At 62.2% G+C, this 219189-nt stretch carries 203 protein-coding genes, 1 tRNA gene and 5 pseudogenes (1 of these 209 cut by a window edge); 100 read left to right on the top strand and 109 right to left on the bottom strand.

The window, feature by feature from the left end:
- Both EGJ22_RS00250 and EGJ22_RS00255 read right to left on the bottom strand, forming a co-directional pair.
- Positions 1 to 299 carry the 5' portion of a PaaI family thioesterase gene (locus EGJ22_RS00250; protein ID WP_029885287.1) on the bottom strand. Its footprint begins 199 nt before the window's first position, so the window shows 299 of its 498 coding nt (coding positions 1-299); it begins with the start codon at positions 297 to 299; the stop codon falls past the left edge of the window.
- A 57-nt stretch (positions 300 to 356) separates the two neighbouring features.
- Positions 357 to 1739 (bottom strand): amino acid permease, encoded by a 1383-nt coding sequence (locus EGJ22_RS00255; protein ID WP_029885288.1) that lies wholly within the window; start codon positions 1737 to 1739, stop codon positions 357 to 359.
- Between the two features lie 256 nt (positions 1740 to 1995).
- Here EGJ22_RS00255 and gcvA point away from each other — a divergent pair, with 256 nt between their 5' ends.
- Together gcvA and EGJ22_RS00265 are read left to right on the top strand one after the other, a co-directional pair.
- Positions 1996 to 2892: a transcriptional regulator GcvA gene (gene gcvA, locus EGJ22_RS00260; protein ID WP_029885289.1), complete on the top strand. Its 897-nt coding sequence runs from the start codon at positions 1996 to 1998 to the stop codon at positions 2890 to 2892.
- Between the two features lie 125 nt (positions 2893 to 3017).
- Positions 3018 to 4268, top strand: a complete 1251-nt coding sequence (locus EGJ22_RS00265) for an aspartate aminotransferase family protein (RefSeq protein WP_029885290.1) — start codon at positions 3018 to 3020, stop codon at positions 4266 to 4268.
- A 3-nt stretch (positions 4269 to 4271) separates the two neighbouring features.
- Here the strand turns inward: EGJ22_RS00265 and EGJ22_RS00270 are convergent, their stop codons facing one another.
- Positions 4272 to 4574: a hypothetical protein gene (locus tag EGJ22_RS00270; protein WP_029885291.1), complete on the bottom strand. Its 303-nt coding sequence runs from the start codon at positions 4572 to 4574 to the stop codon at positions 4272 to 4274.
- 243 nt (positions 4575 to 4817) lie between these two features.
- Here EGJ22_RS00270 and EGJ22_RS00275 point away from each other — a divergent pair, with 243 nt between their 5' ends.
- Positions 4818 to 5243 carry a hypothetical protein gene (locus EGJ22_RS00275; protein WP_009684215.1) on the top strand — a complete coding sequence of 142 codons (426 nt, stop codon included), beginning with the start codon at positions 4818 to 4820 and terminating at the stop codon, positions 5241 to 5243.
- 73 nt (positions 5244 to 5316) lie between these two features.
- Entirely contained in the window at positions 5317 to 7428 is a 2112-nt protein-coding gene (fusA, locus tag EGJ22_RS00280; protein WP_029885292.1) for an elongation factor G, read from the top strand.
- A 68-nt stretch (positions 7429 to 7496) separates the two neighbouring features.
- On the opposite strand, the gene EGJ22_RS00285 is transcribed toward fusA, so the two are convergent.
- Positions 7497 to 8939: a SulP family inorganic anion transporter gene (locus EGJ22_RS00285; RefSeq protein ID WP_029885293.1), complete on the bottom strand. Its 1443-nt coding sequence runs from the start codon at positions 8937 to 8939 to the stop codon at positions 7497 to 7499.
- Between the two features lie 268 nt (positions 8940 to 9207).
- Here EGJ22_RS00285 and EGJ22_RS00290 point away from each other — a divergent pair, with 268 nt between their 5' ends.
- The 15 genes from EGJ22_RS00290 (at position 9208) to nuoN (ending at position 28568) form a co-directional block, all read left to right on the top strand.
- Entirely contained in the window at positions 9208 to 9972 is a 765-nt protein-coding gene (locus EGJ22_RS00290; protein WP_172828396.1) for a secretin N-terminal domain-containing protein, read from the top strand.
- 490 nt (positions 9973 to 10462) lie between these two features.
- The gene (aceA, locus tag EGJ22_RS00300; RefSeq protein ID WP_009684219.1) at positions 10463 to 11788 is read left to right on the top strand and encodes an isocitrate lyase; all 1326 of its coding nucleotides are present in this window, start codon (positions 10463 to 10465) and stop codon (positions 11786 to 11788) included.
- 1817 nt (positions 11789 to 13605) lie between these two features.
- Positions 13606 to 14019: an NADH-quinone oxidoreductase subunit A gene (locus EGJ22_RS00320; RefSeq protein ID WP_003251427.1), complete on the top strand. Its 414-nt coding sequence runs from the start codon at positions 13606 to 13608 to the stop codon at positions 14017 to 14019.
- A gap of 9 nt (positions 14020 to 14028) precedes the next feature.
- Complete coding sequence (locus EGJ22_RS00325) at positions 14029 to 14706, top strand: NADH-quinone oxidoreductase subunit B family protein (protein WP_003251429.1); 678 nt, start codon at positions 14029 to 14031, stop codon at positions 14704 to 14706.
- Positions 14707 to 14785: 79 nt separating this feature from the next.
- Positions 14786 to 16567 carry an NADH-quinone oxidoreductase subunit C/D gene (nuoC, locus tag EGJ22_RS00330; RefSeq protein WP_029886628.1) on the top strand — a complete coding sequence of 594 codons (1782 nt, stop codon included), beginning with the start codon at positions 14786 to 14788 and terminating at the stop codon, positions 16565 to 16567.
- 2 nt (positions 16568 to 16569) lie between these two features.
- Complete coding sequence (nuoE, locus tag EGJ22_RS00335) at positions 16570 to 17067, top strand: NADH-quinone oxidoreductase subunit NuoE (RefSeq protein WP_029886629.1); 498 nt, start codon at positions 16570 to 16572, stop codon at positions 17065 to 17067.
- Positions 17064 to 18425 (top strand): NADH-quinone oxidoreductase subunit NuoF, encoded by a 1362-nt coding sequence (nuoF, locus tag EGJ22_RS00340; protein ID WP_009686424.1) that lies wholly within the window; start codon positions 17064 to 17066, stop codon positions 18423 to 18425. The genes nuoE and nuoF overlap by 4 nt, the downstream gene beginning before the upstream one ends.
- Positions 18426 to 18557: 132 nt before the next feature.
- Positions 18558 to 21272, top strand: a complete 2715-nt coding sequence (gene nuoG / locus EGJ22_RS00345; protein ID WP_029886630.1) for an NADH-quinone oxidoreductase subunit NuoG — start codon at positions 18558 to 18560, stop codon at positions 21270 to 21272.
- Positions 21269 to 22276, top strand: a complete 1008-nt coding sequence (nuoH, locus tag EGJ22_RS00350; protein WP_029886631.1) for an NADH-quinone oxidoreductase subunit NuoH — start codon at positions 21269 to 21271, stop codon at positions 22274 to 22276. Before nuoG ends, nuoH begins: the two co-directional genes overlap by 4 nt.
- A gap of 11 nt (positions 22277 to 22287) precedes the next feature.
- Positions 22288 to 22836 carry an NADH-quinone oxidoreductase subunit NuoI gene (gene nuoI / locus EGJ22_RS00355; RefSeq protein ID WP_016488223.1) on the top strand — a complete coding sequence of 183 codons (549 nt, stop codon included), beginning with the start codon at positions 22288 to 22290 and terminating at the stop codon, positions 22834 to 22836.
- A 10-nt stretch (positions 22837 to 22846) separates the two neighbouring features.
- Positions 22847 to 23347, top strand: coding sequence for an NADH-quinone oxidoreductase subunit J (gene nuoJ, locus EGJ22_RS00360; RefSeq protein ID WP_029886632.1), 501 nt, complete (start codon positions 22847 to 22849; stop codon positions 23345 to 23347).
- Between the two features lie 3 nt (positions 23348 to 23350).
- Positions 23351 to 23659: an NADH-quinone oxidoreductase subunit NuoK gene (gene nuoK, locus EGJ22_RS00365; protein WP_003251446.1), complete on the top strand. Its 309-nt coding sequence runs from the start codon at positions 23351 to 23353 to the stop codon at positions 23657 to 23659.
- Positions 23656 to 25509 (top strand): NADH-quinone oxidoreductase subunit L, encoded by a 1854-nt coding sequence (nuoL, locus tag EGJ22_RS00370; protein ID WP_009686419.1) that lies wholly within the window; start codon positions 23656 to 23658, stop codon positions 25507 to 25509. The genes nuoK and nuoL overlap by 4 nt, the downstream gene beginning before the upstream one ends.
- Before the next feature lie 49 nt (positions 25510 to 25558).
- Positions 25559 to 27091 (top strand): NADH-quinone oxidoreductase subunit M, encoded by a 1533-nt coding sequence (nuoM, locus tag EGJ22_RS00375; protein ID WP_029886633.1) that lies wholly within the window; start codon positions 25559 to 25561, stop codon positions 27089 to 27091.
- A gap of 7 nt (positions 27092 to 27098) precedes the next feature.
- Positions 27099 to 28568, top strand: coding sequence for an NADH-quinone oxidoreductase subunit NuoN (gene nuoN, locus EGJ22_RS00380; protein WP_029886634.1), 1470 nt, complete (start codon positions 27099 to 27101; stop codon positions 28566 to 28568).
- Positions 28569 to 28646: 78 nt separating this feature from the next.
- Here nuoN and EGJ22_RS00385 read toward each other — a convergent pair whose 3' ends face one another.
- Complete coding sequence (locus EGJ22_RS00385; protein ID WP_029886635.1) at positions 28647 to 28910, bottom strand: ogr/Delta-like zinc finger family protein; 264 nt, start codon at positions 28908 to 28910, stop codon at positions 28647 to 28649.
- 200 nt (positions 28911 to 29110) lie between these two features.
- On the opposite strand from EGJ22_RS00385, the gene EGJ22_RS00390 reads away from it, so the two are divergent.
- The gene (locus EGJ22_RS00390; RefSeq protein WP_029886636.1) at positions 29111 to 29479 is read left to right on the top strand and encodes a helix-turn-helix domain-containing protein; all 369 of its coding nucleotides are present in this window, start codon (positions 29111 to 29113) and stop codon (positions 29477 to 29479) included.
- Here the strand turns inward: EGJ22_RS00390 and EGJ22_RS00395 are convergent.
- Genes EGJ22_RS00395 through EGJ22_RS00405 form a run of 3 tightly spaced genes read right to left on the bottom strand, consistent with a single transcriptional unit; the run spans position 29476 to position 30435 of the window.
- Positions 29476 to 29838, bottom strand: a complete 363-nt coding sequence (locus EGJ22_RS00395) for a hypothetical protein (protein WP_009686414.1) — start codon at positions 29836 to 29838, stop codon at positions 29476 to 29478. The two genes, EGJ22_RS00390 and EGJ22_RS00395, sit on opposite strands and share 4 nt — an antisense overlap.
- On the bottom strand, positions 29831 to 30175 hold the full coding sequence (locus EGJ22_RS00400; protein ID WP_029886637.1) for a head completion/stabilization protein: 345 nt from the start codon (positions 30173 to 30175) through the stop codon (positions 29831 to 29833). The genes EGJ22_RS00395 and EGJ22_RS00400 overlap by 8 nt, the downstream gene beginning before the upstream one ends.
- Before the next feature lie 11 nt (positions 30176 to 30186).
- Positions 30187 to 30435, bottom strand: a complete 249-nt coding sequence (locus EGJ22_RS00405) for a response regulator transcription factor (RefSeq protein ID WP_029886638.1) — start codon at positions 30433 to 30435, stop codon at positions 30187 to 30189.
- Between the two features lie 219 nt (positions 30436 to 30654).
- Here EGJ22_RS00405 and EGJ22_RS00410 point away from each other — a divergent pair, with 219 nt between their 5' ends.
- Positions 30655 to 32727, top strand: a complete 2073-nt coding sequence (locus tag EGJ22_RS00410; protein ID WP_029886639.1) for a TonB-dependent receptor domain-containing protein — start codon at positions 30655 to 30657, stop codon at positions 32725 to 32727.
- Between the two features lie 70 nt (positions 32728 to 32797).
- On the opposite strand, the gene EGJ22_RS00415 is transcribed toward EGJ22_RS00410, so the two are convergent.
- Positions 32798 to 33358 (bottom strand): NADPH-dependent FMN reductase, encoded by a 561-nt coding sequence (locus EGJ22_RS00415; RefSeq protein ID WP_029886640.1) that lies wholly within the window; start codon positions 33356 to 33358, stop codon positions 32798 to 32800.
- Positions 33359 to 33514: 156 nt separating this feature from the next.
- Here EGJ22_RS00415 and EGJ22_RS00420 point away from each other — a divergent pair, with 156 nt between their 5' ends.
- The gene (locus EGJ22_RS00420) at positions 33515 to 33733 is read left to right on the top strand and encodes a hypothetical protein (protein ID WP_009686408.1); all 219 of its coding nucleotides are present in this window, start codon (positions 33515 to 33517) and stop codon (positions 33731 to 33733) included.
- Positions 33734 to 33794: 61 nt separating this feature from the next.
- On the opposite strand, the gene dnaQ is transcribed toward EGJ22_RS00420, so the two are convergent.
- From dnaQ to EGJ22_RS00435, 3 genes are read right to left on the bottom strand one after another with little or no spacing between them, the layout of a single operon-like run.
- Positions 33795 to 34553, bottom strand: coding sequence for a DNA polymerase III subunit epsilon (dnaQ, locus tag EGJ22_RS00425; RefSeq protein ID WP_029886641.1), 759 nt, complete (start codon positions 34551 to 34553; stop codon positions 33795 to 33797).
- 50 nt (positions 34554 to 34603) lie between these two features.
- Entirely contained in the window at positions 34604 to 35050 is a 447-nt protein-coding gene (gene rnhA / locus EGJ22_RS00430; RefSeq protein ID WP_029886642.1) for a ribonuclease HI, read from the bottom strand.
- A gap of 15 nt (positions 35051 to 35065) precedes the next feature.
- Complete coding sequence (locus EGJ22_RS00435) at positions 35066 to 35839, bottom strand: class I SAM-dependent methyltransferase (RefSeq protein ID WP_029886643.1); 774 nt, start codon at positions 35837 to 35839, stop codon at positions 35066 to 35068.
- 85 nt (positions 35840 to 35924) lie between these two features.
- Between EGJ22_RS00435 and gloB the strand changes: the two genes are divergently transcribed.
- The 7 genes from gloB to EGJ22_RS00470 all read left to right on the top strand — a co-directional run bounded on the left by gloB (position 35925) and on the right by EGJ22_RS00470 (position 45760).
- Positions 35925 to 36704, top strand: a complete 780-nt coding sequence (gene gloB, locus EGJ22_RS00440; protein ID WP_029886644.1) for a hydroxyacylglutathione hydrolase — start codon at positions 35925 to 35927, stop codon at positions 36702 to 36704.
- A 100-nt stretch (positions 36705 to 36804) separates the two neighbouring features.
- The gene (locus EGJ22_RS00445; RefSeq protein WP_029886645.1) at positions 36805 to 38235 is read left to right on the top strand and encodes a lytic transglycosylase domain-containing protein; all 1431 of its coding nucleotides are present in this window, start codon (positions 36805 to 36807) and stop codon (positions 38233 to 38235) included.
- 158 nt (positions 38236 to 38393) lie between these two features.
- Entirely contained in the window at positions 38394 to 40223 is a 1830-nt protein-coding gene (locus EGJ22_RS00450) for an extracellular solute-binding protein (RefSeq protein ID WP_202981961.1), read from the top strand.
- Positions 40220 to 42055 carry an extracellular solute-binding protein gene (locus tag EGJ22_RS00455; protein WP_029886647.1) on the top strand — a complete coding sequence of 612 codons (1836 nt, stop codon included), beginning with the start codon at positions 40220 to 40222 and terminating at the stop codon, positions 42053 to 42055. The genes EGJ22_RS00450 and EGJ22_RS00455 overlap by 4 nt, the downstream gene beginning before the upstream one ends.
- Before the next feature lies 1 nt (position 42056).
- Positions 42057 to 43130: a microcin C ABC transporter permease YejB gene (locus tag EGJ22_RS00460; RefSeq protein WP_009686399.1), complete on the top strand. Its 1074-nt coding sequence runs from the start codon at positions 42057 to 42059 to the stop codon at positions 43128 to 43130.
- A gap of 1 nt (position 43131) precedes the next feature.
- Entirely contained in the window at positions 43132 to 44151 is a 1020-nt protein-coding gene (locus EGJ22_RS00465) for an ABC transporter permease (protein ID WP_029886648.1), read from the top strand.
- Position 44152: 1 nt separating this feature from the next.
- On the top strand, positions 44153 to 45760 hold the full coding sequence (locus tag EGJ22_RS00470) for an ABC transporter ATP-binding protein (protein WP_029886649.1): 1608 nt from the start codon (positions 44153 to 44155) through the stop codon (positions 45758 to 45760).
- A gap of 63 nt (positions 45761 to 45823) precedes the next feature.
- Here EGJ22_RS00470 and EGJ22_RS26820 read toward each other — a convergent pair whose 3' ends face one another.
- The 3 genes and pseudogenes from EGJ22_RS26820 to EGJ22_RS00480 all read right to left on the bottom strand — a co-directional run bounded on the left by EGJ22_RS26820 (position 45824) and on the right by EGJ22_RS00480 (position 48752).
- Positions 45824 to 46327, bottom strand: a complete 504-nt coding sequence (locus EGJ22_RS26820) for a methyl-accepting chemotaxis protein (protein ID WP_223809676.1) — start codon at positions 46325 to 46327, stop codon at positions 45824 to 45826.
- 30 nt (positions 46328 to 46357) lie between these two features.
- A pseudogene (locus tag EGJ22_RS26825) lies at positions 46358 to 46933 on the bottom strand (PAS domain S-box protein); the annotation flags it as partial.
- 37 nt (positions 46934 to 46970) lie between these two features.
- Positions 46971 to 48752: an EAL domain-containing protein gene (locus tag EGJ22_RS00480; RefSeq protein ID WP_029886651.1), complete on the bottom strand. Its 1782-nt coding sequence runs from the start codon at positions 48750 to 48752 to the stop codon at positions 46971 to 46973.
- A gap of 315 nt (positions 48753 to 49067) precedes the next feature.
- On the opposite strand from EGJ22_RS00480, the gene EGJ22_RS00485 reads away from it, so the two are divergent.
- The 8 genes from EGJ22_RS00485 to EGJ22_RS00520 all read left to right on the top strand — a co-directional run bounded on the left by EGJ22_RS00485 (position 49068) and on the right by EGJ22_RS00520 (position 64640).
- Positions 49068 to 51995: an aminotransferase gene (locus EGJ22_RS00485; RefSeq protein ID WP_029886652.1), complete on the top strand. Its 2928-nt coding sequence runs from the start codon at positions 49068 to 49070 to the stop codon at positions 51993 to 51995.
- A gap of 558 nt (positions 51996 to 52553) precedes the next feature.
- Positions 52554 to 54113, top strand: coding sequence for a glycogen synthase GlgA (gene glgA, locus EGJ22_RS00490; protein WP_029886653.1), 1560 nt, complete (start codon positions 52554 to 52556; stop codon positions 54111 to 54113).
- A 14-nt stretch (positions 54114 to 54127) separates the two neighbouring features.
- Positions 54128 to 55870, top strand: coding sequence for a malto-oligosyltrehalose trehalohydrolase (gene treZ / locus EGJ22_RS00495; RefSeq protein ID WP_029886654.1), 1743 nt, complete (start codon positions 54128 to 54130; stop codon positions 55868 to 55870).
- Positions 55867 to 57948: a 4-alpha-glucanotransferase gene (gene malQ, locus EGJ22_RS00500; RefSeq protein ID WP_029886655.1), complete on the top strand. Its 2082-nt coding sequence runs from the start codon at positions 55867 to 55869 to the stop codon at positions 57946 to 57948. Before treZ ends, malQ begins: the two co-directional genes overlap by 4 nt.
- Positions 57945 to 60719 carry a malto-oligosyltrehalose synthase gene (locus EGJ22_RS00505; protein ID WP_029886656.1) on the top strand — a complete coding sequence of 925 codons (2775 nt, stop codon included), beginning with the start codon at positions 57945 to 57947 and terminating at the stop codon, positions 60717 to 60719. Before malQ ends, EGJ22_RS00505 begins: the two co-directional genes overlap by 4 nt.
- Before the next feature lie 17 nt (positions 60720 to 60736).
- On the top strand, positions 60737 to 61018 hold the full coding sequence (locus EGJ22_RS00510; RefSeq protein WP_029886657.1) for a DUF2934 domain-containing protein: 282 nt from the start codon (positions 60737 to 60739) through the stop codon (positions 61016 to 61018).
- A gap of 155 nt (positions 61019 to 61173) precedes the next feature.
- A complete protein-coding gene (gene glgX / locus EGJ22_RS00515; RefSeq protein WP_029886658.1) occupies positions 61174 to 63327 on the top strand; it encodes a glycogen debranching protein GlgX in 2154 nt (717 codons plus the stop codon).
- A 404-nt stretch (positions 63328 to 63731) separates the two neighbouring features.
- Complete coding sequence (locus EGJ22_RS00520) at positions 63732 to 64640, top strand: autotransporter outer membrane beta-barrel domain-containing protein (protein ID WP_029886659.1); 909 nt, start codon at positions 63732 to 63734, stop codon at positions 64638 to 64640.
- A gap of 55 nt (positions 64641 to 64695) precedes the next feature.
- Here the strand turns inward: EGJ22_RS00520 and glgB are convergent, their stop codons facing one another.
- From glgB to EGJ22_RS00535, 3 genes are all read right to left on the bottom strand, one after another.
- A complete protein-coding gene (glgB, locus tag EGJ22_RS00525; RefSeq protein WP_029886660.1) occupies positions 64696 to 66906 on the bottom strand; it encodes a 1,4-alpha-glucan branching protein GlgB in 2211 nt (736 codons plus the stop codon).
- Complete coding sequence (treS, locus tag EGJ22_RS00530) at positions 66903 to 70223, bottom strand: maltose alpha-D-glucosyltransferase (protein WP_029886661.1); 3321 nt, start codon at positions 70221 to 70223, stop codon at positions 66903 to 66905. The genes glgB and treS overlap by 4 nt, the downstream gene beginning before the upstream one ends.
- A gap of 101 nt (positions 70224 to 70324) precedes the next feature.
- Positions 70325 to 72343: an alpha-1,4-glucan--maltose-1-phosphate maltosyltransferase gene (locus tag EGJ22_RS00535; RefSeq protein ID WP_029886662.1), complete on the bottom strand. Its 2019-nt coding sequence runs from the start codon at positions 72341 to 72343 to the stop codon at positions 70325 to 70327.
- A gap of 142 nt (positions 72344 to 72485) precedes the next feature.
- On the opposite strand from EGJ22_RS00535, the gene EGJ22_RS26035 reads away from it, so the two are divergent.
- Complete coding sequence (locus EGJ22_RS26035; protein ID WP_009686375.1) at positions 72486 to 72647, top strand: hypothetical protein; 162 nt, start codon at positions 72486 to 72488, stop codon at positions 72645 to 72647.
- A gap of 87 nt (positions 72648 to 72734) precedes the next feature.
- Here the strand turns inward: EGJ22_RS26035 and EGJ22_RS00540 are convergent, their stop codons facing one another.
- A complete protein-coding gene (locus EGJ22_RS00540; RefSeq protein WP_029886663.1) occupies positions 72735 to 74417 on the bottom strand; it encodes an AMP-binding protein in 1683 nt (560 codons plus the stop codon).
- A 322-nt stretch (positions 74418 to 74739) separates the two neighbouring features.
- On the opposite strand from EGJ22_RS00540, the gene EGJ22_RS00545 reads away from it, so the two are divergent.
- The 4 genes from EGJ22_RS00545 to EGJ22_RS00560 are packed head-to-tail and all read left to right on the top strand — an operon-like array spanning position 74740 to position 80294.
- Positions 74740 to 75903, top strand: a complete 1164-nt coding sequence (locus EGJ22_RS00545) for an isovaleryl-CoA dehydrogenase (RefSeq protein ID WP_029886664.1) — start codon at positions 74740 to 74742, stop codon at positions 75901 to 75903.
- Between the two features lie 15 nt (positions 75904 to 75918).
- Entirely contained in the window at positions 75919 to 77526 is a 1608-nt protein-coding gene (locus tag EGJ22_RS00550; protein WP_125920053.1) for a carboxyl transferase domain-containing protein, read from the top strand.
- A 3-nt stretch (positions 77527 to 77529) separates the two neighbouring features.
- Positions 77530 to 78345, top strand: coding sequence for a gamma-carboxygeranoyl-CoA hydratase (locus EGJ22_RS00555; RefSeq protein WP_064314357.1), 816 nt, complete (start codon positions 77530 to 77532; stop codon positions 78343 to 78345).
- On the top strand, positions 78342 to 80294 hold the full coding sequence (locus EGJ22_RS00560) for an acetyl/propionyl/methylcrotonyl-CoA carboxylase subunit alpha (protein ID WP_029886667.1): 1953 nt from the start codon (positions 78342 to 78344) through the stop codon (positions 80292 to 80294). The genes EGJ22_RS00555 and EGJ22_RS00560 overlap by 4 nt, the downstream gene beginning before the upstream one ends.
- A 711-nt stretch (positions 80295 to 81005) precedes the next feature.
- Here EGJ22_RS00560 and EGJ22_RS00565 read toward each other — a convergent pair.
- The gene (locus EGJ22_RS00565) at positions 81006 to 81713 is read right to left on the bottom strand and encodes a LexA family transcriptional regulator (protein WP_009686369.1); all 708 of its coding nucleotides are present in this window, start codon (positions 81711 to 81713) and stop codon (positions 81006 to 81008) included.
- Positions 81714 to 81801: 88 nt separating this feature from the next.
- Here EGJ22_RS00565 and EGJ22_RS00570 point away from each other — a divergent pair, with 88 nt between their 5' ends.
- Positions 81802 to 82113, top strand: coding sequence for a DUF6124 family protein (locus EGJ22_RS00570; RefSeq protein ID WP_009686368.1), 312 nt, complete (start codon positions 81802 to 81804; stop codon positions 82111 to 82113).
- Positions 82114 to 82550: 437 nt separating this feature from the next.
- Entirely contained in the window at positions 82551 to 83066 is a 516-nt protein-coding gene (locus EGJ22_RS00575) for a DUF4880 domain-containing protein (RefSeq protein WP_064314358.1), read from the top strand.
- A gap of 57 nt (positions 83067 to 83123) precedes the next feature.
- On the opposite strand, the gene EGJ22_RS00580 is transcribed toward EGJ22_RS00575, so the two are convergent.
- The 4 genes from EGJ22_RS00580 to EGJ22_RS00595 are packed head-to-tail and all read right to left on the bottom strand — an operon-like array spanning position 83124 to position 85964.
- Positions 83124 to 83855: an amino acid ABC transporter ATP-binding protein gene (locus EGJ22_RS00580; protein WP_009686366.1), complete on the bottom strand. Its 732-nt coding sequence runs from the start codon at positions 83853 to 83855 to the stop codon at positions 83124 to 83126.
- Positions 83842 to 84489, bottom strand: coding sequence for an amino acid ABC transporter permease (locus EGJ22_RS00585; protein WP_009686365.1), 648 nt, complete (start codon positions 84487 to 84489; stop codon positions 83842 to 83844). The genes EGJ22_RS00580 and EGJ22_RS00585 overlap by 14 nt, the downstream gene beginning before the upstream one ends.
- The gene (locus tag EGJ22_RS00590) at positions 84490 to 85155 is read right to left on the bottom strand and encodes an amino acid ABC transporter permease (protein WP_009686364.1); all 666 of its coding nucleotides are present in this window, start codon (positions 85153 to 85155) and stop codon (positions 84490 to 84492) included.
- A gap of 23 nt (positions 85156 to 85178) precedes the next feature.
- Positions 85179 to 85964 carry a transporter substrate-binding domain-containing protein gene (locus EGJ22_RS00595; RefSeq protein WP_009686363.1) on the bottom strand — a complete coding sequence of 262 codons (786 nt, stop codon included), beginning with the start codon at positions 85962 to 85964 and terminating at the stop codon, positions 85179 to 85181.
- Between the two features lie 259 nt (positions 85965 to 86223).
- Between EGJ22_RS00595 and EGJ22_RS00600 the strand changes: the two genes are divergently transcribed.
- The gene (locus tag EGJ22_RS00600; protein ID WP_029887434.1) at positions 86224 to 86916 is read left to right on the top strand and encodes a FadR/GntR family transcriptional regulator; all 693 of its coding nucleotides are present in this window, start codon (positions 86224 to 86226) and stop codon (positions 86914 to 86916) included.
- A gap of 15 nt (positions 86917 to 86931) precedes the next feature.
- Here EGJ22_RS00600 and EGJ22_RS00605 read toward each other — a convergent pair whose 3' ends face one another.
- The 4 genes and pseudogenes from EGJ22_RS00605 to EGJ22_RS26835 form a co-directional block, all read right to left on the bottom strand.
- Positions 86932 to 87660 carry a PA1136 family autoinducer-binding transcriptional regulator gene (locus tag EGJ22_RS00605; protein ID WP_029887435.1) on the bottom strand — a complete coding sequence of 243 codons (729 nt, stop codon included), beginning with the start codon at positions 87658 to 87660 and terminating at the stop codon, positions 86932 to 86934.
- The gene (hchA, locus tag EGJ22_RS00610) at positions 87657 to 88529 is read right to left on the bottom strand and encodes a glyoxalase III HchA (protein ID WP_029887436.1); all 873 of its coding nucleotides are present in this window, start codon (positions 88527 to 88529) and stop codon (positions 87657 to 87659) included. Before hchA ends, EGJ22_RS00605 begins: the two co-directional genes overlap by 4 nt.
- 103 nt (positions 88530 to 88632) lie before the next feature.
- Positions 88633 to 89496, bottom strand: coding sequence for a methyl-accepting chemotaxis protein (locus EGJ22_RS26830; RefSeq protein WP_371921031.1), 864 nt, complete (start codon positions 89494 to 89496; stop codon positions 88633 to 88635).
- Positions 89488 to 90549, bottom strand: a pseudogene (locus EGJ22_RS26835) (methyl-accepting chemotaxis protein); the annotation flags it as partial. The pseudogene EGJ22_RS26835 and the gene EGJ22_RS26830, both read right to left, overlap by 9 nt.
- A 327-nt stretch (positions 90550 to 90876) precedes the next feature.
- Between EGJ22_RS26835 and EGJ22_RS00620 the strand changes: the two are divergent.
- Positions 90877 to 91848 (top strand): GlxA family transcriptional regulator, encoded by a 972-nt coding sequence (locus tag EGJ22_RS00620; protein ID WP_029887438.1) that lies wholly within the window; start codon positions 90877 to 90879, stop codon positions 91846 to 91848.
- 2 nt (positions 91849 to 91850) lie between these two features.
- Here the strand turns inward: EGJ22_RS00620 and EGJ22_RS00625 are convergent, their stop codons facing one another.
- The 9 genes from EGJ22_RS00625 to vasI all read right to left on the bottom strand — a co-directional run bounded on the left by EGJ22_RS00625 (position 91851) and on the right by vasI (position 102830).
- The gene (locus EGJ22_RS00625; protein ID WP_029887439.1) at positions 91851 to 92777 is read right to left on the bottom strand and encodes a dienelactone hydrolase family protein; all 927 of its coding nucleotides are present in this window, start codon (positions 92775 to 92777) and stop codon (positions 91851 to 91853) included.
- Positions 92778 to 92843: 66 nt separating this feature from the next.
- A complete protein-coding gene (locus EGJ22_RS00630) occupies positions 92844 to 93071 on the bottom strand; it encodes a hypothetical protein (protein WP_029887440.1) in 228 nt (75 codons plus the stop codon).
- Complete coding sequence (locus tag EGJ22_RS00635) at positions 93064 to 94314, bottom strand: aminotransferase class I/II-fold pyridoxal phosphate-dependent enzyme (protein ID WP_029887441.1); 1251 nt, start codon at positions 94312 to 94314, stop codon at positions 93064 to 93066. Before EGJ22_RS00635 ends, EGJ22_RS00630 begins: the two co-directional genes overlap by 8 nt.
- Before the next feature lie 46 nt (positions 94315 to 94360).
- Positions 94361 to 95590 (bottom strand): MFS transporter, encoded by a 1230-nt coding sequence (locus EGJ22_RS00640; protein ID WP_029887442.1) that lies wholly within the window; start codon positions 95588 to 95590, stop codon positions 94361 to 94363.
- A gap of 22 nt (positions 95591 to 95612) precedes the next feature.
- Positions 95613 to 96335 carry a TenA family transcriptional regulator gene (locus EGJ22_RS00645; protein ID WP_009686353.1) on the bottom strand — a complete coding sequence of 241 codons (723 nt, stop codon included), beginning with the start codon at positions 96333 to 96335 and terminating at the stop codon, positions 95613 to 95615.
- Between the two features lie 72 nt (positions 96336 to 96407).
- Positions 96408 to 96986: an N-acetyltransferase gene (locus tag EGJ22_RS00650; protein WP_029887443.1), complete on the bottom strand. Its 579-nt coding sequence runs from the start codon at positions 96984 to 96986 to the stop codon at positions 96408 to 96410.
- Positions 96987 to 97213: 227 nt separating this feature from the next.
- A complete protein-coding gene (gene tssM, locus EGJ22_RS00655) occupies positions 97214 to 100801 on the bottom strand; it encodes a type VI secretion system membrane subunit TssM (RefSeq protein ID WP_029887444.1) in 3588 nt (1195 codons plus the stop codon).
- Between the two features lie 8 nt (positions 100802 to 100809).
- On the bottom strand, positions 100810 to 102261 hold the full coding sequence (gene tssA, locus EGJ22_RS00660) for a type VI secretion system protein TssA (RefSeq protein WP_029887445.1): 1452 nt from the start codon (positions 102259 to 102261) through the stop codon (positions 100810 to 100812).
- Positions 102249 to 102830, bottom strand: a complete 582-nt coding sequence (gene vasI, locus EGJ22_RS00665; RefSeq protein WP_080709267.1) for a type VI secretion system-associated protein VasI — start codon at positions 102828 to 102830, stop codon at positions 102249 to 102251. The genes tssA and vasI overlap by 13 nt, the downstream gene beginning before the upstream one ends.
- A 368-nt stretch (positions 102831 to 103198) precedes the next feature.
- Here vasI and tssB point away from each other — a divergent pair, with 368 nt between their 5' ends.
- The 18 genes and pseudogenes from tssB to EGJ22_RS00755 all read left to right on the top strand — a co-directional run bounded on the left by tssB (position 103199) and on the right by EGJ22_RS00755 (position 120344).
- A complete protein-coding gene (gene tssB, locus EGJ22_RS00670; RefSeq protein WP_029887447.1) occupies positions 103199 to 103702 on the top strand; it encodes a type VI secretion system contractile sheath small subunit in 504 nt (167 codons plus the stop codon).
- 16 nt (positions 103703 to 103718) lie between these two features.
- Complete coding sequence (tssC, locus tag EGJ22_RS00675; protein ID WP_029887448.1) at positions 103719 to 105209, top strand: type VI secretion system contractile sheath large subunit; 1491 nt, start codon at positions 103719 to 103721, stop codon at positions 105207 to 105209.
- Positions 105206 to 105616 carry a type VI secretion system baseplate subunit TssE gene (tssE, locus tag EGJ22_RS00680; protein ID WP_029887449.1) on the top strand — a complete coding sequence of 137 codons (411 nt, stop codon included), beginning with the start codon at positions 105206 to 105208 and terminating at the stop codon, positions 105614 to 105616. The genes tssC and tssE overlap by 4 nt, the downstream gene beginning before the upstream one ends.
- Positions 105617 to 105619: 3 nt before the next feature.
- The gene (gene tssF / locus EGJ22_RS00685; RefSeq protein ID WP_064314360.1) at positions 105620 to 107386 is read left to right on the top strand and encodes a type VI secretion system baseplate subunit TssF; all 1767 of its coding nucleotides are present in this window, start codon (positions 105620 to 105622) and stop codon (positions 107384 to 107386) included.
- Entirely contained in the window at positions 107350 to 108366 is a 1017-nt protein-coding gene (gene tssG, locus EGJ22_RS00690) for a type VI secretion system baseplate subunit TssG (protein ID WP_029887180.1), read from the top strand. The genes tssF and tssG overlap by 37 nt, the downstream gene beginning before the upstream one ends.
- The gene (locus EGJ22_RS00695) at positions 108363 to 108917 is read left to right on the top strand and encodes an FHA domain-containing protein (RefSeq protein WP_029887181.1); all 555 of its coding nucleotides are present in this window, start codon (positions 108363 to 108365) and stop codon (positions 108915 to 108917) included. Before tssG ends, EGJ22_RS00695 begins: the two co-directional genes overlap by 4 nt.
- Positions 108914 to 109708, top strand: a complete 795-nt coding sequence (tssJ, locus tag EGJ22_RS00700; protein ID WP_029887182.1) for a type VI secretion system lipoprotein TssJ — start codon at positions 108914 to 108916, stop codon at positions 109706 to 109708. Before EGJ22_RS00695 ends, tssJ begins: the two co-directional genes overlap by 4 nt.
- A gap of 52 nt (positions 109709 to 109760) precedes the next feature.
- Positions 109761 to 111098 carry a type VI secretion system baseplate subunit TssK gene (gene tssK / locus EGJ22_RS00705; RefSeq protein WP_029887183.1) on the top strand — a complete coding sequence of 446 codons (1338 nt, stop codon included), beginning with the start codon at positions 109761 to 109763 and terminating at the stop codon, positions 111096 to 111098.
- 64 nt (positions 111099 to 111162) lie between these two features.
- Positions 111163 to 111954 (top strand): type IVB secretion system protein IcmH/DotU, encoded by a 792-nt coding sequence (icmH, locus tag EGJ22_RS00710; RefSeq protein ID WP_223809678.1) that lies wholly within the window; start codon positions 111163 to 111165, stop codon positions 111952 to 111954.
- Between the two features lie 132 nt (positions 111955 to 112086).
- Positions 112087 to 112602 carry an Hcp family type VI secretion system effector gene (locus EGJ22_RS00715; protein WP_029887185.1) on the top strand — a complete coding sequence of 172 codons (516 nt, stop codon included), beginning with the start codon at positions 112087 to 112089 and terminating at the stop codon, positions 112600 to 112602.
- 73 nt (positions 112603 to 112675) lie between these two features.
- A complete protein-coding gene (locus tag EGJ22_RS00720; protein WP_029887186.1) occupies positions 112676 to 114646 on the top strand; it encodes a type VI secretion system Vgr family protein in 1971 nt (656 codons plus the stop codon).
- Positions 114647 to 114660: 14 nt separating this feature from the next.
- Positions 114661 to 116022 (top strand): DUF2169 domain-containing protein, encoded by a 1362-nt coding sequence (locus tag EGJ22_RS00725; protein ID WP_080709260.1) that lies wholly within the window; start codon positions 114661 to 114663, stop codon positions 116020 to 116022.
- Positions 116022 to 116378, top strand: coding sequence for a DUF4150 domain-containing protein (locus EGJ22_RS00730; protein ID WP_080709261.1), 357 nt, complete (start codon positions 116022 to 116024; stop codon positions 116376 to 116378). Before EGJ22_RS00725 ends, EGJ22_RS00730 begins: the two co-directional genes overlap by 1 nt.
- Positions 116379 to 116380: 2 nt before the next feature.
- Positions 116381 to 117472, top strand: coding sequence for a hypothetical protein (locus EGJ22_RS00735; protein WP_125920054.1), 1092 nt, complete (start codon positions 116381 to 116383; stop codon positions 117470 to 117472).
- Positions 117473 to 118435: a hypothetical protein gene (locus EGJ22_RS00740; RefSeq protein ID WP_029887188.1), complete on the top strand. Its 963-nt coding sequence runs from the start codon at positions 117473 to 117475 to the stop codon at positions 118433 to 118435.
- A gap of 178 nt (positions 118436 to 118613) precedes the next feature.
- A pseudogene (locus EGJ22_RS00745) lies at positions 118614 to 119000 on the top strand (Hcp family type VI secretion system effector); the annotation flags it as partial.
- A gap of 17 nt (positions 119001 to 119017) precedes the next feature.
- Positions 119018 to 119632 (top strand): annotated as a pseudogene (locus EGJ22_RS00750) (contractile injection system protein, VgrG/Pvc8 family); the annotation flags it as partial.
- A gap of 196 nt (positions 119633 to 119828) precedes the next feature.
- Complete coding sequence (locus EGJ22_RS00755) at positions 119829 to 120344, top strand: autoinducer binding domain-containing protein (protein ID WP_050492238.1); 516 nt, start codon at positions 119829 to 119831, stop codon at positions 120342 to 120344.
- Positions 120345 to 120446: 102 nt separating this feature from the next.
- Here EGJ22_RS00755 and EGJ22_RS00760 read toward each other — a convergent pair.
- From EGJ22_RS00760 to EGJ22_RS00805, 10 genes are all read right to left on the bottom strand, one after another.
- Positions 120447 to 120522 (bottom strand) — tRNA-Gly (locus EGJ22_RS00760).
- A 64-nt stretch (positions 120523 to 120586) separates the two neighbouring features.
- On the bottom strand, positions 120587 to 121147 hold the full coding sequence (pgsA, locus tag EGJ22_RS00765) for a CDP-diacylglycerol--glycerol-3-phosphate 3-phosphatidyltransferase (RefSeq protein ID WP_029885978.1): 561 nt from the start codon (positions 121145 to 121147) through the stop codon (positions 120587 to 120589).
- A gap of 32 nt (positions 121148 to 121179) precedes the next feature.
- The gene (gene uvrC, locus EGJ22_RS00770; RefSeq protein ID WP_029885979.1) at positions 121180 to 123003 is read right to left on the bottom strand and encodes an excinuclease ABC subunit UvrC; all 1824 of its coding nucleotides are present in this window, start codon (positions 123001 to 123003) and stop codon (positions 121180 to 121182) included.
- A gap of 5 nt (positions 123004 to 123008) precedes the next feature.
- Positions 123009 to 123647: a UvrY/SirA/GacA family response regulator transcription factor gene (gene uvrY / locus EGJ22_RS00775; protein WP_003251380.1), complete on the bottom strand. Its 639-nt coding sequence runs from the start codon at positions 123645 to 123647 to the stop codon at positions 123009 to 123011.
- 239 nt (positions 123648 to 123886) lie between these two features.
- Positions 123887 to 124318, bottom strand: coding sequence for a GNAT family N-acetyltransferase (locus tag EGJ22_RS00780; RefSeq protein WP_029885980.1), 432 nt, complete (start codon positions 124316 to 124318; stop codon positions 123887 to 123889).
- 117 nt (positions 124319 to 124435) lie between these two features.
- Positions 124436 to 124945 (bottom strand): ProQ/FinO family protein, encoded by a 510-nt coding sequence (locus tag EGJ22_RS00785; RefSeq protein ID WP_009686322.1) that lies wholly within the window; start codon positions 124943 to 124945, stop codon positions 124436 to 124438.
- Between the two features lie 83 nt (positions 124946 to 125028).
- The gene (locus tag EGJ22_RS00790) at positions 125029 to 125583 is read right to left on the bottom strand and encodes a helix-turn-helix domain-containing protein (RefSeq protein ID WP_009686321.1); all 555 of its coding nucleotides are present in this window, start codon (positions 125581 to 125583) and stop codon (positions 125029 to 125031) included.
- A gap of 143 nt (positions 125584 to 125726) precedes the next feature.
- Positions 125727 to 127085, bottom strand: coding sequence for an aspartate aminotransferase family protein (locus EGJ22_RS00795; protein ID WP_029885981.1), 1359 nt, complete (start codon positions 127083 to 127085; stop codon positions 125727 to 125729).
- A gap of 13 nt (positions 127086 to 127098) precedes the next feature.
- The gene (locus tag EGJ22_RS00800; RefSeq protein ID WP_029885982.1) at positions 127099 to 127893 is read right to left on the bottom strand and encodes a gamma-glutamyl-gamma-aminobutyrate hydrolase family protein; all 795 of its coding nucleotides are present in this window, start codon (positions 127891 to 127893) and stop codon (positions 127099 to 127101) included.
- 67 nt (positions 127894 to 127960) lie between these two features.
- Positions 127961 to 129307, bottom strand: coding sequence for a glutamine synthetase family protein (locus EGJ22_RS00805; RefSeq protein WP_029885983.1), 1347 nt, complete (start codon positions 129305 to 129307; stop codon positions 127961 to 127963).
- 339 nt (positions 129308 to 129646) lie between these two features.
- Here EGJ22_RS00805 and EGJ22_RS00810 point away from each other — a divergent pair, with 339 nt between their 5' ends.
- On the top strand, positions 129647 to 130351 hold the full coding sequence (locus EGJ22_RS00810) for an SDR family oxidoreductase (protein ID WP_009686317.1): 705 nt from the start codon (positions 129647 to 129649) through the stop codon (positions 130349 to 130351).
- 27 nt (positions 130352 to 130378) lie between these two features.
- Here EGJ22_RS00810 and EGJ22_RS00815 read toward each other — a convergent pair whose 3' ends face one another.
- Positions 130379 to 131086, bottom strand: coding sequence for a murein L,D-transpeptidase catalytic domain family protein (locus tag EGJ22_RS00815; protein WP_029885984.1), 708 nt, complete (start codon positions 131084 to 131086; stop codon positions 130379 to 130381).
- A gap of 335 nt (positions 131087 to 131421) precedes the next feature.
- Between EGJ22_RS00815 and EGJ22_RS00820 the strand changes: the two genes are divergently transcribed.
- From EGJ22_RS00820 to EGJ22_RS00840, 5 genes are all read left to right on the top strand, one after another.
- On the top strand, positions 131422 to 132942 hold the full coding sequence (locus EGJ22_RS00820; protein ID WP_029885985.1) for an NCS1 family nucleobase:cation symporter-1: 1521 nt from the start codon (positions 131422 to 131424) through the stop codon (positions 132940 to 132942).
- Between the two features lie 328 nt (positions 132943 to 133270).
- Positions 133271 to 133798 (top strand): DUF3455 domain-containing protein, encoded by a 528-nt coding sequence (locus EGJ22_RS00825; RefSeq protein ID WP_009686314.1) that lies wholly within the window; start codon positions 133271 to 133273, stop codon positions 133796 to 133798.
- Positions 133799 to 133901: 103 nt separating this feature from the next.
- On the top strand, positions 133902 to 134450 hold the full coding sequence (locus EGJ22_RS00830) for a sigma-70 family RNA polymerase sigma factor (protein ID WP_009686313.1): 549 nt from the start codon (positions 133902 to 133904) through the stop codon (positions 134448 to 134450).
- The gene (locus EGJ22_RS00835; RefSeq protein WP_029885986.1) at positions 134447 to 135145 is read left to right on the top strand and encodes an anti-sigma factor domain-containing protein; all 699 of its coding nucleotides are present in this window, start codon (positions 134447 to 134449) and stop codon (positions 135143 to 135145) included. Before EGJ22_RS00830 ends, EGJ22_RS00835 begins: the two co-directional genes overlap by 4 nt.
- Positions 135146 to 135330: 185 nt before the next feature.
- Positions 135331 to 135570, top strand: a complete 240-nt coding sequence (locus EGJ22_RS00840; RefSeq protein ID WP_029885987.1) for a chorismate mutase — start codon at positions 135331 to 135333, stop codon at positions 135568 to 135570.
- A gap of 24 nt (positions 135571 to 135594) precedes the next feature.
- Here the strand turns inward: EGJ22_RS00840 and EGJ22_RS00845 are convergent, their stop codons facing one another.
- The 3 genes from EGJ22_RS00845 to EGJ22_RS00855 all read right to left on the bottom strand — a co-directional run bounded on the left by EGJ22_RS00845 (position 135595) and on the right by EGJ22_RS00855 (position 137257).
- Positions 135595 to 135783 (bottom strand): DUF1737 domain-containing protein, encoded by a 189-nt coding sequence (locus tag EGJ22_RS00845; protein WP_029885988.1) that lies wholly within the window; start codon positions 135781 to 135783, stop codon positions 135595 to 135597.
- Between the two features lie 695 nt (positions 135784 to 136478).
- Entirely contained in the window at positions 136479 to 136892 is a 414-nt protein-coding gene (locus EGJ22_RS00850) for a hypothetical protein (protein WP_125920055.1), read from the bottom strand.
- A complete protein-coding gene (locus tag EGJ22_RS00855) occupies positions 136889 to 137257 on the bottom strand; it encodes a hypothetical protein (RefSeq protein WP_125920056.1) in 369 nt (122 codons plus the stop codon). The genes EGJ22_RS00850 and EGJ22_RS00855 overlap by 4 nt, the downstream gene beginning before the upstream one ends.
- A gap of 437 nt (positions 137258 to 137694) precedes the next feature.
- Here EGJ22_RS00855 and EGJ22_RS26240 point away from each other — a divergent pair, with 437 nt between their 5' ends.
- The 3 genes from EGJ22_RS26240 (at position 137695) to EGJ22_RS25925 (ending at position 139876) form a co-directional block, all read left to right on the top strand.
- Positions 137695 to 137901, top strand: a complete 207-nt coding sequence (locus EGJ22_RS26240) for a hypothetical protein (RefSeq protein ID WP_125920057.1) — start codon at positions 137695 to 137697, stop codon at positions 137899 to 137901.
- 305 nt (positions 137902 to 138206) lie between these two features.
- Positions 138207 to 139271, top strand: coding sequence for a DUF262 domain-containing protein (locus EGJ22_RS00865; RefSeq protein ID WP_125920058.1), 1065 nt, complete (start codon positions 138207 to 138209; stop codon positions 139269 to 139271).
- Complete coding sequence (locus EGJ22_RS25925; RefSeq protein WP_158619522.1) at positions 139268 to 139876, top strand: hypothetical protein; 609 nt, start codon at positions 139268 to 139270, stop codon at positions 139874 to 139876. Before EGJ22_RS00865 ends, EGJ22_RS25925 begins: the two co-directional genes overlap by 4 nt.
- A gap of 420 nt (positions 139877 to 140296) precedes the next feature.
- Here the strand turns inward: EGJ22_RS25925 and EGJ22_RS00870 are convergent, their stop codons facing one another.
- The 30 genes from EGJ22_RS00870 to EGJ22_RS01020 all read right to left on the bottom strand — a co-directional run bounded on the left by EGJ22_RS00870 (position 140297) and on the right by EGJ22_RS01020 (position 165472).
- Positions 140297 to 141010 carry a hypothetical protein gene (locus tag EGJ22_RS00870; protein ID WP_125920059.1) on the bottom strand — a complete coding sequence of 238 codons (714 nt, stop codon included), beginning with the start codon at positions 141008 to 141010 and terminating at the stop codon, positions 140297 to 140299.
- Positions 141011 to 141050: 40 nt separating this feature from the next.
- The gene (locus EGJ22_RS00875; protein WP_125920060.1) at positions 141051 to 141530 is read right to left on the bottom strand and encodes a hypothetical protein; all 480 of its coding nucleotides are present in this window, start codon (positions 141528 to 141530) and stop codon (positions 141051 to 141053) included.
- A gap of 443 nt (positions 141531 to 141973) precedes the next feature.
- Entirely contained in the window at positions 141974 to 142768 is a 795-nt protein-coding gene (locus EGJ22_RS00880) for a DNA adenine methylase (RefSeq protein ID WP_125920061.1), read from the bottom strand.
- Positions 142769 to 142921: 153 nt separating this feature from the next.
- A complete protein-coding gene (locus EGJ22_RS00885; protein ID WP_125920062.1) occupies positions 142922 to 143476 on the bottom strand; it encodes a lysis system i-spanin subunit Rz in 555 nt (184 codons plus the stop codon).
- On the bottom strand, positions 143476 to 144045 hold the full coding sequence (locus EGJ22_RS00890; protein ID WP_125920063.1) for a glycoside hydrolase family 19 protein: 570 nt from the start codon (positions 144043 to 144045) through the stop codon (positions 143476 to 143478). Before EGJ22_RS00890 ends, EGJ22_RS00885 begins: the two co-directional genes overlap by 1 nt.
- Positions 144046 to 144081: 36 nt before the next feature.
- A complete protein-coding gene (locus EGJ22_RS00895; RefSeq protein ID WP_125920064.1) occupies positions 144082 to 145125 on the bottom strand; it encodes a phage late control D family protein in 1044 nt (347 codons plus the stop codon).
- A 58-nt stretch (positions 145126 to 145183) separates the two neighbouring features.
- Complete coding sequence (locus tag EGJ22_RS00900; RefSeq protein WP_060494983.1) at positions 145184 to 145390, bottom strand: tail protein X; 207 nt, start codon at positions 145388 to 145390, stop codon at positions 145184 to 145186.
- Entirely contained in the window at positions 145365 to 146210 is an 846-nt protein-coding gene (locus EGJ22_RS00905; RefSeq protein ID WP_125920065.1) for a phage tail protein, read from the bottom strand. Before EGJ22_RS00905 ends, EGJ22_RS00900 begins: the two co-directional genes overlap by 26 nt.
- Positions 146211 to 146219: 9 nt before the next feature.
- On the bottom strand, positions 146220 to 149714 hold the full coding sequence (locus EGJ22_RS00910; RefSeq protein ID WP_125920066.1) for a phage tail tape measure protein: 3495 nt from the start codon (positions 149712 to 149714) through the stop codon (positions 146220 to 146222).
- 132 nt (positions 149715 to 149846) lie between these two features.
- Positions 149847 to 150143: a phage tail assembly protein gene (locus EGJ22_RS00920; protein WP_125920068.1), complete on the bottom strand. Its 297-nt coding sequence runs from the start codon at positions 150141 to 150143 to the stop codon at positions 149847 to 149849.
- A gap of 43 nt (positions 150144 to 150186) precedes the next feature.
- Entirely contained in the window at positions 150187 to 150696 is a 510-nt protein-coding gene (locus tag EGJ22_RS00925; protein ID WP_125920069.1) for a phage major tail tube protein, read from the bottom strand.
- A 12-nt stretch (positions 150697 to 150708) separates the two neighbouring features.
- The gene (locus EGJ22_RS00930) at positions 150709 to 151875 is read right to left on the bottom strand and encodes a phage tail sheath family protein (protein ID WP_125920070.1); all 1167 of its coding nucleotides are present in this window, start codon (positions 151873 to 151875) and stop codon (positions 150709 to 150711) included.
- Positions 151876 to 151969: 94 nt separating this feature from the next.
- Positions 151970 to 152431, bottom strand: coding sequence for a hypothetical protein (locus EGJ22_RS00935; protein WP_125920071.1), 462 nt, complete (start codon positions 152429 to 152431; stop codon positions 151970 to 151972).
- Between the two features lie 22 nt (positions 152432 to 152453).
- Entirely contained in the window at positions 152454 to 153194 is a 741-nt protein-coding gene (locus tag EGJ22_RS00940; RefSeq protein WP_125920072.1) for a hypothetical protein, read from the bottom strand.
- A 6-nt stretch (positions 153195 to 153200) separates the two neighbouring features.
- Positions 153201 to 154079 carry a phage tail protein gene (locus EGJ22_RS00945; RefSeq protein ID WP_256671525.1) on the bottom strand — a complete coding sequence of 293 codons (879 nt, stop codon included), beginning with the start codon at positions 154077 to 154079 and terminating at the stop codon, positions 153201 to 153203.
- Positions 154076 to 154888 carry a phage tail protein I gene (locus tag EGJ22_RS00950; RefSeq protein WP_125920073.1) on the bottom strand — a complete coding sequence of 271 codons (813 nt, stop codon included), beginning with the start codon at positions 154886 to 154888 and terminating at the stop codon, positions 154076 to 154078. Before EGJ22_RS00950 ends, EGJ22_RS00945 begins: the two co-directional genes overlap by 4 nt.
- Positions 154885 to 155865 (bottom strand): baseplate J/gp47 family protein, encoded by a 981-nt coding sequence (locus EGJ22_RS00955; RefSeq protein ID WP_125920074.1) that lies wholly within the window; start codon positions 155863 to 155865, stop codon positions 154885 to 154887. Before EGJ22_RS00955 ends, EGJ22_RS00950 begins: the two co-directional genes overlap by 4 nt.
- Entirely contained in the window at positions 155862 to 156188 is a 327-nt protein-coding gene (locus EGJ22_RS00960; protein WP_125920075.1) for a GPW/gp25 family protein, read from the bottom strand. Before EGJ22_RS00960 ends, EGJ22_RS00955 begins: the two co-directional genes overlap by 4 nt.
- 2 nt (positions 156189 to 156190) lie before the next feature.
- Positions 156191 to 156448 (bottom strand): hypothetical protein, encoded by a 258-nt coding sequence (locus tag EGJ22_RS00965; RefSeq protein WP_125920076.1) that lies wholly within the window; start codon positions 156446 to 156448, stop codon positions 156191 to 156193.
- Positions 156449 to 156487: 39 nt separating this feature from the next.
- Positions 156488 to 157090 carry a phage baseplate assembly protein V gene (locus EGJ22_RS00970; protein ID WP_125920077.1) on the bottom strand — a complete coding sequence of 201 codons (603 nt, stop codon included), beginning with the start codon at positions 157088 to 157090 and terminating at the stop codon, positions 156488 to 156490.
- The gene (locus EGJ22_RS00975) at positions 157087 to 157617 is read right to left on the bottom strand and encodes a hypothetical protein (protein ID WP_125920078.1); all 531 of its coding nucleotides are present in this window, start codon (positions 157615 to 157617) and stop codon (positions 157087 to 157089) included. The genes EGJ22_RS00970 and EGJ22_RS00975 overlap by 4 nt, the downstream gene beginning before the upstream one ends.
- Positions 157610 to 158272 carry a hypothetical protein gene (locus tag EGJ22_RS00980; RefSeq protein WP_125920079.1) on the bottom strand — a complete coding sequence of 221 codons (663 nt, stop codon included), beginning with the start codon at positions 158270 to 158272 and terminating at the stop codon, positions 157610 to 157612. Before EGJ22_RS00980 ends, EGJ22_RS00975 begins: the two co-directional genes overlap by 8 nt.
- On the bottom strand, positions 158269 to 158583 hold the full coding sequence (locus EGJ22_RS00985; protein WP_125920080.1) for a hypothetical protein: 315 nt from the start codon (positions 158581 to 158583) through the stop codon (positions 158269 to 158271). The genes EGJ22_RS00980 and EGJ22_RS00985 overlap by 4 nt, the downstream gene beginning before the upstream one ends.
- Before the next feature lie 2 nt (positions 158584 to 158585).
- Complete coding sequence (locus EGJ22_RS00990) at positions 158586 to 159581, bottom strand: major capsid protein (protein WP_125920081.1); 996 nt, start codon at positions 159579 to 159581, stop codon at positions 158586 to 158588.
- A gap of 60 nt (positions 159582 to 159641) precedes the next feature.
- Positions 159642 to 159989: a head decoration protein gene (locus EGJ22_RS00995; protein WP_125920082.1), complete on the bottom strand. Its 348-nt coding sequence runs from the start codon at positions 159987 to 159989 to the stop codon at positions 159642 to 159644.
- Positions 159990 to 159991: 2 nt separating this feature from the next.
- A complete protein-coding gene (locus EGJ22_RS01000) occupies positions 159992 to 161155 on the bottom strand; it encodes a head maturation protease, ClpP-related (protein ID WP_125920083.1) in 1164 nt (387 codons plus the stop codon).
- Positions 161152 to 162645, bottom strand: a complete 1494-nt coding sequence (locus tag EGJ22_RS01005; RefSeq protein WP_125920084.1) for a phage portal protein — start codon at positions 162643 to 162645, stop codon at positions 161152 to 161154. The genes EGJ22_RS01000 and EGJ22_RS01005 overlap by 4 nt, the downstream gene beginning before the upstream one ends.
- On the bottom strand, positions 162642 to 162848 hold the full coding sequence (locus tag EGJ22_RS01010; RefSeq protein WP_010953942.1) for a phage head-tail joining protein: 207 nt from the start codon (positions 162846 to 162848) through the stop codon (positions 162642 to 162644). Before EGJ22_RS01010 ends, EGJ22_RS01005 begins: the two co-directional genes overlap by 4 nt.
- 1 nt (position 162849) lies before the next feature.
- Positions 162850 to 164886: a phage terminase large subunit family protein gene (locus EGJ22_RS01015; RefSeq protein ID WP_125920085.1), complete on the bottom strand. Its 2037-nt coding sequence runs from the start codon at positions 164884 to 164886 to the stop codon at positions 162850 to 162852.
- A 4-nt stretch (positions 164887 to 164890) separates the two neighbouring features.
- Positions 164891 to 165472 (bottom strand): terminase small subunit, encoded by a 582-nt coding sequence (locus EGJ22_RS01020; RefSeq protein WP_125920086.1) that lies wholly within the window; start codon positions 165470 to 165472, stop codon positions 164891 to 164893.
- 407 nt (positions 165473 to 165879) lie between these two features.
- Here EGJ22_RS01020 and EGJ22_RS01025 point away from each other — a divergent pair, with 407 nt between their 5' ends.
- Positions 165880 to 166323 carry a hypothetical protein gene (locus EGJ22_RS01025; protein ID WP_125920087.1) on the top strand — a complete coding sequence of 148 codons (444 nt, stop codon included), beginning with the start codon at positions 165880 to 165882 and terminating at the stop codon, positions 166321 to 166323.
- A 24-nt stretch (positions 166324 to 166347) separates the two neighbouring features.
- Here EGJ22_RS01025 and EGJ22_RS01030 read toward each other — a convergent pair whose 3' ends face one another.
- Positions 166348 to 166695, bottom strand: a complete 348-nt coding sequence (locus tag EGJ22_RS01030; RefSeq protein WP_125920088.1) for a phage holin family protein — start codon at positions 166693 to 166695, stop codon at positions 166348 to 166350.
- Between the two features lie 60 nt (positions 166696 to 166755).
- Here EGJ22_RS01030 and EGJ22_RS01035 point away from each other — a divergent pair, with 60 nt between their 5' ends.
- The gene (locus tag EGJ22_RS01035; RefSeq protein ID WP_125920089.1) at positions 166756 to 167106 is read left to right on the top strand and encodes a hypothetical protein; all 351 of its coding nucleotides are present in this window, start codon (positions 166756 to 166758) and stop codon (positions 167104 to 167106) included.
- A gap of 137 nt (positions 167107 to 167243) precedes the next feature.
- Here EGJ22_RS01035 and EGJ22_RS01040 read toward each other — a convergent pair whose 3' ends face one another.
- The 6 genes from EGJ22_RS01040 to EGJ22_RS01065 form a co-directional block, all read right to left on the bottom strand.
- Complete coding sequence (locus tag EGJ22_RS01040) at positions 167244 to 167792, bottom strand: hypothetical protein (protein WP_125920090.1); 549 nt, start codon at positions 167790 to 167792, stop codon at positions 167244 to 167246.
- A complete protein-coding gene (locus tag EGJ22_RS01045; RefSeq protein WP_125920091.1) occupies positions 167792 to 168121 on the bottom strand; it encodes a hypothetical protein in 330 nt (109 codons plus the stop codon). Before EGJ22_RS01045 ends, EGJ22_RS01040 begins: the two co-directional genes overlap by 1 nt.
- Positions 168118 to 170889, bottom strand: coding sequence for a bifunctional DNA primase/polymerase (locus EGJ22_RS01050; RefSeq protein ID WP_125920092.1), 2772 nt, complete (start codon positions 170887 to 170889; stop codon positions 168118 to 168120). The genes EGJ22_RS01045 and EGJ22_RS01050 overlap by 4 nt, the downstream gene beginning before the upstream one ends.
- A complete protein-coding gene (locus EGJ22_RS01055) occupies positions 170886 to 171089 on the bottom strand; it encodes a TraR/DksA C4-type zinc finger protein (RefSeq protein ID WP_125920093.1) in 204 nt (67 codons plus the stop codon). The genes EGJ22_RS01050 and EGJ22_RS01055 overlap by 4 nt, the downstream gene beginning before the upstream one ends.
- Positions 171082 to 171570, bottom strand: a complete 489-nt coding sequence (locus EGJ22_RS01060) for a phage regulatory CII family protein (protein ID WP_125920094.1) — start codon at positions 171568 to 171570, stop codon at positions 171082 to 171084. The genes EGJ22_RS01055 and EGJ22_RS01060 overlap by 8 nt, the downstream gene beginning before the upstream one ends.
- A 125-nt stretch (positions 171571 to 171695) precedes the next feature.
- A complete protein-coding gene (locus EGJ22_RS01065) occupies positions 171696 to 171920 on the bottom strand; it encodes a YdaS family helix-turn-helix protein (protein ID WP_125920095.1) in 225 nt (74 codons plus the stop codon).
- 97 nt (positions 171921 to 172017) lie between these two features.
- Between EGJ22_RS01065 and EGJ22_RS01070 the strand changes: the two genes are divergently transcribed.
- The 9 genes from EGJ22_RS01070 (at position 172018) to EGJ22_RS01115 (ending at position 177864) form a co-directional block, all read left to right on the top strand.
- Complete coding sequence (locus EGJ22_RS01070) at positions 172018 to 172722, top strand: LexA family transcriptional regulator (protein WP_125920096.1); 705 nt, start codon at positions 172018 to 172020, stop codon at positions 172720 to 172722.
- 300 nt (positions 172723 to 173022) lie between these two features.
- Positions 173023 to 173532 carry a hypothetical protein gene (locus EGJ22_RS01075; protein ID WP_125920097.1) on the top strand — a complete coding sequence of 170 codons (510 nt, stop codon included), beginning with the start codon at positions 173023 to 173025 and terminating at the stop codon, positions 173530 to 173532.
- Positions 173529 to 173774, top strand: coding sequence for a pyocin activator PrtN family protein (locus tag EGJ22_RS01080; RefSeq protein ID WP_125920098.1), 246 nt, complete (start codon positions 173529 to 173531; stop codon positions 173772 to 173774). The genes EGJ22_RS01075 and EGJ22_RS01080 overlap by 4 nt, the downstream gene beginning before the upstream one ends.
- An 82-nt stretch (positions 173775 to 173856) precedes the next feature.
- Positions 173857 to 174354 carry a hypothetical protein gene (locus EGJ22_RS01085; RefSeq protein WP_125920099.1) on the top strand — a complete coding sequence of 166 codons (498 nt, stop codon included), beginning with the start codon at positions 173857 to 173859 and terminating at the stop codon, positions 174352 to 174354.
- A complete protein-coding gene (locus EGJ22_RS01090; RefSeq protein ID WP_125920100.1) occupies positions 174351 to 176180 on the top strand; it encodes a DNA cytosine methyltransferase in 1830 nt (609 codons plus the stop codon). Before EGJ22_RS01085 ends, EGJ22_RS01090 begins: the two co-directional genes overlap by 4 nt.
- Positions 176177 to 176377: a hypothetical protein gene (locus EGJ22_RS01095; RefSeq protein WP_125920101.1), complete on the top strand. Its 201-nt coding sequence runs from the start codon at positions 176177 to 176179 to the stop codon at positions 176375 to 176377. Before EGJ22_RS01090 ends, EGJ22_RS01095 begins: the two co-directional genes overlap by 4 nt.
- Positions 176378 to 176569: 192 nt before the next feature.
- Positions 176570 to 176755: a hypothetical protein gene (locus EGJ22_RS01100; RefSeq protein ID WP_125920102.1), complete on the top strand. Its 186-nt coding sequence runs from the start codon at positions 176570 to 176572 to the stop codon at positions 176753 to 176755.
- Entirely contained in the window at positions 176752 to 177393 is a 642-nt protein-coding gene (locus EGJ22_RS01105) for a hypothetical protein (RefSeq protein WP_125920103.1), read from the top strand. Before EGJ22_RS01100 ends, EGJ22_RS01105 begins: the two co-directional genes overlap by 4 nt.
- A gap of 195 nt (positions 177394 to 177588) precedes the next feature.
- Positions 177589 to 177864 carry a pyocin activator PrtN family protein gene (locus EGJ22_RS01115; RefSeq protein WP_021785401.1) on the top strand — a complete coding sequence of 92 codons (276 nt, stop codon included), beginning with the start codon at positions 177589 to 177591 and terminating at the stop codon, positions 177862 to 177864.
- Here EGJ22_RS01115 and EGJ22_RS01120 read toward each other — a convergent pair whose 3' ends face one another.
- A complete protein-coding gene (locus EGJ22_RS01120; RefSeq protein WP_125920105.1) occupies positions 177865 to 178986 on the bottom strand; it encodes a tyrosine-type recombinase/integrase in 1122 nt (373 codons plus the stop codon).
- A 104-nt stretch (positions 178987 to 179090) separates the two neighbouring features.
- Here EGJ22_RS01120 and dusA point away from each other — a divergent pair, with 104 nt between their 5' ends.
- From dusA to EGJ22_RS01135, 3 genes are all read left to right on the top strand, one after another.
- Positions 179091 to 180101, top strand: coding sequence for a tRNA dihydrouridine(20/20a) synthase DusA (gene dusA / locus EGJ22_RS01125; RefSeq protein ID WP_125920106.1), 1011 nt, complete (start codon positions 179091 to 179093; stop codon positions 180099 to 180101).
- A gap of 187 nt (positions 180102 to 180288) precedes the next feature.
- Positions 180289 to 181215, top strand: coding sequence for a transaldolase (tal, locus tag EGJ22_RS01130; protein WP_029885861.1), 927 nt, complete (start codon positions 180289 to 180291; stop codon positions 181213 to 181215).
- A gap of 71 nt (positions 181216 to 181286) precedes the next feature.
- Complete coding sequence (locus EGJ22_RS01135) at positions 181287 to 183137, top strand: alkaline phosphatase D family protein (protein ID WP_029885860.1); 1851 nt, start codon at positions 181287 to 181289, stop codon at positions 183135 to 183137.
- Between the two features lie 82 nt (positions 183138 to 183219).
- Here the strand turns inward: EGJ22_RS01135 and rssC are convergent, their stop codons facing one another.
- Positions 183220 to 183702, bottom strand: coding sequence for an anti-sigma factor antagonist RssC (gene rssC / locus EGJ22_RS01140; protein WP_009686305.1), 483 nt, complete (start codon positions 183700 to 183702; stop codon positions 183220 to 183222).
- Positions 183699 to 184880 (bottom strand): two-component system response regulator RssB, encoded by a 1182-nt coding sequence (gene rssB, locus EGJ22_RS01145; protein WP_029885859.1) that lies wholly within the window; start codon positions 184878 to 184880, stop codon positions 183699 to 183701. The genes rssC and rssB overlap by 4 nt, the downstream gene beginning before the upstream one ends.
- Before the next feature lie 280 nt (positions 184881 to 185160).
- On the opposite strand from rssB, the gene EGJ22_RS01150 reads away from it, so the two are divergent.
- The gene (locus tag EGJ22_RS01150; RefSeq protein WP_009686303.1) at positions 185161 to 185460 is read left to right on the top strand and encodes a PilZ domain-containing protein; all 300 of its coding nucleotides are present in this window, start codon (positions 185161 to 185163) and stop codon (positions 185458 to 185460) included.
- 60 nt (positions 185461 to 185520) lie between these two features.
- On the opposite strand, the gene EGJ22_RS01155 is transcribed toward EGJ22_RS01150, so the two are convergent.
- Positions 185521 to 186228: a VacJ family lipoprotein gene (locus tag EGJ22_RS01155; RefSeq protein ID WP_009686302.1), complete on the bottom strand. Its 708-nt coding sequence runs from the start codon at positions 186226 to 186228 to the stop codon at positions 185521 to 185523.
- A 198-nt stretch (positions 186229 to 186426) separates the two neighbouring features.
- Here EGJ22_RS01155 and EGJ22_RS01160 point away from each other — a divergent pair, with 198 nt between their 5' ends.
- Together EGJ22_RS01160 and EGJ22_RS01165 are read left to right on the top strand one after the other, a co-directional pair.
- The gene (locus EGJ22_RS01160) at positions 186427 to 186990 is read left to right on the top strand and encodes a hypothetical protein (protein WP_029885858.1); all 564 of its coding nucleotides are present in this window, start codon (positions 186427 to 186429) and stop codon (positions 186988 to 186990) included.
- Positions 186991 to 187112: 122 nt separating this feature from the next.
- The gene (locus tag EGJ22_RS01165; RefSeq protein ID WP_009686300.1) at positions 187113 to 187376 is read left to right on the top strand and encodes a DUF4404 family protein; all 264 of its coding nucleotides are present in this window, start codon (positions 187113 to 187115) and stop codon (positions 187374 to 187376) included.
- A gap of 43 nt (positions 187377 to 187419) precedes the next feature.
- Here the strand turns inward: EGJ22_RS01165 and queF are convergent, their stop codons facing one another.
- Together queF and EGJ22_RS01175 are read right to left on the bottom strand one after the other, a co-directional pair.
- Complete coding sequence (queF, locus tag EGJ22_RS01170; RefSeq protein ID WP_029885857.1) at positions 187420 to 188250, bottom strand: NADPH-dependent 7-cyano-7-deazaguanine reductase QueF; 831 nt, start codon at positions 188248 to 188250, stop codon at positions 187420 to 187422.
- 68 nt (positions 188251 to 188318) lie between these two features.
- Complete coding sequence (locus EGJ22_RS01175; RefSeq protein WP_064314344.1) at positions 188319 to 188864, bottom strand: plastocyanin/azurin family copper-binding protein; 546 nt, start codon at positions 188862 to 188864, stop codon at positions 188319 to 188321.
- Positions 188865 to 189063: 199 nt separating this feature from the next.
- Between EGJ22_RS01175 and cinR the strand changes: the two genes are divergently transcribed.
- Positions 189064 to 189744, top strand: coding sequence for a two-component system response regulator CinR (gene cinR / locus EGJ22_RS01180; RefSeq protein WP_009686297.1), 681 nt, complete (start codon positions 189064 to 189066; stop codon positions 189742 to 189744).
- Positions 189741 to 191093, top strand: a complete 1353-nt coding sequence (locus tag EGJ22_RS01185; RefSeq protein WP_033691081.1) for a heavy metal sensor histidine kinase — start codon at positions 189741 to 189743, stop codon at positions 191091 to 191093. The genes cinR and EGJ22_RS01185 overlap by 4 nt, the downstream gene beginning before the upstream one ends.
- A gap of 44 nt (positions 191094 to 191137) precedes the next feature.
- On the opposite strand, the gene EGJ22_RS01190 is transcribed toward EGJ22_RS01185, so the two are convergent.
- The 3 genes from EGJ22_RS01190 to EGJ22_RS01200 form a co-directional block, all read right to left on the bottom strand.
- A complete protein-coding gene (locus EGJ22_RS01190; RefSeq protein ID WP_009686295.1) occupies positions 191138 to 192379 on the bottom strand; it encodes a lipoprotein-releasing ABC transporter permease subunit in 1242 nt (413 codons plus the stop codon).
- Between the two features lie 61 nt (positions 192380 to 192440).
- The gene (lolD, locus tag EGJ22_RS01195) at positions 192441 to 193124 is read right to left on the bottom strand and encodes a lipoprotein-releasing ABC transporter ATP-binding protein LolD (protein WP_172828393.1); all 684 of its coding nucleotides are present in this window, start codon (positions 193122 to 193124) and stop codon (positions 192441 to 192443) included.
- A gap of 7 nt (positions 193125 to 193131) precedes the next feature.
- Positions 193132 to 194382 carry a lipoprotein-releasing ABC transporter permease subunit gene (locus EGJ22_RS01200; protein ID WP_029887020.1) on the bottom strand — a complete coding sequence of 417 codons (1251 nt, stop codon included), beginning with the start codon at positions 194380 to 194382 and terminating at the stop codon, positions 193132 to 193134.
- Positions 194383 to 194475: 93 nt separating this feature from the next.
- On the opposite strand from EGJ22_RS01200, the gene EGJ22_RS01205 reads away from it, so the two are divergent.
- A complete protein-coding gene (locus EGJ22_RS01205) occupies positions 194476 to 195060 on the top strand; it encodes a PilZ domain-containing protein (RefSeq protein ID WP_029887019.1) in 585 nt (194 codons plus the stop codon).
- 30 nt (positions 195061 to 195090) lie between these two features.
- Positions 195091 to 195813, top strand: a complete 723-nt coding sequence (locus EGJ22_RS01210) for a glycerophosphodiester phosphodiesterase (RefSeq protein WP_009686291.1) — start codon at positions 195091 to 195093, stop codon at positions 195811 to 195813.
- A 42-nt stretch (positions 195814 to 195855) separates the two neighbouring features.
- Here EGJ22_RS01210 and sthA read toward each other — a convergent pair whose 3' ends face one another.
- From sthA to EGJ22_RS01225, 3 genes and pseudogenes are all read right to left on the bottom strand, one after another.
- The gene (sthA, locus tag EGJ22_RS01215) at positions 195856 to 197250 is read right to left on the bottom strand and encodes a Si-specific NAD(P)(+) transhydrogenase (RefSeq protein ID WP_009686290.1); all 1395 of its coding nucleotides are present in this window, start codon (positions 197248 to 197250) and stop codon (positions 195856 to 195858) included.
- 203 nt (positions 197251 to 197453) lie between these two features.
- Positions 197454 to 197667: pseudogene (locus EGJ22_RS26360) on the bottom strand (FAD:protein FMN transferase); the annotation flags it as partial.
- A gap of 76 nt (positions 197668 to 197743) precedes the next feature.
- A complete protein-coding gene (locus EGJ22_RS01225; protein WP_009686289.1) occupies positions 197744 to 199207 on the bottom strand; it encodes a glyceraldehyde-3-phosphate dehydrogenase in 1464 nt (487 codons plus the stop codon).
- Positions 199208 to 199374: 167 nt separating this feature from the next.
- Here EGJ22_RS01225 and mfd point away from each other — a divergent pair, with 167 nt between their 5' ends.
- From mfd to EGJ22_RS01240, 3 genes are read left to right on the top strand one after another with little or no spacing between them, the layout of a single operon-like run.
- On the top strand, positions 199375 to 202824 hold the full coding sequence (gene mfd, locus EGJ22_RS01230; RefSeq protein WP_009686288.1) for a transcription-repair coupling factor: 3450 nt from the start codon (positions 199375 to 199377) through the stop codon (positions 202822 to 202824).
- Between the two features lie 9 nt (positions 202825 to 202833).
- Positions 202834 to 203406: a CsiV family protein gene (locus EGJ22_RS01235; protein ID WP_029887018.1), complete on the top strand. Its 573-nt coding sequence runs from the start codon at positions 202834 to 202836 to the stop codon at positions 203404 to 203406.
- A 4-nt stretch (positions 203407 to 203410) separates the two neighbouring features.
- Positions 203411 to 206728 carry a DEAD/DEAH box helicase gene (locus EGJ22_RS01240; RefSeq protein WP_080709249.1) on the top strand — a complete coding sequence of 1106 codons (3318 nt, stop codon included), beginning with the start codon at positions 203411 to 203413 and terminating at the stop codon, positions 206726 to 206728.
- Between the two features lie 100 nt (positions 206729 to 206828).
- On the opposite strand, the gene nagZ is transcribed toward EGJ22_RS01240, so the two are convergent.
- Both nagZ and EGJ22_RS01250 read right to left on the bottom strand, forming a co-directional pair.
- A complete protein-coding gene (nagZ, locus tag EGJ22_RS01245) occupies positions 206829 to 207827 on the bottom strand; it encodes a beta-N-acetylhexosaminidase (protein WP_172828394.1) in 999 nt (332 codons plus the stop codon).
- 83 nt (positions 207828 to 207910) lie between these two features.
- The gene (locus tag EGJ22_RS01250; RefSeq protein ID WP_009686283.1) at positions 207911 to 208618 is read right to left on the bottom strand and encodes a TetR/AcrR family transcriptional regulator; all 708 of its coding nucleotides are present in this window, start codon (positions 208616 to 208618) and stop codon (positions 207911 to 207913) included.
- Positions 208619 to 208835: 217 nt separating this feature from the next.
- On the opposite strand from EGJ22_RS01250, the gene lexA reads away from it, so the two are divergent.
- Positions 208836 to 209444: a transcriptional repressor LexA gene (gene lexA / locus EGJ22_RS01255; protein ID WP_029887015.1), complete on the top strand. Its 609-nt coding sequence runs from the start codon at positions 208836 to 208838 to the stop codon at positions 209442 to 209444.
- A 13-nt stretch (positions 209445 to 209457) separates the two neighbouring features.
- The gene (gene sulA, locus EGJ22_RS01260; RefSeq protein ID WP_009686281.1) at positions 209458 to 209934 is read left to right on the top strand and encodes an SOS-induced cell division inhibitor SulA; all 477 of its coding nucleotides are present in this window, start codon (positions 209458 to 209460) and stop codon (positions 209932 to 209934) included.
- 56 nt (positions 209935 to 209990) lie between these two features.
- On the opposite strand, the gene EGJ22_RS01265 is transcribed toward sulA, so the two are convergent.
- The 7 genes from EGJ22_RS01265 to EGJ22_RS01295 form a co-directional block, all read right to left on the bottom strand.
- Positions 209991 to 210224: a hypothetical protein gene (locus EGJ22_RS01265; protein ID WP_029887014.1), complete on the bottom strand. Its 234-nt coding sequence runs from the start codon at positions 210222 to 210224 to the stop codon at positions 209991 to 209993.
- Positions 210225 to 210274: 50 nt separating this feature from the next.
- On the bottom strand, positions 210275 to 210790 hold the full coding sequence (locus EGJ22_RS01270) for a DUF6586 family protein (protein WP_029887013.1): 516 nt from the start codon (positions 210788 to 210790) through the stop codon (positions 210275 to 210277).
- An 89-nt stretch (positions 210791 to 210879) separates the two neighbouring features.
- Positions 210880 to 213489: a type I DNA topoisomerase gene (topA, locus tag EGJ22_RS01275; protein ID WP_009686278.1), complete on the bottom strand. Its 2610-nt coding sequence runs from the start codon at positions 213487 to 213489 to the stop codon at positions 210880 to 210882.
- A 101-nt stretch (positions 213490 to 213590) separates the two neighbouring features.
- Positions 213591 to 213842 (bottom strand): DUF1653 domain-containing protein, encoded by a 252-nt coding sequence (locus tag EGJ22_RS01280; RefSeq protein ID WP_025754461.1) that lies wholly within the window; start codon positions 213840 to 213842, stop codon positions 213591 to 213593.
- A 76-nt stretch (positions 213843 to 213918) separates the two neighbouring features.
- The gene (gene fadA / locus EGJ22_RS01285; protein WP_125920107.1) at positions 213919 to 215094 is read right to left on the bottom strand and encodes an acetyl-CoA C-acyltransferase FadA; all 1176 of its coding nucleotides are present in this window, start codon (positions 215092 to 215094) and stop codon (positions 213919 to 213921) included.
- Between the two features lie 31 nt (positions 215095 to 215125).
- Positions 215126 to 217273, bottom strand: a complete 2148-nt coding sequence (gene fadB / locus EGJ22_RS01290) for a fatty acid oxidation complex subunit alpha FadB (RefSeq protein WP_029887012.1) — start codon at positions 217271 to 217273, stop codon at positions 215126 to 215128.
- Between the two features lie 844 nt (positions 217274 to 218117).
- The gene (locus tag EGJ22_RS01295) at positions 218118 to 218555 is read right to left on the bottom strand and encodes a hypothetical protein (protein ID WP_029887011.1); all 438 of its coding nucleotides are present in this window, start codon (positions 218553 to 218555) and stop codon (positions 218118 to 218120) included.
- A gap of 110 nt (positions 218556 to 218665) precedes the next feature.
- Here EGJ22_RS01295 and EGJ22_RS01300 point away from each other — a divergent pair, with 110 nt between their 5' ends.
- Complete coding sequence (locus tag EGJ22_RS01300) at positions 218666 to 219106, top strand: universal stress protein (protein WP_009686273.1); 441 nt, start codon at positions 218666 to 218668, stop codon at positions 219104 to 219106.
- Positions 219107 to 219189: the final 83 nt, after the last annotated feature.

Raw genomic sequence — 219189 nt, forward strand, 5'->3', positions numbered from 1 at the left:
GTGCCGGTTACGCAGTCGATGCGCGGCAAGCTGCCCGGCGCGCGGCCTTCGTGCCGGTAGTGGTAGGCCATGGCGGTCCAGTTGGAATGGCAATCCACCAGCATCGCCAGCAGGCCGCCGTACACCAGGCCTGGCCAACCGCTGAAGGTGCTGTCCGGGGCATGCCTGCAGACCAGGTGGATACCATCGGCATGCCAATGGCTTTGCAGGTGCAACCCGCTGGGGTGGGAACAACCGCAGCCGTAGCAGGTACCGTCTGGTGCCGCCATGGCCTGGAGGGAAAGGGGCTGGTCGTTCATACGCTTCCTGTGCTGATGAAAAAGGGGGCGCGCAACGCCCCCATTAAAGCAGAAACATCAGGCGGCCTGCGCAACCACGCGGCCACGCCGCTGGGTCAGCGACACCAGCAGGATGAACAGGGTCACCCCGGCGGTCATCAGTGTTTCATAACGGTAGGCATCGCTGAACAGCATGTAGCCCAGCACCATGACAATGGTGCCAATCACCAGCCACGTGAGGTAAGGGAACAGCCACATTTTCAGCTCCAGCGGGCGCCCTTCGCGTTCGGCGCGGGCCCGCATGCGCAGCTGCGACACGGCGATCACCAGGTACACCAGCAACGCGATGGCACCGGTGGTAGACAACAGGAAGCCAAACACCTTGCCAGGGAAAACATAGTTGACCAGGCAACCGGCGAAGCCTGCCAAGGTGGAGAACAGCACGGCCACGGTCGGCACCCCGGAGCCGGAAATGCGCTTGGTCATGCTCAGCGCCTGGCCGCGCGCGCCCAGCGAATAGAGCATGCGCGAGGCTGTGTACAGGCCCGAGTTCATGCAGCTGGTCACTGCCACCAGCACCACCAGGTCGACCAGCAGCTTGGCCCCCGGCACGTTCAACACCTCCAGCACCCGCTGGAATGAACCGACCGCCTTCAACGCCGGGTCGTTCCAGGCCACCAGCGACACCACCAGGAAGATCGAGGCCAGGTAGAAGATGGCGATGCGGTAGACCACCAGGTTGGTGGCACGGCGGATCTTGTCTTTCGGGTTGGCGGTTTCGTCAGCGGCGATGGTGACGATTTCGGCACCGAAGAACGAGAAGATGGTAATCAGCACGCCACCCAGTACGGTGCCGAAGCCGTTGGGCATGAAGCCGCCGTGGTCCCACAGGCGGCTGACCCCGGACACCTCGGCCAGCGGCCAGAACCCGAACACCGCCAACCCGCTGACCACGATGAACGCAATGATCGCCACCACCTTGACCAAGGCGAACCAGTACTCGAACGCACCGAAGTTCTTCACGCTGACCAAGTTGGTGCCCGCCAGCACCAGCATGATCAGGAAGGCGAACAGCCACGAGGGCACGCCCGGGAAGTAGGCATGCAGGATGTCGGCGCCGGCGATGGCTTCGACCGGAATGATCAGTACCCAGAACCACCAGTACAGCCAGCCGATGGTGAACCCGGCCCACGGGCCGATGGCCTCGCTGGCATAGGTCGAGAACGAGCCGCTGTTGGGGTTGGCGATGGCCATTTCACCCAGCATGCGCATGACCAGCAGCACCAGCAGGCCGGTCATGGCGTAGGAAATGAGGATCGCCGGGCCGGCGGTGGCAATGGCATTGGACGAGCCGATGAACAGGCCGGCGCCGATGATGCCGGCGATGGAAATCATGGACACCTGGCGCGAGGTCAGGCCGTGCTGCAAGGAGCGCTGTTTCTTGTTGTCGTGAGAAGCCATGAAGAACCCTCGAATGGGTCGGCCGCGGCATGGCGGCTGAAGGTCGGAGCAGAATTCTTTTAAATTTCTGATGCGCGTTGTTGTTGTTTTGCAAAGACCAAAAGCGGGTTAACGACCTCCTCTTTACATGACCGGTTGTCATTGTTGATCCAGGTCAGTATTAATCTATAGGCCGGGGTCAACAAACGACCTTTTCGAAACACATAATTCCGTTTTGGAATGAACTCCTTACTTTTTTGCTCGGTATTCGCCCGTCATGTCCAAACGCCTGATGCCCTCGACCACCGCCCTTCAGTGTTTCGAAGCGGCCGCCCGCCACCTCAGCTTCACCCGTGCGGCGCAAGAGCTGCACCTGACCCAAAGCGCCGTCAGCAAGCAGGTGGCGCAGCTTGAAGACATGCTCTCGCACTCGCTGTTCCAGCGTATTCGCCGGCGCCTGCACCTGACCCCGGCCGGCGCCCTGTACCTCACCGAAGTGAACAAGATCCTCACCCAGATCGATATTTCCAGCCGCTACATCCTCAGCTATGGCGACGAAACCGAAGTGCTGCGCATTGCTACCCAGCCCACCTTCGGCGCGCGCTGGCTGGTGCCCAGGCTCAAGGGCTTCGGCGACCGCTACCCGCGTATTCACCTGGACATACGCAACGAGCTGGAGCCGTTCGACCTGGTCCAGGCCAAGGCCGACATCGCCTTTTTCTTCGGCCAGGGCACCTGGCCCGGGGCAACCTGCATCGAATTGTTCAGTGAAGAGGTCGTGCCGGTGTGCAGCCCGCAGCTAGTGGCCAGCCACCCTTTCGACAGTGCCCAGGCGCTGACCGAGCACCGCCTGTTGCAGTGCGTGTCGCGGCCCGAAGCCTGGCATGAGTGGTTCCTGGGGCTGGGCTTGCACAGCCAGAACAGCTACCACGGGCCGCGTTTCGACACCTTCTACCTGTGCATCCGCGCGGCCATCGCCGGTTGTGGCATCGCCCTGATCCCGCGCTACCTGGTGGCCGAGGAATTGAGCGAAGGCAAGCTGGTGGTGGCCTGGGACCACCCGGTGCCGAGCAATGGCCGGCACTTCATCGCGCATGCCGAACATGCCGCCGAAGTGCCCAAGATAAGGGCTTTTGTGCAGTGGATACGGGAGCGGGTAGCTGAGGGGGATTGATTTAAATGGCGAAGTATCGGCCAGATCACGAATCCATGGAATGACCGCAATCGAATAATTCGTTTGCGGAATAACCTGCGAACACGTTTGGATAATAAGAAACTCGAACAAGGTCCGCGTGCACCATGAACCAGGAAAGTATCAGCCAGTCGATTGCCATCGTTCACCCAATCACACTTTCCCATGGCCGCAATGCCGAAGTCTGGGACACTGACGGCAAACGTTACATCGACTTTGTCGGTGGTATCGGCGTGCTCAACCTGGGCCACTGCAACCCGGCCGTGGTCGAGGCCATCCAGGCCCAGGCCACCCGCCTCACTCACTATGCCTTCAACGCCGCCCCCCATGGCCCGTACCTGGCGCTGATGGAGCAACTGAGCCAGTTCGTACCGGTCAGCTACCCGCTGGCCGGCATGCTCACCAACAGCGGCGCGGAAGCCGCGGAAAACGCCCTGAAAGTGGCCCGTGGCGCCACCGGTAAACGGGCCATCATCGCCTTCGACGGGGGCTTCCACGGCCGCACCCTGGCTACCCTGAACCTCAACGGCAAGGTCGCCCCGTACAAGCAACGGGTGGGCGAGCTGCCCGGGCCGGTCTACCACCTGCCCTACCCCAGCGCCGACACCGGGGTCACCTGCGAACAGGCACTCAAGGCCATGGACCGCCTGTTCAGCGTCGAGTTGGCCGTGGAAGACGTGGCGGCGTTCATTTTTGAACCAGTGCAGGGAGAAGGTGGTTTCCTGGCCCTCGACCCGGCCTTCGCCCAGGCCCTGCGCCGCTTCTGCGACCAGCACGGCATCCTGATCATCATCGACGAGATCCAGTCAGGCTTTGGCCGCACCGGCCAGCGCTTCGCCTTCCCGCGCCTGGGGCTCGAGCCCGACCTGCTGTTGCTGGCCAAGAGCATTGCCGGCGGCATGCCCTTGGGTGCAGTGGTCGGGCGCAAGGACCTGATGGGGTCATTACCCAAGGGCGGCCTCGGCGGCACCTACTCGGGCAACCCCATTGCCTGTGCGGCAGCACTGGCCAGCCTGGCGCAGATGACCGACGAGAACGTGGCTACCTGGGGTGAGCGCCAGGAGCAGGCCATCGTCAGCCGCCACCAGCGTTGGACGGCCTCGGGCCTGTACCCGTTCATCGGGCGCCTGACCGGCGTGGGCGCCATGCGCGGGATTGAATTCGTCAATGCAGACGGCAGCCCGGCCCCGGCGCAACTGGCCAAGGTGCTGGACGCGGCGCGCGCCAAAGGCCTGCTGCTGATGCCCAGCGGCAAGGCGCGGCACATCATCCGCCTGCTGGCACCGCTGACCATCGAGGCCGAGGTGCTCGAAGAAGGGCTGGATATCCTCGAGCAGTGCCTGGCGGAGTTGAACTGAGCGTTACAAGCCCAGTTCTGCCGGGGTGAGCATGTCGGACTCGAACGCGATCCAGCCGCCTTCGAGTTCGGCATGGCCATTGACGATCGGGCCGTAGTAGGTCAGGCCGTTCTCCAGGGTGACGCAAATGTGCGTGGCATTCTTTTCAGGCGCCGCGAGCGTACCGACGAAATGCACCTTTTTCAGGGTTTCGGTCACCGCCTCCAGGCCAACGCGCATACCGGGGTTTTCCGATGCCTCGGTATCGCCCCCACGGTCCTCGGCGCTGATGGTGACGGTGGCGATGTACGGGTACTGGGTGCTCAAGCGGGGTTACCTCAATGGGTGGGTAGGCGTATGGGCGCGTAGAGTACGGCAGGCGTTGCCTGTTGTCTCTACTGGCCTCATCGCTGGCAAGCCAGCGCCCACAGGCATACCACCCTTGAATACGCTGCAGCCCTTGTGGGAGCGGGTTCACCCGCGAAGCGGCCAGCCCTGCAACAGGTGATCTGGCCGCCCCGATCTGTTAGGGTGCCCGCCGATGCACGCCACACCACACGAGGATCCCGAGTGAGCGCCGAAGAACCCCTGATCGCCGACCTGTTCGATGTCGACAAACGTCTGTCCCTCAAGCCGGTGGTGGACTTCAACAGCTACCTGCGCAACGCTTTCGGCGAGGGCCCGTGCCGCTGCCACCGCTGCGTCGAAGGTGCCGACCCCAGCACCTATAGCCACGCGCACACCTTCACGTTCGACGGCCGCCCGTGGCACCGCCGTTTCGCCAGCACCGCCGGCAGCGATGTGGCCCAGGTGCTGAAGAAAGCCTGGCTGTCCTATACCAAGGCCGACCTGAACCTGATCGGCGCGCTGGACCTGGCCACGCTCAAGACCTTCACCGAAGCCGGCCTGCACCCACGCTTGCTGGCCCTGCTACCGGCGTGTGGCCTGGCTCGCGAAGTGGATGGCCAGTGGCTGCTGCAGGCCCAGGCCGACTGACAGCCCGGCGGCACGGCAGGATTCCACGGGTCTGCTAACGTGGTGGAATCCGCCCAGCCGCAGGTAGTCCGCCATGGCCCGCACAACGCCCATCGAGCTGTACCGCAACATCGGCATCGTCGCCCACGTCGACGCCGGCAAGACCACGACTACCGAGCGGATCCTGTTCTACACCGGGGTCAACCACAAGATGGGCGAGGTGCACGATGGCGCCGCGACCATGGACTGGATGGCCCAGGAGCAAGAGCGCGGCATCACCATCACCTCGGCGGCGACCACGGCCTTCTGGCAAGGCTCGACCAAGCAGTTCGCCGACAAGTACCGGTTCAACATCATCGACACCCCCGGCCACGTCGACTTCACCATCGAAGTGGAACGCTCGCTGCGCGTACTCGATGGTGCCGTGGTGGTCTTCAGCGGCGCCGACGGGGTCGAGCCCCAGTCCGAAACGGTCTGGCGCCAGGCCAACAAGTACCATGTGCCGCGCCTGGCCTACATCAACAAGATGGATCGCCAGGGCGCCGACTTCCTGCGGGTGGTCAAACAGATCGACCAGCGCCTGGGCCACCACCCGGTACCGATCCAGCTGGCCATTGGCAGTGAAGAGCATTTCATCGGCCAGATCGACCTGGTGAAGATGAAAGCTATCTACTGGAACGATGCCGATAACGGCACCAGCTATCGCGAAGAAGAGATACCTGCCGAGCTCAAGGCGCTGGCCGATGAATGGCGCGCGAAGATGGTGGAGGCCGCGGCTGAGGCCGATGACGAACTGACCGAGAAGTTTCTTGAGGGCGAAGAACTGAGCATCGAAGAAATCAAGGCCGGCCTGCGCAAACGCACCCTGAACAACGAAATCGTACCCACCATCCTCGGTTCCTCGTTCAAGAACAAGGGCGTGCCGCTGATGCTCGATGCGGTGATCGATTACCTGCCTGCCCCGTCGGAAATCCCGGCAATCAAGGGCACCGACCCCGACGACGAAAACAAGCACCTGGAACGCCACGCCGACGACAAGGAGCCGTTCTCGGCCCTGGCCTTCAAGATCGCCACCGACCCGTTCGTCGGCACCCTGACCTTCGCCCGGGTGTACTCCGGGGTGCTCAGCTCCGGCAATGCCGTGCTCAACTCGGTCAAGGGCAAGAAAGAGCGCATCGGCCGCATGGTGCAGATGCACGCCAACCAGCGCGCGGAGATCAAGGACGTATGCGCCGGTGACATCGCTGCCCTCATCGGCATGAAGGACGTGACCACCGGCGACACCCTGTGCGACATGGACAAGCCAATCATCCTGGAACGCATGGACTTCCCCGACCCGGTGATTTCCGTGGCCGTGGAACCGAAAACCAAGGCCGACCAGGAAAAAATGGGCATCGCCCTGGGCAAACTGGCCCAGGAAGACCCGTCATTCCGCGTGCGCACCGACGAAGAAACCGGCCAGACCATCATCTCCGGCATGGGCGAGTTGCACCTGGACATCATCGTCGACCGCATGCGCCGTGAATTCAACGTCGAGGCCAATATCGGCAAGCCGCAGGTGGCCTACCGCGAGAAAATCCGCAACACCTGCGAGATCGAGGGCCGCTTCGTCCGCCAGTCCGGCGGCCGCGGCCAGTACGGTCATTGCTGGATCCGCTTCGCCCCCGGTGACGAAGGCAAGGAAGGCCTGGAGTTCGTCAACGAGATCGTCGGCGGCGTGGTGCCCCGCGAATACATCCCGGCGATCCAGAAGGGTATCGAAGAACAGATGAAGAACGGCGTGCTGGCCGGCTACCCGCTGATCAACCTGAAGGCAGCGGTGTATGACGGCTCGTACCACGATGTGGACTCCAACGAGATGGCCTACAAGATCGCAGCGTCGATGGCCACCAAGCAACTGTCGCAAAAAGGCGGCGCGGTACTGCTGGAGCCGGTGATGAAGGTGGAGGTGGTCACCCCTGAGGAATACCAGGGCGACATCCTGGGCGACCTGAGCCGGCGCCGGGGCATGATCCAGGACGGCGACGAAACCCCGGCAGGCAAGGTGATCCGCGCCGAGGTGCCGTTGGGCGAAATGTTCGGCTACGCCACCTCGATGCGCTCGATGACCCAGGGCCGGGCCAGCTTCTCGATGGAGTTCACCCGCTATGCCGAGGCCCCAGCCAGCATTGCCGATGGCATCGTCAAGAAGAACCGCGGGGAGTGATTCCTTCGCCTGTACCGGCCTCTTCGCGGGCATGCCCGCGAAGAGGCCAGCACAGACAATAACCTTTCTTAGTGCTGCTCCCCTGCCCGCTTCAACAGCTTCTTGCACCGCTCCGACAGATGCACCACGCGCAGGTGCTTGCCCGCCTTGGCATAACGCTCGCGCAAGGTCTGCAGTGCGGCAACCGCCGAGTAATCGACAAAGCTCAGGTGCTGGCAGTCCAGCGTGACCTGGGCCGGGTCGCTGGCGGCATCGAACTGGTCGAGAAATGAAGTGGTCGAGGCGAAGAACAGCGTGCCATGGACCTGATAGTGTTTGCCGCCATCGGCGTCTTCATGGCTGTCGGCGTACAACTCCCGGGCATGCTGCCAGGCAAAGTTCAGCGCCGCGATCACGATGCCGAACAGCACTGCCATGGCCAGGTCGGTAAACACCGTGACCACGGTCACCGCGATGATCGCCAGCACATCGTTGACCGGCACCTTGTGCAACACCCGCAAGGACGCCCAGGCAAAGGTCTGCTGGGCCACCACGAACATCACGCCAACCAGCGCCGCCAGGGGAATACGCTCGATCAAAGGCGACAGGAACAACACGAACAGCAGAATCATCACCCCGGCTACCACACCCGACAGCCGGCCACGGCCATTGGAGCTCAGGTTGATCACCGTTTGCCCGATCATTGCGCAACCCCCCATGCCACCGCACAGGCCCGACACCATGTTCGCGGCGCCCAATGCCACGCACTCGCGGTCCGGGTAGCCGCGGCTTTCGGTGATTTCGTCGGTCAGGTTCAGCGTGAGCAGGGTTTCCAGCAGGCCGACCATGGCCATCAGCACCGCGTAGGGGGCGATGATCTTGAGGGTTTCCAGGTTCCACGGCACATCCGGCAGCGCCAGCCCCGGCAAGCCGCCAGCGATGTGCGCCATATCACCCAAGGTGCGGGTGGGCAAGCCGAGCAGATACACCAGCAAGCCAACGCCAAGAATCGCCACCAGTGCCGGCGGTACGGCGCGGGTGAGCGTCGGCAGCAGGTAGACCACCGCCATGGTCAGCGCCACCAGGCCGATCATCAGGTACAAAGGCGTGCCACTGAGCCAGTGCTCACCGTTCTTGAAATGCTCCAGCTGGGCCATGGCAATGACAATGGCCAGGCCGTTGACGAAGCCCAGCATGACCGGGTACGGCACCAGGCGCACCAGCTTGCCCAGGCGCAGCAGGCCGAACAGAATCATCACCACCCCGCCCAGCAGCACCGTTGCCAGCAGGTATTGCGCGCCGTGCTGCACCACCAGCGCCACGATCACCACCGCCATCGAGCCGGCAGCCCCGGAAATCATGCCCGGCCGACCGCCGAACAGTGCGGTCAAGGTGCAAATGATGAACGCACCGTACAGGCCCATCAGCGGGTTAAGGTGGGCCACCAAGGCAAAGGCGATGCACTCGGGCACCAAGGCAAACGAGGTGGTCAGGCCGGCGAGCAGGTCGGCGCGTAGTCGGGTGTGTTTCATGGGCATCCTGTAATTAGCCGGACAACAGCCTGGGGCACCTGTACGGCCTTTAGAGCGGGCAAAAATCGAAGGCGGCATGTTACGGAATTTGTCTGACAGCAGCCACCGCGCAATGTAGCCGAAGGGCTCTCAGGCTCCCTGGCACGGCCTGTGGAGGGCGATTATCTGCAATTATCTGGCTGACTATAATTTATAGTTTCCTGGATAAAGCCAGGATAAAAGGCAGTTTTTGATGTGCATCCAGCACAGGCAGGACGCCTTTGCCATCATGGCAACCCCACCTGCGGAGATCATGGACATGCCGCTACGCCCCCTATGCGCCGCCCTGCTGCTGGCCGCCAGCCTCACCGCCCAGGCCGCCACCGAGGTATTGCCGCTGCAGCACCGCAGCAGTGCCGAACTGCTGCCTGCCGCACAGGCATTCATCGCCAAAGACGGCACGGTCAGCGCCTTCGAGAACAAGCTGATCGTCAACGCCAGCCCCGAGCGCATCGACGACCTGCGTGCCTTGCTGCAGCAGCTGGATACCGCGCCCAAGCGCCTGCTGATCAGCGTTGACAACAACGACAGCAACTTCCAGGACAACCGGGGCAACGGCCAAGTCATTCGCTACGGCACCAGCAACCGCGACGGTGGCATGCAGCAAGTTCAGGCCAGCGAAGGCCAGCCAGCACTCATCCAGGTTGGCCAGAGCATCCCGGTTACCAGCACCAGCACCGACGGCTACGGGCGCCTCCAGAGCAACACCGAATACCGCAACGTGACCCAAGGTTTCTATGTCACCCCGACTCTGAGCGGAGAAACGGTTCGTCTGCAAATAAGCACAAATAATGACCGCATCAGCCAGGAACGTGCAGATGTAGTAAAAGTGCAAAGTACCGACACAACCATCACTGGCAAGCTCGGCGAGTGGATCACCCTGGCGGGCTACAACCAGCAGAGCCAAGCGGACCGCAGTACGTCAAGCCGCAGTTACAGCACCCAGCGCGGTGAAAACATGACTTTGCGTGTAAAAGTCGACCTTCTCGACTGATCCCAGGCAATTCAAGGCCTCGACCAAAGGCCTTGAAACTGACTGACAAGTCGTATTAGACCAAAGATGTAGTAAGCACAAAAAACCACTACAAAACATTTGACAGGGTGTTTTTCCCAAGGGCATGATGGCCTCGCTCCCGCTAATCAGGGGCCCTGGCAAGGGCCTTCGAGGCGCGCTCCTCCCACCCCCGGAGGCGCCTTGTGTCTGTACGGCCCACAAGGCGGTTCGACGGGATTGCGACTGCAACGAAGAAGTTGTCCCGAGGGACGGAAGCGCATCACCGCAGTACTGGCAATCGCGTAGCACCGCAGTTAGGCATCCACGAGCCGACCTGCCGGGGCGCCCTCTGCCTGGCCTGCACTCTCCTTCCCCTTCGAGCCTTCGCGTTCGCCGCCGCACACCTGCGAACAGGACAGCCGCCAGGCACCTGATCTGCTCCGAGCATCAGCACAATTAACTCAAGATCGATGCGACGAGGTTTATTTCCATGGCACTGACACGCGAACAGCAAATTGCAGCCCTCGAGAAAGACTGGGCCGAGAACCCGCGCTGGAAAGGCGTGACCCGTACCTACACCGCCGCTGATGTCGTTCGCCTGCGTGGCTCCGTGCAACCCGAGCACACCTTTGCCCGCCAGGGTGCAGAGAAACTGTGGAAGCTGGTCACCGAAGGTGCCCACCCGTCCTTCCGCCCTGAGAAAGACTTCGTCAACTGCATGGGCGCCCTGACCGGCGGCCAGGCAGTCCAGCAGGTAAAAGCCGGCATCCAGGCCATCTACCTGTCCGGCTGGCAGGTTGCCGCCGACAACAACTCGGCCGAGTCCATGTACCCGGACCAGTCGCTGTACCCGGTCGACTCGGTACCGACCGTGGTCAAGCGCATCAACAATGCGTTCCGCCGCGCTGACCAGATCCAGTGGAAAGCGGGCAAGAACCCGGGCGACGAAGGCTACATCGACTACTTCGCGCCGATCGTGGCTGACGCCGAAGCCGGTTTCGGCGGCGTACTGAACGCCTACGAGCTGATGAAGAACATGATCGAAGCAGGCGCCGCCGGCGTGCACTTCGAAGACCAGCTGGCCTCGGTGAAAAAGTGCGGCCACATGGGTGGCAAGGTACTGGTACCGACCCAGGAAGCCGTGCAGAAGCTGGTGGCCGCGCGCCTGGCTGCTGACGTGTCGGGTGTGCCGACCATTATCCTGGCCCGTACCGACGCCAACGCCGCCGACTTGCTGACCAGCGACTGCGACCCGTACGACCAGCCGTTCGTGATTGGCGAGCGCACCCGCGAAGGCTTCTACAAGGTACGCGCCGGCCTCGACCAGGCCATCGCCCGCGGCCTGGCCTACGCGCCGTATGCCGACCTGATCTGGTGCGAGACTGCCAAACCGGACCTGGACGAAGCCCGCCGCTTCGCCGAAGCGATCAAGAAGGAGTACCCGGACCAGATCCTGTCGTACAACTGCTCGCCTTCCTTCAACTGGAAGAAGAACCTGGACGACGCCACCATTGCCAAGTTCCAGCGCGAACTGTCGGCCATGGGCTACAAACACCAGTTCATCACCCTGGCCGGCATCCACAACATGTGGCACGGCATGTTCAACCTGGCGCACGACTACGCCCGCAACGACATGACCGCCTATGTGAAGCTGCAGGAGCAGGAATTCGCTGACGCCAGCAAGGGCTACACCTTCGTGGCGCACCAGCAGGAAGTGGGCACTGGCTACTTCGACGACATGACCACTGTTATTCAGGGTGGGGCTTCGTCGGTGACTGCCCTGACGGGTTCGACTGAGGAAGAGCAATTCCACTGATAGTGGCTTGCGGTTGAAACAAGGCCCGACGCTTGTAAAAGCGCCGGGCCTTTGTTTTTGCCGGTACCGGCCCTTTCGCGGATGAACCCGCTCCCCGAGGGTTGCGCGGAACCCTGTAGGAGCGGCCTTGTGTCGCGAAAGGGGTGCGTAGCGCCCCGGGATCTGTGCGCCACCGCAAAATTGCCGGGGCCGCTTTGCGGCCCTTTCGCGACACAAGGCCGCTCCTACAGACGAATCGTGCCTATCAGGGGTGCTCTGTGCTGCATGCCAGTTCAGCTTGCCGGCTCCCACATCTGTTTCGGGCCAGTCCATCCTAGGCCAGCGCAGGCGACCGGCTAGTACATACGGCGCGGTATCGAGCCATGCGCCAGAGGGGGCACGCGCGAATCACACAGGCATCATTGGCCCGAAGCATATGTGGGAGCCGGCTTGCCGGCGATGCGCCCCGCGGGCGGCGCTCGATCTCACAGGCGCTGCATTCCTTTCGCCATACAAATGGCAGCCCTCCCGCGACCCAACGGCAGCCCCAACAAACCACATAATCAGGTCTATCTTGTGGCAGCAAGCCAGCAAGGACCGCATCAGGGCGGCGAGGTGCCTGCCTTGGTTTTTGCGGTGTTGCGCAGATCGAGCGCCGCCCGCGCGGCGCATCGCGAGCTGCGCTCGCTCCTACGTTTGTTTCGGGCCAATTATGCCTGGGGGATTTGCGCGCGAACGCTTTGGCGCACGCCTCGATATGGCGACGTACAAACAAGGCGGTCGCGCGCGCCTGGCACAGGATGGACTGGCCGGAAACAAACGTAGGAGCGGCTTTAGCCGCGATGCGCCGCGCGGGCGGCGCTCGATCTCACAGGCGCTGCATTCCTTTCGCCATACAAATGGCAGCCCTCACGCGACCCAACGGCAGCCCCAACAAACCCCATAATCAGGTCTATGTTGAGGCAGCAAACCAGCAAGGACCGCCGCATGAGGGCGGCGAGGTGCCTGCCTTGGTTTTTGCGGTGTTGCGCAGATCGAGCGCCGCCCGCGCGGCGCATCGCGAGCTGCGCTCGCTCCTACGTTTGTTTCGGGCCAGTTATGCCTGTGGGATTTGCGCGCGAACGCTTTGGCGCACGCCTCGATATCGCGACGTACAAACAAGGCGGTCGCGCGCGCCTGGCACAGGTTGGACTGGCCGGAAACAAACGTAGGAGCGGCTTTAGCCGCGATGCGCCGCGCGGGCGGCGCTCGGTTTCACAGGCGCTGCATTCCTTTCGTCATACAAATGGCAGCCCTCACGCGACCCACGCCAGCCCAACAAACCCCACAATCACGTCTATGCTTGTGGCAGCACCGCACCCAGGGCAGCACTGGCCGGCCGCTTCATCAGCCAGTCATGACCCAACCACTAAAGTATTGACCCAGAGCGGTGCAACCGCCGCGCAAAGCTGCTAGAACACGGCCCTTTCGCATTTACAAGTAGGGGGACTCGCCAGATGAACTTTACAAGGCTCAGAACAGCCCAATTAAATGGCATCAGGTCAAATGATATTAATTATCATTACGAAACTTGTAATTCGTTACCACTCGCAAGAAACATAATTAACAAAAGCGCACGCAATGCCCGAATTTCAAGGCTTTCAGCCATTTACGCGCTGCTGTTGCACTAAATCCTACGGATAAATTTGCTACAGAAATTTTACTTGCACCAGGTTTACCCATAAAATCAGCGCGATTGATTCAGCTGCGACATTTGGTCACTGCATGTGCGACACCAGGTCGCCGCTCTACACTTATTTCAGACTGCAGAGCTGGGTCTCTGTATAAGGATTTCTAGCATGTCCGATTCGGCAGGACTCATCGCCCACAACTGGGGCTTTGCCATCTTCCTCCTGGGTGTCGTCGGCCTGTGCGCCTTCATGCTCGGCCTGTCCAGCCTGCTCGGTAGCAAGGCATGGGGCCGCGCCAAGAACGAACCCTTCGAATCCGGCATGCTGCCCGTCGGCAGCGCCCGCCTGCGCCTGTCCGCCAAATTCTATCTGGTCGCGATGCTGTTCGTGATCTTCGATATCGAAGCCCTCTTTCTCTTTGCATGGTCTGTGTCCGTCCGCGAAAGCGGCTGGACCGGGTTCGTCGAAGCACTCGTTTTCATAGCAATTCTGTTGGCAGGTCTTGTCTACCTATGGCGCGTCGGGGCACTTGATTGGGCTCCCGAAGGTCGCCGCAAGCGGCAAGCGAAGCTGAAACAATGAGGCTTTGGCATGCAATACAATCTCACCAGAATCGATCCGGATGCGCCCAACGAGCAGTACCCGGTCGGTGAACGGGAAACCGTCACCGATCAGCTGCTGGAGGACCAGGTCCACAAGAACATCTTCATGGGCAAGCTCGAAGATGTGCTGCGTGGCGCGGTCAACTGGGGTCGCAAGAACTCACTGTGGCCGTACAACTTCGGCCTGTCCTGCTGCTACGTGGAAATGACCACGGCCTTCACGGCACCCCACGACATCGCCCGCTTCGGCGCCGAAGTCATCAGGGCTTCGCCGCGTCAGGCCGACTTCATGGTCATTGCCGGTACCTGCTTCGTGAAAATGGCGCCGATCATCCAGCGCCTGTACGAGCAGATGCTCGAGCCCAAGTGGGTGATCTCCATGGGGTCGTGCGCCAACTCCGGTGGCATGTACGACATCTACTCGGTCGTTCAGGGGGTCGACAAGTTCCTCCCCGTGGACGTCTATGTGCCTGGCTGCCCGCCACGCCCTGAGGCTTTCCTGCAAGGCTTGATGCTGCTGCAGGAGTCGATCGGCCAAGAACGACGCCCGCTTTCCTGGGTTGTTGGTGATCAAGGTATTTACCGTGCCGAGATGCCAGCCCAGAAAGACTTGCGTCGTGAGCAGCGCATTGCCGTAACCAACCTGCGCAGCCCCGACGAAGTCTGATCCAGCGACCTGCCGCCCGCTCCCCATGGAGCCGGCGGCCTGGCTTCATTCTTAACGTTGACCCAAAGCGACCGAGACCATGACAGCGGACAACGCTATTTTCATTCCGCCCTACAAGGCTGACGACCAGGATGTGGTCGTCGAACTGCACAACCGTTTTGGCGCCGAAGCATTCGTCGCCCAGGAAACCCGCACCGGCATGCCCGTGCTGTGGGTCAAGCGCGCCCAACTCAAGGAAGTGCTGAGCTTCCTGCGTGGCGTGGCCAAGCCGTACAGCATGCTGTACGACCTGCACGGCGTCGACGAACGCCTGCGTACCCAGCGCCGCGGCCTGCCAGCCGCCGACTTCAGCGTGTTCTACCACCTGCTGTCGGTCGAGCGTAACAGCGACGTGATGATCAAGGTGTCGCTCAGCGAAGGCGACCTCAACCTGCCGTCGGTGACCAGCATCTGGCCGAACGCCAACTGGTACGAGCGCGAAGTCTGGGACATGTTCGGCATCGACTTTGCCGGCCACCCGCACCTCAGCCGCATCATGATGCCCCCCACCTGGGAAGGCCACCCGCTGCGCAAGGACTACCCGGCGCGTGCCACCGAGTTCGACCCGTACAGCCTGACCCTGGCCAAGCAGCAGCTCGAAGAGGAATCGGCGCGCTTCAACCCCGAAGCCTGGGGCATGAAGCGTCAGGGCGCCAACGAGGACTACATGTTCCTCAACCTCGGCCCCAACCACCCTTCGGCGCACGGTGCATTCCGCATCGTGCTGCAGCTGGACGGTGAAGAGATCGTCGACTGCGTCCCGGACATCGGCTACCACCACCGTGGCGCCGAGAAAATGGCCGAGCGCCAGTCCTGGCACAGCTTCATCCCCTACACCGACCGTATCGACTACCTCGGCGGGGTGATGAACAACCTGCCGTACGTGCTCGCGGTGGAGAAGCTGGCCGGCATCCAGGTGCCGCAGAAGGTCGACGTGATCCGCATCATGCTCGCCGAGTTCTTCCGCATCACCAGCCACCTGCTGTTCCTGGGCACCTATATTCAGGACGTGGGTGCCATGACCCCGGTGTTCTTCACCTTCACCGACCGCCAGCGCGCCTACACCGTGATCGAGGCGATCACCGGTTTCCGCCTGCACCCGGCCTGGTACCGCATCGGTGGCGTCGCCCACGACCTGCCGCGCGGCTGGGACAAGCTGGTCAAGGACTTCGTCGAATGGCTGCCCAAGCGCCTCGACGAGTACACCAAGGCGGCCTTGCAGAACAGCATCCTCAAGGGCCGTACCATCGGCGTCGCTGCCTACAACACCAAGGAAGCACTGGCCTGGGGCACCACCGGTGCCGGGCTGCGCTCCACCGGTTGCGACTTCGACCTGCGCAAAGCCCGCCCTTACTCCGGCTACGAGAACTTCGAGTTCGAAGTACCGCTGGCCCACAACGGCGATGCCTACGATCGCTGCATGGTCCGCGTCGAGGAGATGCGCCAGAGTATCCGCATCATCGACCAGTGCCTGCGCAACATGCCGGAAGGCCCGTACAAGGCGGATCACCCGCTGACCACGCCGCCGCCGAAAGAGCGCACCCTGCAGCACATCGAAACCCTGATCACGCACTTCCTGCAAGTCTCGTGGGGCCCGGTGATGCCGGCCAACGAGTCGTTCCAGATGATCGAGGCGACCAAGGGCATCAACAGTTACTACCTGACGAGCGATGGCGGCACCATGAGCTACCGCACCCGGATCCGTACCCCGAGCTACCCGCACCTGCAGCAGATCCCTTCGGTGATCAAAGGCAGCATGGTCGCCGACCTCATTGCGTACCTGGGCAGTATCGACTTCGTTATGGCTGACGTGGACCGCTAAGCATGAACAGCACGCTTATCCAGACAGACCGTTTCGCCCTGAGCGAAACCGAGCGCTCGGCCATCGAGCACGAAATGCATCACTACGAGGACCCGCGCGCGGCGTCCATCGAAGCCCTGAAGATCGTTCAGAGGGAACGCGGCTGGGTGCCGGACGGCGCCATTCACGCCATCGGCGAAGTGCTGGGCATTCCGGCCAGCGACGTCGAAGGTGTAGCCACCTTCTACAGCCAGATTTTCCGCCAGCCAGTCGGCCGCCACATCATCCGCGTGTGCGACAGCATGGTCTGCTACATCGGCGGCCACGAATCGGTGGTCAGCCAGATCCAGAGCGAATTGGGCATCGGCCTTGGCCAGACTACCGCAGACGGCCGCTTCACCCTGCTGCCGGTATGCTGCCTGGGCAACTGCGACAAAGCCCCGGCGCTGATGATCGACGACGACACCTTCGGTGACGTGCAGCCGGCTGGCGTTTCCAAACTGCTGGAGGGTTACGTATGACCATTACTTCCTTCGGCCCGGCCAACCGCATCGCGCGCACGGCCGAAACCCACCCGCTGACCTGGCGCCTGCGTGACGACGGCGAACCGGTATGGCTGGCCGAGTATGAATCGAAGAACGGCTACGCCGCCGCGCGCAAGGCGCTGGCAGACATGTCCGCCGACGATATCGTGCAAAGCGTCAAGGACTCCGGCCTCAAGGGCCGTGGTGGCGCCGGCTTCCCCACCGGGGTGAAGTGGGGCCTGATGCCCAAAGACGAATCCATGAACATCCGCTACCTGCTGTGCAACGCGGACGAAATGGAGCCCAACACCTGGAAGGACCGCATGCTGATGGAGCAACAGCCCCATCTGCTGGTGGAGGGCATGCTGATCAGCGCCCGCGCCCTGAAGGCCTACCGCGGCTACATCTTCCTGCGCGGCGAATACACCACCGCCGCGAAGAACCTCAACCGCGCCATCGATGAAGCCAAGGCCGCAGGCCTTTTGGGCAAGAACATCCTGGGCAGCGGTTTCGATTTCGAGCTGTTCGTGCACACCGGTGCCGGGCGCTACATCTGCGGTGAAGAAACCGCGCTGATCAACTCGCTGGAAGGCCGCCGCGCCAACCCGCGCTCCAAGCCGCCCTTCCCTGCTGCGGTGGGTGTATGGGGCAAACCGACCTGCGTGAACAACGTCGAAACCCTGTGCAACGTGCCAGCCATCGTCGCCAACGGCAACGACTGGTACAAGTCGCTGGCCCGTGAAGGCAGCGAAGACCACGGCACCAAGCTGATGGGCTTCTCCGGCAAGGTCAAGAACCCGGGCCTGTGGGAACTGCCGTTCGGCGTTACCGCCCGCGAGCTGTTCGAGGACTACGCCGGTGGCATGCGTGACGGCTTCAAGCTCAAGTGCTGGCAGCCAGGCGGCGCCGGTACCGGCTTCCTGCTGCCCGAGCACCTCGACGCGCAGATGTACGCCGGTGGCATCGCCAAAGTCGGCACCCGCATGGGTACGGGCCTGGCCATGGCGGTCGACGACAGCGTGAACATGGTGTCGCTGCTGCGCAACATGGAAGAGTTCTTCGCCCGCGAGTCGTGTGGCTGGTGCACCCCTTGCCGTGACGGCCTGCCGTGGAGCGTGAAAATGCTGCGCGCACTGGAAAACGGCCAGGGCCGCGCCGAAGACATCGAGACGCTGCTGGGGCTGGTCAACTTCCTTGGCCCAGGCCGTACCTTCTGTGCTCACGCACCGGGTGCCGTCGAGCCATTGGGCAGTGCCATCAAGTACTTCCGCTCGGAGTTCGAGGCCGGTGTGGCGCCTGAAAGCGCTGGCACCCTGCGCCCGAACCTGGCGAAGCCGATTGTGGTCGGCGCATAAGAAGATAGAACGCGGGTGGTCCGTGCCACCCGCCAGCCCGCCGGCAGGCCCGAATGACTCGTGGCGTGCCGCAGGCTCACCGATTTCCATTAGCCACGCCCGCTCACGCGGGCCAACGAAGAACTTTGAACAATGGCCACTATCCACGTAGACGGCAAAGCGCTCGAAGTCAACGGTGCTGACAACCTGTTACAGGCGTGTCTGTCACTCGGCCTCGACATCCCTTATTTCTGCTGGCACCCCGCGCTTGGTAGCGTGGGTGCCTGCCGGCAGTGCGCGGTCAAGCAGTACACCGACGAGAACGACACCCGTGGTCGTATCGTCATGTCCTGCATGACCCCTGCTTCCGACGGCACCTGGATCTCCATCGACGATGAAGAGTCCAAGGCGTTCCGCGCCAGCGTCGTCGAATGGCTGATGACCAACCACCCGCACGACTGCCCGGTGTGCGAGGAAGGCGGTCACTGCCACCTGCAGGACATGACGGTAATGACCGGCCACAACGAGCGCCGCTACCGTTTCACCAAGCGTACCCACCAGAACCAGGACCTCGGCCCGTTCATCGCCCATGAGATGAACCGCTGCATCGCCTGCTACCGCTGCGTGCGCTACTACAAGGACTACGCCGGCGGGACCGACCTGGGTGTCTACGGCGCCCACGACAACGTGTACTTCGGTCGCGTCGAAGACGGCGTGCTGGAAAGCGAGTTCTCCGGCAACCTGACCGAAGTCTGCCCAACGGGCGTGTTCACCGACAAGACCCACTCCGAGCGCTACAACCGCAAGTGGGACATGCAGTTTGCCCCGAGCATCTGCCATGGCTGCTCCAGCGGCTGCAACATCAGCCCAGGCGAGCGCTACGGCGAGCTGCGCCGTATCGAAAACCGCTTCAACGGTTCGGTGAACCAGTACTTCCTGTGCGACCGCGGCCGCTTTGGCTACGGTTACGTCAACCGCACGGACCGCCCGCGCCAGCCACAACTGGCCGACGGCACCAAGCTGGGCCTGGACGCCGCCCTGGACAAGGCCGCCGACCTGCTGCGCGGCCGCACCATCGTCGGCATCGGTTCGCCACGCGCCAGCCTCGAAAGCAACTACGGCCTGCGTGAGCTGGTCGGTGCCGAGTACTTCTACTCGGGCATGGAAGCTGGCGAGCTGGCCCGGGTGCGCCTGGCCCTGGACGTGCTGAACAACAGCCCGCTGCCGGTGCCGACCCTGCGCGACATCGAAGACCACGACGCCGTGTTCGTGCTGGGTGAAGACCTGACCCAGACCGCTGCCCGCGTCGCCCTGGCTGTGCGCCAGGCGACCAAGGGCAAGGCCGAGGCCATGGCCGAAGCGATGAAGGTGCAGCCTTGGCTCGACGCTGCCGTGAAGAACATCGGCCAGCACGCGCTGTACCCGCTCTTCATCGCTTCGCTGGCGCAAACCAAGCTGGACGACGTGGCTGAAGAGTGCGTGCACGCAGCCCCCGCCGACCTGGCCCGCCTCGGCTTCGCCGTGGCCCACGCCATCGACCCGAGCGCCCCGGCTGTCGAAGGCCTGGACGCCGAAGCCAAAGCCCTGGCCCAGCGCATCGCCGACGCCCTGGTGGCCGCCAAGCGCCCATTGGTGGTAGCGGGCACTTCGCTGGCCGACCCGGCCCTGATCGAAGCCGCCGCCAACATCGCCAAAGCCCTGAAGCTGCGCGAGAAAAACGGCTCCCTGAGCCTGGTGGTGCCAGAGGCCAACAGCATCGGCCTGGCCATGCTCGGTGGCGAGTCGGTAGATGCCGCGCTGGACGCCGTCATCAGCGGCAAAGCCGATGCGATCGTGGTGCTGGAAAACGACCTGTACGCCCGCGTAGCGGCTGCCAAGGTCGACGCAGCCCTGGCGGCCGCCAAAGTGGTGATCGTCGCCGACCACTCGAAAACCCCGACGGTCGACCGCGCCCACCTGGTGTTGCCGGCCGCCTCGTTCGCCGAAGGCGACGGTACCCTGGTCAGCCAGGAAGGCCGTGCCCAGCGCTTCTTCCAGGTGTTCGACCCGCAGTACCTGGACAGCAGCATCCAGATCCACGAAGGCTGGCGCTGGATGCACGCCCTGCGTGCCACCCTGCTGAACAAGCCGGTCGACTGGACGCAACTGGACCACGTCACCAGCGCCTGTGCGGCTGCCGCGCCGCAACTGGCCGGCATCGTCAATGCCGCGCCAAGCGCCGCGTTCCGCATCAAGGGCATGAAGCTGGCCCGCGAGCCGCTGCGCTACTCCGGCCGTACCGCCATGCGCGCCAACATCAGCGTGCACGAGCCACGTACCCCGCAAGACAAGGACACCGCGTTCGCCTTCTCCATGGAAGGCTACTCGGGCTCGGCCGAACCGCGCCAGCAGGTGCCGTTCGCCTGGTCGCCGGGCTGGAACTCGCCGCAAGCCTGGAACAAGTTCCAGGACGAGGTCGGTGGCCACCTGCGTGCCGGTGATCCGGGCGTGCGCCTGATCGAGTCGCAAGGCGACCGCCTGAACTGGTTCAGCGCCATTCCGGGCGCCTTCAACCCGGCCCGTGGCACCTGGACGGCGGTGCCGTTCTTCCACCTGTTCGGCAGCGAAGAAAGCTCCTCGCGCGCAGCCCCGGTGCAACAGCGTATTCCGGCGGCCTACGTGGCCCTGGCCAAGTCCGAGGCCGACCGCCTGGGCGTCAACGAAGGTGCGCTGCTGAGCCTGACCGTTGCCGGTGTGGCCCTGCGCCTGCCGCTGCGTATCAATGAAGAGCTGGGCGCTGGCCTGGTCGCGCTGCCGAAAGGCCTGGCCGGCATTCCGCCTGCCATCTTCGGTGCACCCGTCGAAGGTCTGCAGGAGGCAGCACAATGAGCTGGTTCACCCCCGAAGTGATCGATGTGATCATCCAGGTCGTCAAGGCTATCGTGGTGCTGTTGGCCGTGGTGGTCTGCGGCGCGCTGCTCAGCTTCGTCGAACGCCGCTTGCTGGGCTGGTGGCAGGACCGCTACGGTCCGAACCGCGTCGGCCCGTTCGGCATGTTCCAGATCGCAGCCGACATGCTGAAGATGTTCTTCAAGGAAGACTGGAACCCGCCCTTCGTCGACAAGATGATCTTCACCCTGGCGCCAGTCGTGGCCATGAGCGCCCTGCTGATCGGCTTCTCGATCATCCCGATCACCCCGGGCTGGGGCGTCGCCGACCTGAACATCGGCCTGCTGTTCTTCTTCGCCATGGCCGGCCTGTCGGTCTACGCGGTGCTGTTTGCCGGCTGGTCGTCGAACAACAAGTACGCCCTGTTGGGCAGCTTGCGGGCTTCGGCACAGACCGTGTCGTACGAAGTGTTCCTGGGCCTGGCGCTGATGGGCGTGGTGGTGCAGGTGGGTTCGTTCAACATGCGCGACATCGTCGAGTACCAGGCGCAGAACCTGTGGTTCATCATTCCGCAGTTCTTCGGCTTCTGCACCTTCTTCATCGCTGGCGTGGCCGTGACTCACCGTCACCCGTTCGACCAGCCGGAAGCGGAACAGGAACTGGCCGACGGCTACCACATCGAGTATGCCGGCATGAAGTGGGGCATGTTCTTCGTTGGTGAGTACATCGGCATCATCCTCATCTCGGCGCTGCTGGTAACCCTGTTCTTCGGCGGCTGGCACGGCCCGTTCGGCATCCTGCCGCAACTGCCGTTCCTGTGGTTCGCATTGAAGACCGCGTTCTTCATCATGCTGTTCATCCTGCTGCGCGCCTCGATCCCGCGCCCACGCTATGACCAGGTGATGGACTTCAGCTGGAAGTTCTGCCTGCCGCTGACCCTGATCAATTTGCTGGTGACCGCTGCGCTCGTGCTCTACAACACGCCAGCCGTCGCGGCCCAGTGAGGATTTGACCCATGTTCAAGTATATCGGCGACATCGTTAAAGGCACCGGCACCCAGCTGCGCAGCCTGGCCATGGTGTTCTCCCACGGGTTTCGCAAACGCGACACCCTGCAGTACCCCGAAGAGCCCGTGTACCTGCCGCCGCGCTACCGCGGCCGCATCGTGCTCACCCGCGACCCCGACGGCGAGGAGCGCTGCGTAGCGTGCAACCTCTGCGCGGTGGCCTGCCCGGTCGGCTGCATCTCGCTGCAGAAAGCCGAAACCGAGGACGGCCGCTGGTACCCGGAGTTCTTCCGCATCAACTTCTCACGCTGCATCTTCTGCGGCCTGTGTGAAGAAGCGTGCCCGACCACCGCGATCCAGCTGACTCCGGATTTCGAAATGGCCGAGTTCAAGCGTCAGGACCTGGTGTACGAGAAAGAAGATCTGCTGATCTCCGGCCCCGGCAAGAACCCTGACTACAACTTCTACCGTGTTGCGGGTATGGCCATCGCTGGCAAGCCGAAAGGCGCTGCACAGAACGAAGCCGAGCCGATCAACGTGAAGAGCTTGCTCCCATAAGGACAGAAAGATGGAATTCGCTTTCTACTTCGCATCCGGGATCGCCGTGGTGTCCACCCTTCGGGTGGTGACCGGCACCAACCCCGTGCACGCCTTGCTTTACCTGATCATTTCGCTGATTTCCGTGGCCATGATCTTCTTCTCCCTGGGTGCGCCGTTCGCCGGTGCCCTGGAAGTGATCGCTTACGCGGGCGCCATCATGGTGCTGTTCGTGTTCGTGGTGATGATGCTCAACCTCGGGCCGGCTTCGGTGGCCCAAGAGCGCGGCTGGCTCAAGCCCGGCATCTGGGCCGGGCCGGTCATCCTTGGCGCCCTGCTGCTGGCAGAGCTGCTGTACGTGCTGTTCGTCACCCCGAGCGGCGCCGGCATCAGCGGTACCATCGTGGGCCCGAAAGCCGTGGGGGTCAGCCTGTTCGGCCCTTACCTGCTGGTGGTCGAACTGGCGTCGATGCTGCTGCTGGCGGCAGCTGTGACCGCCTTCCACCTGGGCCGCAACGAGGCGAAGGAGTAAATCATGGGTGCTATCCCTCTCGAACATGGCCTGGCAGTCGCCGGCATCCTGTTCTGCTTAGGTCTGGTTGGCCTGATGGTCCGCCGCAACATCCTCTTCGTGCTCATGAGCCTGGAAGTCATGATGAACGCCTCTGCCCTGGCGTTCGTCGTCGCCGGGGCCCGTTGGGTACAGCCCGACGGCCAGGTGATGTTCATTCTGGTGATCAGCCTGGCAGCTGCCGAGGCCAGCATTGGCCTGGCCATCCTGCTGCAGCTGTACCGCCGGTTCCACACTCTCGACATCGATGCTGCCAGTGAGATGCGCGGATGAACCTTCTCTTCCTGACTTTCGTCTTTCCCCTCATCGGCTTCCTGCTGCTGTCGTTCTCGCGCGGACGGTTCTCGGAGAACCTGTCCGCGCTGATCGGCGTCGGCTCGGTAGGCCTGTCGGCGGCCACGGCCGCCTACGTCATCTGGCAATTCAACGTCGCCCCACCTGAAGGCGGCGCTTACAGCCAGTTGCTGTGGCAATGGATGTCGGTGGACGGCTTCGCGCCGAACTTCACCCTGTACCTGGACGGCCTGTCGGTCACCATGCTCGGCGTGGTCACCGGTGTCGGGTTCCTGATCCACCTGTTCGCCTCCTGGTACATGCGTGGCGAAGCCGGCTACTCGCGCTTCTTCTCGTACACCAACCTGTTCATCGCCAGCATGCTGTTCCTGATCCTTGGCGATAACCTGCTGTTCATCTACTTCGGCTGGGAAGGCGTGGGCCTGTGCTCGTACCTGTTGATCGGTTTCTACTACAGCAACCGCAACAACGGTAATGCCGCGCTCAAGGCATTCATCGTCACCCGCATCGGCGACGTGTTCATGGCCATCGGCCTGTTCATCCTGTTCGCCCAGCTGGGTACCTTGAACGTGCAGGAACTGCTGGTGCTGGCACCACAGAAATTCCAGGCGGGCGACACCTGGATGGTGCTGGCAACGCTGATGCTGCTGGGCGGTGCGGTGGGTAAATCGGCCCAGCTGCCACTGCAGACCTGGCTGGCGGACGCGATGGCCGGCCCGACCCCGGTTTCGGCACTGATCCACGCCGCGACCATGGTGACTGCGGGCGTGTACCTGATCGCCCGTACCAACGGCCTGTTCCTGCTGGCACCCGACATCCTGCACCTGGTAGGCGTAGTCGGTGGCGTGACCCTGGTACTGGCCGGCTTCGCCGCGCTGGTGCAAACCGACATCAAGCGTATCCTCGCCTACTCGACCATGAGCCAGATCGGCTACATGTTCCTGGCCCTGGGCGTCGGTGCCTGGGACGCGGCGATCTTCCACCTGATGACCCACGCGTTCTTCAAGGCACTGCTGTTCCTGGCCTCCGGTGCGGTGATCGTGGCCTGCCACCACGAGCAGAACATCTTCAAGATGGGCGGCCTGTGGAAGAAACTGCCCCTGGCCTATGCCAGCTTCGTGGTCGGTGGCGCGGCCCTGGCCGCCCTGCCGATCGTGACGGTAGGCTTCTACTCCAAGGACGAGATCCTCTGGGAAGCCTTCGCCAGTGGCAACACCGGCCTGCTGTACGCCGGCCTGGTGGGCGCGTTCATGACCTCGCTGTACACCTTCCGCCTGATTTTCATCGCCTTCCACGGCGAAGCCAAGACCGAAGCGCATGCCGGCCACGGCATCAGCCACTGGCTGCCGCTGGGCGTACTGATCGTGCTGTCGACCTTCATCGGTGCCTGGATCACCCCACCGCTGGCCGGCGTGCTGCCTGAAAGCGCCGGCCATGCCGGTGGCGCCGCCAAGCACGCGCTGGAAATCACCTCGGGGTCGATCGCCATTGCCGGTATCCTGCTGGCAGCCCTGCTGTTCCTGGGCAAGCGCAGCTTCGTCAGTGCGGTGGCCAACAGCAGCATCGGCCGTGTGCTTTCGGCCTGGTGGTTCGCTGCCTGGGGCTTCGACTGGATCTACGACAAGCTGTTCGTCAAACCTTACCTGCTGATCAGCCACATGCTGCGCAAGGATCCGGTTGACCGCGGCATTGGCCTCATTCCTCGCCTGGCTCGCGGCGGCCACGTCGCCATGAGCAAGACCGAGACTGGCCAACTGCGCTGGTACACCGCCTCGATCGCCGTTGGCGCAGTGCTGGTACTCGGCGCTGTGGTAGTGGCTGCGGTATGACCATGAACTTTGCGAACCTTGCGACCCTGCAAAAGGAAACGAACCCGTCATGATTTTGCCTTGGCTGATCCTGATCCCCTTCATCGGCGGCTTCCTGTGCTGGCTGGGTGAGCGCTTCGGCGCCACCCTGCCGCGCTGGATCGCGCTGCTGACCATGTCCCTGCTGCTAGGCATCGGCCTGTGGCTGTGGGCTCACGGCGATTACACCCTCGCCCCCGCACCTGGCGCCGAACCGGCCTGGGCCCTGGAATACAAAGTCCAGTGGATCCAGCGCTTCGGCATCAGCATCCACCTGGCCCTCGATGGCCTGTCGCTGCTGATGATCCTGCTTACCGGCCTGCTCGGTGTGCTGTCGGTCCTGTGCTCGTGGAAAGAAATCCAGCGTCACGTCGGCTTCTTCCACCTCAACCTGATGTGGATCCTGGGCGGCGTGGTCGGTGTGTTCCTGGCACTGGACCTGTTCCTGTTCTTCTTCTTCTGGGAAATGATGCTGGTGCCGATGTACTTCCTCATCGCGCTCTGGGGTCACAGCTCGGCAGATGGCAAGAAGACCCGGATCTACGCGGCGACCAAGTTCTTCATCTTCACCCAGGCCAGCGGCCTGATCATGCTGGTGGCGATCCTTGGCCTGGTCCTGGTCAACTACAACACCACCGGCGTGCTCACCTTCAACTACAGCGACCTGCTCAAGGCCCAGTTGCCTGCGGGCGTGGAATACCTGCTGATGCTGGGCTTCTTCATCGCCTTTGCGGTGAAGCTGCCGGTGGTGCCGTTCCACTCCTGGTTGCCTGACGCTCACGCCCAGGCGCCCACTGCAGGTTCCGTGGACCTGGCCGGTATCCTGCTGAAGACTGCGGCCTATGGCCTGCTGCGCTTCGCCCTGCCGCTGTTCCCGAACGCCTCGGCCGAGTTCGCGCCGATTGCCATGACCCTGGGCCTGATCGGCATCTTCTACGGTGCCTTCCTGGCTTTCGCGCAAACCGACATCAAGCGCCTGATCGCCTTCTCCAGCGTCTCGCACATGGGCTTCGTGCTGATCGGTATCTACTCCGGCAGCCAGCAGGCCCTGCAAGGCGCGGTGATCCAGATGCTGGCCCACGGCCTGTCGGCTGCCGCGCTGTTCATCCTGTCGGGCCAGCTGTACGAGCGCCTGCACACCCGTGACATGCGCCAGATGGGCGGCCTGTGGCACCGTATCGCCTACCTGCCCGCCATCAGCCTGTTCTTCGCCGCTGCCTCGCTGGGCCTGCCCGGCACCGGCAACTTCGTCGGCGAGTTCCTGATCCTGCTCGGCAGCTTCGTGCATGTACCGTGGATCACCGTGATCGCCACCACCGGCCTGGTATTTGGCTCGGTGTACTCGCTGATCATGATCCACCGCGCCTACTTCGGCCCGGCCAAGAGCGACACCGTACTGGCCGGCATGGACGGTCGCGAGCTGATCATGGTGCTGGGCCTGGCGGTCCTGCTGATCCTGCTGGGCGTGTATCCGCAGCCATTCCTCGACACCTCTGCCGCCACCATGAGTGGTGTGCAGCAGTGGCTCGGCTCCGCTTTCACTCAACTCGCTTCGGCCCGGTAAGAGCGCTATGGAATTCACCACTCAACACTTCATCGCATTGGCGCCGATGCTGATCACCACCATCACCACGGTGGTGGTGATGCTGGCGATCGCCTGGAAGCGCAACCACTCGCAAACCTTCCTGCTGTCCACCGTGGGCCTGAACCTGGCGCTGCTGTCGATCCTGCCGGTGCTGAAGGTGGCACCGTTGGCGGTCACCCCGCTGCTGACCATCGACAAGTTCGCCTGCCTGTACATGGCGATCATCCTGGTGGCCACGCTGGCTTGCGTCACCCTGGCCCATGCCTACCTGGGCGAAGGCTCCAAAGGCTTCCCGGGCAACCGTGAAGAGCTCTACCTGCTGCTGCTGATGTCGGCACTCGGTGGCCTGGTGCTGGTCAGCGCCAACCACCTGGCGGGGCTGTTCATCGGCCTGGAGCTGCTTTCGGTGCCGGTCTACGGCCTGGTGGCCTATGCGTTCTTCAGCAAGCGCTCGCTGGAAGCCGGTATCAAGTACATGGTGCTGTCGGCCGCCGGTTCAGCGTTCCTGCTGTTCGGCATGGCCTTGCTGTACGCCGACGCCGGCAGCCTGAGCTTCGACCAGATCGGCAAGGCCCTGGCGGCTACCAGCATGCCAAGTCTGGTGGCCCAACTGGGCCTGGGCATGATGCTGGTCGGCCTGGCCTTCAAGCTGTCGCTGGTACCTTTCCACCTGTGGACCCCGGACGTGTACGAAGGCGCCCCGGCGCCGGTTGCCGCATTCCTCGCAACCGCCAGCAAGGTCGCGGTGTTCGCCGTGGTCGTGCGCCTGTTCATGCTCTCCCCTGCTGCCAGCAGCGGCGTGCTGAGCACCGTACTGGCGGTCATCGCCGTTGCCTCCATCCTGGTCGGTAACCTGCTGGCGCTGACCCAGAGCAACCTCAAGCGCCTGCTCGGTTACTCGTCCATCGCCCACTTCGGTTACCTGCTCATCGCCCTGATCGCCAGCAAGGGCCTGGCCCTGGAAGCCATGGGCGTGTACCTGGTCACCTACGTGATCACCAGCCTGGGCGCCTTCGGGGTCATCACCCTGATGTCCTCGCCCTATGGCGGCCGTGACGCCGATGCCCTGTACGAATACCGCGGCCTGTTCTGGCGCCGCCCATACCTGACTGCAGTGCTGACCGTGATGATGCTGTCGCTGGCGGGCATCCCGCTGACCGCCGGTTTCATCGGCAAGTTCTACATCATCGCCACCGGTGTCGAGTCGCACCTGTGGTGGCTGGTTGGGGCCCTGGTGATCGGCAGCGCCATCGGCGTGTACTACTACCTGCGTGTCATGGTCACCCTGTACCTGGTCGAGCCGAACCTGCGTCGCCACGACGCACCGCTGAAGTGGGAGCAGCGCACCGGTGGCGTCATGCTGCTGGCCATCGCCATTCTTGCTTTCGTACTGGGTGTGTACCCGCAACCCCTGCTGGAAATGGTCCAGCAAGCCGGCCTGCAACTGATCGGCTGATTGCCCTGGCAATGAAAACACCCCGCTGATGCGGGGTGTTTTTTTATGTGCGTGTTTTATGTCGCTGAGCATGCCAGCTCATTCACCAGGGCTACCCAGCCCTGCGCCCGACAGGGCCGCCTTGCGCAAATCACCATTGGCTGAAGGCAGGTAGACTTCCGGGTTGGGCATGCCGCTGGGCGACAGTTCATGGGTCATTTCGAATTCGGCACGTACCGACCAGCCACAGGCCTCGGTTGTGCATTGCAAATAAGCAATGCGCAGGAAAATATGGCGACCTTCACTGGTGCGGATGCGCATCCTGCTGTGGCAGTGCGGGCAGACAAGCTTGTAAGTACTCACGGCAAGTACCTGCAAGCACTGTTCAGGTTCAACTTCAGTGAGAATGCTCGCCGGAGTGTGTCAGTATTGGCCACAAAATCGGGACTATTCTTCAGTTTGGTCTTTCTCATTGCAGAAATGCTCCTTAAAACGCAGGGCTGTATTCATAACGAGTAGTTTAAGCCCATGGAATATCATTAAACCAGTCATGGATATTTGTTATGAGTACTCACGTACTGGCTGCGGTGCTCACGCGGCTCAAGCTTCTAACCGGCGCGCAGTCCGACGCCGATCTTTCGCGCGCACTGTCGGTGAGCCCGCAGACGCTCAGCAGCTGGAAGGTGCGCGATAGCATTCCCTATTCCCTTTGCATCGAGATCGCCAGGCAACATGCCTGCTCGCTGGACTGGCTTCTGCTCGGCCATGGCGAGCAGGCCCCGGCAAGCCGGGGCCTGACGGGTTGGGAAGCCGATGTGCTCGAGCGCCTGCGCACCTTGTCGCCCAGCGACCGCCAAGCCATCTTGCTGTTCATCGAAGACAAGCAGCGAATCCGGCAACTGGAACAGCGGTTGAGCGAGCTGGCAGGTTAACCCCGCTTACGCCAGCGCTGGATCAGTTCACGCGGGTCGAGGGTGTCGACCAGCACCATGACCTTCAGGCTGACCGGAATGACGATTACCGCTGCCACAAAACCGGCCATGCCACGTGACAGCAAGGGCACCGACTCCGAAATCAGCGGCTCGAACAAATGGCCCACGCCTACGGTGACGAAGACCAGCAAGAGTTTCTTGGCCAGTGTCAGGCGCTTGGCGGTGTTGGTGATCAACCGGTCGCGTGCGGCACTGACCAGCAACGCCCCCAGCAGCGCGGCGAACAACACATTGCCATCCACCCCCAGCATCTGCGCCAGGGTTGAACCCAAGTGGTCGCAGAACCATTGTTCAGGCATGTTTCAGCCCTCGTCGCGGTCCAGCCAGGCAAGGCGCGGAACCCAAGGTATGCAGGATGGCGGCTTCGACAAAACGGGTGTAACACACATGCAAGGCGCGCCCATGGTCATGCCCGGCCACTTCCTCGAGGCGTTGGTAGCCCCGCTCACGCAGCGCCGCTCGCCAGCGGGCGAACTCGCTTGCCGCAGCAATTACGGCACAGCGCGCGGCCACCTCCAGCGCCGCATCACTGACTGGCTGCTGCAGCTTCAGCCGTTCATGCAACCTGCCCAAGTCCACCCGGGGCCAGAACGGGTCGTGGCTATCGGCAATGCGCGGTAGACGATCGGTACTCATGCGTCACCTCCTCATTGCTCGGCCAGCATGCCGTAACGAATAGCCTTGATCACTGCAGCTACCCGGGTGGGCACATCGAATTTGCGCAGGATGTTGGACACGTGGAAATTCACGGTCGACTCCTTGCACGCCAGGATCTGCCCGATTTCCCAGGAACTCTTGCCATAGGCGCACCACAGCAGCACCTGCTGTTCACGTGGTGTCAGGCGCACCGGGGCGTCCGCCGGAGGGTGCTGCGAATGTCGAGCGTTGTCGGTCATGTTTGAACTCCACGGGTGAGTGAGCACGGCACGCTTGCCGATCTGCGTTCACCTTACGAAGCCCGGGCGGCAGCCTCCATCGCCGCCGCTTGTAATGAACTTTCGTACAAAAGCGTCTGACGAAAGCAGCGGGAAAATGAGTGCTTTTCTTCGTGCTCCCGGCGGCATTTCGCTCGTCTCAACGCCGTTGTCCATTCGCTTTTCGCCTGGAGTCGTACAATGCGTCGCGTTATGCCCCTGTCATCCTGCCTGGGCCTGCTGGCTGCCATGGGCGCCACCCAGCCCGCCGTGGCGGCACCCTCGTTCGAGCTCGACCAGGTTCTGATCACCGACGAGGAGCAGACCGAACTGACGGCCGCCACCCAGCGCCTGCGCGAAATACCGGGCGCCAGCAACCTGGTGGACATGCAACGCGTCGGCCAAGGCCGGGTGGCCAGCAACCAGGACGTGCTGGCCTACCAGCCCGGTGTGTTCGCACAATCGGCAGGCAACGACGGGATCAAGTTGTCGATCCGCGGCTCAGGCCTCAATCGTGCCCCGGGGGCACATGGCTCTGGCATCTACACGATGTTCGACGGGCTGCCATTGACCGGCCCGGGGGGTACCCCCTACGAGCTGTTCGAACCCTTGTGGCTAAGCCGCGCCGAGGTGTTGCGCGGCGCCAACGGCTTCGATCAGGGCGCGCTGGCACTGGGTGGCGCGATCAACTACGTCACCCACACCGGCTATGACGCTGCACCGCTGCAGGTACGCTACGAGGTGGGCAGCCGCGGCTACCAGCATCGGCATATCAGCTCGGGCCAGGTGCTGGGCAACCTCGACTACTACGTCGCGTTGACCGATGCCGAATACGACGGTTACCAGGCTCACAGCAGCGGCAGTGCCAAGGGCGTGGCTGCCAATGTCGGCTACCGCTTCAACCCCAACCTCGAAACGCGCTTCTACCTGCGCTACCGGGAAACCGAGAACGAACTGGCCGGGCGCCTGACCAAGGACCAGATCAAACACCACCCTCGGGCGGCTAACCCTGCCTACCTGGCCCGTGACGATAGCCGCCCGCAACCGGGCAGCACCTGGGTAGGCAACAAGACTACCTTCTACCTCGACGATGACGCGCGGGTGGAAGCCGGCCTGGTCTACCACGACTACCCCATGGACCTGCGCGAAGGGCCGATGCGCTTGAAGGTGGCCTATACCGACGTCAGCGGCACGCTCAACTATTCGCGCCGCGACAGCCTGTACGGCCACGAGAGCAAGACCACTCTCGGCTGGCGCACCACCAAACACCTGCCCAACAGCGGCGCCTCGCAGTTCGCCCGCTCTGGTGATGTGTTCGGTGCAAGAACGCGGGACTTCACCTACCAGGGCTCCGATACCGTGCTGCATGCCGGCAATGACCTGGAACTGGTGCCCAACCTGTGGCTGACCACCGGCCTGGCCATGATCTACACCCGGCGTGAAAGCGACGTCACCTACCCTGCCGAGGGCGGCAAAGTGAGCATGCATGACTGGGATTACGCCCCCCGTGTGGGCTTGCGCTACGACCTTCGGCCGGACCTGCAGGTGTATGGCAACCTCAGCCGTTCGGTAGAGCCGCCACACCCCTGGTCGCTGATCTGGAGCGCACCGAGTACTGGCGGCAAACAGATCCAGCCGATCGAAATGCAGAACCAGACTGCAACCACCCTGGAAGTGGGCGCACGTGGCGATTCGGCCATCGGCCGCTGGGACCTGGCCTGGTACTACGCACAGGTGCGCCACGAACTGCTCGCCGTGGAAGTGGTGCCGAACTTCACCTCCGAGTTCAATGCCAGCGCCACGGTGCACCAAGGTGTGGAAGCCGGCCTCGTCAGCACCTTGTGGGAACGCGCAGGCACGGGCAAGTTGAGCCTGCGCCAGGCCTATACATTCAGTGACTTCCACTACCGCGATGACGAGGCGTTCGGTGACAATCGCCTGCCTGGCATCCCCATGCACTATTACCAGGCCGAGCTGCGCTACGACTGGCCGAACGGTTTCCATGCCGGGGTGAATACCCAGCTGGCATCCAAGGTTCAGGTGGACTACGCCAACAGCTACCACGCTGATGAATATGCCCTGCTCGGCGCGCGTATCGGTTGGGATTCACCCCGCCAGGACTGGCAAACCTGGCTGGACCTGCGCAACCTCACCAACCAGCGTTATGCAGCGACGGTGACGCCCGCCTACAACGATGCCGGTAATGACAATGCGCGCTCCACCCCGGGCGAAGGCTTCAGCGTATACGCCGGGCTTTCCTACAGCTTCCGCTGACGCATGGCGCCCCTTGCAGCAGCGGGCCAGGCCACTGCGGCAAGGGGCATCTCACGAGTGGGTTGGCGGTTCAGACCGACCGGTTCAGCTTCACCCATGAAGCAAACTTGTCGATGAAGGCCTGCAGGAATGGCCGGGTCTTGTCGTTGAGCTTGCCCGACTCGTCGAACAGGTTGGCGGCACCGCCAATGTAGGCTTCGGGCATCTGCATGCACGGCATGTCCAGAAATACCAGCGCCTGGCGCACGGCATGGTTGGCACCAAAGCCGCCGATAGCCCCTGGCGAAACGCTCACCACCGCAGTGGGCTTGCCGCTCCAGGCACTGTGCCCGTAAGGCCGGGAGCCAACGTCAATGGCGTTCTTCAGGCAGCCGGGGACCGAGCGGTTGTATTCAGGGGTGACGAACAGCACGGCATCGCTGCGGCGAATTTCATCGCGAAACCGTTTCCAGGGTTCGGGCGCACCCTCGGCCTCGACATCCTCGTTGTACAGCGGCAGATCGCCAATTTCGACGATTTTCAGGGCAAGGCTGGACGATGCCAGCTCCGCAAGTGCGCGGGCGACCTTACGGTTGTAGGACTCCTTGCGCAAGCTACCGACAACAACCGCAACCGAATACACCTGGCTCATGGCAATTTCCTACCTATACGGGTTAAAGGACGTTGTAGTTATAGATGACCGTTTCTCGCCGCTTTGGTTTTTTTTCATCGACGCGAAAACTTCCAGCCCTCCTGCACGGTCTATGACTACAGACATTTCCTACGTATTTCAGAGGTTTCCACCCAAATGGCAGCAGTAATGGTCGGCCAATTCCACGCCCGTGACGCCGAAGGCCGCATCTACCCCGTGCACGAGTTTCAGGAGTCGACCCTGCAACTTGACGGCAGCACACTGGGCGCCCCCATCACCACCTACCGCCTGGCCATCGGCGACAAGGTCAACTACCTGGGTGAAAACCGCTTCGAGCTGGCGCGCAGCGGTGTCGAGCTCATTCGCATTCCGTGAAGCAAGCCGTGGCGCATGGCCGGTGATGGATGACCGGCAGCAGCAAGACAGATAGCCACAATCAGCCGGCAGCTGACTCGGTCAGCACCTGCCACATCGAAGGCCCGCCTGCCGATTTGGCTATGGCTGCCAACCGCTCGGCATGCGCTTCCAGCTCTTGGGCATTGGCCATGATCACGCGCCCCGGCACTCGCCCGGTGATCCGGCGGATTTCGCTGCCGCCGGCAGCCTGCCCGTCACCTTCGGCATCCGCCCCATGGCCGGCCAGCGACAGGCTGGTCTGGCCACCGGTCATCGCCAGGTAGACGTCGGCCAGCAGTTCCGAGTCGAGCAGTGCGCCGTGCAGCTCGCGGCCCGAGTTGTCGATATCGTAGCGTTTGCACAGCGCATCGAGGCTGTTGCGCTGCCCCGGGTGTCGCGAACGCGCCAGCAGCAAGGTGTCGAGAACGGTGCAGTACTGCGACACGTCCGCGCGATGCTGCTGGCCCAGCAAGGCGAATTCGTTGTTGATGAAGCCTACGTCGAACGCCGCGTTGTGGATGACCAGCGTGGCGCCCTGGATGAACTCGAAGAATTCATCGGCCACATCGGCGAAGCGCGGCTTGCCGACCAGAAACGCGTCGGTGATGCCGTGGACGTTGATCGCCCCCTCGTCACTTTCGCGGTCCGGCTGCAGGTAGACATGGAAATGCCGCCCGGTCAGCCGCCGGCCGATCACCTCGACACAGCCGATTTCGATGATCCGGTGACCTTCGCCAACCGGCATACCCGTGGTCTCGGTATCGAGAATCACGTACCGTTTATCTTGCTGCTGCTCCACGCCGGGCGCTCCAACTTGCATCAGTTACGAAGCGGCGATTGTACCCCAGCTCAACGCTGGGCGCGCACCTCATCGACCCCACGGTTGGCCAACTGGTCGGCCCGTTCGTTGCCGGGGTGGCCGATGTGCCCGCGTACCCACTTCCAGGTGACCTTGTGGCGGTTGACCTGCTCATCCAGCAGTTGCCACAGGTCGGCGTTTTTTACCGGCTCCTTGGCCGCGGTTTTCCAGCCGCGCTTCTTCCAGTTGACCATCCACTCGTTGATGCCCTTCATCACATATTGCGAGTCGGTGGTCAGCACGACTTCGCATTCACGCTTGAGCGACATCAGCCCCTGGATCGCCGCCATCAGTTCCATGCGGTTGTTGGTGGTTTCACGTTCGCCGCCCCACAGTTCCTTCTCGACGCCCTTGTAGATCATCAGCACCCCCCAGCCACCCGGGCCAGGGTTGCCCTTGCAGGCACCATCGGTAAACATTTCGACGCTATCGCTCATGTACCACTCTTGAATTCAGTGCTTGTCAGTTTCAGGGTTGGCTGCCGTGCGGTTGACCTTGGCCAGCGGCAGCGGCAGCAGCTTGCCCATGGGCTCGCGACGCTGCTGACGCAGGGGCCGCAGCCCGACCACCATCTTGCGCGCCACCAGCAGGTAGACCCCACCACCGGCACCTTGCCAGCCGCCGGCCAGCCGCTCCCAGCCTTGCAGGCGCTGCTGCCAGGCCGGTGAGGCAAGCGGCGGACGATAGCACCCGAAGCGGCGTTTCTCCAGCGCGAAGCCCAGCAGGTTGAGCCAGTCGCCAACCCGCGACGGCGAGATGCAGCGCGCCTTGCGCAAGGCGCCATGGCTGAAGAAATGGCGCATGCCCCAACTGCTCCACGGGTTGATGCCCACGATCAGCAAGTGCCCCCCCGGGCGCACGGCACTGGCTGCCTCGCGCAGCAGGCCATGTGGCGACAGGCAGAAGTCCAGGCCATGCTGCAGCACCACCACGTCGGCAGCATGCTCGCTCAGCGGCCAGGCCTGTTCCTCGCAGACAATTTCAACCCCAGGCAACGGCGCACCAAGGCGCACATTGCGCTGCACCTGGGGTGCCTGGGGCGGTGCTTCGGCGCAGGGCCCGTAATGCACCAGGTAACCACCAAAAAAGCGCCCCAGCTCTTCTTCCAGCAGTTGGTCTTCTTCCTTGAGCATCAGTTGGCCGAGTGGGCCATTGAACCACTCACGGGCCAGGCTGATCAGCTCGACCCAGTCCGGATCGGCCTGGGCAAAGGCTTGGTCGGTCATTGCGCTCTCCCTCGAAGGTTCTCCCGCCGCGCCATCGCGGCTAAGATGCCTTCATGTGCCACGCTAGGTGAATCGGATCCGCACCATGATACAGATCGATGCTCTTCCCGCTTTCTCCGACAACTACATCTGGTTGTTACAGGATACTGCCAAACGCCGTTGTGCGGTGGTCGACCCCGGCGACGCCGGCCCGGTGGAGCGTTGGCTGGCCGCCAACCCCGGCTGGGCGCTGAGCGACATCCTCATTACCCACCACCACGACGACCACGTCGGCGGCGTGGCACGGCTCAAGCAACTGACCGGCGCGCGGGTCTGTGGCCCGGCCAACGAGCAGATTCCCTGCCGTGACCTGGCGCTGGACGAGGGCGCCGAGGTCGAAGTGCTGGGCGTGGTATTCCAAGTGCTGGCGGTGCCCGGCCACACCCTGGGCCATATCGCTTTCTTCAGTGACCAGCCGGCAACCCCGCTCCTGTTCAGCGGCGATACCCTGTTCGCGGCCGGTTGCGGGCGCATGTTCGAGGGCACGCCCGAGCAGATGCAACCCGCCCTGGCCCGCCTGGCGGCCCTGCCCGCGCACACCCAGGTGTACTGCGCCCACGAATACACGCTTGCCAACCTGCGCTTCGCCAAGGCCGTCGAGCCCGACAACCCGCATGTGCAGCAGCGCTTCGACGAGGTGACCCGGTTGCGCGCCGACCAGCGCATCACATTGCCGTCGACGATTGGCCTGGAGCGCCTGACCAACCCCTTTTTGCGCACCTCTGAAACATTAGTTAAACAAAAAGCAGACGAATGGAAGGGACATTCAAACGCTACGCATGTCTCTGTTTTTGCTGCCTTGAGGTCTTGGAAAGACACCTTCTGATAACCGCAAGATATATCGCAATCTGTGTTCAACGGTTGACCCGGCCCGGAGCGGTTTCTAGAATCGCCGAAATTTTTTGCCCGGATACCTGTCTCAGCCGATGTCTTCCCGTAGCCGCAGAACCTCTCATTCAGTCGCCCTGACGCGCCTGGCCCAAATCAGTGCGCTGGCTCTGGCCGCCACTCTGGTGGGTTGCCAGAGCACCCGTCAGCTCGACGAATCCGATAGCGTTCGCGCGCACAACTACCAGGCGCGGATCAAGCACAAGCCCGCGCCGCTGCTGGTCAAGCCGGCCGAGCAGGCGCCACAGGACGTATGGGAGCGCATGCGCCAGGGCTTTGCCCTGCAGGACAGCATCGACGTCAACCCGCGCATCGAGCAGCAGCGCCTGTGGTTCGCCAGCAACCCCACCTTCATCGAGAGCGCCGGCGAGCGCGGCAGCCTGTACCTGCACTACATCGTCGAGCGCCTCGAGGAGCGTGACATGCCGCTGGAGCTGGCGCTGCTGCCAGCCATTGAAAGCGCCTACAACCCGATGGCGTATTCGCGGGCCAGCGCCGCGGGCATGTGGCAGTTCATGCCGGCAACCGGTCGCCACTTCAACCTGCGCCAGACCAATTTCTATGACGGCCGCCGCGACATTACGGCCTCGACCAATGCCGCGCTGGACTACCTGACCCGCCTGCATGACATGTTCAACGGCGACTGGCTGCTGGCCCTGGCCGCCTACAACGCCGGCGAAGGCACGGTCAGCCGCGCCATCGAACGTAACGAGCGCCTGGGCCTGCCAACCGACTACTGGAACCTGCCGCTGCCCCAGGAAACCCGCGACTATGTGCCCAAGCTGCTGGCCCTGTCGCAAGTAGTGCTTACCCCTGAAGCCTACGGCGTGAACCTGAACCCGATCGCCAACGAACCCTACTTCGAAGCCGTGGCCATCAATGATCGGCTCGACCTGTCGCGGGTGGCGGCCTTTGCCAACATCGACGAAGACGAGCTGATCCAGCTCAACCCCGCCTTCAAGAAACGCATGACCGTGGACGGGCCCAAGCAATTGCTGGTGCCGACCGCCAAGGCACAATTGCTGAGCAACAGCCTGTCCAACCTCAACCCCGAGCAGCTGGTCGCCCTGCAACCGAACAAGGCCGTGTTCGCCCGTGCCGTGGCCGAAACCAGGGCACCGGCGGCTGCGCGCAGCTACCGGGTCAAGCGTGGCGACAATCTGGGCGCGATTGCCAAGGCCAACCGCGTATCGATCAAGGACATCAAGCGCTGGAACCGCCTGTCCGGCAACAACCTGCGCGCTGGCCAGGTCCTGGCCCTGCGCGGCGGCAACGCCCCGAGCGCCGCCGGCAATCGCGTAGCGGCGTCGGCGCAGCGCTCTACCCAGTACAAGGTGCGCAAGGGTGACTCGCTGTACCTGGTGGCCAAGCGCTTCAACGTGGAAATGAAGCACCTCAAGCGCTGGAACCCGCGCAGCGGTCATGCCCTCAAGCCCGGGCAGACCCTGACCGTCTACGTCGGGCATTGAAAGTCTCAAGCTGCAAGCAGCAAGAAAAAAGCAATTCGCGTACACCGCCGCTTTTTCTTGCAGCTTGAAGCTTGAAGCTTGAAGCTCTCTTTTTCCCACCCCCCCAAGCTGTTACTGTACGCCGACAAAAGCCCAACGCCTCTGGATCGGATGCCGACTTGATACGTCCCCTCCTGCTGTCAATCAGCCTGGCCTTGAGCTTTCCCGCAGTCGCGATGGTGAGCGAAAGCCACGGATACGCGCAGTTCGGCACGCTCAAGTACCCAGCCACGTTCACCCACTTCGACTGGGTCAACCCGCAAGCGCCCAAAGGCGGCACGTTGCGGGCGATGGCCTTTGGCACCTTCGACACCCTCAACCCCTATACCTTCAAGGGGTCTAGCCCGGTTACCACGCCCAACTTCCAGCAGTACGGCATCAGCGAGCTCAACGAGCCGCTGATGGTCGGTACCGGCCAATACGACCCGTCCGGCGACGAGCCCACCTCCAGCTACGGCCTGATTGCCCGCTCGGTGGAATACAGCGAGGACCGTAGCTGGGTGGTGTTCAACCTGCGCCCGGAAGCCCGCTGGCATGACGGCAAGCCGATCACCTCGGCAGACGTGGCCTTCTCCTACCGCACGTTGCTCAAGGACGGCCACCCGATCTACCGCACCAACCTGCAGGAGGTGCAGCGGGTCGACATCCTCGGCCCGCTGCGCATCCGCTTCGTGTTCAAGCGCGCTGGCAACCCACTGCTCATCCTGCGCCTGGGCGAGATGCCAGTGCTGCCCAAGCACTACTGGCAGCACCGTGACTTCAAGGCCACTACCTTCGAGCCGCCATTGGGCAGTGGCCCGTACCGCATCACCGAGGTGCAGCCGGGGCGCCGGCTGGTGTTCGAGCGCGTCAAGCGTTACTGGGGCAAGGACCTGGCCGTCAACCGAGGCAAGTACAACTTCGATCGCGTGGAGTACGAATTCTACCGTGATGCCACCGTGGCCTTCGAAGCGTTCAAGGCCGGTGAATTCGACATCTATATCGAACACCAGGCGAAGAACTGGGCCAACGGCTACAACTTCCCGGCCGTGCGCCGTGGCGAGGTGATCAAGGCGCAGATCCCGCACCGCATCCCCACGCAAACCCAGGGCCTGTTCATGAACAGCCGCCGGGCGACCTTCAGCGACCCGCGGGTACGCCAGGCACTGGGGCTGATGCTCGACTTCGAGTGGACCAACCGCGCCCTGTTCAGCAACGCCTACCGGCGCTCGACCAGCTACTACCCCAACAGTGAGTTCGCCGCCAGTGGTGTGCCCACCGGCAAGGAATGGCTGCTGCTGGCCCCATTCCGTGACCAGTTACCCGCCAAACTGTTCAGCGAACCGTACCAGGTCAGCCACACCGCCGGCCGTGGCGTCAGCCGCGAAACCTTGCGCCAGGCACTGGCCCTGCTCGCCGAGGCGGGGTGGAAGCTGAACGGCCAGCGCCTGGTCGACAGCAAAGGCCAGCAGTTGCGCATGGAGCTGTTGCTGGTAAACCCCAACCTTGAACGCATCCTGCAACCTTATGTCGAAAATCTGTCCAGCATCGGTATCGATGCGCGCTTGCGCACCGTGGACCGTGCCCAGTACAAACAACGCCTGGACCAGTTCGATTTCGACATGATTCTGATGACCCTCAATCAGACCCTGAGCCCCGGCCTGGAGCAGTGGTTGTACTTCCATTCGAGCCAGGCCGGCACCAAGGGCAGCAAGAACTATGCAGGGGTCAAGGACCCGGTGGTCGACCACCTGCTCGACACCCTGTTGGCCGCACGCACCCGCGACGACCAGGTGGCTGCCGCCCGCGCCCTGGACCGCGTCCTCTCATGGCAGTACTACATGATCCCCAACTGGTACCTGGACAACCATCGCCTGGCCTACCGCAACCGGTTCGCCTTCGTCACCACACCGCCCTATACCCTTGGGCTGAACAGCTGGTGGATAAAGACTTCGGAGAAAGCCCAATGATGCCAACGCACCGCTTGCGCCGGCTGGCTGGCAGCCTGTTGCTCGCCTGCCTGAGCCTTCCCGCCCTGGCCGCACCGCAACATGCCCTCACCCTGTACGACGAGCCGCCCAAATACCCTGCCGACTTCAAGCACTTCGACTACGTGAACCCCGAGGCGCCCAAGGGTGGCACCTTCCGCCAGTCCAGTTTCGGCGGGTTCGACAGCCTCAACCCGTTCATCAACAAGGGCGTGCCGGCCGAAAACATCAGCATCATCTACGACACCCTGATGCGCCAGAGCCAGGACGAACCCTTCACCGAATATGGCCTGGTCGCCGGCAAGATCGAGAAAGCCCCGGACAACAGCTGGGTGCGCTTCTACCTGCGCCCCGAAGCACGTTTCCACGATGGCCACCCCATGCGTGCCGATGACGTGGTGTTTACCTTCAACGCCCTGATCAAGGATGGTGCGCCGCTGTATCGTCAGTACTATGCCGACGTCGCCGAGGTGGTCGCCGAAGACCCGTTGAAAGTGCTGTTCAAGTTCAAGCACCGGAACAACCGTGAGCTGCCGCTGATCCTCGGCCAGTTGCCGGTGCTGCCCAAGCACTGGTACGAAAACCGCGACTTCAACCGCGGCAACCTGGAAGTTCCACTGGGCAGCGGCCCGTACAAGGTGGCCGAGGTCAAGGCCGGGCGCTCAGTACGCTACGAGCGGGTCAAGGACTACTGGGCCAAGGACCTGCCGATCAACCGTGGGTTCTACCACTTCGATGTCATGACCTTCGACGCCTACCGTGACACCACCGTAGCCCTGCAAGCACTCAAGGCCGGCGCGTTCGACTATGGCCTGGAAGTCAGCGCGAAAAACTGGGCCACCGCCTACGACGTGCCCGCGGTGCGCGAAGGCCGGCTGATCAAGGAAGAGCTGCCCAACGGCAACCCCACTGGCATGCAGGGCTTCATTTTCAACATCCGCCGCCCGGTGTTCCAGGATGTGCGCGTACGCCACGCCTTGAGCCTGCTGCTGGACTATGAGTGGACCAACAAGCAACTGTTCAACGGTGCCTACACCCGTACCGGCAGTTACTTCGAAAACTCGGAAATGGCCGCCCGGGGTCTGCCCAGCGCCAGCGAGCTGAAGATCCTCGAGCCGCTGCGGGGCAAAGTACCCGACCAGGTGTTCACCGAGGCCTTCCACAACCCGGTCAGCGACGGCAGCGGCATGATCCGCGAGCAGCAGCGCCAGGCCTACAAGCTGCTGCAGGAGGCCGGCTGGAAAATCGTCGACGACAAGATGGTCGATGCCCAGGGCAAACCGGTAAGCATCGAATTCCTGCTGGCGCAGACCGAGTTCGAACGCATCCTGCTGCCGTTCAAGCGCAACCTGGCTGACCTGGGTATCGAGCTGAACATCCGCCGGGTCGATGTTTCGCAGTACATCACCCGCCTGCGCTCACGCGATTTCGACATGATCGTCGGCGGCTATCCGCAGTCCAACTCGCCCGGCAACGAGCAGCGCGAATTCTGGTCCAGTGCCGCCGCCGACAACCCCGGCAGCCGCAACTTCATCGGCCTGCGCGACCCGGCCATCGACCAGCTGGTCGACCAGCTGATCAATGCCGACTCGCGCCAAAGCCTGATCGACCATTGCCGCGCCCTCGACCGGGTATTGCTGTGGGGCTATTACGTGATCCCCAACTGGCACATCAAGACCTGGCGGGTCGCCTACTGGAACCACATCGGGCACCCGAAAGTGTCGCCCAAGTACGACATCGGCATCGACACCTGGTGGATCAAGCCCGGGGTAAGCCCGGCCGTCAGCGCAGCCCCCGCGGACGAGGCCAACTGAGATGCTGGCCTACATCCTGCGCCGCCTGCTGCTGATCATCCCGACCCTGTTCGGCATCCTCATCATCAACTTCATCATCGTCCAGGCTGCCCCCGGTGGCCCGGTCGAACAGATGATCGCCAAGCTCGAAGGCTTCGAGGGCGCCACCAGCCGCATCGCCGGTGGCGGTGCCGAGGTGTCCGTGGCGGGCTCCAACTACCGTGGCGCCCAAGGCCTGGACCCGGCGCTGATCGCCGAAATCGAGCGCATGTACGGGTTCGACAAATCGCCGCCCGAACGCCTGTGGATCATGATCAAGAACTACGCCCGACTGGATTTCGGCGACAGCTTCTTCCGCGATGCCAAGGTCATCGACCTGATCATCGAAAAGATGCCGGTGTCGATCTCGCTGGGGCTGTGGAGCACCCTGATCATGTACTTGGTGTCGATCCCGCTGGGCATCGCCAAGGCGGTACGCCATGGCAGCCACTTCGACGTGTGGACCAGTTCGGCGATCATCGTCGGCTATGCGATCCCCGCCTTCCTGTTCGCCATCCTGCTGATCGTGCTGTTCGCCGGCGGCAGCTACTTCGACTGGTTCCCGCTACGCGGCCTCACCTCCAACAACTTCGACGAGCTGAGCACCACCGGCAAGGTGCTGGACTACTTCTGGCACCTGGTGCTGCCAATCACCGCGCTGGTCATCGGCAACTTCGCGACCATGACCCTGCTGACCAAGAACAGCTTCCTCGACGAAATCAACAAACAATACGTGGTGACCGCCAAGGCCAAAGGCCTGAGCCGGCCACGGGTGCTGTATGGCCATGTGTTCCGCAACGCCATGCTGCTGGTGATTGCCGGCTTCCCTTCGGCGTTCATCGGTATCTTCTTCACCGGCTCCCTGCTGATCGAGGTGATCTTCAGCCTCGACGGCCTGGGCCTGATGAGCTTCGAGGCGGCCATCAACCGCGACTACCCGGTGGTCTTCGGCACCCTGTTCATCTTCACCCTGCTGGGGCTGGTGGTGAAACTGATCGGCGACCTGACCTACACCCTGGTCGATCCACGCATCGACTTTGCCAGCCGGGAGCACTGACATGGCCTTGTCCCCCCTCAACCGACGGCGCTTCGAGCGCTTCAAGGCCAACCGCCGTGGCTGGTGGTCGCTGTGGTTGTTCCTGATCCTGTTCGGCCTCAGCCTGGGTGCCGAACTGATCGCCAACGACAAACCGATTGCCGTGCGCTACGACGGCCAGTGGTACTTCCCCGCCTTCAAGCGCTACCCGGAAACCACGTTCGGCGGCGAGTTCCCGCTGGAAGCCAACTACAAGAGCCCCTACATCCGCGAGCTGCTGGCCAAGAAAGACAGCTTCGTGCTGTGGGCGCCGATCCCGTTCAGCTACCAGAGCATCAACTACGACCTGCGTGTTCCGGCCCCGGCACCGCCCTCGGCGGACAACTGGCTAGGCACCGACGACCAAGGCCGCGACGTGCTGGCGCGGGTGATCTACGGCTTCCGCATATCGGTGCTGTTCGCCCTGACCCTGACCGTGGCCAGCTCCATCATCGGCGTCCTCGCGGGGGCCTTGCAGGGGTTTTATGGCGGTTGGGTCGACCTGGCCGGGCAACGCTTTCTGGAAATCTGGTCGGGGCTGCCGGTGCTGTACCTGCTGATCATTCTTGCCAGTTTCGTGCAGCCGAACTTCTGGTGGCTGCTGGGCATCATGCTGCTGTTTTCCTGGATGAGCCTGGTCGACGTGGTGCGCGCCGAGTTCCTGCGCGGCCGCAACCTGGAGTACGTGCGTGCCGCCCGAGCCCTGGGCATGCGCAACGGCGCAATCATGTACCGGCACATCCTGCCCAACGCCATGATCTCGACCATGACCTTCATGCCGTTCATTCTCACCGGCGCCATCGGTACCCTCACGGCCCTGGACTTCCTCGGCTTCGGCCTGCCCGCCGGTTCGCCCTCGCTGGGCGAGCTGGTGGCCCAGGGCAAGTCCAACCTGCAGGCACCCTGGCTGGGCATCAGCGCCTTCGCGGTACTGGCGCTGATGCTGAGCCTGCTGGTATTCATCGGCGAATCCGCCCGCGACGCCTTCGACCCGAGGAAGTGACATGAGTGAACAGAACCTGATCGAAGTGCGCGACCTGGTCGTCGAGTTTGTAACCGGCGACCAGGTCAACCGGGTGGTGGATGGCATCAGTTTCGACATCCGCAAAGGCGAGACGCTGGCGCTGGTCGGTGAAAGCGGCTCGGGCAAGTCGGTGACTGCGCACTCAATCCTGCGCCTGCTGCCCTACCCCTTGGCCCAGCACCCGCGCGGCAGCATCCGCCATGAAGGCAAGGACTTGCTGCAGCAGAACGAAAAAACCCTGCAGCGCATTCGCGGCAACCGCATTGCGATGATCTTCCAGGAGCCGATGACGTCGCTGAACCCGCTGCACTGCATCGAAAAGCAGATCAATGAAATCCTTCTGCTGCACAAGGGCCTGACCGGCAAGCAAGCCACTGCGCGCACCCTGGAGCTGCTGGAAATGGTCGGCATCCCGGAGCCACGCAAGCGCCTCAAGGCCTTGCCCCACGAGCTGTCCGGCGGGCAACGCCAGCGGGTGATGATCGCCATGGCCCTGGCCAACGAGCCGGAACTGCTGATTGCCGACGAACCGACCACGGCGCTGGATGTGACCGTGCAGCTGAAAATTCTCGACCTGCTCAAGGAACTGCAGGCACGCCTGGGCATGGCGCTGCTGCTGATCAGCCATGACCTGAACCTGGTGCGGCGCATTGCCCACCGCGTGTGCGTGATGCAGCGCGGGCAGATTGTCGAGCAGGCGGACTGCGCGGCCCTGTTCAGCGCGCCGCAACACCCCTACACGCAGATGCTGATCAATGCCGAGCCCAGCGGGCTGCCGGCGCACAACCCGGTAGGTGCGCCGCTGCTGCAAGTCGATGAGCTCAAGGTCTGGTTCCCGATCAAGAAGGGCCTGCTGCGGCGTACTGTCGACCATGTCAAGGCGGTGAACGGGGTCAACTTCAGTTTGCCGCAGGGGCAAACGCTGGGCATCGTCGGGGAGTCCGGGTCGGGCAAGTCGACATTGGGCCTGGCGATCCTGCGGCTGATTGCCAGCCAGGGGGGTATCCGCTTCCACGGGCAAGACCTGCAGGGGATGAACCAGAAAGCCGTGCGCCCGTTACGGCGCGAGATGCAGGTGGTGTTCCAGGACCCCTTCGGCAGCCTCAGCCCGCGCATGTGCGTGGCAGACATCGTTGGGGAGGGCTTGCGCATTCACGGTATCGGCAATGCTCAGGAGCAGGAGGCGGCCATCATTGCGGCGCTGGAGGAGGTAGGGCTCGACCCGGGCACCCGGCACCGCTACCCGCATGAGTTTTCGGGTGGGCAGCGCCAGCGCATTGCCATCGCCCGGGCGCTGGTGCTCAAGCCGGCGCTGATTCTGCTGGATGAGCCGACCTCGGCGCTGGACCGCACGGTGCAGCGCCAGGTGGTCGAGTTGCTGCGTAATCTGCAGCAAAAATACAACCTCACTTACCTGTTCATCAGCCATGACCTGGCGGTGGTCAGGGCACTGAGCCATCAGTTGATGGTGATCAAGCATGGGCAGGTGGTTGAACAGGGGGATGCGCAGGCAATCTTCCATGCACCGCAACATCCGTATACCCGCCAGCTACTGGAGGCGGCGTTTCTGGAGGTGGAGCCTTCGTGAAGCCGCGCCCGGGCAGTTTGCTGGGGTGATGCGAGCCTGGGCGGCGCGTTGCCCGCTGCCTGGCTACAAGTCTTCGCTCACCCGGCCAACGGCCGCCACCACCTGCCTGGCACCGGCCTGAATACCGCCTATGGCCGTACTCGCCTGGGTAACGAAATCCACCGCATTGGCCGCTTCCTGGCGGCTACGCTCCACCTCGCTGACCGCCTGGTTAGCCAGCAGATGATTGTGCGCGACCACCGCATCGATCTCGGCCGTGGCGGTGCTGGTGCGCCCCGCCAGCTTGCGCACTTCATCGGCCACCACGGCGAAGCCCCGCCCCTGGTCGCCGGCGCGCGCAGCTTCGATCGCGGCATTCAGGGCCAGCAGGTTGGTCTGCGACGCAATGGCCCCAATGGTCTGCACGATCGTACTGATGACCGTCGACTGCTGGCCCAGGGCAGCAATGGTATCGCCGGCGCAGTGTAATTGGCTCGCCACGTTCTGCATGGCCTGCTGCATGCCCTGCATCACCGTGACACCATCGCTGGCACTGGCGTCCGTGCGCCGGGAAATGTCCAGCGCCATGTTGGCCGCCTGCCTTACCGCCTGTTCACGCTCGACCTGGGCGGTCACCACCGTGGCGAATTTGACCACTTTCACCAGCTTGCCACTGGCATCATGGACCGGGTTGTAGCTGGCCTCCAGCCAGATCTCGCGCCCTTGGCTGTCAATACGCCGGAATCGCCCGGTCACGTACCGGCCAGCATTGAGCGTGCGCCAGAACGCCGTGTATTCAGCACTGGCGGTTTCCTTGGCATCACAGAAGATTCGATGGTGCTGGCCGACCAACTGCTCCAGGCGGTAGCCCATGGCGGCGAGAAACATCGGGTTGGCAGCCTGCACCCTGCCGTCCAGCCCGAACTGGATCATCGCCGTGGAACGCAGCAAGGCCTCGAGTAACGCCTGGCTTTCTAGCCCGGGCGCGGCCAGCCACTGTTGCAGGGGCATGCCCACGACATCGCCCGGCGCGGCGCCGAGTGCCTGGGCAAAACCCGCGGTGCACTCCGCGATACGGTTCTGCGCGTCCAGGCGCAACATGGGACTCTGCTCGAGTTCTGCCAGGCGCTGACGCAGTTGCACGAGCTCGGCCTGTTGCGCTGCCAGTGCAGTTTTGAGGTGGCGATTAAACATCAATAAGACCTGCGATGTTATGCATCATGGTGGGAAGTCAGACGACAGACACTTTCTGTTGAGTGTCGTGAAACCACTCCTTGAAAACGGCTACAGGCATAGGTCTGGCGATGAAATAGCCCTGCGCTTCAACGCAGCCCCAGGCGCAGGCCTGGACCAGCTGTTCGGCGGTTTCGATCCCTTCGGCGGCCACCTGATAACCGAGTTCGTTGGCCAGCCCTACCACCGACTGCACCAACAATGCTTCACGCGTGCCTGAAGCGGCACGGTGCACCAGCGACCTGTCGAGCTTGACGATGCTGGCGGGGATTTGCGTCAGGTAAACCCAGTTGCTGTAGCCCGTACCGAAGTCATCGATGGCAATGGCGATCCCTGCCTGGTGGGCGCGCAGCAGTTGCTGCAGCACTTCTTCGGGCTGTTCGATCAAGACACTCTCGGTGAATTCGAGCTGTACCCGCTGCGGCTCGATGGCCTGGGCCTGCAAGCTGTGCAGCAGTGCATCCATGAACCCTGCGCTTTCCAGGTCGCGCGCGGTGACGTTGAAGCTGAGACTGAAATCCAGGTCCCGGGTACAGGCCAGCACCCGCAAGGCTGCGCGCATCACCCAAAGGCTGAGGCTGGCCATGAGCGCCGTTTTTTCAGCCAAAGGGATGAACTCCGCCGGGGCGACATCGCCCAGTAGCGGGTGGCGCCAGCGCAGCAAGGCTTCGGCAGAACCGCATCGGCCCGAAGGCAGCTCAATCCGCGGTTGCAGGTGCAGGCTCAGTTCATCGTCGCTCTGCAGGGCCTGGGACAACGAGGCCAGCAACAGGAACGCCCGGCGTTGCGCAGCGTCCACTTCCGGCTCGTACCACGCATGCCGGCCAGGCGTGCGCCGCGCGGTATCCGCTGCCGCGACTGCCCGGCGCATCCATTCCAGGCCATCGCGGTCTTCGCTTTGCTGGGTGATGGGGGCAATGCCGATACCGGCGTCCAGCAACACCGGAATCTGGTGGCACTGCGCAGGCGCTTGCAGGGCGTCGACAATCCGCTCGCACAAAGGCTGTACGTCGGCGGCGTCTTCCAGCAGCACACCGAAGCGGGTCGGGCTGATCTTGTACAACGACAAGCCGTTATCCAGCTGGCTGGCGATGCGCGCCTTGGCCTGCAGCGTCAGGTCGTGGGCAAAGTTGTAACCCAGGCCGCGGATGATATCGCTGAGGGCCTCGGCGGCCATGATGTCCACCGCCAACAGGGTCAGCGACTTACCCCGGTCCAGGCCCGCCACCACATCACATTCGAGCTTCAGGCGGTTGAACAGGCCGGTGGCCTGGTCGTGAAAATTGTTGCGGCGCATGCCGGCGATGATGTGCATGGCCATTTCGCTGAAGGACGTCAGCATCGACCGTTGCGCCTCATCCAGGGCGGGCCGTGGTGCAGTATCGATGATGCAGAAGCTGCCGATGGCCACCTGGCTGTCTACCAGCAGCGGGGCCCCGCAGTAATAGCGAATGCCAGGCTCACCCGTGACCAGAGGGTTGTCGGCAAAGCGCGGGTCCAGGGCAGCGTCCAGCACTTCCAGTGGCTGTGCCTGGAGAATGGTGTGGGCACAGAATGAAACATCCCGGGGGGTGGCATCAGCGGCCAGCCCGCCCTTGGCCATGAACCATTGCTCACACTCCCCTACGATCGAAACCAGGCAGATCGGCATGGAAAAGTAGCGGCGGGCCATCTCGACCAGCGCAGTCAGTTCGCTGCTCTGCGGCTGATGCAGTACGCACCATTCAGCGATCTTCGCCAAACGGTCGGGTTCATTGGGCGGAACGGGGGCAACATTCATGGCAACTTACCTGTCCCACGCGGACCCAAGCATAGAGTAATAGCACTACGCTACATCAATACTTGTACAGAGAGAAATTTTTGTACAACTTTTCGCATTAAATTTCGACAGACGGTGATGCAACATCACCTGCCTAGTAAGAGATCGGCCCACGAAGGAAGTTCACCAACCCCCGGTTTCACGGGCACGAACGTACCGTTTCAGTGTGTAACAGCCACTGCACCAGTCATCAGAAAATCTGATGACGATCGTCTTTAGTCATCAGCCAGGTAGGGCATAAAGTCGTTCCGTCCACCCGCCTCAACGGTAGAGCCCATGTCCAGTCACCCCCAAACTGCCTCCCCTGCCCTCCACGCGCTGGTCCAGCGTTCCAGCTTGCCAGGCCCTGTGCTCAGCGCCCCCCAGGCGCAAGGCCTGCTGCAGGCCCACTATGGCCTCACCGGTGAGTTGTCGGCCTTGGGCAGCCAGCAGGACCTGAACCTGCGTGTGGTCGCGCCGCAAGGCAGCTTCGTGCTCAAGGCATGCCATGGCAGCTACGCCCAGGTCGAACTGGAGGCCCAGCATGCGGCCCTCGCCTACCTGCGCGAGCGTGGCCTGCCCGTGCCAGGCGTGCGCCCAGCACTCAGTGGCGAAGCCTTGCTGGCCCTGGACGTCGCAGACCAGCCATTACGGGTACGCCTGCTGGAATACATCGAGGGGCAACCGCTGACGCGCCTTGCCCACCTCCCGGCGCAACTGATGGCCGAACTGGGCGGGCTTTGCGCAAAGCTTGATCGGGCCTTGGCCGGTTTCGACCACCCTGGCCTCGAGCGCACCCTGCAATGGGACCCCAAGCATGCGCAAACGCTGATAGAGCACCTGCTCCCTGTGCTGCACGATGCCGACCAGCGCCGCCGCATCACACAGGCCACCGCGGTCGCTGCCCACCACCTGGCACCCCTGATCGGCAGCCTGCCAAGCCAAGCCGTGCACCTGGACATCACCGACGACAACACCGTGTGGGCGCGCGACGACCAGCGCCAATGGCAATTGCGAGGGCTGATCGACTTCGGCGACCTGCTACGTACCTGGCGCATCGCTGACCTGTCGGTAACCTGTGCGGCGCTGCTGCACCACGCCGAAGGCGACCCGCTGCGGATCCTCCCGGCGATCCGCGCCTACCAGGCCCACAACCCACTCACGGAGGAAGAGCTACGGGCCTTGTGGCCACTGGTGCTGAACCGCGCCGCAGTACTGGTGCTGAGCAGCGCACAGCAGTTGGCGGTGGACCCAGGCAACCAGTACACCCGCGACAATGTCGCCCATGAGTGGGAAATTTTCGACACCGCCACCGCCGTGCCCTTCGCCCTGATGCAGGCAGCGATCCTGCGGGCTGCGGGGTTGCCGGTCGCCACGCCAGACATGAGCGGCTGCGCGCCGCTGCTTCCCGAACTGCAAGGGCAGGCAGTGCACCGGCTCGACCTCGGCGTGCTCAGTGCGCACTATGAGGCGGGCAACTGGGAGCAACCTGGCTTCGACCAGCACCTGCTCACCCGGCAACCTGCCCCGGCCTGCACCCTGTACGGGCAGTATCGCCTGTCGCAAACCCATATCGACCGCGCCGCAGAACCGGCCACTTGCGCCCTCGGCGTTGAACTGCATGTGCCGCACGCAAGCTTGCTCCAGGCACCGGCGGCCGGCACCTGGCAGCGCCATGGCGATGCTGGCGGTTGCCTGCGCACTGCGCACTGGGCCCTGTGGCTGCAGGGGCTGCAGGATGCACCAGCCGATGGCCAGGCCGTGGCCCAGGGCCAGGCGCTGGGCCGTAGTTGCGGCGTGCTTCGCGTGCAAGTGTGCCTGGGCACCGAAACCCAGCCACCGTTCTTCGCCCCCCCGTCCCATGCCGATGCCTGGCTCGCCCTGTGCCCTTCCCCCGCGCCGCTGCTGGGCCTGGACTGCGATGCCGAGCCACTGCCTGACCCACAGGCCCTGTTGGCGCGTCGCGACGCCAGCTTCGCGCGCTCGCAGAAACACTACTACGCGCAGCCACCCCACATCGAACGTGGCTGGCGCAACTACCTGTTCGACATGCAAGGCCGCGCTTACCTCGACATGCTCAACAACGTTGCGGTATTGGGCCACGGCCACCCGCGCATGGTCGCCGAGTCGGCGCGGCAGTGGTCGTTGCTCAATACCAACTCGCGCTTTCACTACGCAGCCGTCACCGAGTTCTCCGAGCGTTTGCTGAAGCTGGTACCCGAAGGCTTCGACCGGGTATTCATGGTCAACAGCGGTACCGAAGCCAACGACCTGGCGATACGGCTGGCCTGGGCCTACAGCGGCGGGCGCGACCTGCTCAGCGTGCTGGAGGCCTACCACGGCTGGTCGGTGGCCACCGATGCCATCTCCACGTCGATCGCCGACAACCCGCAGGCGTTGCACACCCGCCCGGACTGGGTGCACCCGGTCGAGGCGCCGAACACCTTCCGCGGCCGCTACCGTGGCGCCGACAGCGCAGCAGACTACCTGCGCGATGTCGACACCAAGCTGGCCGACCTAGATGCCCGCGGCCGACAGCTGGCCGGCATCATCTGCGAACCGGTGTACGGCAATGCCGGTGGCATCGCGCTGCCAGCGGGGTACCTGCGCGAGGCCTATGCCAAGGTCCGGGCCAGGGGCGGTGTGTGCATCGCCGACGAGGTCCAGGTCGGTTACGGCCGCCTGGGTGAATACTTCTGGGGCTTCGAGCAGCAAGGCGTGGTGCCCGACATCATCACCATGGCCAAGGGCATGGGTAACGGCCAGCCGCTGGGGGTGGTCATTACCCGCCGCGACATTGCCGAAGCACTGGAGGCCGAGGGTTATTTCTTCTCGTCTGCCGGTGGCAGCCCGGTCAGTTGCCGCATTGGCATGGCAGTACTGGACGTGATGCAGGAAGAAGGCCTGTGGGACAACGCCCGCGACACCGGGCGCTATTTCAAGGCGCGCCTGCAGGCGCTGGTCGACAAGCACCCGCTGGCCGGCGCCGCGCATGGCTCGGGCTTCTACCTGGGCCTGGAACTGGTGCGTGACCGCGAAACACTGGAGCCCGCCACGCAGGAAACCCAGCTGCTCTGCGACAGGTTGCGGGAATTGGGCATCTTCATGCAACCCACAGGGGATCACCTGAACATTCTCAAGATCAAGCCGCCAATGTGCACCAGCCGGGCCAGCGTGGATTACTTCGTCGACAGCATCGACCGGGTGCTGGGTGAAGGGCTGTAGCGGCTCACCTTCTGCCAGATCGAGCGCCGCGCGAGCGGCGCTTCGCGGATAAACCCCGCGCCCACCCACGGCCCTTTTTCGGGCGAGCACAAGCGCACCAACATGGCGCATGCCCTCCATCGCGCCACAAAAAGGCGCGGCATCAGCACGCAATTACCCACCCCGCTTCATGCTTGTTCACATCCACTCACAAACGCCAACGTTTGCGTCTAGCCCGCATGCTCTCAAATGTGACCAGCGGGTCACCATTTCTGCCTTTTCTCTCCTACACTCGGTTTTCGGCCCGCGATTTGCTCAATGGAAGAGTGACGAAAATAAGTCGAACTTTACGGAACGCGGGCAGGTCAGGAACTAAGTAGGCCAAACGCAACGGGATCTCCCAGCTTCGGCCACCACCCCTACCCGCTCAAACGCCTTCGGCCGGAACGCCGAGAGCGCGGTGCCTGCGCGCACGACCTTGGGGCATGGAAAGCAGTACGTATTCAGCAAGCAGAGAGAACCAGTACGAAACAACGCCACGGGTGCCAGCACCCGGCAAGCATAGGGACGGAGAGAAGTATGATCAGTGCCGCTGTCGAGCCACACGTAAACACGTTCACCACCGAGAAGCGCGAACCGCTCACCCCGGATTTCGCCACGACAGCCAAGGCACCCGGCGCCCAGCGCCAGCACAACCCCAACAAGCGCAAGATTCTGTTCGTGACCTCGGAAATCGCCGACCTGGTCAAGACAGGCGGCCTGGGTGACGTGTCTGCAGCCCTGCCGCGCGCCCTGGCGCACTTGCACGATGTTCGGGTATTGATCCCGGGCTACCCGCAGGTGGTCGAAAGCGACAACCCGATCCATATCGTCGGCGAACTGGGCGGCCACGCAGCCCTGCCGCCATGCAAGATCGGCCGCATGGACATGCCCGACGGCCTGGTCATCTATGTGCTCATCTGCCCCGAACTGTACCAGCGCGACGGCACCCCCTATGGCGCCAACAACGGTCGCGACTGGCCAGACAACCACATCCGTTTCGCTCGCCTGGGCCTGGCCGCGGCGGAAATCGCAGCCGGCGAAGGCATGATCCACTGGAAGCCCGAAGTGGTGCATGCGCATGACTGGCCGGCCGGCCTGGCGCCAGCCTACATGCACTGGCGCGGCCTCAATACGCCAACCCTGTTCACCATCCACAACCTGGCCTACCAAGGTGTGTACAGCCGTGGGTGCAGCCCCGAACTGGCCATCCCGGAACACGCCATGCAGCAGGAAGGCATGGAGTTCTACGGCAAGCTGTCGTTCCTCAAGGCCGGCCTTGCCTACTCCAGCCACATCACCACGGTCAGCGCCACCTATGCCCGGGAAATCACCACCCCGGAATTCGGCTGCGGCCTGGATGGCTTCCTCGCCAGCAAAGCCCAGCAAGGCCTGCTTGGCGGCATACCCAACGGTATCGACGAAAGCTGGGACTCGGCCACCGACAAGCACCTGCAGCACAACTTCAGCATCAATGACTGGGAAGGCAAGGCACGCAATACCCACGAAGTACGCCAACTGTTCGGCCTGGACGACTCCGAAGGCCCACTGTTCGCAGTGGTTTCGCGCCTGGTTTACCAGAAAGGCCTGGATTTGACCTTGGCCGTGGCCGACTACATCGTCGAACAAGGCGGGCAGATCGCGATCATCGGCCGTGGCGAGCCTGAGGAAGAACAGGCCATGCGCGAACTGGCGCTGCGCCACCCAGGCCGTATCGGGGTACGCATCGGCTTCAACGAAACCGACGCCCGGCGCATGTTCGCCGGCAGTGATTTCCTGCTGATGCCCTCGCGCTACGAGCCCTGCGGGCTCAGCCAGATGTATGCCCAGCGCTTTGGCTCGCTGCCAGTGGCGCGCAATACCGGCGGCCTGGCCGACACCATCGAGTGCGGGGTCACGGGCTTCCTGTTCAACGAGTCGACCGTCGACAGCTACCGCGAAGCGCTTGGCCGCGCCTTCTACGTTTATGGCAAGAAGGACCTGCTCAACGCCATGCGCTGCCTGTCGATGACCCAGCCGTTCAACTGGTGCCAGGCGGTGGAACCCTACGCCCGGCTGTACGAAGACCTGGTCAAGCAAGCACAACTGAGCCACTACTGAGCGAGGGCTGTAAGATGCACAGGCATGGCGCACACTTGCTGGACGCCACGTCGGCGCGCTTCGCCCTATGGGCACCCGATGCGCGCAGCGTGAGCGTGGAACTGGAGCAGCAGCCGGCTATCGCCCTGCAGCCCGATGAAGACGGTTGGTTCAGCGGGGTGGCGCCCTGCCGGGCCGGCGACCGTTACCACTTTCGGATTGATGATGAACTGCAGGTGGCCGACCCGGCGTCGCGCTACCAGCCTACTGGCGTGCACGGCCCCAGCCAGGTGGTGGATGTGGCCAGCTACCCTTGGCAGCACCCGTGGCTAGGCCGCCCCTGGCACGAGGCGGTCATTCAAGAGCTGCACGTAGGCCTGCTCGATGGTTACCAGAGCGTAGCCCGGCAACTGCCGAAGCTTGCCGCGCTAGGTATCAGCGCAATAGAGCTGATGCCCCTGGGGCAGTTCCCCGGCGAGCGCAACTGGGGCTACGACGGTGTATTGCCCTACGCCCCGCAGCACACCTACGGCAGCCCCGAGCAACTGTGCGCGTTGGTCGACCAGGCCCATGGTGAAAAGCTGATGGTGCTGGTGGACGTGGTGTACAACCACTTCGGCCCCGACGGCAATTACCTGCACCAGTATGCCAGCCCGTTCTTCCGGGAAGACCGGCAGACGCCTTGGGGCGCGGCTATCGACTTCCGCCGCCCGCAGGTGCGCGAATACTTTATCCAGAACGCACTGATGTGGCTGTGCGACTACCGCTGCGACGGCCTGCGCCTGGATGCCGTACATGCCATCGACCAACCCGATTTTCTGGTGGAACTGGCCGAGCGCGTGCGTGCCGCAGTGGAGCCCGGGCGCCACGTGTGGCTGGTGCTGGAGAACGAACACAACCAGGCCACCCTGTTGCAACAGGGCTTCGACGCGCAGTGGAACGATGACGGCCACAACGCCCTGCATGTGCTGCTCACCGGCGAAACCGAAGGCTATTATGCCGACTACAAGGACCGCCCCATCGACCAGCTGGCACGCTGCCTGGCCGAAGGCTTCGTGTTCCAGGGCCAGGCCAACCGCCACGGAACGCCGCGCGGCGAACCCAGTGCGCATCTGCCACCCAGTGCCTTCGTACTGTTCTTGCAGAACCACGATCAGGTTGGTAACCGCGCACTGGGCGAGCGCCTGACCCGCCTGTGCCCACCGCCGGCGCTGCGCGCTGCCACCACCTTGCTCCTGATGGCACCGATGATCCCCCTGCTGTTCATGGGTGACGAAGAAGGCAGTTGCCAGCCCTTCCTGTTCTTTACCGACTTCCACGACGAACTGGCCGATGCAGTGCGCGAAGGCCGCCGTGGCGAGTTCGCCCATTTCAAGGCTTTCGCTGACCCCGAGCAGCGCGAGCACATCCCCGACCCCAACGCCAAACAGACCTATGCCGCATCGCGCCCTTATAGCAAGCAGGTGCTGGCCGGCTGGCACGGCCTGTATCAGCAGTTGCTCGACCTGCGCCGCCACCATGTGATCCCGCACCTGCCTGGCAGCTGTGCGCTGGGCGCCGAGGTGCACGGTGACAAGGCAGTCACTGCACGCTGGCAGCTGGGCAATGGCAACACCTTGCGCATCGACCTGAACCTGGCCGACAGCCCGCAGCCGGTCGAGCTGCCGCCACCGCCCTTGCGGTTGTTCGACAGCGGCGATGCTCGCCACCCCGACAGCCAACTGGCGGCGTACAGCTGCGTGGTCAGCCTGCTTCCCCCTGCCCAGGAGCGCCCATGAGCGAAACCGCCCTGCACCGCTTGGCGAACCGCGTCGGGCTTAGCCGCGACTGGATCGACGCCAATGACCGCCCTCAGCGCGTGAGCGACCACGTGCTGCGCAACCTGCTCGAAAGCCTGGGCCACCCGGCCGGCGACGATGCGGCAATCGCCGCAAGCCTGCAGGCCCTGGAAACCGCTGACGACAGTGAGCACCTACCGCCCTTGTTGACGGCCGACCAGGGCCAGCCGCTGGACCTGTCACGCTATTTCAGCGCGGCCAGCGTCGCCCGTTGCACCCTCGAGGACAGCACCACGCGTGTGCTGGAACTTGACCGGCAGGCCCGCTTGCCCGGTGAACTGCCTGTCGGCTACCACCAGGTCGAAATCGACAGCCGCCGTTTCACGGTGGCCGTAGCGCCGCCCCGTTGCCATAGCCTTGAAGACAGCCTTGAGCACAGCGCGCAGCAACCACCCGCGCGCTGCTGGGGGCTGGCGGTTCAGCTGTACAGCCTGCGCCGCCCTGGCGACGGCGGTTATGGCGACTGCCTGGCCCTTGAACAACTGGCCCGCTCGGCCGCAGAGCGCGGCGCCGATGCCTTGGCCATCAGCCCGATTCATGCCCTGTCGGCCATCGACCAGGAACATTACAGCCCCTACTCGCCCTCCAGCCGCCTGCTGCTCAATACCTTGTACGCCAGCCCCGCCGCCCTGCTGGGTGAACGGGAAGTGCGCATGGCCATCGAAGCCTGCGGCCTGGAGCAACAGCTGGAAGAACTGCAGCAGCGCCCGCTGGTTGACTGGCCACGTGCCGCCAGCGCTCAGCTGCGTGTGCTGGAGGCGCTGTACCAGGGGTTCAGCCAAGGCAGCCACCCGCTGCGCGAAGACTTCTACAGCTTCCGCGAAGCCGCCGGTGAAGCGCTGGAGCATCATTGCCGCTTCGAAGTGCTGCAGGCTCATGCCGTGGAGCACGGCCTGGGCGCCGACTGGCGGCACTGGCCCACGCCCTGGCAAGACCCCTGTCACCCGCAAGTCCAGGCCATCGCCGAGGCCTACCCGGCCAAGGTGGAGTTCCACGCGTTCTGCCAATGGCTCACCGAGCGTGGCCTGCAACGCGCCCACGAGGCCGCCCGCGGCAACGGCATGAGGGTGGGCCTGATCGCCGACTTGGCAGTTGGCGCCGACGGTGCCGGCAGCCAGGCCTGGAGCCGCCAGGACGAATTGCTGTCGGGCCTGAATGTGGGCGCACCGCCCGACATTCTCAACCGGGCCGGACAGAACTGGGGGATTTGCGCCTTTTCGCCCGAAGGCCTCAAGCGCAACGGCTACCGTGCGTTCATCGAAATGTTGCGGGCCAACCTGGCGCATGCCGGCGGCCTGCGCATCGACCACGTCATGGGCCTGCGCCGGCTGTGGCTGATACCGCAAGGCGCCGAGCCCAGCGAAGGTGCCTACCTCAACTACCCGCTGGAGGACCTGCTGCGGCTGCTGGCGCTGGAATCGAACCGCCACCAGGCCATCATCCTTGGCGAAGACCTGGGCACGGTGCCCGCCGGCCTGCGCGAAGCCCTGGCCGAGAAAGCCGTGCTGGGCATGCGCGTGCTGCCTTTCGAGCAGCGCCAGCCTGGGCAGTTCACGCCGATACTCGACTGGCCCGATAACGCCCTGGCCACTACCGGTACACACGACCTGGCGCCCTTGGCCGGCTGGCTGAAAAACCGCGATATCGACTGGAGCCACCGCTTGCAACTCATTGACGCTGCCACCGAACTGCACTGGCGCCACGACCGCCAGAAACAACACGACGGCCTGCGCCGCACCTTGCAAGCCAACTATGGCGTGCTCAACGACGATGACGCCGTGATCGATGCCGCCATCCGCTACGTGGGCCATACCCGGGCGCCACTGGTGCTGGTACCGCTTGAAGACCTGTTGGGCTGCGACGAGCAACCCAACCTGCCAGGCACCACCACCGGCCACCCCAACTGGCGCCGGCGCTTCGCCCGCCCGGTGCATGAACTGCTCAATGACGACGATGCCGCGCGGCGCCTGGAGCTGCTTGCCCAAGCCCGCGAACAAGCCTGGGAGCGTGACCGATGAAGCCCTTGAGCGCCACCTTGCGCCTGCAGTTCCACAGTGACTTCACCCTCGACCACGCCGTGTCGCTGGTGCCCTACTTCGCCCAACTGGGCATCAGCCACCTGTATGCCTCACCCATCCTCAAGGCCCGTGCCGGTTCACGCCACGGCTACGACGTGGTCGACCCGACCCAGGTCAACCCCGAGCTGGGCGGCGAGGCGGCGTTGCAGCGCCTGGTCGCGGCCTTGCGCCAGCATGGCATGGGGCTGATCCTCGACACCGTGTCCAACCACATGGCCGTAGGCGGCGCGGACAACCCGTGGTGGCAATGCCTGCTGGCCTGGGGCCGGCGTAGCCCGTACGCAGAATTCTTCGACATCCAGTGGCATTCCAGCGATCCGCTGTTGGCCGGGCAATTGCTGTTGCCGTTCCTGGGCAATGACTATGGCGTGTGCTTGAAAAACGGCGAACTCCCGCTGGAGTTCGACAAGGAACGGGGCGTGCTGCAAGTCGCCCACTACCAACACCGTTTCCCGATTTGCCCGATCGACTACGGCTGGATCCTGGCCCTGAGCCCGGACCCCGCCTTGCAGGCCCTGGCAGAGCATTTCACGGCGCTGGGCGAAGCGGCCACGCCATTGGCTGACGCCCTGCCCCTGCAGGCCGAACTGGCGCGCCTGGTGCAGCAGGGTGCCGACCTCGAATCGGCCCTGGTGGCGTTCGACAGCCGTGCCGAAAGCGGCTTCAAGCGCCTGCACCTGCTGCTGGAGCGCCAGACTTACCGGCTGGCCAGCTGGCGCACCGCCGCCGACGACATCAACTGGCGGCGCTTCTTCGACATCAACGAACTGGGTGGCCTGCGGGTCGAGCGCGCGGTGGTGTTCGAGGCGACCCACGCCAAGCTCTTCGAGCTGATCGAACGCGGCCTGGTGGACGGCCTGCGCATTGACCATATCGACGGCCTGGCCGACCCGCGCGGCTATTGCCGCAAGCTGCGCCGGCGCGTCGACGGCCTGCTGGCCAGTCGGCCGCTGAACGCCGCGGTCGAACACTTCCCGATCTACGTGGAAAAGATTCTCGGCAGCGGCGAACACCTGCACCTCGACTGGCACACCGACGGCACCACTGGCTACGAGTTCATGAACCAGGTATCGCTGCTGCAGCACGACCCGGCCGGCGAAGCACCGCTGACCGAGTTGTGGGCCAACGTCAGCGAGCGCCCGGCCTTTGCTGAAGAAGTGCGCCAGGCGCGCCACTTGGTGCTCAACGCCAGCCTGGCAGGCGACTGCGAGTCGGTAGCCCAGGCGCTGTTGCAGGTCGCCCGCAACGACCTGATGACCCGCGACCTGACCTTGGGCGCCATCCGCCGTGCCTTGCAGGCGCTGGTGGCACACTATCCGGTCTACCGCACCTACTTCAATGCTCGCGGGCGCCCGGCTGAAGACGAAGTGTTTTTCCAGCAAGCCCTGACCAATGCCCGCCAGGACCTGGCCGAAGCCGACTGGCCGTTGCTCGACCAGCTGGAACAGTGGCTGGGTGGCCAAGGCTGGCGGCAATTGCCGCCGGGGCGCGCGCGCAAGCAGTTGCGCCATGCCTGCGTACGCTTCCAGCAACTGACCGCGCCCAGTGCCGCCAAGGCGGTGGAGGACACGGCCTTCTACCGCAGCGCGCGGCTGCTGTCGCGCAACGATGTGGGCTTCGAGGCCGAGCGCTTCAGTGCCCCGCTGGCGCACTTCCACAACGAAGCGCAACGGCGCCTGCGCGACTTCCCCGACAACCTGCTGGCCACCGCCACCCATGACCACAAGCGTGGCGAAGACACGCGCGCCCGCCTGGCCGTGCCCAGCGAGCGGGGGCCGTGGCTGGCCAGCCGCGTGGAGCACTGGCGCGAGCTGGCGGCGCCGCTGCGTGCGCAGCTGGAGGACGGCCTGGCGCCCAGCCCCGGCGACGAGCTGATGCTGTTGCAGACGCTGCTCGGCAGTTGGCCGCTGGACCTTGACCTGCACGACGCCAACGCCTTGCGCCAATACGCCGAACGCGTGCGCCAGTGGCAGCAGAAGGCCCTGCGCGAGGCCAAGCTGCGCAGCAGCTGGAACGCACCGAACGAAGCCTACGAGGCGGCCTGTGCCCGCTACCTGGACGGTTTGCTGCTGGGCAGTGAAAACCAGCAATTGCGCCAATCGGTGGCCGATGCCGCACAACTGCTCGCCTGCCCCGGCGCCCTCAATGGCCTGGTGCAGGCCCTGCTGCGCATGACCACCCCGGGCGTGCCCGACCTGTACCAGGGCAACGAGTACTGGGACCTGAGCCTGGTGGACCCGGACAACCGCCGCGCCGTGGACTACGCTTTGCGGCGTGCCACCCTGGAAAGCGCCACCCCCGTGGCCGAGCTGCTGTCGCACTGGCGCGACGGCCGCCTCAAGCAGGCCTTGGTCGGCCGTGTACTGGACTGCCGCCAGGCACATGCCGAGCTGTTCCGCCGCGGTGCCTACCTGCCGCTGACGGTACAGGGCCGGCATGCCGACAAGGTCATCGCCTTTGCCCGGCTGGGTGAAGGCGAACGCGCCATCGTCGTGGCCCCGCGCCTGGCCAGCAGCCTGCTCGGCAGCGCGCCAACACCGTTGATCCCGGCACAGAACTGGGACGACACCCGGCTGGTTTTACCGTTTGCCGTATCACCTGCCAATTCGACGGGACTTTTCCCATGCGCGGCGGTCAGCTCATCAAGGGAGCTGATGTTGAGCGCCGTGCTGGCGGAGTTTCCGGTCAACCTGTTGATCCAACAATCTTGAGCATCAGGAGCGTTTCGATGAGTGTCGATGAAAAGCGTATTCGCGAATTTGCCTACCAGATCTGGGAGTCAGAAGGTAAACCCGCCGGCCAGGAAGACCGCCACTGGGAAATGGCTCGCAAGCTGGCCGAGGCCGAGGCCCTGGCACCCAAAGCCGCGCCGCGCAAGCGGGCCCCTGCCAAACCCAAGCCGGCAGCCGAGCCCAAGCCGCCGGCCGAACCCAAGGTAGCGGCACTGCCGGGGGTTAAACCCGCGGCGGCGAAGAAACCAAGGGCGGTCAAAAAGCCAACTGCCGGTTAAACCGGTTTCGGCCACTTCGCGGCCTGCCCGCTCCCCCATGATCGCCACACGGCTGGCGGTCGTGGTTGCTTCACGGGACCGGGCGCCACCGATAGGGCACCTGGGCAGCACTGCATCACTTCCATACCTTCCACCACGGCCATTTGAGGATTGCCATGAGCCCCCGTACCCCAAAGAAAACCCGCTCGGTTGCCCCAACCCGCATCCGCGAAGGCCAACCCTTTCCCCTCGGCGCCACCTGGGATGGGCTGGGCGTCAACTTCGCCCTGTTTTCGGCCAATGCCACCAAGGTCGAGCTGTGCCTGTTCGACGCCACCGGCGAGCATGAGCTCGAACGCATCGAGCTGCCCGAATACACGGACGAGATCTACCATGGCTACCTGCCCGATGCGCACCCTGGCCTGGTGTATGGCTACCGCGTCTATGGCCCGTACGAGCCGCAAAACGGTCACCGCTTCAACCCCAACAAACTGCTGATAGACCCTTATGCCAAGCAGCTCGTCGGCGAACTCAAGTGGTCAGAGGCACTGTTTGGCTACACCATCGGCCACCCCGACGACGACCTGTCGTTCGATGAACGTGACAGCGCCCCCTTCGTGCCCAAGTGCAAGGTGATCGACCCGGCCTTCACCTGGGGCCGTGACGAGCGCGTTCAAGTACCTTGGGAGCGCACCATCCTCTACGAGGCGCACACCCGCGGCATCAGCATGCGCCACCCCGCCGTGCCGGAGGAGCTGCGCGGTACCTTCGCCGGCTTGGCCAACGACGAATTGCTCAAGCACATCAAGGACCTGGGTGTTTCCAGTATCGAGTTGCTGCCGATTCACGCGTTCGTCAACGACCAGCACCTGCTGGACAAGGGCCTGAACAACTACTGGGGCTACAACAGCATCGCCTTTTTCGCGCCCCACCCGCGCTACCTGGCCAGCGGCAAGATCGCCGAGTTCAAGGAGATGGTCGCGCACCTGCACGACGCCGGGCTGGAGGTGATTCTCGATGTGGTCTACAACCACACCGCCGAGGGCAATGAACGCGGCCCGACCCTGTCGATGCGCGGTATCGACAACGCCTCGTACTACCGCCTGATGCCCGATGACAAGCGCTACTACATCAACGACTCCGGCACCGGCAACACCCTCGACCTGAGCCACCCCTGCGTGCTGCAACTGGTCACCGATTCGCTGCGCTACTGGGCTGGCGAAATGCACGTGGACGGCTTCCGCTTCGACCTGGCGACCATCCTTGGCCGGTACCATGACGGCTATAGCGAGCGCCACGGCTTCCTCGTGGCCTGCCGCCAGGACCCGATGCTGAGCCAGGTCAAACTGATTGCCGAGCCGTGGGACTGCGGGCCGGGCGGCTACCAGGTGGGCAACTTCGCCCCCGGCTGGGCCGAATGGAACGACCGCTTCCGTGACACCGTGCGCGCCTTCTGGAAAGGCGATGAAGGCAAGCTGGCCGACTTTGCCGCGCGCATGACGGCCTCGGGCGACATGTTCAACAACCGCGGCCGCCGGCCGTACTCCTCGGTCAACTTCATCACCGCGCACGACGGTTTTACCTTGCGCGACCTGGTGTCGTACAACCACAAGCACAACGAAGACAACGACGAAAACAACCAGGACGGTACCGACAACAACCTGTCGTGGAACTGCGGCGCCGAAGGGCCGACCGAAGACCCGGCCGTGAACGCCCTGCGCATGCGCCAGATGCGCAACTTCTTCGCCACTTTGCTGCTGGCCCAGGGCACGCCGATGATCGTGGCGGGCGACGAGTTCAGCCGCACCCAGCACGGCAACAACAACGCCTACTGCCAGGACAGTGAGATCGGCTGGATCAACTGGGACCTCGACGAGGAAGGCAAAGAGCTGCTGGCCTTCGTCAAGCGCCTGACTCGGCTGCGCCTCACCTACCCGGTACTGCGCCGTTCGCGGTTCCTGGTCGGCGATTACAATGAAGCGATCGGGGTCAAGGACGTGACCTGGCTGGCGCCGGATGGCGGCGAGATGACCGTGGAGCAGTGGGAAGACCCGCACGGCCGCTGCCTGGGCATGCTGATCGATGGCCGCGCGCAGGTCAGCGGTATTGCCCGGCCCGGCGCCGAGGCAACCGTGCTGCTGATCGTCAACTCGCACCATGATGTGGTGCCGTTCAAGCTGCCGACAGTACCGGATGGCGACCACTGGAACTGCCTGATCGACACTGACCGGCCAGAACTGCGCAAGGGCCAGCACCTGCAGTTCGACAGCACCTTCGAGGTGAAGGGGCGCTCGATGGTGTTGATGGTGTTGCAACGCGAAGACGAGTGAACCGGGCAGGCGCGGTGGGCAGTGCCCGCCGCGGTCTCTTCTGTGCCTGTGAGATCGAACGCCGCCACTGTCGAAGCGTGGCGCTAGCAATCATTCTTCATAGCGCCCGTGCGGGAAATAGCAAACGCCGCTATAGCCGCACAGTTTTTCTTTTGAATCAGCGCTTTGGTCACCCCCACAAAAGGTGAACGGGCCTTTCACGTTTTCTTGACGCAAGCCCTCCCCTCTCCTTAGCTGAAGATTACCGAGCAGTAAAAATCTCGCGCCGAGCCTCTAGCGCGCGCCTTTGGGCGCGTGTGCCGAAGCGGGCGTGCTGGTTTGGGTCGCCCTCTGTTTTGCCGTACAGCCTGTGACAACAGACCAGGTCCTGAAGCTGTACTTCACAAGAGCAAAGGAGACCCGCCATGAAAACCACTTCGAGCCCCGTGCGCATCGACCGTCTTTTCTACGCGGTTTCCACGTCGCTGCTTCTGGCAACCCCGGTGGAAACCTTCGCGTATGAGTGGTCACAGCATTATCCGCCCCTACCCCGCAACGGCACGCAAGCGCCCGAACCGCTCGCAGCGCCCGACCAGCAGCTGATGACCGGCCCCGAGCTGTTCGTGCGTGCAACGCCAGCAGGCGATGTGCAACGCGCCGGGAGGGTGGTCGGCCACAACAACCTGCAAAGCAGCTTCAATGGCATGCGCCCGCTGTTGGGCAACAAGCCGCGCAAAGCCGCGCAACTGAGCGGGGAAAGCCAGGGCATGTACTGGAGCATGGCCCACGCGCAGGGCTGGCACCTGGATGCCGTGGCCGTGGGTTCGCGCATCGAGGTGGATGGCGGGGGTGACACCGGCCAACGGCCGGGCGACAGCGGCCACGCGATGACTTTCTCCGTGGAGGGCGGCTATCCGATCCCCCTGGCTGGCAGTTGGGTGATCGAACCCCAGGCGCAATTGATGAACCAGCAGTTCTTCCCCGGCAGCCAAGGGCAGCACGCAACCCGGCAGGCCTTCGACAGCCAGCCCAGCTGGAGCGGCCGCGTCGGCGCCACATTGTCCGGGCGCTATGAAATGCGCGGCATGCCCTTGGAGCCTTATGTGCGGACCAACGTGTGGTATGACTTCAGCAACCCTGATGAGGTGAAGCTGGAGCAGGTCGACAAGATCTCCAGTTCGCGCTTTTCGACAACGGTGAAACTGGGCCTGGGGCTGGTGGCGCGGGTAACGCCCTCGGTGGCCATGTTCGTCAGTGCCGACTACAGCAGCGATGTGGATGGCAATGACCTCAATGGGCTGATTGGCAGCCTTGGGGTGCGCATGCGGTGGTAGCCTGCGCTGGCCCTGGCGCCGGCAAACCAGCTGCAGGGCCAGCACAGCAGGTGCATCAGGCGGGCTTCATCACCAGCACACCCAGCGGGGGCAGGTTCAGGGCCAGCGACTGCGGCTGGCCGTGGCTGGCGATGTCTTCGCTGTGCACCAGCCCAAGGTTGCCGACATTGGAGCCGGCGTACATCTCGGCATCGCTGTTCAACAGCTCCTGCCAGCGCTCGCCGAAGGGCACGCCAATGCGGTAACCCTCACGCGGAACCGGGGTGAAGTTGGCGACCACCAGCACGGGTTCGCCACTGCTGCTCCAGCGCAGCCAGGCAAACACGCTGTTCTGTGCATCGTCACCGATCAGCCACTGGAAGCCCTCTGGCTGGCAGTCCTGCTCATGCAACGCCGGGACTTCGCGGTACAGCCGGTTGAGGTCACTGACCAGGCGCTGCACGCCTTGGTGCTCAGGGTACTGCAGCAGGTACCAGTCCAGCTGGCTATCGTGGTTCCACTCCCGCCACTGGCCAAATTCGCAGCCCATGAACAGCAGCTTCTTGCCGGGGTGGGCCCACATGAAGGCCAGGTAAGCGCGCAGGTTGGCGAACTTCTGCCAGCGGTCGCCGGGCATCTTGTCGATCAGCGAGTGCTTGCCGTGTACCACTTCGTCGTGGGAAATGGGCAGGATGAAATGCTCGGAGTAGGCATACACCAGGCCAAAGCTCATCTCGTTGTGGTGGTGGGCACGGTGGACCGGGTCGTTCTGAATATAGTGCAGGGTGTCGTGCATCCAGCCCATGTTCCACTTGTAGGCAAAGCCCAGCCCGCCCTGCTCGATCGGCTGGCTGACCCCGGGCCAGGCGGTGGACTCCTCGGCGATGATCAACGCCCCCGGCGCCTCATGGGCCGCCACACCGTTGAGGTGGCGAATGAAGTCGATGGCCTCGAGGTTTTCGCGCCCGCCGTGGCGGTTGGGCACCCACTCGCCGGCCTTGCGCGAATAGTCCCGGTACAGCATCGAGGCCACCGCATCGACGCGCAGCCCGTCGATGTGGAAATGCTTCAACCAATGCAGCGCAGAGGCCATCATGAACCCGCGCACCTCATTGCGGCCCAGGTTGTAGATCAGCGTGTTCCAGTCCTGGTGGTAGCCTTCCAGCGGGTTGTCGTACTCGTACAGGGCCGTACCGTCGAAGCGCGCCAGGCCATGTTCGTCTGTGGGGAAGTGCGCCGGTACCCAGTCGAGCAATACCCCGATGCCGCCCTGGTGGCAGGCATCAATGAAGGCGGCGAAGTCCTCGGCACTGCCGTAGCGCGAGGTGGGGGCGAACATCGACAGTGGCTGGTAGCCCCAGGAACCGCCGAACGGGTGTTCCATGATCGGCAGCAGTTCAATATGGGTGAAGCCCAGCGCCTGCACATACGGCACCAGGCGCTCGGCCAGTTCCCGCCAGTTGTAGTAGCGCCCGACCTCGCCGGCCTCGTCCATTTCGCAGCGCCAGGAGCCGGGGTGCAGCTCATAGATCGACAATGGCGCGTTGTACGCATGGCGCTGCGCCCGTTGCGCCATCCAGTCGTGGTCTTGCCAGGCATGGCCCAGCTCACCCGCTACCTTGGACGCCGTGCTCGGCGGCAATTCGGTAGCGCGGGCCAGGGGGTCGGCCTTCAACGGCAGGATGCCATCCTTGCCGAGCACTTCGAACTTGTAGGTTTCACCCACGCCCAGCCGTGGGATGAACAGCTCCCACACCCCGGCACCATGGCGCAGGCGCATCAGGTGGCGACGCCCATCCCAGTTGTTGAAGTCGCCCACCACCGATACCCGCCGGGCGTTGGGGGCCCACACCGAAAAGCACACCCCGTCGACGCCCTCGACCTGCACCGCCTGCGCGCCGAAACGCCCGGACAGGTCGCGGTGGTTGCCCTCGGCAAACAGGTGCAGGTCCATGTCGCCTAATTGCGGACCAAAGCTATACGGGTCCTCGGTCACCTGCTCGCCACCGGCCCAGCCGATCTGCAGCAGGTAAGGCTGTGCTGTATCGAGGTGCGCGGTGAACAAGCCTGGCAGGCTGCCCTGCGCCATTTCGGTGAGGATGCGCCCGTCTTTGCGGGCAAGAATGCGCACATTCAGGGCGCCGGGGAGGAAGGCGTTGACCACCTGCCCGCCTGCGCCGTCGTCATGGGGGCCGAGTACCGCAAATGGATCGGCGTGTTCGGCGCGGGCCAGGGCGTCGAGGTCCCGTTGCCGAAGGCCGCCGTTTTCACGCGTTGTTACGTTCATTCTGACTCTCCCCAGGTACTGATCAGTCCATGCAGGCCATGCAAAGGCACGGCCAGCCAACTCGGCCGATTCTCGGCTTCATAAGTAATTTCGTAGGCGGCCTTTTCCAGGCAGAAAAGCTCCAGGGCAGCGCGCTCGCCTTCCGCCTGCTGCCAGGCGTGGGGCATGGCAGCGGTGGCCAGGCCGTACGCCTCGACAAAGGCATGCCGCGACTGGTGCAGGTACTGCCGGGCCACCCGTTGCCGGGCTTGCCGTGCCGCGTCGGAAAGGTCCACCGTAGACGCGCTGCGCAAGATCATCGCAGCAGCATAGTCGAACGACCGCAGTACGCCGCTGACATCTTTGTAAGGGCTGTGTTTGGCCCTGCGTTCTTCCAGGGGCCGGGCCGGCTCACCCTCGAAATCGATCAGGTAGGCATCACCCTGCACCACCAGCACCTGGCCCAGGTGCAAGTCACCGTGCACGCGCATCAGCAAGCCGCCCTCGGCCTGCCCGGCCAGCTGGCGAACGTGCTCGACCAGGCCGTCACGCTGTTGCTGCAGGTCGTCGACCAGCGCCTGGCTGTCGTGGTCCAGGTGGTCGCGGTGCTGCGCCAGCAGGTCGAGGGCATGGGTCAACTCGGCACTGATCTGGGTCACCCAGCGTTCGCGGTCGTGGGCATCGCTGGGCCGCGGCTGGAAGGCCGGGTCATCGGTGGGTGCTGCCAGCAACACGTGCATCTCGCCCAGGCGCTGGCCGAACAAGGCGGCGAAGGCTGTGAGTTCGGCGAGGGCGTCGGTATGTGCCTCGGTATCCGAACGGGTGGGCTCCATCTGGTCACGGATGGCGCGCTCAAGCGTGTTCTGGGTCCAGGCCCAGGCATCGCCCTGGTTGCTCAGGTAGCCTTGGGCGATCATCAGCAGGTGCGGGGCTGCCTGCGCATCTACGCGGCTGACCCAGGCCAGCAGTGGTGAAATATTGGCAAAGCCGGCAGCGGTCAGGTAGGCGCTCATTTCAAGCTCCGGGTGAATGCCCGGGTTGACCCGGCGGATCAACTTGAGCACCACGCGGTCGCCGATGACCACCGAGCTGTTGGACTGTTCGGCGCTGAGGTAGCGCACCTCGCTTTCTTCATTCAGCCCCAGGCCGGCCAGTTGCTCGGTGCTGTCGAAACGCAGCTCGCCGTCAGCGTCGCCACACGCCAGCCGCGTGCTTTCCTGGCACGCACGCAGTACGGCGCGGATGAACGGCTCAAGCACGAACGCATCGGTAATCAGACCCACCTGATGGGCCCGGCGCACCCGGGACAACGCCAGTTGCTGTGGCAGCGCACTGTTGATCTGCTCCTCGGGCAGCAGCCCGAACGGCAATTGATAACGGGTGGCCACGCCGTCACTGAGCACTTCGAGCTCGCTGAGTAATACCGGCGTAGTGGCGGTGCCGAAACGCACGCCATAACACAGCCGTACCTGGTCTATGGGCCCTTCCTTGCCCGCGAACCAGCGCCGTTTCGGCAGGTACTGGGGCAGGATGTTGGTTTGCAGGGTGTCGCTGGCAGGCGCCGCCAGCAGTTCTTCCATGCGTTTGCGCAATACCAGCGTAATCAATTCGGGTAACCCCTCGGTGGGCTGGGCGTGCCAGCTGGGCATACGATCGTGCGAAGCCAGCAGGAACCAGTAAAAGCCATAAGGTGGCAAAGTCAGCAGGAACGGCAGCTGACCGATCGGCGGGAACGCACTGCCGCCGAGCATCTCCACCGGTACTTTGTCGGCGTACTGTGACAATTCCAGTTCTGCCGCCTGGGCGGCGCGGGAAACGTTGGCCACGCACAGGATGACCTCGGTGTTGCCATCGGCATCGGTGTATTCGCGAATGTAGGCCAGGATGCGCCGGTTGCTGGGGCTCAGCGTGCGCAGCGTGCCACGGCCGAAAGCCTTCTGCTGCTTGCGCACCGCCAGCATGCGCCGGGTCCAGTTGAGCAGCGAGTGCGGGTCGTGGCTTTGTGCCTCGACGTTGACCGTCTGGTAGCCGTACAACGGGTCCATCACCGGGGGCAGCACCAGGCGCTGTGGGTCGGCGCGGGAAAAACCGCCATTGCGGTCCGGCGACCATTGCATGGGCGTGCGCACGCCATCGCGGTCGCCCAGGTAGATGTTGTCGCCCATGCCCAGCTCGTCACCGTAGTACAGCGTGGGCGTGCCGGGCATCGACAGCAGCAGGCTGGTGAGCAGTTCGATGCGCCGGCGGTCACGCTGCAGCAAGGGCGCCAGGCGCCGACGGATGCCCAGGTTGATGCGCGCGCGGCGGTCTTCTGCGTAGTAGTTCCACAGGTAGTCGCGCTCGCGGTCGGTGACCATTTCCAGGGTCAGCTCATCGTGGTTGCGCAGAAAGATCGCCCATTGGCAGTTGGCCGGGATCTCCGGGGTCTGGCGCAGGATGTCGGTGATCGGGAAACGGTCCTCCATGGCCAAGGCCATGTACATGCGCGGCATCAGCGGGAAATGAAAGGCCATGTGGCATTCGTCGCCGTCGCCTTCGCCGAAGTACGGGCGGGTGTCCTCCGGCCACTGGTTGGCTTCGGCAAGCAGCATGCGGTCTGGGTAGTTGGCATCGATCTCGGCGCGAATGGCCCTGAGCACCCCGTGGGTTTCAGCGAGGTTTTCGTTGTTGGTGCCATCGCGTTCGATCAGGTAAGGGATGGCGTCCAGGCGCAGCCCGTCCACGCCCAGGTCGAGCCAGAAGCGCATTACCCCGATTACCGCCTTGAGCACCTGCGGGTTGTCGAAGTTGAGGTCTGGCTGGTGCGAGTAGAAGCGGTGCCAGAAATACTGGCCTGCCACCGGGTCCCAGGTCCAGTTGGACTTTTCGGTGTCGAGGAAAATGATGCGGGTGCCATCGTACTTCTGGTCGTCATCGGACCATACGTAAAAGTCGCGCGCCTTGCTGCCGCGTTTGGCGTGGCGGGCGCGCTGGAACCAAGGGTGCTGGTCGCTGGTGTGGTTGATGACCAGTTCGGTGATAACCCGCAGGCCACGCTTGTGCGCCTCGGCGATGAAGCGCCGGGCATCGGCCATGCTGCCGTAGTCCGGGTGCACGGCCTTGTACTCGGCGATGTCATAGCCGTCGTCGCGCCGCGGCGAAGGATAGAACGGCAGCAACCACAGGGTGTTGACGCCCAGCTCGGCAATGTAGTCCAGCTTGCTGATCAGGCCGGCGAAATCACCGATGCCATCGTTGTTCGAGTCAAAGAACGACTTGATGTGCAACTGGTAGATGACAGCGTCCTTGTACCACAGCGGGTCGTCGATGAAGGCTGCCGGGCGGGAACGCTTGGCCATGGGTGACTCCTTGCATGTCTGTGGACCGTGTTGGCTGGCGGTGTGGCTGCCGTGAAGCCTATTTGCCGGCGATGGGCCGCGAGGCGGCCCGGTACCTATGCCTAACCGGCCTTTTCGATACGCCAGATGCCGAATGGTTGGTGCCAAGGTTCGATGCGCATGAACTGGGTCTTGCCGTACCACGACCAGCGGTGGCCATTCATCAGGTCTTCACCCTGGGTTTGGGCGTTGTCATCGAGCCCCAGCTCCCACAGCGGCAGCTCGAAGTGCGCCTCCTGGGCGTTGTGCGGGTCTAGGCTGATTGCCACGAGGATGTAGTTGTCGCGCTCGGGCGTACGCTTGGCGAAGTACAGGATGTTGTCGTTCCAGCAATTGAAGAACGCCACGCCGAGGTGGGTTTGCAAGGCGGGGTTCTGCCGGCGGATGCGATTGAGCTGGGCGATCTCGGCAATGATGTTGCCGGGCTGGCTGAAGTCGCGCGGGCGTAGCTGGTATTTCTCCGAGTCCAGGTATTCCTCCTTGCCTGGCAACGCGGCGCTTTCGCACAGTTCGAACCCCGAATACATGCCCCACAACCCTGACCCCATGGTCGCCAACGCCGCACGAATGAGGAAGCCGGCCCGGCCGGAGGTGTGCAGGAAGAACGGGTTGATGTCGGGGGTGTTGACGAAGAAATTGGGGCGGTAGCACTGGCTCCATGGCGGCTGGTTGAGTTGCTCGAAAAATTCGCGCAGCTCTTGCTTGGTGTTGCGCCAGGTGAAGTAGGTGTAGCTTTGCGCATAGCCGACCTTGCCCAAGCGCGCCATCATGGCGGGCTTGGTGAACGCCTCAGCGAGGAAGATCACCTCCGGGTACTGGCTGCGCACATTGGCGATCAGCCATTGCCAGAACGGCAGCGGCTTGGTGTGCGGGTTGTCGACGCGGAACGTCTTCACGCCCTCCTCGACCCAGCCCACCACCACATCGCGCAGCGCCAACCAAAGGCTGGGTACTGCTTCGGGGGCATAGAAGTCGACGTTGACAATGTCCTGGTATTTTTTTGGCGGGTTCTCGGCATAGCGGATGGTGCCGTCCGGGCGCCAGCTGAACCAGCCCGGATGCTGTTTCAGCCAGGGGTGGTCCTGGGAGCACTGGATGGCGAAGTCGAGGGCAATTTCCAGGCCGTGCTCGGCAGCAGCAGCCACCAGGCGGCGGAAGTCTTCACGGCTGCCCAACTGCGGGTGAATCGCTTCGTGGCCACCCTCTGCACTGCCGATGGCATACGGGCTGCCCGGGTCACCCGGCTCGGCCGTGAGCGCATTGTTGCGCCCCTTGCGGTGCTGCAGGCCAATAGGGTGAATGGGCGGGAAGTACAGCACGTCGAAGCCCATGTCACGGATCATCGGCAGCCGCTGGTGCACATCGTTGAAGGTGCCATGGCGCTGCGGGTCGTCGGTGATCGAGCGTGGGAACAGTTCGTACCAACTGGCGAACTGCGCAGCCGGGCGGTCCACATCGAGCGGGAAATCGCGGCTGCGGGCCAAGTAGCTGCGGTGCTCGGCCTCGGCCATCAGCCGGGCGGTGCGCGGGTCCAGCAGCAGCGCCACCTGGTCGTCACTGCTCACCTCCGCCAGGCGCTGCAGCACTGCCTCAAGCTCGTTGCGCACGGCGCCATCGCATAGGGCAATGCCCTGGCCGAGCATCAGCCGCCCCTCTTCCAGCTCCAGCCTAACCTCGACGCCGGCGTGGTACTTTTTTTCCAGGTCGTGGCAGTACGTGGCGAACGGGTCGATCCAGGCCTGGATGCCGAACAGGTGCGGCCCCAGCTCGGTGGGGGTGAACTCGGCCAGCCACAGGTCGTTGCCCGCCGACTGCATCGGCACGCATTGCCAATGCTGGTTGTGCGCCGGGCGCCAGTTTAGCACCACGGCCAGGCGGTCGTGGCCATCGCTGTAGACCTTGGTGCTGACGGCAACCGGTTGACCGCTGATGGCCTTGGCGGCGAAGGTGCCGGCGTCGAGCACCGGCTGGGTGTCCTCGATCACGATGCGTGGGGCCAGCAGCGCCTGGGCCAGGCTGATGGCCTGGTCAGGATGATCGTTGGCCATTGGCACGCTTTCAAAAAGCTCGTTTCGTGACATCGACCTTGCTCCCTCAGGCTGGTGGCGGTAAGGGTTCAGAGCCGGGCGCGGGCGTGAGGGTTCAAAAAAAACTGAGCGAATCGCAGCTGGCCGAAGTCCAAGCCTGCAGTACCTCTTCAAACCACCCACGCGAGGTCAGGCCATGAACATTCCAACACCACCGGAAACCCCCGATCCGAACATCGACGACCCGAGCTTGCCGCCGCCCGTGCCGGAGCAAGACCCGGACGAGTTGCCGGTCAAGCCAACCGAACCGCCGACGGTGGGCGACCCGCCGAACCAGGAACCACCGGTGAAAGCCTAAGGGTAGACCAGGTTACCGACCTTGCCGCCCGCAAGGTCGGTGCAGGCGGGCAACTGCCGCTGCGGGTAAACCGGGCAGCCTGGTCCGTCAACCCGCGCCATCGGCACCGAGTTCGGCGATGCTGATCTCGCGCATGCGAAACTTCTGCACCTTACCGGTTACCGTCATCGGGTATTCGTCTACGAAACGGATATGCCGCGGCACCTTGTAGTGGGCTATGCGTGCCTTGCACCAGCATTGCAGTTCTTCGGCGGTGGCCGTGTGGCCAGGGTGCAACTTGACCCATGCGACGATCTGCTCGCCATAACGGCTGCACGGAATACCGATCACCTGGGCGTCCGCCACTGCCGGGTGGGTGTAGAAGAATTCTTCCAGTTCACGCGGGTAAATGTTCTCGCCACCGCGAATGATCATGTCCTTGTTGCGCCCCACGATCCGCACGTAGCCGTGTTCGTCCATCACCGCCAGGTCACCCGAGTGCATCCAGCCGGCCGGGTCGATGGCTGCCGCTGTACCCTCGGGGTTGTCCCAGTAGCCGAGCATCACGCTGTAGCCGCGGGTACATAGTTCGCCGATCTCGCCGCGCGAAACGATACAGCCGTCAGCGTCCACCAGCTTGTTTTCCAGCTGTGGCTGCGTGCGGCCAACGGTGGCAACCCGTAGCTCCAGCTCATCCTCTGGCCCGGTTTGCAGCGAAACCGGGCTGGTTTCGGTCATGCCATAGGCGATTTGCACCTCGGCCATGTGCAACTGGTCGATCACCCGGCGCATTACTTCGATCGGGCAGGTGGCCCCTGCCATGATGCCGCTGCGCAGGCTGGAAAGGTCCACCTGGGCGCGTAGCGGGTGGTCGAGCATGGCGATGAACATGGTAGGCACGCCATAGAGAATGCTGGCACGCTCCTCGGCCACGGCACGCAGGGTGAGTTCGGCATCGAAGGCATCGTTGGGGTAGATCATGGTGCTGCCGTGGGTGATGCAACCCAGGTTGGCCATGACCATGCCAAAGCAGTGGTACAGGGGCACCGGGATCACCATGCGGTCGCGCTCGCCCAGGCCCAAGCTTTCGCCGACCATGAAGCCGTTGTTGAGGATGTTGTAGTGGCTCAGCGTGGCGCCCTTGGGTGCACCGGTAGTGCCGGAGGTGTACTGGATATTCACCGGTTGGTCGAACTGCAGCCCGCTTTGGCGGGCCAGGTAGGCTTCGCTCGAGGTTTGCCCGGCCAGCCCGGCCAGGGCTTGCCATGCCAGGAAACCGGCCGGCGGGTTGGCTGCCAGGCTGATGACCCCGCGCAGCTCGGGTAGGCGCTGGCTGGCCAGTGCGCCCGCGGGGGCGCTCGCCAGCTCTGGCACCAGCGCCTGAACCATGGCGTGATAATCGGAGCTTTTGAAAGCATCGGCGCAAACCAGCCAGCGGCACCCGGCCTGGCGCAACACGTATTCCAACTCACCCACCCGGTAGGCCGGGTTGATGTTGACCAGAATCGCCCCGACCTTGGCGCTGGCCAGCTGCAACACGCACCATTCGGCGCAGTTGGGTGACCAAATGCCCAGCCGGTCGCCGCGGTTCAGGCCCAGCGCCATCAAGGCGCGGGCACACGCGTCGACCTGTTCGGCCAGTTGCCGCCAGCTGTAGCGCAGGCCCTGGTGGCGCGAAACCAGGGCTTCGCCATCGGCGCAACGCGCCACGGTGGCGTCAAAGGCCTGGCCGATGGTCTGGGTCAGCAACGGCTGGTCCTGGCGGCCGCGGGTATAGCTTGGTTGACTCATGGGTGTCCCTTCTTGTGGTTGTTCTGGGCACGGCTGAAGCAAGCGGAGATACTCTGGCGCAGATTTACGTTTACGTAAAGGTGACGATCAGATTGACACCCGGCCCAAGCCAGGTTTACGTTAACGTAAAGGTGATGAACAACACCGATCCTCAGGCGTGAAGCCGAACCCTGTGAAAGCGGGCGTGCCCGCGAATGCGATCATTCAGGAAATGACGGCGGCCCTGCTGATGCGTTCGCGGGCACGCCCGCTCCCACAGGGTCCGGCGACAGCTCCATGAGCTACGGTATAACCCATTTCAAGAACAACAAGGTGCCCCTGCATGCATTACCCCACCCTGAACTTCGCCCTGGGCGAAACCATCGACATGCTCCGTGACCAGGTGCGCACCTTCGTCGCCGCCGAGCTGGCCCCGCGTGCCGCGCAAATCGACCATGACAACCTGTTCCCTGCCGATATGTGGCGCAAGTTCGGCGACATGGGCCTGCTGGGCATCACCGTTTCGGAAGAATATGGCGGCGCCGGCCTCGGCTATTTGGCCCACGTGGTGTCCATGGAGGAAATCAGCCGGGCCTCGGCGTCGGTGGCACTGTCGTACGGTGCCCACTCCAACCTGTGCGTCAACCAGATCAACCGCAACGGCAGCCACGCACAGAAACTCAAGTACCTGCCCAAGCTGATCAGCGGCGAGCACATCGGCGCGCTGGCCATGAGCGAGCCCAATGCCGGCTCCGACGTGGTGTCAATGAAGCTGCGCGCAGAAAAGCGCGGCGACCGCTACGTACTCAATGGCAGCAAGACCTGGATCACCAACGGCCCCGACGCCAATACCTACGTGATCTATGCCAAGACCGACCTGGACAAGGGTGCCCACGGCATCACCGCGTTCATCGTCGAGCGCGACTGGCCAGGCTTCAGCCGCAGCAACAAGTTCGACAAGCTGGGCATGCGCGGCTCCAACACCTGCGAGCTGTTCTTCGACAACGTCGAAGTACCGGAAGAAAATATTCTCGGCCAGCTGAACGGCGGCGTACGCGTGTTGATGAGCGGCCTGGACTACGAGCGCGTGGTGTTGTCGGGCGGGCCGACCGGCATCATGCAAAGCTGCATGGACCTGGTGGTGCCGTACATTCACGACCGCAAGCAGTTCGGCCAGAGCATCGGCGAGTTCCAGCTGATCCAGGGCAAGATCGCCGACATGTACACCCAGCTCAATGCCAGCCGCGCCTACCTGTATGCCGTGGCCCAGGCCTGTGACCGTGGCGAGACCACCCGCAAGGACGCTGCCGGGGTCATCCTGTACACCGCCGAGCGGGCTACGCAAATGGCCCTGGAAGCCATCCAGATCCTTGGCGGCAACGGCTATATCAATGAATTCCCGGCTGGCCGCCTGCTGCGCGATGCCAAGCTCTACGAGATCGGTGCCGGCACCAGCGAAATCCGTCGGATGCTGATCGGCCGCGAACTGTTCAACGAGACGCGCTGATCTGCGCCAGGGGTCATGATGATTCTCAAGTCACAGCTCAACACCAAGGCGGCGGATTATGCCCACAGCCATGCCGCCATGGCCGCCCAGGTCCAGGCCCTGCGCGGCCTGCTGGCCCAGGTCGCCCAGGGCGGCGGGCCCAAGGCTCAGGAACGGCACACCTCCCGCGGCAAACTGCTGCCACGCGAGCGCATCGACCGCCTGCTGGACCCGGGCTCGCCGTTCCTCGAGATCGGCCAGCTGGCGGCCCACGAGGTCTACGGCGAGGACGTGCCGGCTGCCGGGGTGATCGCCGGCATCGGCCGCGTAGAAGGCGTGGAATGCATGGTCGTGGCCAACGACGCTACGGTCAAAGGTGGCTCGTACTACCCGCTGACGGTGAAAAAGCACCTGCGTGCGCAGGCCATCGCCCAGCAAAACCGCTTGCCGTGCATCTACCTGGTGGACTCGGGGGGTGCCAACCTGCCCCGCCAGGACGAGGTCTTCCCTGACCGCGAGCACTTCGGTCGGATCTTCTTCAACCAGGCCAACATGAGCGCCCAGGGCATCCCGCAGATCGCCGTGGTGATGGGCTCGTGCACTGCCGGTGGGGCCTACGTGCCGGCGATGGCCGACGAAGCGATCATGGTGCGCCAGCAGGCGACTATCTTCCTCGCCGGCCCGCCACTGGTAAAAGCCGCCACGGGCGAAGTGGTCAGTGCCGAGGACCTGGGCGGGGCCGATGTGCACTGCCGTACCAGTGGCGTGGCCGACCATTACGCCGACAACGACGAACACGCCCTGGCCATTGCCCGGCGCTGCGTGGCCAACCTCAACTGGCACAGGCTGGGCAAGCTGCAACGCCTGGCCCCGGTGGCACCGCTGTACGCCGCCGACGAGCTGTATGGCGTGGTGCCCGCCGATGCCAAGCAGCCGTTCGATGTGCGCGAAGTGATCGCCCGGCTGGTCGACGGCTCGCTGTTCGACGAATTCAAGGCGTTGTTCGGTACCACCCTGGTCTGCGGCTTTGCCCACCTGCATGGCTACCCGGTGGCGATCCTGGCCAACAACGGCATCCTGTTCGCCGAAGCGGCGCAAAAAGGCGCGCACTTCATCGAGCTGGCCTGCCAGCGGGGCATCCCACTGCTGTTCCTGCAGAACATCACCGGGTTCATGGTGGGCAAGAAGTATGAGGAAGGCGGTATCGCCAAGCATGGCGCCAAGCTGGTGACCGCCGTGGCCTGCGCCCAGGTGCCGAAATTCACGGTGATCATCGGCGGCAGCTTCGGTGCAGGCAACTATGGCATGTGCGGCCGTGCCTACGACCCACGCTTTTTGTGGATGTGGCCGAACGCGCGGATCGGTGTGATGGGCGCCGAGCAGGCCGCCGGTGTGCTGGCCCAGGTCAAGCGCGAGCAAAGCGAGCGCAGTGGCCAGCCGTTCAGTGCTGAAGACGAAGCCAGGCTCAAGCAGCCGATTCTCGACCAGTACGAACAGCAGGGCCACCCCTACTACTCCAGTGCCCGGCTATGGGACGACGGCGTCATCGACCCGGCGCAAACCCGCGACATACTGGGCCTGGCACTGTCCGCTGCGCTGAACGCGCCGATCGAAGCGAGCCGCTTCGGCATTTTCCGGATGTGACCCATGAGCGATTTCAGCACCCTCGAAGTGATTCGCGACCCCCGCGGCTTCGCCACCCTGTGGCTTAGCCGCGAGGACAAGAACAACGCGTTCAACGCGCAGATGATCCGCGAGCTGATCGTCGCCATCGATCGGCTGGCCGACGATACCGGCTTGCGCTTCGTATTGTTGCGCGGGCGTGGCCGGCACTTCAGCGCCGGTGCCGACCTGGCCTGGATGCAGCAGTCGGCGCAGCTGGATTTCAACACCAACCTGGATGACGCCCATGAACTGGGCGAACTGATGTACGCCCTGCACCGGCTCAAGGTACCGACCCTGGCCGTGGTCCAAGGTGCGGCGTTTGGCGGGGCACTGGGCCTGATCAGTTGCTGTGACATGGCCATTGGCGCCGAAGACGCCCAGTTGTGCCTGTCGGAAGTGCGCATCGGCCTGGCCCCGGCGGTGATCAGCCCGTTCGTGGTCAAGGCCATCGGCGAGCGTGCCGCGCGCCGCTATGCCCTGACTGCCGAGCGCTTCAGCGGTATACAGGCCCGCGAACTGGGCCTGCTGGCCGAGGTATACCCCGCCACTGAGCTGGACGCACAGGTGGCGCTATGGGTGAACAACTTGCTGCAGAACGCCCCGCTGGCCCTGCGTGCCACCAAAGAGCTGCTGCGTGAAGTGGACGACGGCGAACTCAGCCCGGCGCTGCGCCGCTACTGCGAGAACACCATCGCCCGTATCCGCGTCAGCGCCGAAGGCCAGGAGGGCCTGCGCGCCTTCCTGGAGAAACGCCCACCCGCCTGGCAAACCGCTGAGACCAAGGAGCCGCGCCCATGAGCCGCCCCGCTTTGACCACCCTGCTGGTCGCCAACCGCGGCGAAATCGCCTGCCGGGTGATGCGCACCGCCAAGGCCATGGGCCTGACCACCGTCGCCGTGCATAGCGCCATCGACCGTGACGCGCGGCATAGCCGCGAGGCAGATATCCGCGTGGACCTGGGCGGCACCAAGGCCGCCGACAGCTACCTGCTGGTCGACAAGCTGCTGGCTGCAGCCAAGGCCAGCGGTGCCCAGGCCATTCACCCAGGCTACGGTTTCCTGTCCGAGAACGCAGGCTTCGCCCGCGCCATCGAGCAGGCGGGGCTGATTTTCCTCGGTCCACCGGCCAGCGCCATCGACGCCATGGGCAGCAAGTCGGCGGCCAAGGCGTTGATGGAGGCCGCCGGGGTGCCCCTGGTGCCCGGTTACCACGGCGAAGCCCAGGACCTCGACACCTTCCGCGACGCGGCCAGGCGCATCGGCTACCCGGTGCTGCTCAAAGCCAGCGCCGGCGGTGGGGGCAAGGGCATGAAGGTGGTCGAGGAGGAAAGCCAGCTGGCCGATGCCCTGGCGTCGGCCCAGCGTGAGGCGCAGGCGTCGTTCGGCGATGCACGCATGCTGGTGGAGAAGTACGTGCTCAAGCCGCGCCATGTGGAAATCCAGGTGTTCGCCGACCAGCACGGCCATTGCCTGTACCTCAACGAGCGCGATTGCTCGATCCAGCGTCGCCACCAGAAGGTGGTCGAAGAAGCCCCCGCCCCCGGCCTGTCGGCCGAACTGCGCCGGGCCATGGGCGAGGCGGCGGTACGGGCGGCGCAAGCGATTGGCTATGTCGGTGCCGGTACGGTGGAATTCCTGCTCGACGCCCGTGGCGCGTTCTTCTTCATGGAAATGAATACCCGCCTACAGGTGGAGCACCCGGTCACCGAGGCCATCACCGGCCTGGATCTGGTGGCCTGGCAAATTCGTGTGGCGTGCGGCGAGGCCCTGCCGATCACCCAGGACCAGGTGCCGCTGATCGGCCATGCCATTGAAGTTCGCCTGTACGCCGAGGACCCGGCCAACGAGTTTCTGCCGGCGACCGGCACGCTGGCGCTGTACCGTGAATCGACAGCTGGCGAAGGCCGGCGGGTGGACAGTGGCGTGAGCGAAGGCGATGCGGTGTCGCCGTTCTACGACCCGATGCTGGGCAAGCTGATTGCCTGGGGCGAAAACCGCGAGCAGGCACGCTTGCGCTTGCTGGCGATGCTCGACGAATTCGCCATTGGTGGGGTGAAGACCAACCTCGTGTTCCTGCGGCGCATTCTGGCGCACCCGGCGTTCGCCGCGGCGCAACTGGATACCGGCTTCATTGCGCGGCACCAGGCCGCGTTGCTGCCGGCACCACAGCCGCTGCCGGTCAGTTTCTGGGAGGCCGCAGCCGAAGCCTGGCGGCAGGGCCTGGCAGGGCAGCAGCGCGAAGATGACCCCGGTTCGCCATGGGCCGAGCGCAGCGGCCTGCGCCTGGGCCTGCCCGCGCGCAGTAGCCTGCACTTGGTCAGTGCTGGCCAGGACCACGCTGTGGGTTTGGAGCACAGTGCGGCGCCCACCTGGCAGTTACTGGGCGAGCAGTTGGTGCATGACCACGACGGCGTGCGTCGCCAGCACCTGGCGATGCGCCGGGGGGCTACGTTGTACTTGCAGTGGGGCGGCGAGATGCATGCCATCGAAGCCTTCGACCCGATCGCCGAGGCCGAGGCCAGCCACGGTCACCAGGGCGGCTTGGGCGCCCCCATGAACGGCAGTATCGTGCGGGTGCTGGTGGCGCCGGGGCAGCGGGTGGAAGCCGGTACCGCGCTGGTGGTGCTGGAGGCCATGAAAATGGAGCACAGCATCCGCGCGCCTCATGATGGCACGGTGAATGCGTTGTTCTGCCAGGAAGGGGATATGGTCAGCGAAGGGGCGGTGCTGGTCGAATTGGCGGAGTGAGTTGGCTGGGGGGGTTGGCTGGTTTATGTTCGCCACACCCTTTGCAGCGCCTGTGAGACCGAGCGCCGCCCGCGCGGCGCATCGCGAGCTGCGCTCGCTCCTACGTTTGTTTCGGGCCAGTTATGCCTGGGGGATTTGCGCGCGCCCCCTTGGGGCATGGCACGATACCGCGCCGTACGAACAAGGCGGTCGCGCGCGCCTGTCACAGGCCATACTGGCCTGAAACAAACGTAGGAGCGAGCGCAGCTCGCGATGCGCCGCGCGGGCGGCGCTCGATTTCACAGGCGCCACACTGATCAAGCCCTACACCCACCAGCCGCACAACCACCCCCAGAAATTCACAACCGGTCGCATGCGCTGGCCCAGGGCAGCCTGGCCCGAAACAGATGTGGGAGCCGGCTTGCCGGCGATGCTTTGCAGCGCCTGTGAGACCGAGCGCCGCCCGCGCGGCGCATCGCGAGCTGCGCTCGCTCCTACGTTTGTTTCGGGCCAGTTATGCCTGGGGGATTTGCGCGCGCCCCCTTGGGGCATGGCACGATACCGCGCCGTACGAACAAGGCGGTCGCGCGCGCCTGTCACAGGCCATACTGGCCTGAAACAAACGTAGGAGCGAGCGCAGCTCGCGATGCGCCGCGCGGGCGGCGCTCGATTTCACAGGCGCCATACTGATCAAGCCCTACGCTCACCAGCCTCACAACAACCTCAAAACACCTAGAAGGAGCCATGCACCCGCACAACCACCCCCAAGAACTCGCAGCCTTCCTCGCACAACAAGGCCGGGTAATTACTGTTCAATGCCTTGAGATACCGCTGCCCACCCTCCTCGGCCAATTCACGAAAAATCGCCGGTTTACCTGGCTGACGCGCAATCACCAGACGCCCAGGTACAGCTTGCGCCCCAGGGTCCACCAGCATACGCATGCCCTGCGGCACACTGCGGCCACTGATAGCACTCATCGCATCATTTTCCACCGTCAGCCAGAACGCCTTCCCCTGAGCCAGGTAATCGGTCTGCTCGAACTCAGCAGGCTCCGCGATCTGGGCACCACCTAGCTGATCCCAACTCAACACCGGATAGCGGAAACATACTATGTATTGCATCAGGTCCAGGTCATCATCATCGTCATCCACCTCGTAGGTACCGCGCTCCTCGCCGACCTGGCCCTGAACGCGCAACTGCAAGCTGACGTGGTAATGAGGCATGCCAATCTCGACGAACGTGCGGTTCATCGACTCGATCTTCGGCTGACGCCTTTTGTTCACCCAATGCCCCACGCTGCCTTGAGACACGCCAACGCGCTCGGCAAGCTGCTCTTGGGTAAGCCCTAGCTCCTCCATCCGGTCACGGACGAGGGCAATCCATTTATCCATATTCATCGCTGGCACGATACGGACTGCCTTCTGGCGCTCAATAAACATTCAGTATTATTTCTTGGTGGCAATTCAAATACTCCAGGTATTAGTATCGGCCTGATCCCTTTCCTTACTGGCATTAGCAGGTATCAGGATGAAACTACCGAAAAACGACGAAACAGATCTCGACAGCGAAGCCGCCCGCCGCGCCCTCGACTACTACCTCAACCCCAACCCGCCACGCCCGACGCTGGACAACAAGATCTGGACCCTGCACGAAGGCGTGACCAGCGAGCAGGCCCAGGAACACGCCATCGCCCTGCTGCGCTGCGCTGCCGCCACCGCACAGGAAACCGCCACGCACCAGCACGGCAGCCAGCGCGAGCTGACCTTCGCGCTGATGCACATGATGGACATGGCACGCGCGCTGCTGGAGCACAAGCAACGTGAAGACCGGGGTTTATAGATGAACGGAAGGGAGAGCACGTGATGGCCGCGTAACGGCAAAGGCCCCGATTGCCGGGACAAGGAAGCGCACCGGTAAAACTTTTTTACCGGAATGATGAAAATTCATTTGACTGGCAAATGATAACGATTATTATTGCACTCAGCTGATCGCGAGATCTGCTGGATAACCTGAAAGCTTAGGTCGCTTTCAGATTATCTCCTCATCAGGCTAATCACGGTTTTTGACCCGGCTTTTTGCCGGGTCTTTTTTTTGGCTCTTCAGGCTAATGAAGATCGTGATGGCGCGCATGGTAGCAAATGTGTTTCAGGGCGTGAACGCTCATTACAAAACTTTGCGCAATCAGCACTTGAGAATCAATCTCGTTTCGCCTACGCTGACCACGCATCACGGAAGATGCCCCCACCCCTTCCCCTTTGTAGCGCAAGGAGCCGGTCATGACCCGTCTGCTGCTGCCCGTCGAACACCCTACCGCGGTCAATGAGCCTGATGTCGACAATGCCCTGCTGCACGCGCTGAAGCGGCTGCCACGCCGGGTGCAGCAAGTGATGCTGCTGAGCCGCCTCGACCAGCTGGACTTCGCCAGCATTGCCACCCGCCTTGACCTGCCACTGGCCACTGTCGAACGCAACATGGACCAGGCCCTGATGGCCGGGCGCCCGCGCCGGGATGTGCTGGCAAGCGTGGCCAGCCAATGGTACGTGCGCTTGCAGAGCCCCCAGGTGACCGCATGCGAGCGCATCGACTTCCGCCGCTGGCTGGACGCAGATGCCGCGAACTTGCAGGCGTTTCACCAAACGGAATTACGCTGGCGCAGCCTGCTGGCGCCGGCGCGCCAGCTTGGCCAGGATGGTTGGTACCGGCAAGGCCGGGCGGCGCTGTCGCTAGGCGGCTGCTCGGTAGCGGTCGGGGCTGGGCTGGCGGCGTTACTGGTGTGGGCATGGTGCAGCTGATGCCCGCTGCCGGTTCACTTCAGGCCCGCCGCCGCAGCCCCTCTGAAGCCTGCCCCCTCAGCCCATTACGCTGCCAATGAAATTCGCCAGCTCCGCCGTACGCGGCGCGGCGAATACATCACGTGGGTGACCGGTTTCGTGAACCTTGCCGTGGTGCATGAACACCAGCTTGTCACCCACTTCCCGGGCAAAGCGCATTTCATGGGTCACCATGATCAAGGTCATGCCTTCCTTGGCCAATTGCCGCACAACGCCGAGCACTTCGTTGACCAGTTCCGGGTCGAGCGCCGAGGTGATCTCGTCGCACAGCAAAACCTTGGGCGACATCGCCAGGGCGCGGGCGATAGCCACTCGTTGCTGCTGCCCGCCAGAAAGGCGGTCCGGGTAGGCGTCGAACTTGTCGCCCAGGCCAACCCTGGCCAGCATTTGCTCAGCCAGTTGGCGGGCCTGGGCCTTGCTCGTCTTCTTCACCACCTGCGGGGCGAGCATGACGTTCTCGCCGACCGTCAGGTGCGGGAACAGGTTGAACTGCTGGAACACCATGCCGACTTTCTGCCGCAGCGTGCGCAGGTCGGCGCGCGCGGCATCCAGGTACTCGCCATCCACTTCGATCACGCCGTCACTGATCGACTCCAGGCCGTTGAGCGTACGCAGAAAGGTACTTTTGCCGGAACCGCTACGGCCGATGATGGCGACCACTTCACCCTCTTCGATGCTCAGGTCTACGCCCTTGAGCACGTGGTTGTCGCCATAGTACTTGTGCAACGCGGACACTCTAAGCAGGGGCATGCAGCCTCCTTTCCAGGTAACGGGCGCTCAGCGAGAGCGGGTAGCAGAGCATGAAATAACCCACGGCCACCAAGCCGTAGATCAGGAAGGGTTCAAAGGTGGCGTTGGCGAGCATGCCGCCGGTCTTGGTCAGCTCGGTAAAGCCGATGATCGAAGTGACCGCCGTGCCTTTGACCACCTGCACCGAGAAGCCAACGGTAGGTGCCACGGCAATCCGCAGCGCCTGGGGCAGGATCACGTAACGCATCTGCTCCAGCCGGGTCATGGCCAGGCTGCCGGAGGCTTCCCACTGGCCACGTGGAATAGCCTCGACGCAGCCGCGCCAGGTTTCGGCGAGAAAGGCACTGGTGAACAACGTCAAGGCGATGGCCGCCGCCATCCAGGCCGAAATATCGACGCCGAACAGGGCAATGCCGAAAAACACCATGAACAACTGCATCAGCAGTGGCGTGCCCTGAAACAGCTCGATATAGCCCTTGGCGGCCCCGCGCAGCACGAAGTTGTCAGAGAGGCGCGCCAGCAGCACCAGCAGGCCGGCGACGCCACCGCAGATGAACGCCACCAGCGACAGCAGCAGGGTCCACTGCATGCCAACCAGCAAGTTGCGGACGATGTCCCATAAGGTGAACTCCATTCATCGTCTCCCCATCAGAAAGCGCTGCCCGAACCACAGCAGCAGCTGGCGCACCGCGATGGCCATGATCAGGTACAGGCCCGTGGTCAGCAGGTAAGTCTCGAACGCCCGGAAATTGCGCGACTGAATGAAATTGGCTGCAAACGACAACTCTTCGGTGGCAATCTGCGAACAAACCGCCGAGCCCAGCATGACGATCACGATCTGGCTCGACAGGGCCGGCCAAACTTTGGCCAGCGCCGGTTGCAGGACCACATGGCGAAACGCCTCGGCGCGGCTCATGGCCAGTGCCGCCGCAGCCTCCAGTTGCCCTTTGGGAATGGCCTGGATACCGGCGCGGATGATTTCGGTGGAATAGGCCCCCAGGTTGATCACCATGGCCAGCACCGCGGCTTGCCATTCCGTCAGGCGCACCCCCAACGCGGGCAAGCCAAAGAAGATGAAGAACAGCTGCACTATAAAGGGCGTGTTACGGATCAGTTCCACGTACACGCCGAACAGCACATCGAACGGTTTGAGCCGCCAGGCACGCGCCACAGCGCCAAGTACGCCCAGGGCTACCCCGAACAGGGTGCCCACTGCGGTCAGCTGGAGCGTGAACAACGCCCCCTTGAGCAGCAGGTCGCCTTGGGCCAACACGGGCGCGAAATCGAATTGATAGGCCATCAGTCAGCGAATCCAGGGGCAGTTCAGAGGTCGGCCGGCAATGGTTGCTTCAACCATTTTTCAGCATTGCGGTTGAGGCTGCCGTCTGCCTTGGCGGCATCGAGGGTGGCATTGACCTTGGCCAGCAAGGCAGGCTCCTGCTTGGCCAGCCCGACGTACACGGGCGAGTCCTTGAGCTTGACCTTCATCACCGGCACCTTGGCCGGGTTCTTCTCGGCGATGACAGCCATCACCACGCTGCCGCTGGCAATCAGTTCAACCTGGCCAGACAGGTACGCTGCGATGGTGGAGTTATTGTCCTCGAACCGCTTGATGACCGCGCCTTTGGGGGCAACCGCTGTCAGTTCCATGTCCTCGATCGAGCCGCGGGTTACGCTGATGGTCTTGCCGGCAATGGCACCGATGTCGCTGATCGACGTCTGCTCCGGGCCGAACACGGCCAGGTAGAACGGCGCATAAGGGCGGGAGAAATCGATCACGGCTTCGCGCTCGGCATTCTTGCCCAGGCTGGAGATCACCAGGTCGACCTTGCCCGTGGTGAGGAACGGGATGCGGTTGGTGCTGTTGACGGGCGTGAGGGCCAGCTTGACGCCCAGCTTGTCCGCCAACAACTGCGCAGTGTCGATGTCCAGGCCGCGGGGCTTGAGGTCGGGGCCGACCGAGCCGAACGGTGGAAAGTCCTGGGGCACGGCCACTTTGAGCACACCTCGGGCAGTGATGTCGGCCAGGGCGTCGGCCTGGGCCTGGGCAGCGCCCAGTGCGCCACCACACAGCAGCGTCGCCAGCAACAGGGAGCGGATGTTTTTCATGGGAAAGCCTCGGGGTATGCAGAAGGTCGTTAGCGCTGAAACTGCACAGCCCGTGCCAGCATTGGCGCCTGGCCCCGGAAAAGCCCTGGGCATGCGGCTGTTCGCGGTCTTACTGGTCTGAACAGTCAGCCCGCCAGCGATGGCCGTGCCCCGCTTTCGTGCAGCCTGCCCTGCACTTGCGCCAGCACGGAGCGAGGCTTGCCAGACACCCGGTAAAGCCTTTACAAAGCGCAGACCGCTTCCCAACTGGTCTGAACAGATGCTCGACACGCTCCCCCGCGCCGTTCCGGAAATAGCCTTGCAGGCCATTCGCAAGCTGATCGAGGCAGGCGACTATCAACCCGGCGATGCCCTGCCGTCGCAGCGCGACCTGGCCGAGCAGTTGGGCATCAGCCGTGCGTCGCTGCGTGAAGCGCTGTCGTCGTTGAGTGCGCTAGGGCTGGTGAGCGTGCAACCGGGCAAGGGCGTTTTTGTCCAGGCGCCCTCCGCCCCCCCGGCGGCCACGTTCTCATGGCCATACGCCGAACAGGTATCGGCGGTGGACACCTTCCAGTTGCGCTATGCCTTGGAGGGGTTCGCGGCAGGCCTGGCGGCCCTGTACCTGACCGGTGCGGATATCGATGCGCTGGAGGCGAATGTCGAGGCGATGCGCCAGGAGCTGCGTGCCGGCCGTTTCGACGCCGCCGCCCGCCTCGACTACGCCTTCCACCGGCGCCTGCTGGAGGCCAGCGGCAACCTGGCGATGCTGCAGGTGATCACCGCCAGCCAGGACATTTTCCTGGAAAGCCAGAAACTGCCCTTCATTCGCCCCGAGCGGGCCATGGAAACCTGGCAAGAACACCGCAAGATCCTGCGCCAGCTGGCCCGTGGCAACCAGGCCGGTGCACAGCGTGCCATGCAGGAGCATATCCGCAATGCGGCTGCCCGTACCGGTGTGGTATTTGCGGCCTGAAACCCGGCCACCGCCCTATTCCGGGCGGCTGCCCAACTCGCCATTGTGCAGGGCGATCTTGATCGCCTGAGCCGTGGTTGCCACACCCAGGCGCCGCCGCGCCGCACGCAGGTGGTTCTCGACGGTGCGTTCCGACAAGCCAAGGGTTGCAGCTATATCGGCTTGCCGGCTTCCGGCAGCAGTCCAGCGCAGTACTTCCCGCTCCCGCGCCGAAAGTTGCGTGGCACTCGCCGCCAGGGGCGGTTGGAGCAAACGGCGGGCGGTATGAAAGGCGGCGGTAGCGACCATGGCCAGCATCACGCGCGCCTCAGGGCTGCTATCGATGCGCGCCCCGCCCATGCTCATCGCACCTTCCAGCCCCTGCGGCCCGAATACCGGCAACTGTAAACCGTGGACACCCGCGCCTGCCGGCCGCCGCACCACCCGGTAACGCTCGCCCTTTTCGTCACAGGTCTTGGTCCAGAAAAACGGCGCCCGCGCTTCGAGGATATGCCGGGTGACCGGGCAACGCGTGAGGTAGGTCCTGGCGTCGATCGCTTGCCCATCTCCCCACCAGTCGCCCTCCACCCAGTACACCCGGTCGACCAGCGCATCTGCGACTGCGCGCACCGAGAAGAGCACGAAGCGGTCGTAGCCCAAGCGCATGGCAAAGGGGCGCAGCGCATCCTGGACACCCGCCAGCGTCGTGGCACGTTCCACCGCCAGGGCCACCTGCATCGCCACTTCGGCTACGCCGCAGGTCATCGCCCGGACGTTTCTTTCAACAAGGCGGCCGCGGCCAGCTTGCCAAGGTTGTTGCCCGCAAGCGGGCTGTCGCCGGTGAGCAACTTGCGGTCCTGGTACACCTTGCCAGTAATATCCTGGTTGATGATCTCTACCCCCAAGGCCCGCAGCTTTTCACCAAACTTCCAGGTCAGGTGCCCCGGCATGTAGCCGATATCCGGGGTTTGCGCATCCAGCGCGTCAGGGAACGCACAGATCTTGTAGCCGCTGAACCTGTAGTTTTCCGCCGTTTTATCCACGCCCGCGGCCAACAGTGCCGCGGGGCCATGGCACAGCGAAATGATGAATTTATCGTGGTCGGCCGCCCACTCCAGCACCTGTTTGACCTCGCTGCTTTCCGGCAAGCCGATCAGTGCACCGTGCCCCCCGGGAATGAACACGCCAATGTAGTCGGAGTCATCACCCAAGCCCTTGACGACCTCTGCCAGCTTCAGCGGCTGCATGAATGACGCCTGGTACTTGCGGTAAAACGCTTGTACCTCCTGGTCTTCCGAGGGCATGGCCCAGAATTCGAACTTGACCGGGTTGCCCGACACCGTGGCGATATCGAAAGCGAAGCCCGCCTCGTCCATGTGGTACATGGGCAACAAGGTTTCTACCGGGTGGTTGCCTGTCGAGAAGAGGGTGCCATTGGCAGTTTGCAGGTAGCGCTCATCGGCACCGATGACCAGAACCTTCCAGCGGCCACCTTTGTACGCACCAGGGTACTCGGCATCGCTCAGGTCAGAGGTGGGCGAAGTGTATTGGCTCAACGAATACGGTGAGGGGAAAAACGCGCCCACCTCAGCAGGGTCTGGGGTCGGGCGTTTGTCTTCAGTTGCAGTGGTCATCGCGTACTCCTCGATAAAGGTTGACGTCGATGACCATCCTAGGCCCCGCCCCACGTTCCAGCAATGCGGGTTTTCCCTTAATGGCGCGGTACCTCAGGCCGGGTCAGAGCTGAAACCGGCGTACCTGCCCCTGCAGTGAATTGCCCAAACCGGCCAACTCCAGGCTGGCCGTGCTGGTCTGTTCGCTGGCGGTTTGCGCCTGCTCGGTAATGTCGCGTACGTTCAGCACATTACGATTGATTTCTTCGGCGACGGCACCCTGCTGTTCGGCAGCCGCCGCGATTTGCTGGGTCATGCCCTGAATGCCACTGATGCTGTGGGTGATGTTCTCCAGCGCAATGCCTGCATCGCGGGCCAGTTGCACGCTCTCGCCGGTCAGGCCGCGGCTGGTTTCCATGCGCTGCACGGCTTGCAGCGTGCCCGCGCGCAGGGCTGCGATCAGTTGTTCGATGTCTTCGGTTGAGCGCTGGGTGCGCTGCGCCAGGGCACGCACTTCGTCCGCTACCACGGCAAAGCCACGGCCGGCCTCGCCTGCACGCGCGGCCTCGATCGCCGCGTTCAATGCCAGCAGGTTGGTTTGTTCGGCCACCGCCTTGATCACGTCGAGCATACTGCCAATGCGCCCGCTTTCTTCAGCCAGCGTGCTCACCGCTGCGCTGGTCAGCTCCACCTCGGCAGACAGGTTTTCGATGCGCGCAATTGCGCTTTTGACGATGTCGCCGCCACTGACAGCATCCTGCGCCGCCTGGTTGACCGAGCGCGCGGTTTCGACCGCGTTGCGGGCCACATCCTGCACCGAGGTGGTCATTTCGTGCATGGCCGCAGCCACCTGCTCGGTTTCCTGCATCTGCTCGGTAGCGCCTGCCTGCGTCTGCCGGGTAATCGCCGACAGCTCTTCGGTGGCGCTGGCGATCTGCGTCGCCCCATCACCGATATGCCCAACCAGTTGTCGCAAGCTGCCGGTCATGTGCTGCAAGCCATCTTGCAGCTTGCCGATTTCGTCTTTGCGCGAGCCCGTGGGGAAGACGCTGAGGTCACCCTCGGCAATGCGCCGCACCCGGGCCAACGCTTCGCGCAGGGGTGGCACGATCTGCCGCGTGATCAACACGGCCGCCAGCCCGCCCAGCAGCAGCGCCAGCACCAGGCAACTGATCAGCGTCCACGCCGCATCACGGGTATCGTCCTGGCGCATCTGCATCTGCTGGTCGTACAGGTCCTGGCTGGTCTGCAGCAATGCATCACCCTGCTTCTGGATGTCCTTGAGCAGGGTGTCGATGCGGGTCAACGCCGCGCGGTGAGTGTCCAGCGAGGCCCGGTAGGCGGTAACGGATTGCGTCAGCTCATTGAGCAGGCTTGCACGCGAGCCCTGCAGAACATCCCCCAGGGTTTGCAACGCGGTCAGTGTCGCGTCAACGGCCTTGGCCGCAGCAGCGTACTGCTTGCCATTGCCACCGTAGGTGTAGCCACGGGTTTCAAAGCGCGCATACAGAAATTGCATCTGCAGGTCGTTGACCGCCTTGTACAGTGCCTGGTCACGCAAGCCGTTCTGTTCACCCGCCAGGCTGTCGAGCTCATCCAGGCGCTTGAGTGCGCTGTCGCCGCTGCTGCGGCGTACCGCCCGCGACTGCTCGATCTGCTCATAGGCCTGGCCCAAGGATTCAATACCCCGCTGGTAGGTGGCCAGGTATTCCGCCAGCGAGGCAATCCGCCGTGCATTCTCGGCATTGGCAAAAAACCCTTGCAGCTCGACCAGGTGCTGCCCAACTTCGACGATCTTGTCCTGCAAAACCTTGGCAGCCTGAGCATCGCCTTCACTTTGCAGGTAAGCCGAACGGTCCAGGCGCATCTTGGATATGTCGTCCATCAGCCGGTTGACCGCACTCATGCGGTCCATCCGGTAGGACAAGCTGCTGATGGCGCTCCAGCCTGCGCCAATGCTCAAAATCACCAACAGCAATAGCAGGCCGAAGCCGATCATCAGCTTCTTGGCGACAGTGAGGTGGGTTAGCCAGTTATTCATATCATTGCATCCTTGAACGATGTCGCTGCCAGGTCGCGATGTAATGAATGCGAATGGGCAGCTGGGCGCGCCGCCCAGGCGATAAAGCGGACCGGGCCGGGCTCAGGCGATATTTGAGGCAGCTCGAGAGCGTGACAGGGCCACATAAATCAATCAAATGCAAATATCGAAGCAATTGTTGCGAATGGGGAATTAATAGCGGCTATTTACAGCGTTTCCCTAGTGCCTGCATCCGATCAGGGCAGGCTTTCACTGCATGGCCTTTTGACGCTATTTTGCTGAGGTGCCGCTTTACGTCAGGCGCTTGAACATCATAGGAATACCGTCATGCGCACCATTTGGTTCTTGTTACTCCCGGGCACACACATTCTGGACCTCGGCGGGCCGCTGCAGATCATGGCCAGCCTGGAAGAGCTGCGGTTGGCGCCGGTCAGCGTCCGTTGCATCGCAGCCAGACAACAGATGAGCAGCTATCAAGGTGTGACCTTGAGCGGCTTGCATCCCCTGCCCGAACAGCTTTCGCCCGAAGATTTGCTGTTCGTGGTCGGCAACAAGCTGTCTACCAGCCCCAGCGACGCTGCGACCTTGGCCGCAACCGCGCAGTGGCTGGCGAACGTGATGGGGCAAACCCCAGACGTGCAACTGTGTTCCATCTGCACCGGCGCGTTCCTGCTGGGCGAAGCCGGGCTGCTGAACGGCCGTGAATGCACCACCCACCACCGCTATGTCGGCTTGCTGCAGGCACGCTACCCAAAAGCCAAGGTGCTGGAAAATCGCCTTTTCGTGGAGGACGACGGTGTGTTCACCTCGGCGGGCGTGTCCAGCGGCACCGACCTGGCCTTGCATATCGTGTCGCTGCACTTCGGCAAAGCCGTGGCCAACCAGGTGGCGCAGGAACTGGTGATCTACCGTCGCCGTGCTGGCGAAGATGTGCAACTGCGCGCGGCCGACCTGGCACGCAACCACATCCACCCGCTGGTACACGCGGCCCAGGACTATATCGACACGCACCTGGGCAGCAGTTTCAGCTTCGAACAACTGGCCAGCCAGTTCAATGTCAGCTACCGGCACCTGGCACGCCTGTTTCGCGAGAACACGGGGCAAACCCTGCAGGACTACCTGCGCGCCCAACGCATCGACCTGGCCCGTGACCTGTTACGCGGCAGCCGCCTGAATGTGGAACAGATCGCCGAACGTTGCGGTTACGGCAGCAGCCATGCCTTTCGCCTGGCCTGGCGGCGGGAAATGCCGCAACCGCCGCTGCAGTTTCGCAGCGTGATCACCCAGGACAACACCTAGTATCAGCGACCACTGACGGTGGGGGTGACGAAACTGTCTGTGAAAAACGCTACCACAGCCTTGCGCGACGCCTCCCGGGCTGCTGGGTCCGGTGCCGAACGCCCCAAGCCGCCCTGGCCACGGTGCAGGAACGGGTCCTTGTATTCCTGCGCCGCTTCCAGGCCATTGAAGCCATGCTCGGCACCGGGGTAGACCAGCACCTTTGCCCGTGCCTGGTCTTCGGCTGGCAGGCTTGCAACCAGTTTGGTACAAGCCTTGGGGTCATCATCGTACTGGTCCTTTTCACCGACCAGCACCAGCAGGCGGGCCGGCGCCAGGTGCTTCAAGTCATAGCCTGGCACATGGTTGTATCCCCAGCACACGGGATAGAACGCTGCCAAGGCTACGGGGCGCACCCCAGAGGCCTGTTGCAACTCATCGTCGATGGACGCAGACGCGGCGAGCATGGCCTGGGCGCCACCCCATGAAAACCCGAGCACCCCTACCCGCTCGCTATCGACCCCTGGCTGATTGGCCAGGTAAGACAAGGCGCCCGCCAGGTCCGGCAAAGTATCGTGAACCCGGGGCGGCCGCCCCTGTGCGCCGCCAGCCAGCCGGCGCGCGCCCCACATGTCCAGTTCCAGCGTGGCGATGCCGCGGGCATTGAGGTCGGCCGCGTGCAACGGCCCGCGTGAGTCCATCCCCGCCGAGCCGTGCAATATCACCACAGCCGGTGCTGGCCCGGCCTGGTTGGCCGGCATAGAGAGCACCGCTGGCACCCTGATCGGTTTCAGTTTGCCGGCAGAAGGCAGGGGCTGGCTGTAGAACGAAACCAGCCGCTTGCTGACGCTGGCCACAGTCTCGCCAGCGTCGGATGCAACCTCAGCCTGGGCCGCTGCGAACGGCAGCGCACACCCCAATAACAGGCTGATGGCCAATTTTTTATACATTTAACGGCTCCTGAACGCCCCAACGGGCTTTTATTGCTGCTGTTTCACAAAGAACGGACGCCCGTCTCAGCCGCACATCGCCATCGCTGCCACACCCTCGATGGGCCAGCGGCCAAGCGCCAACGGGTCCAGCACCACCATTGCGATCAGCACACAGCACCCCAAGCCGAACGCCACGGCATAACCGCGCACTTGCCGGGCGGTGCACGCGCCATACACCGCGACCAGGGCGAGCAATTGCATGCCCACGGCAAACACCCCAATGGAGAACCCGGAAGCGAGCAGTTCAGCCATTGGCGACCACACTGCGGGGGCGGCCCGACGCTGCCTGTACCGCGGGTTGGAAGGCCACGGCATCGAAGGCCTGTTGCAGGTCGGCCTTGATATCGCTCACCCGCTCCAGGCCGACGCACAGCCTGATCAACCCGTCGGAAATGCCGGCGTGGCGCCGCGCTTGCGCATCCAGGCGGCCATGGGTGGTGCTGGCCGGGTGCGTGACCATGCTGCGGGTATCACCAATATTGGTGCAGCGCGCCACGCACTGCAGTTGATCAATCCATTGCCAGGCCGCTGCCTGGCCGCCGAAGATCTCGAAACTCAGCAAGCCGCCATGGCCATCCTGTTGCCTGCACGCCAAGGCATGCTGAGGGTGTTGCGCCAGGCCGGTGTAATGCACAGCGCTCACCAGGGGTTGTTCGCCAAGCCACTGGGCCAGCTCCAGGGCGCCCTGTTGCACCCGCAGCATGCGGATTTCGAGGGTTTCCAGGCTTTTGAGCAACAACCAGGCATTGAACGGGCTGCAGGAAATACCCAACGTGCGCAACACGCCCCTCAACACCTGCATCAGGCTCTTGGAACCGGTCACTACACCGGCCAGCGCACGCCCCTGGCCGTCCATGTACTTGCCCGCCGAATGGATGACCAAGTCCGCACCCAGGCTGTGCGGGCGCTGGAGCACCGGCGTCAACAGGGTGTTGTCCACCACGACCAGCGCATCCTTGGCGTGCGCCAGAAGGCTGATGGCACGGATGTCACCAATTTTCAGCAGCGGATTGGAGGGGGATTCCAGCACCACCAGGCGGGTCTTGTCGTCGATCGCCTGCTGCCACTGGCCCAGGTCGGTAAGGTCGACGAACCGCGCCTCGATGCCGAACCGCGCCATGTAAACGCTTAAGGCACTGGCGGTGGTACCGAACACATCGCGGCTGCAGACAATGTTGTCACCCTGCTGCAGGAACCCATGGCACAGCGCGGTGAACGCGCCCATTCCCGAAGCGAACGCCACCGCGTCTTCGGCTTGTTCGAGCGCCGCCACGCGGCCTTCGAAGGCTTGCACCGTGGGGTTGGTGAAGCGGCTGTACACATTACCCTGCTGTTGCCCGCTGAAACGTTCTGCAGCCTCTTGCGCCGACGCAAAGGTATAAGCAGACGTCATGGCCAATGGCTCGCAGAAAACATCGGACAAATCGCTGACCCGATTGCTGTGCAGCGCCGAAGTTGCGTCAAAGCCGTCCAGGCCAATCGCAGACGATTGCATGGTGCATCTCCTTGTTTGCATTGAACAATGCGCAGTTGATCGGGGGCTATTCCGCTTCAGCCACTGGCGGGGCCGAGGCTTCTGCGGCCACGCGTGCCGAAACCAGCCACAGGGAAGCCAGTGCAGCCATCACGGTGGCCGTCGCCAGGCCAACCAGGGTCAACTGGTAGCTTTGATGCCGGTCGAAATCCAGGGCGCCGAGCTGTGTGGCCAGCAACGCACCCAGTTGGTGTACGAGGAACAGCAGGCCAAACACCTTGCCTTTGATTTCGGCGCCATACAGGGCAAAGCAGAATGCTGACGTGAGCACCACCGTACCCAGGTAACTGGCACCGAACAGCACCGCAAACAGGTAGGTACCCAGCGGCCCGGGCGTGGTCAGCAGGACGATCACCGCCGCCGTACGCAGCAGGTAGAACATCATCAGCAGCAGCCCTTTGTTGTAGCGGGTAGCCAGCCACCCAGCCATCAGGCCACTGACCAGTTCCAGCACACCCAGCAAGCTCAGGCCGCTGGCTTGTACCGAGCTAGGCAGCCCCTCGCCCTGCCAGAACGACACCAGGTGCACGTCGATGAACGCCATGGTGGCCCCACAGCTGGCGAAGCTGAGGGCCAATACGAAGAACCGCGAATCACGCAACAGAAACGCGACCGAGTGCTTGACCAGCGCCGCCTGCGGGTCGGGCTTGAGCGGAACGGTGCGCGCCACCCAGTACAGCGCCAGGCTCAACGGCACCAGGAAGATCAGGCCGACCCAGGAGAACACCGGCTGCCAGCCCACGCGCTGCTGCAGCATGATCCACAGCGGCGAAAGCACGATGAAGCCGATCGACGTGCCATTGGTCACGAAAGCGAAGGCGAAGGCCTTGAAGCGCTCTGCGACCAGGCGATCGACCAGAATGCCCATGGGTACGTAGGTCATCGCGGCAAGGGCGAAGGCACCCAGCAGGCCATACAACAGGGTGAACAGCATCAGCTGGCTGCCGACCAAGGTCACCCCCAGCAGCACCACCCCTGCACTTACGCTGCCCAGGGCAACCGTGCTCAGCGGCCCAACCCGGTCGCTCAGCCAACCCACCACCGGCGACACCAGGCCAATGGTCAGCACGAACAAAGAACCTGCCGTGGCCAAGGCTGCACGCCCGCCACCAAAGTGCGTGGCCAGGTCGACGAAGTACACTTGGTACAGCCCTTTCAGGGCGCTGGACAGGAACATCACCACGAAGCCGACTACCAGCACCGAGACGATCAGGGTTGAGCTGAATTTCTGTTTCATGGCCAATCCTCTGCGCGGGGTATTACACCGCTTCGGCCTGGGGAGCCCGGCAATACACCTGGTACATGTTTTCGTACATCGCGTAGAACAGCTGGCAGGTGTGATCTACCGCTTGCAACGCCTCTTGTTGCATCTGGGCCGTGGTGCACAGCTGCGAAACCAGATCCAGGCCTTCGTTGACGTGGCCAACGTCTTCCTTCTGGTGCACGGAGAAGAACAGCAAGTCGTGCTCGGTCAGGCCGTACGCCCGGCCGAGCAGCACGTGACGTGCATCACCGGCAACGGTCTCGAGGTTTTGCCCCTCGCTGGCGATCATCACCGCGGCAGCCCCCACGTGGTAACGCGCCGGGTCACGTACCGCCTGCAGGCGGTAGTCGATTAGCTCCCAGGTGGCCGGCAGCGGTTGCTCGGCATCACGCTCGGCATCGCTGATGCCCAGTGCACGCAAGAAATTCTGCATGAGCACCACATGGTTATCGGTACGCGAGAGCCGCCCGGTCTCCTCCTCGAAGCAGTTGGTGATCAGCGCGCGCTTGTGGGCAGGCAGCGGGCAATGGAAGAACAGGTGCTCGACATAAGTCAGGAAGTACTTGGTGAGTTGGTAACCTTGCAGCGCGACCTTGCGCAGGAGCGGCTTGTTGCCTTCAGGTGAAAGCAGGGCTTCGAAGATCGGGTGAGACAGCGTCAGGTGGTGGTGCAGTTTCTGTTCCAGCTGATCGCGAAAGGCTGCAGTCGACAAGGCCATGGTGGCGTTCCTTGAATGATGGAAAAGGGGGCCCTTGGCGGCGATGGCCGCAGGCTAAGGATTGAGGGCGCTTCAGCTCAGGTTGAGTCGCTGGGCCAGGCTTTGTACTGACTGGGCCATGTAGTGGCCGCGGTGCTTCACACCGTTGACCCGCGCGTAGTCGTCGAGCACGCCGTAGGTCTGAAACCCGAAGCGTTGCCATAGGCGGTGGGCACGGGTGCCTTCGCGTACGTCCAGGGTCAGCAGTTCGATACCCTTCGCCTGGCACAGCCGCACGATTTCCGCGAAGGCCCGGGCCACCAGCCCGGAGCCGCGGTAGTCTGGGTGTACCACGCCTTTGCTCAGGTCAGCGATGTGGCGGCAGTTGGGCATGCTGCTACGGGACAGGATGACCAGGCACGCCGCGCCGGCAGGTGCACGGCCGAGCAAAGCGTAGGTATGCCCGCCCTCGATACGCGCCTGCAACGCCGCGGCGAAATCGACACCCTGGTCGACCGACATCGCCTGCTCGTAGCCCAGCACCCCGCCATCCTCAACCGTGCTGTTGATGAGCTTCATGATGTCCAGTGCAACAGTACGGTCAGCCCGTTGTAGCCATTGCAACTGCGCCTCGCTGGAAACTTGTGGCGCCAAGGAGAGGGAGGTGTTCATGGTGAAATCCCGTGTACGTTCAGGCAGGGATTTAACCGTTTAGGTGTAACGTGGAGTAAGCAGGCAATCGGACAGAAAACGGAAAGATAGTGACAACCCTCAACCTGGCCGGGAACCGCGGCGCAGACGCTGTGCTGCACCGCGCCGCCTGCTCGGCGGGCAGGGTCGCGCACCCGCTTGGTGCCGTGGCATTTTTCAAACGATCCCTGCGCCCCTGCGAACCCGCCTTACAGCCGGGCCTCAAGCGGCTGCTGCAGCAACCCACGGGGTAACTGGAAGCCCTCGAACGGTTCCTGGGTAATGGGGTTGAACGCTTTTTCAGCGCTGAGCCGGTAGCGCATCACGCCATCACCGGTGCTGAAGCTCAGGTCCACGCTGGTTGCGGTTCGCCCATTGAGCGAACCGCGGCTGAGCAAGCGGAACATCGACCAGGGGCCGCGGTACTCCAGGCGGCTGCTAGTGCCGTTCTGCCTGAGCAGGGTCAGGTTACTGCGCACGTGCCGGCCAAGCGTGTTCGGCCAGATGATGCCGGTGAGCTGCCGCGGGCCATGGGTGTAGGCAATCAACTGGCCGTCAAGGTCCAGCAGGCTGGTGCGCTGGTTAGCGCTGAGCCCCAGCGGCTCGATGCTGAACTGCACGCTCAGGTTGCCACGCTGGTCGAAGAAGGTTTCGCGAATGCGGTTGGCCAGCGCCAACTGCTCGATCACATCGCTGCGGATCAGCGACTGCCCTTGCGGGCCGGCGCGCAGCGCCTCGAGGTTGTCGTGCAGGAATGCCTTCAGGTATTGATCACTGAAGCGCTGCAACCGCCCCTGGGGCCCGAAGAACGACTCGAAGTCATCCAGCGACGCATCCGGCGCCTTGGCCACGAAAGGGTAACGCCCGGCAAGGCGCTGCTGGAAGAAGCTGTAGACCTCGGTGTCCCAGCGCCGCTCCAGCTCGCGCAGGGCTTCGATGTGCAGCACCCGGGCGGTTTCATCGGCCACCTTCTTGGCGTGGTGATTGAGCGGTTCAGGCAAACCGGTGGCCACCCGTTGCAGGGTGCTGATCGGGTCTGGGCCGGTCATCGCAAAACGCTGCTGCACCGCTTGCAGGGCGGCCTTGCCCCGGTCTGGGCTGCCCTGCACGGCCTTGGCGTAGTCGTGCACGGCCACCATGGCCGCCAGCACTTCATCGTAGTAGCTTGGCTTGTCTTGCGTTGCATGCAGCATCCCGCTCAGCCCCGCAAAAGCCCGCTGGATGGCCCAGGCCTGCTGGCGCTCGGGCTCGCTGCCCTTGGGCATGAGCGTGTCGCTGGCGCTGCCCGTGTCGAGTACCTCAGCCGATGACAGCGAAGTGTTGTCTTTCACCGTAGCCAGCAGCCGGTGCCACGGCGCCGCGGGCCCGGTCAGCTGCTGCAGGACCATTACGCCGTGTTCGAGGTCGTGAAAATCCGCCACCGAAACGGCATTCAATGCACGTCGCCAGCTGTTTATGTAGTCGGCGCTGTACAGGTTGCGCAGACGCTCGCTCAACACTGCCCGGTCAGCGTCCGAGTACTCCAGCTGGCTGCGCTCACCCAGCGCCCACTGGTCGATCATCGCCATGTCGGCGAAGCTTTGGCTGCGGGGCTCGAAGTACTCTTTGAAACCCTTGGCGGTGTGTATCGGCGCCAGTCGCACATCCTCGCCGCTGGCCCCAGCCGAGCGCTGGAAGACCACGTCGAACGCGGGGCCGACCTGCTGACGCAAATCCAGGCCCGTGAGCAGGTGTTCCTGAGCCTGCTGCTTGAGCCCGGCATATACCCGCTCCGGTAACGGCACCTTGCGCAACGCCGCCTGCACCACGGCGATACGCTGGCGGTACTGCGGCAACTCGGTGTCGGCATAGGCCAAGGCGTACTTCAGGTGGCGCATGAGGTCGCGCTGCAGCTGCCCTTGGCCAGGAAACTGTTGCTGCCACTGGCGGGCCATCCATGTCTCGACCCACTCAGGCCGCCGGTTCTGGCGGTCTTCCAGCATACGGTAAACCCGCAGGGCAGCCATTTGCCGTTCACTGCCTGGCGCAGCGGCATCCATGGCGTCGAGCACGCCACTGGCCAAGGCCGGCAGGAATCGCCTGGAGAGCAAGCTGAGGTAAGCCTCATCGACACGCGGGCCAATGATACGCCCCTGGTAGAGGCCTAGATCGGAAACACCTGGCCAGGCGGCGCGGTAGTCGCCAAACACCGAAACCGCATCGCGGATCTGGTCCAGCGGCTCCAGCAAGTTGCGCCCGGTCGGGTCCAGGCGCTGATCCACCTGGTGGTGGCTGTACTCCCGGCTTTTGGCGAGCACGTTGGCGGCCTTGGCGCCATTGATGTCGAAAAAGCGCTGCCAGCTGGCTACGGCAACACAGAAAGCCAGCATGCCTACACCCGAGCCGACCCATAACAACCGGCGCTTGCTGCGCGCCACCTTGATGTTGTCTCCGGCAAGCCCCGCCTCCTTGTAGATGACACGCCGAAACGCATGCTGGATGAAGTAGGCAAACGCTTTGCCTTGCGCCTTGCCCTCCAGCAACGGAAGCGCTGTGTTGTAGGGCTGGGCTGACTCGCGCACGAAGGCGTTGAGCACGTCCCCTTGCTGAATGACCGAAGACCAGTACACCCCCCGCACCAGGGCGGGTGTGGTGTAACGGTCACTCGCCAGCGTTTCTTTCAGGAAACCCAGCAGTATCGGGCGCAAGCCGATCAACTGGGCATGCAACGAGAACAGCCGCGCGCGCTGCGGCGCACTGGCCAAGGTATCGAGTCGATCCACCACCTGCTCGAACAGCCGACTGAGCAACTGCTGGTAATGATCGCCATACTCCTGCAGCCAGGCATCGAAGGTGCCGACCGTATCCAGCTTGAAGGTGAAGCCCAGCATGTTTTCCCGCAAGTCGACGGGGAGGCCCCCATAGAGCTGGTCGAAGCCGTCCAGCAGGTCGAATTTGCTCAGTACCACATACAACGGCAGGCGCGAGCCCAACTGGGTGCTGACTTCGTACAGCCGCGTGCGCAGCCTGTGGGCCAAGGCAACAAGCTGCTCGGGCGTACCCTGCAATAACGCAGGCAGGTCCACGACCAGCACCATGCCATTGAGTGCCCGCTGGCTGCGATTGTGCACCAGCCAACCCAGCAGGTGCTGCCAGAGCCTGGCGGGGGCAGCCGGTGGCACCTGCGGGGCACCTGGCGCCCCGGCGAGCGAGCCTGCCGGCGAATCCTGCCTGATATAGGCCCCGGGCGGGTCGATGATCACCGCCTCGTTGCTGACCCACCAGCCTATCGGGAAGGCCAGCGCCTGCGCCTGTTTACCCCGCGCCTGCACCTTGTCGATCCGGGTCAGGGAAAAGCTTTGCTCCGTACGGTCGATGAAACTGGACTTGCCCGCATGCTGGTCGCCTATCACCAGGTACCAGGGCAATCGGTACAGGGCACGCCGCCCTCCCGCACTGCCGAGCAATCGCGCCAGCCCTTGGTCCAAGGCGTTTTCCTGGGCCCGAAGCAACGGCAATACGCTGTCCAGCTCTGCGGCCGCCGCCTCGTTGCGCTCTGCCTGAAGGCGCACGTAGCGCCTGCGCAGCACCAACAGCCAGCACAGCAGCGGCACCAGCACGAGCACCAGGCTGGCCAGACTGCGGTGCGCAATGCTGGCCAGCGGATGCTGTTCGCGCCATGCCCACTGTGGGCCTAGCCACCAGATGGCGGCCAGCATCAGCACGCTGCCCAGCACAAGCAGCACAGGCATGGCCAGGCCGACTCGAGTCGCCAGGGGCAAAAGCCAACGTTTCAATAGCGTCCATCGTTGATTCATGGCGGGTCCTAGTCCTTGTTCTGATCGGCCAACGCATCAGGGGCGGCATGCTGTTGCAGGCGTTTGAACACCTCCGGCTCCCAGGCACTGGCCATGGTTTGCTGCATGGTTCGGGCAACACTGGCGCACAGGTCCTGGGCCAGCCACGAGACGCCGCGCGCGGCCAGCAGGTCGGCCGCGATCACGGTGGTGTGGCAGCGCTCACGCGGCGCGCGAATATCTGCCTGCATGGCCTGGAGCCTGAGCAAAACCGGCTCTACCCCACCGCTTTCCAACTGGCTGACAAGTTCTTCGCGCAGGCCCACGAACTCTTGCGCCGTTTCAGCTTGCGGTTGCTGGCCTGCGCCTTTGAGCCAGGCCATGCACTGGTCGTCCAGAAACGCCGTGCCGTCGCTGAAGCACAACTGCTGCAGGGCGGGGATACGCTGGACGAACCGGGCAGTCGCTGCGCGGATGGCTTCGGCCACCTCAGGCATTGCCAACCGTGTGGCGGTGGTGGCCGCAAGCAAGCTGCCGCGCATCCAGAAGGGGCAAGCCGACACGCTTTTTTCGATCCGCTGCAGCAGCGCCGCGTCGAACACGCTGCCGGCAATGGCCTCTTCATAATCGCCGGCGATCTCCAGCGGCACCGCCATCAGCTCGGTGCGGTGACCTTGCCCCGCCTGAGGCGCGGCCTGGATGTGAGCCCACAAGCCGAAGCGACGCAACTGATACCCCGCTGGGTCGTAGGGGTCCTGCTGGTTGATCAGCTCAGCCATGCTCAGCACCGCCCTTCGTGATTCACGCTCGTTGCCTAGCAACACGCGGGGCATGGGTGTGGCGATGACTTCGGCCAGTGGCGCGGGTTTGATGACGGGCGCCGAAGCCCTGGCCGCAGCAGGCTCGCCTGCGCCACTCGCCCGTTCCGAGTGCTTGCGTAGCAGCCGCGCCATATCATCGAGCATGGCGTCGTCCAGCAGGGCCACGGCTTGCAGCTGTTGCAGCCGCAGCAGCGCCTGTTGCGCCCCGGCCGCATGCGCAGGGCTATAGGTGAAACGGTCCAGGCGCGGCAGGGCTTCGTTCAAGCGGTTGAGCACCAAGCCAACCAGCTTGCGCTTACCCAGGTAACCCTTGGGCCCTGGCTTGGGATAAGCCGTCTCCCAGTAGCGCTCGACCATGCCGGCCAGCAAGGTCAACGTGAGCGCCCAGCGTTCCCAACAAGCACTGCGAAGCCATGCGGCACTCAGGTGCGCCACGATGCGCAGATGCTTGCACTGTTGCCCCAGGTACTGGCGCGACGCCTCCTCGATGTACACCCAATCGATAGTGGCCTCCTGCAGGCCACCCAGCTTGACCATTTCCTGGTCGATGGCCTGGTAGGTCTCATCCTCCACATTGAACAGGCCGGCCGGTGCTTGCGCGTCAATGGCTGTGAGCAACCGGGTGATTTCCTGTGCATTGACCTCGGCTACCAGCGACATGCCTTGCGCACCTCGCCGATAAGCGGGTCAAGCCCCTGAGCGTCGAAGACCAACCCGCCAACGGCAGGGTTTTCGCTGTGCACTTGGATGCGCCGGGCCCCGATCAGCTGCCTGATCTGTTCGATTCCGGGCAGGCCGCGGCCGGCATCGAGCACCTGACCGTTCTCCGTTACCTGCCAGGGCGTCGCGGCGGTGGCGCCACGCTCCCCCTGCAAGCGCACCGTCAGCCGGCTGGCATCCACGGGGTGTGCGGCGATCAGTTGCAACCGGGAGATGTTCTGCAAACAGCTGATTACCAGGTAGGGGTGCGGTGCAGCCGAAGCGATTGCGGGTGCAGAAATCGTCAGCCCCTCGTTTTCACGCGTGAGCCGGAACGTCAAGTCGTCGGGATTTCGACCTGTTTCATAGGCCAGCAACCGACGCACCGTGGGTGAGTCCTGCTCCGGTGCCGACCACTGCGCGGCCACGCGGTGCGCAGGTGTTCCGGCGGATTGATCGAAACAGGCCAGGCGCTCAACGTTGGATACGATGCGCGAGCAATTCTGATCGGCATGCACTGGCAGTGGCATGCAATTGATTATCAGAAAAAGACCTGCGCCAGAGGTATGTTTCGCCAGGCATCGCAATTAAATTCCCTCTCGATAGTACATATGCCCTATATCAGCTCCGCTGATATTTAAACGCAATCACGGGCACTCTGACCCGCGAGCGGCAAGAGACTAGCTCATAAAAAATCGCAAATACAAACAAATATTTTTTTACACTTTGACCCTCGACTGAATAACAATTTCAGGCGCAAGGTTTTTACGCAAGAGGCAATGACTACCCGCTATTGTTTATATCGCAATCAAGTCTGAAGGAAATTTCCTACAAACTAAATCAGAACTCACGAACAACTATCAGGGACTTCCCACACAAACCAAGGAGAGATTCTGCGATGGCAAAGCTCACAGGATCGGTTGCACCCAAAGAAAGAATCAATATCCGATACGTGCCCGCCACAGGTGATGAACAGGCCGAAGTAGAGCTGCCGCACAAGATGCTGGTGATGGGCGATTTCGGCCTGGATGACGCCCGCGCGCTGGAAGACCGAACGGTCATGCGCATCGATAAACACACCTTCAACAATGTGTTGAAGGACGCCGACGTCCGTCTGGCCATGTCGGTGCCCTCCATGCTCACCACGGCTGCCGACGCGGAGCTGGCGGTTCATCTGCAGTTCAGATCGCTCAATGACTTCGCACCAGACGGTATCGCCCGCCAGGTACCGGAGCTGAGCAAGCTGCTGGAGCTTCGCGAAGCGCTGGTGGCGCTGAAAGGCCCACTGGGCAACGTGCCCGCGTTCCGCAAGCAACTGCGGCACCTGCTGAGCAACGAGCAGGCCCGCAAGCAACTCGCCGAAGAGTTGAACCTGGTGCTTGAGGCGCCAAAAGAAGACTGAGACAACGGAGCGTCCCATGGCAAAGTCAACCAGCACTCCCCTCGCCGCTGAACGGTCGGGCGAAACATTGAGCAGCGCCACGTTGCTCGACCAGATCATGGCCGAAACCAAACTGGTGCCCGCACAAGAGGGCTATCAAGTTGCTCGCCAAGGTGTATCGGCCTTTATTGCCGAAATACTCAAAAGTAATGATCCAGATCAACCCATCAACAAACACCGCGTCGACCAGATGATTGCAGAGCTGGACCGGTTGCTCAGCCAGCAGATGGATACCATCCTCCATCAACCGGCATTCCAGGAACTTGAATCTTCATGGCGCAGCCTCAAACTTCTTGTCGACCGCACAGACTTCCGCGAGAACATCAAGCTTGAAGTACTGCATGTGAGCAAAGACGACCTGCTCGATGACTTTGAAAATGCGGCCGACATTACGTGCAGCGGTATGTACAAACACGTTTACACCGCAGGTTATGGGCAATTCGGTGGTGAGCCGGTGGCGGCCATGTTGGGCAACTACCACTTCGGCCCCGCTGCCACAGACATCAAACTGTTGAGTTACATGGCGTCTGTCGGTGCCATGGCGCACGCCCCCTTCCTTGCCGCCCCCGCACCCGATTTCTTCAATTTGAGCAGCTTTGAAGAGCTGCCCAACCTGAAGGAGATCAAAGACATCTTCGCAGGGCCACGGCATGCCAAGTGGCGCGCCTTCCGCGAAAGCGAAGACGCTCGGCACGTTGCGCTGACCGGGCCACGTTTCATGCTCCGCTCGGCCTACCACCCTCAGGAACAGCCGATCAAAACCTTCAACTACGAAGAAAACATCGACGGGCGACACGACAACTACCTGTGGGGCAACTCCGCTTTCCTGCTGGCCAGCTGCATCAACGACAGCTTTGCCCGCTACCGGTGGTGCCCGAACATCATTGGCCCGCAGTCCGGTGGCGCCGTCGAGGACCTGCCCGTGCATCTGTATGAGGCGCTGGGGCAACTGCAAGCGAAAATTCCAACCGAGGTGCTGATATCCGACCGCAAGGAATTCGAGCTGGCCGAAGAAGGCTTCATCGCCTTGACCATGCGCAAGGACAGCGACAACGCCGCGTTCTTCTCGGCCAATTCGGTCCAGAAACCGAAGCAGTTCCCCAAGACGCCGGAAGGCCTGCAGGCCCAAACCAACTACAAGCTGGGCACGCAACTGCCCTACTTGTTCATCGTCAATCGCCTGGCCCATTACATCAAGGTGCTGCAGCGCGAGCAGATCGGCAGCTGGAAGGAACGCCGCGATCTTGAGTCCGAGCTGAACAAATGGATCAGGCAGTACGTCGCCGACCAGGAAAACCCTTCGGCCGATGTGCGCAGCCGTCGCCCATTGCGGGCCGCGAAGGTCGTGGTTTCGGACGTTGCCGGGGATCCGGGCTGGTACCAGGTCTCGCTCGCCGTGCGCCCGCACTTCAAATACATGGGCGCAAATTTCGAGATCTCGCTGGTTGGCCGGCTTGATACCGAATGAGTGGTTTTTTCAATCGCTTGGTGACGGACACGTCTGTTACCCGCACGCCTTCCCGGCAAGAAAACGCTGCCGAAAAGATTGCCGCCATCAAGCGCCACCTGGAAACGCTACTCAATGCACGTCAGGGCTGCTCACAAAGCAGCCCTGAACTGGGCCTGCATGAGTTCAACGGGCATGCCACAAGCAGTGGCGACCTGTTGAAGCAAGTGAGTGCCGACATACGCCGCACCATTCAGCGCTTCGAGCCGCGCGTGCACGTGCGCGCGCTCAAGGCCATGCCCGCGTGTCACGCCCCGCTGGAGCTGCATTTCAGGCTGGACTGCCAGGTGCAGGTCAACAACCACCACGAGCAGCTGCAACTGGAGCTGCTGGTCAACGGCCATAGCCGCCATACCCGAGTGAGGTGACCGATGTCACTCAAGGATCGATTCAGCGAAGAGTTGCGTTACCTGCATGAACTGGGCAACGACTTCGCTACCGACAACCCACAACTTGCCCGGCTGCTGGGCAAAGGTGGCAGCGACCCGGACGTCGAACGGCTGATGGAGGCTTTTGCCTTCCTCACCGCCAAGTTGCGCCTCAAGCTGGAGGATGACCTGCCAGAGCTGACGCACCCCATGCTGCAGTTGCTGTGGCCCAATTACCTGCGGCCCCTGCCGAGCGCCACGATCATCCAGTTCACGCCACTCAAGCAAGCGCTCAGCCAATCACACTGCATTCCCAAGGGATCACCGTTGTTCTCCAGGCCTGTGGATGGCGTGCCTTGTGAATTTCGTACGTGCACGGCCGTGTACATCCACCCGTTCGAGATCGAATCGGTCAGCGCTACCCAGACGCTCGACAGTTCGGTAGCACGCATCGAACTGCGCACCCTGGTCGAGCGCCCCTTGAACACCCTCGGCTGCGACAGCCTGGATTTCCACTTGAGCGGTGATGACAAAACAGCCCGCACGCTCTACCTGTGGCTTGCTCAATACCTCAAACATGTCGCGGTAACGATCGATGGCCAGGTGCACCGGTTGCCGGCCAGCAGCATCATCTTTCCGGGCTTCAGCGCGAACGAAGGGCTGCTGCCTTATCCGCAGAACGTCTTCGATGGCTATCGGATCCTGCAGGAATACTTCGTTTTCGCGAAGCGCTTCCACTTCTTCAGCGTTAGCGCACTGCAGAAAGTCTGGCCCGATCAAGCGACTCGGCAGGTGGGCATCGAACTTCACTTCACCCGCCAGCTCCCTGCCTCGTTGCGTATCGGCATGGCGGATTTGCGCCTGTTCTGCACGCCGGCGGTCAACCTGTTCAGCTACAGCGCCGAACCTATCGACCTCTCCAATCGGCAGGCCCCTGCCGAGCTGACCCCCAGAGGGAAAGAACGGCATGCGTATGAGATTTTCAGTGTCGACAAGGTGGTCAGCACCCGCACCACAACAGACGGCAGCACCGGCGAACACCTACGCACGTTCCGCCCGTTCGAATCGTTCGCCCATGAGATCGAGCATGCTCAAGGGCGCACGGCGTTGTACTACCGCTCCACCCTCGAGGAGTCCTTGCGCGGCGAGGGCGTCACACATCGCATCGCCTTCGTGCGTGCCGATGCCAACGCTTACACCGGTGAGCTGGAAACGGCGTCCATCGACCTGACCTGCACCAACCGCGATCTGCCCCTGGCGTTGGGCGTCGACGACATCGATGTGATTTCCGAAGTCACGCCAGCACTGACCACCTACACCAACATCTGCAAACCCACCCGCCCCTACCGACCAGTGCTGGATGGCCAGTTGCAGTGGGCGCTGGTTTCCAACATGTCGCTCAACTACCTGTCGCTGCTGTCTGCCGAGCCGCTGAAGGCGGTGATTCGTGCCTATGACTTCGTGGCCTTGCACGACCTGCAGCAGACACGCACGACCCAAAAGCGCCTGGAAGGCATTCGCGATGTTCAGACCGAGCCTCTGGATTGGCTGATCAAGGGCCAGCCCATTCGCGGGCTACGCACACGGCTGAAGCTGGACCAGGCCGCCTTCCTGTGCGAAGGCGACCTGTACCTGTTCGGCTGCGTGCTGGCGCACTTCTTCGCCCTGTACGCCAGCATCAATTCCTTCCATCAACTGGAAGTGATCAACATCACCAACAACGAGCACTACACATGGCCCATCCAGACCGGCAAACAACCGCTGATCTAGCCGACAGGCTGCTCGCCGAGGCACACCAGTACAACTTCTACCAGTTGCTGGAGCGCCTGCACGGCTTGCATGGGGATGACCTGGAACCGCGCTGGCCGGACCAGGCCACCCGGCTGCGCGTGCGGCTGGCCTGTGACCCACGGCTGACCTTTCCGGTTTCCGACGTGTACAAAGCCGAACGCATGCCCGGGGCAGAAGACCGCTACCGCGTGTGCGCCACCTTTATGGGCCTGCATGGCACTGACTCACCCTTGCCTGCCTACTACCTGGAGCAGGTGGCCTACGAGCATGCGCAGGGTATCGGTGTGCGGCCGGCCTTTTTCGACTTCTTCAACCACTACCTGCTCAGCCTGCTGCACCGCGTGTGGCGCAAGTACCGCTACTACATTCGCTTCCAGCCAGGTGCCAGCGATGGCTTCTCCCAGTACATCTTTGCCCTGCTGGGGTTGAATGACAAACAACTGCGCGGCGACACGCCGTTGCCCTGGAGCCGACTGCTCAGCTTCGCCGGTGTCATCGCCAGCCGCAGCCGCGCACCGGGCACCGTCGCGGGCATCATCGCCCACTGCTTCGACCTGAAACAGGTGCACATCAGGGAGTTCGAGACCCGCTCGGTGCCTACGACAACCCGGCAACTGGTAAGCCTTGGCTGCAGCAACGGCGAGCTGGGCACTTCGTTCCTGGTCGGCAGCCGCACGCGAACGCGCAGCAGCAAGTTCACCATCGTGATCAGCGAGCTGGACCAAACCCAGCTGCGTGGCTTGCTGCCCAGCGGCATCAACTTCAATCGCTTGCGCGCCTTGATCGACTTCCTGCTGCGCGATGGGTTGGCCTACGACCTGGAATTGCGGCTGCAGCAGAACGCGCTGTCGCCCTTCTGCCTGCACCCGAGCCAGGGCGCCCACCTGGGCTGGACCAGCTTCACCGATGACCGCCATGGCCAGATCAGCCCCGTGGTGCGCTTTCGGGGGCGCTCATGAGCACATTGACCTTGAACATTACCAACCTCGACCAGTTGCAGCACAACGTTACGGCCCGGCACACATTCGATCGCGCAGGCGGCACCATCGGCAGCGTGGGGGCCGCGTGGCTGATCAATGACGGTGCACAGGGCGTGGCACCGATCCACTGCGAGATCCGTTGGCTCGAAGGTAGCTTCTGCGTCATCGACCGCTGCGGGCACACCTACCTGAACGACAACCTGGGCAGCCTGGGCACGCGGTCAGCCAGGCGGCTGCTTGAGGGCGACCGGCTTCGGGTCGGCGCTTATCGGCTGTTGGTCCAGCTCTCGCCAGCGGATGCCCGTTCGCTGGAGGCGTTATTCAACCCCGACTCACGGGTGCTCGACCAATTCATCCTGGATGCACCTGCAGAGCGTTGGCCTCCCCAGCCCGCAACGGCCCCGGTCGCCGAGATTTGCTCGGTATTCGCCCAAGGTATGGGCAACGATCCCTTGGCAGCACTGGGCGCGGTGACGCAAGCCACGGCGCAGAACCCGCTGGACCGCCTGGTTGCAGGAGAACGCCCATGACGCGTCATTCACTGGTGGCCGGGCTTCTGGCAACCCTGATCGGGCTCTCGGGCTGCACCGCCCTGGGCAAAATGGGCCAAGTGGCGCTGAACCCTTCGATACCCGTCGGGCCGCCCAAGGATCACCCTACCGAAATTGCTTTCAGCATCAACGCCAGCCCCACACTCAACAGCAACCCCAGCAGTGTGGAGGTGCTGGCCGAGCAAGAAAGCAGCCTGGCCCCCAGCCCCTACGCAGTCACTTTGAGCGCGGGCGACCCCTACGCCCTGGCCGAGAAGGTCGGCACCCTGTTCGAGTTTCTGCAGGAGCAGTACCCGGCCGCCTCGCCTGTCGAGTTACCAGAGGAAGAGGCCGATCTCCCGCTTCGCTCGCCTTTCGAGCACAGCACACCCGGCCGCTACGAAGACGCGAACATGGTGCTGACCTTACCGCGCAGCACCACGCCGGCCACCGAAGCGGTGGCTACGCCCATGGCTATCAAGATCCTGCAACTGCGCGACGACTCATTGCTGCGCAACAGCCTTTATGAGCTGCTGGACAAAGACCCCGCCAAGGCGCTGCGCAGTACCTATATTCGCGATGACGATTATCTGCTGCACCCTGGGCAGTTCAAGTTCATTCCCTTTACCGCCATCGAGCCCGAGACCCGCTTCGTTGCCGTGATCGCCGATTACCGCAACCAGGACGATGCCACCTGGAACCAGGTACTGCGCATTCCACCGCGGGGCCACCAGATCATCCTGTCGGTGTTGCTCAATGACACGCAGGTTTTGCTCAAGGAGCAAGACTGATGGCGCCTGCAACCCTGCCCTTCTCGCTCACTCACGCTGACACGGAGCGCTCATGAGTTCACGTAATCCCGTCCTGTGGCCTGAAGGCCTGTTCGTCAAACCGCAGCATTTCCAGCAGGCTACCCGCGCCGCTGAAGCAGCCCAGCACCAACGTCTTGCCAGCCTGAACGCGGCCTTCTATGGCTTCAGCGAGCTGCAACTGAACGAGGAATACCTGAGCCTGGGCAAGGTCGCGATCACCCGCGCCCGCGGCATCATGCCGGACGGAACGGTGTTCGACATTCCGGCAGACCTGCCGCCGCCGCCGCCGCTGGAAATCGACGACGACGGCGCAAAGGACAGCGAGGTTTACCTGTGCCTGCCGCTGCGCACCGAGGGCGGTCGAGAGGTGAGTTGGCCCGACAACGCCGCCAATTTCCGCTACAGCGCTCAGCCCCAGGAAATCAAGGACACCCACAGCGCCGATGGCGACCTGGCCCAGGTCGATCTGGCAGTGCCCAACCTGCAACTCAAGCGCAAGGCTGACGACAGCAGCGCCTACACCCGCCTGGCACTGGCACGTATCCTGGAGCGGCGACCCGATGGCAGCCTGCAACTCGACGAAGGGTTCTACCCGACCAGCGTCTCGGTACGGGCTGTGCCCGCACTGCAGCGTTACCTCGAAGAAATCACCAACACCCTGCGCGAGCGCTCACGCAACCTGGCCAGCCGAATCGGTGCTGCTGGCCAATCCGGCATCGCCGATATCCGCGACTTCAACCTGTTGCAAGCCATGAACCGCTGGTGGCCGTGCTTCCAGCACCTGGCCAGGCAGGGGCAGACACACCCTGAGCAGCTGTACCTGCACATGAGCCAGGCGTGCGGCGAGTTCGTGACCTTCACCGACGAAAGCCGGCTGCCTGCCGAGTATCCCGCCTACCAGCACAGCGCATTGCGTGCGTCGTTCAAACCCCTGCAGGACACGTTGCGCCGCGCCCTGGGTACGGTCCTGCAGCCGCGGGCGGTCTCTCTACCCCTGAACGCGCTCGATTACGGGGTAATGACGACGACGTTCGAAGACCGCCGCCTGATCGATAACGCGGACTTCATCCTTGCCGTGCGTGCAGACATGCCGCCGCCGACCTTGCGCCAACTGTTCATGCAGAAGGCCAAGGTCACGTCCCTGGAAACCTTGAATGACCTGGTGCACAAGCAACTGCCCGGTATTGCGCTACAGCCGCTGCCGGTGGCGCCGCGCGAGCTGCCCTTCCATGCGGGCTTCAGCTATTTCGGGCTCGACCGCCGCGAGCCGGCGTGGGCCTGCATGAACACGGCCAACGGTTTCGGGATTCATATCGCCGGGGAATTCCCCGGGCTCGAGTTGCAGTTCTGGGCAATCAGGAGTGAGTGAAATGCACGCGAACGACCACCCGGGCGATGGCAGCGCACCTGCGAAAGTCGAGCAGCTGCGCTGGATGCTTGAAAACACTGCAGGCACAAAGGGGGCAGGATGCTCGACACCCACGCCAGAACCCGATCCCGCAGGTGAAGGCTACCCAGCCGATCCGGATTTCCAACTGCGAGGCGGCTACAGCAATGTGATGCTGGACGCCGCCGCCCCTTTGCTCGGCTTGGTCATGCGCATCCGCACGCTCGATACACTGCCCAACCTCGAACAAGTGCACCGGCAGGTGCGCAACCAGATCGAAAATATTCAGCAAGAGCTGCGTCAGCATGGCTACGAGCCCACGCAACTTCTGGCCTATTCCTATGGCCTGTGCCTGTTCATCGATGAAGCCGTGATGGAGAGGCCCTGGGGCCAAGCAAGCCTCTGGAGCCAGGAGCCCCTGCTCAGCATCTACCACAGCGAAACCTTTGGCGGCGAAAAGATCTTCACCGTGATCTCGCGCCTGATGCAAGAACCCCAGCGGTACCAGGACGTGCTGGAGTTCATGTACTTCATTCTGTGCCTGGGGCTCAAAGGCAAGTATGGCATCGCCCCCAAAGGCGACGAAACGCTGAACACCCTCATTCACCAGCTCCACGCAATCATCCGGGAGCTACGTGGGCCTACGCCGACAACGGTCTGCGACCCTTACAGCAACGTTGCCCCGCGCAACTTCCGCATGAACCGGCAATGGCCTTGGTGGAGCCCTCTGGTGCTTTCCGCCCTTGCGATGGCCACGGCCTATGGCATCTACAGCTACCGGCTGCACCTGATCACCCATGAGGTGCTGCAGTCACTCGACAGCATCTTGCAGCAGTAGCCGCCGGCAGTCGGTACGACCGTATTCAACGAATTGACGGGGCGTTTGCCCCGTTGAAAAAGCCCATCGATTCCGATGGCCACGTAGCCGCTTGTGCGCGTGCTTTTCCACATGGACGCAGGAGAAACTGCCATGCCAACACCCGCTTACATCAAGATCGAAGGCCAAACCCAGGGCAATATCACCGCGGGCGCTTTCACTGCTGACTCGGTCGGTAACGTTTATCAGCAAGGTCATGAAGATCAAATCCTGGTTCAGGAGATCAAGCATGAAGTGACTACGCCGACAGATCCACAGAATGGTCAGCCCAGCGGCCAACGCGTACACAAGCCGTTCACGTTTACCAGTTCACTCAACAAGGCCACGCCATTGATGTACCAAGCGTTGGTCACAGGCGAAATGCTGCCGACGGTCGAAGTCAACTGGTACCGCACTTCGACGGAAGGTAAACAAGAGCACTTTTTCTCAACCACGCTGGAGGACGCAACTATTGTCAGCATCAGGACCGTCCTCCCTCACGTTCAGGACAAGGTCAACGAGCACTACACACAGCTGGTCGAGGTTGCGATGACCTATCGGAAGATCGTCTGGGAGCACACCGTAGCGGGTACCGGTGGCTCTGATGATTGGCGAGCACCTGCCGCCTGAAAACCATGAATGCTCCGGGCGGGTTTGCCTGCCCGGACTTTGTGTCACCTCAGACGACGAACAAGGGTTGCCTATGCCTAGCCAATCTGATTTGCGTTACAGCTTCCAGCCGCTGGTTGGCAAAGCTGAATTCGAAGTGGTGTCGTTCGAACTTCGAGAGGGGCTCAGCACACCCTTCGAGTTGGCGCTGAAATTGATCAGCTTCGAAAACGATATCGACTTCGGCCTCCTGCTCGACAAACCCGTACTGTTCACCCTCTGGGAAAAAGGGCGCCCAGTGCGGCATGTGCACGGTCTGGTCAGTAGTTTCAGCCAAGCGGAAAGCGGATTTTACCGGACCTACTATTACGCCTTGGTCGAACCCATTCTGGCGCGCGCCGGACTGCGATCGAACTGGCGCATTTTCCAACACAAAACCGTGCCGCAGATTCTCGAGCTGATGCTCAAACGGCAGGGCATCGTTCAATACGAGCTTCGCGCGAGCAGGGATCACCACGTGCGCGAGTTCTGCGTGCAAGCGGGCGAGACCGACCTTGCCTTCATCGCCCGCCTGGCGGCTGAAGAGGGCTTTGTCTATCGCTTCGAGCACAGTGAAACCCTGCATAAGCTGATCATCACGGATCAGCTGCTATCCCTCGGGCTGATCAGCCATGGGGCGCTCAAGACGGACAACGGTGACGAAAGCTTTTTCGACGGCGAAGACGTTATCGACCCCAATACCGTGCTGTATCAATCCAACAGTGGCGGCGATCAGGCCAGGCCTTGCCTGTGGCGCTTGCGCTACAGCGAGCACGTCAGAACCTCGCGACAGGTCCAGCGCGACTACACCTTCACCAACCCGGCGTATCGCCAGGAACACCGTGCTTCAGGCGCTTTCCTCGAACACCAGTCCAGCGACTACGAGCGCTTCGACTACCCCGGCCGCTACAAGCGCGATGCCGTGGGCAAGCCGTTCACCGAAAACCGTATCACCGCCCTGCGCCATGATGTTCGCATCGCGCAGGTGCAGGGGGATGACGTCAGGCTGCAGCCTGGCCTGAGCTTCACACTCACAGGCCACCCTCGCGACGACCTAAATGTGCATTGGCGTGTGAACAGCGTGGTTCACAAGGGCAGCCAGTTCACCAGCCTCCAGGAAGAAGCAGCCGGCGTCGATCAAAGCACACGCTATGAGCAAACCGCCCAACTGGTACCCGGCAGAACCGAGTGGCGCCCCCCTCCGCTGGACAAGCCTCGAGTCGATGGCCCGCACATGGCAACCGTGGTCGGCCCTCCGGGCGAGGAGATCTACTGCGACGAATGGGGCCGGGTCAAGGTCAGCTTCCCCTGGGACCGGGAGAGCAACAACGACGAGTTCAGCTCCTGCTGGGTGCGTGTATCCCAAGGGTGGGCAGGTGGCAGTTGGGGCTCAATGGCCATCCCGCGCATCGGGCAGGACGTGGTCATCCAGTACGTCAACGGCGACCCCGACCAGCCGATGATCACCGGGCGCACCTATTGCGGTAACCAGCTGCCGCCCTACGACCTGCCCTACCACAAAACCCGCATGACCATCAAGAGCCAGACCCACAAGGGTGATGGCTTCAACGAGCTCCGGTTCGAGGACGAGCTGGGTCGACAGGAAGTGTTTATCCATGCGGAGAAGGACCAGAACAACGTCGTCAAACACAACGAAACCACCTTCGTCGGCAATGACCGCAGCGAGCGGGTGGATCATAACGAAACCATCTCCATCGGTGCCAACAAGACCGAGACCATCGCATTGGCCAAGGCATTGACCATTGGCGCGGGCTACCAGGTCAGTGTCGGTGCGGCAATGAACACGACAGTTGGTCTTAGCCAAAGCGAGCAGGTGGGCATTCACAAGTCCGTGATCGTTGGCAACCGCTTCAACATCACAGCAGGCGACGAACTCAGCATCACGGTTGGTAAAGCGTCGTTGGTCATGAAGTCCGACGGAACCGTGCTGATCAACGGCAGCAACTTTGACTTCAGTGCCACAGGGCCTGTGCAAATCAACGGCAAGGATGTCGATCTTAACTGAAGGGGTAACCCAGGATGGAATTTCGCAACCTGACGCCGTTTGACGTCATGTGCTTCAGTGCGCTCAGCAAACTGGATATAGAGCACCCAGTGATTGTGATGAAAGTTGGCTATCGACTACAACCCATTGCCAAGAAACCGGGGAGCTTTTCCGCTGAAGTAATCGATGATGATCCAGTTCCACTTTGCCTAGCCGATAAATACTATGGCGAGGAAGGGCGCAGTAGCGTCAAGGAAGAAAGTGATTTAGCACCTTTCAAACCTCGCTGTGATGTTATTGTCAATGGACATGCCTATGCACCAGGCATGGAAGCTGCGCGGTCGTGGACTGCTGGAATTCGCTTGAGCGAACCTGCGGCGCCATTAAAGATAAATATTACATCACCAAAATCGTCCACTTCAGACGGACCTCCGACGGAGCAACAGTTATATGCATGGCGGGATGCACAAGCGGAGGCAACACTGCGCCGCGCTAATGCCCCAACTCGTAATATCTTGTTGAACAAGCGGCTCCGCTTCACCGGGCCTAGGATCTTCAAGCCAAGCCTGTTTACTGGGTGGCATGTTACTGAAGCTGAACTTGCCGAGCGCGTACCACTGCAATGGGAATACGCTTTTGGCGGTTCAAGCATCTTGCATAACCCTCAATTTCCTGATCGTGCCTCTGAGCCTCATATCATTAATCAGGTTTGCTATAGCAATCCACTGGGCCAGGGATGGGTCGACACTCGTCACTTTGAGCTCGCGAACGCAATTGAGCAGCCGATAGAGGCCTTGCTGGCTCCTCAGATTGAACAAATCAATGACCCCATTACAAAACTTGTAAGTAGCCACCAGCCCGATGGTGATGTCACTGCTAAAGAGATGGCCGAGATATCCAGAGCGCTCACTCACCAGCCAGCAGGGTTTGGAGTAGTCGGGCGCGCTTGGGCGCCACGCCTTGCCCTCGCGGGCACCTATGATGATGAATGGCGGGACACTCGCTGGCCTGGCCTCCCTGCCGACTTTGAGTTTGGCTATTGGAACTGTGCTCCTGCAGATCAGCAAACAGTCTTCTTGAGGCCTGATGTACAGATCGAATTGTTCAACCTGACCTCACATGAAAACGGCCACAACGGTCGCCTGATCGTTGAATTACCAGGTCATCGCCCATTTCTGCTGGCACGGTTTCACAACGGTGCGCTGATTCCCATTCCCTTACTCACTGACACCCTGGTTATCGACACAGACGCAATGAGTTTATCGTTGACTCATCGAATCAGCCTTCCCTCTACCGAACCTATCCGTGCACTGGAAGCCAGGTTCGAGATCGATCCCACAGCCCCACTCATAAAACGCGCCCGACCCACAAAACAAACTGAAGGGGAGAGAGGCTGATGGCAACGAATATACTTGCTCGTAAACAAGCAAACTGGAGAGTCGTCAGCATCGCCCCCGATGTTTGTAAAACTCCCATGGGTAGCGCGACCCCGCCTGTTCCCTATCCCGTCACTGCTGAGCTGAAGATAGCAACTGGCGTAGCGAAATCCGTGCGTGTCAACGGCAAACCAATTGTCGTATATGACATGAGCCTCGTACCCAAAACTGATGGGGATCAGGCAGGTGCGGCGAAAGGGATAACCAGCAATACCGTTGGCGGTAAATGTTACCCGCAAGAAAAAAGTAGCACAGTGCGCGCCGAGGGGAAATTGGTCGTCCGCCACAATGATCTATTTTGGATGAATGGGTCGTAGTCATGGACGAACCTTTAGAAATTAAAATCAGTAAGTTCCAACAATACATAAGCGATACGCACAGCATCGCCACCTATCAAGAAGGCAATGCCGTAGTCGTTCAACTCTGGAACGGAAAAATACTAACAACCAGAGAGCACCTGTCTTATGAAGAATATAAAAAATTTCGCGCAGACGTACCAGAATATGGATTGCCCGACTACGCACCGCCGAAAACAACGAAAGATGAGCACATAGGAACAACCCCCAATGGAAACACTGTAGGTCGAGTCATAGGCTCAGTCGACTTTCCCAACAAGAAAAACAGCGACTACAATCCCACTATCGACGAAGAATTAGATCCTGAACTCAACTCTAAAGACAACACACTAAACAATATACAACTGAGTCTTGACTTGTTAAGCATTATCCCTGGGATCGGAACAATTGCTGGGGGCACTAACGCTGCCATCAGCATAGGAAGGGGGAATTACACTGAAGCAATGGCATCTGCCGCAGCAATGATTCCGTTTGCTGGGGGACTCATTAAAGGTGGAGTACTCATTGGGAAAACTGGCGGAAAATTCAGCAAATCAACGGCTAGGTTACGAGATGGAGGGAAAGGCAAGCGTGTTATCGACCCGCGCTGCATACTCCGTCCATATAAAATCAAAGGAAGACCGACATGTCCCCCGCCACTGACCGGCCACCATGTCGTCCCAGACCGTGTTTTTCGATTAGGCTCAAGGACTCGAATTCCTGGTGGGCTTTCCAATAATGATGGGTTAGTGATATGCGTTCAGGGCAAAGATCGGACAGGTGAGCATGGTAGAATTCATCGAATTTACGATCCGGAAGAACAGGCTGTGGGTCTACTCAACTCACCGAGGGGTACCGCCCCACTGCTTACATTAGAAGAAATTGGCGCCAGAGCAGTCAGCAGAGTAACAAAATGCAATGAAGCCAACCTATTAGCGCAGCTTAGAGGCTATCACCAATCCAAAGGGTTGCAGCTTGACTTCATAGGCAGAGCCGACCCATATGGACATATTACTAAAACCATTCCTGTAGAATCAGTTGGCTCAAAATCCAATTCAGGCACAGGACCACTTTAAATGAAAAAAACAAACAATTCCAGCATCACGATGCTGGCCGGGACCGCGATAAGCGAAACCATATATTACATGACTGGCACGCTAGACAATCTAGCCAGCGACATGATTTTCACAAGAATGTTTATTTATGACGATAGTGCGACACCCTCCAATCAATGGTTCCATCACGACCTACCGGGTTGGGCAGTGATATCTACATGTTTAGTTCCTGCGAACCCCACAACTCCCCGGCATGTTTGTTCGCTAAGCGAGCAGGGTGATGTAGAACTCTATAGCTCCGCAGGTATCAGAATAGAAAAAATCAAAGGTGCCGGCCTCAGTCACACAGAGGAGAGCCGAGGCTATATGACTCGCATTAGACATATAGGAGATGCGCTATACGCATGCGGGTATGCCGGGCAGGTATACAAGAGGCAAAAAGAAAAGTGGGAGCGCTTTGATGCCGGAATTAGAGACAAAAGCCCCAGCTCCCTCACTACCATCGCTACTCCCTTAGACTTGATTGACATTCACGGACTGCACCAATCTGATATATACATTGTCGGAAGCGAAGGTTTCATCGCTCACTACAACGGAATGAATTGGTCAATACTCCCCCCCATAACCAGGGCATGCCTGTACGGCATATTTATACAGTCGGAGAGCGAGGTCTGGGTCGCCGGATCAAATGGCACCATTCTAAAAGGGAACGCCATAAATGGCTTTCGAGCAATTTGCCGAAAGACGCTTGACTGCGACTTTTATTCTATAGCAAATTTCGAGGATGAATATTACATTGGCGCAAGCGACGGGTTATACAACATGCGTCACGGCAAAATACTAAAAGTCAATCTGCCCGAGAAAATCATTGAGATTGACTCGATAGAGACAAAGAATGGAACACTTTGGGCATTAGGATCTAAAAAATTAATCAGATACGATGGAACCACCTGGAAATTGATTAATCACATTGACAACAACTGACCTTATCTTTCAAGCCAGTGCAGAGGCATCACTCTGCACTGGCAGGACGTACAAATACCACCATAACTTCACAATACCAAACCACATTACAACATTACTCACTGTAGACGCCCGATTAACAGCATGACCTCACCACTCAAAAGCAGGCTTTATCCACATGGGCTCAGGAGAAACTGCCATGCCAACACCCGCTTACATCAACACTGAAGGCCAGACTCAAGGCAACATCACTGCGGGCGCCCTCACCTCCGACTTAGTCGGCAAAGTGTTTGTCGAAGGCCACGAAGACGAGATCCTAGTGCAGGAGATCAAGCACCAAGTGACCGTACCTACCGATCCATAGAGTGGCCAGCCTGCAGGCCAACGGGTCCACAAACCCTTCATCTTCACCAGCGCGCTGAACAAGGCGACACCGCTGATGTATGAAGCTTTGCCCAGCGGCGAAATGCTGCCGACCGTTGAAGTCAATTGGTATCGCACTTCCGTGGAGGGCAAGCAGGAGCACTTCTTCACCACCAAGCTGGAGGACGCCAGCATCGTCGACATCAACATCACACGGCCTCATGCTCCTACAGGTATTGCATGGCCCTTGCGTCTTGCTTCGTCTATCGCTTCGAGCACAGTGAAAACCTGTATAAGCTGATCATCACGGATCAGCTGCTATCCCTCGGGCTGATCAGCCATGGGGCGCTCAAGACCGACAACGGTGACGAAGGCTTCTTCGACGGCGAAGACGTTATCGACCCCAATACCGTGCTGTATCAATCCAACAGTGGCGGCGATCAGGCCAGGCCTTGCCTGCGGCGCTTTTGCTACAGCGAGCACGTCAGAACCTCGCGACAGGCACAACGCGACTACACCTTCACCAACCCAGCGTATCGCCAGGAACACCGTGCTTCAGGCGCTTTCCTCGAACACCAGTCCAGCGACTACGAGCGCTTCGACTACCCCGGCCGCTACAAGCGCGATGCCGTGGGCAAGCCGTTCACCGAAAACCGTATCACCGCCCTGCGCCATGATGTGCGCATCGCGCAGGAGCAGGGGGATGACGTCAGGCTGCAGCCTGGCCTGAGCTTCACACTCACAGGCCACCCTCACGACGACCTAAATGTGCATTGGCGTGTGAACAGCGTGGTTCACAAGGGCAGCCAGTTCACCAGCCTCCAGGAAGAAGCAGCCGGCGTCGATCAAAGCACTCCGAGGCAAAAACCGCCTCTACGCGATCTCAGCGTTATGTGCCCTGTTCAACAGTCTGGCGCTTTGCTTGATCGCGGCTGTGGCGCTACAGTTGACCAATTGAGTAGGATTTAACGCTCATACTCGTTGTACGGTTAGTTTCGTCCTGGATACGACACCTCCAGATCACGTCGGGGCTGCCTTGAACGGAGGTGCGATGATTAACCGAACAGCGGCGGACTGGCAGCGCCTGCAAGACCTGCCAGCGCTGCTCGAGCAGTTGCCTACCCTCGTTGCAGAACTGGCGTTCCCCTTCTACAGCTTTACCTACAGCAGCCAGAACCATCAGCTCAGCGCAGGCAACCTTCCGCCACAGGGCACGCAATTGGTCCAGGCAGCACTGGACTTGCGGCCAGACACTCGCCAGTACTCGAACATGCCCGTGATGTGGAGCGAAAACGCATTCCAGTCTGCCGCCGGCTCATGGGCGACGGCCTATGCTCTGGGCCTGCGTTACGGCTGGATCCAGCCGCTACACGACGGTAGCGGCCACAGCAGCCTGACGCTGCTGCGCCCTCACGTCAGGCTGTCGATCACCGAGCATTACGAAAAAGCCGCGTGGGTCATGTGGCTGGGTGAGCGCCTGCACCTGGCAGCCGCCCGGGAGGCAGGCCTGGCTGAACGCGAACATGGGCCGGCGTTTAACCCAGCTCAACGAAATCGCTGTAATTGAAAATGTACTTGGAATTTCGTGGCTGACAGAAACGAAAAAAGACGCCTAAGCGTCTATTTTCGATGATTTACAGACCTCAATTGAAACCTGTAAATCCATATTTGGAGCGGGAAACGAGACTCGAACTCGCGACCCCGACCTTGGCAAGGTCGTGCTCTACCAACTGAGCTATTCCCGCGTCGTGATGGGTGCCATTCTAGCGATTTCAAAAACCGCGTCAACCCCTTGATTCAAAAAAACTTTTACTTCTGCTCCGAACCTTCGCGCAGGTGCGGCCAGGCCGCCAGCAGATAGTGCGCCATCGACCACAGTGTGAGCCCCGCCGCCACCAACAGCAGTGCATAGCCGAGGATCACCCAGAAGGTCACCGCTGGCGGGTTGCCCAGCAGGATCACCAGCGCCAGCATCTGCGCTGCGGTTTTCCACTTGCCCAGGTTGGACACGGCCACGTGCGCCCGTGCGCCCAGCTCGGCCATCCACTCGCGCAGTGCCGAAACCACGATTTCACGGCCGATGATCACCGCCGCCGGCAGGGTGAGCCAGAAATTCGCGTGGGTCTGTACCAGCAGCACCAGGGCCACCGCCACCATCAGCTTGTCGGCCACCGGGTCGAGGAAGGCACCGAACGGCGTGCTTTGCTGCAGGCGCCGCGCCAGGTAGCCGTCCAGCCAGTCGGTGGCAGCAGCAACCGCGAACACGCTGCTGGCGGCCATGTAACTCCACTGGTACGGCATGTAGAACAGCAGAATGAAGCACGGGATGAGCAGGACGCGGAGAACGGTGAGCAAGTTTGGAATATTCATCGGTACGACTGGCCGCAAGTTGAGCCGGCATTCTACTCGCTATGCAGGCTGGCATAAATTGATTCGGCCAGCTTTTTGCTGATGCCGGGCGCTTTGGCAATTTCATCGATACTGGCGCGGTTGAGCTCCTGCAGGCCGCCGAAATGTTTCAGCAGGTCGCGGCGGCGCTTTGGCCCTACCCCGGCAACATCTTCCAGGCTGGACACCCGCCGCGCCTTGCCACGCCGGGCGCGATGGCCGGTGATGGCAAAGCGGTGTGCTTCGTCACGGATCTGCTGGATCAGGTGCAAGGCCGCAGAATCGCCCTTGAGGGTGAATTCATGGTGCACGTCGTTCAGGTACAGGGTTTCGAAACCGGCCTTGCGCGTGACGCCCTTGGCGACACCCAGCAGGGTCAGTTCGCTGAAACCCAGCTCCTGCATCACATCGCGGGCCATGTTCAGCTGGCCCTTGCCACCGTCCACCAGCAGCACGTCGGGCAGTTTGCCCTCGCCGTCCTTGATACGCCCATAGCGGCGGGTCAGGGCCTGGTGCATGGCGGCGTAATCGTCGCCAGCGGTGATGCCTTCGATATTGAAGCGGCGGTAGTCGGATTTGATCGGCCCCTCGGGGCCGAACACCACGCAGCTGGCTACGGTGGCTTCGCCACTGGAGTGACTGATGTCGTAGCACTCCAGGCGCTGCGGCACTTCGTCCAGGCCCAGGACCTCGGCCAGGGCCTCGAAGCGGGCCGCCATGTGCTGACGGTTGGCCAGCCGAGCGTTGAGCGCCTGCTCGGCGTTGGTCACGGCCAGTTGCTGCCATCGGGCACGGGTGCCCCTTACCCGATGGCTGATGGTCAGCTCGCGCCCACGCAACGTGTGCAGGGCCTCGGTAATGGCGGCGAAGTCTTCGTGCACAACGTTGACGATCAACTCGCCTGGCAATTCGCGCTCTGCATTGCCCAGGTAGTACTGGGAAAGAAAAGCGGCCATGACCTCGGCCAGGTCTTCCTCGATGCCCACCTGCGGGAAGAAGTTCTTGCTGCCCAGTACCCGCCCACCGCGCACGCTGATCAGGTGCACGCAGGCGCCACCCGGGTTGACGAAGGCAGCGATGACATCGACATCACCTGTGCCACCTTCGATGTACTGCTGGTCCTGCACGCGGCGCAGCAGGCTGATCTGGTCGCGCAGTTCGGCGGCCTTTTCGAAATCGAGGGCCATGGCGGCTTTCTCCATTTCGGCATTCAATTCATTGCCCAACTGCTGGCTGCGCCCTTCCAGAAACATCACCGAATGGCGCACGTCCTCGGCATATTCCTGAGGGCTTACCAAGTCGGTGCACGGCCCTTTGCAGCGCTTGATCTGGTACTGCAGGCAGGGCCGGGTGCGGTTGGCGTAATAGCTGTCTTCGCACTGGCGCACGGAAAAGGCCTTCTGCAACAGGCTGAGGCTTTCACGTATGGCGCCGGCGCTGGGGTATGGGCCGAAGTAACGGCCCTTGGCCTTTTTCGCGCCCCGATGAATACCCAGGCGGGGAAACTCCCCGTCAGACAAGAACACGTAGGGGTAGGACTTATCGTCGCGCAGCAGGATGTTGTAGGGCGGCCGCCATTCCTTGATCAGGTTCTGCTCCAGCAGCAACGCCTCGGTTTCATTGGCGGTGATGGTGGTCTCGACCTGGGCGATGCGCGCAACCAGCGCGGCGGTCTTGGGGGCCAGGCCGGTCTTGCGGAAATAGCTGGCCAGGCGCTTTTTCAGGTTCTTGGCCTTGCCCACATACAGCAGGCGGGCGTCGACGTCGAACATCCGATAAACGCCGGGGCGACCACTGCAGGTCGCCAGGAATGCGCTGGCATCAAAAACTTGGGACATGAGGTTTACAGGCTTGCGTCAACCATACCGTGGCGAACGGCCAGCAAGGTCAATTCGACGTCGCTGGTGACCGAGAGTTTTTCAAAGATCCGATAACGGTAAGTATTGACGGTCTTGGGCGAGAGGCACAACTTGTCGGAGATGATCTGCACTTTCTGGCAACCGACGATCATCAGGGCAATCTGGATTTCCCGCTCGGACAAGGCGTCGAACGGCGAGCCTTGTGGCTGGAACGGCTTGAGCGCCAGCTGCTGGGCGATCTGCGGGCTGATGTAGCGCTGGCCGGCAAATGCCAAGCGGATGGCCTGGACCATTTCATCGAGCCCTGCGCCCTTGGTCAGGTAACCGGCAGCGCCGGCCTGCAGCAAGCGCGTGGGGAACGGGTCTTCCTCGCACACGGTGACTGCAACCACTTTGATGTCCGGGTGGCTGCGCAACAGTTTGCGAGTGGCTTCCAGGCCGCCGATGCCGGGCATTTTCACGTCCATCAGCACCACGTCTGGCTTCAGCTCACGGGCCAGCTTGAGCGCCGACTCGCCCGAGTCCCCCTCACCCACCACCTGCAGGCCGTCAATGTCGGCCAACATGCGCGTAATACCGGTTCGTACCAGATCGTGATCATCGACGACTAAGACCCTAATCAAGCACACACCTCATCAGCAGGGCGATTGGATCCCGCCACCTTAACAAAATTTTTCACAGTGGGCCTAACGCATTACTTCCGTCAGAAACGTCCGACGCTCAGCTGTGAGAATCCATACTGTTTACCGGGGTTTAACATGACCCGTCAAGCGCGCCAGCAGGTGGGCAACGCGCCGGCTGATCGTCGATATGGATCCTTGATGCCTACGCCGTTCGCGCTGGACACGCAAGCGACTGGCGATCACTCGATAGCGCGCTGCATACGCAGGAAGCAATCGTCTTCGCCCATCTCGATAAACCCATGGCGCTGGTAAAGGCGGCGTGCCGGATTGCTGCGAAACACCATCAGCCTGAGCAGCGGCAACTGCCGCTGCTTGGCCCACAGTGCCAACTGCTCCAGCACCCAACTGCCAACACCGCGCCCGCGGTGCTCGGGGAGCAAATGCAACTCGCGGATGAACAGGGCCTGGCGGTCCTGGCTGAGGCCGCAGTAACCCAGCACCGCGGTGCCATCTGCCACCAGCCACTGCTCGCGCCAGCCCCAGGCCTGGTCGAAGGCGTCTTCCACCCAAAGCAGACCGTATTGGCCGTAATAAGGCAGCATGGCGCGGCGAGTCAGGTCGCGGGCGAAGGTGCAGTGGCTGATAGTGGCAGGGATCAGTTGCAGGCCCATGTCAATCAACGCTCACGGTCGCGGTTGACGTTGTGCCCGGGGCTGGCCAGCAGGGCAGCCCCGGGCACCGATGCACGGAGGCGATCAGTAGGTTCGCCAGGTTGGCGAGGGGCGGGGTCAGGCCTCAGGCTGCTCGCCAGCAGGCTCGGCGGCAGGGGCGGCAGCTTGTGCCTTGGCCTTCGCCCGGTTACGGCGTTCCTGGCTGCGGTGCCGCGCAGCCTGCTGCTTGGCATGCAGTGCCTGTGCAGCAGTCACGGTACCCGCTGCTTGGCCACTGAGGTCCAGGCGCGGTGCATTTTCGACCATGCTGGCCCAGTACCGGGCGCCGCGGCACCAGGTGGAAATACCCAGCTTCAGCTGTTCACGGGTAAGCCCAAGCAGCTCCAGGTGTTGCTCGGCATCCTTGAAGATACCTTCTTTGAGCGGCACCTTGGGGGCCGGGTTGACCGGGAAGGCCAGGGGAAAATGCTTCTGCAAAGGCCAGATCGCAGCGACCGCCGGATCCTGTTCGCGCGGCTTCGCCTGCGGGGACGGCTTGCGCTTTGGCTGTTTCGCGCTTTCGGCCTTTACCTGCTGTTTCTCCGCCCGCAGGCGGTCGCGTAGCTCTGCTAGTTGTTCAAAACCCATCGTTCAATTCACTGCTTGTGGTTGATTGCGGGGTGCAAGGATAACCCATGCAGCCACCCCAGTGTTTGCAGGTCATCTTTCCATCAGCTGAATACCCACAACACCCGCGTTGGTTTGCCGGTCAGGTTGGCATAACGAAAGCTGGCATGTGGCTGCAGCTGGAAACTGTCATTGGCGCGCAGGGTAACGGGCTCACCGCCGTCGAGCCACACGGTCAATTCGCCTTCGAGCACGAAACACCCCTGCTCTGAACTGTCGTCCAGGTACTCCTCGCCACTGCTCGCCCCAGGTTCAAGGTGGCTGTCGAGCATGGAGAAGGCGCCACTGATGCTGGGGGATGCCAGCACGTCGGTGATGCCACCGGCCAGGTGCAAGGTGCGGCGCTCGTGCGGGCGGGTAACCCAGCCGAGCTCGCGGGGCTTGGCCAGCTTGTAGAAGTAGGCAGTCGACACACCGAGCTCTTCGCTGATGGCCGTCAGGTCGGCGACGGTCGGGCGCGAAACACCGCGCTCAACCTGGGACAGGAACCCCACCGAGCGGCCGATACGCTGGGCCAGCTCGCCAAGGGTCAGGCCCTTGAACTTACGCAGGTCGCGAATCAGTACTGCCAGGCCTTCGATTTCTTCGTGCACTTTCATAGTTGAATCGCGACGTTCGGACGGAAAAACAATGCCCTGAAAAGTACAGGATTCAACCTGCAAAGCAAAATGCTTCCAGGCCTTGCGCGCGCCAGCCAGGCAAACCGGGGCCGCTTTGCAGCCCCGCTGAGGCTACCTGCCGCTCAGCGAACAGCCTCATACGTGAGGTCGAGGCATTTGCGCGCCTTTGCCACCAGCTCGTCGATCTCGGCAAGGCTGATCACCAAAGGCGGCGCGATGATCATGGTGTCGCCCACCGCGCGCATGATCAGGCCGTTGTCGAAGCAGTGCTGGCGGCAGATCATGCCCACGCCGTTGCCTGGGTAGCGGGTGCGGCTGGCCTTGTCTTTTACCAGCTCGATCGCGCCCAGCATGCCCAGGCCGCGCACCTCACCGACCAACGGGTGGTCGGCCAGCTCACGCAGGCGCTGCTGCAGGTAAGGCGCAGTCTTATCCTGCACCTGCGTGATGATCTGCTCGTCGCGCAGGATGCGCAGGTTCTCCAGCGCCACCGCCGCGGCCACCGGGTGGCCGGAATAGGTAAAGCCGTGGTTGAAATCGCCACCTTCGCTGACGACCCGCGCCACCTCGTCACGCACGATCACACCGCCCATCGGTATGTAGCCCGAAGTCAGGCCCTTGGCGATGGTCATCAGGTCGGGCTCAAGGTCATAGTAGTCAGTACCGAACCACTGCCCGGTGCGGCCAAAGCCGCAGATCACTTCATCGGCCACGAACAGGATGTCGTACTTGGCAAGGATCTGCTTGACCTTCGGCCAGTAAGTGTCCGGCGCAATGATCACGCCCCCGGCACCCTGGATCGGCTCGGCGATGAAGGCTGCGACGTTGTTTTCGCCCACCTCCAGAATCTTGCGCTCCAGTTGCTCGGCGGCCCACACGCCGAAGTCGGCCTCGGTCATGTCGCCGCCTTCGCCGAACCAGTACGGCTGCGGGATATGCACGATATCCGGGATCACCCCGCCCTGCTGGTGCATGCCGCTCATGCCCCCCAGGGCAGCGCCTGCCACGGTAGAGCCGTGGTAGCCGTTGATGCGGCCGATGATCACCTTCTTGTCGGGCTGGCCTTTCAGCGCCCAGTAGTGGCGCACCATGCGCAGCACGGTGTCATTGCCTTCGGAACCGGAGCCGGTGAAGAACACATGGTTCATGCCGGCCGGGGCCAGGTCGGCGATCGCCTTGGCCAGCTCCAGCGCCGGTGGATGCGCGGTCTGGAAGAACAGGTTGTAGTACGGCAGCTGCTTCATCTGCCGGCTGGCGACCTCGGCCAGCTCATCGCGGCCATAGCCGACCGCCACGCACCACAGGCCAGCCATGGCATCGAGGATCTTGTTGCCCTCGCTATCCCACAGGTATACGCCCTTGGCCTGGGTGATGATGCGCGGGCCTTTCTCGGCCAACTGTTTAACATCGCTGAACGGCGCCAGGTGGTGGTCGCGGCTAAGCGCTTGCCAGGCCTGGGTCTGCGAATTCTGTGCACTCATTGTCTTCACTCCGTCAGGTCGCGCAGGCGCGCTGCGCGGTGGGTTGCTTGCGGTTCTGGCGCAGCAGCGAGCGCTGGCGGCATGCCGCGCCAAACGCCTGGAACAGGGTCAGGTACTGCGGGTTGTCCATGACCTGGTACTCGGGGTGCCATTGCACGGCCAGGCTGAAGCCCTGGCCGTTGTCCAGCGAGATCGCCTCCACCAGGCCGTCAGGCGCCAGCGCCTCCACCCTCAGCCCAGGCGCCAGTGCATCGATGCCCTGGCCGTGGATGGAGTTGACCTCGAACACTGCCGGCAAGCCCAGGCGTTCGAGCAAACCACCTGGCTGCACATGCATGGTGTGGCGCGGGCCGTATTGCTTGGCAATTGGCTCGCCCGCGCCTTCGCGGTGGTCCATGAATGCGCCAGCCTCATGCACGTTCTGGTGCAGGGTGCCGCCCAGTGCCACGTTCATTTCCTGAAAACCACGGCAGATGCCCAGCACCGGCACGCCGGCGGCGATCGCCGCGCGCATCAGCGGTAACGTGGTGGCGTCCCGCAGCGGGTCATGCTGGGTGCCCTCGGCACTGGCCGCGCCGTGGTAGTGAAACGGCTCGATATTGGACGGCGAACCGGTAAAGATCAGTCCGTCTACCACCTCGAGGATGTCGGCGCTGTCGAGCAGCTCGCCCAGGCTGGGTATCACGATGGGCAGGCCGCACGCCGCCTTGGCTGCTGCACGTGCATACTTCTCGGCAATGGTCTGGGTGGCATGCTGCCCGCTCATGGTGGTGCAAGCGGTGATGCCGATCACGGGCACACGTGGCATAGCGTCCTCCGGCAATGGGTATTGCGCGTGGTTTAGGTTGGCAAGGGATGGGGGCGAACCGCAGGCGCTACAGGAACCAGCGATACTCGCGGGCATCGATGTGGCGCATGAAGTCCAGTTGCTCCTGGTACTTGTTTTCGCAGTAGACCATCACGAACTCGCTGCCCAGGCCTTGCTCCAGCACCGGGTGATGGCGCATGGCGGCCAGGCCGCTGAGCGGGTCCTTGGGGAAGTCGATGCCGCTCTGGCGGTCGTCGTTCAGCGGGGCGATGGGCTCGACGCCCCGCTCCAGGCCGTACTCCATGCCGGTGAGAATGGCCGCGAGCACCAGGTACGGGTTGGCATCTGCGCCTGCCAGGCGGTGCTCGATGCGCAGGTTGCGCGGGTCGGATTCGGGGATGCGAATGCACGCATCACGGTCTTCGAAGCCCCAGCTGGCCTTGCTCGCGGCGTTGACCATGGCACCGTAACGGCGGTAGGCGTTGTGGTTGGGGGCAAAAATCGGCATACAGTGCGGCAGCAGTTCCAGGCACCCCGCCACCGCATGGCGCAGCTTGCGCTGTTCGGCAGCGGCAAGCAGGTTGTTGCCGTCGTTGTCGTACAGGCTGACGTGCACGTGCATGCCGCTGCCTGGCGCATCCAGGTAGGGCTTGCTCATGAAGCTGGCACGGTAGCCGTGCTTCAGGGCAATGCCCCGGGTACTGCGGCAGAACAGTGCCGACCAGTCAGCCGCGGCAAGGGCATCGTCGCTGTGCGAGAAGTTGATTTCGAACTGGCCTGGGCCCAGCTCGGCAGTGATCACGTTCGCCGGCACGCCTTGCTCATTGGCGCCATCGACCATTTCATGCAACACCGAGGAAAAGCGCGAGAGGCGCTCGATGTGCATGTTCGGCTGGTCGTCTGCGTCGCCGCTGGCAGTGTCACGCGGGTAACAGGGCAAGCCGTTGTCCAGCGCGCGATCGAACAGGTAAAACTCCAGCTCGAACGCCACCACCGGGCGTATGCCACGCCTGGTAAGGCGCTGCAGCACGCGGGCCAGCACTTCCCGTGGCTCGAACTCGATCGGCCTGGCGGTGCCGTCGGAGGTGATCAGCATCTGGGCGATCGGCTCTTTTTCCCAGCGCACCGGCTTCAGCGTACCTGGCACCAGCCGCCGTACGGCATCCGGGTCGCCGTCGGCAAAGCAGTAGTCACCTATGGGGTAAAGGCCGCCCTGGGTACCCAGCAGCACGCAATTCTGCGGCAGCTTCAACGGTGCCCCAGCTGCAACCTTTTCCAGCATGTCGATGGGGTAGCGCTTGCCGTAGAAATGCCCGGGAATGTCCAGCGCAATCAGGTCGACATAACGTATGGCCGGGTGCTGCGCCCGAAACGCACGCACTTCAAGCAGCAGATCCGCAGAGGGGGCACTCATGTTCTTGTCCTTGTGAGGTGAACCAACTCAAGTGAAGACTCGCCCTTGAATGCCGCCAGCGTTTGCAAGGGCTTCAACCTCTGGCACGCCTTCAATAGCCTGGGCGCTCGTGAAATTTTCGCAGATATTTTTCATGAAAAAATACATTAAAAATTTCACGCGTCAAGATCATCTGCGTGCCGCCGGTCTGCGTCTGCGCGACTTGGCCCCTGCCAAGCGCAACAAGCCAGTAGCTTAACTACTGGCTCTGAGAAGCTTGACTGTCTCACTTGCCACCCTAGGGGGCTGCTATGGTGGAAGCACTTACGCAATCAAATGAACGCCAACCTGGGAGGCAGCATGACAGTAGACAAAGTTGCAATTATCACGGCTGGTGGCAGCGGCATGGGTGCCGCCGCAGCTCGGCGCCTGGCCGCGGATGGTTTTAACGTGGGCATCCTTTCTTCATCGGGCAAGGGCGAGGCCCTGGCGGCCGAGCTTGGCGGCATCGGCGTTACCGGTAGCAACCAGTCGGTTGAAGACCTGCAGCGCCTGGTAGACGCTGTGGTCGGCAAATGGGGCCGCATCGATGTGCTGGTCAACAGCGCGGGGCACGGCCCACGTGCGCCCATCCTGGAGATCAGCGACGAGGACTGGCACAAAGGCATGGACACTTACCTGCTCAATGTCATTCGCCCGACACGCCTGGTGACGCCCTATATGCAGCGGCAAAAGGGTGGCGTGATCATCAACATCTCTACCGCCTGGGCATTCGAGCCGAGCGACCTGTTCCCCACTTCCGCGGTGTTCCGCTCGGGGCTGGCGGCCTTCAGCAAGATCTTCGCCGACACCTACGCCGCCGATAACGTGCGCATCAACAACGTGCTGCCCGGCTGGATAGACAGCTTGCCGGCCACAGAGCAACGCCGCGACAGCGTACCGCTCAAGCGTTACGGCACCCCCGAAGAAATTGCCGCCACCATCGCGTTCCTTGCCAGCGAGGGTGCTGCCTACATGACTGGGCAGAACATCAAGGTCGACGGCGGCCTGACGCGTAGCGTGTGAGGCTGCTGACGAGGTAAGCGCGCCTCGTCACTTGCCGGCGATCGATGGATTTGCCACGCAACGTTGGGCGTCCAAGTAACGCGAGTGCTTCAGCCACGCCTGCTGCGGGTAGTAGGCGAACACGTAGCTGCCGCGTTGCAGCGTGTGGATCAATTTCTCGGCAATCGCCGGGCGCACGGCAGGGCAACCCTGGCTGCGCCCGAGGCGGCCGAGGCTAGGCACCACGCTGGGGTCGGCGTACGCTGCGGCGTGCATGACGATCGCCCGCGCCATGCTGTTGTCATTGAACCCTGGCTCCAGCCCCTGCAGGCGCAACGAGCGCCCATGCTTGCCATTGTAGGCCTGGCCGGTTTGATAAAGGCCGACGGAGGACTGGTAACTGTTCGGCGCGTTGGAAAACGCGTTCGGCAGATCGGCGCCGCTGTTCTTGCCATGGGTGACCCACTCTTCGAACAACAGCTGCCTGGCGCGCAGGTCGAACACCCACAAGCGCTTGTCACGCGAGGCCCTGGAATAATCGATAACGGTCAGCAATTTGTCCCCTCCCCCCTGGCTCGCACAGTGATAGGCGGTAAGCGCCAGGGCCAAGGTCGCCAGACTGGCGGCGGGTGCCAACCGCTGCAGCTCGGCAGCACTGGGCAGCGACTGCGCCTGAGCGCTGTGCCAAGCACCGAGAATGAACAGGCCGGCAATGGCCATCGCAAGCCGCACAGCGCGGCGCACTGAGGTGAACATCGATACGGATCCCTGTTGGAAAACGGGCCTGTCCAGCCGTTGCTTGCAGCCAAATGCGGCTACTGTGTTCGCTTTCAGGCCATTTGCCGATCATTTGCTGACCAATGGCCTGAGTGTATCTGCGTTGTTCACAGCAAGCGCCTCGGCTTGGCGCGCGGGGTAACAAATGCGCACCTGAAATGTGCACAAAATTCCCAACTCAAATACGCGCCCGCTAGGCAATGATCGGCTAGAGACCGGCAACCCGCTGTAATTACCTGCGCCTGACCGATTGGTACGAATCTTGTTTGTATACAAATCCAAAAACAAAAGTACACAACCATCATGGAGTCCCGATGGCGTCGATTTCGCGTTCCGATGTTAGCCAGCTTGATGCACGCCCCACCGCCACGGCCGACCCCGGCCAGGTCACATTGAGCCCGCGCCTGTACAGTGCCGACCTGGCCCCGACCCGTGCCGCCAAGCGCACCTGGGGTCGCTACAGCCTGTTCGCGCTGTGGACCAACGACGTGCACAACATGGCCAACTACTCGTTCGCCATCGGGCTGTTCGCCCTGGGCATGAGCGGGGCGCAGATCCTGGCCGCCTTCGCCCTCGGTGCCTTGGTGATCTACGGCTTGATGAACCTTTCCGGCTACATGGGTCAGAAAACCGGCCTGCCCTACCCGGTCATGTGCCGCATCAGCTTCGGCATCCATGGTGCCCAGATTCCGGCACTGATCCGCGCGGTGATCGCCATTGCCTGGTTCGGCATCCAGACCTACCTGGCTTCGGTGGTGCTGCGTGTACTGCTCACCGCCATCGCCCCAGACCTCAAGGCCTACGACCAGAACAGCATCCTCGGGCTGTCGAGCCTGGGCTGGGTCACCTTCCTCGGCATCTGGTGCGTGCAGGTGGCGATCTTCGCCTACGGCATGGAAATGGTGCGCCGCTTCGAGTCGTTGGCCGGGCCGATCATTCTGGTCGCCTTCGCCAGCCTGGCCGGCTGGATGTACTGGCGCAGCGGCTTGTCGATCGCCTGGTCCAGCGGCAATGCCCCGACCGGTTCGGCCATGTGGCTGAAAGTGCTCGGCGCTGCTGCGCTGTGGGTCTCGCTGTACGGCACCATGATTCTCAACTTCTGTGACTTTACGCGCAATTGCCCGGACCGGCGCACCATCAGCGTAGGCAACTTCTGGGGCCTGCCGGTGAACATGCTTGGCTTTGCCCTGATTGCGGTGGTACTGGCCGGTGCGCAGTTCAGCATCGATGGCCAGCTGGTGCAGAGCCCGACCGAAATCGTCGCGGCCATCCCCAACACCGCCGGCCTGGTATTGGCTTGCCTGGCTTTCCTGATCGTGACCGTGGCAGTGAACATCATGGCCAACTTCGTCGCCCCGGCCTACGTGCTGACCAACCTGGCACCCAACCTGCTGAACTTCCGCCGCGCAGGCTTGCTCAGTGCCGCCATTGCGGTCGTGATCCTGCCCTGGCACCTCTACAACAGCCCCTCAGTGATCGTGTACTTCCTCGGTGGCCTGGGCGCCCTGCTCGGCCCGCTGTACGGCATCATCGTCACCGACTACTACCTGGTACGCCGCAGCCGGGTGAACCTGCCGCAGCTGTACAGCGAAAGCAGGCAGGCGGCCTACCACTACAGCGGCGGGGTCAACCTGCGTGCCGTTGCGGCATTCGTGCCGGCGGCACTGATCGCCATCGTGCTGGCGCTGGTGCCAGCCTTCGACACCTTGTCGCAGTTCTCCTGGTTCTTCGGCGCCGGCCTGGGTGGGCTGATCCACTACGCCCTCGCCAACCGCAACGCCAGCTACCTCGCGGTGAGCGGCGAGAGCATTGCGGTGGATAGCGCGCATCACTGACCGGGGCACGATCAGCCGACTGATGAGGGCCAGTGATGCTGGCCCTTAGCCCGCACGGATGCACGCGTGTAAAGAGGTCTGTACCTCCACTACGCGCCCCTGGCATCTTCCTGGCGCACATGCCCCGCGACCCGCCTGGCCCGCACGGCCACCCACGTAACCGCGCCAGACGACACCACCCTACTCCCGGGCTTTGGTTGCCCGCTGCCGGCCGGCCATTTGCAGGCAACTATTTTTTTGTCCCCGTGCATCCAATAGACCCCGTGGTGGGTATTGCTGATGGGTGGACCATCACCGCCCAGCCAAATGACCTGTCAGGAGCATTACCATGAGCCATACATACTCCGCTTGCCTGCTCGCCTGCAGCCTTGCCCTGGCGCTGCAGACCGCCCACGCGCAAACCGCCGTGCCCACAGCAGTCCAGGTGCCCGAGGGGCATCGCGTTATGCTGGAGACCGTCGGGGTCGGCGAGATCACCTATGAGTGCCGCGACAAAGCCGATGCGGCCGGCCAGACCGAATGGACCTTCGTTGGGCCCAAGGCCGTGCTCAATGACCGTAGCGGCAAACAAGTGGGCGACTACTTTGGTCCTCCCGCCACCTGGCAAGCGAAGGATGGCTCGAAAGTCACCGGCAACCAGTTGGCGCTGGCCCCGGCAGACAAAGGCGCCATTCCTTATCAACTGGTCAAGGCCAACCCGGCCGAAGGTAAAGGCGCCATGCAAGGGGTCAGCTACATCCAGCGCCTGGCCACCCGCGGCGGCGTGGCCCCTACCAGCGACTGCACGGCCCAGAACAAGGGGGCCAGGCAGGTCGTCCAGTACCAGGCCGACTATGTGTTCTGGACAGCCAGGTAACGCGCGCCGGCGCCAACATCCAGCAGCGGATGATCTAAGCTCGATGGCAAGCCCCCGGCTGGATGGCCGGGGTACCTCGCCAGACACAAGGAAGCCGTACACCTTGAATTCGCCTGTCACCCCATTCGACTTCCACCACTGCCTGGAGGCCTGCGCACAGGGTGACCGGCGAGCCCTGCAAGCGCTGTACGATCACGAAGGGCCACGCCTGCTGGGCGTAGCCCGGCGTATCGCGCGTGACAACGCCACGGCCGAAGACATCGTCCACGATGCGTTCATTCGCATCTGGACTGGCGCTGCCAGCTACGACCCCGCGCGCGGCTCGGCCCGCGGCTGGATCTACAGCATCACACGCCATCTGGCATTGAATTCGATACGCGATACTCGGCGTGAAACTGTTTTGGACGACGCCGACATGGCTGCCGTGCCCACCTTGCCGGGCAGGCTGGATGACCTGGCCCTGTGGTCAGGCTCGGCAAAGATTTACCGTTGCCTGGAACAATTGCAGCCCGGCCCGCAGCACTGCATCCTGCATGCTTATGTGGACGGCTGCAGCCACGCCGAAATCGCCACTCTGCTGGGCGCCCCCCTTGGCACCGTCAAGGCTTGGATCAAGCGCAGCCTGAAAGCACTGCGGGAGTGCCTGGAATGAAGCCGGAGACTGAGGAAGCGCTGGACACCCTCGCCGGCGAGTTCGTATTGGGCACCTTGCCGCCGGAGCAACACACGGCAGTGGCTGAGCGCCTGCGTACCGACTCAGCCCTGCGCGCCGCAGTGGATGCCTGGGAGTCGCGCCTGCTGGAACTGGCCGCGCTGGCCGCGCCGCAGGCACCGAGCCTGCGCCTGTGGGGCCGTATTCAGCGCAGCCTGAACGAGCTGGAGCCCCCGGCAAGCGAGCGGCGAGCCAAGTGGTGGCAACGCCTGGGCCTGTGGCAAGCACTGACGGCCGCCGGGTTGGCGGCCAGTGTATTGCTGGCGTTCACCTTGCTGACAACGCCCCCACCCGCGACGCAATTCGTGGTGGTGCTGGTGGCACCGAGCAGCCAGGCCCCGGGTTGGGTGGTGCAGACCAGCGACAGCCGCACCATCGAGCTTCTCCCGCTCGGCAAGGATGCGCTCCCTGAAGGCATGGCCTTGCAGTTCTGGACCAAGGGTCCGCAGTGGGGGGCGCCAGTATCACTGGGCCTGGTCAAACCCGGCGAACCCTACAGGGTCCCCTTGCAGAGCCTGCCACCGCTGGAAGCCGACCAGTTGTTCGAGCTGACACTGGAGAAAGCCGGCGGCTCGCCTACCGGTCTGCCAACGGGGCCGGTCAAGTTCATAGGCCGAGCGGTGAAAGTGATTTGACCCCTTTGCGTGCCGGCCGGCGAGAGACAGAAACGGTACGACACAGAAAGCCTGGGAATCATGGGCCGTAGCGAGTTAAATGGTGGCCCTTGCTCGATTGCCGTAGCCGGCAGCGCTGGCCGGCCCGGGTAAGCGCAAGTGATGCCCCCAATCAACCGCAGTCTCATGAAAAGGAAGTCGCGCCAATGGAAGTACGTTGCACCTCACTGGAAGAAGTCCGCCACGGGATTGATGCAATCGACCGCAGCCTGGTTTCGCTTCTCGCCCAACGTGGCCGGCTCGTGACGCAAGCGGCCGCCTTCAAGAATACGACCGATGACGTGCGTGCGCCTGCGCGGGTCGAGCAGGTGATGATGATCGCGGCCTTCATCAATGAAGAACTGACCACCCACGCGAAGCTGGCCACTGCACCTTCGGCGTCTTGAAAAGGCATGCAAGGCGGCCGATGATCAGTCACCGGTTCGAGGCCAGAGCACGGCCTGCGCCACGATCACATCGCTGCCATTGAAGGTGACTGCAGGTGAGCCATGTAACTGGTACCCCAGTTCCAAGGCCTCGCTGACCCGCTGGCAGAAGGCGGCGTTGTCGGGACCGGTCAGCACGCGGTAAATGGGCAGATCATTGGGGGGTTGGCTCATCGCTTTCTTCCTTGGTTCACGCGGGGCGCGTTGTGGCTGTTGATCCTGCTGGTGAGTCGGTAACCGTTGCATCGATCATCGGTGCTCTACTGTATGCGGGCCAACAGGGCTTGGCTACCGGTGGATCGCGCCAGCGTTTTAGCCTTCCTGGTCGAGGCGCGTTACCGGGGCAGCCCCCCGATAGCCCTCGCCTCTTTCAACTCGGCGTACCGTCGCTTCGCCCAGGCCATCGCGACGTGTTTGCAGGCGAACACCCGGCTCTCTTGGTAGACTGTCGCCTTGTCGCGATCAGTGCGGGACTGGACGGGGTAGCGGGTGCTGCCATCGACCCTTTTCCACGATTGGTACATGTCGTATGTCGGTTGGTACTTTGTACCAAACGCCTGGGTAAAAACGCCTCAAACCCCGAAACCGGTACAGAACACGTTGAACGAAATGACTGCAACATCAGGCTCCCAGCCACAAACCACGCGCCCTGAGCCGTCACGCCGCTTCAGCGTTGCCCCCATGATGGATTGGGCATACGTTTACTCGAGCCCTTGATGCAAAAGGCCCTCAAGCCTAACGATACTGATTCGTACCAATTTTGTACCAACGCGTCCGCCCATCTCATTTTAAGTTACCTCGGCCTGGTGCTATGCGGAGCGACTGCTAGGCTGCAGTCAGCCCGCCATTAGCATCACTCGCTCAGCTTCCTAGTCATCAAGGGGCTTCCGGTTAGCGACAGTATCGACCACATCCTTGACAGTCATGACTTTACTGGAAAAGCGCGCCCAAAGAGAGCTAAGCGTCAACCAAAATGATACAGCAGCACAACACATGAATGCGTAGCGCCAGTACACACCGTCGACTTTCAAAAACTCTTTAAAATCCGCTGTAAGCAATGCAGCCACTAGAGAGATAAAAACTCCGAGCGGTGCCACCCAATCTCTGCTTTTCAAGATCCTTTGATGGTGACTAATAATTATTAACCGCAGCTTATCCTCTGTCACATTAATTAGATGCGTATCTGTATTCTGAGATACGCCACTAAAATTCATCTGAATTTTGCTTGCATCCCCAGAAGCACCATCACTTCCAACACGAAACACAGGCTCTTCTTTTTTCATTTGGCGTCATTCCACCAGAATTGCAAGGTGAGCCTGTTGACCTGACCGATCAAGTAGTTACCCATCATCATCTCAACTACACCTTCATCATTGACCTGTGCCAGAGGATATGGCTCAATCAATGCCGTCCCAAGCGACTGATTCCAGTTATGCAGTGTCATCAGCGATTTCGCGCCGACGGGTTTAAATGTTACATTTTGACCTTCGCCCCCATTCTCAAAAGCAACAACCAACTGTAGTGTCGTGGGATTCCGCGTGTAATCCGGCCCGATTACCAAATCCACCTCACACTGCGTATTTGCAGGAATCAAAACGTCATAAGTGCACATCAACTTACGACCACCAAGACGTACATTTGAATTCATTATCTCTCCTAAAAAGCACAAAGAACTTGAGGAATACGTATTCGCCTACAAACCAGCGACAGGATTATATCCTTTCACATCCAAATTGTGCTAAGACAGCAACAGAAAAAGGCGCCCTAGACCCAAGGCCTCAGGATTTGGGCGCCTTTTTCAGCCTGCCTTGACATGGCACGGGCATAGATCGGTCATACTTGGCGTGCATTTTGCGCATTTGTTGCCACAAGGATGACCTGAGCTCGCGCACCGAGGGCGAGCCCATCACGCACTACAGTACCTCGACCAAGGATAGGGATTTGAACCCGCCCGATGATCTCAATGGGGCTCCTTAGGCCAGCAAAAACGGCTACTCTGACGTTACCGGAGGGCCTACATAGCCCTGATACGCCCCAGTATTTGCCCTAAATTTGCCCTAAGAATTCTCATTCTTGGAGATGCGTATGGACGACCAAGCCGCGACCACAGCAGACACCCTTGAGCTCTTGCATCTGAACCAGATCGCTATTAGGGCTGCTTTAGAGGAGCTCTCGCTATGGGTGAGCCACCGGGGCTCAGTCCACATACATGAAAACGTCATGGCTGCCTTAGGAGCCCTCGATATCCACGCTGAGGCGATCTCATACGGGCTAAAACGCCTGCGGGCTTGAGCGATCCGTGAGCTAGCCGCACCTTAGAGAGCGCATCTGACAAAAACCACAGGTGATCAGCGCTGATGATGAATGGGACCGATCTTCTAGGGGGCCCTCACTTCAAACGCTGCGGCTTGCTTCATCGAGACCGGTACCGATTCCGAACCATGCACCTGAACCTTCTCGCATGCTGATCACCAGAACAGTGAAAGCAGCCAGCCTGGGAACCGTCAGCTCCATGCTTCTTGTTTCTTGTCTATAAAATTTGGTAAAAGGTTAGGTAGCTCAAAATCCTCGGCTACCGCCGAAATCAGGAAGAAAACATGTCCAGCGCACCTCAAACATATACAGTATCTGATTTTATTGAATGGAATTCGAAAAAACAGCTTAATTTAGCCCCTGACTTTCAGCGTGGCGCGGTATGGACGCCGAGCGCAAAAGTTTTCTTGATTGATACCATCCTAAACGACCTACCCATACCTCAAGTTTTCTTCAGAACAAAGATCGACGCCGCTACGCAAACAATGACGAGAGAAGTGGTTGATGGCCAACAGCGACTGAGAACCATCCTTGAGTTTGCCGCAGGGAAATTGAAACTCACATCAAAATCTCCAAAATACAAGGGGAAAACATATAGCGAACTAGATATCGAAGATAAAGAGGCGTTCCTATCTTATAAGATCCCATGCGTACAACTAATAAACGCTGACAATTCGATGGTGCTAGAAATCTTCGCCAGACTCAACTCATACAGCGTAAAAGTAACCCCTGCAGAGCTCAGACATGCAGAGTACAGCGAGCCAGTTAAGTGGGCTATCTATGATGCATCTCGGGAATGGAAACACCTCTGGAACGAGCTCGAAATAGTCTCAGTACGGGACAGTGTGCGCATGAAAAACGTTTCCGTAATGGCTGAATTTTTCATGATCCTGGACAACGGCTTCGGGGACGGCGGCGAACCATCAATCACAAAATATTACAAAGAAAGAAAAAACGAAAGCGAAGACTACTTCGTTCCAATCAGAAAAAAAGTTGACTCAATACTTGAAATTATTCTGAAGAAATTTGAAGATGATTTTTCCACTACAACCTTCTTCGACGCCCCAAACTTCTTAGTACTGTTTGCAGCAATTGCATTCTTGAAGTTCGATTTGCCAGAAACTCGCATAACCGAGGATCTTGAGCATCTTGGAGGTAAAGGTATAGACTGGGATAACGCCATGGACACGCTTGCCCAGATTTCCCAGGAGTTCGAATCTGAGCATAACGATGAAGAAAGTAATGGCAGATACAGCGAATTTGTAACCGCAAGCAAGAGCAGCACGCATCGCATATCTTCACGCAAACCAAGATTTCAAACTCTTGTTAACTCTTTGCACAAAGCATGATGCTAAATCGACATTATTTCCGACTTGAAAAACGTCTTTTATCGATCGAAAAGGAATTAGACTCTCTATCAGTCAAACCAAGCTTATCTCCACAAGAAAATCTAGCCCTTGAAAAAATGCTGATTCAGCTGCAAATTGAGTGGGAGCATTTCGTGAGACGTCTGATCCTAGACAGTGCGACTGGTAAAGCCTCAAACAGCACAGGCGTAGTATATTCAACATTGTCGGCCCCACCTAAAAATCGCGAGCAGGCGCTTCATCGACTGTTATCGACGTATCCAAACAATAATCGGGGTCATGAACCAGAGTGGAGTCATTCAAACAAAGCAATTGACGCTGCAACTCGACTACAACTGACCAACTTACCAGACATATCAGGCCTACTGGGTGTGACACCATGGCCTTTAGATGAAATGCGCCACCTGAGAAACTTCATAGCTCACCAATCAAAAAATTCAGCATCGGTACTACGCAGAAAAAACATGACAAGTCTGTCTGGGAAAATTTTCATTCCCAAGATTGCTTTCGAGCATTTATCTTCAGGAACCAAGCGTTATAGAAGGTGGACATCCTTTATGATAACTATAGCCCGCCAGCTGGTATGACGCTTAAGCCTATACTCGGCCGGGCTCAGCCGAGTCCAACTGAGTATTATCTTAACGGCCTCGCGATTAAGATCAAAACAGCAATGAGGCCGTTTCTCCATGGATAGCTCGACGGCTGTGTTGACAACGCCCCCTGTCGCCGCCAGTACTGACCACATATAAAAATTGCTGCCCCGTCAACTTCCATGCAGCTGATTATAACTTTTACACTTAGGACACCGCAAAACCAAACCTGCAATATTACCTCTTAGAACTCCCTCCGCCAGGACAACAGAGCAAGCACCACAAATATAGTCAGCGCCACCACTAACGCACATGGAAATAACTACATAGGGATTAACTGCAAAATTAGACGGAATCATTTGCGCAGCATCGAAAATACTTTTTCCTTCTACAGCCCTACGCGACAACACTTCCAGTTTAATCCTCACATTTAGCCTCCATATAGTTACTAACCACATACAACGCAGACTTCAACAAATCAACTTCCATGACACTTATATCTATACTATCACCTAAACTCAGCTTAACCCTATCTCCATTTTCGTTTACCACATCCAACGCTCCTAGCCCGAGTATTCTAAGTGCACCTTCATGTACTCGCCCTCCGTGGTGCTGGATCGCATTACGGATTTCTACATGTTTTTTTATCATGGCCAATTCACCGCCCACTTCCTCGAAGCCAAAAATGTCTTTCACTGCGGCGGCTCGGGTTTTGTAATCAGAAAAGTCGAAGTCGTGCCCAATCGAATCTTGTATTTGACTCACGAGATCAATGGCGCTTCCAAAGTCATACTTAACACGCACCGACTTTAGCGCCGAGAAATTTCGCTCTCTCCTGAGATGCTTACCTACTGCCTCTCGATACAATGCGCTAAGCAGGTCACTCCATCGCGCAATGGCTTTATTCTGAAATAACTCAACTGCACCTCTCCGAACTGTAGCCTCTTTCTCAATCAAGGCAGTTATCGATACAGGCTCAGATACCGCCCCGTGAGCCAACTGTACACTGACATGGTTATTAGGACTCCCTCGCATGAACCCAATACCAATTTCATGCGCCGCCAACCCCAGGATGAGTTCTCGAAACAACCCACCAAGATCATCTTGAAAATTGTATATTACTTCCTTCATGCCCACCTACAACTCAACTAAAGAAGAGCCAATCAAACAGTTATCCCTTAAGCACGCTCACAATATATTTTCGACCTTTAGCTGTCAATTTATAGATTCGCCCCTTACCAGTAATACTAGACGATACTAGATCTAACGCTGACAAGACATCAATAGCTGCGTGCGCTTCTACATTTGATGTATTCAAGGTACTTCTAATGTAAAACAATGTAGTAGCCTGGCTGTGATTGATTCCAGCTGTGATCGCCGCAAGAACACGAAACTCGATTGATTGGACATCGAACGCCGGCTCACTCTGTCTTTGCTCAACCCTCTGGAAACTTTGCACATCCAATTGGCGTGTCAATTCGTTATTCTCTTCCGCCATAGCGGACACTTGTTTCTTACAAATAGCCAGCTCATTACCGATCAAACTCAAGCGTTCCTCCCGCCGCTTAGCTGCGAGTAGTTGGCTCTTTAAAATCCACCATCCGACAATACCCATACCCACAACGATAAGGACAAGAACCCACAGCGACATTTTAGTTCAACGGCTAGTAGGCTACCGAGCCAAGACAACTTTTCTGGCATCCAGTCAGGGAGCTTTCCATTTTCTGTGACATAGCCAATTACGGCCTGGCCAACCAGTACTAAACCAGCTAAAGGTAGCGCCACCACCTTACGCCAACCTATTTCCATTTCTATCCTTATAGGCGAAACGCCACTTTAGCAGAGCCAGCACGGAGACAGCATAGTTCAACAGCACACGCAATTGAAACTCCCTCTCAAGCCCCCGCATTGCTAGCACCGTGGCGCACTTTCCTTCCTGATACACGCGCAGGCGCTGTCATGGAACGGTACTGCTCCGTTCCGACATCCAGCACATGAAAATTTGGTGTGATCACGGGACTGGCCAGCGGTGGGCAGAACTGGAGATCGACGCAGATCTGTGGCCGCATCGGTTATTTCAATCACTTCATAGCTTCAGAACAAGCCACCAAGGGATGCCGTCTGCCAGTTCATAATAACCAGCTCGCTGGTCACCTCCGCCTTGCACTCGCGCTGATTAGTAGTGCTGTAGCGGATATCCAAGCGCTCAAAGTGGAACCCATCGAATGCCCGCCGAATGTCAGGGTGGTCGTTGATGCTGACCATCACCCTGCCCTTGCACCGCCGCATGAAGTCGGCCATACGTTCGTACTCTTCGAACGGGAAATCCATTCCATAGCCGACAGTCTGCCAGTACGGAGGATCCATGTAGAAGAAAGTATGCGGGCGGTCGTAGCGCTCGGCGCAGGCGAGCCAAGACAGGTTCTCGACGTAGGTGCCGGCTAGACGCTGCCACGCGGCAGACAGGTTTTCCTCAATGCGCAGTAGGTTGATGGCTGGCCCTGTGGTAGCGGTACCGAACGTTTGCCCGGTAACCTTGCCGCCGAAGGCGTGCTGCTGCAGGTAGAAGAACCGCGCAGCTCGCTGGATATCGGTCAAGGTTTCAGGGCGCGTCATCTTCTGCCACTCGAAGATCTGTCGGGAGCTGAGCGCCCACTTGAACTGGCGCACGAACTCCTCTAGGTGGTTCTGCACAACGCGGTAGAGGGTGACTAGGTCACCATTGAGATCGTTCAGCACCTCTACCGGGGCGGGCTGGGGACGCATGAAGAACAACGCGGCGCCGCCTGCAAAGACTTCGACATAGCATTTGTGTGGGGGAAAGAGGGGGATCAAGCGGTCGGCCAGGCGGCGTTTGCCACCCATCCAGGGAATGATTGGAGAGGTCATAGGTTTGCAAGTCTTTACTGTATAGATAGACAGGTGTTAGGCTCACCGCGCTTTGTGCACAAGGCAGAGGCCACGGCTGGACTTGCAGGAAGGGTCTGCGGGTTCGGTGGGCCGGGCTGGATGTTGACGCATCCGTCCCGGCTCGCCTCTTTACTACTGAATGACTTCGCGGACGTAGGACTGGCAGGCCTGCAGCGCGATCAGCCCCCGGTCGCCTTCGTCCGTGATGGCGACAATTCGTTGAGCATGCGCTCTGTCAAGTTGGGCGCGGACGGCGCCATGTACCAGGCTTCCGGTGCCGGCGGCTTCTCGCACCCCACCGTCACCACCCGGGGCGGCAAAGGCTCCGGAGTCGACAAGGACTGACAGCCGCAAGTCAGCAGTAGCCAGCCTGTCACGAAGGCGATCTTGAGTCTGTTGTGCATCGTTCATTTCCTTCCAATGTGTTTTGCCCTGCTCCTGCAGGCGATCTTCCAGGGCTTGTCGCTGAGTTTTCTGCTCCGCCAACTGCTTCAGGGCCGCCGCAGCAGCCTCCTCACGCTCACGACCGTGAGCCCGATCCTTATCCGCCAGCTGCTGGACGTAACCTGCAGCCTGTTCAGCCAGCTGTTTTCCGTACTCGCTGGCCTGCCACACCCAGGCCCCTCGCCCGCCGGCATAGAGCCCGACCGCAACAGCCAGAAGTGCAACACGCCAATTCAGCGACATTACTGCAGCACCTCGAGCGCACGCTTGTAGAGCGCCTGGCGATCCTTCAACCCATTCAGGCCGCCGTTGATACGGCGAGTAATCGACTCGAACACCGAGTCATCGGCATGCAGCACCTTGTCAGCCAGGCTATTAAGCCCTGCCCGCTGCCAGTACCAGCCGGCTGACAGTGAGGCGTAGACGGGCTGCTCGAGCAGGTCTGGGGTGTTGAGCAAGCGACTGTCACCGAACAGCGCTTCGCTGCAGGCCTCGTAGTTGACGCGGCCGGTGATCTGAATAAGCCCACGGCCACGGTACCGCTGGCCATCGCCATCAGCCGCCGGGGTGTTGCCGAGGCGCTCCGCCAGCCGTCCGGTGTCGTACTTGGCCAAGTAGGCATCGTTACCGAGCTCTCGCACATACAGCAGCTGGCCCGACTCATGGCCAACTTGCGCAAGGAACGCAGCCATACGCCGAGGGGTGACGATTGAGTACTTGCCCATTGTTGCGTTGAGGCCGGGAACAAAAACGCCGGCTTTGCGGCCGGCGTTGGGGAGGATCTGTTGCAGCTGTTGAACTGAGATAGCCATTGGTTTCTCCAGTGATGGCCGCGTGCGGCCGTGGGGTTACAGCTGCTCAACCTTGAGCGGCTTGGTGTCTTTCTTTTTCTTGCCCGAGGCCTTGGCCTTGCCCTTCTTGCCGCCGTTGCACTCGACGGTCGTAGTCCAGCCGGCCTGGGTGAATACCTGCTCGACCCCGTCCACCAGGTACTCGCCATCGAGCCCCGGCTTGAAGCCCTGGGCGTTGATCGAGCGTTCGGCAAACAGGTCGGTGCGGCCGGGCATTTCCAGCCGCACGCCGGCGGTGCTGCGATTGAACGCAGCCAGGCGCGCCTTGGCGGCCTGCTGGGCGGCGGTTTTGTTGGGGTAGACGTGACGGTCGGTGTGCACCGGCGGCAGGCCGTCCGGCGACTCGTCGTTGGCCAGCTCGACCACCTGCAACTTGCCGGTCTTCGGGTCTTGGTGCTGGGTCCTCACCGCCTTCTGTGAGTTGCGATCACCGAGGCGGAACTGGTAGCGGGAAACGTCCGTCTTGTTGATGGTGATGACCGCCAGCGCCTTGCCGGTGGTGCTTTGCCCGCCTTGGCGCGGCATGACCAGCAGCTTGCTTTCGGCCACCTTGGCGGTGCAGTCGTACTGCTTGGCCAGGCGGGTGACAAAGTTGTAATCCGACTCGTTGCGCTGGTCGACGCGCTCGACCTTGGTGTCGACCGGGCAAGACACCTCCCAGCCGTTGCGCTTGGCGATTTCGCCAACGATCTGCGACAGCGGCACGTTCTCCCAGCTGCCGCTCCGCACGGTCTTGCCGCTGCCGCGCATGTCGCTGGCCTTGCCGCGAATCACGATGGTGTCGGGCGGCCCGCTCAGCTCCACCTCGTCGACGGTGTAGGCCCCCAGACGGGTCAATCCTTGGCCCTCATAGCCCATCATCACCACCACGTTGCTACCGCGCGCCGGCAGCGCAACGGCCTGGTCGCGGTCGTCAATGCGCAGCTCGAACTCGTCCGACTCCATGCCGGGCTTGTCCGAGGTGCGTAGCAGCAACAAGCGATCATTGATCAGCGCGGTAATGTCGCTGCCATCCGCGACAATTTGATACGTGGGTTTCATGCAGGCTCCAGAAATGCAAAACCCCGCACAGTGCGGGGTTCGTTACGCGTAACGCGGGTTAGCCGAACAGCTGCAGCAGCTCGACCGCCGGCGCCGGAAGGTCCGGCAGCTGGATCAGCAGGCCGGCGCGGTAAGGCTGCGCCTGCCGGGCCAGATCCGGGTTGGCATCGAGCACGGCCTCGACCGTGCCGTTGAGGTGCCCGTAATGGTGCTGACAGATCACATCGAGCAGATCACCGTCAGACGTTCTGCAGGTCGTTGCCATAGCTCACAAACTCCAGGGTAAAGCCTTGTTTTCGGGGGATGCCGCCCGGCAACAGGTGGCTTTGTTCTTCCTCAATGCTGACCAGGCACCAGTCGCCCAGCACCTCGCCGTAGCCCGTTACCAGGTTCAACGCCCGCAGGTTGCGGCCGATGGAGCGCAGGGTGTTGAGCTGCTTGAGCCCGGCCTTGTGGTTGGGGAAGATCGCGCCCTTGAGCGTGATCTTTTCTTCACCCAGGCCCACGGCCTGCTGCGCCACGCTGCGGCGCAGGCGCTCTTGACCCTGCCAACGAAACGACGCTTGCCTGCGCAGTTCGTCAAACGCGGCCGTGCCGAGGTTGAAGTAATACGGCTGGGCGTTGGGCTCATGCGGCTGGATGATCAGCAGGTGCGGGAACGGCGCCACAGCCTCCGGCGTAGGCGTGGCCGAGGCCAACAGCCCGCCGCTGGGCAGGATGTTGGACAGCGAGGGGCTGATGTTGCCAGCCACCCGGCCGACCTCCGACGACACCTTGCTGGCCATCTGCTTGAACGTTCCGAGGCGTTCTTGCACCTGACTGACGCCCGATACAGCGCGACTGTACATCGACGTCACTTGCCCGACACGGGCCTGCGCAACGCCGATGCTGCGCACCAATCGGCCTGCCTTGGCGCCCAGCTCGGGCGGTAGAAACGGGATGCTCTCCAGTTCGGACGCGGCACCGGTAATGCTGCTGATAGCACCGTTGAGCGGTACCAGCATGCCGTCGGCGCTTTTCCGGCCGGCCTCCCCCGCTGCAACCAGGCTGGAAAGTGACGACTCCAGCAGCTCCATGTAGGCCATAGGCCCTCCTTAAACGTGTGGTTGATCGAACAACTGGGATGAGGCCGTGCGCGCTGCCACCTCGCGCTGCCAGGCGTCAAACAGCCCGCGCATACCGTTCGCCATTTCGCTCAGCAATTGGTTCGGGTCTTTAACATCGCCGTGGACCGTGAGCGGCATGTTCGGGGCGAAAGTGAATGTGTTGTCCACTTTCGGCGCCGGCGGCGGTTCGGCTGCCTTGGCGGCCGGGGCTACCTCGGGCAGCTTGGGCGCCGGCGGCGCCGCTTTGGCCATCTCCCGCACCACATCACCCAGCCCGGCCGGCGGCAGGGCTTGAGGCTGCGGCCGCACCAGATCGGCACCAGGGAACCGCACCTTGGTGGCCGTCAGCGCCGGCACCAGGAACGGGTCTTTCGATGCAGGGTCGCGCGGGTCATACGACACCTCGGGCTTGGCCGGTACCGGGGCCGGTGCTGCTTCCCGCACCGCAGCCCCCAGTTTGGGCGCCGACGGCTCGGGCTCGGCTTGCGGACGAACCAGTCCAGCACCAGGGAACCGCACCTTGTTGGCCGTCAGCGCCGGCAAAAGGAACGGGTCTTTCGACGCTGGGTCGCGCGGGTCATACGACACCGCCGGCTCCATCGGCGCCGGTACGGTCGCCTCCCGCACCGTATCGCCCAACTTCGGCGTAGACGGCTCGGGTTGCGCCTCGGGCGCTGCAGGGGCTTCGGGTAGGGCCTGCGGCCGCACCAAACCAGCACCGGGGAACCGTACCTTGCCAGCCGTCAACGCCGGCAGCAGGAACGGGTCTTTCGACGCTGGGTCGCGCGGGTCATACGACACTGCTGGCTCCACCGGCGCCGGACTGGCCACCTCCCGCACCGTATCGCCCAGTTTGGGCACCGACGGCTCGGGTTGCGCCTTCCGCGCTGCAGGCGCTGCCGGCGACTCAGGGTTGGCCGGTGGCCGCACCAGATCAGCACCTGGGAAACGCACCTTGTCGGCCGCGAGTGCCGGCAACACGAACGGGTCTTTCGATGCCGGGTCGCGCGGGTCATACGACACTGCCGGATCAGCCTTGACCGAAGCCGTGACGGGCTCAGGCTCGACTTCCTTGGCTGGCATCACCGTTACGCGTAACGCTTCACCCAGTGCCGGCGGCGATTCCGGCTCGGCTTGATCGTCGGCCGGCTCGTCACCGAACCAGCGTTTGCCCAGCCAGCCCCCAAAGGACTCGCCACCCATGCCGCCTAGGACGGCGCCGACCGCGCCGCCCACAGCGGTACCGATCACCGGCACTACCGAACCAATGGCCGCACCGGCTGCAGCACCGGCGAGGGTGCCCGCCAGGCTGCCGGCGGCGCCGCCGTAACCCTCGGCCTTTTCATCCTGGCTCTTGGCATTCAGCGCGACATCGAGCGCCGCCGTGCCGGCGTCCATGATGTTGCCCCCAGGCAGACGCTTGGTCAGGCGGGTGATGCCCCGCACCGAGCGTGCCACCTTGCCCAGGTCGTCAGTGGCGGTCAGGGCCGACAACGCTGCAGGCAGCGGTCGCACCTTGGCCACGGCAGCCTTGGACGGCTTGGGGGCCTCGACAGCCGGTGCAGGCCGCGCCGGGGCGCCCTGTCGCGCTGCGCGCCGTCGCTCCCGGCGCCGACTTCTACGACTACCCCTTGCAGGCCCTGCAGGGCCGCTATTTGCAACGCTACTGCCAATCCCGCCGATAGCATCGGCGTTGACTACGAAAACGCGCTGGGTGTCGTTGGCAGCGGCACCGGGGTCATCGGCTTGGCCAGGCGCTTTCGAGCCCGCCGAAAACACCTTGCCCAGCAGGCCCAGGCCGGTGTCGACCACCTTGTTACCGGTCTTTGGCAGGTCGATCGGAGCCCGCTCAGCACGCCCCATGCGCCCCGCCATGCCTTCCAAGCCCCGGCCGCGTGCGATGTTGAACACCCCCCGGCCGATCCGCAGGGCGCTGCGCGCACTCATGAACGCAATCACTGCCGCTGTGATGCCGCCAATACCCATCGCTATCGACGGGAACTGATCCGACAGCGAGGTGATGCCACGGGCGACCTTGGTCAGCCCCTGCGCCGCCAGGTCGGTGGCCGGGCGGATGGCATCGCCAATGCTGCGCATGGAGTCATCCACCGCCTGGCCCAGCTCGGCCCACTGCTGCGCCGACGTTTCACGACGCTCGGCCAGGTTCTTGTCGAGGATGCCCGAGGCCTTCTTGGAGTCGGCCTTAAGCTCCTCATACAAGCCCCGGTTCTGCCCGTAGGCGGTCAGCGCCGCCTTTACCTGCATGTCGGCGAAGATATCGCCGGTGCGCAGGGTCTTCTCCAGGGCTTCCAGCGCCGCCTTGGCCTTCTCCGGGTCGACCTCCTTGTCGATCTTGGCCTGGGCGTCCTTGATCTGCTTAGCCTTGGCCGGGTCGGTCTTCTCGACGTAACGCATGGCCAGGGCCATGGACGCCTCAATGACGTTCATGCCCTTCTGCAGGCCGGTATTCAGTGACGCCTGATAATCAATGCCCACATCGCTGTAAGCCTTCTTGATATCACCGGCGCCAATCTTCTCCATCCAGTTCTTGAAGTTGTTCGCCGCTTCGTCGGAACTGCCGGCGGTCTTCATCTGGACCTGCAGCATGGAGCCCAGCGAGGTCACCGCATCCAGCCCGGTGATGCCGTTCTTTTCCATGCCGGCCAGCAGTTGCGGGAACCACTTGGCCATGTCGCTGGCCTCGAAGCTGCCCGCCTGGCCTTGGTAGGCGATAGCCTCCAGCGCCTGCTGCATGACCTTCGGATCGCTGATTTTGGCGTTCTGCTCCAGCGCCTGGATCATCGACGCGGTGTCGACGCCCGAGGCACCTTGGCCGACCGCGAACTTCGCCGCGACCGGCGCATACGACAGCGCCTTGTCCAGCTCCATACCGGCGCCGACCAGCTGGTTGACCAGGTCGGCCACATCATTGCGCGACATGCCCGTGTCTTTGGCCGTGTCGATCACCGTCCGGCTAAGCTGCTGCTCTTCGGGCTTGTTGGCAATGTCGGCCTTGATCGCAATGTCGCGGATGACCGCTTGATAGTTCGCGCTGATCATCGTCGGCACAGCGGCCATGCCCGTGGCCACCACCGCCTTGCCGATATTCGACTTGAGCGATTCCTTACCGGATTGCAGCTGCTGGTGGCCCTTCATCTGCAACTCGGCGGCCCGCGCCTCGCGGCCTAGGCGCTGATACTCGCGCCCAAGCCTGCCGACCTCGATACCCTGCTTGCGCAAGGCATCCAGGTTGGTGTCCAGTTTGCGCTGCAGCTTGTCGGCACCGGCGGCCCCGCTGTCGTGCGCGCGCTTCCACTCCTCGCGCAGCTTGATGGTTTCGCCAATGGTGCTTTTCAGCACCTTGGCCTTGTTGCCCTTGGCTTCCAGCTTCTGGATGCCGTTTTCGGCGGTCTTGAACGCGGCACCGAGTGACGACGCGACGGCGCCGCCGATCACCAGCGATAACGCTACCTTGCTTGCCATCGGTTACCCCCTGCGCAAGCTCAATCGGTCAGCCACCAAACCATGTCGGCATAGGACATGGTCATGATTTCAGCGGCCGAGAAATGCAGCTCGGCCGCGAGACGCTTGGCGGCGTGCTTGAGGGTCGCCGGATTACAGTTCGTCCTCTCGCACCAGAAAGGTGTAACCGGTGGAAATGCGGTTGTAGTCCTTGTAGGTGAGGCCTTCCAGGTCCTTGACGCCGACCTCGGCCAGCGAGGCAAACAGGTTCAGCTCGCGCTGCTCCTCGTCACCGTCCGAGGTCTGCCCGGAGCTGCGGATATCCTTCACAGTCGGGGCACGCAGGGTGATGGTGGCCTGATCCACGCCATTCAGGGTGGCCGGCTTGGACAGGCGAACGGTGACGTTTTCAGCGGTCAGGGTCAGGTATTTCGGGGCTGGCTTGCTCATGAAAGGGTGTCCTTGTTACGGAAAGGGTTGTGAGAGAAGGGGATTACAGGCCGAGGTCGGCGCGCTGGCTGGCCAGCTGGTCGGTGCCGTTGATGACACGCTTCATGCCGACCGGGTCAATCTCGTAGATGACCTCGCCGCCGACTTCGAGCTTGTAGTAGGTGACGGCAATGCCGTGCTTGAGCTCGGCCTTGTCGCCGGCCTTCCAATCGCCCATGTCCAGCTCTTTCAGGGTGCCGCGCAGGGTGACGACGACCGCAAGGGTTTCACCCTTCTGGATCTTGAACGAGCCACGGAAAACACCGTTGAAGGCGTTGCCGTCGGCCAGGCCAAAGAACTTGAGGGAGTCCTTGCGCACGCCGGTGGTGGTGAAGTTGGCTTCCATCTTCTCCATGCCCACGTCCATCTCAATCGGCATATCCATGCCGCCTGGGCGGAACTCTTCCATTTTGAGAGCGAGCTTGGGCAGGGTCAGGCTGGGCACATCGCCCTGAAAGCTTTTGCCATCCACAAACAGGTTGGTGTTGGCGAGAATTTGGGGAATGAATGCCATGTCGGGGGCTCCTTAGGCGGCAGCGTTGAGGACTTCGGTCAGCCATTGGTTGGTGACCTCGACGCGGAAAATGGGGTTTTCGGCCGGCGGCACATCGGTGAAACGGATGTTCCAGTACACCTTGCCCTGCTCCAGCTGGCTGGCCGTGTTGAGCACCGGGTCGGCGTAGACCTCGAAGTTGATGATTGCGCCCTGATTCTTGAGGTCGCGCATGAACGCCTGCAGGCCGTCGGCCACGTCCTTGATGTAGGTCGCGGTAATCGAGCGGTCGACCGCCCACTTGTGGCCGTACAGGATCGCGTCCATGACGATATCCATGGTCCGCACGCGGGTGATGAAGGCCCACTTGGCATCGCTCGACAGGGTACGGTTGCCCCACAGGCGGTAGCCGTCGTCGCGGATGATGGTCGCGATATTGGCGTTGTTCAGCAGGTTGGCCCGACAGGTGTCGTCGCCGTCCAGGTACTCGACCGAACGGGTGGTGCCGGTGATGCCGACCAACTCCTTGTTGGACGGCGAGGCCCAGAAACCGTACTCGGTGTCAGTCCAGGCAAACAGGCCAGCCACCCAGGCCGAGCCCGGCTGATCGACGGTGCCGTTGCTGGTGGTGTCCCACATCTGCACACCAGGGTCGACCATGAACAGGCGCTTGGAGCCGAAGTTTTTAGCGTAGGCCGTGGCAGCCTCATCGGTGGTACCGGGGCCGTCGATGATGCCGATAGCACGCAGCTTGCCGGCCAGCGCATCCATCGCGGTGGCCACCGCCTGGGTGGCACTGTGCTTGGGCGCCACGATCAGCCGCGGCTGGGCGTTGAAACGGCTCTTGCCGTCGAGCAGCGCCTGCAGGCCGGTGCGCTTGCCGCTGGCCAGCACACCGCCAATGATCGAGGAGGTTTGTGCCGCCGCGTCGACCGCCTTGGCCACCCCGCAGCAGACGATTACCGCCTTGGCGCGGGTGTAGATGGCCCGGCAGGCCTTGGTGATCGCCGAGGCCTCACCGAACGCGGCCACCGCCTCGCGCTCGTTGGTGATCAGCACCAGGTCGTTGTACTTGGCCGTAGCGGTACCGCCCTCGGTGAAGGTGTCGACCAAGCCAATGATCGAGGACGACGGCAGGGCAATGCTGCGCGCGCCGGTGTCGACGTTCGTTACGGTAACGCCGTGAAAGAATCCAGCCATGTGGGCTCCAGATAAGACAAGGGCCGCGCTTGGCGGCCCTGCAGAAACGAAAACGCCCCGACAGTCGGGGCGCTCAAGGAAGGCGGGTTATGGGTCAGGCGTTGCCGACACCGACCACGCTGGCATTGATCGCGGCAATGGCCGCGTCGGCAATGGCCTCGGCCTCGTCGTGAGTGGCCGCCTTGAGCGCCTGCAGCTTGCCCTTCAAGCGGGCAGCGCGAATCGCATAAAGGGCCTCTTTCCACTTGGCAGCCTCGGCCAAGATGTTCTCGGCGGCGGCTTGCGGCTCAAGACCGGCCGCGTCGACCCACGCCTGGACGGTGGCGGGCACCTCGCCCTCGAAGCCAGCTGCTTGGAAGGCTTGGGCTTCTTGCTCGGCAAGCTGGTACTCGACCACACGCAGCGAGTTGCCGACCACAGCGACACGGGCATTGTCGGCCGCATCTTCGATCTGCTGGGCCGCACACAGTCGTGCTGCACCGAGCGGCAGCAAAGCGAATTCAAAGCCGTTGTAGTTGTTGCCGTTGAACGTCACGTTCAGGTTGTCTTTACGCATGATGACCTCAGGTTCAGAAGGGTTAGAGCTTGGTGATGTTGGTTGTCAGCCAAGGAATGGTGTTCGGGTCCTTGCCGGCCGTCACGCCTTGAACCAGGTAACCCTCAAGCGCCGCAGGAATGGTGCAGTTCACCGCACTCAGCGACACGCAGGGGAGGCCAGAGCCAACGATCTTGCCGGTGAACGTGCCGCGCAGGGCAAACACCACGTTGTAGAGCTTGATCGGAATGAACCCCGGCAGCTTGCTGCCGCCGGCATAGGTCATCGAGTAGTAAGCGTCCTGAGCCGCCGACAGACCGCCCGCAGAATCGGGCAGCGAGACGGTCATATCGGCGAAGTCAACCGAACCGCCCATGTTGATCTGGAACCCACCAAACCGCTTCATGCCATTGGCACCCAAGTACTCATTCAAGATGAGCTTTCGGGTGTTGGCATCCACGTTGTCACCGCGAACGATGATGCGTCGGCTGCCTACCGAGGCTGCCTCGCCATGGGTGTAGTCGCTCTGCAGGATGAAATCACCCACACCACCACTCGGCGTTGCCGCAATGGCTCGGGCGAGGGTCTTGAAGGGGGTGTCCGAGTTGCCCAGCGCGTTATCGTCGCCGGTCTGCTGGTTGATGTAGAAAGTGCGCGAGATGGCCGGCGCGGCGGCCACCGCATCGGAAATTGCCTTAGCAATCGCTGTTTTGGCCGTGGTGAAGTAATCGATCAGTGCGGTGACTTTGCTGGTCAGTCCGGCGATTTCAGTTTCGAGACTCATAGGTTGTTATGCTCCATGGATCAGTTTGGTTAGTTGGGTTTGGGTGGAAATGGTGGCTTCTGCAGCAGCAATGCCCATGCTGCGCAGGCCGTCGTGGTCGACTTCATGCCGGCGCTCAGCCGTTGCCAGGCGCACGTCTCGCCAGTCGCCTTGCTCGATCACCAGCCGCAACTGTCGGGTGAGCAAGGCGATTTGGTCTTGCAGGTCCAGACTGCGCAGTTGCTCGCTCAGCACCGCCTCGACAGCACGAATACCAACCGCCAGCGCCCCCTCATGGTCGAGCGAGTGCCGGTACTCGGCAGTGCCCAAGCGTTCGGTGAGGCTGGCCACCTGGCGTGCCATCTGCTCGGCGGTGCTTTGCTGCTGCCGGGCCAGGTCGATGATCTGGTCTTGCTGCTGCAGGCTGCGCAGCTGCTCACCGACCAGGGCACTGGCCATGGCCGCCAATGGCGCCGCCAAAGACAGGTTCAGGCCCGCCGGGCTGCTGACGATGGTCACGCTATCCGCCGGCAGCGCCGTCAAGGACAGGTCATAAGCCAGCAGCAAGTCGGTATTGGCCGGTTTGTAGGTCAGCGCATCAGTCGCATGCGACCAGACCGCCAACAGCGTGCCATCGGCCAACAGAAAGCCGATTTCACGCACCCAGAACGCGGCCGGGCCATCAGCGATGGCGGTGAGGTGAATCAGGCTATCGCTCAGCCGCTCGCCACCGGCAATGGGGTACTTGGCCACTTGGCTACGCAAGCCGGTTTGCTCGTTGGTCGGGGTGTAACCCGATGTACCGAGCGCGATGTGGGTGATCTCGGCAGAGAGGCCGGTGCTGGTGGCATTCCAAACCGCCGCCAGGCCTTTCTTGGTGATCACCGGTTGTAAAGGGATACTCATAAAACAGCCTCCATCGTGCCCCGCACGACGATACGGGTACGCAGCGCATTGGCGGCCAACACGGCGGCCGCTGCATGGATCGGGACGGGCTGCGCCTGGGCATAACCCCGAGTCACAGCGCGCGCATGGGTAACGCTGGCAACCTGCAGCGCCTGCTCAGAAAGCGGAATCGGCACCACCGGCATTTCCATCGTCTGCCGGTGCAACCCCCGCGCCTGGGTGACGTTGGCGAACTGCAGGGCCTGCGCCGAGGGGTCAACCGGAACGGGCGCAGGCTCCACCGTCTTGCGGTGCAGCAGTTGGCCCTGACTGGCCCCGGCCGCGACCAGACCGCCGTCGAATCGGGCACCGAGCCGGAAGGTGTAGTGGCTTCGCTCGTTCTTCGTCGCGTCGACCAAGGCGCGCAAGCGCTCCTCCAGCTGCGGCGAAATGATCGAGCCTTCGCCCGGCCGGTTCTCGTTGGCCCAGGCCGTGACTTGGAACGTGTACGGCGCCGCGTTGGGAATCTCGCGCCATTCCTTGTAATCCGCGTTGACCCGAACCGCCTTAAGCACACGCCGAATCGCGCCGACCGTGCCCTTGGTCTTGTGAATCGGGATCGCCTCGCGGATCAGCGCGCGGCGCTGGTCGTCGGTGTAAGCCGCTTCCCAGCCCTCAACCTTCCATGCCCAGGCCAGCCAGGGCAGGAAGTTCGGCGGGCAGCGCGCCGAGTCGGCCACACCCCGGATAATGTCCGGATCAAGGCCAAGGTCGGCGGCCGCCTCCAGGGCGCGCTCCAGCTGGGTGGCGTTGTGCGGTAACAGACTCATGTCACCACCTTCGACGTCAGCGTGATCGAGGTGCAGCTGGGGTAATGCCGCTTGTCACACACCACCCCGGCCGCTGGCTGCTTCAAGGTCACGCTACGAATCCCCGTTACGTGTAACGCGGCGTAGATGGCCGACAGGGGCAACTGCCCCTGCAGGCGGCGGGCTTCTGCAATGGCCGCATCCAGGCCAGCCCGCGCCGTGGCCTTTACCACGTCCGGGTCTGGCCCTTCCTCGATTTGCAGCTCGGCCTCCACCTTGAACTCACTCGGGACACCGGCAGCCACGCGGGGTCGGTCGGTGATCGGCCGTACTTCCTCGGCCGACAAGGCGGCTTTGACCTTAGCCACCAGCTGGGCCACCGGCGTGGTGCTGGTGGGGCTGGGCAGGATGGCCAACGACACGTCGCCGGGCAGCGGGTTGGCCAGGCCAGCGTCGTAGTCGCAGACCACCACAATGGCCCCGGGGGGAAGCTGGGCACGCACGGCGGGCGTCAATTCCGCACCGATAAACCGGGGCGAATCGACCGACACATTGGTCAGCTCGGCCGATGCGCTCAGCCCGTGATACTCATAGGCCCCGCTGCTACCGGCCACTGACAGCGCCTCAAGCGACAGCCGAGTGCGGTAGCGCAGCGCCTCGTCGCCTTCCATCACCGCCTCAACCGGCGGCACCGCATCCGGGTCAGCCGGGCGAATGGTCAGTTTCTCCACGCCGTAGTCAGCGGCACGGTTCACCAGGTCGTTACCCTTGGCAAAAGCCAGCAAGCTCGCCTTGGCCGCCGAGTTGACCCGAGCGCGCGTGAGCATTTCCCGGTAGGCCATGACCTCCATCAGCTTGACCACCGGGTCGGACTCCAGCGCCGCTGTCCATTGGTCTTTCATGAACTCGCGGAAGATGCCCAGTGTTTCCTGATACAGCTCCTCGAAATCCACGCTCTCCACCACATCGGGCGGGGGTAGCAGGGAAAGGTCGATCATGCGGTTACCTCCAGCACGACGGTGTTGCCCAGGTATTCGCCGGTCAGCGTCATGCCGATCTGCCCATCAAGCACCGAGGTGACCACCACCCGCTCCAGCCTCAAGCGCGGCTCCCAGCGACCCAGCGAGCGGGCCACCTCGGCCTGCACCGCGCTTTTCCATCCCTCATTGACCGGCATGTCGACGTAACGCCGTAGCTTGCTGCCGTACTCCGGCCGCATGCGGCGGCTGCCAATCGGCGTGGTCAAAATGTCCTCAATGGATTGGCGCAGGTGATCGAGGCCCGAGATAGGTTCGCCGGTGCGGCGATCCAGGCCGATCATGGTCAGCCGTCCAGGCGTTGCAGCTCAGGGTGATCAGCCAGGAACGCCACCGCCTCGGTATCGTCGGCCGGCACGCTGACGCGCTTGGCCACCACCTTGAACTCGCGCAGGTCCTCGCCCTTGGCCAGGTACAGCGAGCGCGAGGTGTAGACGGTGTCGGCGAAGGTGACTTGCGCCACCGCCGGGGCTGCAGCTGGATCAGCCACAGCGTCCGAGGCGGCGGCCTCGTCGGTTGAAACGGTTTTCGCTTTAGTAGCCATATGGCCCTCCAGATAAGACAAAGCCCGCGATGCGGGCCGTCAGTGCTTGTGATTTGCCGTGTTGCCGGCGGTGTCGATGATCATCCCGCCGCCGTTGATATCGCCCGTTACGCGTAACGCGCCCTTGATCAGCACGTTGCCCTCCAGGGTGATCGACGGTGCCTTGACCCTGGCGGCCTGCGCCTCGGCCGTCAGCGTCGTGGTCTTGGCGCTGATCGTGTCGTCGGTGATAACCGCCTTGCTGCCGCCGACCTCGATGGTGACCGTGCCCGTGGGCAGCTTGATGGTGTAGCTATTGGCCTCCCAGTCGTAGACCAGCGAGCCACCATCATCGAAACGCCACACCTCGACATGGTCGCGGTTGTCCGGCTGCGGGCCGGCATTGCCGTACAACCCCGGCACAAACGTGCCCTGGGCAGGGTCACCGCTCGGGCTGATCAGCGCGCCCTGCTCCCCCAGGCTTGGCGACCGCCAATGGCGGGCCTTGCCGGCGGCCAGTGCATGCCACTTCACCCAGGCACTGACCCAGTCGGTACCGTCCGACATGCGTAGCTTGCCCGCCGTCAGATCCACAGCGACGACATACCCCTTGATCACCTGGTCGGACAGCATCCGGTCATGCTGCGCGGTCGCGTAAGTCATTCCATGGCCTCCGGATGCTGGTAGTGCTGCTCCTTCCCCTCCCCGCTGTCCGGGTCAAAGGCGAACAGCACCGGGCCGGGCTCTCGGGGCCACGGCCACTCTTCCTCGCCCAAGTAGATGATCTGAGTCCACTCGACTACCCAAACCGCAAAGCCGTCCAGCTCCGGCCTGCTCCAATCGCGCTCGGCCCGTACAAACTCAGCGAACCTCACGGGCAAGCCCCAAGACTGCATGCGGAGCAGGACAGCCAACTGTGCCGCTACAAATGCAGCGACGTGAAGACAGTTGTCTTCCTCACCAGGCACAAGAACACGCGCTTCAAAGCGTGCATCAACCGCCGTCTGCCCTGTCCCTGGATCTTCTTCGGCACTTTCGAATCCCGCCAGTTCGAGCACCACCGCAGGCGGTGGGACGACCTCGATGCCGCTCGGCATGGTCCCGACATACTGCAAGCCTGGAATGGCTTCCCTGATGTGCTGTTCCATGGCCGCGTACACCTGGCCTAGTGGAATGAAATCCTCATCCATTGCCTGACCTCCGAAGGTACTTTTGCAGCTCAAAGTTCAGCTCTTGCTCCATGACGACTACCAGGCGCTCGTGCGCGCGATTGGTCCAAGCGTCGAAGTGAGGCCGGACGTCCTCCAGGGAGATCTTCGCCTTGGCCAACGGGAAGCGACTGTCGTTCTCCGAGATCCAACCAGAACGTCGTCCACCGCCCCCTGATACCTCGCTATCCGGGTAGCTGTCCGCATCGAAGTGCTTGCTTGCAGTACGGATCCAGATATCCGGATTGCCGCCGTACACGGTCTTGAAGAACGCGCCCTGGTACTTGCGGCCCGCCACAGAAACGCCAGTCCGGCTCTGCCGGGGCCTACCCGCTCGACTGGCTTCGATGGGGTTGATGCCGAACCAGAGTTTGCCCTGACCGCTCCCGGACACCGGGAACGCCCTTAGCCGCTGCCTCACCGCCGCGATAGCGATCCGCTCCTGGCGGCCTACCTCCCGGGCGATGTGGGTGCGAAGCCAGCGCAGCGTCTTGTTGATTGCCCTTCGCTGCGCGGCATGGGCCGCTTTGGGAACCAGCCTGGTGAAGTCCTGAAAGCCTTTGAGGGCCTGCGCGTCCAGCTGCAGCGAGATCAACCCGCTGCTGGCCGACCGCTTGTGATAGCTACCAACACTCATACCGCCTTCCTCAAGATCAGCGTTATAAGGCCATCGCCTCCAGGCTCACTGCCGGCGATGATGTAGGTGCCACCACCGTCCTCTGGCGGTAGATCGATCACGACGCGTTGCTTCACCTCGACACCCGCGTTATCACCGACCCGGATGACCAGGTGCGGCTCACGCAGCGCGGTTCTGATCTGGCCGAGCTTAGGCTGCAGCCAGGGCGCCGAGAACATCCCGAGAACGGGGCGGCCATCGATTTCCACCGGATCCGCTAGGACGTCGAAAACCACCTCGTCCACGTCATCGATCAGATCGCGGAAAGCCATCGTCAACGCTTCAGGCGGATGATGGCGCGAGGGCGAGTAACCAGGTGCAGCGGGTTTGACTGTGCCTCACCGTCTACACCCTTCTTGAAAGGCATCATTTCCAGTTGGCTGTAGTACGGCAGCCCCTCGGTATTGACCGTATCCATATAGTCGGCCGGCGCGAAACGAGTGATGCACAGGCCGGGAACCCCCTCCGGCACCAGGCGGGCCTCGTCATCCGGCACGAAGGAAATACCGCTCACCTTGCCGCGATAGCGTTCCCAGGTGATGCCGCCGAACTCGAATGCTTCGCGACCATCGGCACGCAGCGCAGCGGCGTATTGCGTACCTTCGTAGGTCTTCTTAACGCTCTGATGCGAGATCAGAGCCCGCCAGAAGTTCTTGCCGCATAACGCTCGGGCACCGCTGCTGGTAGTCGCCCCCAGCGCCTCCTCCTGTGCATCCAGTGCGTCAACACACTTCACCCGAACATCAGTACCTGCGGTACCAAGCTCCATCTCGATCTCGATTGGCTGGAGTCCGAAACGATCATAGATATTGAGCAGCACGGTGCTACCGTCCGCATCCAGAACAACGCCGTTCAGCGCGCCCATGCGATGAAACTCATGCGTAGCGTCCAACTGGCGACGAGCCTTCGCCAGACGCTTGTTCACAACGTCCTGCACGGCCTGCAGCTCGGTTTGCTCACCGAAAGCACGGATACCCTGAATCTCATCCGCCTTGATGGCGAAGCGCTCAGGGAGATGCACAGTGTTGAAGGGCAACAAGATCCGCTTGCTCCCGTTGACCACCAACCCCGAGGTGCCACGTTCACCGGATGGCACCAACGCCAAGGTCTCGCCGTCCTTCTCTACTTGGACAGTCACCGTGGTGACGCCCTCCTCCTCGAACAGCCCCAGCTCGGCCAGGCGGCCTGGTACGAATGGTTGCTCGTTGATCGCAGCGGTGAGCGCTGGGACGGTGAATGCGTTGTCTTCAAAAATATCAATATCGGCCATGAGCCACTCCAAAAATGCAAAGCCCCGCACAAGGCGGGGCCGGGGTGAAAGGGGTCGCTATCAGCGAACAATGATGAACTGGGCGGCCAAGGACTTCTCCCCGTCAGGATCAAGGCCAGTCAGCAATGCTTCGCTCACTTCTGCCAGGCGTACGACAGCACGCCCACGGCGCACCACATCCGAGGACGCGATAGAAGCAAACAGGATGCACTTGGCCGTTTCGCTGCCGTCCTCGGCTTCAGGGCTGTACGGGGTGAACTGCCCGCTGGCAGTGAGCTGCCCGAGCACCTGACCAGCCACCAGGGCATCGCCAGGGGCCAGCTCGATCACTTCGCGGGAGATCTTGCCTGCGCCCTCAGAAAGCAGGAATTCACCGGCATGGACCGGTTCCACATAGGTTTTGCTCATGTTCAGGCTCCTTGGCCAGGACGGGGTTGTGTGGCCTGCCGACGGGCAGCCCAGATGCTGCTGGGGTTGGGTGCTTTCGCCTGGATTTTCTCAGGCAGGTCATCAGCTGGCGGCAGGCTGTTGTCGATCTCGAACCCCTTGCCGCCACCGACCAATTTGTCGAACAACCGCGCACGAACGGCCGTTGCGTCTAAGCCGGCCTGGACGAATTCAGCGGTCATCTCCGGCAAGCGGGCTGCAACGCAGAGGTCCCGTACCGACTTGGCGCGGATTAGTGCTGCCTGCACGGTGGCCTCGTCCGCGAGCTTGGTCGAGGCAATCAGCGGCTCGACCAGGTTGCTGATCCCCGCCTTGCTGCAGGCCTGGGTGATCATCAAGGCCAAGGCTGCTGAGTCGCTTGCGTTCGGCGCAGGGGGCGCAAAGTCGCTTTCGGGTTCGAGGTCAACCGGCTCGGTCACCACATCCTTGCCGGCCTTGAGCTGATCCAACAGCGCTTGCGGGGTGTTGCGGTAACGCGCCATCGCCGCGCCATGCCCAAGGCAAGCCTGAACTTTGACACCATTCCCGACCTCATCGGCCAGCCCCAGCGCCACGGCCTCCGAGGCCGTGAGCCAGCTTTCGTCATTGACCAAACGTCGCAGCTCCGCGTCATCAATGTTCGGAGCCTTGGCCTTGTAGGCTGCGATCATTGCCTCGAAGGCCTGATCGAGCACGTCAGCCACCCGACGAAGATCCTCGGCATCACCGCCAACCCAGGTGTAAGGGTTGTGGATCATCAGCATGGCGTTCGATGCCATGACCACTCGGTGAGCGCCGCAGACTGCCACGCTGCCTGCGCTCGCGGCCAAGGCATCGACTCGGCCGGTGCAACGTTCGCCCAAACGGCTCAGCGCGTTGTGGATGGCAAGCCCCTCGAACAGGTCCCCGCCGTTGGTGTTGAAGGCCACCACAATCGGCGAGGTGCCATCGTCAATCGCCTTGAGGTCCTGAATAAACTGGTTGGCAGTAATGCCCCAGGCACCAATCTCGCCGTAGACATATACCTCGATGACCTTCGAGTCGGCATCACCCTCAGCCGCTGCGGTGATCGAATACCAATGCCCATCCTCGACTTGCGGGAGGGCCTTGGCCTTGTTGAAGATGCGAAACGGCATCAACGTTTTCATGTTTTCCCCTTCTCGTCGGAATCATCCGACTCGTCATCGATTGCCGACAAGCCGTTGTATTTGAGGCCCAGGCCATGAGCCCGAGCGATGTCGGCAGCGTTCTCTTCGTCCACGATCTCAGCGTCGGTACCCGAGCGAAGGCACATCTCGCTGCGCGAGGTGAACCCTGCCGCAACTTCGAGCATGCGCGCCTGCACGTCCTGAACGGGCTGGATGTAGGCCCAGCCCTGTGGCACCCACCGCGTCCGCAGATACTGGCGGCGGTTCAGGGTGTAGTCCGCCAGGTCCAGCGCCCCGGCCAGCACCGCCATGTCCATCCAGGCCGCCCGCACCGGGCGGCAGAGCTGGTGGACGTAGACCGAGAACTGCAACTGCTCCAGGCGGCGGCGAAACTCGTTCAGCACCACCCGGATGACACGGTCGTTAACGCCGCGCATATCGCCGGTCATCAGCTCGTAAGGCAGACCCGCGCCAGCGGAGGCAGCCATCAGTTGCTGCCGCATAAAGTCGGGGTAGTTGTTGCCGCCGTCGGGCGGGTCGGAGAACTCGACCTGCTCGCCCGGCCCCAGCTCCTGCATCGTGCCGGGTTCCAGTGCCACCATTGGAGTGAAGGCATCACGGTCATGAACAACCGCTCCGCCGGTGATCATGTCCATTGGCGGACCACCCAGCCCATCCGGCGCCGGTTTGCGAACAAAGCCGGCGAACAAGTTGGCCACTTCCTGCCGGAAGAGCACCGCGTCGTCGTAGTTGTCCAGGCTGCGCAGGCGCTTGAGGATCGGCGCCAGCCGGGGGACACCTCGCAATTGGCCAGGCTCCAACGGCTCGAAGATGTGCAGCATCTGATCGGCCGGGACACGCACAAGCGGGTTGTAACCGGCGTTGAGGGAAGCCTTGTCGCTGGGGTGGTTGCGGTAGCACCAGTAAGCCACCCTGCGGCCAATACCATTGAACTCGATACCGGCACGGATGGTGTTGCCGGTGCGCGTCACCTCGAATTTATCGTGTGGCACGAACTCCGGCGCGAGACATTGGACCTGCAGCGGCACCGCCAGGCCATCCTCCAGCCGGCGTGGCCGCAAGCGCACGAAACATTCGCCAGACTGCTCAACGGTGCGCGCCACGAGCGCTTGCTGCCCGTAGAAGTCGGTGCGCTCGTCGGCGTCCGACTCGTCCACCCAGTCCTCCCACAGCTCCTGCATGGCTTTGCGCAGGGCCTTGTCGAGCAACCGTGGCTGCGGCGTGATGCCAGTGCCAATCAGGTTGCTGACCCGTTTATCAATGACGTTGGCCGCATACGGGTCATTGCGTACCGCAGCCCGCGAACGTGACCGCAGGTTGCGAAGGGCCGGCATAATTAGGCTGTTGGGGCCCGTATCCGGGGCGTCCCAGCCAGAGGAGCGCCGACCTTCCGCGGCACCCTCATAGCTGGCCTTGATCCGCTCGGGCACCAGAAGCCCCGAACGCGTGGAGATGTAGCGGCCACTCACAGGCCCTTACCCCCATGGTAAAGCCGAACCACGCGGGAGCGCGGGCCAGCCGACTGGGACAGTTCGGTGCGGATCAGGTCGCGGGCCTTGATCAGCTCATCTACCGTCCGATACTCCACGGTGCGGTCGCTGTAACGAACCACCCGTTCGCCACGCGCAATCGCGCGCTCGACGGCCGCGAGGTGTGCCTGGGTATATGCCATGTCAGCGTCTCTTCAGATAGCCGCTGCTGGAGCTGCGGCGTTGCATTGGTTGAGGTGCCGGACGAGGCGGCGGTGGAATGGCGCGTGGAGCGGGCCGAGCTGGTGGCGGTGTCGCTGAAAATGGAGCGTCGTCGGGCTCATCGTCGTCATCGTGTGGGTGCTCAATGACCGGTGGCTTCGCAGGTGACGGGTCATCAAACAGACTCGCCTGGGCCAGCGCCTGACGCAGCTTGTCCCAGTCTTGCTCGCCGTAGCGATGCAGCCCGAGGTAATAGGCCATGGCCAAGTTGTACACCTGAAGGTCCAGCGCTTCGTTGCGGTCGGCCTTGCCCTTGACCCACTCGATTCGCTTGTACCCTTTCACATAGCGGGCGATCTTTCGTTCCGCCACGCACTGCTGGAAGAACTCGTCGGGAAGGTCCTTGGCGAAGTGCACCGCGCCGGGACCCGACTCGAAGCCGTAGCGGTTGTAGATCCAGTCCTTGGCGGTGTCGGTACCAATCATCCACAGCTCGGCGCCGTTGCGTTCGGTCTGGCCCTTCCAGGTGACATCCACCAGCGAGGGCCGCTGGGCGATCACCGGCTTGCCCGGTTTGCTCGCCCCTTTGAGGGCGAAGACGTTGCGCCAGCGGCGCACACGGCAGAACTGATACACCTCATGAGTGTGATGACCACCGGAGTCAATGCCCGTGGCCAGAATGCCCAGGGCAACACCGCACGGATGGCGGTATCGAATCTTCAGCAGCTCATCGAGCAAATCCCATGTCCGCTGGTCTGCTGGGTCACCAGGTATCACCTGGAAGTCAACAACCCAGCGTTCCATCCCGACGCCCCAGCCGATAACCATCACCTCCAGGCGATTGGCCTGGACGTCAACAGAGCAGGTCAGAACCAACACGCCAACGGTAAGGGTGCCGAGCACATAGTTTTCTTGCAGCGCTCTCGCTTGCAGAACCTCGGCCTTGGTCTGCTCGACCGCGCTGTCCCAGACCTTGGCCAAGCGGGTGTTGTAAAACACCTGCATGGGCTCAAGGTCGCCTCGATCCTGGGCACGTTTGGCCTTCTCGAATTGCTTGGCCAGATCAGCCCATGAGGTCCAACCAAGCGGGGCATACAGAGCGTTGAGGTGGAAACCAACCGTTTCCCCATCGCCTTTGGCGTGCGAACGCCATTCCCCCTGGGCGAGCATCTCGCCCTTGTGATGTTCTTCGATCAGCACATCGCAATCGGGCGAAGAGCACTTGTAGTGGACGGTCTGGAAATCAGCCGAGTACAGCAGACGCTCCCACTCCAGCACCTGCATGTGACCGCAGGTTGGACAGGGCACGTAGTAATATCGCTGGTCGCTCGTTTCGAACAGATCGGCGATGCGTGAAGCACCCTTGATGGTCGGCGAGCTGGAGAAGTAAAACTTCGCGTTGCGTCCAAAGGTACTGCCCCTCGTCTCCGCAAGATCGACGGGGTCACCTTCTTCATCGACATCCACATCCCAGCGGTCAATCTCATCGCCATAGATGTATCGAGCAGCCAGCTCAGCCAGGTTGGAGGCCGAGCCAGCGGTGGTCGCATACAGCGTGCCGCCCTCGAACTCTTTGGTATCCATAGTGTTGCGAGCATCCCGTGATCGGGAGGCCGCTACACGCGCTTTCAACTCTGGAGTCGCAGCGATGGTCTTGCCGATCCGCGCCGACACCCGCTTGGCCAGGGCCAGGCTTGGCAGCAACGTGAGGATGTTGGACGGCGCCATGTGGATGAGCGCCCCAATCCAGTTGAGGGCGATCTGCGTTTTCATCAGCTGCGAAGCGACCATGGTAATGACACGCTTGCAGGGGTGCGCTGGTGAGAGGCAGCGCATAGGTTCACGGGCATAAGGCGTCCGTGCTGTGCGGTATTTGCCGGGTTCGGCTGCGCCGGTATCACGCGGGATCCGCATGTACTCGTCAGACCATTCATCCACCCACAATTGAGGGTCAGGCTTCAGCCCACGGCCATACGCTTCACGGTACACCTTCGCACCGTCCGCGTATCCGGGGGGCATAGGCTCAGCTCTGTGTTATGGCTTGTTTAAGATCGGCGCCGCTCATCTTCGCCGCGTCTTCGAAGACTTGGCGGAACGCGCCCGTGAGGCGTTTTTCAATTTCCCAAGAATCGCTCATACCCGCCAGTTCAGCAGCGAGCTGCGGAGCAAGGCCGAACACCAGGTCCCGAAGCGTACGGCCAGCAGCGAAGGCGGCATCCTCTACGGACTTGCGCTCGACCAAGTTGCCCTGGACCTTGTTGAACTCAGCCTCGGCGAGCTGGGCAAGGTAGAACTCGCGGTGCGCCCTCGCCTTCTGGAAGTCCAGCCCCTTGCCTGGCTGCTGAACCAGTGGCTGCACCGCAGATGTATCGCCACCTGGTTGAAGTTGGCTGCGCACATCACGCTCGACCCGGTTTTCTTCATGCCGGGCCGCGACGGCGGCCTTGCTTGGGTCGGCGGACTCTGCCAGCAGCGCCTCGGTGGCTTCGACGTCGACCTTGCCGTCGGCGGAGAGCACCAAGCGGTCCTGGCTGGCCAGTTTTGAAACGTAGGATTTCGACCACCCCCGTCGGGCGGCGAACTCCGATTTGGTCAGAAGCTCCATGCTGAAATGTCCAGTTCACCCAATAAATTCAGGGGGTTAACCAGTTCACCGCAGTTCACTAAGCTGGTGAACTGTCCGCTAACGAAGAACCGCGGGTTTCCTGCCCCGTACCTCGGCCAAGTTGCCAGGGTCCCCACCCCTACGCAGCGACGGCAGGGCCGGCTCGAATCACGAGGCATCAGCAACACCGACAACACCGTCCGCGTGGCGCCTCTTGGTAACGGCCCGTGGCCAACGCCATGCTCAAAGCTTCGACAAGCACCTCTTTTGGGGTTTCATCTAAGGTCTTCTGCCAGTACTGTCGCGCACGCGTGAGGTCGCAATCTCGACGCACCTGCATGTCGATGTAACGCATTACCTGCTCCCAGGTTTGAGGGCATTTTTTCTCTTGTTCAGGAGTCAAGGACATGACCATCTCCAACATCCAACAGTTTGATGAGATCACCGGGCAAGTACTCGGAGCGCTTTACGAAAACTTCCCGGTCCCACGCCATTTGCTGATCAAGCAATTCCTAGAGGGTGGTTACACCTTCAGCGAACAAATGGCGATGGACATCGCGAACGAGCAAGGCGAATTCTTCATAGCCTGTATCGAATGGCTGGCCGAAGCCGGATACCTTTCTTACAAAGATCAGTCGTACGGCAACGGAGTGCTGAACGCAGTGTTGACCGCCAAGGGCTTGGAGGCCCTAAAAGCTTTCCCAGCTAGCCTCACCGCAGGCCCATCTTTAGGCGACCAACTCGTTGACGCCACCAAAAGCGGAACCAAGAGCATCCTTGGCAGTTTGGCGGGCGAGGTACTTTCGGTGGGATCCCGCCTCGTAACCGCCCACTTTGGGGTGCCGGGATAACCCACTGCCACGCTTGCGGTCGGGTCACTGCCCCGGCTCGCCGGCCTGGGGCGGCGCCTGGTCAAGGCCCAGTCGCTTCGCGGTATAGCGCTCGTACAGGTTGATCGCAACGTCGGCACCGGCCATCGCGGTCAGGCAGCCAACCGCTGCCGCCGCCCACACCGAAACACCAAGTGCGTACAACAGCATGTTGGCCGACAAGCCGCAGGTGACACAGGCACCCGACCGCAAAGCCAACCGGCGAACCAGCCCCCAACCGCGCGCGCCAGCCTTATCGGCTCGCCACATCTCTCCCGAAACGCCGCCGACCAGGGACAGCACGATCACCATCCAGATTGGCAGTTCGGCTAACGTTTGTTGCTCATTGGTCATACGAGACTCCACTATCCTGCTGAGCGATTACTTGTGTGAGGTGATGTGATGGATATCTTTATGACTGTGCTGAGCGCATTGGGCACCATCGGAGGGCTCTTCGGAGTCTTGGTCGCCTGTGTAGCACTCAAGCCTGAGCAACGTGCTGACTTGAAGAAGCTCCTGAAGCGGATATGGCAGCACTCTACGAAAATCGTCCCAGTGCTGATGGCGGCGTTTGTCACGTTTATGAACTGCTTGGAAATCTATCGCTTCGGCGTCGCTGAGACCGCACCGACTCGAGGCGACATCCTTATCCTGTTGATGAACATTTGGAATGCCACTTCGTACTTCTTCTTTGGAATGGTGCTTTTCGTGTTCTGGCTCAAGGACATCGTGAGAAAAGATTTTCCAGTTCAGGCTCAAACTTAAGCGAAGCCCAAAGAAAGCCCCACCGATGGGTGGGGCTTCGCAGAGTGCCTAAGCGCACTTTTGATATCGTGGCGCCTTTTTACATGCCCCCGGAAAAACCGAAAAGGGCCTGTTTTCGGTTCGTCACCATGTGGTGGCTATGTCGCATCAATGTTGCATGCAAGTCGCATAGAGACCCGACGGACGGTCTGTTGGCGGACGCGGCCAGCGCGGGCAGCCAGGATGGCAAACACCTGCAGGTGAAGGGCCTTGACCCAGTTCCGGTAGGTGCGGTCGGCGTCCTCAGCCAACCCCACCTCACGCATCTGCTCGCGCACCGTTGCCCCATGCAGGTAGCGCAGTTGGGCCAGCTTGGCCAGCGTAGCCCCGCGCGAATCACGCCGCTCGAGCTGGACCACTGCCGCGTCAACCTCTGCCGCGGCGTGATCAAGGCCTGCACCGCCGACCAGAATTCGCGAACCAGACGAGCCACCGCGCGGTGCAGCACCTTTCCATTCCATGATGCTGCCCATCTGGCTGCCCAGGCTAGCCTCCAACCCAAGCTGGGCACGGCGCTCTCCCCAATGCTTCATCAGCTCCCCGATCAGTCGCAGGCGCTCACCCTGGTCAGTGAGCTGCTCCACTTCGATGCGGTGCAATGCGAGATCCACCTGCTGCTGTAGGCGCAAACCTTTGTCCTTCGTCATCACCAGCCCTCCCCAATCACTACCCAACACGCATTTGGCAAACCCAACACAAACCCAACACACTTCAAACCCAATGAATTCAATGGATTGGAAACATCTGTGTTGAGTGTGTTGGGTGAGTTGGGTTTTTTAGGGCTCGCATAGAGATTGCTTTCCCCATCGATTTCAACGATTGAAAAAAATCGCGTGCGCGCGCGCGTGCGCAAACCCAACACACCCAACACACATGCCCGCAACATCAAGGATTCCGGGGCCTGAAACTGTGTTGACTTACCAGAACCAACCCAACACCAACCCAACACACCCAACACACCTACCGACGGAATCATGCTGCAAGCCTCTTGATGTGGTCCCAGGCGTCCACGCTCCAGCCTGCCAGCTTCGCTCGAGCACGCCACTCGACGACGTTCTTGCCCAGCTCGGCCGACTTCATGGATGGGGGTAGGGAAGGATCACCATCGCTGGGGAAGAAGAACGCCGCGAAACGCCGCGCGCTACCGTCCGTCCAAGGGATAGCTCGTGTCTTCTCCACCTTCGCACTGAGCATCAACGAGAACTTCGTGTGGCTCATGGCATTTTCTTTGTTGTGGGAGCACCACTCCAGGAACATGGCGTACACGTCCGACGTCAGGCAGCAACCCCACAGGCCATGCCCTAGCTCGCCGGCTCGCCAGAGATAGAAGAATGTCTGCCAGGCGGTTCGGCTCAGCTCCACCAGCCGCTGACGGGCCTCAGTCTTCGGAGGGCGTGTACGTTGGTTGAAGTCCCCAAGGTCGACGTCCAGCAGCCAGCCGTACAAAGCTGCAACCCCGCCGTTGGCCAACTCTCTGGCGATAGCCTTCTGCCTTTCAGCGGGCAGGGTCTCCAGGGGCCACATAACGAGCATGCGGCGGTCGTCTTCGCTAATCGGCCACGGCATGATCTCATTGCTCAGGAACGCCGAGTTCATGTGGTTGGCCTCTTCCCAGCCGTTGATGAACTTCGACTCCATGCGCACCGTCTTGCCGGTGATCATGTGCTTGATCTTGCCTACTTGGTTGTAACGCTGGTCGCGGCTGACAACCTCTTCAAATACCGCCCACAGTTTGCCGCTCTGCCAGGCATTGAAGTTGCCTTCCAACTGCGTCTGCCCCACCGTGGCACCGTAACGACCGTACAGTTCGCCCATGATGTCCGCAAAAAGCAGGCTTTTGCCCGAGCCTTCCATCGTCGAGTGGAACAGGATCGCGGTGTCCATCTTCGCGCCCATGTGCTGCAGCGGATAGGCAAGCCACTTGACCAGCCAATCCAGCGCTTCAGCGTCATTATTGCAAAGGAACGAGATCAGCCAGCGTAGGTTCTCGCACGCGGCATCATTGCGGATCGGCTCAAGCGGCAAGCCCTCGAAGGTGTTGATGTAGATCGCCGGGTCCTTGGTCATCGTCGGGTCGAACACGATGTGGTCGACGTCCACCACCCGCCGCTCCGGGCTGTTCAGCCAGAGCTGATAGGCATCACCCAGGGCCATTTTGACACTGCCCTCGGGCAGCCGGCGCTTCTTCTCACGATCCCAGGCCTCTTTCGTGCCGTCGATGTAGATGTAACGGTCGAGCGGCTCAAGCTTCAGCGCCCCGCCCTTCTTGCTGGACATCTTTCGGGCCTGTTCAAGCTCTTGCACCTGCTCGGATGCGATGAGTTTCTTGTCGGTCCGCTCCATCCACGCCTTTGCGACCGGCTTGCCGACCAGCGCCTCGAAGCCTGTCCGCTTCATCGACCGTCCCTTGTCCAAGTCCCATACATTCGTTGAGCCTTCGACCAGGGCGAATCGGCGCATCGCAGCATCAATGTCCACAGCATCGCCCCCCGCCCCCCCGTTGGCCGAGGAGACGGCCGGGCTGGGATGGACGACCTCCGATGAGGCGTGGGGAAGGTGCTGAACATCGCTGTCGAGGACCGGAGGCAGCTCGGCCTGCTCTGCCACCGATGGGGCACGGGGAAGCTCGCCCAATGGCGGCGGTGCCGGTGGACGGGACTTCGCGTCGATACCCAGGATCTGAGCTGCCGCCCTGGTCGCAGCCCTATGGTCACCGTCGTGCATCAGAATGCAGAAAACGTCGAATGCGTCGTTCTTGTGTCCATTCGCAAGTGGGTCAGAGGTGTGGTGCGAGTACAGTTTTTTGTCGTCAGTAATGGTCACACCGGGTAACCCGGAACTGCTTTGTGGGCACAACCATTTGCTACCCACCCGCTTGTAGCCATGCGCCTCAATCATTGTGGCGATGTCATGGATGCGATTGAATTCAGGTATGACCTCTGGGAGCCGGTCACCAGATCGTGCTGCAGTTGGCGACGGCTTGGACTCGGGACGAGTAGCAGCTGCAGGCGCTACCTCCTTTGGCTTCCACGGGCAAACGGCCTCCCCCTTCGGCTTGAACTCGTCCCAATCCTGCCAGATGGCCAATAAGTCGGCCGGCAGCTCTGGTAATCCATCAGCGGCCGGAGGGGTACGCCATTTGTAAGGTTTGCGGGTGCCCGGATGAACGGATGGCGGAAGTACGTCCTGCACCAACCCGCCCCGCAGCTCGAAAACCGTCACTTTTTTGAAGGGTTCTGCCGCCATGCGGAAAGCCGCCTCGCGGGTGGCATCGCCATCGTCCATTGCAGCCTTCACTTGCGCCATGAGCCCTTTGTAGATGGCGCCATCGGGGTCGTTCTTGTTGGGCCAAACCAGAGCGTGCCGACTCAGTTCCACTCCCTCGGGGACGCGGAACATCACGCGGAATCGTTCAGGGTTGCCCACAGAGGTCGGGTAGGTGTCAGCGAGTGCGTCGACGTCGAGCCCAAGCGTCTGCTGCAGGACCTGCCGGGTCAGCTCGACATCATCGACGTCGAGCGAGCAGACACGGCTCGGCCCGAGCACAACACCGAGATTGTGGTTCGGGTTCGCAGTCCAAAACGCTTCAGCCTTCGAGGCATCTGTGAAATAGCCACCGGGCTTGTTCCAACCCGCCCCCTTCGGCCCCTTCTCACCTGGTTCAATCGGAACCAAGGCGAGATCGAAGGTTTCAATGTAACGCCGCGCCCAATCAGCTGTGGTAGGAGTTGGGCGCTCGCTCATCTTCGGCGCTCCCGCAGGTCCTGGCAATCGACACAGGTCTCACACCCTGCAACCAACTGCTGACGGGCCAATGGGATCGGCTCATCGCAGTCCTCGCAGTACTGCGCGCTAGGCCTGTCAGGAAGCCGGGCACGGCGCTGTAAGGACAATTGCAGGAAGTATTCCGCATGGTCATTGGCAAAATCGGCAGCGTCAGCCATGAGCTTTGTCCTCCATTGCCTGGCGCGCGCCTGCCATGATCGCCAGCACCTGGCGGATCACATCCATCCCACGTTTCTCGAGGTCGACTACTTCAGTAGCTGTCCAGACGTTATCGGCGGCCCCATCGTGCAGGCTGCCGACGAACTCACTGGATTCTTCGAGCAGCCTGGCAACTGCTTGTAACGCTTCGTTGGTGGCGGGCACCGGTTCAGGGCGATACCAAACTGCTCCTGCCGGCCGTACCAAGGCGTCAAGCAGGCGTGGGTCAGCAGTCCATTGGACGATCTCTTCCATTTCGTCAGGAGTCGGCCAACGTCGCTCTTCGTTGTGGTGGAGTTTTTTCTGCAGGGTATCCACCTCAAGGCCCATATCGAAGGCCAGCTTGGTGATACCACCGCGATAGTCGCGACCGGCGCGATAGAGCGCCTGCCGAAGGGTGAGAACCGGACCTACGCCCGGCAATAGATCAATGCGACTCATAACCGTAAATCCTCGATTTACGGTGTAGCCAGGGGACAGGGTAAGACCTATCCTACAGCTACGACCGTACAGTGCTGTGCGCCGTCGTCGCTGGACCAGGGAGGTGAGAGTCCCTGGTCCAGCACCTAATCTTTTGTTTGCCTCAGATATGCCCAATCGATATCCGGCCGCAGTGCTTCGCAACGAATCACCCCTTCCGTTTCCCGATCAAGACTCACTGCCAGTCCCGCGCTAGCACGGCGGTTGCCGTAAGCAACCTGTTTCAACTGGCCGACAGACGTCCCGCACTCGCGCGCGAAAGCCTCGAGCCGTGCCTTATCCATCGTCTTCAAGTACTCGCTAAGCGTCATAGACACCTCCATGAGCGGCGAGATTAGCAATTGCTAATTACTAAGGCAATAGCAGTTTGTAATTTACTGTTTGCTAACGGACAGCAATCATCACCACATGGATATAAACGAAAGGCGTATCGCCTCCCTCCGCACGATCATGGGCAACCTGAGCCAGAAGGAATTCGCAGAGGCTCATGACCTGGATGCGTCGTACCTGTCACAACTGCTAAACGGCCATCGCAAGCTGGGGGAAAAGGCTGCGCTGAATTTGGAGCTCAAGATCGGGCTCGCAGCAGGGACGCTGACATCTCCTCCCAACGAGGAGCCATCCACCGCAGCCCCAACCAACGTGGTTCGCCTACCTACCCGGTCGGTCAAGGACAAGAACTTCGTGCTGATACCGTATCTCGACATTGCGGCGTCAATGGGGCATGGCAAGGCAGCCCCAAACATGCACATTGAAGTCATCCGCGACATGACGGTTCACCTCGACTGGCTCAGGATGCAGGGCCTAACCTTCTCGAGAATCGAGAACCTCGCAATCATCACCGGGGACGGCGACAGTATGTCGGGAACGTTCGCGGACGGTGATGCACTGCTTGTTGATCGCGGTATTACCGAGGTCAAGACAGACGCCATCTACGTCTTTACGCTGGACGGTGACCTCTACATCAAACGCCTACAACGTCTTACCGGCGGCCTGTTGCGGATGATCTCCGACAATCCGATCTATCCCCCCATCACCATCGACGAGTCGATGATCGAGCGCATGCACATTCAAGCCCGCGTACTGCTGGCCTGGAACGCCAAAAAGATCTAACGCCTCATTGTGTTGCGACCCCACCGGCGATCCGCTGGGGAGCAACCATGCCCCATTAATTTAGCGCTTGCTATTGTTGATTCATTTAGCTTTTGCTAATTTCAGCTTCGTGCCCCCTCTCACATCAAGGACACGAAGAATGAAACCAGCACAGCACATCGGATCGGTAGCGGTCCTGATTCACCCCACTGCCTGCAGCAGCCTGGCGCGTATCCACGCGTTCCAGCGAAGCACCGGCCTGCAGCTAATCGTCACTCAGGATGGCAAAGCCCATGCAGTTGCCAAATCCGGGGGGGCGGCATGAGCGATTTCCACATATCTCTTCACCAAATCATGCTGCTGCAGCGAACGCTAGATAACGGAGGCAAAGCAACCTGCAAGCTACAACGCCCTGAAGTCTCGGTTGATGCCGTGATCGAGATCGAGAACGACAAAACCCACCACCGTATCAAGGTGACGCTTGGACCGTTCACCAGCAGCCTGAGCCTACCGCGAGCCCTTTCGACCAAATGCCAGTCCCTGCGGGATTTTTTGCAGGACTTGGCCAACGGCCGCACTGACTCCGGCGCCCAGTCGGAAGAAGCCCTCGTACTCATGGAGGCACAGGCCAGCGTGGAAGAGGTTCTTCAGGCAGGCCAGACCGTCTATGTAATTGCGACCGTCAACAGTCAACTCCCTCTCGGCGCCGTTGTGACGAACGAGCAGGGAGAGATCTGTGCCGCAGTCACCGGAGCCAGCAAAGAGCACCTTGCCGCAGCAGTACACGCAAAGCTCCGGCATGGCCCAGAGCGCATCGGGGAATGCGCATGAGCACGTTGGAACAACTACGCAATGAGTGGACCACCCCCTGCCCGACGCTGACCGCTGTCAGGGAGCGTTACTTCCCCCATATCGGATCCGACAGACGTTTCAAGGAGCTGATCAACAAAGGTCGGATTGATCTTCAACTGAGCAAAATCGACAGCTCGAAGAAAGCACAGCACGTGATCTACCTGCACAACCTTGCCGCTTATCTCGACCGACAGGCCGAACGTTCAACCCAGTCAGCTTGACCAGGCGGCCCCGGCCATCAGGGGCATACGGCCCCCGCCGACTCTCACATCAACGGCGGAGGGCTCTTTCGGAGCACAGCACATGCAATCGCATCAACAAGTTCTTGCCATGGGCATTCTCTTGCTGGCCACCCTAGCCATCCTGCCTTTCCTGTTCGCGAAAGCCCGCCAACGCGCCTTCAACCGCGGCCTGGACGCCGGCAAACAGCGCCTGAAAGCCGATCTGAAATTGCAGATCAAAGGCCTTCAAGACGACCTGGACGAAGCCCGGGCCCAGACCGAAGCGGACCAGCGCAAGCATCACCTGGCTATCGCACACCTCAAAAGCAGCATCCGCGAACTCGAAGCCCGGATCATGTCCTACACCGGGCTTGCAGTGACCAGGGCGGACTACGAGCTGCTCATCAGCGCCATAGAAACCCTGAACCTGACCGAGCGGACGCTTACGGCAATGAAGGCAACTCAGCAGGCATCACGAGCCGGTCTGCAAGCTACAGGACTGAGCGACTTGGCTAAACGCATACACGCTCAACTGCGTGAAACGCCGGCCAGCGCCGCAAATGCAGGGGCTGCAGCATGACAACCGCCCAGCAGATCAACGTGTCAGGCACTCAGCAGCAGACACTCCCCTTCCAGCGCGAACTATATGTGGACCTATTCGCGGGGGCGGGCGGAGCAAGCAGCGGCGGCGCCCGGGCCTATCGCGACCCTGATGTGGCCATCAACCACAACCCCATCGCCATCGCCGTGCACCGGGCCAACCACCGCAAGACCCGGCACTACATCAGCGACATCTACGAGGTCGATCCACTGGAGGCCACCGGCGGCCAACCGGTTGGCATCCTGTGGGCCTCCCCAGACTGCCGGCACTTCTCCAAGGCCAAAGGTGGCGCGCCACGCAGCAAAAGCGTTCGCTCCCTTCCATGGGTCGTTGTCCGCTGGGTATTCGCGACACGCCCGCGCCTGTTCCTCATGGAAAACGTCGAGGAATTCCAGGCCTGGGGGCCGCTGGACGATGCTGGTAAACCGCTCAAGACCGAGATGGGTCGGACCTTCAAGGCATTCATATCCTGCCTTACCACCGGCCTGCCTGCAGACCACCCCGATATGGAAGAAATCATGGACTGCATCGGCCAGTGGGTTCCCATGGAAGCTCTGGTGCGTGGCCTGGGTTGCAATGTGCAATGGAAAGAACGCCGTGCGTCCAACGCTGGGTCACCGACCATCCGCAAGCGCCTGTTCCTTATCGGTCGCACCGATGGCCGTCCCATTGTGTGGACCAAACCCAAGCGACACGAGAACCCCCAGGCCGATCAGCTGCCATGGCGAACCGCGGCGGAGTGCATCGACTTCTCCGACCTGGGCAAAAGCATTCTCGAACGCAAGCGCCCGCTGGTGGACAACACCTGCCGCCGGGTCGCGAAGGGATTCTGGCGGCACACCGTGCTGGCCGAGCAACCGTTTGTCATCCCCTTAAACGATCAGCAGCTGGCTGCCGCCAGCCTCACCGAGTTCGCCAACGCGAGCAACCAGCGAACCTTCAGCATTGCAGAGCCTTTGCGCACCCAGGTTGCCCAAGTGAAGGGTGGCCACTTCGCCATGGCAGCAGCACACCTCACGCATTTGACCCACCATGGCGAGCGCTCGGGCTATCCCGTCACAGAGGCAGTTCGAACCATTACCGGAGCAAACCGGGGCGAACAGGCAATGGCCACTGCCGCCATGGTGACACTGCGCAAGGGCTGCACCGGCAGCAGCCTTTTGCAGCCCGTCAACGCCCTGACCACAGGCAGCGGGCACCACGCTTTGGCCGCATGTCACTTTGAGCAGGCTAACGGCGGGTTCTACAACGGTGACGGGCGGGCTGCAAAGGCACCACTGAGCACCATTCTCGGACGAGGCACTAATCAGCGGCTGGCCACCGCCTACCTTGTGAAGTACTACGGCACGGGCGGGCAGTGGCAAGGTGTGGAAGAGCCTATGCACACGCTGCCAACGAGAGAGCGCATGGCGCTGGTCACCATCGTGCAGGTGCCAGCCGCCATCCTGCCGCCGGAACTGATGGAACGGGCCCGGAAATGCGCCCACTTCCTGCACAAGTACCTGCCTGAACACTTCCCCAATCCAGTGGATGTGGTGCTGCTCGGCGAGTATGCCCTGGTGGACTTCACCCTGCGCATGCTCAAGGCACCGGAGCTGAAGCTGGCACAAGGGTTCAGCCCTGACTACATCCTCGATCGCGGACTCTTTGAGAACCCTCACACGGGCCAGCTGGAGTGGCGCGCCATCAACAACACCGACCAGATCCGACTGATCGGCAACAGTGTTTGCCCAGACGAGGCGGAGGATCTGATCGCCGCCAACGCCAAGGATCTGATCGATCTGTACCAGCGGGAGGCCGCATGAGCCAACACGACCATCCCGCACCCGACGTGAAATTCAACGCAGCCGCGTGGCTCGGCCAGGCCGGGCTGTATCGCACTCGGTTTGACGCCGTGCGCAACTTCGAGCAGTCCGTCACGCCGGTTTCCGCTGACGAACTATTCGAGCTTGCTAGCAAACAGGTGATCAGCCAGATCAACGAGGGCCGGAACCGTGCCTAACCCAACACGAATCTGGCAACTGATCAGCCTTGTGCTCGCCATCACGCTGGTTGCCGCCCTAGTCGAGCTGTATCGCAGCAGCACCGCCCGCCGCCCAGCGGCAGGTCCATTACCGACCGTCGACATTAGCCAGAACTTCGAGCGCCTGGCCCTAAGCCCGAATGCACGCCGCGCCCATGAGAGGTATTCGTTGTGACCACCACACAGACCTACACCCCGACTACCCGGACGCCGAAAGGCATGCAACCCATGCAGCGCCCCGCCATGTCGTTCATCTGCGACATCTGCGGCAAGGCTCGCGTGAAGGGCAATCACGACCAGTGCTCCAAGGCCCGCCAGGCAGCTGGCTTCATCATCACGCGAGGTCGCAAGTCATGAGCATCGATCCACGCGACCTGTTCGTTAGCCTCAACCCCCTCGGCCTGTCCCAGCTCGAGCTGGAAAAGGACAGCTCCGGCTTCGTCGACGACCGCACCCACAACGACTACCTGGTGTTCCTGGCTGGCTACAAAGCAGGCACGGTGGATGGCGAGGAACGCGAGTGCCAGCGCCACCACCCAATAAACGCCGAGGGCTTCCAGCCCGAGATCAGCACCCTGCTTTCCGGCATGCCCTTTGCCGGTGCGGCGGGCGTACACAACCTGAATCAGGCGGAGGGCAGCAAGCCCGACCTCAACATTACTCTTCCGAAAGGTGAGCGCGAGAGCTACTCCGCCGCCCGGGAAGTCCTGACCGAGAGGATTCGTCAGATCATGGTTGAGGGCTATACAGCGGAACAAGATGACCAGTACACAACAGGACAGCTAGCTGATGCGGCCAGCGTCTACGCCGCCTGGGCTCGCACTTGGAACCTACCGTATGCCCAATGCACGCATACCCCAGCACTATGGCCATGGGCTCCAGAAACGTGGAAGCCCCAATCTCAGCGGCAAATGCTCATCAAATCGGGAGCATTGATCCTGGCTGAATTGGAGCGCCTTGATCGACAGCAGGCCCAGGAGGTTGCGCATGGCTAACCAAACTCCCCCACGGATCCGCCCAACAATGGCCTCGCACAGCCTCGACCTGCCCGCCATCTGCGATGTCTGCGGCAAAGGTAGGTCGACCAGACGACACTCGAAATGCAGTCGGATCCGCCAACTGCGCGAGGGCGATAAATGGGCAGCCTACATGGCCAATGTGGCCGCCAAACGAGCACTGGGGAGACGTGCATGAACACCGCTTTTGTTCTGATGGCGCAATACAACGGCAAAGCCATCATCTCAATAGAGCAGGTTTGCTCCGACTATTTCACGCACCTGACACCGGATATGTTTCAACGGAAGGTACTGGCCGGACAAATCCAGCTTCCAATAACCAGGCTCGAAGCTAGTCAGAAAAGCGCCAGGGGCATACATATCGCTGATCTGGCCCTGTACCTCGACCGTCAGAGAGAAGCTGCGCGCCTCGAATGCGCGCAGCTGAACAAACCTCTACGCGCAAGCTAACTAGCCTACCCGGGCGCCGAGCTTCACCGGCGCCTGGATAATCTGGTCCAACCACTTCCAACCCTTATACCCGTCTCCTCGACCGCGCAAATGCGTATAACGCCGCATCGAGTTCCAATCGCGATGGCCGGATACACTCGAAACTCTGGGTATATCCCAATCCATCTCAAACAGCCGGCTCACACCTTCGTGGCGCAGATCGTGAAAGTGCAAGTCCTCGATACCTTTCATCTTGCACGCTTTAGCCCAAGCAGTACCGACCGAGTCAGTGTTGTAGGGGAATATCTCCGGACACTCCCTCGGCATGCTCTGCACAATCTGCCATGCCTCATCTGGTAAATGACACCAGACATCATTACCTAGCTTCTGACCGGGGTTTTTCATATCCCGCACTTTTACTGCTTTTCGGTGCTCATCCAGATCGTCCCAGAGAATTCGGGTGATTTCGTCCATTCGTCTTGTCGAAAAGATCGCGAACGCCACCACCTTGGGCATGTGGATGACTGATGGCCTGCGCTGCAGCGTCTCGAAGAAGTGCTCCATCACTTTGTCGAGCTCATCCAATGTAGGCCTGCGATCTCTCTCGCGACTCCTCATGTTGTAACCGAACTTTTTCAGGACCAAACGAGCATCAGGCATTGCTAACGGATTGATCTCGTACCCCCAAGCCGCCCTGGCCAAGGACAACACCGAACCCAGGTGAGCCAAATCATTTCCGGCAGTCTGAGGCTTTACGGAGCCACCCTCAGGCCCCATGCGCCAAAGCGCATAATCCACCAGGACCTGCTGGCTGATATCGGAGTCGATCTTCTCCCCCAAGTAACTTTTCTTGATGGCATTGAGAGTCAGTCGCTTGGTTTCACCGAGAGGCCGGGCTTTCTCCGCCTCGATCAGGTAGCGCTCGATCATCTCCTTGACCGTGTGCCCCTTGCGGCCGGCCCTCTCAATCGCACCAGGTACCGCCAATTCGGTCTCTCGTCGCTTCGCCCAGGCTTGAGCAGCCTGCTTGCGGGCGAATGTCTGGGCTTCTTGGTAAACTATGACACCCTTTTTCTTGAGGCGGATCTGGACGGTGTAGCTGACCGTCCCATCGGCCTTTTTCCTTGCTCTGATCGTTGCCATGATTTTCGGTGGTACAAGCGTGATTGGCGGTGGTACATCGTACCACTGTCACACCAAAAACGCCCAAAAACCCCCAAAAACGGCACAAAAATGCGTAGACCAGAATGCCCCTAGAATCAGCCTCAAAGCCACAAACCACGCGCCCTGAGCCCTCTCGCCGCTTCAGCGTCGCACCGATGATGGACTGGACAGACCGCCATTGCCGCTTCTTCCTGCGCCTGCTGTCCAAGCAAACCTTGCTCTACACCGAAATGGTCACCACCGGCGCCCTGCTGCACAACGACGCCGACCGTTTCCTGCGCCATGACGTTTCCGAGCATCCGCTGGCCCTGCAGCTGGGCGGCAGCGTGCCTGCCGACCTGGCGGCCTGTGCCCGCCTTGCCGAGCAAGCCGGCTACGACGAGGTCAACCTCAATGTCGGCTGCCCGAGCGACCGGGTGCAGAACAACATGATCGGTGCCTGCCTGATGGCCCACCCGGCGCTGGTGGCTGATTGCGTGAAGGCCATGCGCGATGCGGTAGCCACCCCGGTGACGGTCAAGCACCGCATTGGCATCAATGGGCGCGACAGCTACGCCGAGCTGTGCGACTTCGTTGGCCAAGTGCGCGAAGCGGGCTGCCGCAGCTTTACCGTGCATGCGCGCATCGCGATTCTGGAAGGGCTTTCGCCGAAGGAAAACCGCGAGATCCCTCCGCTGCGCTACGACGTGGCAGCGCAATTGAAGGCCGACTTCCCGGACCTGGAGATTGTGCTCAACGGCGGAATCAAAACCCTCGGCGAGTGCCAGGCGCACCTGCAAACCTTCGACGGGGTGATGCTGGGGCGTGAGGCCTATCACAACCCGTACCTGCTGGCGGAGGTGGATCAGCAACTGTTCGGCAGCGAAGCTGCCGTGATCAGCCGCAGCGAGGCGTTGGCGCAGCTACGGCCGTACATCGTGGCGCACATGGAAAGTGGTGGCGCGATGCACCATGTTACCCGGCACATTCTGGGTCTGGCCCAGGGGTTCAAGGGCGCCCGGCGCTTCCGTCAGCTGCTGTCGGCGGATATTCACAAGGCGGCGCAGCCGCTGGCCGTGTTCGACCAGGCAGTGGAGCTGCTTCAGGGGCGCTGATGCGCTGTTTAGCGACAGCGGGTGCAGATGACGCCAGCACGCGCGGTGGTGTGCGGAACCTCGGGGTGGCGCCGGACTCGAAACTCATCTTCACACCACCCTTCGTGGCAGGCCCGCGCCTACCGGCCCTTGAGCGGCCGTCGGGGCTCGGGTAATGTCGAGTCATTGCACAGGACAGAGCACGCCCATGACCTCCAAGCTGGAACAACTCAAGCAGTTCACCACCGTGGTCGCCGATACCGGAGACCTGGACGCCATCACCCGCCTGAAACCGGTCGATGCCACCACCAACCCGTCGCTGCTGCTCAAAGCCGCTGCCATCAGCGGTTACGCGGACCTGCTCAAGCAGGTCAAGGCAGATGCCAAGGGCAATGTCGACCTGGCCTGCGACAAGTTTGCCGTGGCCGTGGGCTCGGGCATCCTCAAGGTCATTCCCGGGCGTATCTCCACCGAGGTGGATGCCCGCCTGTCATTCGACGAACCGGCCCTGCTGGCCAAGGCCCGGGCGTTGATCGACCTGTATGAAAAAGCCGGCGTCGGCCGTGACCGCGTGCTGATCAAGCTGGCCTCGACCTGGGAAGGCATCCGCGCTGCCGAGAAGCTGGAAAAGGAAGGTATCCAGACCAACCTTACCCTGCTGTTCTCGTTCGCCCAGGCCCAGGCCTGTGCGGATGCCGGGGTATTCCTGATTTCGCCGTTCGTGGGCCGGATCTACGACTGGTACAAGAAAAGCACTGGCCAGGACTACGTGGGCGCCGAAGACCCGGGTGTGCAATCGGTCACGCGCATCTACAACTACTACAAGGCCAATGGCTACGACACCGTCGTCATGGGTGCCAGCTTCCGCAACATCGGCCAGATCGAACAACTGGCGGGCTGCGATCGCCTGACCATCAGCCCTGACCTGCTCGACCAATTGAGCAGCGACCAGGGTGAGTTGCCGCGCATGCTCAAGCCAGGCAATGCTGGCGAGGCCAAGCAGGTGCTGAACGAAAGCCAGTTCCGCTGGGCAATGAACGAAGATGCCATGGCCACCGAGAAACTGGCCGAGGGCATCCGCCAGTTTGCCCGGGACCAGGAAAAGCTGGAAAAACTGATGGCTGAAAACGCCTGAGTAGTTTCGGCCCCGCCAGGCGGGCGTAAAGTGCCAAGCACCTTGCGCCCCATACCCTTCCCGAGCTGTTGATGACCGCCCCTACACTGCTGCCCCTCGTACTGGCCGGCCCGGTCCTGCGGCGCCTGGAACCCCAGCGCCTGGCTATCTGGCTGGTCGCCACCGAACCGCTGCACGCGCAATTCGTCTCCCACGCCAGCGACGCCCAGGTAGACTGCCAGGTGATAGCCGTAGGCAAGCACGCCTTCATTCACCTGCTGGATATCCATTTCAGCGATGCGCTGCCCTGCAACCAGTTGCTGGACTATGACCTGCTGATCAATGGCAAGGGCATCGCCGATTGGGCACCTCACCTGCTCTACCCCGGCAACCAGCGCCCCAACCTGGTGTTGCGCGAGCGCCTCGACCACCTGTTGCATGGCTCATGCCGCAAACCGCACCACCCTGCGGCCGACGGCCTGCTGTGCGCAGACCGCCTGCTGCAGGCTTGCACAACCCCGCAAGACCGCCCCGCCGTGCTGCTGATGACCGGCGACCAGGTGTATGCCGACGACGTGGCCGGGCCGATGCTGCGTGCCATCCACAGCCTGATCGCGCGCCTGGGCCTGTTCGACGAGCAACTTGAAGGTGCGGTGGTCACCGACAGCCAGGCGCTGTACCAGCACCCGGCCAGTTACTATCACCGCGCAGACCTGTTGCCGGCACAGAAGCTCAACGAAACCCTGCGCGAGCGGTTTTTCGGTGGCAAGCGCAAACCGATCTTCTCTTCCAGCAACGCTGACAACCACCTGGTGACCTTCGCCGAAGTCATGGCCATGTACCTGCTGGTGTGGTCCCCCGTGCCATGGCAGCTGGTCGACCTGGCCATGCCAGCAGGGCTCAGCGACCAACACCAGGCCCGTTACCAGCACGAGATGCCGCTGGTCCGCGGGTTTGCCGAAAACCTCGGCCAAGTGGCCAGGGCCATGGCCCACCTGCCCTGCCTGATGATCTTCGACGACCACGACATCACCGACGACTGGAACCTGTCGGCACAATGGGAGCAGACCGCCTACGGCCACCCGTTTTCACGGCGGATCATCGGCAATGCCCTGCTCGGCTACCTGTTGTGCCAGGCCTGGGGCAATGCCCCGGACACCTGCAAGCCGCTGCTCGACCAGTGCCAGGCACTGACCGGCGACAACCAGGATGCAGTGATCGGTGAGCTGCTGCGCTTTCAGGGCTGGCAGTTCAGCCTGCCTACCGAGCCGCCATTGCTGGTGCTGGACACCCGTACCCGCCGCTGGCGTAGCGAAAGCAACCTGGCCAGGCCATCCGGCCTGCTGGACTGGGAAGCGTTGAGTGAACTGCAGCAGGCGCTGCTCGATCACCCATCGGCAGTCATCGTTTCACCGGCGCCGATTTTCGGCGTGAAACTGATCGAGACGGTGCAGAAGGTCTTCAGCTGGCTGGGCTACCCCTTGCTGGTCGACGCCGAAAACTGGATGGCCCACCGCGGGGCGGCGCAGGTCATCCTCAACATATTCCGCCACTCGCGCACACCCGGGCACTACGTGGTGCTGTCGGGCGATGTGCACTATTCGTTCGTCTACGAAGTGCTGATTCGCCACCGCCAACGCAGCCCGCACTTGTGGCAAGTGACCAGCAGCGGCATCAAGAACGAGTTCCCCCGGCGCCTGCTGGACGTGCTGGACCGCCTCAACCGCTGGCTGTACTCGCCGCGCTCGCCGCTTAACTGGTTTACCAAACGCCGGGAAATGGAGGTCGTGCCACGCACGCCCAGCCACAGCAAGGCCGGGGAACGGCTGTGGAACGGCGCAGGGCTGGGGCAGGTGTTTTTTGATCGGCAGGGGCGGCCGGTACGCGTGTATCAGCTGGATGCGGGTGGCGCGCAGGCAACCGAGTTTATCGGGGGCCCGTAGCCAGGCAGCGTGGCCAGCGCGTGGGCCAGGCTCTTGCGAAGTGGCGCCGCGACGACCGCGCACGCCCCTCAAGGCACAGTGCCTAGCTGCGCTCCAGCGCATTCACCAGGTCATGGAACGCTTCGCGGTTGGAGTCATTCAGGCCCATGAGGATCTTGTGCGCCTCCAGCACCTTGGAACGCACCACGTCTTCGTTCTGGTCCTGCGACGGCAGGTCGGTCAGGCACTCGGGGCAGGGAATTGGCCGATCGACGATATTGAACACCTGATCGAAGCCCATCGATTGCAGCAACCGGGAGATGTCCGGATTGGTGGTCACCACCGTCGGCAGCAGGCCTACCTTCTGGCGCGACAGGATCGACAGCTTGGCCAGCAGGCCCAAGGTGGTGCTGTCGATGCTCTCGGTTTCGGTCAGGTCGATGACAATGGCCGAGAAGTTCAGCGCCGTGAAAATCTTCTCGATCGTTGCATCCAGCGCCGAACACAAGGTCAGGCGCACTTCACCGACAAATTTCAGTACAAAGGTACCGCTCTGCTCGGCGAACTGGATTCTACCGGTACTCATTGAAGGTTCCTGCTTAACACCAATAGGGCGATATCATCCGGCATCTCCCCAAGCGTAGCCAATCCAAAACGTTGACGCAGCCCATCCAGGCTACCACCTGCTGCCTTGACGATCTCCGGCAAGGCGGCTTCTTTATCTTTGAGCGTATCACCCGGCAAAAGGTCCAGAATGCCATCGGACATGAGGCTGATGCTGAATTGTGGCGGCAGCTCCACGACCAGGTCCTGGTAAGTGGCCTCGTCAAACAGCCCCACCGGCAGGCCACGGCCTTCCAAGTAGCGGGCGTTGCCTGGGGTGTACAGCACCGGCAGCGGCAAGTGGCCGCCAACGGCGTAGGTCAGCAGGCCCGAATCCTCGTCTATCACGCCACCTACCATGGTCACGTGCTTGCCCAGCTTGCTGTTGATCAGGCCGCGGTTGATGTGGCTGAGCACTTCCGAGGGCTTGAACTCACGCATCTTGTTGCGCTTGAGTTCGAACATGAGGCGTGTGGTCATGAATTTCAACAGCACGGTGACAAAGGCCGACGACGCGCCATGCCCTGAAACATCGGCAAGGTAGAAGGCGATACGCCGGTCATCGACGCGGAAGTAGTCGACGAAATCACCCGACAGGTACAGCGACGGGATGATCTGGTGCTCGAAGGCGAACTCGCCGGCAGCCCATGGGCTTTCCGGCAGCATGTTCATCTGCACCTGGCGGCCGGCGGTCTGGTCTTCCTGCAGCAGGTGCAGGCTGGCCTCCAGCTCGCGGTTGGCGGCTTCGAGCTTGTCGCGGTAGCGCTGGTTTTCCAGCACCAGGCGCGAGCGGTCGAGGGCGCGGCGCACCGAGTGTTCCAGTACGGCCAGGTCTTCCAGCGGCTTGATCAGGTAATCCGCAGCCCCCAGGCGCAGTGCTTCCACCGCATCACTCATGACGCCGGCACCGGACACCACGATCACCGGCACCTGCGGCGCACGCTCGCTGACCTGGCGGATCAGTTCGAGCCCGCCCATCTGCGGCATGCGCAGGTCGCAGATCACGAGGTCGGGCTGGTGCTCTTCGAAGACCTGAAGCCCCTGCTGGCCATTACCGGCCTGGAGCACGCTGAAACCACTGTCTTCAAGATACGCGGCGAGGCTCGCACGGACCACGTCGTCGTCATCGATGATCAGCAGCGTTGCACTGGTATTCTGCATGTGGGCGAACGGCGCCGATTTAGGTTGGTGCAGCGGTGTCGGCAAGGCAGACGGCCAGCTACGGGAATTCTTTGTGGTCATACTCTACTTGAGTTGTAGGACAAGAACACCTGCCCGGCAACTGTCGGCAACTGTGAGAGCAACCTTGTAAGGCGCAGACGGTACTCCCATCCGCCAGGGGTTTCAAGCATGCGTGGGTCGACCTCATCGCTCTTTACAGGGCAAATCGCCGGGAGTTATAAGAAAGTCGACCAGCGCAACCCGATGGGAAGGATGCAGCATGCCCCACACGCCCTCCAGCCACAGCGAGAAACGCGATTTCATACGCATGCGCATCGACGCCGAAGTCAGCTTGTTGCACGAAGGCCAGGTCATCGCGGCGCGCTGCCTGGACCTGTCCAGCGGCGGCATGCAGGTGCAGGCGCCAGAGCATTTTCAGGTAGGTCAGCAGCTCGAAGTGCGGATCGACTCCGACCACCCGGCCTTGAAGGGGCTGCACGCCAGCACCGAGGTGGTGTGGATCGCCGACCAACCAGGCGGGCAGCAGAAGTTCGGCTTGAGGATACTGGCAATGCATTGAAGCGGCGCCCGAAGCCGGCAGGGGCGGCGTAGCCCGGGCGCCCCTGCACAGCATGAACGGTCAGAAGTCGTCTTCGACTTCACCATCCTTGACCTTGAACTCGCGGTTCTGCAAGTAGGCATTACGAATGAAGATGTACTTGTCGCCTTGGATCAGCTTCTCGGCCGACAACAGGCTGGCGCGGGTGTCGATCACGTCCAGGGCGAAGATCGAGTTGCGGGTCGGCACGTGGTCTATGTAACGGTAAGGCCTGGTATAGGTATCCGGGTACCTGGCCACGCCATCACGCACGGTGCTCGGGCCTAGCAGCGGGATGACCACGTACGGGCCACTCGGCACGCCCCAGTAGCCCAGGGTTTGGCCGAAGTCTTCGTCGCTGCGCTGCAGGCCCATCTTGGTGCCCACATCGAAGAACCCACCCAGGCCAAAGGTGGTGTTGACGATCAGCCGCGCAGTGTCCACGCCGGCTGCATGGGGCTTGAGCTGAAGGATATTGTTGGCCAGATTGGTCACATCGCCCAGGTTACGGAAGATGTTGTGGATACCGTCTTCGAGAAACTGCGGGGTAACGGCCTCATAGCCCTTGGCCAATGGCTTGAGGGCATAGGTGTCGACCGTATCGTTGAAACGGAAGATCGGGCGATTGACCGCCTCCCAGGGATCTTCCTCGGTGGCCGCCTGGGTGGCGGCCACGGGCGCCAGCAGCATGCCGGCACAGACACAGGCCTGGGTGACTCGATCGATCACACTGGCACCGATCCTACGCATAGATGTCTCTCCATCGGGTTTCTCGACCGCCAGCGCACGGGTCGCGTGGCGTTAAGGCGGCAGTATAGAGGCTTACGGGCTGTTAGACAGCTTTACACATTTTTGCTCAATATTTTGTGAACAACTGTTGCACCAGCCCCGCTGTCACAGGGCGGTAACAATCAGCCAATAGCCTGCGGCGTATTTGGGGACGCCGCCATGCACGCTACACCCGCCCTCACCGCTGTGCTGTTCGGCCTGCGCGGTTGCCTGGTACAGAGTGCCAACGGCGCACCCGCACCGGCCCCCGGCGCGCTGGCCATCCTCGCCAACCTGCATCAGCGCCACGTCCCCTGTATCTGGCTGGATGAGATCGCCGACCCGCCGAGCCAGCGCATGGCCCAGGTGCTGCCTGACTGGCTACCGGGGCTTACGGTGACCGACCCGGGCTTGCCAGCACCCAATGCCTGCTGGCAAGCACTGATGCAGCTGGGCAGCCAATGCCTGGCAGGCTGTGTACTGGTCAGCGGCGACCCGCGGTTGCTGCAGGCGGGGCTCAACGCCGGGCTGTGGACGATCGGCCTGGCTGCCTGCAGCCCACTGTGCGAACCCGGTTCCGCCCAATGGCAAGCGCTACCCCCTGCGGAGCAGGACCTGGCGCGCGGCAAGGCGACCCTGGCGTTGTTCAGCCTGGGCGTGCATTCGGTGATCGACCACCTGGAAGCGCTGGATACCTGCCTGCAGGACATCGCGCGGCGCCGTGCCAAAGGTGAAAAACCCTGATACAGCCATGTTGACGCGGATCATGCAAAGCGCCGGCAGGTGGATTACGCTGAAAGCAGGCCAGAACCTTTGCCGCTTCGCTGAGGTCCATGGCTAGCCAAGCCATTGATGGAGAAAAGCCAATGCCTGCCCGCGAATTGCAAGAGCGCCTGAACACCTTGCGCGAGCAACTGGACCGTAACGTACCGCTTTCGGAAGAAGAGCTGGCCGCACTGCACGAAGAAGCGCGCCAGATCGAGGCACAGCTGAAACTGGAGGAAGCCACCCCGGACAACAACCTGGTGGATGGCGTGAACCTGGCGATCGAGCGCTTCGAGGCCGAACACCCCGACCTTACCGCCACCCTGCGCAGCATTGCCAACTCGTTGCACAGCATGGGGATCTGACACCACGAAGGGGTGCATTGCACCCCTTCTGCGTTACCAGCCCTTACTGGCGAACCAGCCGCTGGTTACCCGGGCTGATAGCACCGGTGCTGCGGTACGGGTTGATATCCAGCCCCCCGCGGCGCACATACCGTGCATACACGGTCAGGTGCTCCGGCTGCAGCAAGTGCTTCAAGTCCAGGTAGATGCGCTCCACACACTGCTCGTGGAAGTCGGCATGCTGGCGGAAGCTGATCAGGTAGGTCAGCAAGCTGGCGTGGTCCAGCGCCCTGCCCTTGTACTCGACGACCACGCTACCCCAATCCGGCTGCCCGGTAACCGGGCAGTTGGACTTCAACAAGTGGCTGTGTACGGTTTCTTCAACCACCCGCTCAGGGCTGCAGCGCAACAGCTCTGGCTGCGGCTGTACGTAGTTGCTGATGGCAACGTCCAACGCATCGATGCACAGACCGGGCAACGCCACCACCCCCTGGGCCTCGACCTCTGCCAACGTGCGCACCTTCACCCCAACCGGCTTGCCCGCTGCTGCCGACAGGTCCTTCGCCAAGCATGCCTGCAGCTCGTCGAGGGTGGCGAAGACTGTCTGGTTCAGCGAGTTGAGGTACAGCTTGAACGACTTGGACTCGATGATGTTGGGCGAATCGGCCGGAATGGCGAACTCACCAATCGCCACCACGGGCTTGCCAGAAGGCAGCAGCCAGCTCAGCTCAAAGCAGTTCCAGTAATCCACACCGTGCCACGGCAAGGTCTGGGCGGTAACACCCAGCTCGGCCCACTTGGCCGTACGCGGGATCGGGAACAGTTGCTCCGGGGAGTAGGTAGCGACGTATTCGCTGGCTTTGCCCAGCGGGGAGTGTTCGGCAGCGGGATGCATGTAAACTGACCTGGAGGTTCGGAATTGCCCCTAGTCTACCGGTTTTGCACCCCGCCTTGCAGGCCCCGTCACTCGATGGTCAGTGCCCCGACCATACCGGCCTGGTAGTGCCCCGGCACATTACAGGCGAACTCGATAGGCGCCGACTTGCGGAAGGTCCAGGTCAGTTCGGCGCGCTGGCCAGGCATCACCAGCACCGTGTTGCCGCCGCCGTGCGCGTGCCCACCGCCGTGATCGTTCATCTGTTCATGGCCCATCATTTGCCCAGGGTCCATCGCCTGACCATGGTCCATGCCCTGGTGGTTCAAGCCCTCATTGAACAGCTTGCCTTGCATGGCAAGCATTTCCTTCTGGTGTTCGGCGTGCATGGCCTTGTCGCCCAAGTTGAATTCGTGTGGCAGCTTGCCTTCATTCACGAGCACGAAACGTACGGTTTCGCCAGCTTTTACCTGCAGGCTCTTGGGCTCGAAGGCGATGTCCTTGAGTACCACCTCTACAGTGCGGGTGGCCTTGGCCGCCGGGGCTGGCTCGCCGAAGGCAAAGGTGCCGGCCTGGCCGGCTGGGGCCGGCAGGCTGGCCATGGCAAGGGTGGCGGCGAGGAACAGGCGTTTCATGATGACTCCGGGAATACACGACAGGGTGCAGCCACATTAGTCACCGGTGACTGGCAACTGGCTGACAGCAAGATTACAACTTTGTCAGGTTGGGCATGCAGACACACCGTCACGTATCATTTCAGCCGCCCCAGCGGCTTACGCACGGGGCGCGCCGTCTCCACCATCACCGCAAGCCAGCTGAAACCTTGGTGCCTCTATGAAACTGCTGATCGTCGAAGACCAGGCCCGTACCGGCCAGTACTTGCGCCAGGGCCTGAACGAGGCCGGCTTCGCCACCGAACTGGCCAGCGATGGGGAGACCGGCCAGTTCCTGGCCCTGAGCGGCGACCACGACCTGCTGATCCTGGATGTGATGCTGCCCGGTCGCGACGGTTGGCAGATCCTGCAGGCCGTGCGCCAGGCCGGTCGGGATACGCCTGTGCTGTTCCTGACCGCGCGCGATGCCGTCGAGGACCGGGTACATGGCCTGGAGCTGGGCGCAGACGATTACCTGGTCAAACCGTTCGCCTTTTCCGAACTGCTGGCGCGGGTGCGCAGCCTGCTGCGCCGTGGCGCCAGCCCGAGCCAGGACACCACCCTGAGCCTGGCCGACCTGCGCCTGGACCTGATCCGCCGCCGCGCCGAACGCGCAGGCAGTCGTATCGACCTGACCGCCAAGGAATTTTCCCTGCTGGAACTGTTGCTGCGCCGGCAGGGCGAGGTGCTGCCGAAGTCGCTGATTGCCTCACAGGTGTGGGACATGAACTTCGACAGCGACACCAATGTGATCGAAGTGGCAATCCGCCGCCTGCGCCTGAAAATCGACGACCCGCACCCCAACAAGTTGATCCACACCGTGCGCGGCATGGGCTATGTACTCGAAGAGCGGCCAGCGTGATGCGCCGGGTATCCCTCGGTAGCCGCCTGGCGCTGCTGTTCGCCGCGTGCACCGCCGCTGTTTCGCTGGGCGCCGGCCTGTTGTTCAACCGGGCCAGTGAGCAGCATTTCATCGAACTGGATCAACAACTACTCGCCTCACGGCTGTCGCTGCTGCGCACGCAACTGGACGGCATCACTACCGCCGAAGCGCTGAAGGCGCGCCTGCCCGCCCTGCGCGAAGCGCTGAGCCATCAAGCCAACCTGGCCTTGCGCATCAGCGGCGCCGACGGCACGCCCTGGTTCGCCAGCCGCAGCGGCCTGCCGCCGGCAGTGCTGCCGACCGGGCTGGGCACCCAGCATGCCCAAGGGGCGGACTTCCGCAGCCTGACCGCGCCCTTGGCGCCGGGCAGCAACGCATCGCCACAACTGGCGTTGTACCTTGATATCACGCACCACCAGCATTTCCTGCAAGGCATGCAGCGCCTGATCTGGCTGACCGTCGGCCTGTCGGCGCTGGCCACCGCGCTGCTGGGCGCCTGGGCGGCCCGCAGCGGTCTGCGGCCTTTGCGGCAAATGGGCCAGGTGGCCGCTGGGGTGTCGGCTCGCTCGCTCACCACCCGCCTGCCAGTGGCCCAGATGCCCGTAGAACTGGCCGAGCTGGCCAGCACCATGAACGCCATGCTGCAGCGCCTGGACGATGCGTTCCAGCGCCTGTCGGCGTTCTCCGCCGACATCGCCCACGAGCTTCGCACACCGCTGTCCAACCTGCTGACCCACACCCAGGTCACCCTCACCCGCCCGCGCAGCCTGGAAGAATACCGCGAGGCCCTGCATGGCAACCTGGAGGAGCTGCAATGGATGGCGCAGATGATCAATGACATGCTGTTCCTCGCCAAGGCCGACCATGGGCTGCTGGTGCCTGGGCAAGCGCCACTGGCACTGCATGAGGAAGTGGATGCGCTGCTGGAATACTACGCACCGCTGGCCGAAGACGGCGACGTGCAGATGCTGCGCGAAGGTGAGGCCATGCTGCACGGCGACCGGCACATGCTGCGCCGGGCCCTGTCCAACCTGCTGGATAACGCCCTGCGCTTTACCCCGGCAGGCGGGCAGATACGGGTGGCCCTGGCAGCGGGGCCCAGCATAAGCGTGGCCAATACCGGCGCGGCCATCGAGCCCGCGGCCCTGCCACGGCTGTTCGACCGCTTCTACCGGGTAGACCCGGCACGGCGTGAAGGCAGTAGCGAGCATGCCGGCCTGGGGCTGGCGATTACCCGGTCGATCGTGCAGGCCCATGGCGGCTGCATTCGCGCGGAGTGCGCGCAGGGGTGGACGCGCTTCGTGATCGAATTCACTGAAGGCCGGTGAAACAGGCTGCCTTGCAGCCCGCTGCGCAAGCCTTCAGCTGTGGCTCAAACCGCCAAGCCAATGGCCGGCTGCACCTGCGAAGCCCGGTAAGCCGGGTAGATGGTCGCCAGGAAGCTCATCACCAGGCCGGCGGTGCAGATCATCAGCACATCGCTCCCCTCCAGTTGCGACGGCAAACTGCTGACGAAGTACACATCCGAGGTGAAGATGTGCTGCCCGCTCACCCGCTCCAGCCAGCCGACGATCTGGCTGACGTTCAGCGCGGCAATCACGCCTAGCACCCCGCCAATCAGGGTGCCGACAATACCGATCAGGCTGCCCTGGACCATGAACGTACCCATGATCTGCGCTGGCGTGGCGCCCAGGGTGCGCAAAATGGCGATGTCCGGGCCTTTGTCGTTCACCACCATCACCAGGGTGGCGATGATGTTGAACGCCGCCACTGCAATGATCATCATCAGCAACAGGCCGATCATGGTCTTTTCCATCTTCATCGCACTGAACAAGCTGCCCTGGGTGTGCGACCAGTCATCGGCACGGTAGGCATCGCCCAGCCCGGCGGCGATGGCCTTGGACACCTGCGGCGCGGCGTACAGGTCGTGCAGCTTCAGGCGCACGCCTTGCACCTGGCCCGGCGCCCAGCGCTGCATCTGGCCAGCATCGGCCATATGGATATAGGCCTGCGAGCCATCCAGTTCGGCGCCGACCTTGAAGATGCCGACCACGGTCAGGCGCTGCATGCGCGGGGTGATACCACCCGGCTCCTTGCTGATTTCCGGCACGATCAAGGTCAGCTTGTCGCCGGTATTCAGGCGGAAACGGCGGGCCGTGAGCTCACCGATGACCACGCCGAACTCACCGGGCTGCAGGTCCTGCAAGCGGCCCTGGACGATGTGCTGGCCGACGATGGAGACCTTGCTCTCCTCGGCCGGGTCGATACCGCTCACCTGGATCGGCTGCATCGCGCCCTTGTACGAGAGCATGCCTTCCATTTCGGTAATGGGCGCGGCGGCCATCACTGCCGGGTTCTGCAGCGCCGCATCGGCAACCTTGTGCCAGTCGTCCAGTGGCTGCACCCCGAGGATGGCGGCATGCGGCACCAGGCCCAGGATGCGCGAGCTCATTTCGCGCTGGAAGCCGTTCATCACCGACAGCACCACGATCATCGCCAGCACGCCCAGCGACAGGCCGATCATCGAGGTCATCGAGATGAACGAGATGAAGTGGTTGCGGCGCTTGGCTCGGGTGTAGCGCGCGCCGATGAAAATGGGCAAGGGTCTGAACATGTACAAAATCACCCAATGAAAACAGGAAAACGGGGCAACGCCTGTTACCCCGTACAGTCGCTCAGATCGCCACCAGGTGGCCGTCGTCGAGCTTCAATACACGGTCCATCTGGCGCGCCAGGCTGAGATCGTGCGTTACCACCAGGAACGCTGTGCGCGAAGCACTGGACAGCTCCTGCATCAACTCCTGAATGCCCTGGGCAGTATGGTGGTCGAGGTTGCCGGTAGGCTCGTCGAGCATCACCAGGCCAGGGCGGTTGACCAGGGCCCGGGCAATGGCCACACGCTGGCGCTCGCCACCCGACAGCTCGGCCGGCTTGTGGTTGAGGCGGTGGCCCAGGCCTACGCGCTTGAGCAGTGCTTCGGCCCGCTCACGGGCCTCGGGGATGGGCGTGCGGCCGATCAGCAAGGGCATGCACACGTTTTCGATGGCGGTGAATTCCGGCAGCAAGTGGTGAAACTGGTAGACAAAGCCCAGTTCACGGTTGCGCAGCAGGCCGCGGGCACGCTCACCCAGCGCCGACAGCTCTTCGCCCGCCAGCCAGACGCTGCCCTGGGTGGGCCGGTCAAGGCCGCCCAACAGGTTCAGCAAGGTGCTCTTGCCAGAGCCCGAGCTGCCGACAATGGCAATGCGCTCACCGGCGTGCAGCTCCAGGTTGAGGCCGGACAGCACCTGCACCGACTCCGGGCCCTCGTCGTAGGACTTGCCCAGGTTGCGGCAACTCAGAACGGCTTTATCACTCATGCGCGACTCACTCATAACGTAGCGCCTCGGCAGGCTGGGTGCGGGCCGCACGCCAGGCCGGGTACAAGGTGGCGAAGAAACTCAGGACCAGCGCCGCGCCACAGACCATGTACACGTCCTGGGCCTGGATCTGCGACGGCAGGTAATCGATGAAATACACGTCGGCATTGAGGAACTTGTGCCCGATCAGTTTCTCGATGCCGGCGATGGCGGCACTGACATTCAGTGCGGCAAGAATGCCGACCACGGCGCCGATCAGGGTACCGATCACCCCGATCACCGTGCCCTGGACCATGAAGATGAGCATGATTTGCCCGGGCGTCGCGCCGAGGGTGCGCAAGATGGCGATGTCGCCACGCTTGTCGTTGACCACCATCACCAGCGTGGAAATGATGTTGAACGCGGCCACCGCCACGATCAGCAGCAACAGCAGGCCGATCATGGCTTTTTCCATGCGGATCGCCTGGTACAGGTTACCGTGGGTACGGGTCCAGTCGCGGCTGTAGAACGCCTGGTCACCCAACTGCTGGGCGATGCTCCAGGCTACCCGCGGCGCCTGGAGCAGGTCGTCGAATTTCAGGCGCAGGCCCTGTACCTGGTCGGGCTTCCAGCGGTGCAGGCGCGACAGGTCGCTGATGTTGGTCAGGCCCAGGTAGCCGTCGATCTCGCCCGCGCCAACGTGGAAGGTGCCGACCACGGTGAAGCGCTTCATGCGCGGGAACATGCCGGCCGGGGTCACGCTGACCTCGGGGGCGACGAAGGTGAGCTTGTCGCCGATGGCCACACCCAGCTTGGCCGCCGCCTTGTCACCGATCATGATCCCCCACTCGCCCGGCGCCAACTGGTCCAGGTGCCCCTGCAAGACAAAGTTGTCGATGATCGACACCTCGCGCTCGCGGGCCGGGTCGATGCCATTGAGCAGCACTTTCTGCACCTTGCCATCGTGGGTCAGCAGGCCTTGCATCTGGGTGAACGGCGCAACCGCCACCACCTGCGGATTCTGCTTTACTTGTTGGGCAAGGGCCTGCCAATCGGCAATGGGTTGGCCGCTCTCCAGCGTGGCATGCGGGATCATGCCCAGCACGCGGGTACGCATCTCGTGGTCGAAACCGTTCATCACCGACAGCACCACGATCATCACCACCACGCCCAGGGCGAGGCCGATCATCGAGGTCAGGGAAATGAACGAGACGAAGTGATTGCGACGTTTGGCACGGGTATAACGCGTACCGATAAATGCGAAAAGAGGTCTGAACATGTCGGGGCTTGTTCGGATGAAAGGGAACGTCCTTGTGGCGAGGCGCCTACGGCGGCTTTACACTCGGACCACCGCCGCTACCTTGGGTTCGCCATGACGACATTAGACGAAGAAGATCGCCGCGAATACTACCGCATCGACGATCGGATCGCACTTCAAATAAGCCCCCTAAGCGCGGCCGAAGCCCTTGACCCAGATGTATTGCAAGATGATTCCCCACTGTTCAACCTGCTCAGCGAGCTGCACCTGTCGGACTTCGAGGCGCAGCACCTGCTGCGCCAGCTGAGCGACAAGGACCGCACCCTGGCCGCCTTCCTGCGCGCGCAGAACAAACGCCTCGACCTGCTCAGCGCAGTGGTTGCCCAGACCCTGCTCGGCGAAGTCGGGCAACCCCAGCCAGTGGTCATTTCCGAAGGCGGTATCGAATTCACCCAGCACAACCCGCTTGCCCCAGGCACCCGGGTCAAGGTGAAAATGGTGCTGATGCCACGTGCCCACGGCCTGCTGCTGCGCGGTAAAGTCACCCACTGCGACCAGCGCACCGGGGGCGGTTACGACGTCGGCACCGAGTTCATCGACATGACCGACGCCCAACGGCAACTGCTGGCCCGTTACATCCTGCAGCGCCAACAGCAGCAACGGCGCCAGCAACTGGAACAGAACAGCCCTGCATCCTGAACCTGTTTTCTCTGATCTGAAGGAACGAACGTGACCCTGATCTACGGCCATCGCGGCGCCAAGGGCGAAGCACCCGAAAATACCCTGACCAGCTTCCAGCAGTGCCTGGCACATGGCGTGACCCGCTGCGAACTGGACCTGCACCTGTCAGCCGACAACCAGCTGATGGTGATCCACGACGCCACCCTCAAGCGCACCACCGGCCGGCGCGGCAAGGTGGTCGAACACCCGGCCGCCGACCTGGTCAAGGTCGATGCCCGCAAGGGTGGGCCAGGCCACGTGCAGCCCTGCCCGATTCCCACGCTGGAAGAGCTGTTCCAGAAATGCCCGTTCGAGCACTGGCAACTGGAGGTGAAAAGCGCCTCGCGCACGCGCGCTGCCACCACCGTTCTGGCCATCCGCGAGCTGGCCCAGCAGTACAACTTGCTGGACAAGGTCACCATCACCTCCAGCTCGCGCGAAGTACTGGGTGCAGCCCAGGAGCTGGTGCCAGATGTGAAGCGTGGGCTGGTGGCGGAGTACGCGTGGCTCGACCCGTTGAAGGTCGCCCAGAACTACGGCTGCGACTTGCTGGCCCTGAACTGGACGCTATGCACCCCCGAACGCCTGCTCAAAGCACAGGCCCAGGGTTTGCACGTGTCGGTGTGGACGGTCAACGAGCCGGCACTGATGCGCCGGCTGGCTGACTTTGGCGTGGACAGCCTGATTACAGACTTTCCCGGTTTGGCCAAGACCACCCTCGGGCAGGGTTGAAATCGGTCTCTCCGACCGGCTCAGGCCACCGGTCGGAGCCGCTCAAAAAAGCCGGTTCAGGCCGTCGTAGGCAGCTACCCGGTAGGCTTCGGCCATGGTCGGGTAGTTGAACGTAGTGTTGACGAAATACTTCAGGTTGTTCTGCTCACCTGGCTGGTTCATGATCGCCTGGCCGATGTGGACAATCTCCGAGGCCTGGTAGCCGAAGCAGTGAACACCCAGGATTTCCAGGGTTTCGCGGTGGAACAGGATCTTCAGCATGCCTTGCGGCTCGCCGGCAATCTGCGCCCGCGCCATGCTCTTGAAGAACGCCTTGCCCACTTCGTACGGCACCTTGGCCTGGGTCAGCTCCTGCTCGTTCTTGCCGATCGAGCTGATTTCCGGAATGGTATAGATGCCGGTCGGCACGTCATTGACGAAACGCCAGCTGCCGTTGTCCACGATGCTGCCAGCGGCCGAGCGGCCCTGGTCATGGGCGGCACTGGCCAGGCTTGGCCAGCCGATCACGTCACCGGCGCCGTAGATGTTCGGCACGCTGGTACGGTACGCCTCGTCGACCTCGATCTGGCCCCGGCTGTTGACCTTGATGCCAATGTTCTCCAGGCCCAGCTTGTCGGTGTTGCCGGTACGGCCGTTGCACCACAGCAAGGCGTCGGCCTTGATCTTCTTGCCCGACTTCAGGTGCAGGATCACACCGTTGTCCAGGCCTTCGACGCGCTCATAATCTTCGTTGTGGCGCACGGTGATGTTGTTGTTGCTGAAGTGGTAGCTCAGCGCCTGGGAAATTTCCGAGTCGAGGAAGCTCAGCAACTGGCCGCGGTTGTCCACCAGCTCTACCAGCACACCCAGGCCACTGAAGATCGAAGCGTATTCGCAACCGATAACGCCGGCGCCGTAAACGATCAGCTTGCGCGGGGTGTGGCTGAGGCTGAGGATGGTATCGCTGTCGTAGACGCGCGGGTGGTGGAAGTCGATGTCGGCCGGGCGGTAGGGGCGTGAACCGGTCGCGATGATGATGTGCTTGGCATTGAGCTTTTCCACCACGCCGTTCGAGCACACCACTTCCACGGTCTGCTCGTCGGCAAAACTGCCGGTACCGACGAACACGTCAACCCGGTTGCGGGCGTAGTAGCCCGTGCGCGAAGCCACTTGCTTGGCGATGACCTTCTCGGCGCTTTTCAGCACGTCCGGGAACGAAAACCAACGCGGCTCGCCAATGGCACGGAACATGGGGTTGGTGTTGAACTGCATGATCTGCCGCACCGAGTGACGCAGTGCCTTGGACGGGATGGTGCCCAGGTGGGTGCAGTTACCACCGACCTGGCGACGGTCATCGACCATCGCAACCTTGCGCCCTGCTTTGGCGGCATTCATTGCCGCGCCTTCACCGGCCGGGCCGGAACCCAGCACCACTACGTCGTAGTTGTAGACAGCCATGCGTACTCCTTCAGAACTGGCCCGCAAGCCACGGTCGCTCGCGGGACGCGATCATGCCGCCGGGGCGCCATGAGAAAATTCGGGTGCAGTCTAATCAAGCGTGAACGCCGCGCACATTAACCCTTGGTCGCGTCGTAGGCCAATTTCGCCCGCACTACATATGCTTTACCGATCCCTGGCGGCAATCATCCCTGCTTGCGCTTTCACTCGCCTTTCACCGCCTGCGCAAACGCGGGCGTAGCTCGGGAGACGCAGCCACCCCCGGCCCGAGTCACCCGAACGGCGGCACGGGCATGCGCACCTGGCTCCGGACACGGGCATCGATAGGGGGTGCCAATAGCGCCGGCCATTGTCCTCGAAATAGTGCCGCTCGTCATCCGAGCCCAAGTGATTTACCGGGCGTACGCACCTGCAAAGGCCGCAGCAACATGAAAAGCAGGCAAAAAAAACGGGAACCCGAAGGTTCCCGTTTCTTCATTGCCTTACCCGCGAATCAGCGTGGGAACGCAGGCGGGTTCACACCGGCCATGTCTTCCATCACGCGAACCACCTGGCAGCTGTAACCGAATTCGTTGTCGTACCACACGTACAGAACAACACGGTTGTCATTGGCGATGGTCGCTTCAGCGTCCACCACACCGGCGTGGCGCGAGCCAACGAAGTCAGTCGAAACCACTTCCTGCGAGGCAACGTAGTCGATCTGCTTGTGCAGCTCCGAGTGCATTGCGGTCTGGCGCAGGTACTCGTTGATTTCGTCGCGAGTAGTGGCCTTTTCCAGGTTCAGGTTGAGGATGGCCATCGAAACGTTCGGCGTAGGTACGCGGATGGCGTTGCCGGTCAGCTTGCCCTTGAGCACTGGCAGTGCCTTGGCAGCAGCGGTGGCGGCACCGGTTTCGGTGATGACCATGTTCAGCGGCGCGGCGCGGCCACGGCGGCTGCCCTTGTGGAAGTTGTCGATCAGGTTCTGGTCGTTGGTGAACGAGTGAACGGTTTCGACGTGGCCGTTGACGATGCCGTACTGGTCGTTGATGGCCTTGAGCACCGGCACGATGGCGTTGGTGGTGCAGGAAGCTGCCGAGATGATCTTGTCATCGGCCGTGATATCGCCGTGGTTGATGCCATGCACGATGTTCTTCAGCGCGCCTTTGCCAGGTGCGGTGAGGATCACGCGGGCAGCGCCCGGGCAGGCCAGGTGCTGGCCCAGGCCGTCGGCATCACGCCATACACCGGTGTTGTCGACGATCAGCGCGTTTTCGATACCGTACTGGGTATAGTCGACTTCGCTTGGGTTCTTGGCGTAGATAACCTGGATCAGGTTGCCGTTGGCAGTGATGGTGTTGTTGGCTTCATCGATGGTGATGGTGCCATCGAACGGGCCATGCACCGAGTCACGGCGCAGCAGGCTGGCACGCTTGACCAGGTCGTTTTCGGCGCCCTTGCGCACAACGATGGCGCGCAGGCGCAGGCCGTCGCCGCCACCGGTCTTCTCGATCAGGATGCGCGCCAGCAGGCGGCCGATGCGGCCGAAGCCGTACAGCACCACGTCAGTGCCTTTGCGCGCCGAAGCGTTCTGCTGGCCAACCACGTCGGCCAGCTCTTCACGGACGAACTGCTCGGCAGTGCGGCCATTGCCTTCCTGCTTGAACTTGTTGGCCAGCTTGCCCAGGTCGACCGAAGCGGCGCCCAGTTTCAGCTCGCTCATGGCTTTGAGCAGGGGGAATGTCTCGTGGACGGACAGTTCGGTTTCGTCGGTTTGGCGATGACGCGCAAAGCGGTGCGCCTTGAGGATCGAGATAACCGAACGGTTGATCAGGCTGCGGCCATAAATCGAGCTCACCACATTGTTGTTGCGGTAGAGCTGACCGATAAGCGGGATCATCGCTTCAGCCAGGGCTTCACGATCGATCCACTCACCAAGACACTGGTCGGGCTTCTGAGTCACGGGAACCTTCCACATGTAGGGACAGAAAAAAGGGGCTACATTATGACGCCCCAACACAGAACCGGCAATGAGCGCCTGTCGCAGTGAGCCAAGCCAGCATTCATGCCCTTTGGAGCCTGACAGCCGGCACCGTCACCGGTACAATCGGTCTCTTTGCCGCAACGCTTGGAGTGCAATCTCCCGTGTCAGTTCTGCGCCTACCGCAAATGTCGGCCACGGCCGGCAAACAAACCTGGGGCAACCTGCCCGGTGCCGCCCTCAGCCTTGCCATCGCCGAGGCCGCCAGCAGCGCTGGCCGCTTCACCCTGTTATTGACGGCCGACAGCCAGGCCGCCGACCGCCTGGAACAGGAGCTGCGTTTCTTCGCACCCGACCTGCCGGTGCTGCCGTTTCCCGATTGGGAAACCCTGCCCTACGACCTGTTCTCGCCGCACCAGGACATCATCTCCCAGCGCATCGCCAGCCTTTACCGCTTGCCTGAGCTGAGCCACGGCATCCTCGTGGTGCCGGTGACCACCGCCCTGCACCGCCTGGCACCCACGCGTTTTCTGCTGGGCAGCAGCCTGGTGCTGGACGTGGGCCAGACCCTCGACGTGGAGCAGATGCGCACGCGGCTGGAAGCCACCGGCTACCGCTGCGTCGACACGGTCTATGAGCATGGCGAGTTCGCCGTGCGCGGTGCACTGATCGACCTGTTCCCCATGGGCAGCAAGCTGCCCTACCGCATCGACCTGTTCGATGACGAGATCGAGACCCTGCGCACCTTCGATCCCGAGACCCAGCGCTCGATAGACAAGGTGGATTCCGTGCGCCTGCTGCCTGCGCGCGAATTCCCCATGCAAAAGGACGAAGTGACCCGCTTCAAGGCACGCTTTCGCGAACGCTTCGACGTCGACTTCCGCCGCAGCGCGATCTTCCAGGACCTGGCCAGCGGTATCATCCCCGCCGGTATCGAGTACTACCTGCCCTTGTTCTTCGAAGAAACCTCCACCCTGTTCGACTACCTGCCGGCGGACACCCAGGTGTTTTCGCTGCCGGGGGTGGAACAGGCCGCCGAACACTTCTGGAACGACGTGCGCGGGCGCTATGAAGACCGCCGTGGCGACCTCAGCCGGCCACTGCTGCCACCGGCCGAGCTGTTCCTGCCGGTCGAAGACTGCTTCGCCCGGCTCAAGCAGTGGCCGCGGGTGGTGGTCAGCAGCGACGACCTGGAAGCCGGCGCAGGGCGCGAGCGCTTCCCGGCGCGCGCCCTGCCCAACCTGGCGATCGAGGCCAAGGCCAACCAGCCACTGGCCGAGCTGGCCAGCTTCCTCGACCAGTTCCCCGGCCGCGTGCTGTTCACCGCTGAATCGGCGGGCCGACGCGAGGTATTGCTGGAGCTGCTCGAACGGCTGAAGCTGCGCCCGCACACCGTTGATGGCTGGCACGATTTCATCACCGGTGCCGAGCGCCTGGCCATCACCATCGCCCCACTGGACGAAGGCCTGCTGCTGGACGACCCGGCCATTGCCCTGGTCGCCGAAAGCCCGCTGTTCGGCCAGCGCGTCATGCAGCGCCGGCGCCGTGACAAACGTGGCGAAACCGCCAATGACGCGGTAATCAAGAACCTTACCGAACTGCGCGAAGGCGCACCGGTGGTGCACATTGACCACGGCGTAGGCCGCTACCTGGGCCTGGCCACGCTGGAAATCGACGGCCAGGCTGCAGAGTTCCTGACCCTGGAATATGCCGAAAACGCCAAGCTTTATGTGCCGGTCGCCAACCTGCACCTGATCGCCCGCTACACCGGCAGCGACGACGCCCTGGCACCGCTGCACCGGCTGGGTTCGGAAGCCTGGCAGAAGGCCAAGCGCAAGGCTGCCGAACAAGTCCGCGACGTGGCCGCCGAACTGCTCGACATCTACGCCCGGCGTGCCGCGCGCAAAGGCTACGCCTTCGCCGACCCGTCCGCCGACTACGCCACGTTCAGCGCCGGCTTCCCGTTCGAGGAAACCCCCGACCAGCAGGCCGCCATCGAAGCCGTGCGCGCCGACATGCTCGCGCCCAAGCCGATGGACCGCCTGGTCTGTGGCGACGTGGGCTTCGGCAAGACCGAAGTGGCCATGCGCGCGGCGTTCATTGCCGTGCACAGCGGCCGCCAGGTGGCGGTACTGGTGCCGACCACCCTGCTCGCCCAACAGCACTACAACAGCTTCCGCGACCGCTTCGCCGACTGGCCGGTGACCGTGGAGGTGATGAGCCGTTTCAAGTCCGCCAAGGAAGTCGCCGCCGCCGCCGCAGACCTGGCCGAGGGCAAGATCGACATCCTGATCGGCACCCACAAGCTGCTGCAGGACGACGTACGCTTCAAGGACCTGGGCCTGGCAATCATCGACGAAGAGCACCGTTTTGGCGTACGCCAGAAGGAGCAGCTCAAGGCCCTGCGCAGCGAAGTCGACATCCTCACCCTCACCGCCACCCCCATCCCGCGCACGCTCAACATGGCGGTGGCGGGCATGCGCGACCTGTCCATCATCGCCACGCCGCCGGCGCGCCGCCTGTCAGTGCGCACCTTCGTCATGGAGCAGAACAAGAGCACCGTCAAAGAGGCGCTGCTGCGCGAACTGCTGCGCGGCGGCCAGGTGTATTACCTGCACAACGATGTGAAAACCATCGAGAAATGCGCAGCCGACCTCGCCGAACTGGTACCCGAGGCACGCATCGGCATCGGCCATGGGCAAATGCGCGAGCGTGAACTGGAACAGGTTATGAGCGACTTCTACCACAAGCGCTTCAATGTGCTGGTGGCTTCGACCATCATCGAAACCGGTATCGACGTGCCCAGCGCCAACACCATCGTCATCGAACGCGCCGACAAGTTCGGCCTGGCCCAGCTGCACCAGCTGCGCGGCCGGGTTGGCCGCAGCCACCACCAGGCTTACGCCTACCTGCTCACGCCCACCCGGCAGAAGGTCAGCGCCGACGCCGAAAAGCGCCTGGAAGCGATCGCCAACACCCAGGACCTTGGCGCCGGCTTCGTGCTGGCGACCAACGACCTGGAAATCCGCGGTGCCGGCGAGCTGCTGGGCGAAGGCCAGAGTGGGCAGATCCAGGCCGTTGGCTTCACCCTGTACATGGAAATGCTCGAGCGCGCAGTCAAGGCCATTCGCAAGGGCACCCAGCCCAACCTGGAACAGCCACTGGGCGGCGGCCCGGAGATCAACCTGCGCCTGCCGGCGCTGATCCCCGAAGACTACCTGCCCGATGTGCATGCCAGGCTGATCCTGTACAAGCGCATTGCCTCGGCGGCCGACGAAGAGGGCCTCAAGGACCTGCAGGTCGAAATGATCGACCGCTTCGGCCTGCTACCGGAACCCACCAAGAACCTCATGCGCCTGACGTCGCTCAAGCTGCAGGCGGAAAAGCTCGGCATCAAGAAAGTCGATGCCGGCCCCAATGGCGGCAAGCTCGAGTTCGAGGCCGAAACCCCGGTAGACCCGCTGACCTTGATCAAATTGATTCAGGGCCAGCCCAAACGCTACAAGTTCGAAGGCGCGACCCAGTTCCGCTTCCTGGTGCCAATGGAGCGCCCGGACGAACGCTTCAACACCCTGGAGGCGCTGTTCGAGCGCCTGACCCCACAGCCTGCCTAAGGAAGATTCATGCGTGCCATCCGTTGCCTGACCCTGCTGCTGGCGCTGTTCGCGCCAGCCGCCTTCGCCGAAGGCCTGTATCAGGTAGAAATGATTCTGGTGCGGCAGAACAGCGTGCCCGCCTTTACCAGCCCGTTCGCACCGGAAGACTGGAGCGGCGGTGCTGCGCGCCTGCACAAAGACGCCGAGCAACGCCCGGCGCTGGAAGACGAAGCCACCCGCCTGGAGGCGACCGCAGACTACACCGTGCTGATGCACAAGGCCTGGCAGCAGCAGGTGGGTGACCAACCCAGCCGCATCGCCCTGGGCGAAGGCGCCGAGCAATTCGGCCATTTCCCTATCGAAGGCAACCTGAGCATTGCCCAAGGGCGCTTTATCGCGGTGGAGGCCAACTTCTGGGTCAACCAGCTGGATGGCAACGGCAGCGTGCTGCAAAGCGAGCAGTTCAAGCAAAGCAACAGTAACGTCAAAGGTGGGCAGCTGACCTTCCTCGACGGTGGGCACCTGGCGGTGCTGCTGAAGATCACGCCACCGGGCACGCCGAAAATGCCGGCCATGGACCCGGAGATGATGGAGCAGTAAGCGCATGAAGCCAGATGCCGCCGAGTTGGTGAACCAATACCCGAACTGGACCCAGTCGTTCAGCAAGGCCACCCTGCAGCGCGCAGAACGCTATGCCGACGAAGGCCGGGTGGAACTGGACGCTATCTATCGCCAGACCATCACCGCCCGGTGCGAAGGCAGCGGCGACAATGTCTACCAGCAAACCATCGAACTGCACATTGCAGGCGGCCGCTGCCACGTCGAGGGTGAGTGCGACTGCCCGGTACGGCAAAACTGCAAGCATTGCGCTGCGGTACTGTTCACCCTCAGCGGCCCCGACATCAGCACCGAGCCTGTGCAAAGCCCGCCGGGTACGCTGTCGGCCGAACTGCAACACTGGCTCAGTGGCCTGGAGCAGCCGCCGGCCCAGACCGGCGCAGCCGATGACAAACGCGGGCGCATGGTCTGCTACCAGTTGCAACTGACCGATGCTGCCGGCTGCTCGCTGCTGGTGCGCAAAGGCACACGCAGCGAGGACGGCATCCGCTTCAGCCGGGTGCAGTCGCTTTACGATTTTCTCTACGAGCCGCCGCGCTTCGTCACCGACCAGGACACGCGCATCCTGCGCCTGCTTGCGGCATTGAACCAGGGGGCCGGCCAGGACCGCGGCTACCAACTCAAAGGCCAGGAAGGCGGGGAACTGTTCCAGCGCGCACTGGAAACCGGGCGCATGCTGTTCGACGTCAACATGCCCCTGCTGCACGAAGGCCCGACGCGCCCAGCCGAGTTCCGCTGGGTACGCCAGGGCAATGGCAACTACCGCGGGCTGTGGTACAGCGGTGAGGAACCGCTGCGCTGCGTCATCCCGCTGCTGCCGCTGTACTACTTCGATGTGCAGGCGCAAGAGGTGGGCAAGGTCGAACACACCCTTGACCCGCATGTGGCCGTGCAACTGACCATCGCCCCCGATGTGCCGGAACACTTGGTCGTCCCCCTGAGCCACAAGCTCAATGCCCTGAGCCACAAGGTGCCGACCCCAGCCCCCGTGCGAGAGCAAGTGATCGAGGACATCCAGCCACAGGCCCTGCTGGCCCTCGGCAGCCTCGAGTACACCGCCTACATGCCGAAAACCGGGCGCATGCAACGGCAGATGCAACATCGCGCCGCATTGGCATTCGACTATGACGGCCTGCAAGCCAGCGGTAGCGACGACAAGCCACTGACCCGCCTTGCAGGCAACACCAGCCAGCGCATCCGCCGCCAGCCCCAGGCTGAACAAGCCCTGCGCAAGGTGCTGCGGGACTTCGGCTTCAGGCCTGCAACCCGGCAGAGCAAGGCATTGCCCGACAGTGCCGGGGAAATGTATCAACTGCCCGACGACGAAGCCTGGCTGCACTTTGCCCGCGAGGGCCTGCCACGCCTGCGCGAAGCCGGCTGGGCCATCGATACCCACCGCGATTTCGCCTTCGACCTGCAAGAGGTGGAAGACTGGTACGCGACCATCGACGAAGCGCCGGGCCATGAATGGTTCGACCTGGAACTGGGCATCGTGGTCGATGGCCAGCGCCACAGCCTGTTGCCGATCGTGCTGCAATTGCTGCGCAGCAGCCCAGAGCTGTTACGCCCCAGCGAACTGGCCCGGCGCAGTGACGACGAGCACCTGTTGATCGACCTGAACCGCGGCCGCCTGGATGCCTCGCCCTTGCGCGTCGCCCTGCCTTATGGCCGTATCAAGGCGGTGATGGGCACCCTGGGCGAGCTGTACCTGCACGAAGGCAGCGTAGGCCCGGCCCTGCGCCTGGACCGCGCCGACGCCGCGCGCCTGAACCAGATCGAAGGCATGCCGCTGCATTGGGAAGGTGGCGAGCATGTGCGCGACCTGGGGCGCCGCCTGCGTGACGCGCGTGACCTGCAGGTCGCACCGCCAGTCGCGCTGCGGGCAAGCTTGCGCGCCTACCAGCAGCAAGGCCTGAACTGGCTGCAGGCCCTGCGCGAAATGGGTACCGGCGGCATTCTGGGCGACGACATGGGCTTGGGCAAGACCCTGCAGGCCTTGGCTCACCTGCTGCTGGAAAAGGAAAGCGGGCGCCTCGTCAGCCCAGCCCTGGTCGTGATGCCGACCAGCCTGATACCCAACTGGCTGGACGAAGCCGCACGCTTCGCCCCCGACCTGCGTGTACTGCCCCTGCACGGGCCAGGGCGCAGCAAGCATTTTGCCAAGCTGGGCGACTACGACCTGGTCCTCACCACCTATGCGCTGCTGCCGCGCGACCTGCAGCACCTGCGCGCGCACGCGTGGCACGTGCTGGTGCTGGACGAGGCACAGAACATCAAAAGCAGTACCAGCAAGGCGGCCCTGGCCGCCTGCGAACTGCAGGCCACCCAGCGTCTGTGCCTGACCGGCACGCCGATGGAAAACAACCTGGGCGAACTGTGGTCGATCTTCCACTTCCTGATGCCCGGCTGGCTGGGTGAATTGAAGCGCTTCAACCAGGACTACCGCACGCCGATCGAGCGCCACGGTGACAGCGAGCGCATGGCCCACCTGGCCAACCGCGTCCGGCCGTTCCTGTTGCGCCGCACCAAGGAGCAGGTGGCCACCGAGCTGCCGGCCAAAACCGAGATGGTGCACTGGGTCGAGCTCAGCGACGCCCAGCGCGACACCTACGAAGCGGTACGCGTGGCCATGGACAAGAAAGTCCGCGATGAAATTGCCCGCAACGGTGCCGCGCGCAGCCAGATCGTGATCCTCGACGCGCTGCTCAAGCTGCGCCAGGTGTGCTGCGACCTGCGCCTGGTAAAAGGCGTGGAGAGCAAGGGTAACCAGGCCGACAAGGGCAAGCTGGGGGCACTGCTGCAAATGCTCGATGAGCTGCTCAGCGAAGGCCGCCGGGTACTGCTGTTTTCGCAGTTCACGTCGATGCTTGCACTGATCGAGCAGGAACTGCAAAAGCGCCAGATCCGCTACAGCCTGCTCACCGGCGATACCCGCGACCGGCGTACGCCGGTGCAGCAGTTCCAGCAGGGTGAGAGCGAGGTGTTCCTGATCAGCCTGAAGGCCGGCGGCGTGGGCCTGAACCTGACGGCGGCAGACACGGTGATCCACTTCGACCCCTGGTGGAACCCGGCCAGCGAAAACCAGGCCACCGACCGCGCCTACCGTATAGGCCAGGACAAACCGGTGTTCGTGTTCAAGCTGATTACCCGCGGCACGGTGGAAGAGAAAATACAGGCACTGCAGCAGGAGAAGGCCGCGCTGGCGGCGAGCCTGCTCGATGGCGGCCAGGCTGGGCAGTGGCGGCTGGGGGATGAAGAGATCGATGCCCTGTTTGCACCGTTGCCGGGCAAGCGTGGGCGCTGATGCCCTCGGGTCGGCCGTGAGGGTTGGCTGGCAGTGAGGCCGAGCGCCGCGCCGGCGGCGATCTCACTGGCAACCAGAAACCCGCTACAGCGACGACAGGTCAGTCGACCAGCTGCGCCTCTTTCAACGCGCCCAACGCCGCCAGCCAGCGTGGCTGCTGGCGATAGTCGGTACGTGCAAAGCCCTGCCCGCGCATCCGGGCGATACGCGGCGAGGGCCTGACCTGCATGCGCTGCGCTGCGCTCAGTGCCAGCTCTGCCGCCGCGCGGTCATTGCAAACCAGGCCCATGTCGCAGCCGGCAGACAATGCCGCCTCGATACGGCTGGCCGCATCGCCCACCACATGGGCACCGGCCATCGACAGGTCATCACTGAAGATCACCCCGTCAAAGCCCAGCTCGCCACGCAGAATGTCCTGCAGCCAGCGGCGCGAGAAGCCGGCCGGCTGGTCGTCCACCTGCGGGTAGATGACATGCGCCGGCATCACCGCCGCCAATTGCCCGCTCAGGCGGCTGAACGGTACAAGGTCGGCCTGGCGCAGTTGCGCAAGGCTGCGCTCATCGGTGGGAATGGCCACGTGCGAATCGGCCTCGGCCCAGCCATGCCCCGGGAAGTGCTTGCCGCAGGCCGCCATGCCGGCGGCATTCATGCCGCGGATGAACGCCCCGGCCAACTGTGTCGCACGCAGCGGGTCGCCCTCGAAGGCGCGGCTGCCCACCACGGCACTGCGCTGGTGATCAAGGTCAAGCACCGGAGCGAAGCTCAGGTCCAGGCCCACTGCCAGCACTTCGGTCGCCATCAGCCAGCCACACTGCTCGGCCAGGTATTCAGCGTTGTCGTTGTCGGCCAGCGCGCGCATGGCGGGCAGGCGCACAAAGCCCTGGCGCAGGCGTTGCACACGGCCGCCCTCCTGGTCCACCGCCAGAATCAGATCGGGGCGTATGGCGCGGATGGATGCGCATAGCTCACGCACCTGGCGCGGGCTGTCGATATTGCGGGCGAAGATGATCAGGCCGGCCACTTCGGGCTGGCGCAGCAGGTGACGGTCTTCGGCGGTCAGCCATTTACCGGCGATGTCCACCATCAGGGAGCCTTGCAGACTGACGGTCATGGGTATTCCTTAATTGAAGACTGAACAGAAGCGGCGCTAGCTTAGCCCAAGCGCCCCGCCGCGCCCAGCTTTCAGGCCTTGGCCGTGGCGGCGCTGCTCTTGGTGCGTGGGCGCAGTTGTGCAGTGGCCATGGCCGGGTCGGTGACGCCACTGTCCGCCCGCATGCCGGCCGCCAGGAACGGCACCATCAGGCGCATGACCTGTTCGATGGACGTATTGATACCGAAGTCGGTTTCGGCGATGGCCCGCAGGGCCTTGATGCCGGACATGCTGAACGCGGCCGCCCCCAGCATGAAGTGCACGCGCCAGAACAGCTCCAGCGGCGGAATACGGGGAGCCGCCTCGTTGACCAACAGCATGTAGCGGCGGAACACCTTGCCGTACATGTCTTCCAGGTAGCGCCGCAAGTGCCCTTGGCTCTGGCTGAAGGCAAGGCCCAGCAGCCGCATGAAGATCGACAGGTCGTTGTTGCTGCGCGGCTGCACGGCCAATGCCTGCTCCACCAGCATTTCCAGCAGCTCTTCCAGGCTTGGCTTGTGCTCGGGCTTGGCCTGGCGGCGTTCCAGTTCACGCTCGAGGCTGGCGCAGAACGGGCCCAGGAAGCGCGAGAACACAGCCTGGATAAGCGCTTTTTTGGAACCGAAGTGATAGTTGACCGCCGCCAGGTTGACCCCGGCCTTGCTGGTAATCAGCCGCAGCGAGGTTTCAGCGAACCCCCTTTCCGCGAACAGCTGCTCGGCAGCATCGAGAATGCGTTCAACGGTTTCCGATTGGGCCATGACTACTCCGACTACTCCGCCAGACAAACAGTTGTTTGAAACATACGTTTCAGCCCTGCATCTGTCAAGGCTCGGTGACCGGGCAGTCGCCGTTGGAAAACAGCGCGCGTCGTGCCTCCGGGAGGGGGCGTTCGACTTTTCTTGCAACGTGTGGCTTGAAGCTTATCCAGTACTGTATATAATCCCAGTCACTGTACAAAAAGCCAGAGCGCCCAACATGCTGAAACTGACGCCACGCCAAGCCGAAATTCTCGCGTTCATCAAGCGTTGCCTGGAAGACAACGGTTTCCCGCCTACACGTGCCGAGATCGCTCAGGAACTGGGCTTCAAATCGCCCAACGCTGCCGAAGAACACCTCAAGGCCCTCGCCCGCAAGGGTGCCATCGAAATGACCCCAGGTGCATCCCGCGGCATCCGCATCCCGGGCTTCGAAGCCAAGGCCGAAGAAAGCGGCCTGCCCATCATCGGCCGTGTGGCTGCCGGTGCACCGATCCTTGCCGAGCAGCACATCGAGCAATCGTGCAACATCAACCCCGCGTTCTTCCACCCCCAGGCCGACTATTTACTGCGCGTGCACGGCATGAGCATGAAGGACGTCGGTATCCTGGACGGCGACCTGCTGGCAGTACACACCTGCCGTGAAGCACGCAACGGCCAGATCGTGGTGGCCCGCATCGGCGACGAAGTGACCGTCAAGCGCTTCAAGCGCGAAGGCAGCAAAGTCTGGCTGCTGGCCGAAAACCCCGAATTCGCCCCCATCGAAGTCGACCTGAAAGAACAGGAACTGGTGATCGAGGGCTTGAGCGTCGGCGTCATTCGCCGCTGATCCAGGAGGCGTCATGCAGCAGTTCATTCACGTACCCGAGCAAGCCCAGTTGCCGTTGTTCGAAGCATTCCTTGCCCAACCCGTACTTCCTGGCTTAAAGGCCAGCGAACTGGCACGCAAGCACAGCGACCCCGAGCTTTTCAGCGAACTGTCGCTGCGTGGCGCCCAAGGGCACTGCCAAAACCTGCTGGCACCCGTACTGCGTGAGCTGAGCGAAGAAGACGAAACCCGCTGGCTGACCCTGATCGCGCCGCCGTCGAGCCTGACCCAGGCCTGGCTGCGCGACGCAGGCCTCAACCGTGAACGGATCCTGCTGCTGCAACCCCGTAGCAATCAGAGCCCATTGCAGCTGGCCTGCGAAGCCCTGCGCCTGGGCCTTAGCCACACAGTGGTCAGCTGGCTGGGTAGCGTGAATGCCACTGCCCGCCAGCAACTGCTACGGGCAGCCACTACCGGAAATGCACAAAGCCTGAACATCCGCCTCGGCTGATGTTCAGGCTTTGCCTGTTACTTCAAAACGCCAGGCACCTGCTGCACCCTCAGGGTTCAGTGCAGCACCCGCGGCCCTTCATCACGCTCAGCCTCACCGTCCATCAGGCGACCGGCCATCTGCACACCCACGCTGAGCATGGCCTTGGCCACTTCAACATGCTGACCCTGCAGAAATACCTTGGCGTCTTCCGAGAAATCCAAGGTTACCAGTGAGCCTTCATCCTCGGCGCGACGCAGTTCGATGCGGCCATCAGGCAACTCGACAATTTCCAGAAAAGACGTAGACATAAATGGCAGTTCTCCGCGAAAGGCCAGTATTGTATCAGCCGTTGCCGCGATCAGCACTCACTCAACGCGTCGCGAAAACGCCTGACCAGGCCTTTGAGGTTATTGCGCCAGCTTTCCAGCTCGGCACGGGACAACGCTGGTTGCTCGGGCTCGTCAAGGTTCACGGCTTGGATCAGCGGCTGAGTAACATCGGTTTTTGGCGCTTTCCTGGCGACAGGTGGTCGGAACAAATCGGCATAAGCACTGAGCATTTGCGCCAGCCACGTTTCACGCTGGCGCGCCAGCTCCAGCAGCTCGGCCACCTCGGGGATGGCAATACCGTTCAGGCTGTCGTCGGCCAGCGCCTGCTCCACAGTTGCCACCACCGGCAGGCGGTAGAAAGCACCAATTTCATGGCACATGCCCAGTAGCGCGCCGTACAGGTGAAACAGCGCCGACTCGCGCTCGGCCTGTACCAGGCCCTGGGCATTCATGGCCTGGCTTTGCTCGGCCTTGGCCATGGCCTCGAGGGCGAGGCCGGCAAAGAACAGTTTCTGGTTGGTGCGGGTGTAGGTTTCGTGGGCCATTTCTGTGCCCTCCCTTCAGGCTGCAAGGCAAGTTTCTGCATCATAAATGATTGGGGCCGCTAAGCGGCCCCAATTACAGCACTGAAGGCTCAGCGCTTGTCTTCTACCTTCCACGCGCCACCGTCGTAGAACGCCTTCCAGCCGGTAGGCTTGCCATCAACCTCGGACTGCACGTACTGCTCCTTGGTCTTGCGGCTGTAGCGGATCACTGCAGGGCGGCCGTCCGGGTCCTTCTGCGGCGCATCGCACAGGAAGTGGTACTTCGGGTCGATCTCGTGCTTGTGCGGCACGATTTCCATGACCAGTGGTGCCCGGGTTTCGCGGTTCTTGGGGAACTGGCTGGCCGCCAGGAACAACCCCGAGGCGCCATCGCGCAGCACGTAGGTGTCGTCCACCTTCTCGCACTTGAGCTCAGGCATGTCCACCTTGTCCATCTTCGGTGGCGCTGCCTCACCGCTTTTCAGCAGTTTGCGGGTGTTCTTGCAAGCCGGGTTGGTGCAGCCGAAGAACTTGCCGAACCGGCCGGTCTTCAGTTGCATCTCGCTACCGCACTTGTCGCATTCCAGGCTTGGCCCTTCGTAACCCTTGATGCGGTAGTTGCCTTCTTCGATTTCGTAGCCAGGGCAGTCCGGGTTGTTACCGCAGATGTGCAGCTTGTGCTTCTCATCCAGCAAGTAGGCATCCATCGCCGTGGCGCAGATCGGGCAACGGTGCTTGCCCAACAGCACCCGCGACTCGGACTCGCCCTCGTCGTCCGCAGCGATTTCATCGCCGGGCACCAAGTTGACGGTCGCCTTGCAGCGTTCTTTCGGCGGCAGGCTGTAGCCAGAGCAGCCAAGGAATACCCCAGTGGAAGCGGTACGAATCATCATTGGCCGGCCACATTCCTTGCACGGAATATTGGTCATGGTCGGCTGGTTGGCGCGCATGCCGTCTTCGCTCGACTCGGCCGTCTGCAGCTTCTTGCTGAAGTCGCCATAGAACTCGTCGAGCACGTTCTTCCAGTCACGCTCGCCCTGGGCCACGTCGTCGAGGTTCTCTTCCATGTCGGCGGTAAAGCCGTAGTCCATCAGGTTGGAGAAGCTTTCCGACAGGCGCTCGGTGACGATGTCGCCCATTTTCTCGGAGTAGAAGCGGCGGTTGTGCAGGGTCACATAACCACGGTCCTGGATGGTGGAAATGATCGCCGCGTAGGTCGACGGGCGACCGATGCCGCGCTTTTCCATTTCCTTTACCAGGCTGGCTTCGGTGAAGCGGGCCGGCGGCTTGGTGAAGTGCTGGCTCGGGTCGATCTGCAGCAACTTCAGCGCTTCGCCCTGGACCATTTCCGGCAGTACGTCGTCTTCACCCGGTTTGCTCTGCTGTGGCAGCACACGGGTATAACCGTCGAACTTCAGGATACGGCCCTTGGCGCGCAGCTCGAAATCGCCGGCAGCCACGGTGACACTGGTAGACAGGTACTGCGCCGGCGGCATCTGGCAAGCCAGGAACTGGCGCCAGATCAGCTCGTACAGGCGCTCGGCGTCGCGCTCCATGCCACTGAGCTTGGTCGGGTGTGTATTCACGTCCGACGGGCGAATCGCTTCGTGCGCTTCCTGGGCGCCTTCTTTGCTGCCGTAGACCAGCGGCGCATCCGGCAGGTACTGCTTGCCGAACTCACGCTCGATGTAGCTGCGGGCCATGTCCAGGGCATCGGCCGACAGGTTGGTCGAGTCGGTACGCATGTACGTGATGTAGCCAGCTTCGTACAAGCGCTGGGCCATCATCATGGTCTTCTTCACACCGAAGCCCAGGCGGTTGCTGGCGGCCTGCTGCAGGGTGGAGGTAATGAACGGCGCCGACGGCTTGCTGCTGGTCGGGCGGTCTTCGCGCTTGACCACGCTGTAGCTGGAAGCCTTGAGCTTCTCCAGCGCGGCCATGGCCTGGGCTTCGTTCAGCGGCTTGAACGCCTCGCCATTTTCGCGCGCCACTTCGAAACGCACCTTGGCGTTTTTCGCGGTGCCGAGGTCGGCGTGGATTTCCCAGTATTCTTCGGGGATGAACGCGCGAATTTCACGCTCGCGCTCTACCACCAGCTTGACCGCTACCGACTGCACGCGACCGGCAGACAGGCCACGGGCAATCTTGGCCCACAGCAGCGGCGACACCATGTAGCCCACCACACGGTCAAGGAAACGCCGAGCCTGCTGGGCGTTGACCCGGTCGATGTCCAGCTCGCCCGGTTGCGAGAAGGCTTCCTGAATCGCCTTCTTGGTAATTTCGTTGAACACCACGCGCTTGTAGCGGGCGTCGTCACCACCGATGGCCTCGCGCAGGTGCCAGGCAATGGCTTCCCCTTCGCGGTCCAAGTCGGTTGCGAGATAGATGGTGTCGGCATCCTTGGCCAGGCGGCGCAGCTCTTCGATCACCTTTTCCTTGCCAGGCAGGATCTCGTACTTGGCTTTCCAGCCGTGGTCGGGGTCGACACCCATGCGCGACACCAGCTGGCGACGGGCCTTTTCCTTGGGTGAAAGCGCCGGGGCCTCACCCGCAGCCTTACCACGCTTGGCGGCCGGCTCTTTGCTTGCGCTGGCCGAACCGCTGGTGGGGAGGTCTCGGATATGGCCGATACTCGACTTCACCACGTACTGGTTGCCCAGGTACTTGTTGATGGTCTTGGCCTTGGCCGGGGATTCCACAATGACCAGCGATTTGCCCATGGATCGGAGTATTCCTGAATCTGAAGATGAAAAACGCGTCAGGTGCCGACACGCGGCACCGCTATATATAGTGGCAAAAGTGTGAGGTCAAGTTCGAACGATCATGCGTGCGACTTGCCCAGCAACCCGGGCAGCCCCTCTTCGGCCTTGACCAAAGCAAAGCGTGGCACCTGCTCGCCGTCAACCTCGACGGACTCCTGGAACATCGAAAGTGGCCTCACCCAGAAGCTGTAGTCACCATACAGGCACTGGTAGAAAACCATCCACTCCTCGCTCTCGGAGTGCCGCGCAACGCTGAAGACACGGTACTCAGGCCCTTTGTAATGCCGGTAGACGCCTGGCTGTATCTGCATGTTGCACACCCTCCTGAATAAAACCTGAAAAAACAAAACCGGGGCACAAGGCCCCGGTTGCTGTCCAGCGGCGCGATCAGACGCGTTCGAAGACAGTGGTGATACCTTGGCCGAGGCCGACGCACATGGTCGCCACCCCGAGGGTACCGCCATTTTGCTTCATGACATTGAGCAGGGTGCCGGAAATACGTGCCCCAGAGCAACCGAACGGGTGCCCCAAAGCGATGGCGCCGCCGTGCAGGTTAACCTTCTCATCCATCTTGTCGAGCACTTTCAAATCTTTCAGCACTGGCAAGGCCTGCGCAGCGAAGGCTTCGTTGAGCTCGATGAAGTCGATGTCTGCCATGGTCAACCCGGCACGCTTGAGGGCTTTCTGGGTCGATGGCACCGGGCCGTAGCCCATGATCGCCGGGTCCACACCTGCCACCGCCATCGAGCGGATTACCGCCAACGGCTGGATACCCAGGTCCATGGCGCGCTGGCCAGACATGACGATCATGCACGACGCGCCGTCGGTGATCTGCGACGAAGTACCGGCCGTGACCGTGCCCCCTTTGGGGTTGAATGCCGGCTTGAGCGACGCCAGGCCTTCGAGGGTGGTTTCCGGGCGAATGGTTTCGTCGTAATCGAACACCTTCAGGAAGCCGTTCTCGTCGTAGCCATGCATCGGGATGATTTCATCCTTGAACTTGCCTTCGACCGTAGCCTTGTGGGCCAACTGGTGCGAACGCAAGCCAAACAGGTCCTGCTGCTCACGGGTGATGCCATGCATCTTGCCGAGCATTTCTGCAGTGAGGCCCATCATCCCGGAAGCCTTGGCGGCATGCAAGGACAGGTGCGGGTTAGGGTCCACGCCGTGCATCATGCTGACATGCCCCATGTGCTCCACGCCGCCGACCACGAACACATCGCCGTTGCCGGTCATGATGGCCTGGGCGGCGGTGTGCAGCGCGCTCATCGACGAGCCGCACAGGCGGCTGACGGTTTGCGCAGCGGAAGTGTGCGGGATCTGCGTCATCAGCGAAGCCATGCGGGCGATGTTCCAGCCCTGCTCCAGGGTCTGGTTGACGCAGCCCCAGATCACGTCCTCGACCTCTTTGGGGTCGACCTTGCCGTTGCGCTCCAACAGCTTGCTGATCAGGTGCGCCGACATGTCTTCGGCGCGAGTGTTGCGGTGCATGCCACCCTTGGAGCGGCCCATCGGCGTGCGACCGAAGTCGACAATCACCACGTCTCTTGGATTCAGGCTCATATCAAATCTCTCGCTCTAGCTCGTTGACCGCTCAGTTGAAGAAGCGCTGGCCATTCTTGGCCATTTCGCGCAGCTTGGCGGTCGGGTGGTACAGCGGCCCCAGGTCGGCATAGCGATCGGCCAGGGCAACGAATTCGGCGACACCGATCGAGTCGATGTAGCGCAGCGCACCACCGCGGAAGGGAGGGAAACCAATGCCGTAGACCAGCCCCATGTCGGCTTCGGCAGCGGTCTCGACGATGCCGTCTTCCAGGCAGCGCACGGTCTCCAGGCACAGCGGCACCATCATCCAGTTGACGATGTCTTCATCGGTGACTTCACGCTGCTCGAACACGATCGGCTTGAGCACGTCGAGCACGGTAGCGTCGAACACTTTCTTCGGCTTGCCACGCTTGTCGGTTTCGTAGGCGTAGAAACCCTTGCCATTCTTCTGCCCCAGGCGGTTGGCCTCGTACAGAGCATCCACCGCCGAGCGGCGCTCGTCCTTCATGCGGTCAGGGAAACCTTCGGCCATCACGTCACGGCCGTGGTGGCCGGTGTCGATGCCTACCACGTCCATCAGGTAGGCCGGGCCCATTGGCCAGCCGAACTTTTCCATGACCTTGTCGATGCGCACGAAGTCGACACCGGCGCTGACCAGCTTGGCAAAGCCGCCGAAGTACGGGAACAGCACGCGGTTGACCAGGAAGCCCGGGCAGTCGTTGACCACGATCGGGTTCTTGCCCATTTTCTTGGCATAGGCCACGGTGGTGGCCACCGCCACTTCACTGGACTTCTCGCCACGAATCACTTCCACCAGCGGCATCATGTGCACCGGGTTGAAGAAGTGCATGCCGACGAAGTTTTCCGGGCGCTTGAGCGCCTTGGCCAGCAGGTTGATGGAGATCGTCGAAGTGTTGGAGGCCAGGATCGCATCGTCCTTGACCTGCCCTTCCACTTCCGCCAGCACCGCCTGTTTGACTTTCGGGTTCTCGACCACGGCCTCGACCACGATGTCGACATTGGCAAAGTCGCCATAGGACAGGGTCGGGCGGATGGCATTGAGCGCCTCGGCCATCTTGGCCGGGGTCAGGCGGCCCTTTTCGACGCGGTTGCCAAGCAGCTTGGAGGCCTCGTTCAAGCCCAGCTGGATGGCTTCCTCGCGGATGTCCTTCATCAGGATCGGGGTGCCCTTGACCGCGGACTGGTAGGCGATGCCGCCCCCCATGATACCGGCGCCAAGCACGGCAGCCTGCTTCACGTCGTGGGCGATTTCGTCGTGCGCCTTGGCCTTGCGCTTGAGCTCCTGGTCGTTCAGGAACAGGCCGATCAGGCTCTCGGCAACCGAGGTCTTGGCCAGTTTGGCAAACCCGGCCGCTTCGACTTCCAGTGCCTTGTCGCGGCCGAAGTTGGCGGCCTTCTGGATGCTCTTGATGGCTTCGACCGGGGCCGGGTAGTTCGGCCCGGCCTGCCCGGCAACGAAGCCCTTGGCAGTTTCGAACGCCATCATCTGTTCGATGGCGTTGAGCTTGAGTTTTTCCAGCTTGGGTTGGCGTTTGGCCTTGTAGTCGAGCTCGCCGCTGATGGCGCGCTTGATCAGGTCGATGGCGCCAGCCTGCAGCAGCTCGGGTGCAACCACGGCATCGACGGCGCCGACTTTGAGGGCGTCTTCGGCGCGGTTTTCCTTGCCGGCAGCGATCCACTCGATGGCGTTGTCCGAACCGATCAGGCGCGGCAGGCGCACGGTGCCGCCAAAGCCCGGGTAGATGCCCAGCTTGACTTCCGGCAGGCCGATCTTGGCGCTGCTGGACATGACACGGTAATCGGCGGCAAGGCACATTTCCAGGCCGCCACCCAGGGCGATGCCATTGATGGCCGCGACGGTTGGCACTTCGAGGTCTTCGAAGGCGTTGAAGATGCGGTTGGCTTCCAGGTTGCCGGCGACCAGTTCGGCCTCGGGCAGCTTGAAGTTGTCGACGAACTCGGTGATGTCGGCGCCGACGATGAACACGTCCTTGCCACTGCTGACGATGACGCCCTTGACCGAGGCGTCGGCCTGGATGGCGCCTACGGCCTCGCGCAGCTCGTTCAGGGTCAGGCGGTTGAACTTGTTGACGGACTCACCCTTGAGGTCGAACTTGAGCTCGACGATGCCACTTTCAAGAGCCTTAACCGTGATGGCTTTACCTTCGTAAATCATCAACTGATCTCCACGATATGGAAGCTGAACTGTACACGCCGATCGCTGCAGCGGAAGCAGGCCTAGCTGCCCCGCCCAGGCACACCCGTCAGCGCGCTAGTCGGAAGTATGGCTTGGCGTGGTGACATACAAACGCTCAATTCATACGCCCGTTTGATTTGGGTGTGCACACATTCTCCGAAAAGATCTGCGTTGTCAAATGCTCACGAGCACGAAGAAAACGCGACTTTGTGGTCATTTTGTACCGTGCGCGCAGCAAATCATGATGACAGTGATCACCGGTCATTCATGCCAGCGATCGACCCGCGGGATTGCACAGGCGCTGCACATTTTCGCTTGCGCGCCGAGCGGGTATGGCTACACTGCCACTTGCGTGAATGAATACCCGGCCTGCCTGGCCTTTTCTGCGAAAGCAGAACGCAAAGCGGCGACTTGGCACCCCACCCCTTCAGGGGTATGCCAAGCCGCCGCTTTGTCGTTGTAGGAGCGGCATTGTGTCTTGAGAGGGGATTAGACCTGGTCATTCACCGTTCCACTTGTGGGAGCGGGCTTGCCCGCGAACACCGGCGCAGCCGGTGCTAGACACCGCGTCGCCTGCTCCCACAGGTGAATCGCGCAGGCTTTTCAAATTTTGAGAAAGACAGTTGCTCCTGCAAGTGCGGCGGCAACTCCAAGCCAGCGCAGACCCCCTGTGGGAGCGGGCATGCCCGCGAACACCGGCAAAGCCGGTGCCAGACACCGCGTCGCCTGCTTCGCGGGCTTGCCCGCTCCTACAGGTGAATCGCGCAGGCTGTTCAAATTTTGAGAAAGAGAGTTGCTCCTAAAGGACCGTGTTTAGCTGAACTCAGGCGAGGGTTTCGAGGACGTAGGCAACATCCTGCAATACAGCCGTATCGCCCCGTTCAGTCCAGTACAACGCGATCATCCGGGCATCGGCCTCTACCTTGTAAACGCTCGCCGGCAAGCGCGCCAGTGCCTCCACGAAGCGCGGGTCTTCGCAGGGTTCGCGGTACTGGTTCCACCACACCCCCGGGCTGACCTGCCAGTAGCTGAAGCTGTTCTGGTGCCCACGGCGGCGCGCCCGGTGGTACTGCGGGCAAGGACTTGGCGGCTCCTTCTCCAGCCAGTGCGGCCACTGTTGCGGCGCCAGCTGCATGGCCAACCCCATACGTCGGGCTTCCAGGCGCAGCTTCATCTGCTCGCTCTGCTTGCGCGAACTGCGCAACCAGGAAAACGGGCTGAGAATCAGCGCAAGGATTGACACCACCAGCAATACCGTCATATCAGTAGATTCCATAAAGCGTTGCAAATGAGCTGGTTAGCCATTTTTCACGGAAGACCCGCCCGAAAGCGACCATACTTCCTTTATCGCGATTGTCAGGAGTACTGCTCATGCCCTACGAACATTTGTTGGTCGCGGTCGACCTGACCGAAGAATGCGACCCGGTAATCAAGCGCGCCATGGCCTTGGCTGCCCCATCGAACGCCAAGGTATCGCTGGTGCATATCGTCGAGCCAATGGCCATGGCGTTTGGCGGCGATGTGCCGATGGACCTGTCGCAACTGCAACAACAGCAGTTCGACCAGGCCAAAGAGCGCATGGACCGGTTGTTCAACAAGTACCCGGACATTAATCGGGGCGACTCGCACCTGACCTACGGCCAACCTCGCCAGGAAATTCACCAGCTTGCCAAGGAACAACACTGCGACCTGATCGTGGTCGGCAGCCATGGCCGCCACGGCCTGGCGTTGCTGTTGGGTTCCACGGCCAATGACGTGCTGCACGGTGCGCCATGTGACGTGCTGGCGGTACGCTTGCAGAAGAAAGACTGATCCGACATGGTCCGGCCCTATCGCCGGCAAGCCAGCTCCCACAGAGGCACCATGGATTTCAAGCCTTATGGTGTCCCTGTGGG

The organism is Pseudomonas sp. p99-361 (assembly GCF_003935475.1).
GTDB classification, from domain to species: Bacteria; Pseudomonadota; Gammaproteobacteria; order Pseudomonadales; family Pseudomonadaceae; genus Aquipseudomonas; species Aquipseudomonas juntendi.

Excerpts from the sequence above, each read along its gene's own strand:
- EGJ22_RS00255 (WP_029885288.1), bottom strand. The coding sequence starts at position 1,739 with ATGGCTTCTCACGACAACAAGAAACAGCGCTCCTTGCAGCACGGCCTG.
- gcvA (WP_029885289.1), top strand. The coding sequence starts at position 1,996 with ATGTCCAAACGCCTGATGCCCTCGACCACCGCCCTTCAGTGTTTCGAA.
- EGJ22_RS00265 (WP_029885290.1), top strand. The coding sequence starts at position 3,018 with ATGAACCAGGAAAGTATCAGCCAGTCGATTGCCATCGTTCACCCAATC.
- fusA (WP_029885292.1), top strand. The coding sequence starts at position 5,317 with ATGGCCCGCACAACGCCCATCGAGCTGTACCGCAACATCGGCATCGTC.
- EGJ22_RS00285 (WP_029885293.1), bottom strand. The coding sequence starts at position 8,939 with ATGAAACACACCCGACTACGCGCCGACCTGCTCGCCGGCCTGACCACC.
- EGJ22_RS00290 (WP_172828396.1), top strand. The coding sequence starts at position 9,208 with ATGGCAACCCCACCTGCGGAGATCATGGACATGCCGCTACGCCCCCTA.
- aceA (WP_009684219.1), top strand. The coding sequence starts at position 10,463 with ATGGCACTGACACGCGAACAGCAAATTGCAGCCCTCGAGAAAGACTGG.
- EGJ22_RS00320 (WP_003251427.1), top strand. The coding sequence starts at position 13,606 with ATGTCCGATTCGGCAGGACTCATCGCCCACAACTGGGGCTTTGCCATC.
- EGJ22_RS00325 (WP_003251429.1), top strand. The coding sequence starts at position 14,029 with ATGCAATACAATCTCACCAGAATCGATCCGGATGCGCCCAACGAGCAG.
- nuoC (WP_029886628.1), top strand. The coding sequence starts at position 14,786 with ATGACAGCGGACAACGCTATTTTCATTCCGCCCTACAAGGCTGACGAC.
- nuoE (WP_029886629.1), top strand. The coding sequence starts at position 16,570 with ATGAACAGCACGCTTATCCAGACAGACCGTTTCGCCCTGAGCGAAACC.
- nuoF (WP_009686424.1), top strand. The coding sequence starts at position 17,064 with ATGACCATTACTTCCTTCGGCCCGGCCAACCGCATCGCGCGCACGGCC.
- nuoG (WP_029886630.1), top strand. The coding sequence starts at position 18,558 with ATGGCCACTATCCACGTAGACGGCAAAGCGCTCGAAGTCAACGGTGCT.
- nuoH (WP_029886631.1), top strand. The coding sequence starts at position 21,269 with ATGAGCTGGTTCACCCCCGAAGTGATCGATGTGATCATCCAGGTCGTC.
- nuoI (WP_016488223.1), top strand. The coding sequence starts at position 22,288 with ATGTTCAAGTATATCGGCGACATCGTTAAAGGCACCGGCACCCAGCTG.
- nuoJ (WP_029886632.1), top strand. The coding sequence starts at position 22,847 with ATGGAATTCGCTTTCTACTTCGCATCCGGGATCGCCGTGGTGTCCACC.
- nuoK (WP_003251446.1), top strand. The coding sequence starts at position 23,351 with ATGGGTGCTATCCCTCTCGAACATGGCCTGGCAGTCGCCGGCATCCTG.
- nuoL (WP_009686419.1), top strand. The coding sequence starts at position 23,656 with ATGAACCTTCTCTTCCTGACTTTCGTCTTTCCCCTCATCGGCTTCCTG.
- nuoM (WP_029886633.1), top strand. The coding sequence starts at position 25,559 with ATGATTTTGCCTTGGCTGATCCTGATCCCCTTCATCGGCGGCTTCCTG.
- nuoN (WP_029886634.1), top strand. The coding sequence starts at position 27,099 with ATGGAATTCACCACTCAACACTTCATCGCATTGGCGCCGATGCTGATC.
- EGJ22_RS00390 (WP_029886636.1), top strand. The coding sequence starts at position 29,111 with ATGAGTACTCACGTACTGGCTGCGGTGCTCACGCGGCTCAAGCTTCTA.
- EGJ22_RS00395 (WP_009686414.1), bottom strand. The coding sequence starts at position 29,838 with ATGCCTGAACAATGGTTCTGCGACCACTTGGGTTCAACCCTGGCGCAG.
- EGJ22_RS00400 (WP_029886637.1), bottom strand. The coding sequence starts at position 30,175 with ATGAGTACCGATCGTCTACCGCGCATTGCCGATAGCCACGACCCGTTC.
- EGJ22_RS00405 (WP_029886638.1), bottom strand. The coding sequence starts at position 30,435 with ATGACCGACAACGCTCGACATTCGCAGCACCCTCCGGCGGACGCCCCG.
- EGJ22_RS00410 (WP_029886639.1), top strand. The coding sequence starts at position 30,655 with ATGCGTCGCGTTATGCCCCTGTCATCCTGCCTGGGCCTGCTGGCTGCC.
- EGJ22_RS00415 (WP_029886640.1), bottom strand. The coding sequence starts at position 33,358 with ATGAGCCAGGTGTATTCGGTTGCGGTTGTTGTCGGTAGCTTGCGCAAG.
- EGJ22_RS00420 (WP_009686408.1), top strand. The coding sequence starts at position 33,515 with ATGGCAGCAGTAATGGTCGGCCAATTCCACGCCCGTGACGCCGAAGGC.
- rnhA (WP_029886642.1), bottom strand. The coding sequence starts at position 35,050 with ATGAGCGATAGCGTCGAAATGTTTACCGATGGTGCCTGCAAGGGCAAC.
- EGJ22_RS00435 (WP_029886643.1), bottom strand. The coding sequence starts at position 35,839 with ATGACCGACCAAGCCTTTGCCCAGGCCGATCCGGACTGGGTCGAGCTG.
- gloB (WP_029886644.1), top strand. The coding sequence starts at position 35,925 with ATGATACAGATCGATGCTCTTCCCGCTTTCTCCGACAACTACATCTGG.
- EGJ22_RS00445 (WP_029886645.1), top strand. The coding sequence starts at position 36,805 with ATGTCTTCCCGTAGCCGCAGAACCTCTCATTCAGTCGCCCTGACGCGC.
- EGJ22_RS00455 (WP_029886647.1), top strand. The coding sequence starts at position 40,220 with ATGATGCCAACGCACCGCTTGCGCCGGCTGGCTGGCAGCCTGTTGCTC.
- EGJ22_RS00460 (WP_009686399.1), top strand. The coding sequence starts at position 42,057 with ATGCTGGCCTACATCCTGCGCCGCCTGCTGCTGATCATCCCGACCCTG.
- EGJ22_RS00465 (WP_029886648.1), top strand. The coding sequence starts at position 43,132 with ATGGCCTTGTCCCCCCTCAACCGACGGCGCTTCGAGCGCTTCAAGGCC.
- EGJ22_RS00470 (WP_029886649.1), top strand. The coding sequence starts at position 44,153 with ATGAGTGAACAGAACCTGATCGAAGTGCGCGACCTGGTCGTCGAGTTT.
- EGJ22_RS26820 (WP_223809676.1), bottom strand. The coding sequence starts at position 46,327 with ATGGCGCTGGACATTTCCCGGCGCACGGACGCCAGTGCCAGCGATGGT.
- EGJ22_RS00480 (WP_029886651.1), bottom strand. The coding sequence starts at position 48,752 with ATGAATGTTGCCCCCGTTCCGCCCAATGAACCCGACCGTTTGGCGAAG.
- EGJ22_RS00485 (WP_029886652.1), top strand. The coding sequence starts at position 49,068 with ATGTCCAGTCACCCCCAAACTGCCTCCCCTGCCCTCCACGCGCTGGTC.
- glgA (WP_029886653.1), top strand. The coding sequence starts at position 52,554 with ATGATCAGTGCCGCTGTCGAGCCACACGTAAACACGTTCACCACCGAG.
- treZ (WP_029886654.1), top strand. The coding sequence starts at position 54,128 with ATGCACAGGCATGGCGCACACTTGCTGGACGCCACGTCGGCGCGCTTC.
- malQ (WP_029886655.1), top strand. The coding sequence starts at position 55,867 with ATGAGCGAAACCGCCCTGCACCGCTTGGCGAACCGCGTCGGGCTTAGC.
- EGJ22_RS00505 (WP_029886656.1), top strand. The coding sequence starts at position 57,945 with ATGAAGCCCTTGAGCGCCACCTTGCGCCTGCAGTTCCACAGTGACTTC.
- EGJ22_RS00510 (WP_029886657.1), top strand. The coding sequence starts at position 60,737 with ATGAGTGTCGATGAAAAGCGTATTCGCGAATTTGCCTACCAGATCTGG.
- glgX (WP_029886658.1), top strand. The coding sequence starts at position 61,174 with ATGAGCCCCCGTACCCCAAAGAAAACCCGCTCGGTTGCCCCAACCCGC.
- EGJ22_RS00520 (WP_029886659.1), top strand. The coding sequence starts at position 63,732 with ATGAAAACCACTTCGAGCCCCGTGCGCATCGACCGTCTTTTCTACGCG.
- glgB (WP_029886660.1), bottom strand. The coding sequence starts at position 66,906 with ATGAACGTAACAACGCGTGAAAACGGCGGCCTTCGGCAACGGGACCTC.
- treS (WP_029886661.1), bottom strand. The coding sequence starts at position 70,223 with ATGGCCAAGCGTTCCCGCCCGGCAGCCTTCATCGACGACCCGCTGTGG.
- EGJ22_RS00535 (WP_029886662.1), bottom strand. The coding sequence starts at position 72,343 with ATGTCACGAAACGAGCTTTTTGAAAGCGTGCCAATGGCCAACGATCAT.
- EGJ22_RS26035 (WP_009686375.1), top strand. The coding sequence starts at position 72,486 with ATGAACATTCCAACACCACCGGAAACCCCCGATCCGAACATCGACGAC.
- EGJ22_RS00540 (WP_029886663.1), bottom strand. The coding sequence starts at position 74,417 with ATGAGTCAACCAAGCTATACCCGCGGCCGCCAGGACCAGCCGTTGCTG.
- EGJ22_RS00545 (WP_029886664.1), top strand. The coding sequence starts at position 74,740 with ATGCATTACCCCACCCTGAACTTCGCCCTGGGCGAAACCATCGACATG.
- EGJ22_RS00550 (WP_125920053.1), top strand. The coding sequence starts at position 75,919 with ATGATGATTCTCAAGTCACAGCTCAACACCAAGGCGGCGGATTATGCC.
- EGJ22_RS00555 (WP_064314357.1), top strand. The coding sequence starts at position 77,530 with ATGAGCGATTTCAGCACCCTCGAAGTGATTCGCGACCCCCGCGGCTTC.
- EGJ22_RS00560 (WP_029886667.1), top strand. The coding sequence starts at position 78,342 with ATGAGCCGCCCCGCTTTGACCACCCTGCTGGTCGCCAACCGCGGCGAA.
- EGJ22_RS00565 (WP_009686369.1), bottom strand. The coding sequence starts at position 81,713 with ATGTTTATTGAGCGCCAGAAGGCAGTCCGTATCGTGCCAGCGATGAAT.
- EGJ22_RS00570 (WP_009686368.1), top strand. The coding sequence starts at position 81,802 with ATGAAACTACCGAAAAACGACGAAACAGATCTCGACAGCGAAGCCGCC.
- EGJ22_RS00575 (WP_064314358.1), top strand. The coding sequence starts at position 82,551 with ATGACCCGTCTGCTGCTGCCCGTCGAACACCCTACCGCGGTCAATGAG.
- EGJ22_RS00580 (WP_009686366.1), bottom strand. The coding sequence starts at position 83,855 with ATGCCCCTGCTTAGAGTGTCCGCGTTGCACAAGTACTATGGCGACAAC.
- EGJ22_RS00585 (WP_009686365.1), bottom strand. The coding sequence starts at position 84,489 with ATGGAGTTCACCTTATGGGACATCGTCCGCAACTTGCTGGTTGGCATG.
- EGJ22_RS00590 (WP_009686364.1), bottom strand. The coding sequence starts at position 85,155 with ATGGCCTATCAATTCGATTTCGCGCCCGTGTTGGCCCAAGGCGACCTG.
- EGJ22_RS00595 (WP_009686363.1), bottom strand. The coding sequence starts at position 85,964 with ATGAAAAACATCCGCTCCCTGTTGCTGGCGACGCTGCTGTGTGGTGGC.
- EGJ22_RS00600 (WP_029887434.1), top strand. The coding sequence starts at position 86,224 with ATGCTCGACACGCTCCCCCGCGCCGTTCCGGAAATAGCCTTGCAGGCC.
- EGJ22_RS00605 (WP_029887435.1), bottom strand. The coding sequence starts at position 87,660 with ATGACCTGCGGCGTAGCCGAAGTGGCGATGCAGGTGGCCCTGGCGGTG.
- hchA (WP_029887436.1), bottom strand. The coding sequence starts at position 88,529 with ATGACCACTGCAACTGAAGACAAACGCCCGACCCCAGACCCTGCTGAG.
- EGJ22_RS26830 (WP_371921031.1), bottom strand. The coding sequence starts at position 89,496 with ATGACCGGCAGCTTGCGACAACTGGTTGGGCATATCGGTGATGGGGCG.
- EGJ22_RS00620 (WP_029887438.1), top strand. The coding sequence starts at position 90,877 with ATGCGCACCATTTGGTTCTTGTTACTCCCGGGCACACACATTCTGGAC.
- EGJ22_RS00625 (WP_029887439.1), bottom strand. The coding sequence starts at position 92,777 with ATGTATAAAAAATTGGCCATCAGCCTGTTATTGGGGTGTGCGCTGCCG.
- EGJ22_RS00630 (WP_029887440.1), bottom strand. The coding sequence starts at position 93,071 with ATGGCTGAACTGCTCGCTTCCGGGTTCTCCATTGGGGTGTTTGCCGTG.
- EGJ22_RS00635 (WP_029887441.1), bottom strand. The coding sequence starts at position 94,314 with ATGCAATCGTCTGCGATTGGCCTGGACGGCTTTGACGCAACTTCGGCG.
- EGJ22_RS00640 (WP_029887442.1), bottom strand. The coding sequence starts at position 95,590 with ATGAAACAGAAATTCAGCTCAACCCTGATCGTCTCGGTGCTGGTAGTC.
- EGJ22_RS00645 (WP_009686353.1), bottom strand. The coding sequence starts at position 96,335 with ATGGCCTTGTCGACTGCAGCCTTTCGCGATCAGCTGGAACAGAAACTG.
- EGJ22_RS00650 (WP_029887443.1), bottom strand. The coding sequence starts at position 96,986 with ATGAACACCTCCCTCTCCTTGGCGCCACAAGTTTCCAGCGAGGCGCAG.
- tssM (WP_029887444.1), bottom strand. The coding sequence starts at position 100,801 with ATGAATCAACGATGGACGCTATTGAAACGTTGGCTTTTGCCCCTGGCG.
- tssA (WP_029887445.1), bottom strand. The coding sequence starts at position 102,261 with ATGTCGCTGGTAGCCGAGGTCAATGCACAGGAAATCACCCGGTTGCTC.
- vasI (WP_080709267.1), bottom strand. The coding sequence starts at position 102,830 with ATGCCACTGCCAGTGCATGCCGATCAGAATTGCTCGCGCATCGTATCC.
- tssB (WP_029887447.1), top strand. The coding sequence starts at position 103,199 with ATGGCAAAGCTCACAGGATCGGTTGCACCCAAAGAAAGAATCAATATC.
- tssC (WP_029887448.1), top strand. The coding sequence starts at position 103,719 with ATGGCAAAGTCAACCAGCACTCCCCTCGCCGCTGAACGGTCGGGCGAA.
- tssE (WP_029887449.1), top strand. The coding sequence starts at position 105,206 with ATGAGTGGTTTTTTCAATCGCTTGGTGACGGACACGTCTGTTACCCGC.
- tssF (WP_064314360.1), top strand. The coding sequence starts at position 105,620 with ATGTCACTCAAGGATCGATTCAGCGAAGAGTTGCGTTACCTGCATGAA.
- tssG (WP_029887180.1), top strand. The coding sequence starts at position 107,350 with ATGGCCCATCCAGACCGGCAAACAACCGCTGATCTAGCCGACAGGCTG.
- EGJ22_RS00695 (WP_029887181.1), top strand. The coding sequence starts at position 108,363 with ATGAGCACATTGACCTTGAACATTACCAACCTCGACCAGTTGCAGCAC.
- tssJ (WP_029887182.1), top strand. The coding sequence starts at position 108,914 with ATGACGCGTCATTCACTGGTGGCCGGGCTTCTGGCAACCCTGATCGGG.
- tssK (WP_029887183.1), top strand. The coding sequence starts at position 109,761 with ATGAGTTCACGTAATCCCGTCCTGTGGCCTGAAGGCCTGTTCGTCAAA.
- icmH (WP_223809678.1), top strand. The coding sequence starts at position 111,163 with ATGCTTGAAAACACTGCAGGCACAAAGGGGGCAGGATGCTCGACACCC.
- EGJ22_RS00715 (WP_029887185.1), top strand. The coding sequence starts at position 112,087 with ATGCCAACACCCGCTTACATCAAGATCGAAGGCCAAACCCAGGGCAAT.
- EGJ22_RS00720 (WP_029887186.1), top strand. The coding sequence starts at position 112,676 with ATGCCTAGCCAATCTGATTTGCGTTACAGCTTCCAGCCGCTGGTTGGC.
- EGJ22_RS00725 (WP_080709260.1), top strand. The coding sequence starts at position 114,661 with ATGGAATTTCGCAACCTGACGCCGTTTGACGTCATGTGCTTCAGTGCG.
- EGJ22_RS00730 (WP_080709261.1), top strand. The coding sequence starts at position 116,022 with ATGGCAACGAATATACTTGCTCGTAAACAAGCAAACTGGAGAGTCGTC.
- EGJ22_RS00735 (WP_125920054.1), top strand. The coding sequence starts at position 116,381 with ATGGACGAACCTTTAGAAATTAAAATCAGTAAGTTCCAACAATACATA.
- EGJ22_RS00740 (WP_029887188.1), top strand. The coding sequence starts at position 117,473 with ATGAAAAAAACAAACAATTCCAGCATCACGATGCTGGCCGGGACCGCG.
- EGJ22_RS00755 (WP_050492238.1), top strand. The coding sequence starts at position 119,829 with ATGATTAACCGAACAGCGGCGGACTGGCAGCGCCTGCAAGACCTGCCA.
- pgsA (WP_029885978.1), bottom strand. The coding sequence starts at position 121,147 with ATGAATATTCCAAACTTGCTCACCGTTCTCCGCGTCCTGCTCATCCCG.
- uvrC (WP_029885979.1), bottom strand. The coding sequence starts at position 123,003 with ATGTCCCAAGTTTTTGATGCCAGCGCATTCCTGGCGACCTGCAGTGGT.
- EGJ22_RS00780 (WP_029885980.1), bottom strand. The coding sequence starts at position 124,318 with ATGGGCCTGCAACTGATCCCTGCCACTATCAGCCACTGCACCTTCGCC.
- EGJ22_RS00785 (WP_009686322.1), bottom strand. The coding sequence starts at position 124,945 with ATGGGTTTTGAACAACTAGCAGAGCTACGCGACCGCCTGCGGGCGGAG.
- EGJ22_RS00790 (WP_009686321.1), bottom strand. The coding sequence starts at position 125,583 with ATGAAAGTGCACGAAGAAATCGAAGGCCTGGCAGTACTGATTCGCGAC.
- EGJ22_RS00795 (WP_029885981.1), bottom strand. The coding sequence starts at position 127,085 with ATGAGTGCACAGAATTCGCAGACCCAGGCCTGGCAAGCGCTTAGCCGC.
- EGJ22_RS00800 (WP_029885982.1), bottom strand. The coding sequence starts at position 127,893 with ATGCCACGTGTGCCCGTGATCGGCATCACCGCTTGCACCACCATGAGC.
- EGJ22_RS00805 (WP_029885983.1), bottom strand. The coding sequence starts at position 129,307 with ATGAGTGCCCCCTCTGCGGATCTGCTGCTTGAAGTGCGTGCGTTTCGG.
- EGJ22_RS00810 (WP_009686317.1), top strand. The coding sequence starts at position 129,647 with ATGACAGTAGACAAAGTTGCAATTATCACGGCTGGTGGCAGCGGCATG.
- EGJ22_RS00815 (WP_029885984.1), bottom strand. The coding sequence starts at position 131,086 with ATGTTCACCTCAGTGCGCCGCGCTGTGCGGCTTGCGATGGCCATTGCC.
- EGJ22_RS00820 (WP_029885985.1), top strand. The coding sequence starts at position 131,422 with ATGGCGTCGATTTCGCGTTCCGATGTTAGCCAGCTTGATGCACGCCCC.
- EGJ22_RS00825 (WP_009686314.1), top strand. The coding sequence starts at position 133,271 with ATGAGCCATACATACTCCGCTTGCCTGCTCGCCTGCAGCCTTGCCCTG.
- EGJ22_RS00835 (WP_029885986.1), top strand. The coding sequence starts at position 134,447 with ATGAAGCCGGAGACTGAGGAAGCGCTGGACACCCTCGCCGGCGAGTTC.
- EGJ22_RS00840 (WP_029885987.1), top strand. The coding sequence starts at position 135,331 with ATGGAAGTACGTTGCACCTCACTGGAAGAAGTCCGCCACGGGATTGAT.
- EGJ22_RS00845 (WP_029885988.1), bottom strand. The coding sequence starts at position 135,783 with ATGAGCCAACCCCCCAATGATCTGCCCATTTACCGCGTGCTGACCGGT.
- EGJ22_RS00850 (WP_125920055.1), bottom strand. The coding sequence starts at position 136,892 with ATGAAAAAAGAAGAGCCTGTGTTTCGTGTTGGAAGTGATGGTGCTTCT.
- EGJ22_RS00855 (WP_125920056.1), bottom strand. The coding sequence starts at position 137,257 with ATGAATTCAAATGTACGTCTTGGTGGTCGTAAGTTGATGTGCACTTAT.
- EGJ22_RS26240 (WP_125920057.1), top strand. The coding sequence starts at position 137,695 with ATGGACGACCAAGCCGCGACCACAGCAGACACCCTTGAGCTCTTGCAT.
- EGJ22_RS00865 (WP_125920058.1), top strand. The coding sequence starts at position 138,207 with ATGTCCAGCGCACCTCAAACATATACAGTATCTGATTTTATTGAATGG.
- EGJ22_RS25925 (WP_158619522.1), top strand. The coding sequence starts at position 139,268 with ATGATGCTAAATCGACATTATTTCCGACTTGAAAAACGTCTTTTATCG.
- EGJ22_RS00870 (WP_125920059.1), bottom strand. The coding sequence starts at position 141,010 with ATGAAGGAAGTAATATACAATTTTCAAGATGATCTTGGTGGGTTGTTT.
- EGJ22_RS00875 (WP_125920060.1), bottom strand. The coding sequence starts at position 141,530 with ATGTCGCTGTGGGTTCTTGTCCTTATCGTTGTGGGTATGGGTATTGTC.
- EGJ22_RS00880 (WP_125920061.1), bottom strand. The coding sequence starts at position 142,768 with ATGACCTCTCCAATCATTCCCTGGATGGGTGGCAAACGCCGCCTGGCC.
- EGJ22_RS00885 (WP_125920062.1), bottom strand. The coding sequence starts at position 143,476 with ATGTCGCTGAATTGGCGTGTTGCACTTCTGGCTGTTGCGGTCGGGCTC.
- EGJ22_RS00890 (WP_125920063.1), bottom strand. The coding sequence starts at position 144,045 with ATGGCTATCTCAGTTCAACAGCTGCAACAGATCCTCCCCAACGCCGGC.
- EGJ22_RS00895 (WP_125920064.1), bottom strand. The coding sequence starts at position 145,125 with ATGAAACCCACGTATCAAATTGTCGCGGATGGCAGCGACATTACCGCG.
- EGJ22_RS00900 (WP_060494983.1), bottom strand. The coding sequence starts at position 145,390 with ATGGCAACGACCTGCAGAACGTCTGACGGTGATCTGCTCGATGTGATC.
- EGJ22_RS00905 (WP_125920065.1), bottom strand. The coding sequence starts at position 146,210 with ATGGCCTACATGGAGCTGCTGGAGTCGTCACTTTCCAGCCTGGTTGCA.
- EGJ22_RS00910 (WP_125920066.1), bottom strand. The coding sequence starts at position 149,714 with ATGGCAAGCAAGGTAGCGTTATCGCTGGTGATCGGCGGCGCCGTCGCG.
- EGJ22_RS00920 (WP_125920068.1), bottom strand. The coding sequence starts at position 150,143 with ATGAGCAAGCCAGCCCCGAAATACCTGACCCTGACCGCTGAAAACGTC.
- EGJ22_RS00925 (WP_125920069.1), bottom strand. The coding sequence starts at position 150,696 with ATGGCATTCATTCCCCAAATTCTCGCCAACACCAACCTGTTTGTGGAT.
- EGJ22_RS00930 (WP_125920070.1), bottom strand. The coding sequence starts at position 151,875 with ATGGCTGGATTCTTTCACGGCGTTACCGTAACGAACGTCGACACCGGC.
- EGJ22_RS00935 (WP_125920071.1), bottom strand. The coding sequence starts at position 152,431 with ATGCGTAAAGACAACCTGAACGTGACGTTCAACGGCAACAACTACAAC.
- EGJ22_RS00940 (WP_125920072.1), bottom strand. The coding sequence starts at position 153,194 with ATGAGTCTCGAAACTGAAATCGCCGGACTGACCAGCAAAGTCACCGCA.
- EGJ22_RS00945 (WP_256671525.1), bottom strand. The coding sequence starts at position 154,079 with ATGAGTATCCCTTTACAACCGGTGATCACCAAGAAAGGCCTGGCGGCG.
- EGJ22_RS00950 (WP_125920073.1), bottom strand. The coding sequence starts at position 154,888 with ATGAGTCTGTTACCGCACAACGCCACCCAGCTGGAGCGCGCCCTGGAG.
- EGJ22_RS00955 (WP_125920074.1), bottom strand. The coding sequence starts at position 155,865 with ATGATCGACCTTTCCCTGCTACCCCCGCCCGATGTGGTGGAGAGCGTG.
- EGJ22_RS00960 (WP_125920075.1), bottom strand. The coding sequence starts at position 156,188 with ATGATCGGCCTGGATCGCCGCACCGGCGAACCTATCTCGGGCCTCGAT.
- EGJ22_RS00965 (WP_125920076.1), bottom strand. The coding sequence starts at position 156,448 with ATGGCTACTAAAGCGAAAACCGTTTCAACCGACGAGGCCGCCGCCTCG.
- EGJ22_RS00970 (WP_125920077.1), bottom strand. The coding sequence starts at position 157,090 with ATGACTTACGCGACCGCGCAGCATGACCGGATGCTGTCCGACCAGGTG.
- EGJ22_RS00975 (WP_125920078.1), bottom strand. The coding sequence starts at position 157,617 with ATGGATGAGGATTTCATTCCACTAGGCCAGGTGTACGCGGCCATGGAA.
- EGJ22_RS00980 (WP_125920079.1), bottom strand. The coding sequence starts at position 158,272 with ATGAGTGTTGGTAGCTATCACAAGCGGTCGGCCAGCAGCGGGTTGATC.
- EGJ22_RS00985 (WP_125920080.1), bottom strand. The coding sequence starts at position 158,583 with ATGGCTTTCCGCGATCTGATCGATGACGTGGACGAGGTGGTTTTCGAC.
- EGJ22_RS00990 (WP_125920081.1), bottom strand. The coding sequence starts at position 159,581 with ATGGCCGATATTGATATTTTTGAAGACAACGCATTCACCGTCCCAGCG.
- EGJ22_RS00995 (WP_125920082.1), bottom strand. The coding sequence starts at position 159,989 with ATGAGCAAAACCTATGTGGAACCGGTCCATGCCGGTGAATTCCTGCTT.
- EGJ22_RS01000 (WP_125920083.1), bottom strand. The coding sequence starts at position 161,155 with ATGAAAACGTTGATGCCGTTTCGCATCTTCAACAAGGCCAAGGCCCTC.
- EGJ22_RS01010 (WP_010953942.1), bottom strand. The coding sequence starts at position 162,848 with ATGGCATATACCCAGGCACACCTCGCGGCCGTCGAGCGCGCGATTGCG.
- EGJ22_RS01015 (WP_125920085.1), bottom strand. The coding sequence starts at position 164,886 with ATGCCCCCCGGATACGCGGACGGTGCGAAGGTGTACCGTGAAGCGTAT.
- EGJ22_RS01020 (WP_125920086.1), bottom strand. The coding sequence starts at position 165,472 with ATGGAGCTTCTGACCAAATCGGAGTTCGCCGCCCGACGGGGGTGGTCG.
- EGJ22_RS01025 (WP_125920087.1), top strand. The coding sequence starts at position 165,880 with ATGACCATCTCCAACATCCAACAGTTTGATGAGATCACCGGGCAAGTA.
- EGJ22_RS01030 (WP_125920088.1), bottom strand. The coding sequence starts at position 166,695 with ATGACCAATGAGCAACAAACGTTAGCCGAACTGCCAATCTGGATGGTG.
- EGJ22_RS01035 (WP_125920089.1), top strand. The coding sequence starts at position 166,756 with ATGACTGTGCTGAGCGCATTGGGCACCATCGGAGGGCTCTTCGGAGTC.
- EGJ22_RS01040 (WP_125920090.1), bottom strand. The coding sequence starts at position 167,792 with ATGACGAAGGACAAAGGTTTGCGCCTACAGCAGCAGGTGGATCTCGCA.
- EGJ22_RS01045 (WP_125920091.1), bottom strand. The coding sequence starts at position 168,121 with ATGATTCCGTCGGTAGGTGTGTTGGGTGTGTTGGGTTGGTGTTGGGTT.
- EGJ22_RS01050 (WP_125920092.1), bottom strand. The coding sequence starts at position 170,889 with ATGAGCGAGCGCCCAACTCCTACCACAGCTGATTGGGCGCGGCGTTAC.
- EGJ22_RS01055 (WP_125920093.1), bottom strand. The coding sequence starts at position 171,089 with ATGGCTGACGCTGCCGATTTTGCCAATGACCATGCGGAATACTTCCTG.
- EGJ22_RS01060 (WP_125920094.1), bottom strand. The coding sequence starts at position 171,570 with ATGAGTCGCATTGATCTATTGCCGGGCGTAGGTCCGGTTCTCACCCTT.
- EGJ22_RS01065 (WP_125920095.1), bottom strand. The coding sequence starts at position 171,920 with ATGACGCTTAGCGAGTACTTGAAGACGATGGATAAGGCACGGCTCGAG.
- EGJ22_RS01070 (WP_125920096.1), top strand. The coding sequence starts at position 172,018 with ATGGATATAAACGAAAGGCGTATCGCCTCCCTCCGCACGATCATGGGC.
- EGJ22_RS01075 (WP_125920097.1), top strand. The coding sequence starts at position 173,023 with ATGAGCGATTTCCACATATCTCTTCACCAAATCATGCTGCTGCAGCGA.
- EGJ22_RS01080 (WP_125920098.1), top strand. The coding sequence starts at position 173,529 with ATGAGCACGTTGGAACAACTACGCAATGAGTGGACCACCCCCTGCCCG.
- EGJ22_RS01085 (WP_125920099.1), top strand. The coding sequence starts at position 173,857 with ATGCAATCGCATCAACAAGTTCTTGCCATGGGCATTCTCTTGCTGGCC.
- EGJ22_RS01090 (WP_125920100.1), top strand. The coding sequence starts at position 174,351 with ATGACAACCGCCCAGCAGATCAACGTGTCAGGCACTCAGCAGCAGACA.
- EGJ22_RS01095 (WP_125920101.1), top strand. The coding sequence starts at position 176,177 with ATGAGCCAACACGACCATCCCGCACCCGACGTGAAATTCAACGCAGCC.
- EGJ22_RS01105 (WP_125920103.1), top strand. The coding sequence starts at position 176,752 with ATGAGCATCGATCCACGCGACCTGTTCGTTAGCCTCAACCCCCTCGGC.
- EGJ22_RS01115 (WP_021785401.1), top strand. The coding sequence starts at position 177,589 with ATGAACACCGCTTTTGTTCTGATGGCGCAATACAACGGCAAAGCCATC.
- EGJ22_RS01120 (WP_125920105.1), bottom strand. The coding sequence starts at position 178,986 with ATGGCAACGATCAGAGCAAGGAAAAAGGCCGATGGGACGGTCAGCTAC.
- dusA (WP_125920106.1), top strand. The coding sequence starts at position 179,091 with ATGCCCCTAGAATCAGCCTCAAAGCCACAAACCACGCGCCCTGAGCCC.
- tal (WP_029885861.1), top strand. The coding sequence starts at position 180,289 with ATGACCTCCAAGCTGGAACAACTCAAGCAGTTCACCACCGTGGTCGCC.
- EGJ22_RS01135 (WP_029885860.1), top strand. The coding sequence starts at position 181,287 with ATGACCGCCCCTACACTGCTGCCCCTCGTACTGGCCGGCCCGGTCCTG.
- rssC (WP_009686305.1), bottom strand. The coding sequence starts at position 183,702 with ATGAGTACCGGTAGAATCCAGTTCGCCGAGCAGAGCGGTACCTTTGTA.
- rssB (WP_029885859.1), bottom strand. The coding sequence starts at position 184,880 with ATGCAGAATACCAGTGCAACGCTGCTGATCATCGATGACGACGACGTG.
- EGJ22_RS01150 (WP_009686303.1), top strand. The coding sequence starts at position 185,161 with ATGCCCCACACGCCCTCCAGCCACAGCGAGAAACGCGATTTCATACGC.
- EGJ22_RS01155 (WP_009686302.1), bottom strand. The coding sequence starts at position 186,228 with ATGCGTAGGATCGGTGCCAGTGTGATCGATCGAGTCACCCAGGCCTGT.
- EGJ22_RS01160 (WP_029885858.1), top strand. The coding sequence starts at position 186,427 with ATGCACGCTACACCCGCCCTCACCGCTGTGCTGTTCGGCCTGCGCGGT.
- EGJ22_RS01165 (WP_009686300.1), top strand. The coding sequence starts at position 187,113 with ATGCCTGCCCGCGAATTGCAAGAGCGCCTGAACACCTTGCGCGAGCAA.
- queF (WP_029885857.1), bottom strand. The coding sequence starts at position 188,250 with ATGCATCCCGCTGCCGAACACTCCCCGCTGGGCAAAGCCAGCGAATAC.
- EGJ22_RS01175 (WP_064314344.1), bottom strand. The coding sequence starts at position 188,864 with ATGAAACGCCTGTTCCTCGCCGCCACCCTTGCCATGGCCAGCCTGCCG.
- cinR (WP_009686297.1), top strand. The coding sequence starts at position 189,064 with ATGAAACTGCTGATCGTCGAAGACCAGGCCCGTACCGGCCAGTACTTG.
- EGJ22_RS01190 (WP_009686295.1), bottom strand. The coding sequence starts at position 192,379 with ATGTTCAGACCCTTGCCCATTTTCATCGGCGCGCGCTACACCCGAGCC.
- lolD (WP_172828393.1), bottom strand. The coding sequence starts at position 193,124 with ATGAGTGATAAAGCCGTTCTGAGTTGCCGCAACCTGGGCAAGTCCTAC.
- EGJ22_RS01200 (WP_029887020.1), bottom strand. The coding sequence starts at position 194,382 with ATGTTCAGACCTCTTTTCGCATTTATCGGTACGCGTTATACCCGTGCC.
- EGJ22_RS01205 (WP_029887019.1), top strand. The coding sequence starts at position 194,476 with ATGACGACATTAGACGAAGAAGATCGCCGCGAATACTACCGCATCGAC.
- sthA (WP_009686290.1), bottom strand. The coding sequence starts at position 197,250 with ATGGCTGTCTACAACTACGACGTAGTGGTGCTGGGTTCCGGCCCGGCC.
- EGJ22_RS01225 (WP_009686289.1), bottom strand. The coding sequence starts at position 199,207 with ATGTGGAAGGTTCCCGTGACTCAGAAGCCCGACCAGTGTCTTGGTGAG.
- EGJ22_RS01235 (WP_029887018.1), top strand. The coding sequence starts at position 202,834 with ATGCGTGCCATCCGTTGCCTGACCCTGCTGCTGGCGCTGTTCGCGCCA.
- EGJ22_RS01240 (WP_080709249.1), top strand. The coding sequence starts at position 203,411 with ATGAAGCCAGATGCCGCCGAGTTGGTGAACCAATACCCGAACTGGACC.
- EGJ22_RS01250 (WP_009686283.1), bottom strand. The coding sequence starts at position 208,618 with ATGGCCCAATCGGAAACCGTTGAACGCATTCTCGATGCTGCCGAGCAG.
- lexA (WP_029887015.1), top strand. The coding sequence starts at position 208,836 with ATGCTGAAACTGACGCCACGCCAAGCCGAAATTCTCGCGTTCATCAAG.
- sulA (WP_009686281.1), top strand. The coding sequence starts at position 209,458 with ATGCAGCAGTTCATTCACGTACCCGAGCAAGCCCAGTTGCCGTTGTTC.
- EGJ22_RS01265 (WP_029887014.1), bottom strand. The coding sequence starts at position 210,224 with ATGTCTACGTCTTTTCTGGAAATTGTCGAGTTGCCTGATGGCCGCATC.
- EGJ22_RS01270 (WP_029887013.1), bottom strand. The coding sequence starts at position 210,790 with ATGGCCCACGAAACCTACACCCGCACCAACCAGAAACTGTTCTTTGCC.
- topA (WP_009686278.1), bottom strand. The coding sequence starts at position 213,489 with ATGGGCAAATCGCTGGTCATTGTGGAATCCCCGGCCAAGGCCAAGACC.
- EGJ22_RS01280 (WP_025754461.1), bottom strand. The coding sequence starts at position 213,842 with ATGCAGATACAGCCAGGCGTCTACCGGCATTACAAAGGGCCTGAGTAC.
- fadA (WP_125920107.1), bottom strand. The coding sequence starts at position 215,094 with ATGAGCCTGAATCCAAGAGACGTGGTGATTGTCGACTTCGGTCGCACG.
- fadB (WP_029887012.1), bottom strand. The coding sequence starts at position 217,273 with ATGATTTACGAAGGTAAAGCCATCACGGTTAAGGCTCTTGAAAGTGGC.
- EGJ22_RS01295 (WP_029887011.1), bottom strand. The coding sequence starts at position 218,555 with ATGACGGTATTGCTGGTGGTGTCAATCCTTGCGCTGATTCTCAGCCCG.
- EGJ22_RS01300 (WP_009686273.1), top strand. The coding sequence starts at position 218,666 with ATGCCCTACGAACATTTGTTGGTCGCGGTCGACCTGACCGAAGAATGC.